148 protein-coding genes, 2 pseudogenes and 1 CRISPR repeat array are annotated in these 179,218 nt (G+C 41.5%); of the genes and pseudogenes, 78 read left to right on the forward strand and 72 right to left on the reverse strand.

From position 1 onward, the window contains the following. The first annotated feature begins 340 nt into the window (after window positions 1–340). From RMZ41_RS15680 to psb27, 4 genes are all read left to right on the forward strand, one after another. A complete protein-coding gene (locus RMZ41_RS15680) occupies window positions 341–1,960 on the forward strand; it encodes a glycosyltransferase family 39 protein (RefSeq protein ID WP_322644947.1) in 1,620 nt (539 codons plus the stop codon). A gap of 95 nt (window positions 1,961–2,055) precedes the next feature. Then, complete coding sequence (gene cofH, locus RMZ41_RS15685; RefSeq protein WP_322644948.1) at window positions 2,056–3,198, forward strand: 7,8-didemethyl-8-hydroxy-5-deazariboflavin synthase subunit CofH; 1,143 nt, start codon at window positions 2,056–2,058, stop codon at window positions 3,196–3,198. Window positions 3,199–3,352: 154 nt separating this feature from the next. Further along, window positions 3,353–4,051 (forward strand): phosphatase PAP2 family protein, encoded by a 699-nt coding sequence (locus RMZ41_RS15690; RefSeq protein WP_322644949.1) that lies wholly within the window; start codon window positions 3,353–3,355, stop codon window positions 4,049–4,051. Window positions 4,052–4,231: 180 nt separating this feature from the next. Then, on the forward strand, window positions 4,232–4,636 hold the full coding sequence (gene psb27 / locus RMZ41_RS15695) for a photosystem II protein Psb27 (RefSeq protein ID WP_322644950.1): 405 nt from the start codon (window positions 4,232–4,234) through the stop codon (window positions 4,634–4,636). A gap of 138 nt (window positions 4,637–4,774) precedes the next feature. On the opposite strand, the gene polA is transcribed toward psb27, so the two are convergent. Continuing rightward, on the reverse strand, window positions 4,775–7,708 hold the full coding sequence (polA, locus tag RMZ41_RS15700; protein ID WP_322644951.1) for a DNA polymerase I: 2,934 nt from the start codon (window positions 7,706–7,708) through the stop codon (window positions 4,775–4,777). A 550-nt stretch (window positions 7,709–8,258) separates the two neighbouring features. On the opposite strand from polA, the gene RMZ41_RS15705 reads away from it, so the two are divergent. Beyond that, window positions 8,259–8,963 (forward strand): PEP-CTERM sorting domain-containing protein, encoded by a 705-nt coding sequence (locus tag RMZ41_RS15705; protein ID WP_322644952.1) that lies wholly within the window; start codon window positions 8,259–8,261, stop codon window positions 8,961–8,963. Window positions 8,964–9,236: 273 nt separating this feature from the next. Further along, window positions 9,237–10,088 (forward strand): Cof-type HAD-IIB family hydrolase, encoded by an 852-nt coding sequence (locus RMZ41_RS15710; RefSeq protein ID WP_322644953.1) that lies wholly within the window; start codon window positions 9,237–9,239, stop codon window positions 10,086–10,088. A 180-nt stretch (window positions 10,089–10,268) separates the two neighbouring features. Here RMZ41_RS15710 and RMZ41_RS15715 read toward each other — a convergent pair whose 3' ends face one another. Further along, on the reverse strand, window positions 10,269–10,979 hold the full coding sequence (locus RMZ41_RS15715) for a DALR anticodon-binding domain-containing protein (RefSeq protein WP_322644954.1): 711 nt from the start codon (window positions 10,977–10,979) through the stop codon (window positions 10,269–10,271). A 520-nt stretch (window positions 10,980–11,499) separates the two neighbouring features. On the opposite strand from RMZ41_RS15715, the gene RMZ41_RS15720 reads away from it, so the two are divergent. Continuing rightward, a complete protein-coding gene (locus tag RMZ41_RS15720; protein ID WP_012412419.1) occupies window positions 11,500–12,219 on the forward strand; it encodes a Crp/Fnr family transcriptional regulator in 720 nt (239 codons plus the stop codon). 65 nt (window positions 12,220–12,284) lie between these two features. On the opposite strand, the gene RMZ41_RS15725 is transcribed toward RMZ41_RS15720, so the two are convergent. The 8 genes from RMZ41_RS15725 to RMZ41_RS15760 all read right to left on the reverse strand — a co-directional run bounded on the left by RMZ41_RS15725 (window position 12,285) and on the right by RMZ41_RS15760 (window position 22,982). After that, window positions 12,285–13,331 carry a PstS family phosphate ABC transporter substrate-binding protein gene (locus RMZ41_RS15725; protein ID WP_322734512.1) on the reverse strand — a complete coding sequence of 349 codons (1,047 nt, stop codon included), beginning with the start codon at window positions 13,329–13,331 and terminating at the stop codon, window positions 12,285–12,287. A gap of 191 nt (window positions 13,332–13,522) precedes the next feature. After that, window positions 13,523–14,539 (reverse strand): hypothetical protein, encoded by a 1,017-nt coding sequence (locus tag RMZ41_RS15730; RefSeq protein WP_322644955.1) that lies wholly within the window; start codon window positions 14,537–14,539, stop codon window positions 13,523–13,525. A gap of 89 nt (window positions 14,540–14,628) precedes the next feature. Further along, entirely contained in the window at window positions 14,629–16,701 is a 2,073-nt protein-coding gene (locus RMZ41_RS15735; RefSeq protein ID WP_322644956.1) for a phospholipase C, read from the reverse strand. A 181-nt stretch (window positions 16,702–16,882) separates the two neighbouring features. After that, complete coding sequence (locus tag RMZ41_RS15740) at window positions 16,883–17,500, reverse strand: PEP-CTERM sorting domain-containing protein (protein ID WP_322644957.1); 618 nt, start codon at window positions 17,498–17,500, stop codon at window positions 16,883–16,885. 273 nt (window positions 17,501–17,773) lie between these two features. Then, entirely contained in the window at window positions 17,774–19,171 is a 1,398-nt protein-coding gene (locus RMZ41_RS15745; protein WP_322644958.1) for an ABC transporter substrate-binding protein, read from the reverse strand. 82 nt (window positions 19,172–19,253) lie between these two features. After that, window positions 19,254–20,297 (reverse strand): PstS family phosphate ABC transporter substrate-binding protein, encoded by a 1,044-nt coding sequence (locus tag RMZ41_RS15750; protein WP_322644959.1) that lies wholly within the window; start codon window positions 20,295–20,297, stop codon window positions 19,254–19,256. A 27-nt stretch (window positions 20,298–20,324) separates the two neighbouring features. Then, on the reverse strand, window positions 20,325–21,722 hold the full coding sequence (locus RMZ41_RS15755) for a serine/threonine-protein kinase (RefSeq protein ID WP_322644960.1): 1,398 nt from the start codon (window positions 21,720–21,722) through the stop codon (window positions 20,325–20,327). A 246-nt stretch (window positions 21,723–21,968) separates the two neighbouring features. Continuing rightward, window positions 21,969–22,982 (reverse strand): LysR family transcriptional regulator, encoded by a 1,014-nt coding sequence (locus RMZ41_RS15760; protein ID WP_322644961.1) that lies wholly within the window; start codon window positions 22,980–22,982, stop codon window positions 21,969–21,971. A 212-nt stretch (window positions 22,983–23,194) separates the two neighbouring features. Here RMZ41_RS15760 and RMZ41_RS15765 point away from each other — a divergent pair, with 212 nt between their 5' ends. The 3 genes from RMZ41_RS15765 (at window position 23,195) to RMZ41_RS15775 (ending at window position 27,079) form a co-directional block, all read left to right on the forward strand. Next, window positions 23,195–23,917: an NnrU family protein gene (locus tag RMZ41_RS15765; RefSeq protein ID WP_322644962.1), complete on the forward strand. Its 723-nt coding sequence runs from the start codon at window positions 23,195–23,197 to the stop codon at window positions 23,915–23,917. Window positions 23,918–24,338: 421 nt separating this feature from the next. After that, window positions 24,339–24,725, forward strand: coding sequence for a thioredoxin family protein (locus RMZ41_RS15770; protein WP_322644963.1), 387 nt, complete (start codon window positions 24,339–24,341; stop codon window positions 24,723–24,725). A 251-nt stretch (window positions 24,726–24,976) separates the two neighbouring features. Beyond that, the gene (locus tag RMZ41_RS15775) at window positions 24,977–27,079 is read left to right on the forward strand and encodes an NAD(P)H-quinone oxidoreductase subunit 5 (RefSeq protein ID WP_322644964.1); all 2,103 of its coding nucleotides are present in this window, start codon (window positions 24,977–24,979) and stop codon (window positions 27,077–27,079) included. Between the two features lie 40 nt (window positions 27,080–27,119). Here RMZ41_RS15775 and RMZ41_RS15780 read toward each other — a convergent pair whose 3' ends face one another. From RMZ41_RS15780 to RMZ41_RS15795, 4 genes are all read right to left on the reverse strand, one after another. Beyond that, window positions 27,120–28,469: a hypothetical protein gene (locus RMZ41_RS15780; RefSeq protein WP_322644965.1), complete on the reverse strand. Its 1,350-nt coding sequence runs from the start codon at window positions 28,467–28,469 to the stop codon at window positions 27,120–27,122. Continuing rightward, on the reverse strand, window positions 28,470–29,744 hold the full coding sequence (locus tag RMZ41_RS15785) for a DEAD/DEAH box helicase (protein WP_322644966.1): 1,275 nt from the start codon (window positions 29,742–29,744) through the stop codon (window positions 28,470–28,472). A 72-nt stretch (window positions 29,745–29,816) separates the two neighbouring features. Continuing rightward, a complete protein-coding gene (locus RMZ41_RS15790; protein ID WP_322644967.1) occupies window positions 29,817–30,143 on the reverse strand; it encodes a type II toxin-antitoxin system RelE/ParE family toxin in 327 nt (108 codons plus the stop codon). 4 nt (window positions 30,144–30,147) lie between these two features. Further along, window positions 30,148–30,405 carry a hypothetical protein gene (locus tag RMZ41_RS15795; protein WP_322734513.1) on the reverse strand — a complete coding sequence of 86 codons (258 nt, stop codon included), beginning with the start codon at window positions 30,403–30,405 and terminating at the stop codon, window positions 30,148–30,150. A 364-nt stretch (window positions 30,406–30,769) separates the two neighbouring features. On the opposite strand from RMZ41_RS15795, the gene RMZ41_RS15800 reads away from it, so the two are divergent. Then, on the forward strand, window positions 30,770–32,347 hold the full coding sequence (locus RMZ41_RS15800; protein ID WP_322644969.1) for an NAD(P)H-quinone oxidoreductase subunit 4: 1,578 nt from the start codon (window positions 30,770–30,772) through the stop codon (window positions 32,345–32,347). Window positions 32,348–32,528: 181 nt separating this feature from the next. On the opposite strand, the gene RMZ41_RS15805 is transcribed toward RMZ41_RS15800, so the two are convergent. Together RMZ41_RS15805 and RMZ41_RS15810 are read right to left on the reverse strand one after the other, a co-directional pair. Beyond that, on the reverse strand, window positions 32,529–33,515 hold the full coding sequence (locus RMZ41_RS15805; protein WP_322644970.1) for a DUF4351 domain-containing protein: 987 nt from the start codon (window positions 33,513–33,515) through the stop codon (window positions 32,529–32,531). Between the two features lie 3 nt (window positions 33,516–33,518). Further along, on the reverse strand, window positions 33,519–36,119 hold the full coding sequence (locus RMZ41_RS15810; protein ID WP_322644971.1) for an ATP-binding protein: 2,601 nt from the start codon (window positions 36,117–36,119) through the stop codon (window positions 33,519–33,521). 394 nt (window positions 36,120–36,513) lie between these two features. On the opposite strand from RMZ41_RS15810, the gene RMZ41_RS15815 reads away from it, so the two are divergent. After that, complete coding sequence (locus tag RMZ41_RS15815; protein ID WP_322644972.1) at window positions 36,514–37,236, forward strand: Uma2 family endonuclease; 723 nt, start codon at window positions 36,514–36,516, stop codon at window positions 37,234–37,236. Window positions 37,237–37,385: 149 nt separating this feature from the next. After that, complete coding sequence (locus RMZ41_RS15820; RefSeq protein ID WP_322644973.1) at window positions 37,386–38,108, forward strand: hypothetical protein; 723 nt, start codon at window positions 37,386–37,388, stop codon at window positions 38,106–38,108. An 84-nt stretch (window positions 38,109–38,192) separates the two neighbouring features. On the opposite strand, the gene RMZ41_RS15825 is transcribed toward RMZ41_RS15820, so the two are convergent. Continuing rightward, a complete protein-coding gene (locus tag RMZ41_RS15825) occupies window positions 38,193–38,348 on the reverse strand; it encodes a type II toxin-antitoxin system HicB family antitoxin (protein ID WP_322644974.1) in 156 nt (51 codons plus the stop codon). A 161-nt stretch (window positions 38,349–38,509) separates the two neighbouring features. On the opposite strand from RMZ41_RS15825, the gene RMZ41_RS15830 reads away from it, so the two are divergent. Beyond that, window positions 38,510–38,872: a CopG family ribbon-helix-helix protein gene (locus tag RMZ41_RS15830; protein WP_322644975.1), complete on the forward strand. Its 363-nt coding sequence runs from the start codon at window positions 38,510–38,512 to the stop codon at window positions 38,870–38,872. Further along, on the forward strand, window positions 38,862–39,140 hold the full coding sequence (locus RMZ41_RS15835) for a type II toxin-antitoxin system RelE/ParE family toxin (RefSeq protein WP_322644976.1): 279 nt from the start codon (window positions 38,862–38,864) through the stop codon (window positions 39,138–39,140). Before RMZ41_RS15830 ends, RMZ41_RS15835 begins: the two co-directional genes overlap by 11 nt. A gap of 139 nt (window positions 39,141–39,279) precedes the next feature. Here the strand turns inward: RMZ41_RS15835 and RMZ41_RS15840 are convergent, their stop codons facing one another. Together RMZ41_RS15840 and RMZ41_RS15845 are read right to left on the reverse strand one after the other, a co-directional pair. Beyond that, window positions 39,280–39,555, reverse strand: a complete 276-nt coding sequence (locus RMZ41_RS15840; protein WP_322644977.1) for a LapA family protein — start codon at window positions 39,553–39,555, stop codon at window positions 39,280–39,282. A gap of 137 nt (window positions 39,556–39,692) precedes the next feature. Then, entirely contained in the window at window positions 39,693–41,108 is a 1,416-nt protein-coding gene (locus RMZ41_RS15845; RefSeq protein ID WP_322644978.1) for a phosphoglucomutase/phosphomannomutase family protein, read from the reverse strand. A gap of 145 nt (window positions 41,109–41,253) precedes the next feature. Between RMZ41_RS15845 and RMZ41_RS15850 the strand changes: the two genes are divergently transcribed. Continuing rightward, complete coding sequence (locus RMZ41_RS15850; protein ID WP_322644979.1) at window positions 41,254–42,108, forward strand: PD-(D/E)XK nuclease family protein; 855 nt, start codon at window positions 41,254–41,256, stop codon at window positions 42,106–42,108. An 85-nt stretch (window positions 42,109–42,193) separates the two neighbouring features. Here RMZ41_RS15850 and RMZ41_RS15855 read toward each other — a convergent pair whose 3' ends face one another. After that, window positions 42,194–43,861, reverse strand: a complete 1,668-nt coding sequence (locus tag RMZ41_RS15855; RefSeq protein WP_322644980.1) for a transglutaminase family protein — start codon at window positions 43,859–43,861, stop codon at window positions 42,194–42,196. Window positions 43,862–44,585: 724 nt separating this feature from the next. Here RMZ41_RS15855 and RMZ41_RS15860 point away from each other — a divergent pair. Then, complete coding sequence (locus tag RMZ41_RS15860) at window positions 44,586–47,444, forward strand: cation-translocating P-type ATPase (protein ID WP_322642368.1); 2,859 nt, start codon at window positions 44,586–44,588, stop codon at window positions 47,442–47,444. Window positions 47,445–47,622: 178 nt separating this feature from the next. Then, entirely contained in the window at window positions 47,623–48,747 is a 1,125-nt protein-coding gene (gene recF / locus RMZ41_RS15865; protein WP_322642397.1) for a DNA replication/repair protein RecF, read from the forward strand. A 68-nt stretch (window positions 48,748–48,815) separates the two neighbouring features. Here the strand turns inward: recF and RMZ41_RS15870 are convergent, their stop codons facing one another. Next, window positions 48,816–49,274, reverse strand: coding sequence for an MgtC/SapB family protein (locus RMZ41_RS15870; RefSeq protein WP_322642369.1), 459 nt, complete (start codon window positions 49,272–49,274; stop codon window positions 48,816–48,818). Between the two features lie 900 nt (window positions 49,275–50,174). Here RMZ41_RS15870 and RMZ41_RS15875 point away from each other — a divergent pair. Next, window positions 50,175–52,541: a putative PEP-binding protein gene (locus RMZ41_RS15875; RefSeq protein WP_322642370.1), complete on the forward strand. Its 2,367-nt coding sequence runs from the start codon at window positions 50,175–50,177 to the stop codon at window positions 52,539–52,541. Window positions 52,542–52,597: 56 nt separating this feature from the next. On the opposite strand, the gene RMZ41_RS15880 is transcribed toward RMZ41_RS15875, so the two are convergent. The 6 genes from RMZ41_RS15880 to RMZ41_RS15905 all read right to left on the reverse strand — a co-directional run bounded on the left by RMZ41_RS15880 (window position 52,598) and on the right by RMZ41_RS15905 (window position 60,252). Continuing rightward, complete coding sequence (locus RMZ41_RS15880) at window positions 52,598–53,416, reverse strand: hypothetical protein (RefSeq protein ID WP_409875409.1); 819 nt, start codon at window positions 53,414–53,416, stop codon at window positions 52,598–52,600. 55 nt (window positions 53,417–53,471) lie between these two features. Further along, the gene (locus RMZ41_RS15885) at window positions 53,472–54,644 is read right to left on the reverse strand and encodes a hypothetical protein (RefSeq protein WP_322642372.1); all 1,173 of its coding nucleotides are present in this window, start codon (window positions 54,642–54,644) and stop codon (window positions 53,472–53,474) included. Between the two features lie 229 nt (window positions 54,645–54,873). Continuing rightward, entirely contained in the window at window positions 54,874–55,530 is a 657-nt protein-coding gene (locus RMZ41_RS15890; protein ID WP_322642373.1) for a DUF1361 domain-containing protein, read from the reverse strand. 732 nt (window positions 55,531–56,262) lie between these two features. Beyond that, window positions 56,263–57,423, reverse strand: a complete 1,161-nt coding sequence (locus RMZ41_RS15895) for a hypothetical protein (protein ID WP_322642374.1) — start codon at window positions 57,421–57,423, stop codon at window positions 56,263–56,265. Window positions 57,424–57,562: 139 nt separating this feature from the next. Further along, window positions 57,563–59,446 carry an iron uptake porin gene (locus tag RMZ41_RS15900; protein ID WP_322642375.1) on the reverse strand — a complete coding sequence of 628 codons (1,884 nt, stop codon included), beginning with the start codon at window positions 59,444–59,446 and terminating at the stop codon, window positions 57,563–57,565. A gap of 329 nt (window positions 59,447–59,775) precedes the next feature. Next, window positions 59,776–60,252: a hypothetical protein gene (locus tag RMZ41_RS15905; protein WP_322642398.1), complete on the reverse strand. Its 477-nt coding sequence runs from the start codon at window positions 60,250–60,252 to the stop codon at window positions 59,776–59,778. A 795-nt stretch (window positions 60,253–61,047) separates the two neighbouring features. Here RMZ41_RS15905 and RMZ41_RS15910 point away from each other — a divergent pair. From RMZ41_RS15910 to RMZ41_RS15930, 5 genes are all read left to right on the forward strand, one after another. Next, window positions 61,048–62,292, forward strand: coding sequence for a glycosyltransferase (locus tag RMZ41_RS15910; protein WP_322642376.1), 1,245 nt, complete (start codon window positions 61,048–61,050; stop codon window positions 62,290–62,292). Window positions 62,293–62,556: 264 nt separating this feature from the next. Next, window positions 62,557–64,224, forward strand: coding sequence for a phospholipid carrier-dependent glycosyltransferase (locus RMZ41_RS15915; RefSeq protein ID WP_322642399.1), 1,668 nt, complete (start codon window positions 62,557–62,559; stop codon window positions 64,222–64,224). 517 nt (window positions 64,225–64,741) lie between these two features. Beyond that, window positions 64,742–65,419, forward strand: coding sequence for a response regulator transcription factor (locus tag RMZ41_RS15920; protein WP_322642377.1), 678 nt, complete (start codon window positions 64,742–64,744; stop codon window positions 65,417–65,419). A 52-nt stretch (window positions 65,420–65,471) separates the two neighbouring features. After that, a complete protein-coding gene (locus tag RMZ41_RS15925) occupies window positions 65,472–65,714 on the forward strand; it encodes a hypothetical protein (RefSeq protein ID WP_322642378.1) in 243 nt (80 codons plus the stop codon). A gap of 21 nt (window positions 65,715–65,735) precedes the next feature. Further along, window positions 65,736–66,716: a sensor histidine kinase gene (locus tag RMZ41_RS15930; RefSeq protein ID WP_322642379.1), complete on the forward strand. Its 981-nt coding sequence runs from the start codon at window positions 65,736–65,738 to the stop codon at window positions 66,714–66,716. A 1-nt stretch (window position 66,717) separates the two neighbouring features. On the opposite strand, the gene RMZ41_RS15935 is transcribed toward RMZ41_RS15930, so the two are convergent. Further along, on the reverse strand, window positions 66,718–67,002 hold the full coding sequence (locus RMZ41_RS15935) for a peptidase (RefSeq protein ID WP_322642380.1): 285 nt from the start codon (window positions 67,000–67,002) through the stop codon (window positions 66,718–66,720). Between the two features lie 387 nt (window positions 67,003–67,389). On the opposite strand from RMZ41_RS15935, the gene RMZ41_RS15940 reads away from it, so the two are divergent. The 3 genes from RMZ41_RS15940 to RMZ41_RS15950 all read left to right on the forward strand — a co-directional run bounded on the left by RMZ41_RS15940 (window position 67,390) and on the right by RMZ41_RS15950 (window position 72,678). Then, the gene (locus RMZ41_RS15940; RefSeq protein WP_322642381.1) at window positions 67,390–67,848 is read left to right on the forward strand and encodes a DUF4363 domain-containing protein; all 459 of its coding nucleotides are present in this window, start codon (window positions 67,390–67,392) and stop codon (window positions 67,846–67,848) included. 327 nt (window positions 67,849–68,175) lie between these two features. Beyond that, complete coding sequence (locus RMZ41_RS15945; protein WP_322642382.1) at window positions 68,176–69,876, forward strand: iron uptake porin; 1,701 nt, start codon at window positions 68,176–68,178, stop codon at window positions 69,874–69,876. 273 nt (window positions 69,877–70,149) lie between these two features. Continuing rightward, on the forward strand, window positions 70,150–72,678 hold the full coding sequence (locus tag RMZ41_RS15950; protein ID WP_322642383.1) for a mannose-1-phosphate guanyltransferase: 2,529 nt from the start codon (window positions 70,150–70,152) through the stop codon (window positions 72,676–72,678). A 93-nt stretch (window positions 72,679–72,771) separates the two neighbouring features. Here RMZ41_RS15950 and RMZ41_RS15955 read toward each other — a convergent pair whose 3' ends face one another. Next, window positions 72,772–73,074, reverse strand: coding sequence for a hypothetical protein (locus RMZ41_RS15955; protein WP_322642384.1), 303 nt, complete (start codon window positions 73,072–73,074; stop codon window positions 72,772–72,774). A gap of 490 nt (window positions 73,075–73,564) precedes the next feature. Here RMZ41_RS15955 and fldA point away from each other — a divergent pair, with 490 nt between their 5' ends. The 3 genes from fldA (at window position 73,565) to RMZ41_RS15970 (ending at window position 75,136) form a co-directional block, all read left to right on the forward strand. Beyond that, the gene (gene fldA / locus RMZ41_RS15960) at window positions 73,565–74,077 is read left to right on the forward strand and encodes a flavodoxin FldA (RefSeq protein WP_322642385.1); all 513 of its coding nucleotides are present in this window, start codon (window positions 73,565–73,567) and stop codon (window positions 74,075–74,077) included. Between the two features lie 64 nt (window positions 74,078–74,141). Beyond that, the gene (locus RMZ41_RS15965; RefSeq protein WP_322642386.1) at window positions 74,142–74,894 is read left to right on the forward strand and encodes an alpha/beta hydrolase; all 753 of its coding nucleotides are present in this window, start codon (window positions 74,142–74,144) and stop codon (window positions 74,892–74,894) included. Between the two features lie 17 nt (window positions 74,895–74,911). Continuing rightward, window positions 74,912–75,136, forward strand: a complete 225-nt coding sequence (locus RMZ41_RS15970; RefSeq protein ID WP_322642387.1) for a hypothetical protein — start codon at window positions 74,912–74,914, stop codon at window positions 75,134–75,136. Window positions 75,137–75,197: 61 nt separating this feature from the next. Here RMZ41_RS15970 and RMZ41_RS15975 read toward each other — a convergent pair whose 3' ends face one another. From RMZ41_RS15975 to RMZ41_RS15985, 3 genes are all read right to left on the reverse strand, one after another. Beyond that, the gene (locus RMZ41_RS15975; RefSeq protein WP_322642388.1) at window positions 75,198–75,476 is read right to left on the reverse strand and encodes a DUF2442 domain-containing protein; all 279 of its coding nucleotides are present in this window, start codon (window positions 75,474–75,476) and stop codon (window positions 75,198–75,200) included. A gap of 6 nt (window positions 75,477–75,482) precedes the next feature. Continuing rightward, on the reverse strand, window positions 75,483–75,743 hold the full coding sequence (locus RMZ41_RS15980) for a DUF4160 domain-containing protein (RefSeq protein ID WP_322642389.1): 261 nt from the start codon (window positions 75,741–75,743) through the stop codon (window positions 75,483–75,485). Between the two features lie 142 nt (window positions 75,744–75,885). Next, a complete protein-coding gene (locus RMZ41_RS15985; protein WP_322642390.1) occupies window positions 75,886–77,199 on the reverse strand; it encodes an ABC transporter ATP-binding protein in 1,314 nt (437 codons plus the stop codon). 233 nt (window positions 77,200–77,432) lie between these two features. Between RMZ41_RS15985 and RMZ41_RS15990 the strand changes: the two genes are divergently transcribed. The 5 genes from RMZ41_RS15990 to RMZ41_RS16010 all read left to right on the forward strand — a co-directional run bounded on the left by RMZ41_RS15990 (window position 77,433) and on the right by RMZ41_RS16010 (window position 82,781). Continuing rightward, on the forward strand, window positions 77,433–78,689 hold the full coding sequence (locus RMZ41_RS15990; RefSeq protein WP_322642391.1) for an FAD-dependent oxidoreductase: 1,257 nt from the start codon (window positions 77,433–77,435) through the stop codon (window positions 78,687–78,689). A 275-nt stretch (window positions 78,690–78,964) separates the two neighbouring features. Further along, window positions 78,965–79,642 carry a single-stranded DNA-binding protein gene (locus RMZ41_RS15995; RefSeq protein WP_322642392.1) on the forward strand — a complete coding sequence of 226 codons (678 nt, stop codon included), beginning with the start codon at window positions 78,965–78,967 and terminating at the stop codon, window positions 79,640–79,642. Between the two features lie 265 nt (window positions 79,643–79,907). Further along, window positions 79,908–80,183 (forward strand): hypothetical protein, encoded by a 276-nt coding sequence (locus tag RMZ41_RS16000; RefSeq protein WP_322642393.1) that lies wholly within the window; start codon window positions 79,908–79,910, stop codon window positions 80,181–80,183. 70 nt (window positions 80,184–80,253) lie between these two features. Beyond that, window positions 80,254–80,646, forward strand: a complete 393-nt coding sequence (locus tag RMZ41_RS16005) for an HNH endonuclease (protein WP_409875417.1) — start codon at window positions 80,254–80,256, stop codon at window positions 80,644–80,646. A gap of 248 nt (window positions 80,647–80,894) precedes the next feature. Then, window positions 80,895–82,781, forward strand: a complete 1,887-nt coding sequence (locus RMZ41_RS16010) for an ABC transporter ATP-binding protein (protein ID WP_322642395.1) — start codon at window positions 80,895–80,897, stop codon at window positions 82,779–82,781. Here the strand turns inward: RMZ41_RS16010 and RMZ41_RS16015 are convergent. Beyond that, window positions 82,776–82,925, reverse strand: a complete 150-nt coding sequence (locus RMZ41_RS16015) for a hypothetical protein (RefSeq protein WP_322642396.1) — start codon at window positions 82,923–82,925, stop codon at window positions 82,776–82,778. The genes RMZ41_RS16010 and RMZ41_RS16015 overlap by 6 nt on opposite strands. A gap of 366 nt (window positions 82,926–83,291) precedes the next feature. Here RMZ41_RS16015 and metH point away from each other — a divergent pair, with 366 nt between their 5' ends. From metH to ftsY, 16 genes and pseudogenes are all read left to right on the forward strand, one after another. Further along, entirely contained in the window at window positions 83,292–86,819 is a 3,528-nt protein-coding gene (metH, locus tag RMZ41_RS16020; RefSeq protein WP_322640848.1) for a methionine synthase, read from the forward strand. Window positions 86,820–87,169: 350 nt separating this feature from the next. After that, window positions 87,170–87,538 (forward strand): annotated as a pseudogene (locus RMZ41_RS16025) (endonuclease domain-containing protein). Between the two features lie 677 nt (window positions 87,539–88,215). After that, window positions 88,216–92,961, forward strand: coding sequence for a hormogonium polysaccharide biosynthesis protein HpsA (gene hpsA, locus RMZ41_RS16030; RefSeq protein WP_322640849.1), 4,746 nt, complete (start codon window positions 88,216–88,218; stop codon window positions 92,959–92,961). Window positions 92,962–92,988: 27 nt separating this feature from the next. Beyond that, the gene (hpsB, locus tag RMZ41_RS16035; protein WP_322640850.1) at window positions 92,989–93,744 is read left to right on the forward strand and encodes a hormogonium polysaccharide secretion pseudopilin HpsB; all 756 of its coding nucleotides are present in this window, start codon (window positions 92,989–92,991) and stop codon (window positions 93,742–93,744) included. 46 nt (window positions 93,745–93,790) lie between these two features. Beyond that, the gene (gene hpsC / locus RMZ41_RS16040) at window positions 93,791–94,831 is read left to right on the forward strand and encodes a hormogonium polysaccharide secretion pseudopilin HpsC (RefSeq protein WP_322640920.1); all 1,041 of its coding nucleotides are present in this window, start codon (window positions 93,791–93,793) and stop codon (window positions 94,829–94,831) included. A 25-nt stretch (window positions 94,832–94,856) separates the two neighbouring features. Further along, complete coding sequence (locus RMZ41_RS16045) at window positions 94,857–95,573, forward strand: type II secretion system protein (protein WP_322640851.1); 717 nt, start codon at window positions 94,857–94,859, stop codon at window positions 95,571–95,573. A gap of 187 nt (window positions 95,574–95,760) precedes the next feature. Next, complete coding sequence (gene hpsE, locus RMZ41_RS16050) at window positions 95,761–96,720, forward strand: hormogonium polysaccharide biosynthesis glycosyltransferase HpsE (RefSeq protein WP_322640852.1); 960 nt, start codon at window positions 95,761–95,763, stop codon at window positions 96,718–96,720. Continuing rightward, window positions 96,693–97,721, forward strand: coding sequence for a hormogonium polysaccharide biosynthesis glycosyltransferase HpsE (gene hpsE, locus RMZ41_RS16055; protein WP_322640853.1), 1,029 nt, complete (start codon window positions 96,693–96,695; stop codon window positions 97,719–97,721). Before hpsE (RMZ41_RS16050) ends, hpsE (RMZ41_RS16055) begins: the two co-directional genes overlap by 28 nt. A 19-nt stretch (window positions 97,722–97,740) precedes the next feature. Continuing rightward, window positions 97,741–98,733, forward strand: coding sequence for a glycosyltransferase (locus tag RMZ41_RS16060; protein WP_322640854.1), 993 nt, complete (start codon window positions 97,741–97,743; stop codon window positions 98,731–98,733). A gap of 27 nt (window positions 98,734–98,760) precedes the next feature. After that, window positions 98,761–99,408 carry a type II secretion system protein gene (locus RMZ41_RS16065; RefSeq protein ID WP_322640855.1) on the forward strand — a complete coding sequence of 216 codons (648 nt, stop codon included), beginning with the start codon at window positions 98,761–98,763 and terminating at the stop codon, window positions 99,406–99,408. Window positions 99,409–99,440: 32 nt separating this feature from the next. Continuing rightward, window positions 99,441–100,091 carry a TIGR04282 family arsenosugar biosynthesis glycosyltransferase gene (locus tag RMZ41_RS16070; RefSeq protein ID WP_322640856.1) on the forward strand — a complete coding sequence of 217 codons (651 nt, stop codon included), beginning with the start codon at window positions 99,441–99,443 and terminating at the stop codon, window positions 100,089–100,091. Between the two features lie 360 nt (window positions 100,092–100,451). Continuing rightward, on the forward strand, window positions 100,452–101,294 hold the full coding sequence (locus tag RMZ41_RS16075; RefSeq protein WP_322640857.1) for an HpsJ family protein: 843 nt from the start codon (window positions 100,452–100,454) through the stop codon (window positions 101,292–101,294). 105 nt (window positions 101,295–101,399) lie between these two features. Then, window positions 101,400–102,308, forward strand: a complete 909-nt coding sequence (locus RMZ41_RS16080) for a glycosyltransferase family 2 protein (RefSeq protein WP_322640858.1) — start codon at window positions 101,400–101,402, stop codon at window positions 102,306–102,308. A gap of 516 nt (window positions 102,309–102,824) precedes the next feature. Continuing rightward, a complete protein-coding gene (locus RMZ41_RS16085) occupies window positions 102,825–103,589 on the forward strand; it encodes a DUF502 domain-containing protein (protein WP_322640921.1) in 765 nt (254 codons plus the stop codon). 121 nt (window positions 103,590–103,710) lie between these two features. Further along, on the forward strand, window positions 103,711–104,352 hold the full coding sequence (nusB, locus tag RMZ41_RS16090) for a transcription antitermination factor NusB (RefSeq protein WP_322640859.1): 642 nt from the start codon (window positions 103,711–103,713) through the stop codon (window positions 104,350–104,352). Between the two features lie 256 nt (window positions 104,353–104,608). Further along, the gene (ftsY, locus tag RMZ41_RS16095) at window positions 104,609–106,243 is read left to right on the forward strand and encodes a signal recognition particle-docking protein FtsY (RefSeq protein ID WP_322640860.1); all 1,635 of its coding nucleotides are present in this window, start codon (window positions 104,609–104,611) and stop codon (window positions 106,241–106,243) included. A gap of 251 nt (window positions 106,244–106,494) precedes the next feature. On the opposite strand, the gene RMZ41_RS16100 is transcribed toward ftsY, so the two are convergent. Further along, complete coding sequence (locus RMZ41_RS16100; RefSeq protein WP_322640861.1) at window positions 106,495–106,620, reverse strand: hypothetical protein; 126 nt, start codon at window positions 106,618–106,620, stop codon at window positions 106,495–106,497. Window positions 106,621–107,505: 885 nt separating this feature from the next. On the opposite strand from RMZ41_RS16100, the gene RMZ41_RS16105 reads away from it, so the two are divergent. Further along, entirely contained in the window at window positions 107,506–108,897 is a 1,392-nt protein-coding gene (locus tag RMZ41_RS16105; protein WP_322640862.1) for a PP2C family protein-serine/threonine phosphatase, read from the forward strand. Between the two features lie 571 nt (window positions 108,898–109,468). Here RMZ41_RS16105 and RMZ41_RS16110 read toward each other — a convergent pair. After that, window positions 109,469–110,752, reverse strand: coding sequence for an ankyrin repeat domain-containing protein (locus RMZ41_RS16110; RefSeq protein WP_322640863.1), 1,284 nt, complete (start codon window positions 110,750–110,752; stop codon window positions 109,469–109,471). A gap of 287 nt (window positions 110,753–111,039) precedes the next feature. Between RMZ41_RS16110 and RMZ41_RS16115 the strand changes: the two genes are divergently transcribed. Then, complete coding sequence (locus RMZ41_RS16115; RefSeq protein ID WP_322640864.1) at window positions 111,040–111,510, forward strand: DUF4079 domain-containing protein; 471 nt, start codon at window positions 111,040–111,042, stop codon at window positions 111,508–111,510. 50 nt (window positions 111,511–111,560) lie between these two features. Here the strand turns inward: RMZ41_RS16115 and RMZ41_RS16120 are convergent, their stop codons facing one another. Further along, the gene (locus RMZ41_RS16120) at window positions 111,561–112,232 is read right to left on the reverse strand and encodes a DUF1997 domain-containing protein (protein ID WP_322640865.1); all 672 of its coding nucleotides are present in this window, start codon (window positions 112,230–112,232) and stop codon (window positions 111,561–111,563) included. Window positions 112,233–112,410: 178 nt separating this feature from the next. Between RMZ41_RS16120 and RMZ41_RS16125 the strand changes: the two genes are divergently transcribed. Beyond that, window positions 112,411–113,067, forward strand: a complete 657-nt coding sequence (locus RMZ41_RS16125) for an NAD(P)H-binding protein (RefSeq protein WP_322640866.1) — start codon at window positions 112,411–112,413, stop codon at window positions 113,065–113,067. A gap of 231 nt (window positions 113,068–113,298) precedes the next feature. On the opposite strand, the pseudogene RMZ41_RS16130 reads toward RMZ41_RS16125, so the two are convergent. Next, window positions 113,299–113,763 (reverse strand): annotated as a pseudogene (locus RMZ41_RS16130) (DUF29 domain-containing protein). 240 nt (window positions 113,764–114,003) lie between these two features. Beyond that, entirely contained in the window at window positions 114,004–114,648 is a 645-nt protein-coding gene (locus RMZ41_RS16135) for a hypothetical protein (RefSeq protein ID WP_322640867.1), read from the reverse strand. Window positions 114,649–114,989: 341 nt separating this feature from the next. On the opposite strand from RMZ41_RS16135, the gene RMZ41_RS16140 reads away from it, so the two are divergent. Beyond that, window positions 114,990–115,637, forward strand: a complete 648-nt coding sequence (locus tag RMZ41_RS16140) for a glycoside hydrolase family protein (RefSeq protein ID WP_322640868.1) — start codon at window positions 114,990–114,992, stop codon at window positions 115,635–115,637. Window positions 115,638–115,651: 14 nt separating this feature from the next. On the opposite strand, the gene menH is transcribed toward RMZ41_RS16140, so the two are convergent. The 6 genes from menH to metG all read right to left on the reverse strand — a co-directional run bounded on the left by menH (window position 115,652) and on the right by metG (window position 121,456). Further along, a complete protein-coding gene (gene menH, locus RMZ41_RS16145; RefSeq protein ID WP_322640869.1) occupies window positions 115,652–116,470 on the reverse strand; it encodes a 2-succinyl-6-hydroxy-2,4-cyclohexadiene-1-carboxylate synthase in 819 nt (272 codons plus the stop codon). 158 nt (window positions 116,471–116,628) lie between these two features. Next, window positions 116,629–116,931: a hypothetical protein gene (locus RMZ41_RS16150; RefSeq protein WP_322640870.1), complete on the reverse strand. Its 303-nt coding sequence runs from the start codon at window positions 116,929–116,931 to the stop codon at window positions 116,629–116,631. 360 nt (window positions 116,932–117,291) lie between these two features. Next, window positions 117,292–117,693, reverse strand: coding sequence for a metal-sensitive transcriptional regulator (locus RMZ41_RS16155; RefSeq protein WP_322640871.1), 402 nt, complete (start codon window positions 117,691–117,693; stop codon window positions 117,292–117,294). 154 nt (window positions 117,694–117,847) lie between these two features. Then, entirely contained in the window at window positions 117,848–119,056 is a 1,209-nt protein-coding gene (gene lptC, locus RMZ41_RS16160) for an LPS export ABC transporter periplasmic protein LptC (RefSeq protein WP_322640872.1), read from the reverse strand. Beyond that, a complete protein-coding gene (locus RMZ41_RS16165) occupies window positions 119,056–119,685 on the reverse strand; it encodes an NYN domain-containing protein (protein WP_041565095.1) in 630 nt (209 codons plus the stop codon). Before RMZ41_RS16165 ends, lptC begins: the two co-directional genes overlap by 1 nt. A 166-nt stretch (window positions 119,686–119,851) precedes the next feature. Further along, complete coding sequence (gene metG / locus RMZ41_RS16170; protein WP_322640873.1) at window positions 119,852–121,456, reverse strand: methionine--tRNA ligase; 1,605 nt, start codon at window positions 121,454–121,456, stop codon at window positions 119,852–119,854. Between the two features lie 367 nt (window positions 121,457–121,823). On the opposite strand from metG, the gene RMZ41_RS16175 reads away from it, so the two are divergent. Together RMZ41_RS16175 and RMZ41_RS16180 are read left to right on the forward strand one after the other, a co-directional pair. Continuing rightward, window positions 121,824–122,549 (forward strand): 1-acyl-sn-glycerol-3-phosphate acyltransferase, encoded by a 726-nt coding sequence (locus RMZ41_RS16175; RefSeq protein ID WP_322640874.1) that lies wholly within the window; start codon window positions 121,824–121,826, stop codon window positions 122,547–122,549. An 84-nt stretch (window positions 122,550–122,633) separates the two neighbouring features. Continuing rightward, window positions 122,634–123,461, forward strand: a complete 828-nt coding sequence (locus tag RMZ41_RS16180) for an alpha/beta hydrolase (RefSeq protein WP_322640875.1) — start codon at window positions 122,634–122,636, stop codon at window positions 123,459–123,461. Window positions 123,462–123,583: 122 nt separating this feature from the next. On the opposite strand, the gene RMZ41_RS16185 is transcribed toward RMZ41_RS16180, so the two are convergent. Next, window positions 123,584–124,387 carry a M15 family metallopeptidase gene (locus tag RMZ41_RS16185; protein WP_322640876.1) on the reverse strand — a complete coding sequence of 268 codons (804 nt, stop codon included), beginning with the start codon at window positions 124,385–124,387 and terminating at the stop codon, window positions 123,584–123,586. 102 nt (window positions 124,388–124,489) lie between these two features. Here RMZ41_RS16185 and RMZ41_RS16190 point away from each other — a divergent pair, with 102 nt between their 5' ends. Beyond that, the gene (locus tag RMZ41_RS16190; protein ID WP_322640877.1) at window positions 124,490–125,407 is read left to right on the forward strand and encodes an AEC family transporter; all 918 of its coding nucleotides are present in this window, start codon (window positions 124,490–124,492) and stop codon (window positions 125,405–125,407) included. A 71-nt stretch (window positions 125,408–125,478) separates the two neighbouring features. On the opposite strand, the gene RMZ41_RS16195 is transcribed toward RMZ41_RS16190, so the two are convergent. From RMZ41_RS16195 to RMZ41_RS16210, 4 genes are all read right to left on the reverse strand, one after another. Then, window positions 125,479–125,874 (reverse strand): type II toxin-antitoxin system VapC family toxin, encoded by a 396-nt coding sequence (locus tag RMZ41_RS16195; RefSeq protein ID WP_322640878.1) that lies wholly within the window; start codon window positions 125,872–125,874, stop codon window positions 125,479–125,481. Further along, a complete protein-coding gene (locus tag RMZ41_RS16200) occupies window positions 125,871–126,095 on the reverse strand; it encodes a hypothetical protein (protein WP_322640879.1) in 225 nt (74 codons plus the stop codon). The genes RMZ41_RS16195 and RMZ41_RS16200 overlap by 4 nt, the downstream gene beginning before the upstream one ends. A gap of 151 nt (window positions 126,096–126,246) precedes the next feature. Beyond that, window positions 126,247–126,903 carry a tRNA (adenosine(37)-N6)-threonylcarbamoyltransferase complex dimerization subunit type 1 TsaB gene (gene tsaB / locus RMZ41_RS16205; protein WP_322640880.1) on the reverse strand — a complete coding sequence of 219 codons (657 nt, stop codon included), beginning with the start codon at window positions 126,901–126,903 and terminating at the stop codon, window positions 126,247–126,249. A gap of 65 nt (window positions 126,904–126,968) precedes the next feature. Beyond that, a CRISPR array of direct repeats spans window positions 126,969–127,511; the repeat unit is 36 nt; unit sequence GTTTCCATCCCCGTGAGGGGTAAGTGATTTAAAAAC. 305 nt (window positions 127,512–127,816) lie between these two features. Beyond that, window positions 127,817–128,065: a Ycf34 family protein gene (locus RMZ41_RS16210; RefSeq protein ID WP_118167283.1), complete on the reverse strand. Its 249-nt coding sequence runs from the start codon at window positions 128,063–128,065 to the stop codon at window positions 127,817–127,819. A gap of 86 nt (window positions 128,066–128,151) precedes the next feature. On the opposite strand from RMZ41_RS16210, the gene RMZ41_RS16215 reads away from it, so the two are divergent. Both RMZ41_RS16215 and RMZ41_RS16220 read left to right on the forward strand, forming a co-directional pair. Beyond that, on the forward strand, window positions 128,152–129,480 hold the full coding sequence (locus RMZ41_RS16215; protein ID WP_322640881.1) for a CCA tRNA nucleotidyltransferase: 1,329 nt from the start codon (window positions 128,152–128,154) through the stop codon (window positions 129,478–129,480). Between the two features lie 288 nt (window positions 129,481–129,768). Then, window positions 129,769–130,170: a PleD family two-component system response regulator gene (locus RMZ41_RS16220; protein ID WP_322640882.1), complete on the forward strand. Its 402-nt coding sequence runs from the start codon at window positions 129,769–129,771 to the stop codon at window positions 130,168–130,170. Here the strand turns inward: RMZ41_RS16220 and RMZ41_RS16225 are convergent. Then, complete coding sequence (locus RMZ41_RS16225; protein ID WP_322640883.1) at window positions 130,133–130,465, reverse strand: Na-translocating system protein MpsC family protein; 333 nt, start codon at window positions 130,463–130,465, stop codon at window positions 130,133–130,135. The genes RMZ41_RS16220 and RMZ41_RS16225 overlap by 38 nt on opposite strands. A gap of 811 nt (window positions 130,466–131,276) precedes the next feature. Between RMZ41_RS16225 and RMZ41_RS16230 the strand changes: the two genes are divergently transcribed. Continuing rightward, the gene (locus tag RMZ41_RS16230) at window positions 131,277–131,759 is read left to right on the forward strand and encodes a tetratricopeptide repeat protein (RefSeq protein ID WP_094329740.1); all 483 of its coding nucleotides are present in this window, start codon (window positions 131,277–131,279) and stop codon (window positions 131,757–131,759) included. A gap of 143 nt (window positions 131,760–131,902) precedes the next feature. Here the strand turns inward: RMZ41_RS16230 and RMZ41_RS16235 are convergent, their stop codons facing one another. The 6 genes from RMZ41_RS16235 to RMZ41_RS16260 form a co-directional block, all read right to left on the reverse strand. Further along, window positions 131,903–132,088, reverse strand: a complete 186-nt coding sequence (locus tag RMZ41_RS16235; RefSeq protein ID WP_322640884.1) for a hypothetical protein — start codon at window positions 132,086–132,088, stop codon at window positions 131,903–131,905. Between the two features lie 353 nt (window positions 132,089–132,441). Next, on the reverse strand, window positions 132,442–133,644 hold the full coding sequence (locus RMZ41_RS16240; RefSeq protein ID WP_322640885.1) for an FtsW/RodA/SpoVE family cell cycle protein: 1,203 nt from the start codon (window positions 133,642–133,644) through the stop codon (window positions 132,442–132,444). Between the two features lie 337 nt (window positions 133,645–133,981). After that, the gene (locus RMZ41_RS16245) at window positions 133,982–135,430 is read right to left on the reverse strand and encodes a sensor histidine kinase (protein WP_322640886.1); all 1,449 of its coding nucleotides are present in this window, start codon (window positions 135,428–135,430) and stop codon (window positions 133,982–133,984) included. A 10-nt stretch (window positions 135,431–135,440) separates the two neighbouring features. Further along, a complete protein-coding gene (locus RMZ41_RS16250) occupies window positions 135,441–135,992 on the reverse strand; it encodes a heme NO-binding domain-containing protein (RefSeq protein WP_322640887.1) in 552 nt (183 codons plus the stop codon). Window positions 135,993–136,474: 482 nt separating this feature from the next. Next, complete coding sequence (locus RMZ41_RS16255; protein WP_322640888.1) at window positions 136,475–137,209, reverse strand: iron-containing redox enzyme family protein; 735 nt, start codon at window positions 137,207–137,209, stop codon at window positions 136,475–136,477. Continuing rightward, the gene (locus tag RMZ41_RS16260) at window positions 137,206–137,976 is read right to left on the reverse strand and encodes a class I SAM-dependent methyltransferase (protein ID WP_322640889.1); all 771 of its coding nucleotides are present in this window, start codon (window positions 137,974–137,976) and stop codon (window positions 137,206–137,208) included. The genes RMZ41_RS16255 and RMZ41_RS16260 overlap by 4 nt, the downstream gene beginning before the upstream one ends. A 504-nt stretch (window positions 137,977–138,480) precedes the next feature. Between RMZ41_RS16260 and RMZ41_RS16265 the strand changes: the two genes are divergently transcribed. Beyond that, entirely contained in the window at window positions 138,481–139,470 is a 990-nt protein-coding gene (locus RMZ41_RS16265) for a hypothetical protein (protein ID WP_322640890.1), read from the forward strand. A 319-nt stretch (window positions 139,471–139,789) separates the two neighbouring features. Here RMZ41_RS16265 and RMZ41_RS16270 read toward each other — a convergent pair whose 3' ends face one another. The 4 genes from RMZ41_RS16270 to RMZ41_RS16285 all read right to left on the reverse strand — a co-directional run bounded on the left by RMZ41_RS16270 (window position 139,790) and on the right by RMZ41_RS16285 (window position 144,889). Beyond that, window positions 139,790–139,996 carry a phycobilisome linker polypeptide gene (locus RMZ41_RS16270; RefSeq protein ID WP_012411143.1) on the reverse strand — a complete coding sequence of 69 codons (207 nt, stop codon included), beginning with the start codon at window positions 139,994–139,996 and terminating at the stop codon, window positions 139,790–139,792. Window positions 139,997–140,219: 223 nt separating this feature from the next. Further along, entirely contained in the window at window positions 140,220–140,708 is a 489-nt protein-coding gene (gene apcB / locus RMZ41_RS16275; protein WP_322640891.1) for an allophycocyanin subunit beta, read from the reverse strand. 65 nt (window positions 140,709–140,773) lie between these two features. Beyond that, the gene (gene apcA, locus RMZ41_RS16280; RefSeq protein WP_322640892.1) at window positions 140,774–141,262 is read right to left on the reverse strand and encodes an allophycocyanin subunit alpha; all 489 of its coding nucleotides are present in this window, start codon (window positions 141,260–141,262) and stop codon (window positions 140,774–140,776) included. A 357-nt stretch (window positions 141,263–141,619) separates the two neighbouring features. Beyond that, a complete protein-coding gene (locus RMZ41_RS16285) occupies window positions 141,620–144,889 on the reverse strand; it encodes a phycobilisome rod-core linker polypeptide (RefSeq protein ID WP_322640893.1) in 3,270 nt (1,089 codons plus the stop codon). Window positions 144,890–145,430: 541 nt separating this feature from the next. Here RMZ41_RS16285 and RMZ41_RS16290 point away from each other — a divergent pair. The 4 genes from RMZ41_RS16290 to RMZ41_RS16305 all read left to right on the forward strand — a co-directional run bounded on the left by RMZ41_RS16290 (window position 145,431) and on the right by RMZ41_RS16305 (window position 149,360). Beyond that, complete coding sequence (locus RMZ41_RS16290; RefSeq protein WP_322640894.1) at window positions 145,431–145,961, forward strand: hypothetical protein; 531 nt, start codon at window positions 145,431–145,433, stop codon at window positions 145,959–145,961. Window positions 145,962–146,406: 445 nt separating this feature from the next. Then, window positions 146,407–147,036: a DUF4126 domain-containing protein gene (locus RMZ41_RS16295; RefSeq protein ID WP_322640895.1), complete on the forward strand. Its 630-nt coding sequence runs from the start codon at window positions 146,407–146,409 to the stop codon at window positions 147,034–147,036. 360 nt (window positions 147,037–147,396) lie between these two features. Next, a complete protein-coding gene (locus RMZ41_RS16300; protein ID WP_322640896.1) occupies window positions 147,397–147,984 on the forward strand; it encodes a leucine-rich repeat domain-containing protein in 588 nt (195 codons plus the stop codon). Window positions 147,985–148,481: 497 nt separating this feature from the next. Next, window positions 148,482–149,360 (forward strand): peptidoglycan recognition family protein, encoded by an 879-nt coding sequence (locus tag RMZ41_RS16305; protein ID WP_322640897.1) that lies wholly within the window; start codon window positions 148,482–148,484, stop codon window positions 149,358–149,360. 61 nt (window positions 149,361–149,421) lie between these two features. Here the strand turns inward: RMZ41_RS16305 and ribBA are convergent, their stop codons facing one another. After that, on the reverse strand, window positions 149,422–151,095 hold the full coding sequence (gene ribBA / locus RMZ41_RS16310) for a bifunctional 3,4-dihydroxy-2-butanone-4-phosphate synthase/GTP cyclohydrolase II (RefSeq protein WP_322640898.1): 1,674 nt from the start codon (window positions 151,093–151,095) through the stop codon (window positions 149,422–149,424). Between the two features lie 457 nt (window positions 151,096–151,552). Here ribBA and argC point away from each other — a divergent pair, with 457 nt between their 5' ends. Continuing rightward, entirely contained in the window at window positions 151,553–152,611 is a 1,059-nt protein-coding gene (argC, locus tag RMZ41_RS16315; protein ID WP_322640899.1) for an N-acetyl-gamma-glutamyl-phosphate reductase, read from the forward strand. Window positions 152,612–152,744: 133 nt separating this feature from the next. On the opposite strand, the gene eno is transcribed toward argC, so the two are convergent. Then, window positions 152,745–154,034 (reverse strand): phosphopyruvate hydratase, encoded by a 1,290-nt coding sequence (eno, locus tag RMZ41_RS16320; RefSeq protein ID WP_322640900.1) that lies wholly within the window; start codon window positions 154,032–154,034, stop codon window positions 152,745–152,747. A gap of 257 nt (window positions 154,035–154,291) precedes the next feature. On the opposite strand from eno, the gene gloA reads away from it, so the two are divergent. Beyond that, window positions 154,292–154,726, forward strand: a complete 435-nt coding sequence (gene gloA, locus RMZ41_RS16325) for a lactoylglutathione lyase (RefSeq protein ID WP_322640901.1) — start codon at window positions 154,292–154,294, stop codon at window positions 154,724–154,726. A 585-nt stretch (window positions 154,727–155,311) separates the two neighbouring features. After that, the gene (gene clpB / locus RMZ41_RS16330) at window positions 155,312–157,954 is read left to right on the forward strand and encodes an ATP-dependent chaperone ClpB (RefSeq protein ID WP_322640902.1); all 2,643 of its coding nucleotides are present in this window, start codon (window positions 155,312–155,314) and stop codon (window positions 157,952–157,954) included. 77 nt (window positions 157,955–158,031) lie between these two features. On the opposite strand, the gene RMZ41_RS16335 is transcribed toward clpB, so the two are convergent. The 4 genes from RMZ41_RS16335 to RMZ41_RS16350 form a co-directional block, all read right to left on the reverse strand. After that, window positions 158,032–158,361, reverse strand: coding sequence for a type II toxin-antitoxin system PemK/MazF family toxin (locus RMZ41_RS16335; RefSeq protein ID WP_322640903.1), 330 nt, complete (start codon window positions 158,359–158,361; stop codon window positions 158,032–158,034). Further along, window positions 158,339–158,560 carry a hypothetical protein gene (locus tag RMZ41_RS16340; protein ID WP_322640904.1) on the reverse strand — a complete coding sequence of 74 codons (222 nt, stop codon included), beginning with the start codon at window positions 158,558–158,560 and terminating at the stop codon, window positions 158,339–158,341. Before RMZ41_RS16340 ends, RMZ41_RS16335 begins: the two co-directional genes overlap by 23 nt. Before the next feature lie 129 nt (window positions 158,561–158,689). Then, window positions 158,690–160,159 carry a tetratricopeptide repeat protein gene (locus RMZ41_RS16345; protein WP_322640905.1) on the reverse strand — a complete coding sequence of 490 codons (1,470 nt, stop codon included), beginning with the start codon at window positions 160,157–160,159 and terminating at the stop codon, window positions 158,690–158,692. Next, window positions 160,156–161,481, reverse strand: a complete 1,326-nt coding sequence (locus tag RMZ41_RS16350; protein ID WP_322640906.1) for an AAA family ATPase — start codon at window positions 161,479–161,481, stop codon at window positions 160,156–160,158. The genes RMZ41_RS16345 and RMZ41_RS16350 overlap by 4 nt, the downstream gene beginning before the upstream one ends. 214 nt (window positions 161,482–161,695) lie before the next feature. Here RMZ41_RS16350 and RMZ41_RS16355 point away from each other — a divergent pair, with 214 nt between their 5' ends. The 3 genes from RMZ41_RS16355 to rpmB all read left to right on the forward strand — a co-directional run bounded on the left by RMZ41_RS16355 (window position 161,696) and on the right by rpmB (window position 164,967). Next, window positions 161,696–162,334 carry a class I SAM-dependent methyltransferase gene (locus RMZ41_RS16355; protein ID WP_322640907.1) on the forward strand — a complete coding sequence of 213 codons (639 nt, stop codon included), beginning with the start codon at window positions 161,696–161,698 and terminating at the stop codon, window positions 162,332–162,334. A 236-nt stretch (window positions 162,335–162,570) separates the two neighbouring features. Next, window positions 162,571–164,559 (forward strand): molecular chaperone HtpG, encoded by a 1,989-nt coding sequence (gene htpG / locus RMZ41_RS16360; RefSeq protein ID WP_322640908.1) that lies wholly within the window; start codon window positions 162,571–162,573, stop codon window positions 164,557–164,559. Window positions 164,560–164,730: 171 nt separating this feature from the next. Further along, window positions 164,731–164,967, forward strand: a complete 237-nt coding sequence (rpmB, locus tag RMZ41_RS16365; protein ID WP_322640909.1) for a 50S ribosomal protein L28 — start codon at window positions 164,731–164,733, stop codon at window positions 164,965–164,967. Window positions 164,968–165,119: 152 nt separating this feature from the next. Here rpmB and RMZ41_RS16370 read toward each other — a convergent pair whose 3' ends face one another. Continuing rightward, window positions 165,120–165,767: a Uma2 family endonuclease gene (locus RMZ41_RS16370; RefSeq protein ID WP_322640922.1), complete on the reverse strand. Its 648-nt coding sequence runs from the start codon at window positions 165,765–165,767 to the stop codon at window positions 165,120–165,122. Window positions 165,768–165,927: 160 nt separating this feature from the next. Here RMZ41_RS16370 and RMZ41_RS16375 point away from each other — a divergent pair, with 160 nt between their 5' ends. After that, the gene (locus tag RMZ41_RS16375; protein WP_322640910.1) at window positions 165,928–166,086 is read left to right on the forward strand and encodes a hypothetical protein; all 159 of its coding nucleotides are present in this window, start codon (window positions 165,928–165,930) and stop codon (window positions 166,084–166,086) included. 90 nt (window positions 166,087–166,176) lie between these two features. Here the strand turns inward: RMZ41_RS16375 and RMZ41_RS16380 are convergent, their stop codons facing one another. Beyond that, window positions 166,177–167,694, reverse strand: coding sequence for a M16 family metallopeptidase (locus tag RMZ41_RS16380; protein ID WP_409875437.1), 1,518 nt, complete (start codon window positions 167,692–167,694; stop codon window positions 166,177–166,179). Window positions 167,695–167,740: 46 nt separating this feature from the next. After that, window positions 167,741–169,339, reverse strand: a complete 1,599-nt coding sequence (locus RMZ41_RS16385) for a pitrilysin family protein (protein ID WP_322640911.1) — start codon at window positions 169,337–169,339, stop codon at window positions 167,741–167,743. A 149-nt stretch (window positions 169,340–169,488) separates the two neighbouring features. Between RMZ41_RS16385 and RMZ41_RS16390 the strand changes: the two genes are divergently transcribed. Further along, complete coding sequence (locus RMZ41_RS16390) at window positions 169,489–170,103, forward strand: TetR/AcrR family transcriptional regulator (protein ID WP_322640912.1); 615 nt, start codon at window positions 169,489–169,491, stop codon at window positions 170,101–170,103. Between the two features lie 85 nt (window positions 170,104–170,188). Here the strand turns inward: RMZ41_RS16390 and RMZ41_RS16395 are convergent, their stop codons facing one another. From RMZ41_RS16395 to RMZ41_RS16405, 3 genes are all read right to left on the reverse strand, one after another. Next, a complete protein-coding gene (locus RMZ41_RS16395) occupies window positions 170,189–170,635 on the reverse strand; it encodes a DUF4332 domain-containing protein (protein WP_322640913.1) in 447 nt (148 codons plus the stop codon). Window positions 170,636–170,798: 163 nt separating this feature from the next. After that, window positions 170,799–171,056, reverse strand: coding sequence for a hypothetical protein (locus RMZ41_RS16400; RefSeq protein WP_409875440.1), 258 nt, complete (start codon window positions 171,054–171,056; stop codon window positions 170,799–170,801). A 57-nt stretch (window positions 171,057–171,113) separates the two neighbouring features. After that, entirely contained in the window at window positions 171,114–171,914 is an 801-nt protein-coding gene (locus tag RMZ41_RS16405; protein ID WP_322640915.1) for a PhzF family phenazine biosynthesis protein, read from the reverse strand. 198 nt (window positions 171,915–172,112) lie between these two features. Between RMZ41_RS16405 and RMZ41_RS16410 the strand changes: the two genes are divergently transcribed. The 4 genes from RMZ41_RS16410 (at window position 172,113) to RMZ41_RS16425 (ending at window position 179,131) form a co-directional block, all read left to right on the forward strand. Beyond that, window positions 172,113–172,358 carry a hypothetical protein gene (locus tag RMZ41_RS16410; RefSeq protein WP_322640916.1) on the forward strand — a complete coding sequence of 82 codons (246 nt, stop codon included), beginning with the start codon at window positions 172,113–172,115 and terminating at the stop codon, window positions 172,356–172,358. A 34-nt stretch (window positions 172,359–172,392) separates the two neighbouring features. Next, a complete protein-coding gene (locus tag RMZ41_RS16415; protein WP_322640917.1) occupies window positions 172,393–173,775 on the forward strand; it encodes an aminopeptidase P family protein in 1,383 nt (460 codons plus the stop codon). Between the two features lie 136 nt (window positions 173,776–173,911). Then, window positions 173,912–174,427, forward strand: coding sequence for a hypothetical protein (locus RMZ41_RS16420; RefSeq protein WP_322640918.1), 516 nt, complete (start codon window positions 173,912–173,914; stop codon window positions 174,425–174,427). A 210-nt stretch (window positions 174,428–174,637) separates the two neighbouring features. Continuing rightward, window positions 174,638–179,131: a bifunctional diguanylate cyclase/phosphodiesterase gene (locus RMZ41_RS16425; protein ID WP_322640919.1), complete on the forward strand. Its 4,494-nt coding sequence runs from the start codon at window positions 174,638–174,640 to the stop codon at window positions 179,129–179,131. Window positions 179,132–179,218 lie beyond the last annotated feature (87 nt).

Consider the following 179,218-nt stretch of genomic DNA (forward strand, 5'->3'; position numbering starts at 1 on the left):
GATGAGGTAATATCTATCTCATCTTATAACTTTATTTTAGAAGCTCTTTTCTATGCAGCTTCATATTAAATTGGTATTAGATGTAGAATCTAGGATTACTATTTGATTGTTGAACGCAATTAGGTATTGTAGAGTGTGTTAGAACGGAGTTCGTAACGCACTATGATCGCGGATTTGATGCGTTACGCTGTCCTAACACATCCTACGTATATTTTAAAAAATAAAACCGGATTCCTATAGCATATTGATTGACACAAGCAAGTAAGTGTCACTAATCCGTCAAAGTTTAAATAGCGTAATTAAAATCTATGTGTTGTCGGTATAATATAATTCGATCTTTATGATAAACAAAGAATTAGTACTTGCAAAACATTTACCTCCTACAAAATATTTTCCTCCAAGTTGGTTACGATTTTTAATCATTACTTTGTTAATATCAGGGATATTTTTTCGCTTCGCCTACCTGGATCGAAAAGTCTACTGGCACGATGAAGCTTATACTTCATTACGAATTTCTGGTTACACTAAAACAGAATTTGTTCAACAAGTTTTTAATGGGCGCGTGTTTGCTGTTGAAAATATACAAAAATATCAACAGCCTAATTCTGAAAAAGGTTTAATCGATACAGTAAACTCTTTGGCGATGGAGGATGCCCAACATCCTCCGCTTTATTACGTGATACTGAGATTATGGATGCAATTTTTTGGCAATTCAGTAGCCACTACAAGAAGCTTGTCAGCCATAATTAGCTTGCTAGCCTTTCCTTGCATTTATTGGTTGTGCTTAGAATTGTTTCAGTCATCCATAACAGCATGGATAAGCGTAGCTCTTCTCACAATTTCGCCCTTCCATGTGCTGTACGCCCAAGAAGCAAGGGAGTTTGGTTTGTGGATGGTTACTATTTTGCTAGAGAGTGCTGTACTACTGCGAGCAATAAGGCTTGGTAGCAAGAAGCTTTGGGGCATTTATGCAGTAACAGTTGCAGTAGGATTGTACACCTTTTTGTTTTCTGGCTTACTAGCGATCGCCTACGGTATTTATATATTTGCCATTGAACGCTTTCGATTTACCAAACCCGTTAAAGCTTATTTAATCGCAACTAGTACCGGATTTTTAGCTTTCGTTCCTTGGATTTTAACTGTTATTAATAGCTTGTCTGTAATTGATAGCACAACAGCTAGCGCTCAAACCAAACAATCTTTGTCAGCTTTAGTTTCTGGTTGGATTAGTAACATTAGCTATTTATTTGGTGATTTTTGGCGCTACGAACCATTTTTTCCAGATTTAAATTTGCCAATTTTGCGCTGGGGTCGATTTTTAATTCCCTTAATATTAATCTTAGTAATATATTCATTCTTCTTTCTTTATCGTCAAGCCGAAAGACGAGTTTGGTTATTTGTTTTTATCTTAAGTGGAGTAACAGCTTTAGCTCTCATCTTGCCTGATTTGATTATTGGAGGTAAGCTTAGTCTCCGAGCTAGATATGTCATTCCGTGTTATATAGGTATCCAGCTAGCTGTTGCTTACTTGCTGGCGACTCAAATTATTTCTTCTAAGTTAATCGTCCGCAATTTTTGGCAATTAGTAATGGTAGTAGTAATTTCCAGTGGAATTATATCCTGTGCCGTCAGTTCTCAAGCCGAGACATGGTGGAATAAAGGCAGCCATAACAATCCTGAAATAGCTCGCATTATAAATAAAGCTAATAACCCACTATTAATTAGTAGTAATTATTCCCTAAATATTGGCGATATAATGTCTCTAATTCATCTGCTAGATCCCAAAGTGCAAATGCAATTGGTAACTGAACCAAGCATACCAAACATTCCTAATAGGTTCAGTAATCTATTTTTGTATAATCCTTCTCAAAGATTTCGCTCTGACCTTGAGAAAAAATACAAACTAGTCGATGTTTTTCAGTATGGTAGACTGTGGCGGCTAGAAGCAAAAAGCAAATAAACTTTGGATTCTCCATAACTTGGTATATTTATTAAGTAGAATTTAATTATTTTCCAGATTATAAAATTAAAATTTACTGAGAAATAAAGAAAGTAATGCTGACAAAAATTGCTGTTGAAACAATTCTTGAGCGTGCCTTAATGGGGTATGACTTATCTCCCCAAGAGGGAGTAGTGTTGTTAAAACAAACTGAACCAGAGGCGATCGCAGCAATCCGTGCTACATCTGACACACTCCGCCACACTCAAGCAGGCGATAGGGTTACATATATAATTAATCGCAATATTAACTTTACTAATATTTGTGAGCAGCACTGTAGTTTTTGTGCATTCCGTCGAGATGAAGGTGATGTTGGTGCATACTGGTTAGATTCGGCGCAAATTTTAGAAAAAGCAACAGATGCAGTGCAACGGGGAGCGACAGAAATCTGTATGCAAGGTGGGTTAAATCCACAAGCGCTGATAAATGGTAAATCTTTGCCCTATTACCTCAAGGTAGTGGAAACCATCAAACAGGAATTTCCGCAGATTCATCTCCACGCTTTTTCTCCCCAGGAAGTGGAATTTATCGCTAGACTTGATGGACTCGAGTATGCTGATGTGATTATTGCTTTACGCGATGCTGGTGTTGGTTCAATGCCCGGAACAGCAGCAGAAGTATTAGACGATGAAGTAAGGCGGATATTGTGTCCAGAGAAAATTAATACAGCCACTTGGATAGAAATTGTCAGCACCGCTCATAAATTAGGCTTACATACCACCAGCACCATGTTATCTGGGCATATTGAAACCCACGAACAGCAAATTGGACACTTAGAAAAATTGCGATCGCTCCAAAAAACTGCTATCAATCGGGGATATCCTGCAAAGATCACAGAGTTTATTTTATTACCCTTCGTTGGTCAAGAAGCGCCTAAACCCTTACGTCGCCGTGTCGGACGCGATCAACCAGTTTTAAGCGATGCGTTGCTGCTAGGGGCTGTGGCGCGGATTTACTTGGGTAATTGGATTCCCAACCATCAGCAGAGTTGGGTAAAACTGGGGCTTGCAGGTGCAACCGAAGCCTTAGTTTGGGGTTGCAACGATATCGGTGGCACATTGATGGAGGAGCATATTACCACAATGGCAGGTGCTTTAGGTGGTACGTGTATGGAAGTGGAAAGTTTGAAAAATGCGATCGCTTCTTTAGGACGACCTTACCAACAACGCAACACTCTTTATCAAAAAGTTAGGAGTTAGGAGTAGCCCTTTCAAGGTGGATAAAAAATTCCTCTTCTATCTCTTTACTCTGTGTTCTCTGCGCCTCTGTGGTTCAATAAATTACTTTTTAATCGCAGAAGCACAGAGAAAAATCGGAGCGGCGGCTTCTGGTAATAGGTACTGAAATTAAAGTATGCTCCGAAAAATTTCTAATTTCTGGTTGCTTCATATACACCCTCGTTTGGCTCCCTTAATTACCACAATTGGTATTGTTGGACTTGCTAGTTGTCTGCTGATACTTTTTGTTTTAGCAGAAATAGCTGAAGAGGTTTTAGAGCGAGATGCTTTTAGATTTGATACGACTTTTCTGTTATGGCTACATCAGTTTGCCAATCCCAGTTTAGATAATGTAATGCTGTTTATTACAAATCTTGGTAATCCTACTACAGTCGTTCTAGTTGCAGGCATTACTTTCTTGTTACTTTGGTGGCGACGTTACCAAGAGGAAGCGAAAGTTTTTGTACTTGCTTGCTTAGGAGCGTTAATTTTAAATACAGGACTAAAGTTATTTTTTTCTAAACCTCGCCCTGAACTGTGGCATCGCTTGATTTCCGAAAAATCTTTTAGTTTTCCTAGCGGTCATGCACTAGGTTCTATGGTACTTTATGGTTTTATTGCTCACGAATTGGCAACTCACTATCCTCGTTTTGCCAAATTTATTTACAGTTTGACAGTTATATTAATTGCTGCCATTGGTATTAGCCGCTTATATTTAGGAGTCCATTGGCCTACAGACATAATTGCAGGTTATGGAGTCGGCTTTTTGTGGCTGATAATATGTATTACGATGTTGAAGTTGCAAAGATTGAAGCAGAGAAACTTAGTTGATTAAATCCTCTCAATCTCTAATCCCATAACTCTAAGTATAACATTTCATTAATTCGTAGCGAATTCTCTGCGTGCCTCTGCGCTTACCTCCGCGCTCCTCTGCGTTTAAAATTTAACCCTCAATTGATCCCCACGTTACCAATCCAAGATAGGATGGACGTTGATTTACGTATTCTTTTAATTAATGCATATGAAGCGCTATTGGTCGCGTTTGCTTGCGCTGGTTTTGGTTGTAGCTATCGGCTTAATGGGCTGTTCTGGCAGTCCAGATAGTTTGACTGGGGATTATCGCCAAGACACCTTAGCTGTGGTCAATATTATGAGACAAGCTCTGGATCTATCACCAGATTCAGCAGACAAAACAGCAGTTCAAGCAGAAGCGCGTCAGAAAATTAATGACTTTTCGGCTCGCTATCAGCGAGTTAACTCTGTTTCTGGACTTGGCTCCTTTACAACCATGCGGACAGCCCTTAATTCCCTGGCTGGACATTACAGTTCTTACCCAAATCGTCCCGTACCCGAAAAACTCAAAAATCGTTTAGAGAAGGAATTACAGCAGGTTGAAGCAGCGCTGAAGCGTGGCGGTTAACTCTTGCCCGGGCGACTGAAATTCGTGGCTATACGAGACTTTACCCACCTCCGTGGGTTTCAAGCTTCTGAGTCCGCATGGTGCGCGTTGGCGTTCGCGGAGCGTGACTTTATTAGTGTAGCCACGATTTCTAATCGCTCACTTTGTATCCATCCAATTGTCACCAACACGTGCCTCCACCAGCAACGGCACGCTCAACTCAACTGCATTCTCCATCACCGACTTAATTTGCAATTGTAATTCTTCCCACTCATCAGGCGGAATTTCAAACACTAATTCATCGTGAACTTGCAACAACAAACGCGCCTGATAGTTCTTCAAAACCTCATGCAGCCTTACCATTGCAATTTTGATAATATCAGCATTGGAACCTTGAATTGGTGCATTAGCAGCCGAGCGTAGTAAACCCGCATCAAAAGGGCCTAAATTCTTCAATTTACTCAGATCGATATCTTCTGGGTTACTGCCTTTTAATTTACGTAAACTGTTATTAGTAAAGTCAAAATAACGACGACGACCGAGAATAGTTTCTACATAACCAAGAGCGATCGCTTCTTTTTTGACTTGCTCCAAATATGCAAAAACTTTCGGATATCGTTCATTAAACCGCTTAATGAACTCGTTGGCAATGTTTTTATCTATCCCAGTTGAACGCGAAAATCTAAGAGAACCCATTCCATAAATCACGCCAAAATTGATAGTTTTTGCTATCCCTCGCTCTTCTGAGGTTATATTTTCTTTTTCAAAAACTAACCGCGCGGTAACAGTGTGAACATCTTCATTTTGCTGATATGCTTGCACTAATATCGGCTCTTGGCTCAAATGAGCCAATATTCGTAATTCAATTTGTGAGTAATCAGCAGCCACCATTAACCAACCAGATTCTGGCAAAAACGCCTTCCGAATTTGACGACTAAAAGCTGTACGAATGGGGATATTTTGTAAATTCGGATTAGAAGAAGATAACCTACCAGTTGATGTTGCTGCTTGATTAAAATCAGTATGTACCCTCTGAGTATCTGGACGTACCAACGCAGGTAAGGCATCAACATAAGTAGACTTTAATTTAGATAGAGTCCGATACTCAATGATCGCCTCAACAAAACCACTTTTATCATCTTCTTGGAGCTTTTCTAATGTTGCTGCATCTGTCGAGAAGCCGGTTTGAATTTTCCGAGAATGTTTGGTACTTAACCCCAACTTTTCAAACAAAATTTGGCTCAATTGTTTAGGGGAGCCTAAGTTAAAATTTTCCCCAGCTATTTCAGTTGCTTCCTCTTTTAATCTGGCTAACTCAGTTTCTAAATGCTGCGAAAGTTCTTTTAAATAAGCTGAATTAATGCGAACACCCGTGTATTCCATTTCGGCTAAAACTGCTTCTAGTGGCTGTTCCACTTCTACTAATAGCTTAGACAAAGTTGGAATTCGATCCAGTTCTTCACGCAATTTCGGTACTAACCCAAAAGTAGAATAAGCATCCATACCGCAGTAATCTGCAACGGCGGGAATATCTATATCAGCGATGGTTTTGCCTTTAGGAACTAAATCTAAATAACTTTTAGCTATCAATCCCAAATATCGCTGCCCTAAATCCATCAAATTATGACTAGAATCTGGATTTAGAATGTAACTTGCCAGCATCGGATCAAACACAACTCCCGCCAAATTAATCCCTTGACACTTTAGAACTAAGCGGTCAAATTTGGCATTCTGTAAAGCTTTCGGATAATCAGCACTTTCGAGAATTGGACGTAATGCTTCTAACACCAAATCTTTATTCAAATTCTCTCCAGTTTTATGGCCCACAGGAATATAAGCAACTTCATCTGGTTCCGTTCCCCAACAGCAACCAATCCCTACTAACTCAGCATCTCTTGGTTCTAAAGCGGTAGTTTCAGTATCCCAAGCAACGGGAATATTTGGGTTAGTGAATGTTTGCAAAAGTTTTACTAACTCAGTTAGTTTGGCTGGGGTATTGATAATGCGTGGCGTAATGGGTGAACTAGATTGCTGGGAAGCTGTTGCTGTATCACTAGCACTGAAGAACCATAAATCATTATCTTCATTATCCCTCACTTCTAAGTTAGGATTAACCACGTCTATTTTGGCTTCTTGCTTCTCTTCAACTTGACCGCCAAAACGTTGCTGTAGTTCGTTTATTTTGCCTAAAAAAGACTTGAATTCTAACTTTTCTAAAATGGGAGATAAGACGCTTGTATCAAATCCTTTTAATTTGCAATCTTCTAAATTAAGTTCTATAGGAACATCTAAAACTATCGTTGCCAAATAACGAGACTTATCGGCATCTTCTTTACCACTGGCTAGTTTTTTCTGAGTTGCGCCTTTAATTTCATCTAATGCAGCATAAATATTATCAAGGGAACCATAAGTATTTAGCAGCTGTACTGCTGTCTTTTCTCCAATTCCTTTAACTCCAGGAATATTATCTGACTTATCACCACAAAGAGCTTTGAAATCGACAATTTGTGAAGGTAAAACACCCATCTTCTCTTTGACTTGTTCTACTTCAAATTCCGTAATGCTATTTGTAGAGCGTTTTAGGGCATCTGGACTAAAATTCAGAACAGTGATTTGTTTATCAGAATCGATCAGTTGAAATAAATCGCGATCGCCAGTCAGGATCTTCACCCTATACCCAGCAGCAGTTACTCGCTGTGCTAGAGTTCCCAACACATCATCCGCCTCGTAACCAGGGGCAGTAAAAATCGGTAAATTGAAACCATTTAGCAACTCATGCAGGTTTGCTAAGTCGGGAATGAAGTCTTCTGGCGTTTCCTTGCGATCGGCTTTATAAGTCTCGTCAGCTTCATGACGAAAAGTGGCCTCACCCAAATCAAAAGCGATCGCCATTGCTTGAGGCTGTTGTGTTGCCATTACCTCTAGCAGGCACTTCACAAAACCAAAACATATACTCGTAGGAATGCCTTCTTTAGTACGCAGTCCTCCATCTCGCCCTTTGGCGAAAGCAAAGTATGAACGATAAGCCAGGGAGTGCCCATCTACGAGGATGAACGTGGGGCGTGTTGCAGTTACAGAAGTGATTTCAGACATAGCCCTATTTTAGCCAGAAGCTTTGTCACATAGTTAGCAATTTCAGATCCTAGTTTCAGCTTTGGTTTAGCGACAAAAGCGTAGTCTCTGCGTAGAAATTGCTCCTGCATATAATTTTAGACGAAGTGATGTCTACGCATTTGCAACTTTAATACGGAAGCCCAGTATAACCAAACTTTTGGCAGCAATAGCGCCCTAATTAAGTACCTGAGTATCAACATAGTAACCATATAATAACCAGATGCACGATTTATCACTAGAAGTTGGGGATTTATCTCCTGAGCGTTTTATATTTAATTAGATTGACCTAGCTTACTTCTCAAGAATCAACAAACACGAACTTAATATTTCGACATAATCTATCACTCTCAAAACCTCTTTGCATTAACAAAACTTTATATATACCAATCAAAAAGTATATTTTCCGAAGGAACTTGAACATAAAAACTTTACATAAAGTTACGTGTAATTATCAATCCGACAAGCAAAGTTTCAGAGTTAGAAATAACTTAGTAATTCTGTAACGATTTTTTTTAAAGCATCTTCCATCATGACAACAAAACTATTGAACACTCTGGCTGCTGCTACAACTTTGGCAGGAATTGTTGCAACATCAGGCGCAGCTAATGCAGCTTCTCTTTCCTACAGTGCTTCCAGTAATTACGAGTTTACAGATATCATTGATTCACCTTTGACTGTCCAAAAATTTAACTCATCTTTGGGTACACTTAAGGGTGTAACGATAAGTTTTACTGGCGACATACTTGGAAATGCAGGTTTTGAAAACAGGAGTCCAACCCCGACTACCGTGACAGTAAATCTTGCTAGTGAACTCAGTTTAAAACTAAATAATCAGTCTCTATTTGCGATCAACCCACAAGATATATCGACTTATCAAGCTGCTAAATATGACGGTATCACTGATTATAGTGGCACCTCTGGAAAGACTATTTCTAACTTAACTGCCACACAATCTGCTACTCAGTCTTTCACCAATACCCAATTTTTGCAGTCTTTCACTGGTAATGGCGACATAAGCTTTTTGTTCTCAGCTTTAGCCAACTCAGTAGTTACGGGTTCTGGCAACATGAGATCCTATATTGATACTTATGCCAAAGCAGGTATCAAAGTAACTTATGACTACGATGAGGCGAAAGCAGTACCTGAGCCTTCTGCCACACTAGGAATTGGTTTAATTGCTGGGCTTTGTTTGTTGTCACAACGCAAAAAAAGCTGGATCAAGATGTTTAATTAATAGACTTTCTTGAATAGGTAGATTTCTTCTATCCTATCTATCAAGCAGACTCTCTAATTTAAATTAAAAAACCCGATTTATTCGAGAATCGGGTTTTTTATTGTGATTATGAGGCTGAATTTTTAATAAGATTTAAAAAATCCTATTCTTGGCGATCGCCATAAACAATTATTGATATGAAGTGGTTGATTATAAAACCCAATTTTTTATATGACTCCCTACTGGTCGCCAGAGCCTGTTAACCTCTTACTGGAACCTAAAATTTAGGAAATTATGCCGAAAGCATCTACCGATCGTCAGGCTGCTGCAAAAGATATTAAACTACTAGTCTTAGATATAGATGGCACGATCGCAGGACATTCTAACACTATCAGCGAACCTGTAAAGCAAGCAATCTTTACAGCGCAAGCACGAGGAATTCCAGTAGCGATCGCCACTGGTAGAATGTATCGTTCAGCCTTGCGCTTCCACCAAGATATCGGCTCTACCCTACCATTAATGGCCTATCAGGGAGCCTGGATTCAAGATCCGATCACTCAAAAAATTCATCGCCATTGGGCTGTTTCCAGAGAAATCGCTCACCAGCTACTCGACTATTTTGAAAAACCTGAGTTGCGATCGCTCCTATCTGTCCACTTTTACATTAACGATCAACTATACGTCCGTGAATTAACCAGAGAAACCCAAATTTATGCAGAACGTTCTGGTATTATCCCGATTCCTGTGGGTGATTTGCGCCAAACCTTAACAAATGAACCGACAAAAATTCTCGCTTTGTCTGATGACATAGATGTAATCGACAAACTATTGGGGAATTTGCGCCGCCAATACACGCCTGCTGAACTTTATCTCACAACATCTGTTGCTACCTTCTTTGAAGCAACTAACGCCTCTGTGAATAAAGGAACCGCTGTACGTTACCTAGCCGAAGAATTGTTGGGATTACAGATAGCCAACGTTATGGCGATTGGCGATAACTTCAACGATCTAGAAATGCTGGAGTCTGTTGGACTTGGTGTAGCTATGGGAAACGCACCAGCCGGAGTGCAAGCGATCGCGCGGTGGGTAGCTCCTAGTGTAGAAGAAGACGGAGCAGCAGTAGCAATTGAAAAGTTTTTGCTGTAATCAGGGTACTTTCTCAAGCCTAAACCCCATAAATCAGAAAGGACACCGACGACTGGCCGTGTTTCGTCTCGGTGCCCTAGCTGGTTCGCTCCTCACACACCTGCTAATGTAGCTGAGGTGATGCATTGAGTCAATAGCTATTATAAAAGTTTTTATTTTTACCTAAGCAACATTACCGATTTATAACTCTAAGGGCGCAAAAACACCCAATTTTTCCTCTAGTAAGTATCTTAATAGTGACTGAGTAGCCATAAGTAATCCGAGTCGGGCTTGGGCTAACTCTGGGAATGTAATTTTCACCTCACCCCAAATCCGGCAATTACACCAGAAGTTTTCAAAAGCTTGGCTCAAATTTAGCGCTACTTTTTCCCATTTCACGGAACCGCTAGTCTTAGGACACTCTATTTTGTCTACCGTTTGTATTAGCTCGGAAATTAGATGAAGCTCATCTGGATGATTTAGTCGCAATGTTTCATCACAGTTGAGCCAAGGTAGAGGATTAGGAGAGATAACATCCCAAAAACCTTGACTAGCATTTGTAACAGCTTGTTTAAGTTTAATCAATCCCTCTCGGTGAGCTAGCAACACTAGCGAACAACAACGTGCATGGGCGTGCTGAACAGCAAATAATGAATTGGGCAGAAGAGGCACAGGGGCAGGGGGCGGGGGGCAAGGGGGAGAACTAAAATTACCTCTTTCCCCTCTGCCCCCTGCTCCCTGCTCCCTGCTCCCTGCTCCCCCTAATTCTCCGACTGCAAGACTTTGTAACCAAGTCGCTAAGGTCAAGTCAGTCAATTCAAAATGTATCCAGCCAGGAGGAACAATTTGGATGGTAAAAACGTCACCACAAGTCCTTAATAAATCAGATGCGATCGCACTGGCAAGTTCCATAGTTTTCCAATTCTGAGATTTTGACAGTCGCAGAGCCACACTTGAGATATATAAAACCCTATTCTGATCTCTATCTTTGTATAGACGAAAATTTTTATCTATTATGCATATATTTTCTAGACTATAAGTATCAATACTTAGTGTTTTTATTAAATAGCTATACACTAGCTGTTTAATTGACGTATATTTCTTAACTAGTAATTTATAATGCACGTAATTTTATTTAACTAATAATGTAATATATATATGTTGATTTTCTGTCATCTATCTTGGGATATAAATTTAATTTAGATGAAGAAAAATGAGAAGAGGATAAAATTTAATGAATAATCGATGAATAGTAAGTAAACTTTACTACCATCATTGTACAGTAGGAAGTATAACAAAAGAGTAGAGAGTAATTTGCTTTCTATTCTTTGGATTGGCTGGCGCTGTTAGGCGTTAAGCCTCGCCAACACAAAGACACTCCTTGCACCTTTTGATCACGTCTTTGTCTTCAGCCGAACGCTCTTTGTTACCTATGCAATCTCCATCCTCCTTTTCTGAGGCATCACGGCCTTTTTTAACTTGGCAACGAATTCTTGACTGGGCTCAAGAACACTATCGATGCCGTACCTTTAGCAAAGATGAGCGCATTCCAGCCCGGCCTGGATTGCTATATTTGGTGCAAAGGGGTGCGATCCGCATGGTAGGAACCGCCCAAGTTAGTGCAACAGCTAGTCAGTTAACGTCTCGACGAATCAACAGAACCCCTGAAGAAGCGTTCTTGGGTTTTGTAGGCGCGGGACAGCCATTTGAGATTGTTGCTCAGTCGCCATTTACACTCCAGGCTTACGCCCATGTTGACCAAACTGCGGTGCTGTGGATGTACTGGCATGACCTAGACAACTGGCCTCACTTCCGTCGTGAAGTTATGGATGCCTTTAGGTATCAGCACCAGCGTAAGCTGCTGTGGCTGAGTGCCTTGGGACAACGCCGCACAATTGATCGACTCTTAGGATTTCTCACTTTGTTAATTGAGGAATATGGAGAGCCAGCAATGAGCGACACCGATCCTGATGTGATTCGCGGTTATTGTCTGCCCTTCCCCCTCACCCATGCCCAAATTGGTAGCGCGATTGGTTCAACCCGCGTCACCGTCACCCGCTTGATGGGTAAGCTGCGTCAACGCGGCTTAATTCTCACCCAAGGGGATAATTTAATTTGCTTGCCAGCAGAATCGATTAATAGGGCTGGTTAAAGCAGAGTTCAGAGCGGCGATTTCCGCCACTCTGTCTAAACGCGATTTCAATGCGATCGCTCCTTTCAGCGGATTTTGACAAACCCAGCTTGGCTAATCAGTTCCTGTCCCTGCTCAGTCAGCAGTAAGTTGGCGTAAGCGACACCTGCTTGCTGCTCAGTCTGACCATTCTGTTTGACCACCACAAACAGATTGCGGGTAATTGGGTATTTTCCTGATTGGAAAGCCTCAATGTTCAACTTGTTCCGTTTACCAGGACATTCAGACGGGAGGACAAATGTTTCCTGGTAAGGAGCAATATATTGCCCCTGCGTTCGGCCTAACGCCAAGGGTTTGATTGAGCATTGAGGAACTACCTCTGGGGCAGAAGCGTAGTAAATACCACTAGAACTACCAGTCAATTTTTGCAAGGCTTGGGTGGTTGTGGAGATAAATTCCACATTGGGGCTAAAAGCTTGACCACCCAAAATGTCTTGGACAAAAAGTTCTACAGTACCGCCATCAGTAATGCGGCGAGAATAGGGCTTAATCGGGATATTGGGGCCACCCACCTGGCTCCAATTATTGATTTTGCCTGTATAAATTGACTTTAATTGGTCTATCGTTATTCCTGGGATGTTGAGGTTAGGGTTGACTGCAACCGCTAAACCATCAATAGCCACAGGAATTTGTTTCAAAGTGAATCCACGCTGCTGGGCACGGCTTAATTCCTGATCTAGAATTGGTCGGGAAGACTGAGCAAAGGCTAGTTGACCATCTATCAGTGACTGGATGCCTGTACCAGAACCAGGAGATGCATTACTGGGTTCTACATAGCGCAACCGAAATTCTGGTCGCGCAGCTTGAATTGCTGGATCAACTCCCAGCCGAATCGGTGCCCAAGATGTACTGCCTCCGTAATTGAATAATCCTGTAGGAACATCCTTTATTGAAGTGAAAGTATTGCCACTGGGTTGTTGTGATACAGCTTGAGGCGTTTTGGTACTACCAGAATTAATTGTATTTAGCTCAATACCAGACTTTCTACTAAACCACCAAAAACCGCCAGCTATTAGTCCGGCCGTGATTAGGATGGATAAAACAAGAATAGTTGTTTCATTTTTTTGAGACATAAGAAATTACCCGTGCGTCCATTCAATATAAGTGCTTAACTTGATAGGTACTTGCTACTTGAGATTGTATTAGGAGAACGGGATTTTCTTAGCAAATTCTGACAAATCCTAACTTCTGACTACTTTTGAAGGCAAGCTATTGGTTGAAAACAACTAAAAACCTTATTTGACACTTTTATACTTAATTCAAATTATTCAAGAAACGGACTTAAAAGAAGTCCTCCACGGAAATGGTTTGTATTAAATCCACGGTCGAGCTTGAGCCGGGAGCCTTTCCCTAGATGGCGATCAAATATGTCGCCATAATTACCTACAGATGCAAGAACGTGGCGCTGCCACTCCTTCTCCAGACCCAGTTCTGATGCCAAGATTGGCATCACTCCAGCACCGCCTGAATACCAGGGGGTTTCCGGTCTTTCTGCGTCGATCAATGTATGCACTGTCCAGGCGACGATCGCTGACCACTGAGCGTCTTCAGTTCCAGTAGCGGCGATCACCGGAAAAGCTGTGAGTGGCTCCGGGAGGATGCGGCTTGATAATCGGTTTACCCCAGAGTCGAGGCGGATCTGGGCAAGGGTCGTAATCTCACTGGCGATCGCGTGGCAATTTTGCACGTTGTATGTATCGATCATCTCTCCATCCTCAGAGAACGGTCGGCGGAACCAGTTTTTCTGGAGCGCACCGAAGTAAGCTGTGAGGCTTCGCTCGACTGAACTACCAATCATAAAGCAGATGCTTTTTCCAGTCAGGTCGCTGACGTGGTGTGCAGCTGAGTTTGACGCTACCATCACCGCATTGGATTCTACAAAGACAGTAGGGCCAGGTACCAGCTTACCAGCCAATTTTTGCTCGTTAATCTCCGAGCCTGTGAGAAAGTATACATCGTCCTGCTGGTTACGCACGGCATCGAAGTCCTTTGTTGTCTCATACTTATGATATTCGATGCGGTCAGAAGATCCTAGCACGGCGGTAGCGATCGCACGACAGACATCGACGTTAAGACCATTCCAGCTACCTGGCTCGGCTTCAGTTGCCAGACCTGTCCGTTCGACGCTACCACAGCGAACCACATTATGTTCCTTTACACGTTTGATGACGGAAACTGCTTCAGCAGAGGAAATCGAGTAGCAGACACCAAATAGAGTCAGGAAGACCAACACAAAACGCATGAATTGGGAATTGGGAATTGGGCATTGAGAATTGGGCATTGGTATCAATAACTAAATCAGTGGGGGTGGTTACTGAGTTTACCAAAGTGCTATCCCTCTCATTGGTATGGGAAGGATAGCTAATTTTTTTAAGGGTTAGCTGCTGGATACGTGCTTGGTAGTGCATTGAAGCCTTTGGGGATTTTGTTGACTATCCCCTGGCGCTTGTCCTCTGGCGTGATTCCGATCGCGCGGCAGCCTTCACCGCCGTAGTGCGGTAATGTATTCACAACACTGTCTGGAATCTTTGCAAAGGAAGCTGGTAATGGTGGCGAGACACCGAGCAGGCGCTTTGGATCAAAGCCTGACAGCAAGCTGTCGGTAATCGGCGAATTGATGTCCCGTGGGCCGAGGTACTTCTGCTTGAATCCTGGCGGCCCAAACTTGTTAAACTCAGGGGAATTGCCAGCAGTGAGTGCCTGCGCCTCATCGGGTAGACTGGCAAGCGCAGGTAAACCAAAGATCGTGTTGATCGTCTCGATTACCGAGTTGTGATCCCCCTCGGCGTGTGAGACGGCGTGCGTCCGAGCATAGGGTGAGATCAGGATCAGTGGTACACGGACACCACGGGAGAGCGGCAACCCATCAGGGCCATAAGACAAGATCCTTGGTGGTACGTGGTCGTAGAAGCCATCTGACTCGTCGTAAGTAATGATGATGGCACTCTGCTGCCAGATTTTCGGATTTGAGGCGATCGCATTAATCGCCCTGGCTGCCATTCCCTCACTAAGCTGGCGATCAGTGTAACCCGGATGATCGTCATCACCTGATTTTGCTGCATTAATGGCAGCAATCTCATCCGCAGGTGTGTTGGGGTTCGTAATCGGTGGCTTCAGACCTTGCTGGTTAGTGTAGCCGCCACGAATGTAGAACACGCCACTTTTAGGCAGAGTATTATTGGCTATGTCGCTAAAGAAGTCATTCAATCCACGCAGATTTTTGCTTACCTGCGGTGTGTTAGCAATATAACCGAAATACTGTGCGCCGTTGTGATGGGTGACATAGGCATTGTGCGAAGCGATCCCGTTGGTATCGGTCGGTTCGAGATTGTAGCCTTCTTGATACCAGCGCCAATTGACCGGTTCAGTCTGGAGTTTTTGGATATAGGGGATATCTTGCTGGATATCAGCTAGATCAAACAAAGGATTCCTGTTACCAGCCAAGATTGACCGAATATCATGACCCTGGAAGGTGAGCGGCAGACTGGCGAAGGTTAAGTTTGAGGAAATATTGTTATCAGCGTAGCTCTCTTTCGGGCCAGCAGGTTGCTTGTTATCCGTTGTTGGATCAAACTGGGAGCCATAGAATGGCTGTGGATCGTTAACTACCGGTACCCCCTGCGTTGTCCCAGTGTGACTGCCCACGGTGTATGATTGACCGCTCGAACCATGCTTAACCCACTGCGTCTCACCTGACTGCCCTGCAAGCATTGCTACTGCATTCGGGGTTGAAGGCGTGTCTTCAGTTGCAAAGATGTTGTCGAAGACGGTGAAGCGACTAGCCCACTTCCAGAAGAATGGAATGGTGTCGCAGTCGATGTGCGACATTACCAGACGTGCAAACTGCTTACCCTCAGCAATGTTGGCTGCTCCACCCTTCGATGCGAAGCGCGTGTACTCGTCGGAGGCGAACCGATCCATTTGTGGCTTACCATCGACAACGTGGAGCTTGGTTGCGAGTCCGGTGTGGGAGTGGTCAACACTATCAACTACGCTGGCGTTCTGCTCAGATCCAATCAGGAATGGCTGAACTGTGACGCTTGCACCGTTGACATCCGTGTAGGTCTGGGTGAAACCAGGCGTTTTTTCTGAGCTACGAGGCTTTTGCCCATCTGAGTAGAGTCCGTTAACACCAGGTAATGTACCATACTCGTTGTCGAAGGAGTGGTTCTCGTTAAAAATTACGAAGACGTACTTGATCCTCTGTTGAAGCAGCCTTGTGAGCAACTGGGGCGGCAGCTTGGGTTCTTTATCTGGGTCGTTTAAGTATTGCGCCACATCTGGCGATGCATCTGGCTGAGTTGTGATGGTTGAGTGTGCTGGTAATGCTTCTTGTGGAGAGGACTCCTCTGCGATCGCAGAACCAATAAATACGGGCGGTATAATTGAAGATGGAAGTAGCAAGAGTGTTAGAGCAAAATAGAACTTCGTAAATCGTCTCAAAGCACATCTCCTTAGTAATTTCTATCCAGCTAATATTGCTTTGCAGAATCAGAATCTTTAATTCATATACTGCAAGCTTTTCATTGATTTAAAATAGGTATTTTGGTTACGCTATGCTTTATTGATTACGAAATTTAGAAAAAATTAACACTTTTGAGAAAAAGCAAAACTATGTCGTAATTTAAGCTTTTTGCTTTCTTTTTAGCCAAAAACCGATAGTAGCAACAACTACTGTTCCAGCTAAAGTTTGAGGTTCAGGAACAGGTTCACTTTTCGCAAAAGTCACGGCAGTAAAACCCGAACTTTGGACACTTCCAAAGTCGCTGTTGTCTAAAAATTGTCCATCATTGGTAATACCACTACCTGTAAAATTGCTGTCAAAGTCTAATTCTAGACTGTATAAATTCTTGTTTTGATTCGTCAATAAACCTGCGTCTGAAAAAGCAAGTATGTTCTCTTGAATGTAAGCTGCATTGCCAGCCAAACTGTTAGATAATGTTCGCAAAACAGTATTGTTATTGACTAAGTTTATATTCCAACTTGTCAAATCTACAAAAGAACTGGAAGCAGGTAATTGATCCACATCTACTGTGTAAGTCCCATTAAAAGAACCATTTGCTAAATCAACAGGTAGTCCTATTGAACCATCAAAAGCAGTAGAAGCAAAATTTCCGGAAATATTAAATGTTTTCAGATTGACAGCCTGGGCAGGATTGCCAATAGCTGTAAGCATAGCTAAACCAAGCGCTGCGGTGGCAGTTGCTTGCGATAACCTTTTTAAAGATGTTGCACTCAGCATAAGTTTGGTCTTAATATTTTTGCCCACAGTTTAAAGGAAATGCGCTTTTTGCACACCGAATGCTAAAAATTTCCACTTCTGTATTTTGTTACCGGAAAATTAATGAGAAGTTAAGAAAAAGCAAAATTTATTAAATAGTCATAGTAGTATTACCCAGATTTCTGATAATTGATAAAAAATTACTGATACAATCTGGATAAAGGATTTTTGCTTAAAATTAATGCAGTCTTGTAGAGATGGATTGCTGCCTAGTTTCTAATGCTCAATTCTTCTTCAACGCACCGGTTCAAAGTCATAACCAGTACGAGAACGAGAACCAGGAACGATTTTCACAAGTTGGACTGGCGCATTGCGATCGCCTGATGCTAAAAACCGAATTGTACCAGAAGCTCCGGTGGCAGAAAAGTCAGAGGATGCGAGGGTTTGTTGGACTCCCGATCTTGTGGGATTGCGTTCTAATGCGGCAATTAAAGCCACAGTAGCATCATAGCTGAGGGCACTTCGCCAACTCACATCGCCACCCCATAGCTGCCGAGATTTCTGGGGGAAATTTGACTTAGGATTGCTATCAATATGCCAGGGAACTGCAACTACCATCCCCACAGCTTGCTCTCTACCAATTTCTAAAGTTTTAGCTGTGTACACATCATCTCCTGCCAGCAGAGTTAACTTTTTCTGGTTAATCTGAATTACTTGCAGCGCTTTATCCAGAGTTTCAGTGTTAGCAGCTAACATCAACACTTCTGCACCTTGCTTAGTTGCTTGTTCTACACTTTTGGCTGCGCTAAAATTCGCCTGGGATAAGTCAAATTCGCTGGATACTTGTCCACCTTCTAAAGAAACAGATGAAACAAACTCAGACTTTAAAGACTGGCTATAGTTGCTCTGAGAATGAAAGAAAACCACTGCATTTTTTTTCTGCAAAATTCTTACCATGTAGTTGGCTAAACTTCTCGCAGCCATAAAATCACTGGGAACTGTGCGAAAAACGTAGTGGCTAAAGTTAGAAATTTTGACAGATGTGCTAGTAGGAGAAATTGCTACAAGTTTTCCTGAAGTATAAATAGTACCTGCGGCTAAAGTAGAATCGCTAGTAATCGGCCCAACTACACCTAAGACTTCTGAATTACTAACTAGGCTAGAAGCTATTTGCTTCGCTATTTCTCGATTGTCGTCGTCGTTGGCTATCCCTACCCTCAACGGCACTCCCTTAATTCCCCCAGAGGTATTAATTTCATTTTGAGCTTGAGCAATGCCACGTAAAATTTCTAAAGAAGTATTGGGGTCAGTGCCTATTGGTACAGAAGCCACAATGGTGTAACTCTTAGAAGACTTGATGCGAGCGTTATTAAGAAAGATCAGTGCTTCTGGATCGTTACGGTTGAGTTTTAAGGAATCTGTGAAATTAGCGATCGCCCGATCGTAACTTTTAGCAGTGATCGCCTGTACTCCTTCTTTTTTTGCAGCAGAAACCGCACCTGGAGTTAAACTTTTGTCTCCAAAACTAATCCGATCTTGCAAGGATGGATTGTTGCCTGCTTCCGAACCTGGAATGACGGTATTACCAATTTTGACCCCACTATTGGTAAACAACCACGCACCACCACCAACTATTCCAACTGTTAGCAACAAAGCTAAGGCTAAAACTGCGGTTTCATTTTTTTGTGACATGAACAAATTTAAATAATATAAAAATGTTTATTATCGAAACAGAATTCAGAAGTCAGAAGTCAGAAGTCAGTAGCATTTTTGCTCATTTAATTCTGACAAATCCAGCTTTTTCAATCAGGTCTTGGCTCTGAGGTGTCAGCAACCAATTTGCATAAGCTTCGCCAGCTTGCTGATCTGTTTGACCATTCTGTTTAACAATTACAAATAAATTGCGGGTAATTGCATAGACTCCACTACGAAACGCCTGACTATTCAATTGATTACGTTTATTAGGACATTGAGATGGAGGTACAAATGGTTCTTGGTAAGGAGGTACTAATTGACTACTTGTGCGTCCTAGTGGTAGGGATTTAATAATACACTGAGGTACTATCTCTGGGGCAGAAGCATAGTAAATTCCCCCAGGATTTGCAGCTACTTTTCGTACTGCTTCAGTGGTTGTCCCAAGATAACTAACGTTGACACCAAAATTTTCTTTATTTAGAACATTTTCGAGAAAGAATTCTACTGTACCCCCAGCTTCTTTGCTACGAGAGTAAACTTTAATTGGTAAATTTGACCCACCTACTTGTTGCCAATTAGTAATTTTGCCCGTGTAAATGTCTTTGAGTTGGGCGATAGTCAAACCAGGGATGTTGAGATCGTGGTTAACTGCGATCGCAATTCCATCAATTCCCACTGGAATTTCTTTTAAACTAAATCCTTTTTGTTGAGCTTCGGCATTTTCTTCAGCCTTAACTGAACGAGAAGATTGAGAAAAAGCTAGTTGATTGTCAATCAACATCCGAATACCAGTTCCAGATCCTGCTTGACCTGATGGAGGTTGAGTGTAACGTAAAATAAACCGAGGACACTGGCTTTGCAGTGATGAGTCCACGTTTTTGCGGATGGGTGCCCAGGTTGTGCTACCACCATAATTAAATGTCCCCTCTGGCAGGTTGGACACACTACATTTACTGAGAAATTGGTTTACGGGGTTATCTGTGTTGCCAGTTTCTGAGGATTTAGCAGCAGTTCCATTTAGTTGTGCCCACCGTTCCATAAAAAACCATAAGCCACTAAAGATTAAACCAATGGTGATGATAACCGCTAAGAAAAGGCTAAGTGTTTCGTTTTTCTGAGACATTATGTGGCTGTTAGCACCAGGAGTTTTTTAAAGGATGAGAGATAATAATTTATAAATAAGTCGAAATATGGCTGTTAGTGAAATTGCTACTAAAGCTGCTGCAACTGATAAAATAATCACTGCTTGAATGCCAAGCCCTCCTTGTAAAAAGGGAATAAAAAAAATAATCGCAAAAGTAATTGTTGGAATAATTAATAAATCGAACTTTTCAATCCATCGCCTGGTTTGGGCAAATACCAGTATCGCCAAAATTACAGATGCAACGCTTAAAGTAGCTATTGGTGATTGTACTAGACTGAAGAGGGCGATCGCTATTAATGCCCCTTCAAATCCACTAAATGCCGCCCCACCCAATAATTCCACTGTAGAGAACGCTGGCTGAGTTGGTGGAGGCTGGGAAACGACAGGATTAGAACTTTTAGGTGATTGTGGCGGAAGTGTTACAGAAGGCGAATTAAGTTGTGTAGCAGCTAGAGGCTGTGAGTAAAGTGCATCTAGAACTTCTTGTGCCGACTGAAAACGCTGATTAGCAGCAGGTAGCAGCATCTTATCTAAAATGTCAGCAAGGCGAGGATTAACATTTACTTGCTCTCGCCATTTCCACTGGTTGCTATAGGCATCAAATAGTTGAATTGCTTCTTGATTAGTCAACAAGGTAATAACGGTTACAGCTAAAGCGTATAAATCTGTAGACGGGAATACTTGCCCCCCTGCCATCTGCTCAGGTGGTGCAAATCCCATAGAATAAATTCCTGTGGAAGAAGCAGCCCCTAGTGCAACATTTGTCACTTGTTTAACTGCACCAAAATCTAATAGAAAAAGTTTCCCATCACGACGGCGCATAATGTTAGAGGGTTTAATATCTCTGTGGATAATACCCCGTTCGTGGACAAACTTTAGCACCTTCAAGATTTCTTGCAACACCTCTAACACTTGGTGTTCAGAAAATTTGCCCTGTTGAACTAATTCTTCTTCTAAATTTTGCCCATCAATATATTCTTGTACTAAATAAAAAAATTGATCTTCTTGTCCTGATTGCGAACTATTAATTATTACTGGGAAGAAGGCAAACAAGTCAGGGATTTGTTCGTGATCGTTACCAAGTTGTGCTAAAACATCTGCCTCTCTCTCAAACATTATTTGTGCTTGATGCAGTTGAGTTAGGGTTAAATTACCCACTGGTTGAAACTGCTTAACTACGCATTGACGCATTCCCGGAATTCGGCGATCGCGTGCCAAAAACGCGGCTCCAAACCCGCCCCTTCCCAGCAACTTCGTAGGCACATATCGACCATCTAGCAGCAGTGGCATACCACAAGTAGTACAGTACTTTTGCTGCGTTGTTTTCAGGGTCGTAATATCATCTAAATCAGCAAAATAGTTTTGTGGGCGTGGGCAACGGGGACGAGTACAGTAAACTTCCATTTTCGTGATTAGTCATTAGTCATTTACAAAAAAACAAAGGACTAATAACCTGACCAATTTTAGATTTTAGATTTTAGATTTTGGATTTAAGAAACAATTTTTCATCCAAAATCTAAAAAGTTGGCTTTATACCCTTGGATGAATTCGTGGAGATGAATCAAATAATTTCACGATCTCAAGCCCCACTTTTGCTATGGGATCAATCCAAAATCTTAAATTTAAAATCCAAAATTGAGTAACTAGATTTTAGTCTTCGCCAGAAGAGGCGGGTATTGCTATATCCAATGTAGTTACTACAATGTTTTTTTGTGCTAATTTTAACACATCTTGACTCCATCCGGGGTTAGCAAACTGGGGCAAAATTTCTTGACTAAAGGCTTCTGCGGCCTTGGATCTATAGCGATTGGGATTAAAAATCAACCACAGAGTCCGTTTAACAACGACCCCTTCAATAGGGGTACGGTGCAGAACACCCATTTGTAATTCTTTAGCGATCGCACTTGTTGAAACAAAAGCAGCCCCTAAACCAGATTGCACGGCATTCTTAATTGCTTCAATGGAATTTAACTCCATTTCAACTCTAAAACGTCTGGTATCAATTTCACAGCGTCCTAGCACTTGATCGATGACTTTACGGATAGTCGATTGGGAATCTAGGGCAATGAATTGTAATTTATATAGGTCTTCTTTTTGGATTGTTTCAAGTTTGGCAAATGGGTGAAAGACAGGTAAAATCAGCGCTAGTTCATCTTCAGCGTAAGAAAGAACTTCCAAAGATTCTGACAGTTCGCCAGGAATTTCACCGCCGATAATCGCCAGATCGACTTGTCCGTTAGCGACACTCCAAGCAGTTCGCCTAGTTGAGTGGACGTGTAATTGCACTGCTACATCTGGATATTTTTGTCGGAACATCCCAATCATTTTGGGCAAAAGATAAGTACCAGTCGTTTGAGAAGCACCGACAATTAAAGTACCGCCTTGGAGATTTTGTAAATCCTCAATAGCACGGCAGGTTTCCTGACACAGACTGAGGATTTTTTCACCGTAATTCAGGAGTAAATGCCCTGCTTCCGTTAATTGGGCACGTCGTCCTCCACGGTCAAATAAAGGGACATCTAGCTGCCGCTCGAGATTTTGAACTTGTAAGCTAACGGCAGGTTGGGAGACATAAAGACTATCGGCGGCGCGCTTGAAGCTTCCTTCTTGAGCGATCGCTTTTAAAATCCGTAACTGATCTAAAGTGAAAGGAAGGTCAGACATAAGGCTCAACCCACAAACATTGAAAGGAGCAAATGCACACAACAAATAAGGTTTGGCAGCAATCAGCCGCGCATGATTTGTTGCATATTAAACTTGAAGGCTTGACTCGAAAAAGACAGTAGCACAACATCTTGACTAAAGTCTCCTTTGGAATACTTTGTGGTATTGGTTGTACTGAATTCAATTTTCTTTAAATTACTTCACCCGTTTATATGCTGCCGATTTCTTGGTTTACACCCAGTCATTTTGTCATACTGGGGTTACAAATAGTATTTGCGATCGCTCACAGTGGAGGCGCTGCTTTGCGTCCAAGGGCCGAAAAGTATATTGGCCCAAGGCTTTATCGCATTTTTTTTGCATTAGTCAGCCTCCCGTTGGCTGTGATCTTAATTATTTACTTTTTTGGGCACCGCTATGATGGTTTGCAACTTTGGCAGGTACAAGGAGTGCCAGGAGTGCGAGAGTTTGTTTGGCTGCTGTCAGCGATCTCGTTTTTGTTTTTATATCCTGCTACCTTCAATCTACTAGAAATCGCTGCCATTCAAAAGCCCCAAGTTCATCTCTACGAAACTGGAATTATTCGGATTACCCGTCATCCCCAAATGGTGGGACAAATAATTTGGTGTGTTGCCCATACTCTCTGGCTGGGAACTACTTTTACCCTTGTGACTTCCATTGGATTGGTGTTGCATCATTTGTTTGGGGTTTGGCACGGTGATCGCCGTTTGAGCGATCGCTATGGAGAAGCCTTTGAAATTGCCAAACAACGGACTTCAATTATTCCCTTTAAAGCAATTATTGACGGCCGTCAATCTATCTTATGGGAGGAATTTCTTCGTCCTTCTTATTTGGGAGTTGCCATTTTTATTGCTTTGCTTTGGTGGTCGCATCCTCTGTTGATGGAAGCAACTGGTAGAATAAAATGGGAAATTTAAGCGATCCCCAGTGTCAGCAGAAAATCTTAAATAGATGAAATAGATGAAATTTCAGCTTATCAATTGCCCCAAATCAATGTAGGATAAATTCAAACATCTATCAGTGGGGGTGCGTTTAGTCAGCTTAAGATTTAATATTGGTAGTTGAAGGCCCGTTGTCTTTTCTGGGGAGTTAATGGCAGATTTAGTCAAATTCCCAGGCGGCCACAGCAATCAGGAGTCTAGTATCCGAAAAAGCCACCGTGAGAGTCGCGCTGGCTTTTTATGTCAGAGACACATAACACGCTGAATTTTTGCCCAATTATTCTGTGTCCTGAGATTTAGTTCCTGAAAGCATCTATCGGCAGTTACTGACTTACCAATCCTTCACTTCAGTACTGATAAGTAGTTTGATAAAAAACCTTATAATCCAAGAGGCGTCATGGTGTTGTCGGTTAGTGAGCGGACATTTACTCAAGAAGTTTTAGAATCTCCTATTCCTGTTTTAGTTAACTTTGAAGCACCTTGGTGTGGCTTGTGTCGGATTATCCATCCACTGTTATTGCAATTTCAAGCCCAATGTGGGGACGAAATTAAATTAGTTGGAGTTAACGCCGATCAAAATTTTAAATTGTCTACTACTTATAAGCTAAAGTCACTGCCAACTTTACTATTGATTGAAAATGGCACTGTTCGCCATCGCTTGGAATGCTTTCGCGGCAGAGAAGATTTACGGCTTGCTTTAGAAGAGATTAAAGCCAGCTACAGCAGTTACCCGAAAATCTACAAGAGTTCAAAAACAGTGGACTTAGAGTATCGGTCTGCTTAATGGGCATTGGGGATTGGGCATTGGGCATAGAAAATAGGGAGCAGAAAGAAGAGAGGTGATTCATTCTCATATTGCCTCCATGCCCCATGCCCAATCCCCAATGCCCCATTCCCAATTCCCAAATATAAAACCATGCTTAACACCCCACCCAACTCAGTCTTGGGTGGGTTATTTTATCCTAAAGGGTGTGTGTCACAATTATTAACAGTTTCGACACGCTAAATCAAGAATTCTAAAAGTAGGCGTCAGTGATGGAAGTAATCTATCAGTATGCCTGGCTGATTCCGGTGTTCCCTCTTCTTGGGGCAATGCTGGTCGGTCTAGGGTTAATCTCGTTGAATCAGGTGACAAACCGCCTCCGGCAGCTGAACGCTGTGGTGATTATCTCCATGATGGCAGCAGCTATGGTGCTGTCATTTGCCTTGCTATGGAGTCAAATCCAAGGACATCCGTCTTATACCCGTACCTTGGAATGGGCAGCAGCAGGTAATTTTCACCTGAGCATGGGCTACACTATTGACCACCTGACAGCCCTAATGCTGGTGATTGTCACAACGGTAGCCTGTTTAGTCATGGTTTATACTGATGGCTACATGGCTCACGATCCCAGTTACGTGAGGTTTTACGCCTATCTCAGTTTGTTTGGCTCATCAATGTTAGGTCTGGTGGTCAGCCCCAATCTAGTACAAGTTTACATATTCTGGGAACTGGTCGGGATGTGTTCTTACTTGCTGGTCGGCTTTTGGTTCGATCGCAAGTCAGCAGCAGATGCCGCTCAAAAAGCGTTTGTAACCAACCGCGTGGGCGACTTTGGTCTATTACTCGGCATTTTGGGGCTGTTCTGGGCAACAGGAAGCTTTGATTTTAATATCATGGGCGATCGCCTCGCCCAACTCGTCGAATCAGGTTCTATCAGCAATTTTCTCGCTGTCCTGTTTGCGATTTTAGTTTTCTTAGGCCCAGTTGCAAAATCAGCCCAATTTCCCCTCCACGTCTGGCTACCAGATGCGATGGAAGGCCCCACCCCCATTTCTGCCTTGATTCACGCAGCAACAATGGTGGCGGCTGGTGTTTTCCTGATTGCCCGGATGTACCCAGTATTTGAAGACGTTCCAGCCGCAATGAATGTCATTGCCTTTACTGGGGCGTTTACGGCGTTTTTGGGGGCAACCATTGCCATTACCCAAAACGACATCAAAAAGGGCTTGGCTTACTCCACCATTTCCCAACTCGGTTACATGGTGATGGCAATGGGAATAGGTTCCTACAGTGCTGGACTATTCCACCTGATGACCCACGCCTATTTCAAGGCGATGCTGTTCTTGGGTTCAGGTTCAGTAATTCACGGTATGGAAGGTGTCGTTGGACACGACCCCGCCTTAGCGCAAGATATGCGCTTGATGGGTGGACTGCGAAAGTATATGCCTGTCACAGCAACTACCTTCTTAATTGGTTGCTTGGCAATTTCTGGTATTCCACCCTTTGCTGGTTTCTGGTCAAAAGATGAAATTTTAGGGAAGGCTTTTGAAGCTAACCCATTTCTCTGGTTTATCGGCTGGCTGACTGCTGGGATTACGGCTTTCTATATGTTTAGAATGTATTTCTCGACATTTGAAGGCAAATTCCGGGGTACTGACGAGAAAATCAAGGAAAAACTTAAGAAAGCTGCGGCGACAATTGTCCTGGAATTAGAGTCAGAAGAACCAGTCCCGAATTTTGGGCCTGGGGCGATGAAGAAAGGAGAATTGGCGGCAACTAGTCAGCATCATGATTCCCATGACTCCCACGGGCATCACAGCGACTCCCCCCACGAATCGCCTTGGACAATGACGCTGCCGTTGGCACTGTTGGCTGTGCCTTCGATTTTGATTGGTTTGGTGGGAACTCCCTACGCCAATTATTTTGAAGAGTTTATCTTTCCTCCTAGTGAAACCCTTTCCGAAGTTATAGAAAAGGCTTCTGAGTTCAATCCGACGGAATTCTACATCATGGCGGGTGCTTCAGTCGGAATTTCTTTGATTGCGATTACCCTGGCTTCGCTGATGTATTTGAGCCGTAAAATTGATCCGGCTGCGATCGCTGCTAAAATCCAACCACTTTATGAGTTATCCCTCAACAAGTGGTACTTTGATGACATTTACCATCGGGTTTTTGTCCTCGGCTTGCGTCGCGTAGCCAGACAAGTTATGGAAGTTGACTTCCGCGTTGTAGATGGTGCTGTTAACCTCACAGGCTTTTTCACCCTTGTCAGTGGTGAAGGTCTGAAGTACCTAGAAAACGGTCGCGCTCAATTCTATGCCTTGATTGTGTTTGGGGCGGTTTTGGGCTTAGTGATTGTCTTTGGTGTTACCTGATTTTAATCGGGGTGGGCGATCGTCCACCCCTACCTTTTAACTATCCAATTATTGGGAGATTAGCTAATTTATGATCCCGTAAATTTTTTGCTAAGGATGCTGGGTCAAGACCATTATCTTGATAAGCTTGCATAGCAAGTTTTCTCCATTCCAAGTTAGCTTCACCAGGAAAACTACGTTTTAGCTCACGTACTACAGTAATTGCTTTTTCAGCCCAAGCTTGAAAATCCTGCTGATTCCAATAACACACATCTTGTGTATGATTTTCTGCACCACTGGTGATACTTTTACAAGGTGTAACCACAACAGGTATGATTTCTGATTCTTTGCGAAGTAACGGAATATTCTTTTTAATCCAGTTAGGATGTGAAGCGGCTTGTCTAACTTTATTTGCTCCTAGTGAATTTCCCTGATTATCAGTTGAATGGTCTTCAAATACAATACAAAAGTCATCATCAGCAATCCACCAGGGATCTGGATCAGCATCTCCGTTTGAATTTCGAGCTTCATAACCCAATAAACGCCCTAATCTTTCATGCCCATTTTCAAAGGCTTTGGAGTCTTCCTGAGTATCTTTCACTCTCTGGAGATTCTCAAGAATTGCTTTTACCTCTGCTTCAAACTTTTTATCGTTGAAATTGCCATATAGTGACAATTGTGATTCTAGTGCTTCAATTACAGAAGTCAGTCTCAATTTATCAGCTTGATTTTCTTGATTTTCTTCTAAATTCAACCTAGAGAGTTGATACAGCCAACTAACTCCTTCAGTAGTAGAAGCAGCACGCTTAAAGAAATTCCGTGCTACTCCTTCCATAGAAGCTACACCACGTTTTGCCGCCATCCAGGCTGCACTTCCAGCAAGGTAGTACCAAAAGGCTCTATATCCTTTAACATCATCTCCACTAAGCGAACTTAATACAGAACTACATTCTTGAACTGCCTGTTCAAAATTGCCACTCCAAAGTGCGTTTTGATATCTAACTTCATGAGCAACAGATGCCTGTAATTTTTCTATACCTGGAAGTTGAGATTGTTCTAATTTATCTCTCAAATCTATAATATCCTTCTCTGCTCCATTCCACTCTTCTTTATGTGTTAGAAAAATTTGCAAATTCTCAATAAATTCTGATGATTTAATATCTTTAGATTGCTCAATTCCATACTCTATCTCAGCTTGAATTTCTGGATGTAAAAACTTTCTTTTATTCTTATCTACTAAAAAACTATTCAATTCTTCTCCAAGCACTACTACTGCGGAATAATCGTTATCTGCTCTTGTACAACGACCAACTGCCTGAACAATTCTAGTTAATACACGATCATTAAAAAGAATATTTGCTGGCATTCGCGTCACAAGAAATCTCTCTTGTAGATTTGTTGCTTTTTGCATTCATTTTACTATTAATAGACGACATTCATCACCTCCCAAATCAATCTCATCATATCGGTTTGCAACTATAGCTACTGCTTTTGATTCAGATATAAAAGTTTGCTTTGACTTCTCGATTTCCCTAGCATTGAATATTTTATAACTAGTTGCTGTAGATATCTGTGTTGCAAGTTTATTTTCAGTAGGATCATCTGGGACAAGGACGAGTGTTCTTGGTGTTTCTTTGATCATATCTATAGCTAGCTTGAGTGCAGCTTCTTCATTAAGTGATCTTTCTGGAAAAAAGAAAAAGCGACGACCAATGCCCTGTTGATCCCATCCATCTGGAACTGGTAAACGAACTATTTTTTCTGTACCTGCAAGCCTTTCTAATTCTCCTCCTTCTCCTAATGTAGCAGACATATATATGCGTTGTTTAGGAGTAGAAAATGGTTGATGAGTACGAGTAGGTGGTAAAATAGGACGAATTAATATAAAGTTATAGCTGCTGTATATATGGCATGAAAATAAGTGATTTTTGATAAAAGACCAAGAATACTTTAAATCCTTTATATCATTGATATGTGTATCTAGTATTGTAGTTATTTCTTCAAGTCTTTCATACATGGACGGAGTAGGTATCTTTTGAACCCATTGGATATCTCCTAAATCAGGAGAAGAGTTAGACATCAACCTAGAGTAGTTTGGATCGAGAACAATCTCACGCATAACCGCAACTAAAACTTTAAAAAGAGTGCTGTGTTTGGGATTATTGCGCTCAATTGAAAGAGACCAATATTTTGCTATATAATTTTCGGCAGCATGGGCATCATCAAGAATTATTATGTCGGCGTTATTAAAGAAAGGATTTGCGTTAAATAAACCACTATAAGTAGTGACAGCAATAGTTTCTGCATTAGTATACTCAGCTTTGATAGTAGGGGAATATTCAGCCTGTCTACCTGTAAAAGCATTTGCTTTTATCCCAAAAATAGTTGATGATTGCTCAACAACCTGATTCACAAGCTGAACAGTAGGGCATAGATAGACTACTTTTTCATTAAAACGGCAACGCCGCCATTCTGCAATCAAAAGCCCGACTCCTGTCTTACCACTACCTGTTGGAAGTTGTAAAGCAACATCTGGTAGATTAAGAGTTTCTGGCTGACAGTATTTTCTAAGTATGTCAGCTTGGTGAGAAATCAAACCTTGGGATTTTTTATTTTTAATATCTCGGAAAAGTGCTTCAGGTGTTTCGGCAGAGGTGTGAGAATGACTAACTTTTTTGAGTGCCATGTCTTTGAGATGCTAAGTATCTGGTGATCACACTGTTGTAACATAAACAAAATGCTCCCAGAATATGATTTTTTATGTCTTTTTAATTGCATCTTCAATCTCTTCTAAGCTCACATCTGCCTGATCCGATTTTGCATAAATGAGTAGAAGTAAGACGCATTCAGGTGAGACAACTTGATAAATCACCCGATATCCACCACTTTTACCTGTCGGGATATCACTGTTTTTTGCTCGAACTTTAAAAACGGTCAAGTCTATTCCAGAGATTTGATCGCCGATAAAATTTCCAGCCTCTAGCTGATCGATAATGGGTTGAATGTCAATTTGAATTTGGCGATAGCGTTTAGTCAGAGTTTTGAGACGGCGTTTGAAGGGAGATGTAAAGCGAACTTCTGCCATAAATCTAGGCTTCGATATCGTCCCAAAGCTCTGAAACTGGGAAAGTTTGTCCTACTGCTGCTTGTCGCACGGACTCTTGCAAATCGGCTAATATTTGTGCTTTTGGCTCTTGTTCATCAATCCAAGCTAAACCACTGTTGTTATCAGAATTTATGGAACTTATAAGCTGTTGCCAAAGTTCTATAGGGACGAGTACATCTGTTGTTTCTCCATCTACGTTAGTGAGATAACGAATTTGACTTTTAATTTGTGCCATTATCATTATGGTTATTTCCTGTTTGATGCATTTTTGCACCAAATCGCTTTTTTCAAGAACCACGCATACAGCATCGTGTATTTTTAGCGATAGGTTAGGCTACGCGTAGACGTAAAGCGGCTTGTCGTAGACATCGCACCCCTAAGCTATAATTTTACCAACTTTTTTAGGGTAAATTTTTGACTTGACTGAGAGTATCACAACACACATCCCGCACCCCCAAATGTCAAAAAAGACTCCCAAGAGGAAAAATAGGGGATTGCCAATTTAATTAAATCAACCTAACGAGGAAGACGAAATCCTCAAAAAGCTGTTACTTAATAACTAGTGACTTTTTGCCAAACATGATTTTGATAGCAGATGAATTGTGATGAATACAGCTAATTTTCCGTGGCTGACGACGATTATTCTGTTGCCGATAGCCGCTTCACTACTGATTCCCATCATCCCGGATAAAGAAGGCAAAACAGTGCGCTGGTACTCCCTCATCGTAGGGCTGATAGATTTTGCACTAATTGTTTATGCTTTTTATACTGGATATGATTTCTCCAATCCAGATTTACAGTTGGTGGAAAGTTACCCCTGGGTACCCCAAATAGATTTGAATTGGTCAGTAGGGGCAGATGGCTTGTCCATGCCCCTAATTATTTTGACTGGATTCATTACCACGCTGGCGATTTTAGCAGCTTGGCCTGTCACCTTCAAGCCCAAGCTATTTTACTTCTTGATTTTGGCGATGTATGGCGGTCAGATTGCCGTGTTCGCTGTCCAGGATATGCTGTTATTTTTCCTGGTGTGGGAACTGGAACTAGTACCGATATACTTTCTGCTGTCGATTTGGGGAGGCAAAAGACGGCAGTATGCAGCGACCAAATTTATTTTATACACCGCAGGCGGTTCGCTGTTTATTTTGCTGTCTGCCCTGACAATGGGATTTTACGGCGATACGGTGACGTTTGACATGCGATCGCTCGGCTTAAAAGATTTCGCCCTGAATTTCCAGCTAGCCCTCTATGCTGGCTTCCTGATTGCCTACGCCGTCAAGTTGCCGATTATTCCCTTGCACACCTGGCTACCTGATGCCCACGGTGAAGCTACAGCACCCGTACACATGCTATTGGCAGGTATTCTTTTGAAAATGGGCGGTTACGCCTTAATTCGGATGAATGCCCAAATGCTCCCCGATGCCCACGCTTATTTTGCACCAGTGTTGGTGGTTTTGGGGGTAGTTAATATCATTTACGCTGCCTTGACATCCTTTGCCCAGCGCAACCTAAAGCGAAAAATTGCCTACTCCTCAATTTCCCACATGGGCTTTGTGATGATTGGTATTGCCTCCTTCACCGATTTGGGATTGAGTGGGGCAGTATTGCAAATGGTTTCGCACGGATTAATTGGGGCGAGTTTGTTCTTCCTGGTTGGCGCAACTTACGATCGCACCCACACCCTGATGTTGGATGAAATGGGCGGTGTTGCGAAGAGAATGCCAAAAATTTTCGCCATGTTCACTACCTGTTCGATGGCTTCTTTGGCATTACCAGGGATGAGCGGTTTCGTGGCAGAATTAATGGTGTTTGTCGGCTTTGCTACTAGCGATGCTTATAGCTCTACCTTCAAAGTCATTGTAGTATTCTTGATGGCAGTGGGAGTAATTTTAACTCCGATTTATCTACTGTCGATGTTGCGAGAAATTTTCTACGGGGAAGAAAACAAGGAATTAGTTTCTCACCAAGCTTTGATAGATGCCGAACCCCGTGAAGTATTTATCATTGCTTGTTTGTTAATTCCAATTATTGGTATCGGTTTCTATCCAAAATTGCTGACTCAAATGTATGACGCGACAACTGTACAATTGACTGCAAGATTGCGTGATTCCGTACCGACATTAGCACAGCAAAAAGACGACACACTAAAGGTTTCTTTGAGTGCGCCAAAGATTGGTAATTAAGTTGCGATCGCTAGTTTAGTTGAAATATTTATTGCTTTGAGGGCGGGTTTTAATACCTGCCCTTTTTGTTACTCACTCGTAACTTTTTATTGGTAATGTAATAAATTATTGAACTGAGTTAAAAAATCCTGTATCGACAAGTGAGTAGATGTATTTTTTACATTTTTAATAAAAATAGATTTTAAGCTGATTGATTTGTTTGCAACCAGTTAAGCAAATCTTCCATAGCAGTAAAATCTAACAAAGCTTCGCCAAGGGTTTCTAATTGATTTAAAGAAAGAGATTGGATGCGATCTTGCAATTCTGGTGATAATTCTCCCACTCGTCTTTGTAGTAACCTTAAAATAAGCTGTCGTTCACCTTCTTGTTTACCTTCTTGTTTACCTTCTTGTTTTCCTCGCTCATAGCCGATGCGCTCACCTGTAGTTATGTATCTCATAGTCCGCTCCTGCTCAAATTGTTTAAACTCTTCCCAAAACTGATTTTCCAATGCCTTTGGTAATATCATAACCCAATCGATAAATCGATATAGATTGCGAATATCCTGCTCTTCTAAGCCCAAATCATATAGTCTGCGAATTAAACTAAATTTCCATATTTTGCGTTGTTCGGGTGATGAGCGCGTCTGCTGCGTTTTCAAATGCGCCATGACGACAGTTGCAAATGGATTATCGCTATTTTCTAACTCGTGAAAGCGATTTTCGTAATCCAAAAGTTTAATACTGCCAAATTCAAAAGTTAAGCGAGTATTGGGATAATTGTAACTGTAATTACTTGGTCGCCATTCGCGGTTTGAATCGCAGAGAATTGCAAGGCTTATTGCTGGACGATCGAAGCGGTCAAATATGCGAAAGTTGTAGGTAAACATCCGCTTGGCAAAGTTATCTTCTTTTTGTGCCTGAATTTCAACATGGATTAATAACCAAAGTTCTTCCCCTTGGGTTTGCCAAACTTTGACTAATTGATCGGCATATCGTTTACCCTGTTCAGCTTCACGAGCTATTTGCTGAAATTCTTTATCTAGAAATTGGTAGGGACGTTCCCAATCAATTAATGCAGAAGTTTCTGGAAAAAAGAAATGCATTGCTTGGGGAAAATAAGCTTCTATAATTTCTTTCCAAGGGCTATCAAAATTAGCGCGTAGGCGTAGCCCGTCGTCATTATTCATTTGTCAAATTTTGGATAGAGTAGCAGTACTTACAGTAGCTAGTTTAGAACTTTGCCAAATCGGAATCTCAACCCAAAATTCTGCTCCCTGTCCTGGTTCGGAAATACACCAAATAGCTCCATTGTGTTTTTCTGTGATAATCTGAGCGCTAATTGCCAATCCTAATCCAGTGCCTTTACCTGCGGGTTTCGTGGTAAAGAAAGGGTCAAATAGTCGTTGCTTAACTACTTCGGTCATGCCAGGGCCATTATCTGCAATTTGTATAGTTATGCGATCTGGGTTGCGTAACTCAGTACGAATTACAATCTGGCTGGGGTTAGCTTCTATATCTTCCAGAGTTCGCTGATTGTTATAACTATCTAGGGCATCAATGGCGTTACTAATGAGATTCATAAACACCTGATTGAGTTGCCCAGCATAGCAATCCACTAAAGGGATATCACCATAAGCTTTTACTATTTCAATTCCGGCATTTCCAGGCATTTGTTTGAGGCGATTTTGTAAAATTAGTAATGTGCTATCAATACCTTCGTGAATGTTGACAGGCTTCATATCCGCTTCGTCAAGTCGAGAAAAATTTCGCAAGGATAGAACTATTTCCCGAATGCGATTAGCTCCCATTTTCATTGAAACTAAAATTTTAGGTAGATCCTCAGCCATAAAGTCAAGGTCGATGGCTTCTATATAAGCTTGTATTTCAGGTGTTGAATTAGGATTTGAATTTTGATAGAGTTCTACCAGTTCTAACAAGCCCAGCGTATATTCACTTATATGGGTTAGATTACCGTAGATAAAGTTAACTGGGTTATTGATTTCGTGAGCTACCCCAGCCACTAGTTGACCTAAACTCGACATTTTTTCAGTTTGAATCAGTTGAGCTTGAGTCTGTTTTAAATTATGCAAAGCTTTGTTGAGTTGTTCTGCCTGAGCAGTAGCAGCAGCAGTGGCAGCACGGCTTTGATTATACAATTGGGCTTGGTCAATGGCGATCGCTAATTGGTCAGCCACATCTCGAATTAGTTCTACCTCTTCATCGCTCCAAGAACGCAGCGCTCTACTATGTTCGCAGACAATCACACCCAAGCAACCCGACTGAGTTTGAACCGAAACTATTAGTAGAGACTTAAAACCCAATGTCACCAGTAAATTCCGATTCTTGAAATCAAGCCAGGGATCTGTCGCAATATCATCAAAGCAAAGCAGATTCCCTTGGAGAACAGCCTCACTCAGCGCTTCCACATTCTGAATAGGAGAACAGCCCAAGGGTTCTGGCAAGTCGGGAGCGCAGGCTTGCTGACTCAGTTCAAAGCTAGTAGATTCATCTTCTTGATGACACCAAAGGAACTGGCATCGATCGATCTGGAGTAGTTCTCGAACTTCACCCACGACTGTACTCAAAATCGTATTCAGATCCAGTGAGTTGCGAATTTGACTAGATAGACGAGTTTTAAGAATTTTTTCCCGCTCAACTAGCTCTCGCAACTGGGCTTCAGACTGCCTTAACTCTAACTGGGCCATCTGACGATTGACACTAGCTTTCGCTAGTAGCCAAGAACCAATGCCAATTAATGCTACTAAACCAGCATATAGAAGTAGCAATTGACTCAAAAATCGGTTTGATTTGGTCGTCAACATTTCTGGTGACACCCATGAGACAATTTTCCAATGATAGGATTTGGTATTAATTTGATTTTGGCTCGGTGCAAAAGCCTGTCCCGCTCCCGTACTAGATTTTTGCCCTTCAAAAAGCGGGTAGACTGTAGCAAAAGTGAACATTCCCTCAGCAGTTAGGAATTGTCCCGATTCTTTTTGAGAAATCTGCTGCCATTCTTGGGGAAAAGCTTTGCCAAAAGTGCGGTTTTTGCGATCGCTAAACATAAATCCCCATTCATTCTCAGGCTTCGCCCCTTTTAACCAGTAACCATCAGCATTCAGCAGCATTCCCTGACTAGGGACATTAGCGAAAGCTTGATTGAAATTGTCGAGCAGTTTAGCGCCAAAATAATTTAACACTACAATGCCTCGTTTCTGTCCACGGCTGTCAAAAACGGGAGTACCAAAGCGGATCATTGGTTTGAGGGGTTGTTCAACCTGACCTCGTTCAATATTCAGGTCAAGGGGAGAGACAAAGACTTCTCCTTGGTTCAGTCGCAAAGTGTCATTAAACCAGTAACGCTTTGCTTGCACTTGCAGTTTTTCTTCGGGGACAATCTCTGGTTCACCCTTTTTGAAGTTGACTCTGACAACTTCTTTACCCGATTCATCTAAAAAGCGAATTTGGTCGTAAAGTTTTTTATATCGAGAAAATAATAAGAATTCTCTAGAAAGTGCCTGTTGTTCTCCATCCACTCCTTCTAAAATTCTTTGTAACTCATTTTGTTTAGCGATAACCATCAAATCTGAGACGACCGAATGGAAGTCTCCGCTAATTACTTTTGTTTGTAAATCTACCTTGCTGAGTTCATTTGTTTTCAATACAACTTTTTCAGTTTGTACCTGTTGGTAGTAGATAGCTCCGACAACACTCCCAACTAAGGCTGATAATGGCAAAAAAACAGTTAAGAAGTTTTTGATTAAAATTCGTGAATGGATCTGTGGTGACATATCTGATACTTAAGTACGATTCAAAAATCGGGCTAAAAATCAGCTAAGTTCCAGCTACGCCATTTTTTCGGAGTCAAGGTTGAGAAAAAGCTTTTTCTCCTGGTAGGTATAGGTAATCAGCCCAGCTACCAAATTCACCATGAAATTGAATACTCTGCGACTTCTGGAATGTTCTAGTTGAACAATATTCCACCCTTTTTTGCTATTGTGGGTTAGACACTCTCGTAGACAGTACCGAAAAATTACTTAATTAAAAAAATACACTTGTAATTGCTTTTCACTATTGAGAATGATGAAAAGCTATCGCTAAAAATGGTTCTTTATTCTGGCGCTGCGATCGCACATCAATAGATTACCTACCATCTACCTAGAATCAGATTTGGCAAAACCGCTCATGTTAAACTACAATCCACTCCATTGTTTGCCATCTTCCGAAGAGCTGCCCGACTCAAATGATACCCCTGTGGATAATGAACTCCAAAATTTAATTCCTGGCTTGTTGAAAACTACACTTGCTTTGGCTTGGTGCGATCGCTGGGATTGGTTTTTTGGTGTTGATATGGGTATCTATTATCACCCAGACAAACCAGCCATTGTCCCTGATGGGTTTCTCAGCTTAGGAGTTAAACGTGTCATTGATGAGGATTTACGCCTAAGTTATGTGCTGTGGGAAGAAAAGAAACTGCCAATTTTAGCACTAGAAGTTGTTTCTCAAATATATCGAGAAGAATATAGCATCAAGAAAGAATTTTATGCCAAAGATTTAGGAATTTTGTACTACGTTGTGTATAGTCCCCTGCGGCGGAAAAAGTCGCCTTTGGAAGTGTATCACTTAGTTGATGGGGAATATATCTTAATATCAGGAAATCCCGTTTGGCTACCAGAAATTGGTTTAGGAATTGGGCGAGAACGAGGAATTTATCAAGGTATAGTGCGGGAATGGCTGTACTGGTATGACGAGGAAGGGCAAAGATTGCTAACACCAGAAGAACGCATTAGGGAAGCGGAAGAACACACAGCTTTTGAAGAACAGCGACGGGTGGAAGCAGAACAAAAAGTGAAAATGTTAATTGAAAGGTTGAATGCGCTAGGTGTCGATCCAGAAACCTTGTTATAGATTCACCAGATTTCGGAATTTTTGATGCCTTAGTGTTAATTAGCTTGTTGACTAGGGAATGATATCTATAAAGCAACTTATAACTTGATGGTACAAATCGTAATGGCTGGTTGCTCAATAAATATATTTACCAAAACCTGCATCGAAATATGGAAGTTAAATTAGGATTTGGAGCAGTCCCAAAACCTCAATATGTTTTTGTGAGCAAAGAATCGGATCACTGCTGGTATATGCTTGCTGAAGATGAAAAACGCATCCCAATTTATGAGAGAGCTTTGACTGGGATAATTACAGAGATAGAAGTTAATAAAAAGGTTGAAACTAAATTCGGGCCAGTTGAAAAGAACGATTTATATATTTTGGCAGACAAACCTTATATTATCCGTTCAGGTAGCGACTCCTTCTTTTCCAAAAGTTTATTGTTATCTTTAGATGTCCTTACTTATAAAGAATTGTGTAATCCACTAACGATAGCCGTTAGCCCTGGAGACAGTAATGTAGTTTTTTGCAAAATTTACGATCCAATAACTTATCGTTCTGTAGGTGTTAGTTGGGATGGACATAAGGAATTAGATTGGCAAGCTTTAGGACAAAGACTAAGTTTAAAAATTAATAATATTCATAATTTTAATCAAGAGACAAATCAATCTCAATCAGAAGCAATTGATAATATAAAAACGCCTGAACCGCGTGATATTTTTATAGCTAAAACTGACACATATTTAGCTCAATTAAATTGGACTCCAGAGCAGGGAAGGGAGTATTTACAGCAGAAATATGGCAAGCGATCGCGTCTACAACTCACTGATACAGAAATTCTGGATTTCATTGATTATCTGAAGCTAAAATTAACCCAAAACTGCCCAACTTAACTGCTGTTGTGTGAACTTTAGATAATTGCGATCGCTCTTAGTCCAAATCTTCTTCGGTAAGTCCAGCATCTTTCATAATGCTTTTCAAACGCTAGCAACTTTCAACCAACCTTGAATTGCATCTTGCAGCATTTCTAACAAATGTTCATAGCTGTCTCCCCAAGTGTGGCATCCGGGTAGGGCAGGTACAGAAGCACACCACACACCGTCTTCTTGCCAGATAACTGCTTTAATTTTCATTACCAATCATCTCTACAAGATTGCGACTAATATTCTAGCGTCAAGCCGAGTGCGTAGGAGTAGCCCCTCGTAGACATCGCTTGTCCATTGCATGAGGTGTTAGCCACAGGTGCAATCGCTTTGCTAAAAGTTTCCAAAAAGCCTGTATTGTCAGGCTTTTTTTGTGTAGTGCAAGGCTTACAGGCTACAAACGCTTTGAGAAAATAGCGATCGCCACTATAACCATCTTGCCTTGCAATATATTACAATACAACATATTGCAATACAACTTTCATAAGATAATGGGCAAAGAAAATATTACGTTTCGGATAGATAGCGATCAGAAGGCTGCACTTGATGCGATCGCAGCTGGAATAAACCGCGATCGTAGCTACGTACTTAATGAGGCAGTAGCCACTTATCTAGAGATGTATCAGTGGCAAATCGAGGAAATTCAAAAGGGGATTGCTGAAGCGGATGCTGGAGATTTTGCTAGTGATGAAGAAGTAAAAGCGACTTTTGCAAAGCTTACCAATGCAGATTAAGTGGCTGCGTCGTGCGCTTCGTAATTTGGAACAAGCCCATAGCTACATCCTCAAAGAGAATCCACAAGCAGCGCAGGAAGTGATATTGAGGATTCAACTTGCTGCCAGTCAACTTGAGAATTATCCTTTTATGGGGCGAACTGGACGTATAGAAGGTACAAGGGAGCTAGTAATTCCTAGCACGCCATATATTGTTATTTATCGAGTCAAAGAAGAGTCAGTAGAAATTCTTCGAGTTTTTCACACCTCAAAGCGCTATCCAGATTAGCACTATTACCCACACAGTCACAATTACACTTATCAAATATCGCTTGCTTCCGGTAGCCAGTCTTCATCCAACACTAACTTTACCTCGTTTTCCTGGTTTGATCGTAATAATGTTTTGTTACTGCATAGCTATTCAATCCTCAAAAGTCTTCATCCTCAACAAAAAATTCTGCATCCTCTTCCAATCGAGAATTACGCTGCCCAATACCAGCAAGTCCCCAGAGAGGTTGCAGCAGTGCCATACCAATTAACCCTACACCGGCACTAAAAGCCAGTACTAAACCCATTGGTATTTGAATCGATTGAAATGTTAAGAATTTTAACGATACGGGTGTGGCATTTTGGACTGAAATAATAGCGATCGCAATTACCCAAACCGATACAACTAGAGATGTCAAAAAAGGAGCGATTTTCATATTTTGATTGAAGAGAGACGCGATTAATCGCGTCTGTACAGGAGTGAGAACTTAGAAGTTATTAATTTAGAACTCATAACTGTTAATAGTAGTTAAAAGTTAATAATTGTTAATTTACAACTCTTAACTCACAATTCTTATGCCTCTAATTTAGCAATCACACTCTCTAACTCGTGCGCGATTTTGGTGAGTTTTTCGGGAGTGTTGGTTTCTAGGTAGACGCGCACCAATGGTTCTGTCCCAGAAGGACGCAGTAAAATCCAGCTACCTTCTTCTAGATACAGCTTAATACCATCTTTACGCCCTACTTCCTTGACTTTAATTCCTGCTACCTCTGTAGGTGGATTTTTAGTAAAGGAGTCCATGACGGCGGTTTTGTGCGCCTCCGTGAGGTGTAAGTCTAAACGATTGTTGTAAAGTGGGCCATCAGCTTCAGCGATCGCTTCTGCCACCATCTGACTTAGCGGTTTGCCTTCATAAGCGATCGCTTCTGCCACCAGCATATCGGCTAAAATCCCGTCTTTTTCGGGGATATGCCCGATAATACTCAAACCACCCGATTCTTCTCCACCAATTAATACGGCAGTTTCGCGCATTTTTTCACCAATGTATTTAAAACCAACTGCTGTCTCATAAATTGGCAATCCATTTTTAGCAGCGAAGTTATCCAGTAGGTGGGTTGTTGCCACAGTGCGGACGATAGCGCCGATTTTACCTTTGTTTTTGAGCAAATGACGTGCCAGAACTAGCAGCACAGTATTCGGAGTAAGGACATTTCCTTGTTCATCAACGATACCAAAGCGATCGCTATCTCCATCCGTCGCTAAACCCAAATCAGCGCGATCGCGGACTACTGCTTCCACTAACTCAACTAATTGTTCTCCTTTGGGTTCTGGCATTCCACCCCCAAATAAAACATCCCTCCAATTGTGGAAACTTTCTAACTGAACGCCACTCTGCTGCAAAACTTCATCTAAATAGCCGCGAGAGGTAGAATACAAAGCATCGTACTTTACCTTTAAATTAGCGCTTTTAATTCGTTCTACATCAAGTAGAGTGTAGATAAATTGCAAGTAATCTGGTTTCGGATCGAAAATTGAAATTGAACCTGATGGTTTGCTCCCAGGCAAATCATCCGATGCGCTTTTTATATTTGCCACAATAGTATCAGTAATCTCTGGAGTGGCAGGCCCGGCATAATCGGGTATATATTTAATTCCACAGTAGGGTGCAGGATTATGACTAGCAGTAAACATTAACGCGCCAGAGGAATTTAAGTGACGGGCGTTGTAGGCAATTACTGGTGTAGGGCAATCCCCATTAGTAATTTTTACAATCCAACCCAAGTCAGCCAGTACTTGGGCTGCTGCTTGGGCGAACTGTTCAGCTAAAAAGCGAGTATCGTAGGCAATAAGTACTGGTCTATTTTTTGTATAGGCTGTTTCTAAATAAATGGCGATCGCTCTTGTTACTTTCCGCACATTGGGAAAAGTAAAATCATCGGCAATAATCCCTCGCCATCCATCAGTGCCAAATTTAATCTTGCTGGACATTTTTGCCACTTGCTTCCGTACATTATCAGTACTATAAAAGCTTCCCGTAAAGTATGTTTAGCAGCAAGTATCCTCCGAAATTATTTTCTAGGGAAGCCTTAGTTTAAACTTCTCCCACCGTATTTTCTCTCACTGTTTCTGAGCAATGTCAACCCCCGATCGACCTTTTGCCAGTTATCACCTTTGGTCTCTAGTTGCCCCAGCAACTGGGCAAGAACGCTGGCATTGCCAGATGAGACGGGGGTTTATCAAAGCGCGGCAACACGAACCAAAAGTCAAAGCTCTTTTAGGGCAAGCCACCGCACCCCAGAGGATTGGTATACTCGCCCAAAAAGGCATTTATGAGTTTCATCATCACAGCTATCTGTTGAAGCAAGCAGATGGCGTAGAAAGAGTTGCACAGTTACTTAAATTAGCCCACTCAACCGTTCAAGTTCAGCAACGAGTGCTGCAAATTTTGAAGAAATATCACGATGCGCCGTTACTGTTGGATAAAGATATTATCCAATTAACTCCGGGTGATGAAGGCTTTCCTAAACCGATAGTAGTTGAACAAGAAGATTATTGCTTTCGCTTATATGCTGCTATGGACTGCGTTTTCATTGAGTCTGATAGCACTTTACATATTTTAGATTTCAAAACTGGTAAGTCAGCTTTTGACAAACGACAGGCATTAGTTTACTTATTAGCTGCTCGATATCTTTACCCTGGGCGGGAAGCTGTTGCATCATTTTATAATTTAGAAATTTGTAAAAAGTCTGAGTTAATTAGCATCAATAATAGTGAATTAGAATCCTTAAAATTTGAGTTAGCGAATATTGCCCATAAGCATCAATACGATTTGCAAAAATATCACGACGGAAATACTAGCTTTAGTAAAATTTTTCCTCCAAATCCTGGTTCTCATTGTCGCTTTTGCCCATTCAACTCAATCTGTGAATTTGCCGATTTTAAGCAACATCAGTCGTATCCACTGCCAAGTTTAAGAATTAATAGCTAATTGGGGCATGGAAATGAGGGAAATGGGGAGCAGAGGATAAGTAGCAGTAAGTCTTTCCCCAATGCCCAATGCCCAATGCCCAAATTCAAAAGGGTGGTAATTCTTTAAGAATTGTGAACCGAATATGATTTATCGCTAAATCACCGATGGGGATATCTTCTTTCGTTAGCCGCGCACCTTGACTTGTCACGGTTTCAAAGGTGATACCTTTACCAATTTCAATGTGATACCAGCATAAGCCCATAAAAAAGCGCGTCGGATAAGGGCCACCTTCACCGATATCATCAGGATTTGATTCCATTGGCAACCAGCCAATATTCGGAACGTAGAACTCCAGCCAAACGTGATTAAAGTCGGGTTGTAGTGGCACTCCTAGTAAGTCGCTATGGGGAGGACATTTGTACCTACCTACGGTGCGGCAGGGGATGCCATTTAAACGCGAGAGGGCAAGTAAAAGTCCGACATATTCGCCACAGGAACCAACGCCCCGTTCTAAAACGATATCTGGCGTGTCAATGTAAGGTTTAATACCGTATGATAACTGGTCGTAGACGTAGTTGCGGATGTTGTGCATTTTCCGCAGCACATTGGTTTCAGAACCAATGGCTTCTCTAGCAGCACGGCGAACAATGGTAGTATCCATTGCTAAATCGTCGTCATCTACTAAGTAGCGCGTTTGTAATTCTGGAGAAAGTTTAGGTATATCTTCTACATCTCTGGGTGTGATGCGATATTTAATGCCTCGAACTTCTAAAAGTGCTTTCCAGCCAAATATATGCCGTTCTCCTGGAGCAAGAGAATCGAATTTGAAGACTGCTACACGCTGCCCTTCTATCACTTCTTCAATAAAGGGTATACCAATTGGTTCAACGTGTTTGACCTTTTGACGCTCAGTTTCTGATGGTAGGGCGATGCGCCATTCTACATCAGGTAAATAAACCTCATCTAAGGGGGCAATTTCCTCGGCATAAGACATTTCAATCAGATAGCCGTTAGAGAGGGCGTAGCGCTTATCTGGCTGGTAATGATAATACAGGGGATGAATAAAAGTGCGATCGCGGAAGGTTAGCTCATGACTCGGATCGGCATTAGGATTATCCCGAATATAAGCTTCCTCTGAGGCATAAGCAACGTAGATAGTTTCTTCGCCTGTTTCGTCATTTTTATGAATTGCAATGCCTGTAGGACATTCAAAGGGTGTCAGGACACTAAATTGCAGTTCTCCTGTGGCCCTATCCATCGCGTAAACTGATTGTTCAGTGCGATCGCAAATCCATAGCATTTCTTGGGTTACAGCTAAATTCTCTATCCCAACTCCAGGGGCATAAAATCTGGTAATCTCTTTTCGGGTTTCGCGGTCATAAATCAGAATGTAGCCCAGCCTTTGGGAACTGACATAAACTGTTGTTTCCCAAACAGCAACGCCGTCAGCCGGATAAGGCAATGTCACAAAATGTTCTAAACCCAAAGCATTGAGATTGCACAAGTAAACACTATTTTCGCGGCTTACCCAAAGGGTATTTTCCCACACCGCTATACCAGTGACATCGATAAATTCTTTAACTTGATGGGGGTTGATAATTTTGCTGTTGTCAGAGGTGGGATCAATCTCTAGTAGATGCCCTTTAATACTATCAATAGCAAGGAGTCTATCTTTAATGAAAGTAATGCCACACAGGGTAGCAGCAGTAAGCGGTCGAATTGTTTTTTGCCCAAACATCTGGCTAACGGTCGTGGGGAGTGCAAAACTCATATTAAGCATATTTATTTAATGGTTTAGCACGCCTGGGTAATTCCAAATTTAAAATTCAGCTAGAAAAGTTTGCTAGATCGGCAAACCTTAATGGCACTCCAGCTTCCTTGAGTGGCGAAGTACACAAGGGACTGGCTCAACTTTCTGCAAAATTAAAAATGGAGAAATGCAATCGTGCCATGCATCCTAACTATTGAATACGGGATGTAAATGAAAGGAATGGCAGCCTAAAATTAATTGTGGCATGTCCTCTTTAACAAAGCTTCAAAGAAAAGGCAAGGGGCAGGGGGCAGGGGGCAGGGGGCAGGGGGCAAGGGGAAATCACCTCTATTAAAGACTGCTATGGAGCAGAGCATGGCTCTTAATTCTCCACAACAGGGGGGTGGTTCTTGTTTAGGGACTTCCAAGAAATAAATTATCCAATTTCATCGCATCAAAACGATTTTTTGCCCCTGCTCCCTGCCCCCTGCCCCCTGCCCCTTACTCCCTGCTCCCTTGCCTCTTTTTCTAAGCTCTATTACTCATAATTATCGGTAAAATGTGTTCCGATTAACTCTTTCGTGAGAAAGAATACTATGTCAAACTATGAGGAATTTACAAATGTTAAGAATTACGTATACATTCATATAGCTGGGCGATCGCCTTAATGTAACTTTAAAAGATGGAATTCCTGCCATCACTAAATTATGATCGAATTTTGTAACCATTTGCTGTGACCTACACGATGTCTGCTAATTCTCTGCCTGAAGGTGCCGCCGTTTGGCATAGTTTAGAAGTTAATAAAGCGCTAGACCTGCTCGATAGTAATGCAGACAGTGGCTTAACACCCCAAGAAATTGAACAGAGATTACAAAAATACGGCCCCAACGAACTTGAAGAAACTGCTGGGCGTAGTACTTGGGAAATTTTGCTGGATCAGTTCAAGAACATTATGTTGTTGATGCTGATTGGCGTGGCTTTGATTTCTGGATTTTTAGACCTGATGGCTTTGCGCGAGGGTCGCTTAAAGGACGGTGAAGTGCCATTTAAAGATACGATCGCTATTTTAGCAATTGTTATTCTCAATGGCATACTCGGTTACGTCCAAGAAAGCCGTGCCGAAAAAGCCTTGGCAGCTTTAAAAAAACTTACCTCTCCCTTAGTGCGAGTCATCCGCGACGCAAGACTGGTGGAGATAGCAGCCAAGGAACTAGTGCCAGGGGATGTAATGCTGCTGGAAGCTGGGATGCAGATAGCCGCAGATGGACGCTTGATCGAACAGTCAAATTTACAAGTGCGTGAGTCGGCATTGACAGGGGAAGCCGAAGCGGTAAATAAACAGGCATCATTAAAATTGCCCGAGGAAACATCATTAGGCGATCGCCTCAATGTCGTGTATCAAGGAACTGAAGTAGTCCAAGGACGGGCGAAGGTTCTGGTAACTAATACCGGCATGACAACAGAAATAGGCAAAATTGCCACCATGTTGCAGGCGGTGGAAAGTGAACCTACGCCCTTACAGCAACGAATGACTCAACTGGGTAACGTCCTAGTTACGGGTTCTTTGATTTTGGTGGCGATCGTTGTTATTGGTGGTGTCATCAAGGATGGAGGTTTTAAAAACATCCAAGAACTCTTGGAAGTTTCCTTGAGTATGGCGGTTGCTGTGGTGCCAGAAGGTTTACCTGCTGTAATTACCGTGACTCTAGCGCTGGGAACCCAGCGAATGGTGCGCCAAAATGCCTTGATTCGCAAATTGCCCGCAGTGGAAACTTTGGGTTCTGTAACCACCATCTGTTCGGATAAAACCGGCACGCTGACGCAAAATAAAATGGTCGTGCAATCGGTTTATACCAATGACAAGACTTTTCGCGTCACCGGCGAAGGTTACGCTCCTACAGGGGACTTTCAGTTAGATGGTCAAAAAGTTTCCTTAGAAGAATCTCCAGAAATTTCAGCTTTATCAGTCGCCTGTGCTGTTTGTAATGATTCAGTGTTGCAAAAAGAACAAGGGGAATGGGCAATTTTGGGAGATCCTACAGAGGGGGCATTAGTTACTCTGGCAGGAAAAGCTGGAATCGAAAAAGACCAGTGGAACAGTAAGTTACCTCGCGTTGCCGAGTTTCCCTTCTCCTCAGAACGTAAGCGGATGAGCGTGATTTCTCAGGTGGAAGGAGTCGCCACAGGTGAAGCGTCTTCGAGAGACGTTGACCCAGCGATCGCTGGCTTGCTCCAATCTGAACCTTACTTAATGTTTACCAAAGGTTCCCCAGAGTTAATCTTGGCACGTTCCACTCAAATCCATTTGGGCAATGACACAGCCCCCTTAACCGAAGCACAACGCCAAAATGTTTTGACAGAAAATGACTTGATGGCGAGTAAAGGTTTACGGGTGCTAGGTTTTGCCTACAAACCCCTGGCAGAAATTCCACCAGACGGTTCAGATGAGGCATCTGAGCAAGGTTTGGTATGGCTGGGATTGGTGGGAATGCTGGATGCGCCACGCCCAGAAGTAAGGGCAGCCGTACAAGAATGCCGAGAAGCCGGAATTCGCCCAGTGATGATTACTGGCGACCACCAATTAACTGCACGAGCGATCGCTACTGATTTGGGAATTGCAGAGGAAGGCGCACGTGTCCTCACAGGTCAAGAATTGCAACGGATGAGCGACCAGGAATTAGAGGAAAACGTTGACTTGGTAAGCATCTATGCTAGGGTTTCGCCAGAACACAAACTGCGAATTGTCCAAGCATTGCAACGTCGGGGACGATTTGTAGCGATGACGGGTGATGGTGTCAACGATGCCCCAGCCCTCAAACAAGCCGATATCGGGATTGCGATGGGCATTACTGGCACTGATGTTAGTAAAGAAGCCAGCGATATGGTCTTACTTGATGACAACTTCGCCACCATTGTCAGCGCCACCAAGGAAGGTAGAGTTGTTTACACCAATATTCGCCGCTTTATTAAATACATCCTGGGCAGTAACATTGGTGAAGTTTTGACAATTGCCGCCGCACCCTTAATTGGTTTGGGAGGCGTTCCCCTTACTCCTTTACAAATTTTGTGGATGAATTTGGTGACAGACGGTTTACCAGCTTTGGCATTAGCTGTGGAACCTCCAGAACCGGATGTAATGCAACGTCCGCCTTTTAGCCCCCGCGAAAGTATTTTCGCTAGGGGATTAGGTTCTTACATGATTCGCATTGGGATCATTTTTGCCATTATCAGTATTGCCTTGATGTGGTGGGCTTATCAACATACCCATGCAGCTGGGTATCAAGGCAATCCCGAAGCTTGGAAAACGATGGTATTTACTACCTTGTGTATTGCCCAAATGGGACATGCGATCGCCATTCGCTCTAATAACCGACTGGCCATCGAAATGAATCCCTTTTCTAATATATTTGTACTAGCGGCTGTTGTCGTCACCACGATTTTGCAATTGATGCTAGTTTATGTCCCACCCCTGCGAGATTTCTTCGGTACTCACTATCTCAACATGCAAGAATTGGGAGTTTGTATTGGCTTCAGTGCCTTAATGTTTGTCTGGATTGAAGCGGAGAAAATATTTTTGCGGATTATGGGCAAGAAGGCTGTCTAAATGGGGAATGGGGAATGGGGCAGGGGGAATGGGGAATGGGGCAGGGGGCAGGGAGCAGGGGGAAAGAGGTAAGGTAATGTTATTCTCCCCAATTCCCAATTCCCAATTCCCAATTCCCAATCCCCAATTCCCAATTTCCCAATCCCCAATCCCCAATTCCCAATTCCCAATCCTCGCAATGTATTTGAAAACTCTAAACCTCCGACAATTTCGCAATTACCAAGACCAGAAGGTTGAGTTTGATGCTGCTAAAACAATTTTGGTGGGTAATAACGCTCAGGGAAAATCGAATTTGTTGGAGGCGGTAGAGTTACTGGCGACATTGCGATCGCACCGAATGACCCGCGATCGCGATTTAGTTCAAGAAGGGGAAGCCATAGCTCAAATTAATGCCACCCTTGAGCGACAAACAGGCGTTAGTGACCTAACTTTAACTTTGCGCCGCAATGGTCGCCGCAGTGTTGCAATCAATGGTGAATCTATTCGCCGTCAAATGGATTTTCTTGGTGTTATCAATGCAGTCCAGTTTTCTAGCTTGGATTTAGACTTAGTACGTGGCGGCCCGGAAGGTCGTCGCAACTGGTTGGATACACTTTTAATTCAACTCGAACCAGTTTATGCTCACATTTTGCAGCAGTATAACCATGTGTTACGCCAGCGAAATGCCTTTTTAAAAAAAACTCAAGATTCAGAACTTAGCACTCAAGACTCTGAACTGGGTATTTGGGATGCACAGTTAGCTACCACGGGAACCAGGGTAATTAGACGACGCGATCGCGCTATACAAAGATTAGCTCCTATTGCTAGTGCTTGGCACGCCAGTATTAGCGGCAGTACAGAAATTCTGCAAATCAATTACGTGCCTAATATTCCTTTAGAAGATAATCATCCAGAAGAAGTGCAGCAAGCTTTTTTAGCAAAAATTCAGCAACGAACCGTTGCCGAACTGCACCAAGGTACTACTCTTGTCGGGCCCCATCGAGACGAAATAGAATTAACTATTAATCAGACACCCGCTCGTCAATACGGTTCTCAAGGTCAACAACGAACGCTGGTTCTAGCCTTAAAATTAGCCGAATTACAATTAATTGAAGAAGTCGTAAAAGAACCACCATTGCTATTGCTTGATGATGTTCTTGCCGAACTTGATTTATCCCGTCAAAATCAATTGCTGGATGCTATTCAAGACCGCTTTCAAACTTTAATTACCACCACTCACTTGGGTTCTTTTGATTCTCAATGGCTGAAGTCCTCCCAAATTCTTTTTGTGAAAGCAGGAGAAATAATCCCAAATTTATCCTAATTTAGGGATTAGGTACTGTACAAAATAATCATTTTGTGTATGAACCTAAAAACATCGTTTACGATTGATTATTGATGTTTTTCTAGCCTTTTAAAAACGTTGAGAATTAAAAAAGTTAGCAAAGTAGCAATCAATCCTAACTGCCACAAACCACAGCCAGCAGCAATTCCTAATGCAGCTGACACCCAAATAGCCGCGGCTGAGGTAAGTCCGTGAATTTCAAATCGCTGTAATTCTTGAGAAGATTGGCGCACAATTTCTCCAGCACCGAGAAATCCTATACCGGCCGCAATCCCTTGAATGACTCGGCTTAGTGCATCAGGACTATTTTGCACTCCTCCTGTTTGAATAATTATTAAGGTAAATATAGCTGAACCTAAACTCACCAGCATGTGAGTTCTTAAACCAGCTGGTTTGCGGCTAATTTGGCGTTCTAAACCGATAATTGCTCCAATAGCCAATGCAATACATAGTCTGAGGCTGATATTTAGCCAATCATTCGTTGCAAGGTAGTAAGTGTTTGACAATGCTTAGTCTCGTATAGAGTATTCAATAGGAATCATATTTGATTTCTGAAAAATCTAAGTATTTGTAGTGGAGTGTTAGGCGTAAGCTGTAACGCACCATTCTTAAGGCTTTTGTGCCGTACTCTCCGTGCTAACGCAACGCCAGCGACGCTCCTGCGTCGCTACCACTACGAAGTAGCTCAAGTCGGGAAACCCGCCCACGCTACTGGCTCCCCTACGTATCTTTTCAAAAATCAAATAGTAGTCTTATATATACTAGGTTAACTGGTAATATTTGTATTAATAGAGTTTAATTCAATGGGGTAGTGCAATAGCTAGCTCTCATATTTGGATTATATTAATTCATGAGTGCTTTTTAACCTACTAAACCTACTAATTAATATAGTTTATTATTAGGATTATTTTTCAATAATATTTTTTTGGAAAATAAATTGAGCTTTCCATTGTGAAGTTATGGCAATGCTCATAATTTGGTTAAACTCCATGACTTTTAAATTTATTAAATATAGCACAAGCCTTGGTGGTTAGGACATCAACAGATGATGAAACTTAGACACAAAAAGACTTTTCACCCAGTCCCCAGTCCCTTGCTATACTTTTTAGACTGTTTAAAATCACTGATGCTATAAAGTTTTACCTGAAATTGCTAGATTTAATCTATACACTCAATAATGAAATATGAAATGAAGGCAAAAATTTGATTTTCAAAGGAGTCTAATTACCAGTAATTCATCGTGTAAATAGCAATTAGCTACTAACAAGATCGAGAAATTCAACGTAAATGCTATAACTATTCCTATTCAGAAGTGCTGATTCAGGATTCAGTGGATTAACGACAGATAACGTACCAGGAGGGCATACCTATGGGTATAAATAGACAACTGACAACTAACAAATTGAGTGGATAAACTCTACTGGCTAGACCAAATTAAATTACAAGACCGCACCAAAGTAGGTGACAAAGCGTTTCACTTGAGCAAAATTATCCAGCGTGGTTATCCGGTAGTGCCTGGTTTTGTTGTGTCAGGGGAAATTTTACGACAATTTCTCGAAAATCTCAATAGTTCAGAGTCCTTAGTAGCTGACTTACCCCATTCTTCATTACACCTGGATGTCACTAATTGGCGGCAACTTCAGCAGGTAGCTAGTCGCTTACGTCAAGAAATTCTAACTGCGACAGTGCCACAGGAATGGGTGAATACAATTTTCCAAGCAGCTAAAGAGTGGCAAACTGGCTGTTTGATTCTTCGACCTACCTTAGCAGTATCAACTGCTACCCCAGGCATGAAGAATATGTCGGGTTTGCTAGAGTCGGTGTTTTGCCAGTGCGAACCGGAAGCGATCGCTTTTGCCCTAAAACGCACCTGGAGCCAGATATTTCGAGCTAGAAGTCTCCTATATTGGCAACGGATAGGAGTTAATCTGCAACAAATAAATTTAGCAGTTTTGGTGCAACCTGTTGAGAATGCGATCGCCAGTGGTTTGCTCACAGCCAACTCTTCTGGGTGGGAAATTGAGGCTACTTGGGGATTAGGAATTGCGATCGCTCTTGGCGAAGTCCAGCCAGATGTCTACTACATTCAACAGGAAACTGGGGTTGTGCTTGAGCAACAATTGGGTAATAAAATGCTGGCTTATAGCGTGGATGATGCAGCACCTGAAACTTTTGAGCAACCCGTACCTAACTCAGCGCTAACGCCAGATCGTACTTGTCTGAATACCTACGTACTTCAGGAAGCCCAGCAAAAACAGTACGCTTTACAAGAAGAATATTTACAACAAATAATTGCTCTGGGAACTCAACTTGTCAGCGAACTAGGTAAAACTTTTACCATTAAATGGACTATTGCCGGGCAAACCACATCTAACAAACTCTACATCACACAAGTTAGTTCTTCCCAATCTGTAATTCCCCACGGACACTTCATTAGGGGGCTAGGAGCGGCTAGGGGACGTGTTGTAGCAACTGCCCTGGTAATTACTAATTCGCAACAAAAACCCGAACAACTACCCAAGGGAGTGATTTTAGTAGTACCAACAATTACTCCTGATTGGCTACCATTACTACACCAAGTTGCTGGTATTATCACAGAACAAGGCGGATTAACCAGCCATGCTGCCATTCTTGCCAGAGAGTTAAGGATCGCAGCCGTAGTAAACGCAACATCTGCCACAACTTTAATTCAAACAGGCGAACGAGTGCTGCTTGATGGCGACAAAGGAGAAATTTATCGAATCAAAGGAGACTCAAAGGAGGAGATGGAACAAGGCAGAGATCAGGAAGGTGGGAAACTGGGAGGAGAAAATTTTCTTTCCCAAAATTACTCCAAAGCGCTCTATTCTGCTGTTACTACTCGTCTACCCATGATTGCTACTCAACTGCTGGTTAACTTGAGTCAGTCCAGTTTAATAGAAGAAGTGCAAAACTTCCCTGTGGATGGAGTGGGATTGTTGCGCTCAGAATTGATGATATTAAATATATTGGATGGAGAACATCCTAATAACTGGATTTTAGGCGGTCGTCAGGCAGAATTATTAGAGCGATGGTCTGAGGAGATTATGCAGTTTGCTCGTGGTTTTGCACCCAGACCAGTTTTTTATCGTTCTTTAGATTGGCGATCGCAAGATTTACCATCGTTGAGTGATAATTTAGAATCTTCGCCGCAATCGATGTTGGGTGAACGCGGTACTTTTAGCTATTTACGAAATCCCGCAGTATTTGAGTTAGAACTACAAGCTTTAGCGAATGCACAGCAAGCTGGCTACAGCAACGTCAACCTACTATTGCCCTTTGTGCGGACTGTAGAAGAATTTGTTTTTTGTCGTCGCAAAGTTGAGCAAGCTCTTTTAACCGAAGTGTCAGAGTTTCAACTGTGGATCATGGCAGAAGTGCCAAGCGTGCTGTTTTTACTGCCGGAATATGTGAAAGCAGGTGTAGCCGGAATTTCTATTGGTACAAACGATTTAACCCAATTATTGCTCGGAGTGGATCGAGAGCAAGGACAGCTAGCAAAAGTATTTAACGAACGTCATCCCGCAGTTATGAGTGCGATCGCTCAACTAATCCAAATGGCTAAAAATGCTGATATACCTTGTTCAATCTGCGGTCAAGCACCAGCCCTCTACCCAGAAATCATCGATCAATTAGTGGAATGGGGCATAACTTCCATTTCTGTTGAACCGGAAGCAGTTGAGCGAACATATCAGGCGATCGCTCGTGCTGAACAACGCTTAATTTTAGCAGCAGCACGACGAAAACTTAATTAGACATTAAATCGCGTTTGTACAAAAGGTGCGAGTAGAGACGCGATTAATCGCGTCTGTTATTTAATGTAGCCAGTTTCGCGCAAAAACTTACGTAAATCGGCGAAGTATTTGGTGCGGTCGTTTTTTTTGTAAGCTTGCTGCACTCGCCCCCATCCATCTTGTCCTTGACCTAGAAGATATTTATCTGCTAAATACGCGGCTAGAAAGCCTTTGCCATCATCGCCTTGTTGCCGTGCCTCTGTATAACCTTGCCATAGCTCTGAAGCATGATTGAAGATTAATTTTGGATAGCTACGAGTCACATCAATCATTTTACCTTGGCGATAATGCCAAATTTGTAGGGGGTAGGCAGAAGCAGCATAAGCTGTAAAAGCATAGGCAAAGCGATCGTCTTGGCTATCAAACTCTGGCAGTCCATCTTTGTCTAAATCTTTGAGTTGATAACCACCATTGCCCCATTCATGGCTAATTTTAATATACTTTTGGGATTTGCTGTCGTAATGGTAAATCAATGAATAAGTACAACAGTGCGCTCCACCTGTAAAGAAATCGGCAATTATTTCTGGTTCCTTGTTCCCGTCCAAGTCTTGCACTGGTAAGTTATTTTCTTGCCCAGATACATTTCCTACAGGTCTGTCATATTCACTTTCTCGTGGCAGCTTTTGATCCAAAACAGTTTTACCCGCTCGGATAATTTTCAGCCGCACATTTTTATACTGAAATTCCTCTGGTTTGTCATAAGATATTTCTGCCCGCACATTGCCAGATTGCCCAATTATTGTTTCTGCTGTTGCATTCGGGGTAAATACAGCCGTTGCACTCAAAAGAGCTAAACCGATTAAAGATTGACTGATAAAGGAGCGAATCGTAATCATTGTTGGTGTTGTATATAGCACATTCACCTTTATACAACACCGTCAAAATGTTTGTTCAATATCGGTAAATTGCTACGACGGGTGTGCTATACGGAACCTGTTCTGGAGGAACAGCATAAACCGTGCCACCATTTAATAAGGTATGAGCAGCAACAAAATCTAACAAATCTTCATCACCAGTTTCTTTTTCTGGGTGTAAATAAACTGTTTCCGAGGTTGGATCGAATAAACCCCACTGTTGTTGACCAACTGCAACTAATAATGAATCTACTCGTTGGTAATAAGCTGCTGAGACAATTTCTTGGAGTTTGTTAGATGCTTTACCACTATCACCACTAAACAATTCATGAAATTGCTCCAAAAACTCTTCTTGAGACTTCTGGAAATCAGCCTCGACAATTGGCCAAGCTTGATTATGTAACTCTTGAGCGCTGAGAATTTCTGGATTGCCAGTTATAGCTTCATCCATCAAATGCTGATAAGTATTTGCTTGTCTGTACACAGGCAAGAGATATTCTACCCCAGCCAGCACCAAAGGCGCTTTTTGCAATTTCAGTTTCTCGTGTAATGCGCGATCGACAATCTGAAAGAATTGTAAAATGTCTTCTTGCCGTCTATCCCTGTCAGGGCTTCCTTGTCCGTGGAATGTACCTGGTTGCGAAAAAGGATTGGAGGTTCCCCCTTTGGATGTTGCAATGCGAAACTGACCTTCTTTAGCAGTATCGTCTCTTTGCAGAGCTTCATCTAGACTTTTAGGGAGATTTTCTACTTCCACTTCTTTGACGCTGTAGCGTGTTCCTTCCAAGAATCTGACATCTTGTTGGCTCAAAGCCAGGATATAGAAGCGACCATTGCCATTTAAAATTGGTAGCAGTGGCTTGATGTGAAATCGATCTGTAACCACGACCAACTCTTGAAAATCAATTGGCAGAGGATAATAGCGAAAAATATTTTCAGAAATAAAAATCGCTAATCCTGTTTCTCCCATTTGCTCCCAAAATTCTTGGGTATCGATTTCATGAGATTTTTGCAATAATGCGATCGCATCTTTCTCCTCCAAACCCGCATCAATTAAACGAGTCTCCGCTTCCTTGACCAAATTTTTAAAGCGAATTGGATTTTGTCGCACTTCTGGCCCGGCTGGTTGCGTTGGCATATAAATTGAAACACAATTTCCTTTTGGCTGTTCTATTAATGTTTTTATTTCTTCTCTAGAGATTAATTCCATAAGATATCCCTCCTATCAAGGCAAACAAAAACATCAGATCAGACCATCGATAGTCAACGATCTGATCGGAAGTTATTTTCAGATGATGGCGGTTAAAATCTAACCGTTTGCTTCTGAATTTATTTCACCTTAAGGATGCTTTAGTTGCATCTTTCTTTTGATAGGCAATATTAATTAAGGTAATTACTAATTAAAACCCCAAATTTAAAATCTGAAGTTGCCACGAACATCAAATGTTTGGCGTGTTAGAGTTAGTGCTTTCTGACTTAATCCCGATTCTAGTACCTGGTTGGCTAAGACCTAAAGTTACTCGTTTCATAATCCAGTACAAACCGGCAAGTACCACAAAGGTGATAGCAATAATTACTAGGGGCTGTTTTCCCAGGATTTCTTCTACTCCTTTAGTAATTAAGGCATCTGGTTGAGTAATAAAATCCCAACTATTGAAACGTAGAAATCGCCCCCAATAAACACCAACAGCGCAGAGAAAATGGGTAATTAACTCAACGCGCCAAATCCATTGGCTCTTGCCGATGCGATGTAAGTAGTAACCCCAATTAATTAACGAGATTACATAAGCTTCAAATCCACCAAGAATTACGAGCAAATACAGAGGAATGAGTACTAAAGTAATCATCCACACCGATTGAATTGTGCGAATATCATCTATCAAGTGAATTACATCGGTCAACAAATATGGTGCATTTGGTAAGAAAGCATAGAAAACTAAAAATCCTAGCCACCAAAGCCAAGTGCCACCACGCCTAAAGCGAAATAGCCATACACTCAAAGCTAAAGGTATAAAAGCCAGAAATAAATTCCAAGTCATCCAACTCATATTAATTCGCAATACTTGTATAACTCTGGCTATCAATTCTTCTTTCATAGGTGCTAACTCAGAAGACGTTTGATCGATCTAGATTTACTTTGTAGTGTTAGTGTGACTGATAAATTTTTTGTATTCCCCCAGAATTTATTTCCTCCAATTTTAGACAAAAGTTTTTGTCTCATTTAAAAATAAATGCTTACTTAATATATGTCTGAAATTTAGAGTTTTTATATATTTTATCCAAGGGAATGAGATTTATCAATCAATCGGCTTCAGCCACTAGTACCGCAAGGCGGAATTAAAAATTAAAAATTAACAATGAATACAACGTAAGGGTTTCATAGATTTGAGATAGATGGTTTACTTCTGCCGTGCTGTACTAGTATAGCTACAAAATCATTAGGGTAAAATCTCCCACTGATAAAAAGTATCAGCGACAACAAAGCCATTGAATAGTTTTCTGTGGAATTCCCGAACTGGAATGTTGCTCTTGTCATGGTTATTATATAGATTTCATTTTGCCTTACTAGAGTTCCAGAAGCACTATAAAGCTTTTGCTAAGAAGTCTAAATTGATAATCTAGGACTAGCCCTTTCAAGGTGGGTAAAAATTTTTTCTCTGTGTTCTCTGCGCCTCTGTAGTTTAATAAATTACTTTTTAAACCGCACGCACAGACGATTAGGATAAACCAATTTGCCCTAAAAGCGTTGCGATCGCAAAACCTGTCCCTCTCGAATTTGGAGAAAGACAGGTTTGAATTTTAGTTCAAGGTAGTCGAACCCACGTTAACTAACGTACTAGCACTCGACTACGGGGGCCGATCGCTTGTTTGGGTGAAGCGGGTATTGTGCAACTATTGGTAGAATCCTGTAAGCAAGCGGCTTTAACAAGGGTTGCAGGGTTAACCACTATTTGATTCACCTCTAAAGAATTACCGCTACTAAATTCCATTTTAGGTGTAGTAGAAGGTGATGGAGAATTATTGCTTGTAGGTGTAGGGGAAGCGATCGCACTTCCACTATCAACTACAGGTGTAGCAGTAAATTCATTTCCACTATTAACTACAGGTGTAACAGTGAATTCACTTCCACTATTAACTATTGGTGTAACAGTGAATTCACTTCCACCATTAACTATGGTTGGGAGAGTGGGTGTACTACCACCGCTAACTACTGGTGCTGGAGTGGGTGTACTACCACCACCAACTGGTGTGGGAGTAGGCGTACTACCACCACCAACTGGTGTAGGAGTTATGAGGGTTGCATTTGCAGGTACTTTGATTGTTATTCTCGCCAGGGGAGAGTTAGTCATTTCCAAAGATGTCACCTTTGGCGAACCTGGGAAATCGGACTTGAAATCAAAGACTGTGGGAGTTGCACCACCATTGCGATCGCTATATCGGACTCCATATCCACTCACTTCAAAAGTGCCCTGATATTGATTCCCAGTCTTTGGATCGGTGACAGTACCAGTATATAAGGCTTTTGTCAGATTAAATTCATCCTGAACGACTCCTTGAAATGTAGTTCCTGCCAATTTTCCCTGGTATTTATAGGGTGTTAACTCACCGCCAGAGAGAATTGGTGAATTCAAAACGCCATTAAAAGAGACAATGGGAATGCCTTTAAAGTCAACAAAGTAATGCAAACTTCCATCATTGCGTGTTTGTACTTTTGCATACTCTGACTTGTACACCGGAACGTAATTAGGATTGTTTTTAGTTCCTAAGTTCCGCGAGTAAGTTCCGGTGTCATCTGTATCAACACGAGTAATGCTTTTATTGAAATTGGGATTAATGCTGGGAAGTTGGATAGTGCCCGATAATGTACCAGTGCTTTGAATTGTGATTTGAGCAGAAGCACTTGTTCCACCTAAACCGATGATGATTGCGGCTAAACTGCTGCTGTTAACAACTGCACAACTCAATTTAGTTAATGAATCTAATTTCATGAGAAAGTTTGCTCCTTTAATCACATATAAAAAAATACGCACAAATTTTTCTTGCTCCCATTGGGCAATACAAGCATTTATATACTGACTTAACTAGTATGAAAATAGCGTACTTTATTACATTTACATCAGTATAAATTTAAAACCGGAAAGTTGCTCTTAATGCTCCAACGATTAAAGTATCGTTAGCTGCATTGTGATCGGGATTGAAAATAACGAATAAGCCCGGAGTCAAGGCGATATTGTCGCTCAACTGGGCGCGGTAAAAGAGTTCTACGTGAATTGATGTGTCACTACGTCCGCCTGCTGTTCCCCCATCAGAAAACTTGGGAAAATTGAAGCCATCGGGTAAAGTACTCGAAGTAATTTTGGGCGGTTGTCCAACGAGAACGCCCCCTAAATTTCCAGGACGCAGCAAGTTGGGGAAGGCTGCAAACACCATCCAGTTTGTAGTTTCTACGCTTCCAGGAAGGTTGAATGGTTTGGAAGAAGTAAAACCACCCCAACCGCCCAATTGCAAGTTAGGGTTGATTCGCCAAGCAACAGTAGCACCAATGGCTTGAGTATCAAAAGCGGTTGCATCTGCAAAAGGCGAAATTAATTGAGAATCGCCGATACCACTTCCCAGTAATCCATCTGGGGAGTGGGAATAAAGATAATGTACGCCGACATCGATGTTATTGGTGGGTGCTAAACTTAACTGAGCGCCAGCAGTAAATCTACCGCCAAATAGTCCGCCCTGGTTGATGTTGCCAGGATAACTGGCTATTTCTGCACTATAAACGCCTTGCAAACTGATGCGATCGCTAATTTGCCAATCAAAGCCTATACCGCCAGTGCCGTTGCCAATACTTAAAATCGGGTTACGCTGGCCAAATAGAGAAATTGCTCCGTCACTAGAACCTTCTAGAGGGCTAATACCGCGAAAGGTATTGATAGGGTTGACTCCCGCCGTACCGACGACAATTCCCAAGTTATCGGCGGCTAGAAATCGATAAGATAAGTCACTAATAACTAGATTGTTGTCTGTATTTGACTCGAATCCCAACCGTCCCATATTGTTAGATAGCAACGATGCATTAGAACCCAAATTACCCGCAGATAGCCCTGTTAAAAGCAAATCTCGCCCTGTAAATGAAGTTGCTAAAGTTAGTTGGGCGCTACTTGTGAAACTTAGATTGGTTTTTCCCCGGCGTTCAGGAACTCCATCTCTAGGAAACAAATCTACATCTGGGCTATTGGTTCCCTGAACACTAAAAACAGCTTGACCAAATAATCTGGTAGTTGTGGAGAACCGATTGGCTTGTAATTCAGTAGTCCGGTTTTCTACAGCCTCAACACGCTGCTGTAATTGCTGTAACTCTGCTTTGAATTCGCCTTGCAACCTTTGCAGCAGGATTAAATCTTCATTATTAACAGTATTAATTTTATGATTAGCGTAGGCGTAGCCCGCCGCAGGCATCGCTTCGTTAATCTTTTCCAAACAGGCATTTAAACCAGCCGCAAACTCATAACGGCTGATAGTGCGGTTTCCTGAATAAGTTCCATCAGTATATCCCGCAATGCAGCCATAGCGTTCTACTAAGGATTGCAAAGCATCAAAAGCCCAGTCGGAGGGTTGCACATCTTTAAGTTGTGACACCGAAGTGACTTGAGACATTGGGTTGTCTGAGTCTGGAGATACAGAGAATTCTTCTGTGTTTTCCTGGTTCTGTGCAACTTCAATTACAGCTTGAGTATCTTTTAATTTAGGTAAGTTAGAAGAATTTCTAAATTGAATTTTTTCTCTACTTTTTTTAAGTATATTTTCGTACTTATACTTTATTGCTGATGAAGTAGTTATATCTGGTTGTACAAATTCCGGCGGTGTAATTTCAGCAGGTGAGATAACTTGAGATAAATTTTCTTGTGTTGACTGCTGCACCAGATTATCTGACGTAATTACAGACTGTTCTGGTAAATTAAGCGCAGAGATTGGCGCTGTTGCTAGCACACCCGCCATCAGTAGACTCATATCACTCATGGTATTTCATTTGACTTGCACCAATACTTCTTTTGACAGAAAAAGTTGGTGTATATCAGGAAAGTTTTTGAAAAAATAGTGATATAAGCTACTAGTATTTAAGGGGCGATCGCTAAGGGAATTTCAGTAAAAAATATCCTATGGTAGAGTAGCACTGCTGTGCTACCCTATAAGGGACTTTCAAACAAAAAAGATACTCTATCCCTATGGGACGCTACGCATAGCTTGCTTCCCCAAAGGGTACGCTTTAAAGGCAGGGGCAGGGGGTAGGAGGGAAGTTACAGTAAGTCCCCTCTGCCCAATTCCCAATTCCCAATTCCCAAGATAGATTATTCTAGCTGGCTACAATACTTATTCATTTGCTGGACTAGGGTATCCGACTGCTTACCAAGCGTTGTAGCTGTTGTCAGTGCTGAGTCAATTTCAGTTCTAGCCTTTTGGATTTTTTCTCTACCAGATGCTGAGGCTTCTGCTGTCTTGGTTGCACCAAGTGCCTTACCTGCTTTAGCGATCGATTGACTGAGATTTTGAAAAATTTTCACAAAACCGTTTTGAAATTCTTTCAGCTTGGGATCTGTTAAATTCAGTTCCTTAATCGATTTAGTCACAAATTCTAAATCTTTAGACAGTTGTATACTCGTGATCACTTGCGTTCCTTTATTCTTATCAATCAGAGAATTTCCCGCATTCACAACTCGAATCAATCGCTGACACTGGGAGACTTTGTTTTCAGTGCAACTGCTAACGAACAAAGCAATGCTCAGACTAACAGGAATAACAACAGTATATTTATGTAAAACAGACATTAACATTCCAATAGTAATAAAACCCACACTATAGTACCCAATATTACGAGTAAACAAAGTTAGTGATTTCACTTACTATTGCTATATCTTCCACTAGGTTACAATCACTACTTTAGTTCCATTAAGTAAGTGGGTCAAATTAAGTATAAAACCTCCCCATGCCTCCGGCTTCCTTCTCCTTAATGAAAAGTGCCTTGGCTTAGAGTTCAGTTAGCGGAAGTGGGGCGTTTAGCACGTGCTGAATTAAAAGACCGCCCACACTATAGGCGGGTATCAACTAACTCCATACAAAAAGATTCTGCGCCACTTGCGAGCGGGGTTTTTACCATAGTGCGAAAGTACTGAGTAATCTTCTTGCTACTGATTACTCAGTACTGAGTCTTGTAAAGAGAGGGATTGAGGGTGAGATTTGATCTTATATTTAATTACGCCTACCTACTTAATAAATTTAGATTGGCACATTAGTCTTACTAATACTAAAACGTCTTCATATAGTTTTAATAAACTGTATATTTGCTGACTTTGGGGATTTAATGGTACAGTATCTATTGTAAGTATAAAATCTTATGTAAGGAAACAAGCAGTACTATAAAAACAATTGGTTAAATGTAAAGTTTAAATGAAGTTGATAAAAAAATTTTGAATTTAGGTGCCGGAATTACTAAACTTTTCAGAACAGCTAATCACAAAACTATTCATCGAATTTTGACTAACAAGCTTCAATCAATAAGTCCAGCAAGTGTTTGGCTTTATTTACCTGGAGCTTTATACATCCTCGTTCTGTAATATTAAATTATGAAGATTAACTCATCCAACTCGCTGTTAACAGTACCAACTGGGCCACTAAAGATTTCAGAGTTACCTCCTAACCATCCGGGTACAAGTGCTGAATCTATTCATCTTTCTCTAGTAATTCCTACTTATAAAGAGCGTGACAATATCCAAAATGTGGTCAGTATATTGACTCAGTTACTAGATGAATCGATTCCAGGAAAGTATGAATTAATTGTGGTAGACGATGATAGTCCAGACAGAACTTGGGAAATAGCACAATCCTTAACGGATGAATACCCTCAGTTGCGAGTGATGCGACGGCAGCAGGAACGAGGGCTGTCTTCGGCGGTGATTCGCGGATGGCAAGCAGCTACGGGGAGTGTGTTGGGGGTGATTGATGGCGATTTACAGCATCCACCAGAGGTACTGACACAACTGTTGCGTAGTGTTGACCAAGGAGCAGATTTAGCGGTAGCCAGCCGTCACGTTGAAGGAGGCGGTGTTAGTAGCTGGAGTATTGCTAGACGTATCTTGTCTCGTGGCGCTCAGTTGTTAGGCTTGGTGATATTACCAGGAGTACTGGGCAGAGTTACCGACCCCATGAGTGGCTATTTTATGGTGCGCCGAAGTGCGATCGCCAATGCAACACTCAATCCAGTCGGATATAAAATTCTCTTAGAAGTAATCGGGCGCGGACAAGTAGACCAAGTTGCCGAAGTTGGGTATGTGTTCTGCGAACGCAAAGAAGGTGAGAGTAAGGTTACATGGAAGCAATATATAGATTACATCCATCATCTAGTGCGGTTGCGGCTTTCCACAGGGCGAGTAGGAAGATTTAGTAGAAAAGTCAATTTCCCCGTTGGTCGATTCCTTCGCTTTGGGTTGGTTGGGCTAAGTGGGGTATTTGTAGATATGGCAATTCTTTATTTACTCAGCGATCCCACTACCTTAGCTTGGCCACTGACACGCAGCAAAATTATTGCTGGTGAAATTGCCATTTTAAATAATTTCTTTTGGAATGATGCTTGGACATTTGCTGATGTCAGTGCCAGACAGCAAGAATGGCGGCAACGTCTGAAGCGGTTTTTGAAATTCAACGCCATCTGTCTTGCTGGATTGGTATTGAATGTGCTGATATTAAATTTAGTATTCAATTTCTTGATTCCTAACCGCTACATCGCCAACTTTATTGCGATCGCAGTTGCTACAATCTGGAATTTCTGGATTAATTTGAAACTCAGCTGGCGCATTACCGACGTGAAATAATCACAATGATGGATTTGAGATTTTGACTTTTGTTTTTAGACTCTAGAACGAACTTAAATCTAAAACGTCAAATCTACAAATTCATAAGTGTGAGGCCAGGTAATGAGAGTTCTTTCCCAAGGTGCATTTTATTTTTACAGAAAAATTATTGCTTATGCTACTCATTTCCTACAAATGGTAGGTTCAAACTCTGCCTTACAACGCAAGCATTGGCATAATTTGCATCACCTCCCACCTTCCTGGCTTCACCCTTTTCTAAACTTGATGTGGTTAATTATCGGCATCAGCTTGCGCCTAACCAACTTGACCGCAAAGCCTCCTTGGACTGATGAATTTTCCACCTTGGTATTTAGCTTGGGGAATACTTTTTCATCAGTACCCCTAGATCAAGCGATCGCACCTGATATCCTATTACAACCACTACAACCAAACCCAGCAGCTAGTATTGGTAATGTGGTTCATAACTTAGTTACCCAAGATACTCATCCACCACTGTATTTTGTACTAGCTCACCTGTGGATGAAATTATTTCCCAGCGACGGCGGATTAATATCACTTTTTGGGGCGCGAGCGCTACCCGCGCTCATCGGCGCTGCTTCCATCCCATGCATTTACGTATTAGGTAGAATAGCATTTCGTTCGCAATTAGTCGGACACTTGGCTGCTGCGATGATGGCAGTATCACCCTACGGTATCTTTTTATCACAAGAAGCACGCCATTATAGTTTGGCAGCCTTATGGGTAATTGCCTCTTTTACCTGCTTAGTAATTGCGACACGTCATCTTCAAAATCGCACACCTTTACCCATTTCGATAGTACTTTTCTGGGTAGGAATTAATGCTTTAGGTGTTGCAACTCATTACTTCTTCACCCTTACACTCTGCACAGAAGCTGTAGTTTTGATTTTTCTTGCTTGGCTGCAATTGCAGACTAGCAAAAAATTTTCCCTTTTATTCTCTCCTAACTGGTGGCGCATCTATGCAGTTGCTACAGGTACAATTGTTGCGAGTTTAATTTGGCTACCAATCTTTTTAGAGAATAGAAATCGTAGTAATTTGACCGAGTGGATTCGAGGTTCGCGCGTCGGGCTAGATTGGTTAAGCCCCATTTTCCAAGCTTTAGGAACACTGATTGCAATGATTTCGCTCCTGCCAGTTGAATCTTCAAAGTTATTGCTAGTGATTCCTTCTGGAATAGTAATGCTGACTTTCTTTATTTGGGCAGTACCAATTTTGCTGCGTAGCATTAAGATTCAGCTACAGCACCCAGAAAACCGGATTATGATTCAGGTGTTTATTGGAGTTGTAATTAGTGCGATCGCTTTATTCTTTATCTTTACGTACTTTTTGGGTATTGACTTGACTAGAGGTGCTAGATATAACTTTGTTTACTTTCCTGCGATCGTTATTTTACTAGGAGCAAGTCTCGCAGTTTGTTGGCATCCCCCCAAAGCAATAAAAAGCATAGGTAGATGGGGAATAAACGGTAAAAAAGCCGTGATGTTAATTTGGCTAATGGGATTTTTCAGTGCAGTTACAGTAATCTGCAATCTCGGCTATCAAAAATATTATCGCCCTGAACAGTTTGTGCGGCTAATTCAACAAACATCCCCAGTACCAGTACTAATTGCCACCACCCACAAAACTTATGTACACACTGGGGAAATGATGGGAGTCGCCAGGGAGATTAAACTTGCCAATTCACTCCAAAAACCTCTATTTCTCCTAGCCCATCAGGACAAAGACCCGAATACTTCCACCATTGCTTTGGAAAATACTTTAAAGACGTTACCACGACCTTTTGACTTGTGGTTGGTAAACTTTCACGCACCTGTAGCAGAAGCCGTCAAAACATGCATTATGTCTGATACTGAATCTTTGCCAAGGGTGAATGGCTACGAATATAAACTTTATCATTGTCAGCAGAGTTAATAAGCTAGAGAGCGTTGAGCCTGAACAATTCAAATTCAAAGTCTCTCTCCTAAAAGGCTACTGTGTACACACAAGTCGGAAAAATTTCATCCACCAAAGATTCGCGGTGCGTTACGCTGGCATGACAAAGCTAAATTGTTGCAATTATTGCGATGCCTACGGGTAGCTACGCCTACGCATTTGTCATTTTGGCGAACTCATCTTAAAATTTTCTCAATATTTTGTGGGGTGGGCAATCTTGCCCGCCCTGATTATGTAACTTGAATGTTGATTAGCTTATATCATGTCCGCTTGATTACTTATTAAACCCGAAGAACCCCACCCCCAACCCCTCCCCGCTTTTCGGGAGGGGTTGGGGGTGGGGTGCAATGACTGTGGGAATCAAACTATTTATCCGGACATGATATTACAGGCAGAAAGTAGTATTGAGAATGCACGTTAAGAAAGTACGCAACACTATCCCTCTTTTATTAGTTTTGAAAAACAATAATCTTGGTGTTAACAGAACAAAAGTGTTATGAAAATTCTTTTAGTTGAAGATGAATATCGGATTGCAAAAGCACTTGCAGAAGTACTAATTGACCAAAATTATCTTGTTGATATTGCTAGCGACGGTCAAGTAGGATGGGAGTTTGCTAAAGCCTTTCCTTATGACTTAATAGTGTTAGATTTGATGTTACCAAAGTTGGATGGTATAACATTGTGTAGACAACTACGGCAAGAGGGCTACTCTATACCTATTCTGTTGCTGACAGCAAAAGACACTAGCACAGACAAAGTAATCGGGTTAGATGCAGGAGCGGATGATTATGTTGTTAAACCCTTTGATTTACAAGAGCTAATGGCTCGTATTCGCGCTTTACTAAGGCGGGGAATTACTATTTTACCCACTGTGTTTGAGTGGGAAAAGTTACGTTTAGATCCAAGTAATTATGAAGTTACATATAATGGACAACCAGTACATCTGACTCCCAAAGAATATCAAATTTTGGAATTGTTTTTACGTCATAGCCATCAAGTGTTTAATCGCAACGATATTTTGAAACATCTTTGGTCTTTTGAAGAACCGCCAGGAGAAGAAACAATTAAGGTTCATATTCGCAGTTTAAGACAAAAATTGAAAGTTGCTGGAGCTAATGTTGATTTTATTGAGACAATATACGGTTTAGGTTATCGACTAAAACAAACTTTTTAAATTGATGCTTCAGGCTTTAGGAAGGCGGCTTTTATTTTCATATCTAGGTGTAATGGTAACAATTTGGGGGACTGCTACCACAATTGTCTATCATTTTTTATCTTATAATCTTTATCAAAAGTTAGATAGTGAAATTATCACTTTAGCAAATGCAGCTTCTCACAACTTAATAGCAGCACCAGTAGACAAAAAAGCAATTAATACTAAAATACCTCGAATTTTAGACAATGATGATGATGGAGATTTAGATATTCCTTGGCAAGATTTACGTGAAAATCATCAAGGAGTAGAATGATTTGATGCTAATGGTCGGCTATTGGCTAAAGCAGGAACCACTATTTCTCGAATATCTTTTACTGCTAATTTTGACATCAGCCAACACCATAAAATTCGCAGTATTACTATTCCTGTTTATCTGCATAGTTTAACTGGAAGGAAAAAAAAGCTTCAAGGGTATGTGCGGGTAAGTGAATCTACAGAAGAATTAGAAGAAGAACTCAATAGAGTTTTATGGGGATTTGAGTTAGGAGGACTGATAGTAATAGTTCTTAGCGGCTTAGGTGGTTGGTGGCTAACAAGACAATCTTTACAGCCAATTGAGCAAAGTATCCAACAATTAAAACAGTTTACTGCCGATGCTTCCCACGAGTTACGTAGTCCTTTAACAATTATTAAAACTTCAGTTGAAGTGATTATGAATTATCCAGAGAGAATTCATCCAGCTAATTTAAATAAATTGGAAGCAATATCATCTGCAAGTAATCAAATGACTCGATTAGTAGAAGATTTACTTTTATTAGCTCGAACCGATGCTGTAATGAGTCATAAAATGATTACATGGATCACTATTCCCTTAGACGAATTATTAGAGGATTTGGTAGAGTTTTTGGAACCGCAAGCAGTATCTAAGAAAATTACTCTGAAGTCAGAAATATCAACTGAAGTTTTCATTAAAGGTGAAGCTATTCAACTAAAACGATTATTTTCTAATCTGTTGCAAAATGCTTTGTATTATACACCTGAAGGAGGGACTATCATAGTTTCTCTGGTTAAACTTGAGCGGTTTGTAGCCATAAATATTCAAGATACTGGTATTGGTGTTGCTCCAGAACACATTCCGTTAATTTTTAATCGCTTTTGGAGGGCAGATCAAGCTCGAAATCAGCGAGAGGGAGGCTTAGGTTTAGGATTAGCTATTGCATTAGCGATCGCTAAAACTCATGGAGGAGATATTAGCGTCACTAGTGAAATCGGTGTTGGTAGCTGCTTTCAGGTACGTTTGCCATTAGCTTCTTAGTTTAATTATTAGGGTTTTGCCGAGTTTTTTTACCAAATAAACCAGACATATTTAATCCTGTCACCAACAATCCCAAAATTCCTAATCCATTCAAAATTGGGTAGATTCCTTGCAGATGAAAGATTTCGCCTGTATGGATACTTAAGAGGAAGCTAGCTGGAACTCCTATACCAATAGACCACTCGCGGACAAAGGTTGTTAATATCCCAGTCAGCACGGTTAACATCAGTGGCACAGATAGGATGATGCCAAGGATACGATGATACTTACGAAATGAACGTTTCATGGTATTTTTCCGGTAGTAGAAACTTTTTCCCAATACAATGTAGGCTTAATATCACCTGAAATGCAAATGAGATGAGAAAAATCGAGTCTTGTCAGACAAGACCCGAAGTCAGCAATTGGTGTGAGGAGTCTTGATAGACTCTGTTCTTAAGGTAAATCATGACAAGTAAAAAACTCGGAAAGAGAAAATATTGGTTCTTTCCGAGTTTTTTACCTTGATAGCTTTACTATTTAAATGACAAAAATATTACCTAATATTTTTGTTCATAGTCAGCGTAATATATAGAACACTAGTACAGGCCGAGACCCAAAATTAAAGCATGGGTGACTTTTGATTTGCGTTTTGCGGTACTAGTCTACACAAACGAGTTTTGATGAGGAGTTGAGAATGAATCGTTTGAATCCAGTACTGATAGTTGGTGCAATCAGCCTAATGACTTTGGTTGGATGCAATAAGGGTGAAGAACCTACTGCACAGACGCCACCTGCTGGGAGTTCTATCGCTGATACAACAGCCACTCCCTCTGCGACAACCTCCCCTGGTGCAGTAGCCACTCCCACTAAAACAACTGAATTTCAAGGTCTACAGGGTGTTGTAACCAATACTAAGACCGCAGTTGAGGCAGGAAATTTTACCAAAGCTAAAGGGGAATTTGATAAATTTGAAGATTTCTGGTCAAAGGTTGAGGATCGAGTTAAAGCTAAATCTCCGACTACCTACAAAGAAATTGAAGATAAAGCCGATGAGATTAAGGCAGGACTGAAAGCCTCTGCACCAAATAAACCGAAATTGTCAACAGCTTTAGGGGTTCTTAACAAGGATGTCACTAGTGTTGCCAAGCCTTAAGCGCCAAATACATAGACTGAGTATTTGTTGGCTAGTTTGCTGGTAGTACGTCAAGTTGAAATTGATGGATAAGCAAGTTTGTAGTAAGGACTTTAGTCCTGATTATTTTAAGCACTAAAGTGCTTACTACAAACTTTCAAAATTAACTTAGACATTGTACTAGTCCTAATTCAATACTTTTCGGATAAACCCAACAATCTCTTTTTTGGTCTGGGGGAAAGGTTAAAGGGTAAGGGGTAAAGGTAAATTCAAACCTTTTCCCTTTCCCCTTTCCCCCTTAACCGAAAAGTATTGAGTCCTGATTAATTTTTTGTGTGAGAAATAAAAATGTTAGAAACAAAAGTTATCTGGAGTTTTCTTCAGCAGGCTCCATTTGTTGTGCTTGTTGCCTTAGTTGTTGGTTATGGTGGGCTGGCAATAGCATCTCCTGCAAATAATAGTACATCAAAACTTGAAAATAACCAAACAGAGCAATCTCTAGAGTCTCCGGCAACTGCTGATGCTGTCGCGCAAGTTACCTCTGTATCTCAATTATCAGATGTGCAGCCAACTGATTGGGCATTTCAAGCACTGCAATCATTAGTAGAACGCTACGGCTGTATTGCTGGATATCCTAATAGTACATATCGCGGTAATCGAGCGATGACGCGATATGAATTTGCAGCAGGTTTGAATGCTTGTCTACAACGCATCAATGAATTGATTGCTACCTCAACTAATGATTTGGTTAAGAAACAAGATTTAGCCACATTACAAAAATTGCAAGAGGAATTTACCGCCGAACTAGCAACCCTGCGCGGTCGAGTTGATGCGGTGGAAACACGCAGTGCCGAACTGGAACAGCATCAGTTTTCTACCACTACCAAACTTAATGGTGAAGCGATTTTTGCAGTAGCAGGGGTTGTGTCAGGAGATAATGCTAAAGGAGGAAAAATCAATCGCAATGCTATTTTAGGCGATCGCGTCCGCCTCAACTTTGATTCTAGCTTTACAGGCAAAGATTTACTCAGAACCCGACTGCAAGCCACAAATCTGAATGCCTTCTCTGCAAATTCTACATTTACGCCAGAAGGTGACTTACGGTTTGCTGGTGGTACTTTTGATAATGGCAACAACAATGCTGTTGGGATAGATGCGCTGTTGTATCAGTTCCCTCTCACTCAAAAAACAAATGTCATTGTTGAAGCAAATGCAGGTGCAGCAGATGATTTTACTAATACAGTAAACCCTTACTTAGATGGAGATGGTGGTAGCGGCGCTCTTTCTCATTTTGGAACTCGCAACCCTATTTACTATCTAGTTAATGGTGCTGGTTTAGGAATTCAGCATCAGTTTAGCAAGAATTTAGAATTAAGTTTGGGATATTTAGCTAACGATCCTGCTAATTCTCAAAATGGAAGTGGTTTATTTAACGGTGCTTATGGAGCCATAGCCCAGTTAACGGTCAAACCGACTGATAAATTCACCCTTGGTTTGACTTACGTTAATTCTTACAACAATGATTTTACTGCGAATGGTAGTACAGGTAGTAACCGTGCTAACCTGCAATCGGCTTTACTGAATAATCCCAATTTACCAGATGATTTAGCTGCATTTTCTGGTGCTGATTTGCCAGTATCTAGTAATGCTTATGGTGCAGAAGCATCATTACAACTGAGCGATAAATTTATTTTGGGTGGCTGGGCTGGCTACACTAATACTCGGATCTTGGCAAGCAATGGCAGTGCAATTAATCGGGGAAGTCTTGATATCTGGAACTGGGCGGTTACTTTAGGATTCCCCGACCTTGGTAAAAAAGGGAACCTAGCTGGTATTGTGGTTGGTATGGAACCTTATGTGACAAGTTCTAGTGTTGCCCAAATTGGCAAAGACAAGAACAATTCCTATCATCTAGAAGCGTTTTACCAGTATAAGGTGAGCGACAATATTAGCATTACTCCCGGAGTTATTTGGTTGACTTCGCCGGATAACAACAGCAATAACAATGATGCTGTCATTGGTGCATTGAGAACTACTTTTACTTTCTAAAGGTCATAGAGGATTTACGATTAAAAAACATCCCATTGTAGGGGCGGACAGATGTGCCGTCCCTACTCTGTATCATGAGTCTGTTTCGATCAGATGCCCAATACCCCATACTTCGGCTACGCTCAGTACAAGTGACCAATCCCTAATGCCCCAAGCCAGATGCATCTTATGGAAGTTCCTCAAATATCGATATCCATAGGAGACTAGAGATAGAAGAAAATTTATCTGATAGGTTTTCAAACAGCGAGGGCTGTAATTAATTAAGGAGTATTTATGCGTGCAGTACTGATGGCAGGGGGTTCGGGAACGCGGCTTCGCCCTTTAACTTGCGATGTACCCAAACCGATGGTACCCATCCTCAATCGACCAATTGCCGAACATATTATCAATCTCCTCAAAAGACATCGAATTACAGAAGTTATTGCGACGTTGCATTATTTACCTGATGTCTTGCGAGACTATTTTCAAGATGGCAGCGATTTTGGGGTTCAGATGACTTATGCTGTCGAAGAAGATCAGCCTTTGGGTACAGCAGGCTGTGTGAAAAATATTGCTGAACTTCTTGATGAAACTTTTTTAGTCATTAGTGGCGATAGCATAACAGATTTTGACCTCACGGCGGCGATCGCATTTCATAAACAAAATAAGTCAAAAGCTACTTTGATTTTGACTAGAGTTCCCAACCCGATTGAATTTGGAGTGGTGATTACCGATGAGGAAAGGCGAATTAGACGATTTTTAGAAAAACCCTCTAGTAGTGAAATTTTTTCCGATACCGTCAATACTGGTACTTACATTCTCGAACCAGAAATTTTAGAATATCTGCCAGCAAATATTGAATGCGACTTTTCCAAAGACCTATTCCCCTTACTGTTAGCGAAAGATGAGCCAATGTATGGTTACATTGCTCAAGGTTATTGGTGCGATGTTGGTCACTTAGATGCTTATCGGGAAGCTCAGTATGATGCCTTAGATCGAAAGGTAAATCTCAATTATGCTTATAAAGAAGTTTCTCATGAGTTATGGGTAGGTCAAAATACTTACATTGATCAAACGGCTATGATTGAAACCCCAGCAGTGATTGGTGACAATTGCCGCATCGGGGCCAGAGTCCAGATTGAAGCCGGAACTGTAATTGGCGATAATGTAACTATTGGTGCTGATGCCAATCTCAAACGTCCCATAGTCTGGAATGGGGCATTTATTGGCGACGAAGCGGCTCTTTCTGCCTGCGTAATTTCCCGTGGCGCTCGTGTAGATCGTCGCGCTCAAGTATTAGAAGCGGCTGTTGTGGGTTCGCTTTCTACGGTGGGAGAAGAAGCTCAAATTAGTCCAGGCGTGCGCGTTTGGCCCAGTAAAAAGATTGAGTCAGGGGCAGTTTTAAACATTAACTTGATTTGGGGAAACACCGCTCAACGAAATTTATTTGGACAACGCGGTGTCCAAGGATTAGCGAATATCGACATCACCCCAGAATTCGCTGTGAAATTGGGATCTGCTTACGGTTCTACCTTAAAACCTGGTTCTAAGGTAACGGTTTCTCGTGACCAGCGTAATATCTCTCGGATGGTGACGCGATCGCTCATTGCTGGTTTAATGTCAGTGGGTATTGATATTCAAAACCTCGATGCTACAGCTATCCCCATTGCCCGCACGGTTATACCCACAATGTCGGTAGTTGGTGGTATCCATGTGCGGGTACACCCCGATCGTCCTGATTACATTCTGATTGAATTCATGGATGTTAAGGGTATTAATATCACCAAAGCTTTAGAAAAGAAAATCGAAGGCGCTTACTTTAAGGAGGATATGCGGCGAGCGCTAATTCATGAAATTGGTGATGTATCTTATCCTAGCCAAGTAATGGATCGCTACTGCACTGCTTTTGAGAAACTTTTGCATGTTCATACACTCCGCAACAGTCGGGCAAAAGTGGTGATTGACTATGTTTATGCAGTATCAGGGGCAGTTTTACCCCAAATGTTAGATAAATTTGGTGCTGATGCAGTGGTATTGAATGCCAGTGTCAATAAAACGGCGATGTCAATCACCGATCGCGAAGGACTGCTGACTCAGTTAGGTCATGTAGTGGAAGCATTGAAAGCTAACTTTGGTGTGCAAGTATCAGCTAATGGAGAACAGCTAATTTTAGTTGATGAATCAGGCTACCCAATTCGTGGGGAAACTTTAACAGCACTGATGGTAGACATGATTTTGACGGCTAACCCCAGAGGAACGGTAGTAGTTCCAGTTCATGCCTCTAGTGCGATTGAACAAGTTGCCCGTCGTCATGATGGTAGGGTGATTCGCACCAAAGCCAACCCTACAGCTTTAATGGAAGCTTGTCAAAAAAATCCGAATGTGGTTCTGGGAGGTAGTGGAGAAACTGGTTTTATTTTCCCGCAACTGCATCCGGGATTTGATTCCATGTTCTGCATTGCGAAGATCATTGAGATGTTGACTATACAGGAACGATCGCTCGCTGCTGCGCGATCGGAATTGCCCCGTGTAATTCACAAAACTTATACAGTCCGTTGTCCGTGGACAGCCAAGGGTGCTTTGATGCGTTATTTAGTAGAAACTCACCCAGCCCAAAATCTAGAACTCATTGATGGAGTGAAAATTTGCCAACCTTATGATGACAGTTGGCTATTAGTTTTACCGGATGCTAGCGAACCACTGGTGCATTTGTATGCAAATAGCAACGATCGCGAATGGGTAGATGAGACTGTAAGAAATTACCGCACCCGTGTTCAAACTTTTGTAGAAAGACAACAAGAATATCAACCCACCGAAGTGTAATTCGTAATTCGTAATTCGTAATTCGTAATTGAATTCTTTAATTACGAACTACGAATTAGCAATTACGAATTATGTTGAGGGGGTTCAAAATTATCATTGAGAACATTCTGGCAAACTTCTCTCAGCGTAATTGCAATCAAAATAAATTAAAGCGTCTCTACTAGAGGTGAATGATCTAGTTGTGGAGTATGCGTCACTGTCTGCACTTGCTTCAGATGACCAAACTTTCAAATAGTAATGACCACTATCATCAGTAGACCATAATTCGTAACGGTAATTACCTCCTGAACCCTGGCTAGTTAAATAGTCAGCTAATGCTTGATTTGATGCAGACAACAAGCTAAATACACTTAAAACAGGTATTACAACTAGTTTTAGTATTTGAGTTAACTTCATAAATGCACACAAAATCTACTCTCTCTAGCTTTCTTCTAAGATGTATCTTTTGTAACCTGCAAATACTTGGAATATTGTATGAGGATATCGTAAGGCACTTACAAAAACTTCTCTTCTAGCCCAATACGCTTGGGTTAAGGGCTATTGGTCAAAAATTTTGGTTTTCGAGAAGCGATAAATCGCCGTCTCTACAAGTGTTTTGGTCTTATCTGAACTGTATTGTCTTCTAGCCCACTTATTCTTGGGTTTGAATGAATCGCCCCCTGCCTTTGCGGTTTTTTCTTGAAATCCTTTACAAAATTTTACTTAAGCTAAATAGTAAATATTCTCAATTAATCTGGTAGTATATTTTCAAGCTTATTGATATAGATATTCATTAAGCTATGAATATCTATATCAATAAGACGAATAGGATATTGGCGATACCTTCTCTACGAGAGGCTACGCCAACGGTGAGGTTCGCTAACGCAAGTATATATCAGGTGAAAATATGTCAAAAAAAATCGGTCTGTTTTACGGTACTCAAACTGGCAACACTGAATCTGATGCGGAAAAAATTCGGGATGAGTTTGGTGGTGATGTTGTAACATTGCATCCTATTTACGAAGCAGATACCAGCACTTTTGATGATTATGAATTGCTAATTATTGGCTCTCCTACTTGGGATATAGGTCAACTTCAGAGCGATTGGGAAAGCTTTTATTCCGATTTGGATGAAATAGATTTTAGTGGTAAGTTAGTTGCCTATTTTGGTGATGGAGATCAATATGGCTATGCCGATAATTTTCAGGATGCAATGGGAATTCTAGAAGAAAAAATTTCCCAGCGCGGCGGTAAAACAGTTGGCTACTGGCCAACTGAGGGTTATGACTTTGAGAATTCTAGAGCTTTGAAAAATGGCAAGTTTGTTGGATTAGCACTTGATGAAGGTAGCCAATCCGATCTCACAGACGAGCGAATTAAAACTTGGGTTGCTCAGTTGAAGACAGAATTTGGTTTGTAGAGATTAGAGGCGCACATCTGTGCGTCCCTATTAAAATTAGTAATTTAGAAGTTATGGGTTATTTATGTCTGATTCATTTGATGTTCTGTGGTTAAATGCTAGTCCTATTTTGAAGCGTTTTGATAAACCATTACTTGATTATTTATCTGGGTATATGAGAATCGCCCAGTGGGAATACCAGCAAACCAAAGATGAAGCCAGTTCCATAGATCAAGCTGTGGAGTTGCTGTATGATTTTTTAAAATGGCGCGATCGCCCGGTGCATTTAGCAGGACATGGGATGAGTGGTGCGATCGCCTTAAGCTTTGCGCGGCGATTTCCGCAAAAAGTGCGATCGCTTACCCTGCTGGGTGTAGCTGCTCAACCAGCAAACAATTGGCAAGCTCACTATTACTTTCAACGACAACTTTTTAATATCAGCCGTGAGCTAGTTTTAGCAACTACCGTTCGCAGTCTATTTGGAAATCAACCACCTCATACCACTAAAAAGTTAGTAGCCGCCTTAGATAAAGATTTAGAACAATCTCCCTCGTCACACTCTTTATTTAAGTTGGTTTATTTACCCAAGGGTGGAGTTTCTATGCCAATGATGGTATGTGGTAGCAAGACTGATCCGGTAGTCAACTCAACTGTATTGCATGACTGGTTGAATTGGTTGAAGCCAGAAGATAAGCTCTGGAAATGCCCAGAAGGATATCATTTTTTTCACTACTTTTATCCTCAACAGGTTGGTGAAGAGATTTTGAGTTTTTGGCAACACCACCATCCGCATCTAGTAGAAGCATCTGCACTATCTTTTAGCAGTTCTACAAATTAGTAAGATACAGGAGTGCGATGTCTAACGAGTTCCCTCCCCAATACATACAGGAAGAGCTAGGGTGGGGTAAAACTGACGCGAAAAACCAGGTGAGTAAGCTATTTCAGACTTGTGCTATTTCAGACTTGTGTATACACGAAGTCGTGTTGAAGTACTTGAAAGTTTGTCGCACTGCGATCGCACAGGTACGTAGACATCGCTTTTACAAATCTCCACAAACAAAGCAAACGCTTGACTTTTAAAATAGTCGCTACAACATCAGGCGATCGCACTTGACAATCAAGACAATCGCTACAATTATCCTTAAGTGAACCGTAGTGACTTATACTTAGGAATAGGCTGATTGCTAATCACTGCATAGAGAACATCTGGATCGAGGTCGGCTCCTGATCGCCATTGGATTGTGCCTAATTCGTGGTTTAATTCAACTTGATCAAAGTATTTTTGATCTTGTAAAGGTGCAAAAACACCTGTAAATTTAATCAGCTTACTAACATCAATTATTCCTTCCACTTCATCTTCAAAACGGATATATAGTTGATAATTTTCCCTTGGTTCTACTGCAATAATGTCTTTTAACATATTTTACTACTCCAATGGTAAGACGCTATTGAGGATTTGATTGTCTCTAGCTAGTTCCCAGTTTTTCATCAATTCATTTTGATGTAAGGTCGCCCATTCTAATATAAGTTTAAAAGCTCTGGAGCTAAGTTTACCTTCTAAAATTTCTAAGGTTTCAATGCTAATAATAGCTTTTTGTTGGTTGTATCTTACGTGAAAATGTGGAGGCGGATGATCGTTGTAATACATAGTGACAATCATCCCGAAAAAACGGCTAATTTCTGGCATACTTTATTCTCTCTTGATGATATATGGGAAGCCAGTGTGCGTCTACGTTCAAGGGATTCATGGTAAGTCAGGCGATGTCTACGACGGGCTACGCATACGCCACTTTGCTACTTTTGAAAATATCAACTACGCAATTGGTTTCTTAAAGAAATATCGCTAACTCAGTTTCTGGATCAAAAAAGTGAATTTTCTCAGGAGTTAGAGATAACCAAAGTTGCTCACCAGGTTGTACAAATCGGTCTGGTGGTATTCGTACTTGTAGGGAATTGCCTGTAGCGGCAGGTTTAGATCCTGGTTCGGCAATCTTAACAGCGAGAAAGGAATCGTTGCCGAGATTTTCTACCAAATCTACTTGTACTGGTAGATTTTTGGTTGCAGGCATACTCAAGTTTAAGTGTTCTGGACGAATCCCTAAAATTAAAGTTTTCCCATCATATTTTTGTAAGGCTTTTGCCCAAACCTCTGGAAGAGTGAAACGAAACTGGGAATAAGTAATCAACTGCGGGGCATGAAATTCTACAGGAATAAAATTCATCGGTGGTGAACCAATGAACTCTGCGACAAAAAGGTTGGCAGGGCGGTTGTAAAGTTCTAAGGGAGAAGCGACTTGCTGAATTTTACCCTCAGACATAATTGCAATGCGATCGCCCATTGTCATTGCTTCTGTTTGATCGTGAGTAACGTAAATTGTCGTCGTCCCCAGTTGGCGCTGTAATTTGACAATTTGGGCGCGGGTTTCCGCCCGGAGTTTGGCATCTAAGTTAGAAAGCGGCTCATCCATTAAGAATACTTGGGGGTCGCGTGCGATCGCTCTTCCCAATGCAACCCGTTGTCTTTGTCCCCCAGATAGCTCTCTGGGTAAGCGATTTAGTAATGTTTCCATTTGTAACAGTTGGGCAACACTACGCACCTGCTCATTCACCGCCCGTTCTTTGTCAGAAATGTAGCGCAGTCCTTTAGGTAACTTTCTTGTCGCCCCCACAAAAAGATTTTCCGCCCACGCCCGAAGATAAGGAGTATTTTCGCCTCTGCTCCCCTGCTCCTCTGCTCCCCTGCTTCCCCTACGGCGTAAACCAAAAGCGATATTGTCATACACCGTCATGTGGGGATAGAGGGCGTAATTTTGAAACACCATTGCGATGTCGCGTTCTTTGGGTGGTAGGTCATTGATCAAGCGATCGCCTACCCAGATATTACCGCCAGTCATTGTTTCCAAGCCAGCAATTAACCGCAGTAGGGTGCTTTTACCACAACCAGAAGGGCCCACCAGCACCATAAACTCGCCATCTGCGATCGTTAAGTTAATCCGCCGCAAGACGTTAACACTTCCCGCACGTTCTTGCGCTGCATCAGTTTTCTCCCCAGAGGTGAGAGGAGATTGGGTTTGTGAGGTAACACCTTCCCCTTTACGCGGGGAAAAACTTTTATAAACGTTTTCTAAAACAACTTGGGACACAATTAATTATTTGGGAATTGGGAATTGGGCATGGGGCATTGGGCATTGGATTTGGACAAAGGACTAATGACCCATGACCAATGACAGTTTAGCGCCCATCATAATACACGTTTTATCTAAATACGAAAAGTAAAAAAAACAGCTTGCAGCATAAAAAGCAAACTACCCTAAATTTTAGGGCTGTCAATAAATAATTACGAATTACGAATTACGAATTATTAAAAGGTGTTGTTATGACTACCGATGTACCTAAAAATCTTTCCCCAGATCCAAGCGTTAATCCTGTCCATGACATTGTAGACGTACAAACTACAGATTGCTGTATTGTGGGTGGAGGGCCAGCCGGAGCGGTTTTGGCGCTGTTGCTAGCGCGTCAAGGCATTTCGGTGATGCTGCTGGAAACACACAAAGACTTCGATCGTGACTTTCGCGGCGATACAATTCATCCATCGGTGATGGAAATTATGGAAGAATTGGGACTTAGCGATCGCCTGCTAGAACTCCCCCATGCCAAAATGCGCCAAATTAGGTTTAAAACTCCTGAAGATACTGTCACTTTGGCAGATTTTAGCCATCTGAAAACCCGCTACCCCTACATTACAATGCTTCCCCAGGTGAAATTTCTGGAGTTCATCACCCAAGAAGCCCAAAAATATCCAAATTTCCATCTGGTAATGGGTGCGAATGTACAAGAATTAATTGCCGAAAATGGCGAAATTCAAGGTGTTCGTTATCGGGGAGGCGGTGGTTGGCACGAAGTCCGGGCAATACTGACAGTGGGTGCAGACGGTCGCCACTCACGTTTGCGCCACCTGGGTGAGTTTGAGTCCATCGAAACCTCGCCGCCAATGGATATTCTTTGGTTTCGCCTACCACGTCAGCCAGAAGACCCAGAAGGGGGAATGGGGCGCTTTGGTCAAGGTAAAATCATCGCTATGCTTGACCGTGGTGATGAGTGGCAAGTTGCCGATGTCATCCCCAAGGGAGGCTATCAACAACTGCGGGCTGCGGGTTTGGAGGAATTAAAAAAATCTGTTGTGGAAGTAGTACCAGAATTTCAGCAACGCATCGAAAATTTACATGATTGGTCGCAAGTAGCTTTTCTCTCAGTCGAGTCTAGCCGCGTCAAACGCTGGTATCGTCCAGGTTTATTACTTATCGGCGATGCGGCTCATATCATGTCCCCTGTGGGTGGAGTTGGGATTAACTACGCGATTCAAGATGCTGTAGTTGCAGCAAATGTACTCAGCAAACCGCTCAAAAACCGACAAGTACAACTTAGCGATCTAGCAAAAGTACAACGTCAACGCGAGTTGCCCACACGCATCATTCAGGCGTTTCAAACTTTTATCCAAAAACGGGTATTTGCCCCGGTTCTCATATCAAATAGCAACTTTGTACCACCTGCGTTTTTGCGTTTCCCTATCTTGCGCGACCTTCCAGCCAGGTTGATTGCCTTGGGTGTTTTTCCAGTTCACGTCAAGACTTAATTTTTGCCAAGAATTTTTTCTATTTTAGGAATTGATGGTACAATTATACTACTCAATGCAGAATTGAATGCTCAATTTAGTCAAGCGAGGGTGGCGGGCGGCATACTTAATGTTTGTTGTTCAAAGCGATCGCTTGGCTTTTATGCTAGAAAGGACTAAAAACTCAGTCATTATTAAAAAATGCAAACAATTAAACATATCTAGATATTAATTGGCACTACATAGAAAAACCCCTCTTTTTGAATCAATACTTTTTGCAGTCAGGAGTAATTTTAATGAACAGCTGCGTTTTGATGGCGGAAATTATTAACGAACCGCAACTCCGCTATACAGCCGATAATTTGGGAGTTACGGAAATGTTGGTGCAGTTTCCCAATTCCATAAAACCAGAAGATCCGCCAGCTACCCTAAAAGTTGTCGGCTGGGGAAATTTAGCGACAGAAATCCAGCAAAATTACCACCAAGGCGATCGCGTCATCCTGGTAGGACGTTTAAGCATGAATACTGTTGAGCGTCAAGAAGGTTTTAAAGAAAAACGCGCTGAATTGACGGTGCAACAAATTCAACCTGTTGGAGGTAGTTTTAATACCGATCCATTACCTTCCGCAACTGCAACTCCATCATTTACTGAAACTACTCCACGACAACCATCAGCATCTCGCCCTCCACAAAAAGAAGTTAACACTTACGAGTCACCACGTCCAGCACCCACTCCGGCTGCAAATCCTGTTGGTGTTGCTTCCCAAGCGCCAAGTTACGAACCCGTACCCCAACCTACAAATTATGAGCGAACTACTTATCCAGCAGTGAAAGAGCAAGAACCAGATCCAGATGATATTCCCTTCGTGCGCTCCGTTGATTCCAGAACTGCCTCATTTGGCTTGCTTGATTTCTACGAAATCGAAAGCCAATGCCCGGAGGTAGGAATCAGTCATAACTTCAAGTTTATCTAGCTTGAGTTTGACTAACTTGTTTGCTGTATAATCACGGTGACGGGATTACTGAGTTCATCTGAAGTTGTTAGTTGAGCGTGTATTCAATTTGCTAACTAACATCACAATTAGATAATTTCTACAAATAGCCATCCTTTAGGGTGTGCTATTTTTTTGTCTACATTAACCCTTTGTTATGTTGTCGTCAGACATCGCTTACCTACTTTCTATCTTTCCATATAAGCTACAATCAAAATTACTTATCGATTAATTTCCCAGTGCTGCTATGACCATTTTTCCGCCACCAAAACTCAATAGTCTCCCAACAACACTACCCATTGAGGGCGCGGTTCGGATTGATTTGGAGGAAGGTATTCCAGTTTTTCGAGCATCTGCTACTGTTCAAAGTCGCATTGAAGAATTATTGGTGAAACAGCAAAAAACTCCACTTAGTGCAGAAGAAGAAAAAGAACTTGATTGCTACGAAGAAATTGATGACTATATAAGCTTTGTAAATCGCACAATTCGTAATTTGGCTCTTGCTCCAAATCAGCAAGCATAATAAATAACAAAATAATTTGTGTCTTCTCGTAGCAAGATTTCTGAATCTATACAAAAGCAGGTACATCAACGTGCCAAGTACCTGTGTGAATACTGTCATGCATCTGACTGAACAATGGCAATATGTGCAGTTCACCGTAGATCATATTATGCCGTTGTCATTGGGTGGAACAGATAATTTGGAAAACCTGGCGTTGGCTTGCTTTCACTGCAATCGCAGGAAAACAAATCGGCTGACAGCAACTGACCTTCAATCTGGAGAAGAAGTTTTACTGTTTAATCCGCGACAGCACATTTGGAGCGATCATTTTATCTGGTCTGTGGATGGATTGTTAATTGTTGGTTTGACACCTATTGGACGAGCAACTGTCACTGTCTTAAACTTAAATCGGGAACGGGTTATCAATATTCGTGCAGCTGATAAAGAAATTGGTCGCCATCCACCAATGGACGATCCAATTTAAAGAAAAATTGATACAAACTAGTGATAGTCAAATGTCTACGACGGGCTACACCTATGCAAGATTGTTGCGAGCATACCATAAGCCGATCGCAATTTGCAGGAATCACAGGCAGTTCTATATTGCAGATATATATTGTGGAAGTATGTGAACAACTGCCAAAAAGTGTAAAAATCAAATTTACTCACATATATATCAAAACTATTGTTAAAATCCAAATAATTTTAAGTTAAGATTCTTACCTAACTCCTATGAGAGAAACTGTCCTAGAGGTTCGCAATTTACAAGTTGAATTTCCCGGTGATGGCAATATTGTCAAAGCTTTGGATGGTATTTCCTTTGGGCTGCATCGAGGTGAAACTCTAGGAATAGTAGGAGAATCGGGGAGTGGTAAATCGGTGACAGCCCTAGCTGTGATGGGTTTGTTGCAAACTCCCGGTATAGTTTCTGGCGGTGAAATCTGGTTTCGTCCACAGGAGAATGGCAATGCAATCGATTTGGTAAAATTGCCTCCTGAGCAAATGCAGTTACATCGGGGTGGCGACATCGCCATGATTTTTCAAGAACCGATGAGTTCGCTTAATCCGGTTTATAACATTGGGTTTCAGCTAACAGAAGCGATTATGCGGCATCAAAATGTGTCAGCAGCCCAATCACGACAAATTGCGATCGCAGGTCTACAAGAGGTAAAGCTTCTACCTAGCGATGAGGAAATACAACAGCAGTATATCCAAACTTGGCATCAAACCAACGCCAATTCACCAAAACCAGAACCATCAAAGTTGGCACAGTTGGTTAAAGAACACAAAGAAGCCATGCTGGAACGCTACCCTCATGAACTTTCTGGGGGACAGTTGCAACGGGTAATGATTGCAATGGCAATTTCTTGTAATCCATTAATTTTAATTGCCGATGAACCAACCACAGCCTTGGATGTGACGGTGCAAGCGACAATTTTGGACTTGTTGCGAGAATTGCAGCAAAGCCGTGATATGGCAATGATTTTTATCACCCACGATTTGGGGCTAATTTCGGAAATTGCCGATCAAGTAGCGGTGATGTATAAAGGCAAAGTTGTCGAATCTGCTACTTCTGGGCAAATTTTCAGCACACCCCAGCATCCATATACTAAAGGTTTAATAGCTTGTCGCCCCACACTTAACCGCCGTCCTCAAAAATTACTCACCGTTTCTGACTACATGAGTGCAGAGGAGACAGCAACGGGACAAGTAATAATTCAGGCGAAGGAACCTGCACAGCCCATAGATGTCACCACCGAAGAGATTGCGACAAGATTGGCAAATTTCAATGAAAAAGAACCTCTGCTGCAAATCCGTAATTTGAAAGTTGGTTTTCCAGTGCGCGGGGTGTTTGGTGGGACAAAACGCTACAACATGGCGGTGAATGACGTTTCCTTTGATGTCAAACCAGGGGAAACAGTAGGTTTGGTAGGAGAATCTGGTTGCGGTAAAACCACCCTTGGCAGAACTTTGCTGCGATTAATTGAGCCGATGAGTGGTCAGATTATCTTTGAGAAACAAGATATTACTAGCCTCAAAGGAGAACCGTTGCAAAAACTGCGGCGGGAAATGCAAATAGTCTTCCAAAATCCTTTTAGTTCTCTCGACCCACGGATGAAGATTGGGGATGCGGTGGTGGAACCGTTGTTAATTCACTCCGTTGGGAAGACAAAACAACAACGACGACAACGAGTAACCGAACTCTTAGAACGGGTGGGGTTGAGTGCAGATGCAATTAACCGCTATCCTCATCAGTTTTCTGGCGGTCAACGCCAACGGATTTGCATAGCCCGTTCTCTGGCGTTAAATCCTAAGTTTATCATCTGCGATGAATCAGTTTCAGCGCTGGATGTTTCAGTACAGGCGCAGGTATTAAATCTTCTCAAAGAGTTACAGTCAGATTTTCAGCTGACTTATATCTTTATTTCTCACGATTTAAGTGTAGTGAAATTTATGAGCGATCGCATTTTAGTCATGAATCGCGGTCAAATTGTGGAAGAAGGCACAGCTGAAAGCATTTACCAAGAACCCAAAGAGGAATACACCCAAAAATTAATTGCTGCGATTCCTACCGGTAGCGCTGAACGGGTGCGAAGTCGTCATCTGAAGGCTTTATAAGCACGTCTCTTGCGGGGCAAAACCCACCTCTGTGTGAGGCGTTGTACTGTTGAAAATGCGATCGCCCCATCCGATACTAAAGAATGCGATCCCTTCAATCAAAAAGCAGATGATATTATCCCAGTTGACTGTATGATACAGCACTTCCTACTGCTATGAGGTACAGATACTTGGAATGCTATTAGTCAAGCTAGTAATTAAAAGTTTGTAGTAAGCACTTTAGTGCTTAAAAAATAAGGACTGAAGTCCTTACTACGAACTTTCTTACCCATCAATTTAAACTTGACAGACTATTAACACAGACAAACTCAAAATTTTCCTTCTTTCTATAAAACAACCTCTATACGAACTAGCTCACTATACAGTGATATTATAGACACGTAAGTAATTTCAGTACGGCATCAAAATTTTTTCATTACATACTGCCGAAACTCCCAAAATTTTGGAAAATAATAAAGTAAGTCGAGTATCACAAGACTCACTTGATACCCTCATTTATTCTAGGAAAATATGACTCATTCTTTCCTTGAACGCTTGCGTAGTCCAGATAGCCCAGTCCTCGTCTTCGACGGGGCGATGGGAACAAACTTACAAACTCAAAACCTGACTGCTGAAGACTTCGGCGGCCCACAGTATGAAGGTTGTAACGAATACTTAGTCCACACGAAACCAGAAGCTGTCGCTAAGGTTCACCGTGACTTTCTCGCTGCTGGTGCAGATGTGATTGAAACCGATACCTTTGGTAGTACGTCCCTGGTGCTGGCAGAATATGACTTAGCAGACCAAGCTTATTACCTCAGCAAGACAGCCGCAGAATTAGCGAAGCGTGTGGCTGCGGAATTTTCCACGCCAGAAAAACCCCGGTTTGTGGCAGGTTCCATCGGCCCCACAACCAAACTCCCCACCTTGGGACATATTGACTTTGACACCATGAAAGCGACTTTTGCCGAACAAGCAGAGGCGCTGTGGGATGGTGGTGTCGATTTATTTTTGGTGGAAACCTGCCAAGATGTGCTGCAAATTAAAGCGGCGCTGAATGCCATTGAAGAAGTGTTTGCCAAAAAAGGCGATCGCAGACCGTTGATGGTGTCTGTGACAATGGAAAGCATGGGCACAATGTTGGTTGGTTCCGAAATCAGCGCTGTGCTGACAATTTTGGAACCTTACCCAATAGATATTCTCGGTTTAAACTGTGCCACAGGCCCAGACTTGATGAAACCACATATCAAGTATCTGTCAGAACATTCACCTTTCATCGTTTCCTGTATTCCTAACGCGGGTTTACCTGAGAACGTCGGCGGTCAAGCGCACTACCGACTGACACCGTTGGAATTACGGATGTCGCTGATGCATTTTGTTGAAGATTTGGGTGTCCAAGTGATCGGGGGTTGCTGTGGGACGCGTCCAGAACACATTCAACAATTGGCAGAAGTCGCTAAAGGTCTGAAGCCAAAAGTTAGACAACCTAGCTTAGAACCCGCAGCAGCATCAATTTACACCACTCAGCCTTACGATCAAGATAATTCCTTCTTGATTGTTGGCGAACGTCTCAACGCCAGTGGTTCCAAAAAGTGCCGCGATTTGCTAAATGCCGAAGATTGGGATGGACTCGTTTCAATGGCGAGGGCGCAAGTCAAAGAAGGCGCACACATCCTTGATGTCAACGTCGATTATGTGGGACGTGACGGCGTGCGGGATATGCACGAATTAGTTTCGCGCATTGTTAATAATGTGACATTGCCGTTAATGCTTGACTCCACCGAATGGGAAAAGATGGAGGCGGGTTTAAAGGTTGCCGGTGGTAAGTGTTTGCTGAATTCCACCAACTACGAAGATGGAGAACCGCGCTTTTTGAAGGTGCTGGATTTAGCGAAAAAATACGGTGCAGGTGTAGTCATTGGTACTATCGATGAAGATGGGATGGCGCGGACAGCAGACAAAAAGTTTGCGATCGCCCAACGCGCATACCGCCAAGCTGTAGAATACGGTATACCATCCACAGAAATATTCTTTGATACCCTAGCGTTACCTATTTCCACTGGGATTGAAGAAGACCGAGAAAACGGTAAAGCGACTATTGAAGCGATTCGGCGGATTCGTGAAGAATTGCCTGGATGTCATGTAATTTTGGGTGTTTCCAATATTTCCTTTGGTTTAACTCCAGCAGCGCGGATGGTGCTGAACTCGGTGTTTTTGCACGAAGCGACAACGGCGGGAATGGATGCAGCCATTGTCAGTGCTAACAAAATTTTACCGTTATCGAAGATTGACACCCGTCATCAAGAAATCTGTCGCCAGTTGATTTATGATCAGCGGAAATTTGAGGGTGATGTTTGCGTTTACGATCCCTTGGGAGAGCTTACCACAGCCTTTGCCGGGGTGACAACTAAGCGCGATCGCTCCTTAGATGAAAGTCTTCCTATCCCAGAACGTCTCAAACGCCACATCATCGACGGCGAACGCATTGGCTTAGAAGAACATCTGAAAAAAGCCTTAGAAGAATATCCCCCCTTAGAAATTATCAACACCTTCCTGCTAGATGGCATGAAAGTTGTTGGGGAATTATTCGGTTCTGGACAAATGCAATTACCTTTCGTTTTGCAATCTGCGGAAACCATGAAAGCGGCGGTAGCGTTTCTAGAACCGTTTATGGAAAAATCAGAATCAGGCAACAACGCCAAAGGAACCTTTATCATTGCCACAGTCAAAGGCGATGTCCACGACATTGGTAAAAACTTGGTGGATATCATTTTGTCCAACAACGGCTACAAGGTGATTAACCTGGGAATTAAACAACCAGTAGAAAACATCATCAACGCTTACGAACAGCACAAACCTGATTGTATTGCCATGAGTGGTTTGCTGGTAAAATCCACCGCCTTCATGAAAGAAAACTTGGAGGTATTCAACGAAAAGGGAATTAGTGTCCCCGTAATTTTAGGTGGTGCAGCGCTGACTCCCAAATTTGTGTATGAAGATTGCCAAAATACCTACAAAGGTAAAGTCGTTTATGGCAAAGATGCCTTTTCTGACTTGCACTTCATGGATAAATTAATGCCAGCAAAAGCTGCTGGAAACTGGGAAGATTTGCAAGGATTTTTGAATCAAGTCGAAACTGTTGAAGTTTCAACGAATGGTCACAAAGAACCAAAAGTTACAACTGCTGAAGAAACATCTGCTGAACCAAAAGAAGTGGATACGCGGCGTTCCGAAGCAGTAGCGATAGATATTGAACGCCCGACACCGCCTTTCTGGGGAACGAAGTTATTGCAGCCTAGTGATATTCCCATAGAGGAAATATTTTGGCACTTGGATTTACAAGCTTTAGTTGCCGGACAGTGGCAATTCCGCAAACCAAAGGAACAATCTAAGGAAGAATATCAGGCTTTCTTAGCGGAGAAAGTCTACCCAATTTTAGAAACTTGGAAACAGCGAATTATTGAAGAGAATCTGTTGCATCCCCAAGTGATTTACGGGTATTTCCCTTGTCAAGCCGAGGGGAATTCTCTACATATATATGACTCAGAGAACCAATCACAACAGATTGCAACTTTCGAGTTTCCCAGACAGAAGTCTTTAAGGCGGCTATGCATAGCAGATTTCTTTGCACCAAAGGAATCGGGAATTATTGATGTATTCCCCATGCAAGCGGTGACTGTAGGGGAAATTGCCACAGAGTTTGCCCAAAAGCTGTTTGCTGCCAATCAATACACCGATTATCTGTATTTCCACGGTATGGCAGTGCAAGTAGCGGAAGCTGTAGCTGAGTGGACACACGCCAGAATCCGCCGAGAGTTAGGTTTTACTGCTGAGGAACCCGACAATATTCGGGATATATTAGCACAACGCTATCGTGGCTCACGGTATAGCTTTGGGTATCCAGCTTGTCCAAATATTCAAGACCAATACAAGCAACTGGAGTTATTGCAGACTGACAGGATTAACTTATATATGGATGAAAGTGAACAACTTTATCCAGAACAATCTACCACTGCAATTATTACTTACCACCCAGTAGCCAAATACTTTAGCGCTTAGTTTATTTCTCCTCTCCTTAATCAGCTACGATGTACACACAAGTTATCCAATTCCCAAAAGTCCTCAAAACCTCACCCTGTCTTATCTCTAACCCCTCTCCTTAGTAAGGAGAGGGACAGGTTTTGCATCGCAAAACCAGGATGAGGTATCTCAGGGACTATGAGACTTAACCGTAAATGGCCTCACAAAAGACTTGTGTGTATACCGTAGCCCTAATCAGAAAAATGGTATCCAAAGAGCGGTTATTATATTGTGGGCAATGCAAGGTTGAATAAACATTTACAGTTATCACTTGACCTCACCCTAACCCTCTCCTTATAAAGGAGAGGGGAATGGAATTAGAAATAGAAATGACTAAACTTTATAACAAAAATAGTGAGATAGAAAAAAGGCGACAATTACGCCAAAATATAACAAAAGCCGAGAAGCTTATTTGGGATAAAATAAGAGATAGGCAGCTTGAAAACTGCCAATTTCACAGACAATAGAGTGTAGATAAGTTTGTTATAGATTTTTATATTTCTGAATTCAAGATAGCTAGAGAAATTGATGGCGAAAGCCATTTCCAAGAAGGTTCTGCTGAATAGGATAAAGCAAGACAAGAATTTATTGAATCAGCAGGAATTAAGTTTCTTAGATTTACGAATAATCATGTATATGCTAATTTGCCTGGCGTACTTGAAAGTATTGCTCAAAATATACGAAATTTAAAAGCATAGTAGTTGAACCCGATCCCCGGCCCCTCTCCTTAATCAAGCTACCATATACACACAAGTTATCCAATTCCCAAAAATCCTTAAAACCTCACCCTATACTATCTTCAATCCCTCTCCTTAGTAAGGAGAGGGACAGGTTTTGCATCGCAAAACCAGGGTGAGGTATCTCAGAGGCTATGCGATAAATCTTAAATTGCGTCACCAAAGACTTGTGTATACACCGTAGATTAAGGAAAAGCGAGTATTTGCATTAGCAAACATGGCGATAGGTTTTGACAGCATTGATCAAAGTGAAAACCACTATATCTGATTATTTTGTACCCAACTGATATCTTTTATTTAACAGTTGGGTATTATAAGCTTGCTCCCTTAATAACATCTTCATAAATTTGCCTTTAGATAAAATATATTTCCGCAAATTCACCGTGAAGTTATGTTCTTAATGCTCGCTTGACTTAAATTAAATAATTCTAAAAAAATCAGTATTTACCGGATAAGATGAACAACTCATAAATGATATAACTTTACTAAATTGTATTCTGTTGTAGCTACTTTATTTAAAACTTAGTCAAACACAATGCAGTAATTAAATAAATATAGCCTCAGCTTATGCTTATAAAAATAAATACTTTATAGGCATATTAGAAAATGTCTAAAAACCATTTTACAGGTAAGCAGCTATGTCTCAAAAACGTCAGCTAGGCAAGTCAATTCAAAAAACCTTCAGGCAAATTGGCAAAAAGTTTTTATCTGCAATTAACAAGCAAATTATTTGGCTACTACGAACTTTTTTTGGCAATCGAAGAAGACACAACTCGGCGAATGCTGGCTTTATTTTACCAACAGTGGCAATGGTAACTTTAGTCGTTGTGTTGTTAACAACTGCAATTTTGTTTCGCTCTTTTGAACGTTCAAAAAATGCTAATAATGTTCGAGTAAATGAGGCTGTACTTAACGCTGCTACCCCAGGTATCGATCGTGCTAGAGCTAAATTAAATAAGCTATTTCAAGACGGACGACTACCACGAGCTACACCTACAGATGATGCTTTGTACTCTACTTTAACAAGCAATGTAAAAGAATATACATTCGGTGATGAAACTCAACTGAAGCTAACTCAAGGTTCAAACGAACTCAAAACAGCATGGATGTACCCCGTTGATACCGACAATAACGGCAAATTTGATAGCTACACCCTTTATGGCATTTACTTTAAAAATCCTCCTATTACTAATGGTGCATACACCCGTGCCAGAAATTCACTAGAGGCAAGAACTCTACCTATGACTGCTGGTACCATAAATGGAGATTGTGGAGATACTTTAGGTACGAGTGCCACTTTGGTAGGTAATACTGGCTGGTTTAAATTGGGCAATAAATTGAAAAAAGCCTTTTTTGTTTACACAGCAACTGTTCCGATTACCAGTCAACAAACAGGAAGTTATGAGCAGAAAAAAGGCAATAAAGGATTTTCTGCTATTGAGTATCAGCAAGAACGTATTCAACTACCACTAGTAAATAACGCTGTTGTTTATGAAGATGATATAGAAATTACTCCAGGCCCCACATTAAGATTGAATGGACGCATTTTTACTAACAGTAACCTCCTGACTGGAGGAGGAAGTGTCACAGTATATCAAGTTAGTAGTAAAGCATCCTGTTTTTACGAAGCTGACAATGCCAAAATTGTGGCTGGTGGAAATTTAGGGGCTGGTAGATTCGTTGCTACAGATGATGCCAGCAGTGCCACTAAAGTACATTTATACCAAGGCAACACCACAGATCCGACTGAAGTCTCATTTGCAAAATCAGTAACCGCAGTACCAAAAGATATAGCCTATAACAGTCTAGCTTATGTGCAGCGTATTAATCGCTTAGTTAATGCTCAAATGAGCAACCTTGCAACAACTGATCCACAAGAAGTAAAAGACGGAATTACTGCTGAAAAGACTCAGCAAGGTTTAGCAAGTTATACTACCGACGAAGATGCACGAATTCGCAGGCAACAGTTAGAGACTTACTTTAAAAAGCGCACTCGCCGCATACCTTATTCTGAAGTGGCTTTTGGTGGTGATGCTTTAGGTACTTATGCTACAACTACTCCATTACAAGGCAGTGGTGATGAGCTACGTGCAATAGATGCTTGGATCTATCCCACAGACCCCACAGATGGTAAAACTGCTACCAATTATGCGAAATTGACACTAAATGCAAATGGTAGTACTAAGCTTATACCTGGTGCAACTGAACCTACTAAACTAGCCAAAGAGTTGCAAGGAAAAGAGCAATATTTAGGTGATAGGGCTTTAGTTGGTAACAATCTACCTGAAATTTGGTGGGATACCACTAACAGCAAGTTTGTTGGCCCAAATCCCCAAGACACCCAAAATATCCAAAATATTATCTGGGATTCAGGAGATGGAACTCGCACCCGCAGTACTGGTGTAGAGACTCTAGCTAATTTGGGTTCTATAGATCGCAATCAAGACTGGGAACAAGCAGCTGCTCAAGTACCCACTAGCGCTCAAGATCCTGTAGGTGGCTTGCGAGTTGTCACAGGTGCTGGCATTTATCTGCCTCGTGGTTACACTACTACGGGACTTCCTTCAATTATTAGCGTTATAGATGCTTCTGGCAATGTAGTTAAGAATGCTCTTAACATTGCAATTACTATGGTAATTGACTTGAACTTTCTCATTGCTAAAGCTGCCACTGTCAAGATTTGGTCTGATATGATGCCAGTCGCTTCTAGCAATGCAACACTAGCAAGTATCACAAGTCAACCTGATAGTTCAAGTTTCCCTGTGCCCCAGATAGCAACAGACTTAGATAAAATATACAAGCCTTATTTACGGATGCGGGCTACGGCAGTTTATCACTACAAGGGTGCTAGCTACAGTGCGAGTAATCCCACACCAATAGCTTGCGTTAGTAGCTACTACGATCCTACTGACAAAGATAAATCTAGGAACAAAACGGGTCTAGCTGATGTATCTCCCCCCTCTCAATTTCCTAGCAGTGACAGGTCTGGTACTATTACAGGAAATTCCAACAACGGTATCGTCTATGGCCCACCAACTAAATCTGTTTCTGATTATCAGAATGTACTGAATTATCAAGCAGACTTAATATATGAAAATGGACGTTCAATAGACGATCTACTACTCAAAACAGCTTTAGCAAAAACAGCAGCAAATCGTACTCTTTCTGAGCAGTCAACTATTGATGCTGCAATTTGTGCCTTACAAATTCTAGACGGTACTATTACACGTAGTACTACTCTTATTCCTGATGGTGCAATTATGGAAGCTACCTTGCTAGATGCAAGGCAGATTAAGGCAATTCAAACAGATAATTCAGCAACCACAGGTATTTTAGAAACTTTCACCAATGCTGATAATGGTGCAAGCCCAGGGACAAATTACGATCTTCCTACAAAAGACAGACAACCTTTAGAAGTTCGCGTCACTGTGTTAGATATTGATCGGCTACGACAACAACAGATTGGTACAGGAACAGCTTCAGCACCGCAAGAATACCTAATACCCAATAGCGGTATTGTTTACGCAACTCGTGATGATGCCCTGCCAGATTTAAGTGCGCCGAAACCGACAACTGGCACAGATGTACAAAAACAAGAAAATCAGAAAGCAGAAAGTGTTGTGGACTATAAGGTTGACCCAACTCGCCGTCCTAATGGCATTATGCTAATCAACGGCTCTAAACTCTGGCGCACACAGACCTATAGAGATGCAGAAAAAGGCTTAATTTTAGCTAGCAATTTGCCAATGTACGTTAGAGGCGACTTTAATCTTCATAAAAACTCTACTGGCAAACAAGAAGAGTTCACAAACCTATTAGATGATGATTGGGGTGACTTCTACAGTCGTTCCACAACAGAACGCAATGTAAATTTTGCGTGCCGTTCAGGTGATCCAAGGCTACCGAACTGTGCAACAGGCGACGAATGGCGACCTGCTGCTCTGTTGGCAGATTCTATTAGCTTACTTTCTAATAACTTTAGAGAGGGTTTCCGCAATGAAGGAAACTATGACTCTAATGATAACTTGGGGAACCGCGCAACAGGATTCAATTCTTATGTAACCGATTGGTATTCGCAGTTTAATGCTACTAAAAAATGGTTTTATGATATTGGCGATCCTGGCGTTACAGCTACTACAAGTGCCAAGTATTACTTACCCAAAGATTTTGTAGGCTCTGACTTTGATCCTTCAGATCAGTCAGATATCACAAAAGCAAAAACTTATCAGGGTAGTTCTTACCTCAACAACTTTGTCACACCTGTTCAGCTAGTAACAAGAACTAGGGAGTTTGCAACAGAAGTTTGCATAGCAGCCGATCCTGCTAATTGTAGTGACAATACAAACTGGGCAATAGCAACTGGAGGTAATTGTGGTGGATTAACTTCAAGCAAGACTGCTGGGAATTCTAATGGCATTCTCGGTCAACCATTAAATTCAATCAAAACGGGTACAGTTGCGTCACCACCTGAGTGTACTGGAACTACAAATCTACCAGCAAGGATTGCTTTTCAACGTAATGCTGATGGTACTTTAGTGTTGGTCAACGGCAAACCTGTTGTTTATGGGTTTATCAAAGAGAGTGGTACTGCCAAGTTACGGTTGTTTCCTTACGACACTTGGAGTACTTATAAACCAGGTTATCCAGAAGACAATAGCGGTAGTAGTTCTAATCCCTTTCCGATTCCCTGGTTTAAAACACAAGATGCTGCAACTGGAGCAGAATCATTTAACCCTGATAATCCACCATTATTAAGCAGTCAGTCTGGACAAGGAACGCTAGTTCAAAAACCAGTTTTGCAAATTGATTTGCCTTTTGGTATGACTAGTGGCAGCACAGATACCGCCAGTATTAACGTAGGAAGACACAATTTTTGGTTGCAAATAGCTACAGAAACTACGTTCAATTTAATTGCTGCAACTGGAGATACCCCGGCTCGTCCTACAGAAGATAATGGTGGTCTACATAATTTTGTGCGCTTCTTAGAAAACTGGAACCCACAGTCAAGTTCTAGTAATGCTACTAAAGCTAGGATTAGCGGTGCTTTCATGCAGATTAAAAGGAGTGCTTATGCAGATGCACCATTAATGGCAGTATTATCCGAACAATATAAAATTGCCAACAACACTGGTACTATTCCCTTTTATCTGGCTCCTACACGGCAATGGGGTTACGATGTAGCACTTCTATCTCAATCGCCTGATTTATTTGCCCAAAAATTGGTAACAATACCAAATGATTTACCAGATGAGTTCTTCCGGGAAGTTGGTAGAGATGACACCTGGGTGAAAACTTTGTTGTGTGCTAAAAAACCTGATGCTAGCGATCCTACTAGTTTTACTACTGCTGCAATTGATGCAGATCAAAGTGGTACTTGCCCCTAAGAAAATTTCAGAAGTTGGTGATTAGCAATGATTAAGCGCAAACAACAAATCCCCTCTTCCGGGGAGTCTGGTTTTACGATTATTGAGTCGCTAGTAGCAATAGTGATAGTTGCTATTTTACTAACAGCGATCGCACCTGTAATAGTTATCTCAACAGCTACACGCGTTCAATCTCGACGAGTGGAACTGGCAACCCAAGTGGCAAAAACATTCATTGATGGCATTAGAACTGGAGCTATTACAGCCCCAAGTACAGCCGCCCTTACACTTGCTGCTCCTACATCAGCTGCACCCAGACGTATTTCAGATATAGCAGGTACACCAGCTATACCAGCTACAGGAAGTACACCAGCTGTAGCTGCTGTAGCTGCTATAACAGGCAGACCACAAGACTATTTAATTACCAGTACAAATATGCCTGCTCCTACATCATCAACTAAAGCTACTTTATATTGCTTTAATAACGGTAGCATTGTTAATCCAGACTGTAGTAGCAATACTGGTAATTCATTTTATATTCAAGCTGGTCGGATTGTCCAAACTACTGGGGTAAACGATGGCTACCGTATGGGAATTCGGATCTATCGGGGAGATGTTGACTTTAGCAAAACGTTAAAAGCCAGCACAGATACCACTAAGAATACACAAAAAAGTTTCACTGGTGGATTGGGCGATCGGCAAGCACCATTAATTGAAATGACAACCGATATTGGCAACAGTACCACTACATTTCAGGCTTTATGTCAACGACTGGGTACCGCAACAAATCAAACTTGCCAATAAAAACTGATCGCTGTGCATCTATTAGCAAAGAGAATACCGCACTATGATGAGGACACTAAAATTTCTGCTCAGTAAACAGCTAAAGCGCTCCAAGAGCATTCAGCAAGTTGATGGTTTTACCTTAATTGAATTGTTGGTAGGCTTGATCCTGTCCTTCTTGATCATCACGCCATTGCTAGGCTTCATGATCAATATTTTGGACACCGACCGAAAAGAACAAGCTAAGGCAAATTCTGAGCAAGAAACTCAAGCAGCACTAGATTACATTGCGCGTGATTTGCAGCAGGCCATCTATATTTATGATGCGACTGGAATTGGTTGCCTAACTGGTACTGCTGATACTACTACTTGCCCAAATGCAAGTACAACTGGGAATCAACTACCTAGCCCAACTGCAACAGATAGAGTTCCTGTTCTTGTTTTTTGGAAACGAGAATTAGTTAATCAAGCAATTACAATTACAGGTACTCAAAAAGATGATACTTTTGTTTACTCATTAGTTGCCTACTATTTAATTAAAGACACTAGTACAACTTGGTCTAAAGCCGCTCGTATCGCTCGATGGCAAATTAGAGATGGTGTAGCAGACCCCAGCAGTACACAAACTTGTGGTAAGTATGTAACCGGTCAGTGTCCCAGTCCAGGTTTTGCTTTATTTAAGCTTGATGGAATAGGGACAATAACACAAAAAATGAATACTTGGAGAAAAGCTACAGCAGATTACACTGCCGATGCCACAGTCCTTGTTGACTTTATCGATCAAACCAAACCTGAAGATGTATCAACAGATATGGCATCCAAAATAGCAACAACGTGCCCCGCTAATTCTACTACACCTCTTGTCACATGGTCAAAAGTACCACCAAGTACAGCAACTTTTAGTACTCTTGATACGTATAAAATGACTAGTTTTTATGCCTGTGTCGATCTAGTTAACACAACAGCACAAGTCTTTATACGAGGCAATGCACTTGCTCGCATCGAAACCGATTCAAATAAAATCAAAAATGATAGTGATAGCAAAAAAAATTATTTTCCGACTGCAAGCATACGAGTACAAGGACGCGGATACTTGTATACCAAGTAAATGCTGAAGTTCAAAGGATTACTTAATGGTAGCCATTATGGAAAAGTTAAGTTTGAAGTTATTTAACCCAAACAGTAGAAATGAAACCAGTAAACAGCAATGTCTAATTCACAGGCTGCGCTATGCTTCTGGATACACACAACCAGATTGTGGCTTTAGCTTAATAGAAGTGGTTGTAGTGGTGCTAATGATCGGAATTTTATCAGCGATCGCAGCTCCTAATTGGGTTGCCTTTACAAATCGACAGAAGCTGAATAAGGCTAACGATGCCGTTTTAGCTGCACTGCAAGAAGCACAGCGCCAAGCTAAAAACAAAAAACTTAGTTACAGTGTCAGTTTCCAAAAAAATAGCACAACCCAAAATGTAGAAGTTGCTGTTTATCGTACCGATATTGGGATCAACACATGGAAACTTTTAGGGGCAGATGTAGGAACCAATTCTGATAAATTTTTACTGGGCGGAAATCTTAGTGGCGAAAACATTGCCAATACTACTAATAATTCTCCTGTATCTTATCCTTTAAGTGCATCAGCAAAAATTACCTTTGACTATATGGGAGCTTTGACTCTGCCAAACAACTTTGGAACAGTGTCAGCAGGTACAGAGCCACCTGGATTAAAAATAGTGGTAGCTATACCAAACCCTTCAAATCCTACATCGGCTAGTAGCGTAAAGCGATGCGTCATTGTGAAAACTATTTTAGGCTCAATGCTTACAGCAAAAGACAATAATTGTAATTAAGTACTTTATGTAGCAATATTTGTTCAACAACAGGCAATAATACTATACATAAAACTGCACGTTGATAGCAAAATTGAGACATCATGTGCAATTTTTATTTTTGATCGATTTATTTAAGAGTCGCAGATAAATTAGCCATTGGCTGAACATATAAAAAGTGTCCTAATCAAAATATACCTTTTGTCAAATGACTGAAACCCTTGATTTTACTGTAGCTATCCCAACTTACAACGGTGAAAGTCGTTTACCTGAACTACTAGAGCGACTACAAAATCAACTTCACACAGAAAATTTATCTTGGGAAATTATAGTTATAGACAATAACAGCACTGACAACACAGCTAAAGTTGTTCAAACCTATCAAGAAAGTTGGCAGTGTCCTTACCCTTTAAAATACTGCTTTGAAGCAAAACAAGGTGCAGCTTATGCCCGAAAAAAGGCAGTTACAGAAGCTAAAGGTAAATTAATAGGTTTTCTAGATGATGACAACTACCCGGTATCAAACTGGGTAGCCGCAGCTTATACTTTTGGTGAAAAGTATCCCAAGGCGGGAGCTTATGGCAGTCAAATTCATCCTGACTGGGAAGTAGAACCACCAGAAAACTTTCAGCGAATTGCCCCATTCTTAGCAATTACAGAGCGAGGTAATTTACCTTTATTATATGAAGCATCTAAAAAACTACTACCTCCCTGTGCGGGACTTGTTGTGCGTAAACAAGTATGGTTAGAAAGTGTACCAGACAAGTCTATTTTGACTGGCAGAATTAAAGGCAATATGCTTACCAGTGAAGACTTAGAAATGTTGTCTTACATCCAAAAATCAGGATGGGAGATTTGGTATAACCCAGAAATGGAAATTTCTCACAAAATTCCTAAATTCCGTTTACAAAAAGATTATTTAATTCCGTTTTTTCGAGGCATTGGATTTAGCCGTTATGTAACTAGAATGGTAAATATAAAACAGCTTTATAGACCGCTAGCACTTTTGTTTTATATGATAAATGACCTGCGTAAAATTATTTTACACTTACTTAAATATCGAACTAAGCTAAAACAGGATTTGGTAGTTGCTTGCGAAATGGAACTTTTTTTAAGTAGTTTCATTAGCCCTTTTTATCTTTGGAAAAATGGATACTTAAAAAAATAATTTATAACCCATTAAGTATTATGCCTGAATTAGTAGTGGAAAATTTAGATGTAAGCGTAGCTATTCCTGCATATAATGGAGCAACTCGCTTACCGAAAATCTTAGATAAACTCTTAAGCCAAACAGGAGTAGAACAACTTCGCTGGGAAATTATTGTTGTAGATAACAACAGTTCTGATAACACACCTGAAATCATTCAGAACTACCAAAAAATATATGATGGAAATTGCCGTTTAAGATATTTTTTAGAACCTGAACAAGGAGCCGCTTTTGCTCGACTCCGAGCAGTGCGTGAAGCAAGAGGTGAGCTAATAGCGTTTTTAGATGATGATAACTTACCTGCTGCTGATTGGTTAGCACAAGCATATACTTTTGGATTAGAGCATCCTCAAGCAGGGGCCTGGGGGGGACAGATTCATGGAGATTTTGAAGTAAAGCCGCCAGAAAATTTTGAAAAAATTCAAGCTTTTTTAGCTATTAGAGAACATGGATCAAATCCACATTTATTTGATGCAGAAAACTTAAGACTTCCTCCTGGGGCAGCGCTTGTTGTTAGGAAACAAGTATGGTGTGAAAATGTACCACAACGACCTAATTTAAGTGGGAAATTGCCTGGGATTTTGGTGCAGGGTGATGACTATGAACCACTGCTTTATATACATTATGCAGGCTGGCAAATTTGGTATAACCCTACCATGCATACTTATCATCAAATACCATATTGGCGATTAGAAAGAGATTACCTACTAACTCTGGCGCGTGGCTGTGGCTTGTGTATTTTCCAGCTACGCTTGATAAATACTAAAAATTGGGAAAAACCAATAGTTTTTGTGAAAACTATATTAGGGAATTTACGTCGAGTATTACAACACTTTATTCAGTATAGGGGGGAATTGAAAACTAATTTAATTGCTCTTTTTGAGATAGAATTTTACTTAGCTAGTATGATGAGTCCTATTTACTACTTAAAATGTAATTTAGGCAGAGGATTAAAAAACTAAATTAGTTAGTCTGTTAATAATGATTGAATCTAGCTCCAATTCGCCAAAAATATCTGTAATTATACCTGCTTATAATAGCGAAAAAACTATTGGCTATACAATTCAATCTGTTCTAAATCAAACTTTTAGTAATTTAGAATTAATTATAATTAATGATGGTTCCCAAGACTCAACTTTAAAAGTTATTACACAAATCCTAGACTCCCGAATAAAAGTATTTTCTTTTCCCAATGCTGGCGGAAACGTTAGCCGTAACCGAGGTCTACACCGTGCAGTTGGAGAATTTGTTAGTTTCTTAGATGCAGACGATTTGTGGACTCGTGATAAACTTCAATCTCAATTAAAGGCTCTGCAAGAAAACGTTACGGCAAAAGTAGCTTATAGTTGGACTGATTATATTGATACAAACGGTGAATTTCTACTTTCAGGCAAGCGTGTTAATGTTGAGGGAAATGTTTATGACAATTTGTTATTAAATAATTTTTTAGAGAATGGTTCCAATCCCTTGATTTGTAGGGAAGCTTTAATTAGATTAGGTGGCTTTGACGAGTCTCTAAGTGCGGCTCAAGATTGGGATATGTGGCTACGATTAGCCTCTAAGTTTAATTTTATCTGTGTGCCATCTGTACAAATATTGTATCGTATCAGTAGTAATTCAGTTTCTTCCAATCTTGTCAGACAGGAAAAATCCTGCTTGAAAGTGCTTAAAAGAGCCTATCAAGAAAAACCTTCTACTATTAAGAATAGTTGGAATATAAGCCTAGCAAATTTATACAAATACCTTGTCTGTAAAGCCTTGCAGAAGCCCTGGAATCGACAAAAAGCTTTAGCATCTACTAGATTTTTATGGAATTATTTTATTAACGATCCTTCAAGATTTAAAAATATAAATTTCACCTCCAAACTGTTATTGAAAATCGTCATAATTATTATAGTACCAGCCTTACTCTACAGTGTTACTAAGCAATGCGAAGTAAAAAGCCAAGAAAATAAAATATTGCTCAACAGTTAAATAGCTGAAAAAAGACCAAAATAAAAAATGAATACGCAGGTCTATTTATCGTTTATAGTTAATACAAAAAATGTTTTTAATAAGTACTCCAGTGGTGGTTTTACTCTACTAGAAACTTTAGTAGTTATTTTATTAATTAGTATATTAGCCGCGCTAGGAATACCTAACTGGCTAGCTTTTGTGGAGACTCGCCGCCTCAACACTGCACAAAACCAAGTTTACTTTGCTATGCGCCAAGCCCAAAGCCAAGCCACTAAGGAAAAATTGACTTGGCAAGCTAGCTTTCGCGTACAAAACGATATAATTCAATGGTCAGTTCATCAAGCAGAAGCAGAACAATTCATTCCTAATGTTGTTAAAAACAATGACAGCTTATGGCACAACCTTGAGTCAAACACTCGCATTGATGAACAAGAAAACAATAAAGGAAAAAAGGAAACAACTTTACGAAAACATCCTTCACAGCAAATATGGCGAGTTTTATTTAATTACCAGGGTTGTCCTATCTCTGAAATTGGAAATCAGTGTACAATCGCTGGATTAGGGCAGATAACCTTTTACAGCTTGAATGCTGGGAAAGCTAGACGTTGTGTGTATGTTTCTACGCTTTTGGGGGCTATGCGAACGGGCAAAGAAAATGCTAGAGCCAACGAAAGCGACAAGTATTGCTATTAAGATATTTTTAGTTAATTCAAGCAAGGTATTTTGTGCTGAACTTACCAGCAAGCTCAAAACAGCACCTGATTATTTTTAGTCGCTATCCAGAACCAGGTAAGACAAAAACCCGATTGATACCTGCTTTAGGAAATATTGGTGCTGCCAATCTTCAACGTGAGATGACTGAACATACAATATTTCAGGTTCGAGAATTGCAAAAAGCCATTGCCATATCTGTGGAAGTGCGATTTACAGGTGGCGATTTGCAACTGATGCAAGACTGGCTGGGGTTGGATTTGGTTTATCAGTCTCAAGGTGAAGGGGATCTAGGTTCGCGGATGGCGCGATCGCTTTTCGATGCTTTTGAATCTGGTGCAGAAAAAGTAATTATCATCGGTACAGATTGTCCTGGAGTGAATGCCCAGATTTTAGCGACAGCCTTTAAAAAATTACACACTTTTGACCTTGTACTTGGGCCTGCGATCGATGGTGGATATTACTTAATTGGTTTGCGCCAACCTATCCCGGAGTTATTCATTAACATTGAGTGGGGAACTGCTCAAGTATTCGATAAAACCGTGGACATTGCTCAGAAACTTCATGTATCATACGTAAACTTGTCGCCTTTAGCTGATATTGACCGACCAGAGGATCTGCCGATTTGGGAACAAGCCTTCGTGCGGGAGATAAAAGAGATATAGCAATTTTTATATGGATGCAAAACCTACTAGGAGCATACATCTGTGCGCCCCTAACAAAATCTCTATGTTGGGACTGATTAAGAACTGTAAACAAGAGAACTGTAAACAAGTGAAATCAGGTACTTAACGAGTCTTTTTATAAGTCATAGATTATACTTGTAACTTAAAATACTAGGATTTTCCTGAAGACACTGTACATAACAAATGTTACTGTGTGCTAGTTGAAAACCAAGAGGCAAATAACCTTTATCAATATTGAATCTGCTTTGTATTTCTACACAACTGTCACGGTCATGGGCACAATATTTAAGTAACTTGAAATATGAAAATCACTCGTATTCATCGCCAGTTTGAAAAACTATGGTTAACCGTTTTACTTCCGTGAGTACCGCCCTCACAGTTAAGGTTGTAGGAATAATCTGCCTGTTATCCTTTTTTGTGGACTTTTTGATTCTATTGTTACCCTTTCAACCGACCGATCGGGTATGGCAAATCAACTTAGCAACAGCGCTGGTCGATCGAGGGATTGTTCCTCTGGTCGGACTGGGGCTGCTGTTTGCTGCCTATTGGATTGAAAACGCTGATGCAGGAAGCGATCGCCCCCAAGGGATCGATTTAAGATTTCCGGCCGTTATTCTTTCAAGCCTTTTAGGGTTGATGTTCTTGCTGATTTTTCCCCTGCACCTCAATAACGTCAATCAAGCTAAGACTCAAACACTCAATCGAATCAGCCAAGAAGCCGATCAGGCCGAAGCTCAACTGAACAATCGGTTTACGCAATTGCAAGCACAACTGAATACCGATCAGGGAAAAGCTCAACTAGATCAACTGCGAACCCAAACTAAAGCTCAGTTTAGTGAAATCCTAAAAGACGATCAAAAATATAAGCAAGCACTGGAAAGTTCTCAAATTCCTGCAAATATCAAAGAGTTACTGAAGAAGGCTAAAACAGATCCGCAAGCGCTTGACAAAGCTATCGAACAACAAACAGATATTCAAACGCTGCGAACTCAACAACTGAGCCAAGTTCGCCAGCGCAGAGACGATGCACAGCAACAAGCTAAAGATACTGCTTGGAAGTCTGGACTGCGGATTGGGATTAGCAGTTTGCTGTTATCTATTGGTTACATTATCATCGGCTGGACAGGCTTAAAAGGTATGGGCGCTGCACAAGGTGGTAAACCTAGAGCTACTACACGCTAATCCACTATTGGTATGGCAGTAAGACGTATCCAAAAATTGTGAACGGTTTATACTGCCATACGCCTAATAGCTAATAAGAATAAAAATCGCTATAAAACTTGGGTAATGTTCTCAATTTACATACTGACATATAACGAAGAACTAGATATTGCTGCTTGTATCGAATCAGCGATGCCATCGGATGACATTATTGTTGTGGATTCATGTAGTAGCGATCGCACTGTAGAAATTGCCAGTAGCTATCCTATCCGCGTTGTTCAACACGCTTTTGAAAGCCACGGCCGCCAACGCACTTGGATGTTAGAATCTATCCCTCCGAAGCACGAATGGGTTTATATTCTCGAAGCTGATGAGCGGATGACACCAGAACTATTTGCGGAATGCGAAAAGGTCAGTCAGAATCCCGATTACATCGGTTACTATGTGGCTGAACGTGTCATGTTCATGAATCGTTGGATTCGCTACAGCACACAGTATCCCCGTTACCAAATGCGCCTCTTCCGCCACGGTAAAGTGTGGTTTACAGACTACGGCCATACTGAGCGGGAAGTTTGTGAAGGTGCAACTAGCTTTTTAAAGGAAACATACCCTCACTATACTTGTAGCAAAGGTTTGAGCCGTTGGATTGAAAAGCATAACCGTTATTCTACAGATGAAGCTCAAGAAACGCTGTATCAACTAGAACAGGGAAAGGTCAACTGGCAAGATTTATTCTTTGGCAAATCGGAAGTTGAAAAACGGCGTGCTTTGAAAGATTTGTCTTTGCGTCTACCTGCTAGACCGTTGCTACGCTTTCTATATATGTATTTTATGTTAGGCGGATGTTTAGATGGACACGCTGGACTTGCTTGGTGTACATTGCAGGCATTCTACGAATACTTGATTTTGCTCAAAGTCTGGGAACTGAAGTATTTACCAAAACCTAATTTAGACGTAACAGCAATTTTGGCACAAGAAACTCCACAACAGTTACAGGATGCGAATTCTGAAACTACACAGGTTGATGTGGCGTAAAGGGAATTGGAGATTAGAAGGATTTTCAGTCAAATTAACAAGTAGCGATCGCAAAATCAGAATTTCTTAGAAGTAGGGTAGCACAGCTAGCTGTGCTACCCTACCGCGTTTTATATTTAAATCAGTCACTATAATAAATTAATATTTTTAACAGACCATTTTCATAAAAGGCGCTCCGCTCAAAAGTGAGTGACTGACTATATAAAATAACTCCTCAGTTTGCCTGGTGGTACTTTCACAATCACGAGCAGGTTTTGATTGAGCGCGATAGATTAGTAATAGCTAATGACTTGCAACAATCATTTACAAGTCTTACAAGAAAAAGTAATATCTTTTGAGAATAATCAGCCGTCATCAGATTGGTTGATGTCTATGTGTATGCTTGTAGGAATATAGCTGGTTTCCAGCAAAAAGTATGTGTTTTGCTGTAGCAGCCAAGCTGCTAGCGTTTTGGATAGTTACTTGCAGCACAAGTTGTTTCAAGTAAAGCCTTTGCTATTTGACGAATTTGCTGGTATGGATACCAATAACAAAAGTTCCTCTAGCTTAAAACAGGAGAATCGGGGCTTGGTAGTCGATCGCCTAAAACAGGACTTAAAAAACGACCTGATTGCTGGTTTGTTGGTAGTAATTCCCCTAGCAACCACTATCTGGCTGACAATTACCATTGCTAATTGGGTAATTAACTTTCTCACCCAAATTCCCAAACAACTGAATCCCTTTGATGGGTTAAACCCAATTTTAGTAAATTTACTGAATTTACTAGTAGGATTAGCTGTGCCACTACTGTCTATCTTATTGATGGGCTTGATGGCTCGTAATATTGCTGGACGCTGGTTGTTAGATTTTGGCGAGCGATTATTACAGGCAATTCCTTTAGCAGGACAGGTATACAAAACTCTCAAACAGCTTTTAGAAACAATACTAAAAGATTCTAATGGCAAATTTCGTCGGGTAATTTTGGTAGAGTATCCCCGCAGAGGAATTTGGGCGATCGCTTTTGTCACTGGTGCAATCAGTAGTGATATCCAAGCCCAGATGTCTCGCCCCGTCTTAAGTGTTTTTATCCCCACCACCCCGAATCCAACTACCGGATGGTACGCAGTGGTTCCTGAAGACGAGGTGGTAAACCTTTCCATCTCCATTGAAGACGCTTTTAAAATAGTTGTATCAGGTGGCATTGTCGCCCCCAATCCTACTTTGGTTTTCTCCCAAGAATCCACACTAGAAGCAAAACACGACGAAATCAGTCAACAGGTTCTTCCCGTTAAAGAAACTTAAAATCAATCTGGCAAAGTCACAAGCAAATACGCAATGTTGTTGTTTGACTGTGCCAAAATTGATAAACTTGTAAGTTTGCGCCACCAGTTAATCAGTTCTCGCACAATCACCCCTCAGTTTTATGCAACCTCGTAAACCCCAGCAAATTGCTCGTGAATTGGCGCTTTTAAGCCTTAGCCAATTGCCAGTCAACCCAAAAAAATTAGAGACATTACCAGACGATCAATTAGTATCCAAGTTGGTACTAGGAGCAGTCCGCACCCTAACTTCAGAAGTGCAAGATACCCTCGATAATGCCGCAGGGGAATTGCAACGCAGTAACGATCGCCTTTTAAGTAGCCAAACTCGCGCCTCCGACCTTAATTCTGCCAGAGCAATGCTGCAAGAAGCGATCGCTTGCACCCAAACAGCAATCAACCAATTAGGTACAGCAGTTGATTTCCCCGAATTGATTCAGCTAGCTAATCAGGATAAGGGAGTCCGTAATTACGCCAAAGAGCTTGTGATTACCGTCAACGAAAATCGGCACATTATAGATGAACTCATTTCTACTGCCTTAGTAGATTGGCAAGTAACTCGCCTCGCCCAAATTGACCGTGATATCCTGCAAATCGCTGTGGCAGAAATGAAGTTTTTAGGGGTTCCAGACAGCATTGCCATCAACGAAGCTGTGGAGCTAGCCAAACGCTACAGTGGAGACGACGGTCATCGCTTTATCAACGGTGTTTTGCGTCGAGTCATTGAGCAGAAAAAAACAGCATAATACCGTACCTAAATTCGTAATTTCTATATTGCTAGGGAGCTAAATCTATAGCCGCTTCTGCGGCTTACCCCAAGTGGAACTTCCTCTAATGGGACGATGCTGCTCGAACTGAGTAGAACTTGCTGTTGTACTGATTATCCTCAAACTGGCAGTGAAAGGTGAGGATAACCGGGAAGTTTTCACCCCAAGAAAAAGTGCAAAGTTAAATTAAACTCATAACTTATAACTTATAACTCATATAACTAATACTGCTGCAATGGTTTTTAATTGGTTCCGCCGTCAATATAACGATTCCTCTGAGACTCCCTCTGATAAAAAACAGGAACAAATTCCTGTACAAGAACCCCAACCAGAGCCAGCCGAAACCTCAGCTGCTGAAACTGCACCAGACACAACGGCAGACTTGTTGGCGTTTGCTAAAGCTGCTTACAAAAATATTCAGCAAAAACAACAGACTGAGGTTGTAGAAACCCCACCTGATTCAGAAAATGCCTTAGTAGAAGCTGAAACCGTAGAAACGGCAATTGCGGAAATCACAGAATCAGAAGCAACTGAGGAACCTGTTAGTACAACCCTAGAACCAGCACAGCCAGAAATTATCCAAGCTGCTACTGAGGAAGAAAGTACAGAAGATTCCCCGGTAGTTGCAATTGTTGAAGCAGATGTCGAAAGCCCAGAAATAATACCAAGTGAAGCTGAAGAAACACCTACGTTAGAAGCAACACAGCCAACAGCACCAGCTTTATCCTTTTTAGAACGAGCGGCGGCAGAACGGCAAGCAAAACTGGATCAACTAATAGCCACCGCCATTGAAATCCCAGAACCGGAGGTAGTACAGCCAGTAGCTACAACCTCAGAGATAGGAGAGGAAATTCCCGGACTGGTATTTGATGATGGGTTTGTCTGGTCGGCGAAGGTTTTAGCCGCTCAAGGTAGAAATCCAGAAGACGTTTCTATTGAAGAAATTACCTGGCTGAAAAAGCTCCGCCAAGGGTTAGACAAAACTCGCCGCAGTATTCTTAATCAACTGAAGGCAATCGTTGGTCAAGGGCCGCTTAACCAAGCTGCTGTAACAGAAATTGAGGCATTACTCCTGCAAGCTGATGTGGGTGTAGAGGCGACAGACTTTATTATCAATGCTCTACAGACAAAACTTCGAGAAGAAGTTACTGCACCGGAAGAAGCGATCGCTTATCTGAAAAAAATTCTCCGGGATATGCTGGATGCACCAAGCATTGCATCCAAGAAAGCTAGTTTTACCCCAGACAAAGAAACCTTGAATATTTGGTTAATCACAGGGGTGAATGGTGCCGGTAAAACCACCACCATCGGTAAAATTGCCCACCTGGGGCAAAAATCTGGTTATAAATGCTTGATTGGGGCAGCAGACACCTTCCGCGCCGCAGCCGTGGAACAGGTGAAAGTTTGGGGTAGTAGAAGTGGTGTAGAAGTAATTGCTAATCCTGGGAAAAATACAGATCCGGCAGCAGTTGTGTTTGATGCGATCGCAGCTGCCCAATCGCGGCAAACAGAATTACTTCTGGTAGACACTGCTGGGCGACTGCAAAACAAGAAGAATTTAATGGACGAACTCGGTAAAATCCGGCGCATTATCGATAAAAAAGCCCCAAACGCCAAAGTAGAATCACTATTGGTTCTAGATGCCACTCTAGGGCAAAATGGACTGCGACAAGCCGAAGTTTTCTCTCAAGCTGCTCAACTAAGTGGCGTTGTCTTAACCAAACTAGATGGCACTGCTAAAGGCGGTGTTGCTCTTGCCGTTGTGCAACAGTTAGGTTTACCAATTCGTTTTATTGGTGCTGGCGAAGGAATTGAAGACCTGCGCCCTTTTTCGAGCTATGAGTTTGTCGAAGCTCTCTTGAGTGGCTAATTGAACGATTGGGAGTCAAAAATTTTTCTTGACAAACTCATAAATTTAGGGATAACCGATCTGGTATTATCACTTGAGCTAACTAGAAACAGTCCAAGTTATAAAATCATAAGTTTGTCATAATACATGGGTGACTTTTGCTAGAATTTCAAGCTAATGCCCTTTTTTCAGACCTTGAGAGTTTTATGTGTAGCAGCACGGACATTTTGTTGCTACACACAAAAACCAATAAACTTGCATTTTGTAGCAATTTAAAGGGCAGTCCAGATGCTTACCCCCACAAATACAACTATTGGGGGATGGACAGTTATCCGATTGGCGATCGGTTCGTTGGGTAGCCAGCGCAGGCAATTCAAGCACTGCGGGATGGTTTGCATCCGTAGTTCGACTTAAATATTGGCTATGGCAACTTGAAACGACAGCATTAGCGAGTTGTGAAAGTTGCACGTAACTTATTTAAGAGTGGAGTACAAGCATCTTTTGTTTGCCTAATACTTACTAAAAGGACGGGTTTCGACCATTAGAACTTCGGAAAATCGTCTACGTAAACTCAAAAAGCAAATTTGTGTAAGTAAGCTGGTTCAACACTCCTTGGTGTATTTTCAGATCCTACTTGCGGAAGAATATATAAATATTTTTGTAGTAAATCGAGAGGTTGGAATTTTGATGATTAAACGACAACACTGTGTTTGAGTTTTGACTTAAAGTTATTGGAAGATATTTTTTCTAGATTTAGTGCCCATCATTGGCAATGATCGTAGCAACTATGGTATACAAATTAAATATTTAAAGACTTATTTACATATTTTCAGCTTTGAGAATGAATGTAAGTCTGTTTTTACCAAACCAAGCTCGATTTAACCGCTGATAGAGGTTTTCACTCAAAAGACTTCTACTTTCCTAGTTGCCTATACCCAAATAGTCACTGTGAAAGCGTTATAAATTATTCTTTTGATAAAGTATTTTTATGACTTTAGAGATATGCTTTGGTAATTAATTTATGAAAAAGGGAAAAACTTTCTGAACTTCACTAAAAACTAGTAATTTTTACAGGTTAGATTTTAACTAAAAATACATAATTTGAAATGACTAATATTCCATCATAAATACAAGAAGCAAATAAAATACTGATAAAAGTTGCCTGTTACGTCTTTATACTCTTGCTAAACTGGCAAGTCTTGTCTAAATATGGTTTAGCAATGCGAAAGCCAAAAAGCTAATAAGTAATCTAAAATCTGCCAATATAAAGTGCAATAGTACCTGTGCCTGTGTCTCAACTGCCCTCTCAACCCACTGATAACAATAGTAGTGCCGCGACGGATGTCACACCAGTCGTAGCACTCAAAGAACTCGTGGCAAGGTTGCACCGGGAACAGAACAAAATTCAAGATTTGCTCAGTTCTTTAGGATTTGCCCTGAGAAGTTTCAATAATTTAAATCAGTTTTTGGAACTGATCCCGCTAATGGCAACAAGAGTGACAGATGCAGACGGCAGCGCCCTGTTTCTCTACAAACCTAATGGTCAAGTCAGGTTAGAACAGTTACATTGGCAAGATAGCGGACAGCGCAAGAATATCCGCAAAGCGCTAGAAATAGCCAGCAGTCAAATCACGCTTTTGCCGAATACTGCCCCTATAGCGAATGCGACGGGGATGTTGGATGACCAGATGCATCGCTATTTGGGGCCAGATGTGCAAATCTTTGGTACGGCGATTCTGGTGAAGCATACAGAAAGGGGATGGCTCTATGTATTGAGCCGCGATCCAGAATATAGTTGGACAGAAACTAGACAAAAGTTAGTTAGGTTAGTGGCAGACCAAACAGCAGTAGCGATCGAAAACGATGAACTAGCTGTAGAACTAAGAAAAAAAGAACGCTTAGATCAAGAACTAGAAATTGGCGCAGAAATTCAACGGCGGCTTCTGCCACGTCAATGTCCTACAATCCCTGGTGCAGTCCTAGCAGCACGTTGTAAACCTGCCAATCGCGTTGGCGGAGACTACTACGATTTTATTGCTACCAATCAGAATAAGATTCGACCCAAAACTAAAAGCGATACAGAAACTAGTCGCTGGGGTTTGGTGATTGGAGATGTTATGGGCAAAGGTGTCCCTGCTGGGCTGATTATGACGATGATGCGGGGAATGCTACGGGGAGAAGTACTACATGGTAATTCTCCAGCAAGAATTCTGCAAAACTTAAATAGAGTTATGTATGCGGATTTGGAAAATTCCCACCGCTTTGTAACGCTATTTTACTCAGAATATAATCCCCATAGTCGAATTTTGTCTTATAGCAATGCGGCACATAATCCCCCCTTGTGGTGGCACGCAGCCACGAAAACTGTCAGCCGTTTAGATACTCTAGGAATGTTAATCGGCTTGGATGCTAACAGCCAATATGAAGATGCTCAGGTACAGTTAGAGCCTGGGGATACAATTATTTACTATACAGATGGCTTGACCGATGCGGCGGCGGCTGGTGGCGATCGCTTTGATGAAGAGAATTTCGTCACTGGTTTCAATACGGCTTGCAAGTACTGCAATGGCCCAGAGGAAATTGTGGATTATTTATTTGATCAAGTTCAACAGTTCATTGGTGATGATAAGCAAAACACTGATGATATGACACTGGTTGTTCTACAAATTTTATAGTCATTAACCATTTTTGCTTGGTTGAGTCATCAATAAATGCTCAAGCATTAGAAACTGGGGATTCACCAGACTAAATTTAATTTTTAATTTATTTTTTCTTTAAATTTCCGTTGCGATCGCCCGAATAGTCAGACATCAACCTTTTTTCAGGGCTTCTTTGTATTTAGCCTTTAGCATAATACATAGAAAATGATCCTTAGAATACATTTCCGTTCAAGTAAAAACTATATATTTTGCACATCTAGCACAGTAGGAAACGTCAAGGGGGAGACCAGGTAAAAGGTAAAATGTACAAGGAAAAAAGTCAAAAGTAAATTTACTTCTTCATTTTTGCTTTCTTTCTATCCTTGTCACGCAAGCATTTAGCCTGTTACCTCTTGGCGTTTTAATTCTTCTTTTCTCCGGCGTAGCAAGTTCACAACAGCTATGACGGAGTTTTGTTTTCTTTGTTTACCAGGTCTAAATTTGACCATTTTAAAGTTCCTTGGTATTTTACCCGGTAACTTTCATTTAATAATTTGTCAAGATATTTCTGAAAATATTTTAGTTGAAAAATTCAGAATTAAAATGGCTATTCTTGCGCCCCAGCTTTTTGTAAACTCCGCACTATATTCTTGTAACCGTTAAATTCTGCAATCATCAAAGCAGTATAACCACCCCGGTTTTTCAAATTTACATCCGCCCCAGCTTGGAGTAATAACTGCACAATTTCGCCATAGCCACCTGATGCAGCCCACATCAATGATGTTGCCCTTGCTGAGTCTTGAAAATTCACATCTGCCCCTTTTGCCAGCAGTAAATGTATAATCTCTGTGTGCTTGCGTTCGGTTGCTTTGATCAAAGCAGTTTTGCCATCGTCCCCTGAAGTGTTGGCATCAACACCATAGTCTAGCAACACTTTCACTGTTTGAGTGTGTCCTTGTGATGCAGCCAATGTCAAAGGTATTTCACCAAGATTTTTGCCATTAATATCTGCCCCAGAACGTAGCAGTGCCTCGACAATTTTGCTATGTCCCTGCAAGGCTGCTACAAGCAGTGGCGTATCACCCAAGCGGTTCTTAATTTGGACATCTGCACCCCTGTTAAGTAATACTTGCACGACATCAATATAGCCTTCCACAACGGCAAGATGTAGGGCAGTTTCACCATCTTGGTCTTGGAGATTAATTTCAGCGCCTCGATCTAGTAAAGCTGTTGCGATCGCACTGTGTCCATTTGCTGCTGCTGCCGATAATGCAGTTCCACCATCAGCATTTTTCAGATTCACATCAGCCCCTGCTGCTAGCAGTGCTTCCACAACCTCCAAATGCCCCAAGTCTGCTGCTAAGGTTAAAAGTGTCTCACCCTCTTGATCTGGGATATTGACATCAACACCAGTTTGGAGAATCGTTTGTAAAACTTCTATGTTTCCTTGTTTAATGGCGATTTTTAACGCAGTATCATCATCTTTATCTGTGATACTCACCTTCGCCCCAGCAGCCAATAAAATTCGTACTACATCGATATGACCTTTGAGGACTACGGCCATTAAAGCTGTGCTGCCATCTTCATTAGTGGAATTAACATCAGCACCTTTAGATAGTAAAAGCTGCAAAATGTCAAGTTGTTTAGCACTAGCTGCCAACATCAAAGCCGTCAATCCATAGAGTTTTCTCTTCAAGTTGATATTTGCCCCAGCATCCAAGAGCGATCGCACAATTTCGGTGTAGCCTAAATTGGCAGCAAACATTAACGCCGTTGTGCCTTGGCGATCGCACGCATCTACCCTCGCACCATCAGCCAGTAGCGCACACAGCCCCTTGATATCGCCACTTTTAGCGGCTTTTAGCAGCAAAGTATCGTTGTTTTCAGTCATGTAATGAGATGCCCCACAGGGGGTTTTGTTCGTCTACCTTTAAAATTTAGTCTGAGATTGTTTATCCACTTTGGCAAGAGGGTTATGCAATTAAAAATTAAAAATTAAAAATTAAAAATTTAGAAATGCAGTCTTGGCAAGCATTTTATCTATTGACTGGATGCAAATTTCAGCTAAGGGAGCCTTCACTCCTCATCTTTTAATCTCTTTTAATTTGTGCAACTTTAAGCACAGAGAATAGAGTTATGCTAATTTTTATGAAGATTTAATAATTAGGCGAGAACACTATGAGTCTGGAACTTTCTGCGTCTGTGAAATATTGGCTGAATTTCTTCCATCCGGTGCTGATGTGGGCGCTATTAGTAGTTTCAATTTATGCTGCCTACTTGGGGCTGCAACTACAGCGTACCAGAAATGCTCAGGGGGAAGAAAAGAAAGAACTGATTAAAGGTAGATATAGCGTCAGACACTACCAAATCGGGTCTATACTCTTAGCTTTGATGGTAGCAGGTATGATCGGAGGGATGGGTGTCACTTACATCAATAATGGCAAATTATTTGTCGGGCCCCACCTACTAGCAGGACTGGGCATGACGGGTCTAATTGCATTTTCTGCTGCTTTGTCACCTTATATGCAGAAAGGGGCAAATTGGGCGCGGGCAACTCATATTTTGCTAAATTTCACGCTTTTGGGACTTTTTGCTTGGCAGGCTGTTACTGGCGTGCAAATTGTCCAAAGAATTCTTACTAAAGCTTAGTCATTTGTCCTTTGTCATTTGTATATGAGCAATGACAAAGGATTGTTGACTCAGCGCTTTTGTTTAGAATTAGCAGGAAGGGGTATTTCCAAAGTTTTCTGAAAATCTTGCTGAACTTTGCGAGTTAAGCGGCGGGAGACTTGACGGACGATTTGGTTAAGTAAGCGATCGCCTGTAGATTGAATTATAGATTTGGGTAATCGCTGAATAAACCGGGGAAAGTGTAAATCAACTACTAAATCCAATTCCCATTCAACTCTTGTAACCTCGCCGCTAGTGCAAGCATCGTTTTCTATTAGCTGTAGAGATGCGCGATAGTCTACGTCATAACCAGGTGCTTGGTAATCAGGAATAGGTATTGTACGGATGCGGTAAATACCCTCCTCTGGAGGCAACAATTCCAAACCAATTTTTGGTTCTACTTCATAACCAAAAGCACCAAAACGACCAATTACTAAAGCGTAGCCATTTTCCCCAAGTAATTGCACCTTCATAGGTTCAGCGCAACGAGCAAACCATGAGGCGTGAGCATTAAGATACTCAGCAACCTTTTCTGCTGGGGCAGGCATTTCCATAAAATCTTGATAACGACCATAAAATTTTGTGATCGTCGCTACATTTGCGTCTGTTAATGTTTCCTTGGCTTCTTCTTGAGAAGATGCTACAGGTAAAACTGCTTCTGTTATTTCCCAGGATTTATATTCGCCGTTTGTTGAAAGCATAAATGCATTACTGTATATTTTGGCGTTCGTCTATATTAATAATTCCCCACGTACTTGGGTCATTTCACACTAATATTTAATTTTGACCAAAACCTCATTAATCTGCCATCACCTCCATAGAATTACTAAAATAAAGAACTGAACAAGCACACAATAGTTTCCCAGGATAGCATTTCTTATGAAAGCATTTGTAGCAGGGGCAACGGGTGAAACAGGTCGCCGGATTGTGCAAGAGTTGATAGCGCGGAATATTCCCGTCCGGGCTTTGGTGCGGGATATTGACAAAGCTAGAGGTATTCTGTCTCCTGAAGCCGAATTGGTTGTAGGCGATGTGTTACAACCAGAAAGTTTAAATGTTGCGTTGGGAGATAGCACAGTTTTGTTGGTTGCAACTGGTGCAAAACCTAGTTTTGACCCCACTGGCCCTTATAAAGTCGATTTTGAAGGGACTAAAAATTTAGTAGAAGCTGCCAAAGCAAAGGGGATTGAGCATCTTGTTTTTGTTTCTTCTTTATGTACATCGCAGTTCTTTCATCCACTGAATTTGTTTTGGCTGATTCTGGTGTGGAAAAAGCAAGCTGAAGAGTATATCCAGAAAAGTGGTCTTACTTATACGATTGTGCGACCTGGTGGGTTAAAGAACGAAGATAACCTTGACGCGATCGTGATGCAGAGTGCTGATACACTCTTTGACGGTAGCATCCCCAGGCAAAAAGTCGCCCAAGTTGCTGTTGAGGCGCTGTTTGAAGCAGATGCACGAAATAAAATTGTCGAAATTGTTGCTAAACCTGAAGCAGCCTCAAAAAGCTTTCATGAGCTATTTCAACAGTGCTGATATGCCATTTGATTTTATTCAATGTCTACGACGGGCTACGCCTACGCACTTTGTCGAGTAGCTTGGTTCATCTAAATTGACCGCTTTCGACTTTACTCTCTGAAGCGATCGCTTCATTTTACATTCAAAAGGGTAAAGCGCAATGCGCTTTACCTCTACACTGATTCATGATATACAAGCGATCGCTCTTTTATTACCTTCATCTTCACAAAAAGCTATACAAAATCACTTTTATTCTGGGAAGTACTCACTATTGAAAATATCTTCGGGAGTAAAAGGGCATTGTTCTGGGAAAATCTCAGGTGTTAAACCTGTTTTTTGAATTGCTTGTCTTCTGGCTTTAATATAAACTGCTTAAGTGCAGTTTATAGAATAGTTATAAAGTGTTTTGGAACGAAAAGAAAATTCTAGCTCATCACGGAAATTAGTTATTTCTATTTGCCAGCCTCGTTGACAATCTTCTTTTTGCGTTTCCCAATAACGATAAAGTAAAAGATGAATTAATAATTCTTTTAAGTAACTTTCTACTTTTCGTCTTTGTTCAATTCCCAAAGCTTCAATTTCTTCTGATAAATGTTGCCAATCAATATTTTCAATATCTTTATTTTCTAATTGTTTAAGTGTTGTTTCTACCCATAAATAATAATCTTCTTCATAAAGGGTAGGTTCAACAGATTTTAATATTTCTGTTGTCATAGCTAATCGCTGGGAAAATTAACTATCTAATTATAACATAGGTAGGCATAGCTCTTTCTCCTTCATCAACAAAAAGCGATCGCCTTAAGTTTTAGCCCGATCGTCAATAAAAACTAATATGATTTTGAGGATGATAATTTTATTGGATGAGTTTTTTGCCAGAAGTGAAAAAATCGTTATGTAATCGTCAAAGTTCTAAATAAAAGAATAAATATCTTGGTTATTTCAGGATACTTATAACTAAGAGTTATATTTTCGATATATCTCTTTTTCAAGTTCAAGTTTGTCTTGATCTATCCGTATTATCATATCTTCTTCACCGTATTCATCTGGAATAATTTGATATAAACCCAACTCACAACATTCTGCAATTACAGATATCATATTTATGAGACTTTTATAAACTCTTAATGGATTATCAAGAAAAATATAATCGACAAGATAAATTGGAGATGGTTCGAGATCGCCAACTACATATAAAATTTTTTTATTCTGGAATGAGGCAATAGGAAACCATTTTTGTTCCCATCCTTTATAACTATCATACGGCTTATTTATCATAATCGATTGTTCAAGTTGCCATAAATCATGATAATTTGAAATTGAGTCTTGTAAAGTACAGAATGAAGTAGGCGAATTACTAAATAATTGATCTGGAAATAAGAATTCAACTATTGGATAATAATTATTAAAACTAAAGGCAGCTATTCCATTTCGCCATTGATAAAGTTCATAAATTTCTTCAGATAATTTGAATGGCATAACTTTGACAATCTCATCAACTTGTTGACGAGTTAAGCCCTGATTGTAGCAATCAACAAATTGGAGACTCGTTGATTGTAACCAACCCCAAATATAATCGAGTTTATCTGTAAGTTCAGACATATAACCCACCTAATTTAATCGTTATAGAATTGTTGATTGATTTACTAAACAACATTTGATATATCTGTTTTTACAGTTCAACTTTTTCTTCATCTATCCGTATTATAATTGCATCTTCTGCCCCATACTTATAGTGGATGAGTTGATATAGTTATGATTTACAGCACTCAAGAATAACGGATACCATGTAACTAACAATCAGGTGTGAACTTTACTGGAATGAGTTCGTCGATGATTTTTGTTAGCAAAGAGAGCGAATTTGAAGGAGTCGGACTCTGAAAGGCTTTGAATTTAAAGGTGTTGAAAAACTTATTGGGCCAATAGCTGCGCTTCTTGGCTTTGTGTATTTGTTGCAATGGTATATTGGAGACTTGCGATCGCCTTCCGATCCAATCTTTGCAGATAAACAGCCGCCTTTGGTGATGAAACAGGGCGACCCCTATATCCGCGCTTTAATGCGAACCATCTCGGCAAGTGAAGCCAGTGGGAACCGTCCTTATTCGCTGTTGTATGGTGGACAGCAAGTTAACGACCTTAGCCGACATCCTGAGATATGCGTCACGATTATCACAGGGCCAAATACAGGTAATTGTTCTACGGCTGCTGGGAGATATCAAATTATCAACATTACTTGGTATCGTTTAGCCCCCCGTTATCACCCAAAGCCGATGCAGATGATGTTTTGGACTGCTTATAGTTTTGAAGCAGAATATCAAGATATAGTTGTTTACCGTTGGTTAACTGATTCTAAAGTTTGGGGAACCGATCTTTCTCAACTGTTGCGTCAGGGAAAGTTAAATGATGTTTTGCGGCGACTTTCCCCCACCTGGACAAGTTTAGGATATGGGATAGAAACTAATTCTGTTAGTAGCTCTTTGCCTAAAGTTTATCAGAAAATGTTGCAAGAGGAATTAACCGCAGCTAATCAACAAATAGCCCCGAAATTGACACCATCACCAACTCCTTCTAGCAAGGTGATAAAGAAGTGAGTTTAGCTTAATTTTTAACTTACTGTGGACAGAAAATATTTGATATTTTCTACAAATGCCAAAGTATTTTCAAAGTGAATATTATGTCCAGCATTTTTAATTATTTTTATATGTGTAAATTCACATAAATTAGCCATTTCTGTATTAATAGATATAAACTTTTCATCATATTCACCAGCTAGTAATAGTATATGAATTTTATTCTCTTGTAGTTTTTCCCATAAAGAAGGTTGGCATCCAGTTCCCATGAAGCGCAATGATTTATCTAATTCCTGCGGATTGTTCTGCAACCGACTTTCTATCATGCGATCGTATTTTGGATGATTTTTTATATAACCAAAAATTGGTTGATTGTACCAATTTGATAAAAAAGCAGCAAAATCAGTTTGAATAATGCTTCTGCTTAATTTTCTAGCTATTTGAGCATCACGTCTAACTCGTTCTAATCGTTCTGCTTCTCTTGCTAAACCTGGAGAAGCTGATTCTAATACAACTTTAATAAAGCGTTCAGGGAAATATAAAGTTAAGTATAAAGCTAATCTTCCGCCCATCGAATAACCAATTAAGTGGCATTTATCTATTTTTAATTCGTCTAGTAAATTGATTATTGCTTTAGCGGTAGGTTCTATTTTATAGTATTCTTCACCTCCTAAAACTTCAGTCTTACCATGTCCTGGTAAATCAAGAATCAGATAAGAAAAATCTTCAGCTAGCAATTTTATGGCTTCATCAAATTCATTAATGTTTCCCATGAAGCCATGTAAAAAAATAATTAGAGGTTTGTTAATATTTAAATTAAAAAAATAGTTAAATTTGTATTTTTTTAAAGTCATTTTTGGAAGATATGTGTAAATTACAAGCTGGTCTAACTTTTCACTTTATACCACGATCAGATGTTGAAAAATATGGCACAAGCCCAACTGCTCTTTTGGTTTAGACACACTCAAACAACTTTTTATAATCAAATAGCCCGGCTATGACAATTATTATTTTAAGGTTCTACATGGGTAAAATTTGGAATTCTTTTTGAAACTTCTTCTATGGATATATCAAAAGAATTAGCTTCAAGTACAGCCGGAATAAGCACTCTTGAAAGATGTATTCCATGTAAACAAAATGGACACCATATTGCCATGTAGCCTATTCTAGTTTGCAAATCTCCTACAAATTGAAAATCTACTTCTTGTTGATGACAGTTTGGGCAGTTTAATACAGGCACATTTGGTAAAGAGTGATTAATTTCAGTAGCAATAGAAAGCCATTGAGAGAAAAATTTATTTTTTATCTTACTCATAACATTTACCTGACAGAATTTTTACTCTGATAGTAATCCCACCATAAATTATCAGAGGATGTTTGGAAAGTCAAAAAAAGCTTAAGTAACGGTATTCTGTCAGTAGATAAAAATGCGACAGTATTACTTGAGGCATTTCTAAATCATATCCAACAGACTTAACCGATGAACAATGGAAATTGCTATCGGTGCTGTTACCTCCAGCAAATCTAGGGTGTCGTCCCCGTTGCGTTTAATACTTTCCAAACATCCTCTGAGACATTTGCATTAATTTTGGCATGAAGAAGACTTTGCCTCGTTCAATATACTAAATCTCGCATCTCTACAAAATGTCTTTTCATCCGAGTTAATTTTTTATTTTTAAGGTAAAAATCGATCTAAAGCAGCTTTTAACTGTTTAATTTCAACGTCAATATTACCCTCTTGTGCGGCTCTAGCAATACATTCAGTTAAATGCTCATCCAAAACAATTCGCGCTACCTTATCCAATGCGCCCCGTACTGCGGCAATTTGCAGTAGAACATCAGGACAAGGGCTATTTTGCTGCACCATTGTCTTGATACCACGAACATGTCCTTCTATCCGCGATAATCGATTGGCAATTCGCCGTAATGACTCTTCGCTATGAATGTGAGGATGAGCAGGCTCTCCAGTCCCATGAGTGTGATCTTTATGCTCGTGATTTGCATCGTGATGCTGAGAATGTTCTACTTGCTGGGATGTTGGCAAGTATTCCTTACCTAATCTGTTTGATCCATTCATGGGTTATCAAAGGACTTGTAATACTAAGATCCTAGCCTAGTGCGTTGCAGGGAGTGGGGAATGGGTAAGAGGATTTGGGGACAAAAAAAAGACTTATTTATCACTGAAGTCACCTTGTCCCCTTGTCCCCCTACTCCCTACCCCCTTAACTTTACTACTGACGATTGGCTCTTTCTTGGGGAATAATTTCTGTTACTACCCTACCGCTAGAACTGCCACCTTTGACAACAATATTTTCTGTTTGCAGATTACCAACGGCTGTTTCACCTGTAAAATTTAACGGTGGGTCAACTTGCCGATAAACCACATTTCCCTGAGCTTCAACTAACTTATTGTCTAAATACCAAGTTAATGTATTAGATTGCAAAGACTGGCGACGCTGACCAATGGCGTTGACGTTACCTGTTAAATAAACCGTTTTTTGTGGAATTTTCATTTCACCTTTATTAGCAGTTACGGTAAGATTATCGACACGCTGGAACATCCGCACAGAGGAATTTGTAATAACAGTTTCTGCATTCATGTTCCAAGTCATAGAGTTACTAGCTATTTGCACTGGTGGGTCTAGTAAATCTAATTGAGCATTCTGTTTAATAGTGGCAATTTTTGTTTTTAAGTTGACTTCGGCAGAATTTCCCTTACCGCGATCGCTAATCTTACCATTTTTATAGCGGTCAATTTGTAGGGGGCGATCGCCAATCAGTTTTTCTTCTTTAATATTCCAGATTAAATGTTCGGTTCTTACTTGTAATTGGGGATCGGTGGAATTTGCTACTACTCGTCCAGAAAATTCCATACGCTGTTCGCGGGTTTTAACTCGCGCTTCTTGCGCTACAGCTTGTAGTTGTTTGTGAGTACCGTTAATCTGGTTGCGAACAATCAACAAATCTTCTTTGGGCCGCCATTCTAATTCATTACCTTGCAATACAACACCACTTTTAGGGTCTGTGGCAAATATCTTACCTTTAAGAAACAACTGCTTCCCATCTTGTTCAATATCTGCGATATCTGCCTTGATTTGGTAAACTACTTTACCATCTTGATATAGTTCACCATAAGGACTTTCTGCTTGACCAATTTGTTTTTCTTTAGTATATTTTGCGGTTTTAGCTCTAACTTTCCAAATTGGTCGTCCTACTTCATCTGCCTGTTCTAGAGTGACATCAAAGAAAGTTAAATCGCTATCTTGTTTAGATGAAACGGTAGGATTTTCTTGAGAAGCTGGAGGGGATTTTCCCCCACAACTGACTAAACTAAATATCAATAAAAAAATCAAAGGGAAAAAAAGAAAGGAGGGAGTGAGGGAGTATTTTTGAATTTTTATCTCCCCCTGTCTCCCCCTTTTATGAAATTGATAAGCCATTATTCTTGGATTTCTAGGTGTCCATCACTAGTTCTTGGGTCTTCCAAAAAGCCGATACCGGATAACGGCCGATATGGATAGCTTTGGCGAGGGGTTTTTTGAATGTCTTCTTTGATGGCTTCTAAATCAATGTAGCGATCGCTTACATTAATTAAGCTGTCGCTGGTCATCGAACGCAAACTTACCACTTCTACCCGCACGCCGCGATAGCTGACTGAATTGACCGCATAAGCTAAATCTCCATCACCGCTAACTAAAACTGCGGTATCATAAGAATCGACTAGCGCCATCATGTCTACCGCTATTTCTACATCTAGGTTAGCTTTTTTAGAGCCATCTGGTAGTTGGACTAAATCCTTAGCAATGACTCGATAGCCATTGCGACGCATCCACAATAGAAAACCCTGTTGCTTCTCGTTTGTCCGGTCTACACCAGTGTAGAAAAAAGATCGCAGGAGTCTAGAACCTCCGGTTAAGCGACACAATAGCTTCGTGTAATCAATTTCAATCCCTAGTTGCAATGCAGCGTAAAATAAATTTGAGCCATCAATAAATATGGCGACCCTGCCCCGATTCTCCAAAACTTGTTCTGGCGTAAATATTGAATCGGTTTCAAAATTATTCAACATCATTGTGATACCTCGATTTTTATCCCTGTTATTTTTGATACAAATTACGAACTTTTAGATGCTAGTCACAGCGGCTTATGATAATGTCCGGGGCTAATATGAAATTAAGCTCCGATAAATTTTTTGAGAGAATAAGAGATTGAACAAAATCAGAGTTTGAAAAGGGTTAATCGTTTTTCGGGGGTTCTATTCGCTTAAAAACTGGTTGGAATGTACCCAACTGTTGTTTACTAGATAGTATCCCCCAGGTTGCATGGGTGGCAAAAGGAGCGGTAACTGAACTTTGTATTCGATCGTTGAAGTCTATTCCAAAACCCAGTTGCTGATAAATATCGCTACTGATGTTTGGAATAATTGGGGAAAGCAGATAAGCTGTCAGTCTAACTGATTCTAAAACTGCGTAGAGAACTTTTTCCACAGACTCTTGCTGTCCCTGTTTATATAATGTCCAAGGAGCTTGTTCATCAATAAACTTATTACTGGCTTGCGCCAGTGAAAGGATAGCAGCGCAGGCTTGACTGAAAGCTAGCTCTTTATATGCTTGTTTCACCTGTTCCCCTAGACGTAAACCAATTGTTTTCAAAGGATTTTCGTCAGGAATTCCTTCATTACCGATTGATGGAACATTATTGTCAGCGCAGTATTTCTTCACCATGCTCAAGGTGCGATTGAGCAAATTGCCTAAATCATTTGCTAAATCTGCATTCAGAACATTAATGAACCTTACTTCATTAAAATCTCCATCTTTGCCAAATTCGATTTCCTTAAGGAAGTAATAACGAACGGCATCACTACCATAGCGCTGAACTAACGCCACAGGATCGAGGGTGTTACCCAGACTTTTACCCATCTTTTGACCATCTTTAGTCAAAAAGCCATGCCCAAATACTCTTTCTGGCAAAGGTAAGCCAGCCGACAACAACATTGCTGGCCAATAAACTGCATGGAAGCGCAAAATATCTTTCCCAATTAGGTGCAGGTTGATTGGCCACCATGTTTCTAAAGCATTTTCTAAAGTTGATTCTGCATCTGGTTCGAGTAATGCCGTGACATAACCTAGCAGCGCATCAAACCAGACATAAAGGGTGTGTTTAGGATCGACTGGTACAGGAAAACCCCAATCCAGATTTACCCGTGAAATCGAAAAGTCTTGCAGTCCTTGATTTACAAAGCTGAGGACTTCATTTCGCCGACTTTCTGGTTGAATAAAATCGGGTTTAGATTGATAAAATTCTGTCAGCTTAGTTTGATATTTAGATAAGCGGAAAAAGTAGTTTTGCTCGTCTCGCCACTCGACTTCTTTGTTAGTATGAATCGCGCAACGGTGTCCTTCTAGCAAATCCCGTTCTTCTTTGAATTCTTCGCAGGATACGCAATACCAACCTTTTTGTTGTCCTTGATAGATATCACCAGATTCCCAGACTCGCTCAAAGAATTCTTTGACGATCGCTTCATGACGAGGTGCAGTTGTCCGACTAAAGCGATCGTATTGAATGTCTAGTAACTGCCACAAACTAACGAAACTAGGGACAATTTCATCGCAAAACTCTTGTGGCGCTTTGCCTAAACTTTCTGCCGATCGCTGAATTTTTTGCCCGTGTTCATCTGTACCTGTGATTAGTAATACCTGATGCCCTAGTAATCTATGAAATCGCGCCACTACATCTGCTGCGATCGTCGTATAAGCACTGCCTATGTGGGGGACATCGTTTACATAATATAGTGGTGTTGTCAGTGCAAATGTCAATTCTTTTTTATTCACTAGATTCATACAAAATAAAAATTAACTTATTAAACTTACTTTTTTAGGCAAAACCACGCAATTATACAATAATATTTCTATTTTTTCCATTAACACCTTAATAGTAGCAAACTTATCAGGTCAAAAATTGTTTTGTAATATGCATCTATTAAACTCATTTTTCCTTACAAAAGAGAAATTAACTAATCATAAATTTTTTGAATACTTTCTATTAGAAAATATTGTGATTGAGAATACATAATGCAGAATGCAGAAAAATTAGCTGGTTTTATGGATTAGATATTTCTATCTTAAGACGGTCATGGCAGCAGTAAAGAAATGTAAAAATTAAGTTAAGATAAACCCCCATATTTACTGGAAAATATATTGATTAGGTATGAGTCGAAATAGCCCCCTAGAGATTTCTCGCGCTTTGGTGGCGGCACTCTCAACCCAAATGTTTCGCTATTATGAGGATCGTATTCCCCAAGATGCTAGCGTTTTGGTAGTCAGCAATCACCGCAGCTTCATGGATGCACCCATTTTAATGGCAGCATTATCGAGTCCGATTCGCTTTGCTTGCCACCATTACATGGGACAAGTGCCAGTAATGCGGGAGATTGTCACCGGTCAACTGGGGTGTTTTCCTTTGGAGAAAACCCAAAACCGCCAACAAAACTTTTTTTCGCAGTCGCAGTTGCTATTGCAGTCGAAGCAGATGGTGGGGGTCTTTCCAGAAGGGACTGAACCAATGGTGAAATTTACCCAACCAAACCAGGTAGGTGAGTTTCAACGGGGATTTGCCCATTTAGCATTGCGAGCCGATGTGCAAGATTTAGCTATTTTGCCGATCGCGATCGCATCCTTAGAAGAGGTTAACACCAATGGTTTTCCCTTAAGGCTTTTGAGTGTATTTGACCCTTCAGAACCTTTATTTAATCAAGCTGGTTGGCATCCTTTGGTAATTTATCGTCGGGTTGCGGTGTTAATCGGTCGCCCTTATTGGATTACACCCCAACATCAAAAAAAATATCACGGGAAACAAGCCAGAACTGTTGTGGCTGAACTGACAGAACATTGTCATGGTGAAATTAGCAATTTACTGCGTCAAGGTTGCTATTAAAGCCATTCAATTCTGTCGAAACAATCAGCAGCCCAAAAGTTTCATACCATTGACTAATGACCAATGACCAATGACCAATGACCAATGACTATCTCTGAAGTTGAGTTAAATCCTTGTTTTCTTACTCCTAAACGAGTACAGCCAGAGTATCCGCTATTGGTATATTTGCCAGGAATGGATGGAACAGGTCAATTATTGCGATCGCAAACTGCTGGATTAGAAACTGGCTTTGATGTTCGTTCTTTAGCGTTACCCCGAAAAGACCTGAACACGTGGGATGTCCTAACTAAGAGTGTATTGGACTTGATCCACGCCGAATTAGAAAAAAGCTCTCAGAGGTCAGTTTACCTATGTGGTGAGTCCTTTGGTGGTTGCTTGGCAATGAAAGTAGCCATCCAAGCGCCGCATTTATTTAAGCGAATTATCTTAATTAACCCAGCTTCGTCTTTTCATCTTCGGACTTGGTTGAGTTGGGCATCTCAACTAACTTACTTAGTGCCATCAGGATTATACGATATTGGCGCACTGGGGTTGTTGCCATTTCTGGCATCTTTGCCCCGCATTTCTCGGAGCGATCGCCATGAACTCCTGAAAACTATGCGTTCTGTACCAGCAGAAACCGTTCTTTGGCGGTTGTCTTTACTGCGAGAATTTGAAATTGATCAAGAAAAGTTAAGTCGCTTAACTCAACCAGTTTTGTTGATTGCCGGCGGTAGCGATCGCCTTTTGCCTTCTGTAACCGAAGTGAAGCGGATAGGGAATATCTTACCAAATAACAAGATTGTGGTGCTGCCAGAGTGCGGACACGCTTGCTTGCTAGAGCAAGATATTAATCTCTATGAAATTCTTAAAGATAACGACTTTTTAGAAAATAATGCCGATATCAGTACAGGGCTAGAGGTGAGAGGATAAGGTGAGAGGCGATGCCTACGGCGGGCTGCGCCTACGCATTCCCAGAAGTGCAAATCGCCCATAGTACTCCTGTCTCCTAACTCAATGACTAATGACCAATGACAAATGACTAATGACCAATTTTATGGCGCTATCTTAGCGGGTTTCAAATTTCTGGCTTTGTAGAACATTTCCAAGCTGTCGCGATCGCCAACAAAACGCCAGTGCCAAGGCTCATAACTCACACCTTGAATATTATCTTTAGGAAATGACATTTCAAAGCTGAAACGCGCTGCATTTGCTTTTAGCCATTGATAAGCCTTGGTATTGTCAAAGTTGGTTTGGAGATTAGTTGCTGGTACTCTTCCGTCTCCAATATCCACAGCATAACCTGTGTGATGTTCGCTATGACCAGGAGGAGCGCTGAGGGCGGCTCGTTCTGCTGGCGTTTGATTTCGCTGGGCACTGACACCAAAAAATAACTGCTCTTGGTCTTTAACTGAGCGAAAGCCAGAAATTGGTACTAAAGTTACACCTGCACTCCGCGCTGCGGCTACCATCTCCTCAAACCTTTGGGCAGCAGCTTTTCGCATTCTAATGCCCCTATTTGTGGAGATGGTTACTAATTCTGACTGAGGCGCTTCTGGGTAGGGAAAATGCCCTAATACAGTTTCGCTAGAATTACTAGATGGTGCTGGAGTTGGAAGAGTAGAAGTAGCTGGTAAAGGCTGAGAATCAGCGGTTTTTTTGGGTGCGGTAACGAAAAACAAAAAACCGCTAATTGAAGCCAGCAGGATAAATCCTGCCACTCCGCCAATCATCAAAATTTGAGGTTGCAACCACATTTTCGGTGCTGCAACAGGGGTATCGCGTACAGCCACTGGAATATCATCACCAAGGTCATTCGATGAGTTTTGCGGTTTTCCAGAAAACCCAGCCTTATTCAAGGGTAAACTCCTGTTTTTGTGGAATAGCCATAACAGATTTTGCACTGGACAAAAGTAAACGTAACAGGTAGCATTTTACATCTGTGGTTCTTAGGCGCAATTTTGACAAACCTTTTAGAACTATACGTCAAGCTGGGAGGATTAGTCCTGGTAGGATTTATTCTGGGACGCAAACTACCTATGACAGTTCCTACACGTTTAGGACAGTTCCTTTTTTGGGTGGGAGTACCCATAAGTATAGTATCGTTTTTGCGTCAATCTAGCTTGTCAGGGCAGATTTGGATTGCGCCTGCGATCGCTTACCTAGCCATTTTACTAGGAGCATTTTTAGCTTGGTTAGCCATTAAAGGACAAGCCTATTTTAAAAATACTGTCCCCCAACCACAAACTCAGGCTAGCTTGATATTAGCAGCAATGTTGGGTAATACGGGTTATCTTGGCTTTCCCGTTGCTTTAGCAATGGTAGGCAAAGAATACTTTGCTTGGGCGTTATTTTACGATTTACTAGGTACATTCCCAGGAACTTATGGTTTGGGTGTTTTACTAGCAGTCCGTTTTGGTGGTGATGTCCAAAATCATTGGCAGATTGCCAAGTCTGTCTTAATTAATCCTGCCCTGTGGGGTTTTGGATTTGGCTTACTGTTTCGACAAGTGACAATTCCCGCGATCGCGGAATTCTGGCTAGAGAAATTTGCTTGGAGTGGTGTAGCTTTATCTCTAGTATTAATTGGAATGAGACTAGCCCTGCTCAAATCTTGGCGTAGCCTACCACAAGTAGGGATGAGCTTGGGAATCAAAATGCTACTAGTTCCCTTGATATTGGGCAGCATATTACCATTGTTTGGATTAACTGAACCTATGGTAAAAATAATTGTGCTACAAATAGCCATGCCTCCAGCTTTCGGCACACTGGTAATTGCTGAGACATTCAATCTCGATCGCGATTTGGCAGTTACCGCCTTAGCTGCTGGGACTATATTATTGTTGGTTACTCTTCCAGTTTGGCTGTGGCTGTTTTAGAACAATGCCATCATTGGCAAAATATTTAATACACCTACATTTATTTCTTTAGGTGCTTCTGTTCATCGTCTTTACTTGAGGTCGGGAATTACCTGAATCAGTCCAGTCTGGAAGGCTTTGTCGTAGGTGATGATAGGCAAACTTTCGATTTCCGCCTGAGCCATGATCATACGATCAAAGGGATCTCGGTGGGCAATCGGTAGGCTTCCGGCTCTGAGTGCATGGACTGTGGCGATCGCAAGTTCGATAAATTTAGCCTGATGCAATATTTGTGAATATTGCTCAACGAGTTGTTTGGCTTCGGGTAGTTTACCGATACGGTATTTGGTAGCAATTTCCCAGGCGGAAGCACTGCTAACAATGATGCGATGATCTGGGTTGCGAATGATGTCTCGGCAGTCAGAATTGAGTTTTGGATCGTCAAAGAGCCACCACAGAAGGATATGGGTGTCGATGAGGTAACTCATTCCCATTGCTGGAGTTCCTCTTCTGGCAGTGGTTCAAAGAAAGCATCGCTGAGTTGTCCTTTCAATAAACCAGGGTTGCGCGGTTCGACTTCCCTCACCGCAAGGGGTTGTGTACGTTCTTGACTTAAACCTAGTCGAAAGTAGTGAATTAGATCATAAAGTTCTGCTAGTTTATCTTCGGGGATGTCTTGCAGTTCTTGGACAATCTTCTGGATCAGCATAAGTCAAATTCTTCGGTGGTTGTTAATGAATAAGTTCGGCGCGGGTTTCAGCTTTGTTCATTATGGCTCGTCTTTGGAATCTGGCAATCGGCGGCGCACTTTTTGCAGTTTAGTTAAGTCAATTAATCATTAAATAAATAGTTTAGAAGCATTATGCATCCTGTACTGGATGCTGCCCATAATATGGCAAAGCCTCAGACCAATTAGGAAATTTGCCTTCTTGCCAATCGATATTAGCTAGTTCCAAAATGCTAGTCACCGTCATTGCTAACCCAGATTGAGCTTGAACCAACTGATAATTAGTGTTCCAATTCGCTAAAGTTTCCTGCCATGCTTCGGGTGTGAATACGCTATCTGGCAAGCACACTTTTAGTTTAGAAGTCTCTGGTTCAAACTGATAAATAGCAGCAAAAATTTGACCTCGTTGCGCTGGCATTTCTACAGCAATAGTTTTTGGATTTTGACTTTTACTTACTTCTGCCCAAGCTACCGCAGCCAAAGTTGAAATCGCAAATATGGGGATATCTAATTGTTGCCCTAAAGTCCGAGCAGTGACAACACCAATCCTAGTTCCTGTAAAACCGCCGGGCCCTTTTGCAACTGCGATAAATGACAAATCTGCCCAAGTTTGTGGTTTGATAAAGTCAATTAAATATTGATGGATTAGGCTAGATAAATCACGCCCCAAATTCCAAACTTGAGAGCGATTATCACCAGCAAAATTACTAATTGCTAGTCCTAATTCGGGAGTGGTGGTGTGCAATGATAAAGCGTATTTTCTTGTGAGGTGTTTTACTTCTTTGGTCAAAGTTAATTAAAATATTGATTTTTTAGAGTTGGCTGGATTTATCTATTCAACCATATCATACTGAAGTTTCCATCCCCGTGAGGGGTAAGTGATTTAAAAACTACTTGGCTTCATTACGATGCTTTTCCATCAGGAAAGTTTCCATCCCCGTGAGGGGTAAGTGATTTAAAAACTACCTGTAGATGCTTTTACTACATACAAATATTCAGTTTCCATCCCCGTGAGGGGTAAGTGATTTAAAAACTTCGATCAAAGTGATCAGGATCTTAATGATGAAAAGTTTCCATCCCCGTGAGGGGTAAGTGATTTAAAAACTTTTTATCTTCTGTTCTTGGAATTATTGAAGATACAGGAAGTTTCCATCCCCGTGAGGGGTAAGTGATTTAAAAACAAGTTAGTAATGGCGGAAGTATTGATCAATCTTTTACTTGTTTCCATCCCCGTGAGGGGTAAGTGATTTAAAAACTCTAAAGGTCTTAGATTTGCTGCTGGTGTTGCATTGTTTCCATCCCCGTGAGGGGTAAGTGATTTAAAAACCAATCGCTTCTTTAACTTCAGAACTAGCAGCACAAGTTTCCATCCCCGTGAGGGGTAAGTGATTTAAAAACCCTGCCTTCTATAACCTTTACTGTGACTGGTTTTGAAAGGTCATTTCCGGAGGTGTCTAATTTATTTATCAATAAGCCTGAATTATTGAGAAAAAAGTAACACTAGACCCCCTCAAACCTTTACACAGCAGCCTTCCGAAATAGTCAACGAAAGAATGAGGGTTTTAGCGATCGCCATACACCCTCGCAAAACTTACGTGTGCAAAATCAAAATAAATACTTTTGCTTTCACTAGGAAACTTGGGATTGAATTGTCAAGGTTCTGTTATTAATGGGTGCAAAACTAACATACTACTGTTTAATTTTCAAGTCGGCACTAACTCACCAGGACGCAATTTCGACCACTTACCCGTTTCCCGTTTAAAACTGAGACAACCAACAACATCCCATTCCATCTCAATCACATCATCTTTAGTCCGAATGTTGACATTGATAGAAGGTTCATTCGGATCAAAATTTGGTGTTTCAGTCAAGTGAGGCTGTTGGTGCTGCCCTTCTACGGCATGATAGGTAACACAGCTGTCTACATAGTGGCAGTTCACACAAATACACATAATAGAACCAACTCCAGGGGCCTTTATTGTTAATCTAGCTTAAGCCCAACCGTTATTCATGAGTTGCTGGGTTGATTTTTATTACAATGCATAAATCAATTCCCTCTACCCTAGCTCCCGAAAATTGGCCTTTTAGTTTGGAATTCTTGCCACAACCCGCTTACATGGTAGGTGGCGCTGTACGGGATGCGCTCCTTGGCAGAACTCGTGAATATCTGGATCTAGATTTTGTTATACCATCTAAGGCGGTAAAAGTAGCAAGAGCGATCGCTCGTCATTATAAAGCTGGTTTTGTCTTACTCGATGCAGAACGACAAATTGCTCGTGTGGTTTTTCCCCATGCTACGGCTGACTTTGCCCAACAGGAAGGAGATAGTGTAGAGGTTGATTTGCACAGACGAGATTTTACTGTAAATGCGATCGCTTATAATCCCCATACACAAGAAATTATCGATCCTCTACAAGGTTATGTAGACTTACAACAGGGCATTTTGCGAATGATATCACCCGCAAACTTAGAAGATGACCCTTTGCGGTTAATGCGAGGTTATCGCCAAGCTGCCCAACTAGGCTTTACTATTGAGCCAGCTACCCGAACCGCAATTTGTTCTTTAGCATCACATCTGAGCAAAGTTGCAGGCGAACGAGTTCGGGTAGAAATTGGCTATCTACTGGCAAATTCTCAGGGTACTCCTTGGATTACAAGTGCTTGGGAAGATGGGTTACTTGCCCCTTTCTTCAAAAATGCTACTCGTGAAAGCTTGAACAAGCTAGCAGCAGTTGACAATGCAGCCGCCTTACTCACTCAAAACTGGCAACAATTAGGGGAAAAACTGCAAGAATATGTCCGCGATAGTATCAAAACTACTTGGTTAGGTATTGCCAAGCTTGCTTGTCTCGTCAATCCCAATCCAGAATTAGCAGAAATAGAGTTACAGCAACTAACTTATAGCCGTGCCGAAATCCGGGGTGTAACCACTGCTCTGAAATTGTTACCGCAGTTTCAAGTAGTCAATATGTCCTTGCGAGAACAATACTTTTTATTCCGTGACGCAGATATTGTATTTCCCACTGCGGCACTGCTAGCGGTGGCATTTGATAATTTAGTAGAGGCGATGTCTGATGACAAGCCACTACATATAGCAGTCGCTACAAGTTTGGAAACCAAAGCAAGGGGCTACCCTCTCTGGATACCTTTGATCGAGCGCTACCTGAACCCTGATGATCTGGTCGCTCATCCCCCTCAACTAGTGAGCGGGAAGGAGTTGATTATAGCATTAGATATTCCAGCTTCACCAATCATCGGTCAACTTTTGACAGAAATAGCCGTAGCACAAGCTGAGGGTAAAGTTTCAACACCAACAGAAGCGATCGCTTATGCACGTCAGTTACAAGAGAAGGCAGAAGGTAATTAAAGATATCGGCTTTGAGATGCGCTATGCAAAGATACAAATCATTTAGTCAATACTTGTAAGTACATACATCATTTATGCTAATATTTGCTTGATACTAAGATGTTGTATTCTTTGCGAAAATTCAGCGCCCATGCATTATATACCAGCTTATTCATTTTATGTCCTTATTAGTCGTCTGAATACACCCTCGTACAATTACTTAAGCATTTACCAGAAAAAAAGACATCTTGGTTTTCCTGATGGGCGGAGTCTTTATGCCTAGCCTTTGTTGGACAGGAATAAATGCTAATGAATGGACAGCCTTTAATTTTGGTTGTAGAACAGAGTCTACATGATTTAGAGCTACTTAATTCTCATTTAGGAATATTAAATTTCTCATGCATTTGTACTAAACAAGGAGTGAGGGCTGTGATATTAGCGCAAACTCATCAACCAGATGTAATTCTTCTAGATACAATGCTATCGAATTGGAGTGCGAACCGAGTCATTGATGATCTCAAACACGATGCAAAAACTGCCACTATTCCAATCATTGCGGTAACACCTCTAACAGTAGCTCAAGATGATGAATCCACTATGCTCACAGGATTTGATGATTGGATTCGTAAACCCTATGATTTTAATCAATTAGAAGTAGTAATCAGTCGCCACATCAGTCAGCTAAATTCTTTAAATTTCTCTTGGAAATAGATTCGGAATGAGGAATATCAGGTAATTGGTTGAAAACCACAATAATTCCAGTCCGTTCTGTTGCTAAATTGTTATTAATCATGAGTTTGAGGACAGGCTGGCCAATGATTTCCTCAATCAAAATTACCAATTTTGGTTTAATTATTTTCTCTAAATACAATCTTACTTGTTCAGCTAAACTAGCACAATCTCCCTTCATTAGAGTGTGTTCAGCTTGAGTAACAGAATTCTCTGTAGAAATTACAATTTCAATATCAAAAAAATGACAAATAATTTGGCATGATTTATCGAACATAATTCAGGAGTCAGGAGTCAGAATCCAGAATGAATTCTGTACGAGTAGCGGATGAATAAACGGGTTTAAAATCCACACTGATTTATTCTGACTCCTGTTAGCGGTAGCGGGGCGTTTAGCCCATTCTGACTTCTGAATTCTTCTTCATAGGAATCCGGTTTGATTTGGAGAAAATATCCGTAGGATGTGTTAGCGACAGCGTAACGCATCAAATGCGTGATAGTAGTGCGTTACAAACTCCGACTCTACAATACCTAATTTCGTTCAACAATCAAATAGTAATCCTATAGATACATATAAGGATGTACGTAACAAAAACACTTGATACCTTCCGATGAAGCGAATAAGCAGACAAAGGCAGATATCTCAGCGAAACACGCCCGAAGTGTTGCATTTATCATCAACACCCAGAGCTTTGTTAAAATTAAGTGACAATTGGCGGCAAAAATACCTCCCAATCCGATGTTCTCAAAATACCCTCCAGTTTGTTTAAATAAAGCGCGATGAAACTGTACTTTTGTAATGCTATGGCGCTGGTTAAATCCAAATCGGCATAGTCATGATTATTTAGGGATGTTTTTTACCAGCTATTAGTCACTAGGGATCTCTCAAGCACCTCTAGTCAATTTTTATTTTTATATCTTTAAATCTCGAGTGTGGTATTAGTCGTATTGCTGAATAGAATCAACAACACAGAAAATTCATAAATAGCAATTAATCACCGTAAATTTAAAGATGACTTTAAAAATGATTGAATCGATATATTTTGTGAGAAAGTTAATACAAAGGTATATTCACTGATCTCAAATTCATGGATTCTTTATCTATCAATTCCTTACTTGAAGAATTAAAAAACCCGGATGCTACAGTCCGCGACAAGGCAACCAGAAAAATCTGGCGGATCTGGTTTCAGCAAAAGGGAATCTATGGGCTGGAAATAATTGATCGTAGTCAAAAGTTACTGGATGCAGGTGAAATTGCTGAAGCAGAAACAGCACTTACAGCATTAATAAAAGAACAGCCAGATTTCGCCGAAGCCTGGAATCGTCGGGCTTTTCTCTATTACAGTATTGGTGATTATCAGAAATCTCTGGCAGATTGTCAGATGGTTGTGCAGATCAATCCGATACATTTTGGGGCGCTTCACGGTATGGGCTTGTGTTACGCCGCACTAGGAGAGTATGGTGAAGCTATCCGAGCTTTTCAACGCGCTTTAGAAATTCAGCCCTATTCGTTAGTGAATCAAAAGTTGATTCTAGAATGTACATTTAGATTCAGCTATAACGGCAGATAGGAGAAACATCATACTGTTTTATGAATCCGCTATCGCCCTCATCACCAATAATTCATTGCCTTATTCACCGTAGTTTGATTAAATACGGTTCTATCAGTATTGGTATTAGCATTTTTGCTAATTCTACTAACAGCAACCAAGCGTCAACTAGCAATTCTTGGTTGGATAAAGTTACCTTTGCCATAAGCTGAATAGCACAAGCAAAACACGGCGAATTTCATCAGGCGATGTCTACGACGGGCTGCACCTACGCCACTGATATTTACAAAGACCCCAGTTGAGATGTCACCATTAAAATAGGTGCTATCCAGGTTCCCAGTGGTATTCAATTGTTGATGGGGGATGCGGTAGATTTTTAATATAGGTTATAGCATTGGTGTCATGAACGCCATAATACAAGCTATTCCCAAAATCACAACTGTAGCAATTTTACGTAAAGATCCCCAGTGTCTCATTGCCCATCCCAACAAAGCAACTAAAACTCTTATTGATCTCAAGGGACAGTCTATTTGATATCTCTAGTTCTGCTAACATTACCTGTTGACCTATTTTGAAAGCGAAGTCCGATTTTAGTGATGGGGTGCAAATGCAACGATTGTAGGAATCGTATACTAATTACCCGGACTCGATATTGTTATGTCTTTCATAATCTATTTAATTCCAGTAAAAAGCTTTTGTTAGCTCAATTCCTGGTTTTATTAAAACCTCTACGTGTGGGCCCATTTTCAAGGAGGGGTTTTCGCAACAGTACTACCTCAGCCTCACTGCTCTCGCGTGCTACCCGAATCAGCAACCCAGCAGCTATTAAGCTAGCAATCATAGAATTACCACCATAACTAAACATGGGCAAAGGTAAGCCAGTAGTTGGTAGAGAACCTGTAGCCACACCAATATGGAGCAATGATTGTCCTACCATTACAATAGTCACGCCGATCGCCACCAATCGATGCACTATATTTTTAGCTTTCAGTGCCACAATTAATCCGAGAGTAGCAAATGTAGCTAAAAGTGCCAACAACACTATACTGCCAACAAAGCCAAACTCCTCGGCAAACACGGCAAAAATAAAATCGGTATCCTGAATGGGTAAATAAAACAGTTTTTGTTGAGAAAGCCCAAATCCGGCTCCCCAAGTTCTGCCAGAACCCACGGCTAGTAAACTTTGTACCAACTGATAACCATCTCCTGTGGCATCTGCCCACGGATTGAGGAATGACATCACCCGCTTACGTTGATACTCTTTTATGCTAATACTGAGTACTGCTAACATCACTCCGCCAATTGCTGTACTTCCGAGGTACTTGTAAGGTAAGCCAGCCGCTAGAGCAATTAGCCAAATAGTCATACCGCAAAGTGCTGTTGTACTTAAGTTAGGCTGGGCAAGAATCCCTAAAAGTACCAGACCGAAAATACCCAACCAAGCCAAGCGAACCCGCCAACTAATTCTTTCCCACTGACCAAAAAGCCGCGCACTTTGCAGCACCAAAAAGGGTTTAATTAATTCTGAGGGTTGAATCGGAATTGGCCCGATCGCAATCCAACGCGCTGCGTCAAAAGCTTTTTTTCCCAATCCTGGGATGAGTGTGACGAAAATTAATCCTAAAAACAGCAACAAAAACCAATGGGATACTCCCAAAATTTTCTGCAAAGGTAAATTAACAATAATATTGAATCCGATTAAGGAAACTAAAACCCAAAGCAGTTGACGCTTAAAATAGTACAATCCATCATTCTGACGGGCATCAGCGACAGGATAGGATGCTGAAAATAGCATTATCAAGCCGACAAATAGCCAAATCAACGTTAACCAGCGCAACAATCGCGCTTCTAGTGCCCAGTTGGAGACTGAACTATCAAAAATTGGAATCAGATGGCGTAGATTCACGATCGTACAGGTAAAAGTTAGGAATTAGGAGTTAGAAATAAAACTCATAAATCATAACTTATAACTTATAAGTAGGCTTTACAACCATAAATTTTAGAGTTGTTAACTTTAATACACCGCCCGAACAAGATTTCTGACAAATTGCGTTGACTATGCCACCGTACTTCTATAGTAAGAAAGCTATGCGTAGCATCTCATACAGAAAGCATTATTACATAGAGAAGAGAATCGCTATTTTATACAATACAGACAGTAGTTTAAAGAATAACTCAGAGAGTTAAAACAAGAAAGTAGTGAGTCCCTCTCCTCACTGCAAGCATTTCCAAATGCTAATAATTTATAAAACAGAACTCAACGATTTGACGCAATTAACTGCTTGTGTGTCCATAGATAGGGGAATTTCAATCCAGAACTCAGTTCCTTGCCCAGGTTCTGATACACATCTCAGTGTTCCGCCATGTTTTTCCACTACAATCTGATAGCTAATTGATAAACCTAATCCTGTGCCCTTACCTACGGGCTTCGTTGTGAAAAATGGATCAAACAGTCGTTCTTTAACTGCTTCTGTCATTCCTGAACCATTATCAGCAATTCGGATAACACACTTCGTTCCGATAACTTCTGTAGTAATTGTAATTTTATTAGGACTATCGTGAATTTCTGCGATCGCACGTTTGTCGTTATAACTGTCTAGTGCATCAATGGCATTACTGATAATATTCATAAATACTTGATTGAGTTGCCCAGCGTAGCAATCTACCAAAGGCAAATTTCCATAATTTTTAACTACTTTGATCCCAGGATGATCCACACTATTCTTAAACCGATTTTGTAAAATCAGCAAAGTACTATCTAGCCCGTGGTGAATATCAACCTTTTTCATTCCTGCTTCATCAAGACGAGAGAAGTTCCGCAGGGATAAGACAATTTCAGAGATTCTTTCGGCTCCTACTTGCATCGAATCTAGGATTTGAGGTAAATCATCTAGTAAAAAATCTAACTCAATTTCCTCAATGTATTCTTTAATTTCTGGCACAGGATTGGCATAAAATTGCTGGTAAAGGTGTACAAGCTTCAGCAAACACTGTGTATAATCTTTTGTGTATTTTACATTACCGTAAATAAAGTTAACAGGGTTATTAATTTCATGAGCGACTCCTGCAACCAACTGTCCCAGGCTGGACATTTTCTCAGCCTGAACTAATTGGGCTTGAGTCTGCTGTAGCTCGCGGAGAGATTTTTCCAATCTTTTAGCCTGAGCCTCAGCAATTTCCGCCAGGTTCTCCTTGATTTGCAAGGCACTCCGCAGTTGTGCCCTTTGCTGTTTCAGTTCGCTTGTTAATTTCTTAGCATCAGCCAAAGCAGTGTTCTGAGCTTGCAGTAAAAATAGGAAATCAACAATTGGGTCGTGAATCGCAAAGTCTTTGAGTTTGATACCCAAAGGAGCCAGGCTAGTTATATCTGTAATCCAAGGAGAACCTAAAAAAAATATTACTTCCTCCTCTGGTTGATAGATCATCTGACCTTTGAGTTGCATTCCATTCTGAAGAAACTCTACAATAAATAAGGCACGAGACTGTTTACTAATAGCATCAAAATCGACCATAATTTTTGGACGATTGATCTGAAAGTGCTGCTCAATCAATTTACCAATTAATGGCTCAGGACAAATCCGCCCCAAAACATCACCAGTTTGTACAATTTCACGATTACGACTAAATGCAAAGTGGAAGGGAAAAGCTTTCGCCAATGACTCTGGTGAAAACGTAAGGTGAGGAGGAGCCATGCTGCTACACTCAATTTGGTTTATAAATCACTAAAAATTCATCATGTTCACCACCTTCATCCCGATTCTGGGTTTGGGTAATATGAACTTCTGTATCAAACCTTGTTCCCAAACCTTTGATTAGACCAATAACCATTGGAGTCAACCCCTCTCTATCAGAGCGATAGTGTAAGCTCAGAGAATTTTCCTCCATATCAGTACACTCAAATGATGGTGGCTGGAGTTTAGGAAAGCTAACCCCCACACGAGCATGAAGATTGTCGAGGTTTTCTAAAAACTCAGGCAATGTATCACCACTCATATCCATCATTTCGCCATAGCCTTCTTGGGCTGTGTACTGAACCCAGAATTCTCCAAAGGCTTGCATAATTTGTTTTGGAGATAAACTTAGAACGACACTAGCAGCTTTTACCAGCTTGTGGGTGATGTCATCGGGATAGCCTTCCATACTGAGGAAAACATCTACGTCCACCTCTGCTTTGTGCTTAATTTGTTTCCAAGTCTCTTCGCCAAAGCGATTGCACACCATGTCTTGAATTGCCTTGTTCACTAATCCGTACATGGAAGCCTCCTCATTGCTGCACCTAATTTTGTTTTGTAAATTTGCCCAAGACTTGACAATTAATTTCTTAAAAAGGTTATTTAAATAACAAAGTTTTCTGTAGCTAAACTTTGAAAATGTTTTCTTACAGATTTAAAATCCTCAAAAATAAGTAAAACTGTTTGTATTCTAATGCTACAAATCCTCGTTATTACAACCGTATTTTCACTTATTACTTTTGTCTACTCAGTGCAGAGTGCTGAGTAAATTTAAGAAGTACTCAGTACTTCCGCACTACGGTAAAAGCCCCGCCCGCAAGTAGCGCGGAATCTTCTTATAGAGAGAAGGTTGATATCCGCGCATGGGGATCTTTCAAGTCTTAGCCGAGGCACTTGGAACTCAGCACTCTTCATCCAGCTAGTTTTGAGAGTTAGTAGTAAGCACTAAAGTGCTTACTACTAACTTGTTTACCCATCAATTTAAACTTGACAGACCACTACACACTACAGCAATGAATCAAAATGCACCCATGAATCAGGATACAAGTTGTATTTAGAGATTTGGCGCTGAATTCCGTTAAAAAATTGAACACGGGCATCCATAGCTTCTGCAATAGCCAGTTTTATCTTGATATCCTCTTCATTCATGGTAATTTGAGGTTCAATCACTGCTGCTAGTTTTGCTGCATGACTATCATCTACATCAATATGGACTTCAAAAAAGATTAGGGCTTCCTTAGGTAAGGGAGCAGCACCAATAATTCCTTTGTATAGTTGCGTGTACAGTGAGCCAACAATCCCTTCGGAAGCGTAACAGACAGCACCCAGTGCAGCTAAGTAGCCATATTTATGTGGCATCTGCAAGTAGGTTTCAATAAGGGCACGAGTTTCAGGTGTAGTGGGTAGTGCAGCCAGAGTTTCGTCATCCATACCAAGTGCACGGGTAAATTGACGAAATAATTCTGGGTGAGACTGAGTTATATCTCCCTGTCCCATTTCATCAAATAGGTTTTCTAAGATGACTAACTGACTGCTTTCATCTTCGCAACAAGATAAGATGCTAGCCAAGATGCGATTAAATTCTTTGGAGAATTTGTACATCTGAACGGCTAGTATCTGTATATCTGGTAAAAATAAATTTCCAGATCGACAACGCATGAGGAACTCATGGTTCCATAAAGGATGATTAACGGTTATTTCACGGAAGGAATTTCTTACTAAAGAAGATGTATTTGTCATCGTGATATTTGTAGGGCTAGATGGAGTGGTTGGTCAAGTAAGGGGCTAAAAAAAGATTCATCTACTGCAATATGTTCTGGAGTTACACGCAATTCTTGTAAAATTGGCATGGTATTAAAGCCAGCAATTCTAAGGGCGTTAAAGTAATCCTCAAGAGTTTTGTGAATCAATTGGACATTTAGCCAGGAGCCGTCTCGTTTCCAAATACGACCAGGAAACTGCTGATCTCGCTTGCTGAAGTAGCCTGCACCCTCAACTTGAAAATAAAACGGATATGCTGGCTCCCGCATATATGGAAAAGATGGATGAGGAACACTGAACACAAATCGACCGCCTGGGCGAAGAATGCGTGCAACTTCTGCCATGCATTCTTGGGTCTGAGAAATTGTTAAATAGTTAAATAGAAATACTGCAACAACTAAGTCAATTTCACCATCATCAAACTGCTTAAGATTGGTAGCACATCCTACTTGATAGCTAATACCTAAAGCATCTTCTACTTCTTGCAACTTTGCAGCTTCAATCATGCCTTGAGAAAGGTCTATTCCATATACTTGTGCAGCACCACGTCGGCGTAACTCTCGGCTGCAATAACCTTCTCCGCAACCTATATCAAGTACTCGCAACCCAGCAACAGGCTCACAAAGTTTTAGTACAAAAGGTCGTGCTGTAAAGTCTGAGAGAGAACTAGGTTCTACTCTAATCCAGTCTGATGCTGTGCGATTATATAAGTTTTGAGTTGAATTTGTATGATTCAAATTTGACATTTTTAACTATTTCTTTATATTAGATTTAGGTTGGCTTTCATTAATCTGTATTTGTAAAAATTAAATACTTACTGTCTATGTTGTAACATTTACTTGATTTAATGATAACGTTGATTTTACCGATTTTTATTTTCTTGTTATTTTTATGCTAAAAAGCATAGACTTCAAGGTAATAAGTAATCTAAACAATCTTAACTTTTTAATTTCTTCAAATATAATCGGCTGAATTTAGCTAGACTTCATGATTTTTTAAAGATGCTTAGTTAGTTAATATCTACTCAAACATAACTAATTTGTGTTGGAAATTTAACTTTATCTATACTTTAAAAATCAGTTGAAAGTAGCTCTTTAAATCAAGATAGATAAAAGAAAGTAAACAGTATATTTTACGAAGTATAAGACGAATAATCTTGTTAAGTTGTAATAGTCAAATTCGTTTTTAAAACGAAATGGCTTTGGATGTATAAGTGATTTAAATAGTTTTAGATAAAGTTGAAAGAAATCATGTTAGCAGAATCAGTAGCGGAAGAACGCATACAATATGAGCGCGCGATCGCATTTTCTGAGCTTGGCGATCGCCTCTTTGATGAGCTTGCTGATAAAATTGCTACAAGGCGACAGTACCGACTACTGTTTGAACACACGTTAAAGCCTGAGTTATTCCAGCAAATCCGTATTGCTGCTGCGGGTTATATTTCAGCATGTCTGAATAGTCCCATCATTCTTTCAGAAGCTGAAATGCTTGAAAGACTACTGAAATCAAGAAATACATTGCCGAACTACACTGGTACTGGTCTTTTGATGCCCAAGCGAGAACACACTCTCGCATTTAACCTTTTTCAAAAAAGCGTAGCTGAGGCTTTCTACCAACTAGGAGCAAATGACCTGATTGATGCAGTGGATTTACCAGTAAATCTCCGTATGGTTTATGGCAAGACTGACGCAAAAAAATTGAGTTTGCCTTTTGCTAGCTCAAAATGCCATAGCGATGTCTGGGCAGGTGTTGCTGCTGATGCGACTGTAGTGGTTCTGCCACTATTTGGCGATATCGATAATATAACCATCGAAGCAGGTGAAATGCCCCGCGAAATGGAACTACAGGCGATGCGGGTGATGTCAGACTTTGCTGAAGGTCGGGATGTCCCAATGGTTATATCTTATACAGAAGCACAACTACAACACGGCACAATGTATTTTAATGATGCCCGTGGATTGCACCAAACAGTAAGAAGGAAAACTGAAGGTCTAAGAATTTCAGTAGATTTCCGGTTTCGGAGAAAATTCAATGAAGCTTACCGGGCAATGGTAGCGCCTAGTATTGGTGGTGTTGAAGAAGATATGAGCGTGCCTTATAAAGACTGGTTGAAGGTTGGTAAGGAAACACTAATTGTATTTGATGAAACTTCTGAACAAGCAAGGAAAAAACAGAATTCTGGCGCTCCAGTTCCGCTATATACTCGCGGGTATCGCCTTGTAGAGATGTTCAACTCTTAACTCTCAGAAATACAAGTAACAAAAAAGAAAGAGGTCTAATACCAGACCTCTTTTTTAATTTTTATCAGCCATATAGGAATCTGGTTTGATCTGGAGAAAATATACGTAGGATGTGAGCCGCAGAGTACGGCATCAAACCCGTGATAATAGTGCGTTACGAACTCCGTTCTAACACACTCTACAATACCTAATTTCGCTCAAAAATCAAATAGTAATCCTATAGTTCTAAATTCATATTTTTTGTAGTGTTAATTCTAAACAAAAAAGAGGTCTTTTTCGACCTCTTACCAATTCCCTAAAATAATATTCTATTTACAGATTACGACAAGCCAGTATTAGCGCCTTGCTTACCAGTTGCCAGTTCTACTTTGATAATTTTGCCGCCTGCTTTTTGAATGCGTTGCTGTTCGCGGAACCAGTTCTCATAAGGAACTAGCTTAGTAAAGTAAGTATTTTGCAGTTCGCGTTGGGTACGAATTCTGGTTTGGCTTGGAACTAGAGCAGTAATTTTAAACAAACGGGACATATTTTGGAAATCTCCTGTAAACTTTGTGAAAACTTTTTTTATCTCAAAATCTTGAGTGCAAATCTTTTAATCATTCCAAGGCTGGAAATCAAACATCAATACTAGACCACCAACACTCATCACTGATAATTTACCAAGATAAGCAATATAACGTTCTAGCACTCACAGTTGATTTCCAGACCTTAATAAAGCCGCACCTAAATTCTTAAGCGCAAACTAGCTCTTAGCTTAAGCCAGAAGAGATATAGTCTAAGTAAACACCCATTTCCTTACCAGCATCAGAACCAACCAAGCTAGCGGTTACTTCCTTGATGGATTGGATAGCTTGCACGGTAGCACCAACGGGAACTCCTAAAGAGTTGTAGGTTTCCTTCAAGCCATTTAATACGCGCTCATCCAAAATGGAAGGATCGCCAGCTAACATAGCGTAGGTGGCATAGCGGAGGTAGTAGTCCAAATCGCGGATGCAAGCAGCATAGCGGCGAGTTGTGTACATGTTGCCGCCGGGACGGGTGATGTCAGAGTATAGCAAAGATTTTGCTACAGCTTCTTTGACGATCGCAGCAGCGTTAGCGCTGATGGTGCTAGCAGCACGTACTCGCAGTTCACCAGTGGCAAAGTAGCCTTTTAGCTTTTCTAAAGCAGAAGAATCAAGGTATTTACCTTGAACGTCTGCGGAGTTAATGACAGCGGTAATTGCGTCTTGAGCCATGTTGTTAATTCCTTATTTCCAACCGTATTGCAATACTTCTGTTTCAGTAGGTAAACAGCTTTAACCTATCCTAGAAGAGCGCCAACTAGGTAGTCGAAGTAGCTACCAGCTTCACCAGCATCATCACCAGACAGCAATGTAGCAGCTACATTCTTCAGTCCACGGATACCTTCAGCAACACCATCGATAGGAGTTCCCAAGGACTTGTACAGTTCACGGGCACCGATAACACCAATTTCTTCGATGGGGGTAACATCACCAGCAACGATACCGTAGGTAACGAGGCGGAGGTAGTAATCTAGGTCACGCAGACAAGTAGCAGTCAATTCTTGACCGTAAGCGTTCCCACCAGGAGATACAACATCAGGACGCTTTTGGAACAGTTGATCGCCAGCTTGCTTAACAAGGCGTTCGCGATTTTCTGACAAAATTTGAGCAATCCGCACGCGGCGCTCACCACTTGCAACGAAGGATTTGATCCGATCTAACTCACCGGGGCTGAGGTAGCGGGCTTCTGCATCAGCATTCACGATAGCTTTCGTGACAATACTCATTAATGGATTCCTCCAATACGAATGAAACCAGGATTTGATTAAACTGGTGCGACTTTAAATTTGGTTTACTGAGTTTGCTTTCTCGTTCTTTTAGACACAACAGTTTAATAACTGCTACGGCTGATAAATTACGAGTTTGCTTGAGTCAACATAAGTACACAAGCTTTTAAACTCAGTTACCTTCCGCAAAACATTTTCCGGCATTCTGTTGAGCATTTATGACTGCTCTTAACACTTTGTAATATTAACTTTCAGAATTCCCTGTTTTAGCCGTAATCTGAGAGCGATATTACGAAAGGTTACGAAGGGGACTGGGGACTGGGAGTAGGAAGCAGGGGACAGTAAATAATCTATTCCCTATTCCCTATTCCCTACTGAGAAACGGTTGTAAGGCACAACATCTTCACCAAAGTAGCGGCTATATTCTGGGCTTTCGACTATTGCTTTTACAGTAGCCGACAAACCACTATCAGTTAGCAGCTGGTTGTACTGGCGAATTTCTTCCTGAACTGCGGGTGTACGCCCCAACAGGTGACGGAAGAGGAACTCAATGACCTTGGCATGAGGATAAGGTGATAAGAAGCGCTGACGATAGATTTCGGAACTAGCTAGTTCACGCACAAACTCCCGCACGGAAATTTCACCATTCTGGAGTTTGCTGTCTAGATCGGTGCGGCGGAAATTATCAGGCACTTCACCACTAAATACATCCAATACCTGGCAATAAATGGCATTGATTGCCTTTTGTATTTCGGCTTGGTTTGCACTTTCTGTTAGACGGTAAATGCGTGCATGTTTACGCACAGTTAGTTCCACAGGTTGTCCGCTACCATCGTTGTAGGAACGACCCAGTTCAGCAAAAGCGGGCTTGCTTTGGGATGCGATATCTGCGATCGCCTGCGTCAAAAGCGGTGTATTGCTAGAACCTGGACGAATTTGCACTGGCTTAAAGCTAGGCACAACTACGTCATCGTTTTGCTTGGTAAGCTGATTGTAAAGCTTCTCGGTATTCGGGAAGTTTGCCGCAGGTAGGGTCGGGAAGCGACGGTAAGGAACCGTATCTTCACCAAATACCTGGTTGTATTCCACACTATCTACCAAAGCACCAATAAAGGCACGAATCCCTTGAGTAGCCAGAATCTGGTTATACTTGCGGATTTCTGCTTGGTCTAATGGCGCACGTCCCAAGAAGTGCTTGGTTCCCAATTCAATCACCTTGGTATTGGGGTAAGGTGTGTAGAATTCCTTCAGATAGAGGTTTGAGTAACCCAAACCTTCAATAAATTCCTTCACACTGATTTCGCCGTTCCCCAACTTGCTTTCCCACGCCGTAAACTCATTTTTGGCGATGTAGGGTGCAATATCCCGCTCAAAAATCTGACGATAGGCAGCGCTGATCAAAGTTTTTACTGCAACTTTGTCGTTATTGTTGGCTACCAGTTTGAAGATTTTGGTTTGTTCGCGTTGCTTGCTAACACCTTGGTTAATACGGAACTGAATATCTGGTTCCGATCGGTTTTCTGTGACTGTACCCAATGTCACAAAGCTCGGCGTTACTTCCTTCTGGACTTTTGCCGCAATATCTTCACGAATGCTACCAACGCGCAATTGTCGCCCTGATACACCACCAGGAGTCAGATACCGTTCGTAAGGAATTGTATCTTCACCAAATGCTTCGCTGTATTCTACGCTGTTAATGATGGCATCAACTACCGCGTAAAAGCCTTGTTTGGAAGCAATATCAAAGTACTTGTTGATTTCTTGACGGCCATAGGTCGGACGACCCAACAAGCGGCGGTGAATATACTCGATCGCTTTACAAACATAGAGCGATGACCAGTACAGATTGCGGAATACATCCGACTTAGCCAAAGCACGGATAAATTCCCGTATAGAGATGTCGCCGTTTTCCAGCTTAATTTCCAATACCTTCGGGCGCTGACCTTCGTAAAGATCGCGACCAAAAACTTGCAGGTAAGCAGCTTTAATTACTGCTTGTGTCGAGCTTTCAGAGAATCTGATGCTAGAACTTTTGGGAGCCTTTTTACCTCTAGTACCAGGCAGTTGATCTAATTTGAACACCTTGGGCCCGAGAGTCCCAGGAGTTTCACCTCGTGCTTTGGGGTTACTATTTTGATTATTAATCCCTGCACCTTGGTGAATTAGGATACGCTTGGTATCTTTGCCAAAAGGAGCCGGATTGGTGCTGGGGTTGCGAGTCTCTTTCGGGAAAATGGCACCAAACTGAATTTCCAATGGGTCATTACCAGAACCGTAAGGATGTTGGTCTGGTAGCGGCTGTTCGTAAGCAGCAAATGTGGTAATAAACTGAGGTATTTTGCGGAAAGGCGCACTGTAGTTAAACAGGTCTTGCTGCGGCCCCCAGTTACGACATTCTTGTGCTTCTTGACCCAGACCCCGGAGATAGGGTACTGTTTCTTCACCAAAATAGTCACCGTATTCAGCAGAATCTACTAAAGCATCTACTAAGGCTGGTAGACCACCGTTAGAAATAATTGAGAAGTATTTTTGTACTTCTTCGCGGCTACTTGGCCCCCGTCCCAAAATGTGGCGGAAAGCTAGTTCGATGACTCGGCTGTTAATAAAAGGCTGGTAAAACTGTTTTTGGTAAAGGGGAGATTTAGCTAGACGACGAACAAACTCCTTCATAGAGATGTCGCCATTTTTTACCTTGGATTCTAGATCGGATATGGACAAGCTATAAGCACGGGTAATATCGCGCTCAAAGATTTGCCGATAGGCCGCTTTGACTACCTCATTTTTTTCGCTACTTGATAACCCAGTCTTCATCACAAACTTGGGACGGCGTTCTGCTGCATTAAAGTAAATTTGCGGCAGTTCTAACCCTTGTTGGTCGCTAGAGGGGCGTTGACGGAGTTTGTTTGAAGGTGTGGCTGCTTTAAATTCCGTTAATAAAACATCCATGTACTGAGACACAATTTCGGTAGCCTCAGCATCTTTGCGGAAAAAGGAAAGTGCCCCAGCTTTGATTTCTTGCAAAGCTACCAACGTTGCTTCACCAGAACAGGCATTTTCAATGATTTCCCGCAAACCCCGTGTATTCACCGCTATGATGTTGGGGTCGCCAGCAACGATCGCATAAGTAGCGTAGCGCAAGAACCAGGATAAATCCCGCAGGCTCTTGGCCATGTTGCTTGGGCCATATCGAGCAATGTTAATTGGTCTGAAACCTGGAGGTGTCGGGCCACTGGGGGATGAGTTAAATATTGAGCGTAAATTTTCTAGGAACCCGCCACGACTTTCAACGTAGGTTACAGTTCCCAGTTGCATCCCTTGCTGAACATTAGCAGTAGCACTAACAGGTACTATTTCTACTTCTCTGGGCTTTTCTAAAAAAGCCATTGGCGAACCACCGACAAAAATCCGGTTGGCGGCGCGAGATACAATAATCTCGGCATTATCCGTCAGCGTTTGAGAAATTTCTAAACGCTTTGCACCAGATGCAAAATAGCTTGCCAGTTCATTTAGTTCACCACTTCCCAAAAAGCGGTCTTGCTGCTCGGCTTGGGTAATTGTCGCTACAGCTAGGGTTTGATATAGTTGCGGACGCGCAACTGAGCTTCCACCACTTGCCTTAACACTCATCGGATTTGTAAAACTCCCATCATAATCATTTATGTGTTAAGTCTGGATCGCTTTGAGGCTTGACACATCGGTGTGTCTGTGCTTTATAAGCTTGAGAGTACTGCCTGCAAAACTGCCAGTAAATTAACCCGGTTAGCTTTTAGATTAGAACGTTTTGCGTTCTCAAGGCTGGTTTATTAAGAAGTGTGTAGAACCTGTAGCTTAGATGCATCCAGTTCTAAGAGTACATACTCTTGTTTGGCTGAGATCAAATCTAAGTTTTGTAACTCAGAAATAAGCTAGGCATGGTCTACTGATGCCGAAAACCTCTATTTTAATGTTTGTATCAGTATCCATTTTACGATTATTGCAACTGTTACAAATTTTTAGTTGAAACCAAATTTTCTTCAGTAGCGATCGCTGGACAGTAGTCGTTAGCGAATGTTAAGTTGTTTTTGCTACTAAAATCTGAATAATCAAAAATAACGCCGCTTTAGAAATAATTCTCAATCTCTGGTGGTTTTAGCTTTATCTATTCAGTATTATCTAACGGGAAAATACTATGTACAAAAGTTCTAAATTTAACTATTTATTCAATGCTAGCTTGTCTGCGATCGCAGTTATTTTAGCCGTCACTCCTGCAAATGCGCTTCCAGAGCAAAATATCAACACCGTTGTTAAGTGGGCAAGAACCAGACCTCTACTACCAACTTTGAGATACAACAGCGAAGCCCACGGCTATGATGGTACAAAAGGAAATTTATACTTTTATGCTGATGTCACTTCTCAAAATGGGACAGTGACCAAAGAAGGAATAACTGTAAGTGGTGACTCAAGCATCAAATTCACCACAAAAAATGCCAAAGCGGTGAAACTGTTACAAAATATTTATAACTCTAATATTTCTAATGACTTCCAGAAATCTAGGTATGTTACGAAAGTTGGACGTGACCAGTATTATCGCGGACAAAAGTTTGCTTATATCACTGCGGCGGTGCAGGGTGGGACATCATTTCAGATCGTTCCCTTGAATAAGTTGCAAGAATTTATAGATAATGCCAAATATTGTCAAACTAATCAGTGCGATCTTTAATTAATTGTGTAGCCTGGAATTTACCAGAAATACTTTACATAACATATTTAGTGAAAGTAGTCCTAAAAATCCCAAAATAATCAACATAACATCATCTCCTCAAACTAATGAACCTCACTGATTTTTTGATACATACATGATTGTAAATAAGGGACTTCCAAATAAAAAAATATCCCATCGCTTTTAGGGCAGGGGGCAGGGGGAAAAAATCGTTTTGATGCGGTGAAATTGGATAATTTATTTCTTGGAAGTCCCTAACGGAATTTATCTAATAGTGTATATCCCCATTGTTTGGGTATTGATTGAGGTGAGGTTTCACTGATTCTACACATAGTTAGATGAAATATTTTCGCCAAGTTTCTTATCTTAGGATCACAGCTTAGAGTTGTTACTTATTTCAACTCAGAGATGGGAAAAACACTAAGAGTATAACTTGAGTCCTACTATGGATTTAAATTCTTTGTTCAATCTCAATACATTTATTGAATTATTACTGGGGATTAGTTTGAGTGCGGCGGCTGGATTCAGGGTATTTGTACCACTGCTAGCATTGAGTGTGGCTTCAGTTTTTGGACATTTAGATTTGCCAACTAATTTTGATTGGGTGGAAACACCTCAAGCTGTAATTGTTTTTGCAGTCGCTTGTTCGCTAGAAATTATCGGTTATTACATTCCTTGGTTAGATCATCTGCTGGATATTGTAGCCACTCCTGCGGCATTTATCGCCGGGACAATCGTCACAGCATCTGTTGCACCAGAGATGAATCCACTGGTGCAATGGACGTTAGCTTTAGTTGCTGGTGGTGGAACCGCAGGATTAACTCAGGGATTAACGAATATATTGCGGATAAGTTCTACGGGGGTTTCAGGTGGATTAACCAATCCAGTTGTGTCAACCATTGAGTTGGTAATAGCGATCGCGCTGTCTGTGCTGGCGCTAGCTTTCCCAGTGTTAGCAGGAGTGATTGTGATTGGTTTTCTAATTGTAGCTATTCAAAGAATCTGGAGTTTCTTCTTCAATAAAGTATCTTCTCAAACTACTGAAACCGTCTCTCCATCTAGAGAATTGGGATAAATAGTTATTTATGGATTTGTTTTAGAACTGCGATGCCGAATAGCCCGTCGTAGACATCGCTTTATAATAGCGATCGCAGTCTTCGGGTATGTTAGCGCGAAAGCGTAACGCACCTTTGATACTCGTGAATGAGCCTTTGAACTCCGTCGATGAACCTCAGAGCTTGAGTCTTTGATACTCGTGAATGAGTGAATGTTATTGCGAGGTTAGCGATGTCTACGACGGGCGTAGCTGCGGCACTCAGCTAATTTGACCATTACAGCCGTTTTTATGCACATGAACACACTAATCCAGTCTCTGATATTTAGTTGCGATATACTACCTGAGTGAATATCGCTACAGAGTTGATGAGGTTTGCAGGTGACAAACGAAGAACTGTTGCAAGTTATTGAAAAAGCTGCCAAGGAAAAGGCAACACAGCTAAACCTCCGTAACAATCAACTCAGCAGTCTGCCGTCAGAAATCAGCCAACTCTCCAACCTGACAACGCTATCCCTCTCTAACAATCAATTTAGCAGCCTGCCGTCAGAAATCAGTCAACTCTCCAACTTGACAACGCTATACCTTTATAACAATCAACTCAGCAGCCTGCCGCCAGAATTCTGCCAACTCTCCAACTTGACAACGCTATCCTTCAATAACAATCAACTCAGCAGCCTGCCGCCAGAAATCAGCCAACTCTCCAGCCTGACAACGCTATCCTTCAATAACAATCAACTCAGCAGCCTGCCACGAGAAATCAGCCGACTCTCCAGCTTGACAACGCTATCCCTCTCTAACAATCAACTCAGCAGCCTACCGCCAGAAATCAGCCAACTCTCTAGCTTGAGAACACTATACCTTGATGGCAATCCATTAACCTCGCCACCACCTGAAATTGTCGAGCAGGGAATACAAGCGATTTTCAGTTATCTACGAGAAAGGTTAGAGAGTAGACAACAGCAGTAGGTTTCTAAGCTCCAAGTCGTCGGTGAAGAGTTACGCGACAAGTACCACCAGATTATCGAACACTGTAAAATCAGCTTTGGCGTTGGAGAACTTCGCTAGGCGATCGCAGAATCAGCCGTAAAGTTACCTATGGCTATGCGAACACCACGCATCAGAGTATAAATGCGAACTATTTCAGATTGCGACCTTAAATTGTAGAGACGTAAAAATTCGCTGTGTTCTAAATGTTCGACTTCTTAAACAAGTCGAGGAGCTAACTTTACGGTAGCAATGGTTTTAATAGCATTTAAATAGCTTTTCTAGACAAAGGAAGCATTTAAAACAATTACTTAGGATTCCAATATATAGTAGTAACGTATATTTGACTAGAATTAAGGTGTTATAGTAATTTTCGTTTGGATACCATCTGCGGTAGAGGTTTACAAAAGTGTGCCTCTACGAAGGATATGTAAGTTTAGCTATAAATTAATATTTACCGTTTTACGGGCATTAGAAAAATGAGGTTTCAAGACTGGGCGACTAGGGTGCTACTAATCTCGCTGATGTTCATGGCTCTAACTGTAGCGCTGCTAATTGGACGAGCGACAAAATTACATAATAATCCGACAACATCCCGTATATCCAATCCACAGGTTACAGCTTTCAGTAAATATCCCCAGGCGCAATTTCAATCAGCGAAAGAGCCAGAGAAGAAATTTCAAAATGTTATCAAGTCCCCAGTCAAAATTAACCAGCCTGTAGCAAGATACATAACCACTCAAGCTTTTGCACAGTACAGACCTAATTATCAAGTTGCTTCAGTTGACCCAAGTAACTATGGAGAACGATACACCCAAGATGTTAACGGTATTCCTCTCAACAACCAACCGATTATCGTCCTCCATGAAACTGGTTATTCTGCTTCCAGCGCCATTAATTTCTTTCAAGTAGCCCATACTGATGAAGGTGTGCAAGCAAGTTACCACGCCTTAGTCAAGTTAGACGGCACAGTAGTTTATCTAGTACCTCCAGACAAGCGGGCTTTTGGTGCAGCTAACTCAGTATTTGATGGTTCTGAGGGAGTCGAAACTGTGCAGACTAATCCAAATTTGCCCGCGTCTGTGAATAATTTTGCTTATCACGTTTCTTTAGAAACACCACCAGATAGCTATGACGCAAGCAGCCAACAAAACCATAGCGGCTATACGGAGGCTCAATATCATTCTCTAGCTTGGTTAATTGCTCAAAGTCAAGTCCCAGACCATCGCATCACTACCCACCATCTCGTAGACCGTTCTGGTAAAAAAGTTGACCCAATAAATTTTGATGGTAAGAAATTTCTGAGCTTACTTAATACTTTTCGCCAGGTAAGACCTATTTATAGAGTGAGTAAATAATTTATTCGTAAGGTGCGTTCCGCTACGCGATAACACACCCTACAAAATTTATTGAATCAAGCTATTTGCTAAAGCTATAAATTTGCTGTTTTTCTAGGCGATCGCTAATCGATGAAGGCAATGTACCATGCGGAAATGTCTGACGATCTAGTTGCACTTGTAAATTGCTCAAGGGATCGCAACCAGAGGAAATTAGAAATTCTAGTTTTTGGATGTATGGCAAGGTTGCGAGGTTGTCTAGAATTTGGAAGATAGCGTGTATATAAGGATGACCACTTTGTTGATACCAGTCAGAGCTAGCAACTTTTGGTTGATCGAAACCTAAGTGTACTGTTAAAGATGGCTCGTCAAATATAGCGATCGCTAATGGACGCGCTTCTTCCTGCAACAATAGATCGTTACTTTTCGCTAAATGTCGCAGTTTCTCTAAGCGTTCATAACGTTCAGTTACAGCTTCCGGGTCATCTTGCCAGTGGATTGCTACTGTCACCAGATAAGTCTGTAACAGCATGTGACCAAGCTTTTTCGCCTTTGTCGCCAGGTAATAAGAATTGTAGTCGTTTGCCTCAATTAACAATGGCACGCGATCAACTACTTCCAACCCATAGCCTTTAACGCCAGCAATTTTACGGGGATTATTGGTAATCAAACGAATCTTTTTGATACCCAAATCCATAAGCATTTGTGCGCCCATCCCGTAGTCTCGCAAGTCAGCCGGAAATCCCAACCGCTCATTTGCTTCTACTGTATCTAGCCCCATATCCTGCAATGAGTAGGCTTTCAGTTTGTTAATCAAGCCGATTCCCCGCCCTTCTTGACGCAGGTATACAACTACACCTTGACCAGCAGCCTCAATCATTTTCAGTGCCGCGTTTAACTGCATCCGACAGTCGCAACGCAAGGAACCCAAAGCATCACCAGTTAAACATTCTGAGTGCATCCGCACCATTACTGGCTCATCTTTGAAGTTCGCAGGATCGCCCTTGACAATTGCAACGTGTTCTGTATTGTCTAGGGTATGGCGGTAGGCGTAAATTTCAAACTGCCCGAATTGGCTAGGGAGTTTGGTAACTACCTCACGATACACGAGGCGATCGTGCTGTAGACGATAGCTGATTAGATCCGCAATACTAATTATTTTTAAATTATGACGTTTGGCATATTCAAATAACTGCTGCAACCGGGCCATTGAACCATCGGGGTTTTGAATTTCACAAATTACCCCGGCTGGATATAGCCCTGCTAGTCGAGATAAGTCTACAGCTGCTTCCGTATGCCCTGCGCGTTTGAGTACGCCTCCAGCTTTCGCCCGAATCGGGAAAATATGACCGGGACGACGTAAATCGGTAGGTTTTGTAGCTGGATTGAGAGTAACTTGGATAGTGCGGGCGCGGTCTTCTGCTGAGATGCCGGTGCTGACACCCAATTCTGGGCCAGCATCAATGCTAACAGTGAAGGCGGTTTGGTTAGTATCTGTGATGTTGCTTACCATCAAAGGTAAGTCTAGCTCGTCTAAGCGATCGCCTGTCATTGCCAAACAAATCAGTCCTCTTGCTTCCACCGCCATGAAATTAATCATGTCAGGTGTGGCAAATTGGGCAGCGCAAATTAAGTCGCCTTCATTTTCTCTATTTTCATCATCTACCACTACAATTACACGACCAGCTTTTAGGTCTGCTAAAGCGGCATCAATCGAATCAAATTTAAAAGCTTGGGTAGTATTAGGCTTTGACACAGAAAGATTCCAGCTACCAACGTAAATTTTTTTTACAATTTCTTCTTTTAGATTGTAGCTCCTTTATAAGGCAGAGAAGTAGACTAGCAATGATTTGATAACGTGGTAAAAATTTCTGCCCCTAAATATCAGGGTTTGATAATAAATTACAGCGACAGTCAAAGGAGACAAGTAGAATATAGTGCTTCTGGGTTGAGTTTAATTAAGACCTAACCCCCAGCCTCTTCCCTTGTAGGTAAGGGGAGTAGGATTTGAAGTCTGTCTCCTGTTAAAAAAGAGGTCAGAGTATATTTCATGAAAATGAGATGCGCTATATTTTATAATTTCTCCGCGTCCTCTTCCTTCTCATCCAAAAAGAGAGAGGGGTAATAGAAGTTTTGTACGCTGTGAGTCTAGTCGCTGATATTGTTGATAGCTGAGAACGAATTAACTATTCATGGGATAAGGATTTCAGATCATGGGCAAATTAAGACGCGTACCCGTTGGGATTGTTGGCGCGTCGGGCTATGGCGGAGTACAGTTAGTACGGCTACTGATGGATCATCCAGAAGTCGAACTGGTTTATTTAGGTGGTGAGAGTAGTATCGGGAAATCCTTCGGGGATTTGTACCCGCATCTGGCTCATGCAACTAACCTGCTAATAGAAGCGGTAGAACCAGAAATAATTGCTCATCGCTGCGAAGTAGTTTTCCTGTCTTTACCAAATGGTCTGGCTTGCCAAATCGCACCCAAACTATTAGAAAAAGGATGTAAAGTACTAGATTTGAGTGCAGATTATCGGTTTCGTGATTTGACAACTTATACAAATTGGTATGGAATTGAGAGAAGCGATCGCACCATTGCAGCGACAGCAGTTTATGGATTACCAGAACTTTACCGCGATCGCATTGCCGAAGCTCAACTCATTGGCTGTCCTGGTTCTTATCCCACTGCAAGTCTCCTTGCACTTTCGCCACTCTTAAAGCAAGGCTTAATCTTACCAGAAACAGCTATTATCGATGCCAAAGCTGGCACATCTACCAGTGGGCGGGAACTTCAAACCAATTTATTATTAGCTGAAGCAGATAATTCCATTACAGCTTTCAATATCGGCCGTCACCGTCATACCCCAGAAATTGAGCAAATTTGCAGTGACTTAACTGGTCACGAACTCATGATTCAATTTACACCGCATCTTGTCCCAATGGTACGCGGGATTTTGGCAACAGTATATGCAACAATGAGCGACCCCGGTCTAGTGCGAGATGATTTAACCACAATTTTCTCAGCCTTCTACCGCAACTCTCCTTGGGTAAAAGTCTGCGATAGCGGCATTTACCCCCAAACTAAATGGGCTAAAGGCAGCAATCTTTGTTATATCGGTGTAGAAGTTGACCCGCGCACAGGTCGCGTAATTGTCATGTCGGCAATTGACAATCTAATTAAAGGGCAGGCGGGTCAAGCGATTCAGTGTATGAACTTAATGATGGGCTGGGATGAAATTTTGGGGTTGCCCAAGTTGGGATTTTATCCGTAATTGGGAATTGGAAATGGGGAATTGGGAATTGGGAATTGGGCATTGGGCATTGGGCAATAACCAATAGTTTTTCTTCCCCTGCTCCCCTGCCCCCTGCCCCCTGCTCCCTTGCCTCTTCCCCAATCCCCAGTCTCTACTTCGGCCCTAACCCTACAGCACCAGCATAAACGGCGCGATCGCCTAGTTCATCTTCAATTCGCAGTAAGCGATTGTATTTTGCTACTCGTTCGCTACGACAGAGGGAACCTGTTTTGATTTGACCGGCACGGGTTGCTACAGCTAAATCAGCGATCGTTGTATCCTCAGTTTCACCAGAACGATGGCTAATTACTGAACGGATGCTGTTGCGAGTTGCCAAATCAATCGTTTCCAAGGTTTCGGTAAGAGAACCAATTTGATTGAGTTTAATCAAAATTGCATTAGCGGCTTTTTCCTGGATACCTCTTTGCAAGCGCGTGGCGTTAGTCACAAATAAGTCATCGCCTACCAATTGCACCCGCGAACCTAACTTTTGGGTGATCAATTGCCAACTTTGCCAATCTTCCTCATGCAAACCATCTTCAATTGACACAATTGGATATTGGTCAACTAGTTGTCCTAAATAATCAATAAACTCAGCCGGGGCGTGAGGTTTACCATCGTAAACATACTGACCATTCTTGTAAAATTCGCTAGCTGCAACATCCAAAGCTAAAGCTACTTCTTCACCTGGCTTATAACCAGCTTTCTTAATGGCAGCAACTAGCAATTCCAAAGCCACCTGGTTAGATTCTAGGTTAGGGGCAAAGCCGCCTTCATCGCCCACACCAGTGAGCAAACCCTTCTCATCTAATACTTGGCTGAGGGTAGCAAATACCTCCGCACCCCAGCGCAATGCTTCCCGAAAGGAAGTTGCGCCAATTGGGACAATCATAAACTCTTGAAAATCCACGTTATTTGAGGCGTGTGCGCCACCGTTAATCACGTTCATCAACGGTACTGGGAGCAAATTCGCTAAAGGGCCACCCAAATAGCGATATAGAGGAATATCTAGAGATTCAGCGCCAGCTTTAGCTGCTGCTAGGGAAACCCCCAAAATCGCATTCGCCCCCAAACTGGATTTGTTAGGAGAACCATCTATGGCGATCATTGTCCGGTCTAGGAGTTCTTGGTTGAGGGCATCCAAGCCTAGTAATTTTGGTGCAAGTGCTTCCTTGACGTTTTGTACTGCCTTGAGTACGCCTTTGCCCCCATAACGGCTTTTATCGCCATCACGCAGTTCGTGAGCCTCAAAAGAGCCAGTAGAAGCACCACTGGGAACCTGCGCTAGTCCGACAACACCGTTGGCTAAATGCACTTCGGCTTCAATTGTCGGTCTACCGCGTGAATCAAGAATTTCACGGGCTGCGATCGCTTCAATTGCAGTATCTAGAAATTTACTCATCTGTACTTTATCCTTTATTCGAGTCTGTTACGCATACAGTCCAGTTGCCTAACCCAATCGCTAGCATAGGCGTTTAAGAGAGTTTATTGGCTGAGATTAAAGAAGATTTCCATTGTATGGATAAGGATCAAGCCAAAAATGGTTAAGGGAACGTCTATCCTGTCTTTTTCTTTGATCGCATTTCTACCTTCAGACTTTGAGCTAGGTAAAATATTGGCAGAGAATAACACTAAATCAGTTACAGAGAAAAGGTCAATATGCGATTACTACATACAATGCTACGGGTGGGCAACCTTGAAGAATCTTTAAAGTTTTACTGTGAACTTCTAGGTATGAAATTACTACGCCGAAAAGATTATCCAGGGGGGGAATTTACTTTAGCTTTTGTGGGCTATGGTGACGAAAGCGACAATGCGGTAATTGAATTAACCTACAACTGGGGGGTGGAAAAGTACGAATTGGGTAATGCTTACGGTCACATTGCCCTTGGGGTTGATGATATTTACGCTACCTGTGAGGAAATCCGCAATCAAGGCGGTAAAGTCGTGCGCGAACCCGGGCCAATGAAACATGGTTCGACAGTAATTGCTTTTGTGGAAGATCCAGATGGGTATAAAATTGAACTGATTCAACTTGGATCTCAAAGTTCAGCAGCCAAACAAGAATCACAAGAGCAACTTGTGAGTCAGTAATTCTTATAATTAAGAATATGTAACGCTTCTCAGTTGAAGGTAATAAAGCTGTAGAAAAATACCCACTGATGTCTTGAAAAGTTGAACCAAATGCGGGTAGATTGATTTTCCCCCAGACAGGTGTCTCGTGCGTCTGCTTAACAGAGTGCGAGACTTTTCCCTTTTTGCATACCCTTTTTAAGCGGGTTAGGCGATCTCCTTTGCGTAAATGCCATTAGTATCAGCAACACTAAGAGCGTAAGCGTAGCCCGTCATAGACATCACCCTACTAACACAATCTAGCAAAGTCCGTTCAGAACAGTATTTTAGTTTTAAATTAGAAAATAGGTAATAGATTAAACTATCACAAAATTACCAATCCTAAATTGCCACTGGAGATACACGCGGATATACGCTAAGAATGTTTGGATAATTAGGGACTGGGGACTGGGGACTGGGGACTAGGGACTAGGGACTGGGGACTAGGGAACAAAGAGAATAATCCATACTCAATCCCCAATCTCCAATCTCCAATCCCCAATCCCCAATCCCCAATCCCCAGTACCCAATCCCTAAACTAAAAATCAAAAGTCTAAAATTTTAAAGATGCAACCTACAGATCCAAATAAATTTACTGATAAAGCCTGGGAAGCAATTGTTAAATCTCAGGATATTGTTCGCGCTTATCAACAACAGCAACTAGATGTTGAACATTTAATTATTGCCCTGTTAGAAGAACCTACTAGTCTAGCAATACGTATCCTAGCTCGATCTGAGGTTGATCCAATCCGCTTCCAACAACAGCTAGAAGCCTTTACCCAACGTCAACCCAAAGTTGGTAAAAGCGATCAGCTTTACCTTAGCCGCAGTTTAGATGTTTTACTAGACCGAGCCGAGGAAGCTAGAGTCAGGATGAAAGATTCCTACATTTCCGTGGAACACATACTTTTAGCCTTTGCTGAAGACGATCGCATTGGACGAAAAATCCTCAAAGGCTTTAGTGCGGATGCAGCTAAATTAGAAGCTACTATTAAAGCCGTTCGCGGTAGCCAAAAGGTAACAGATCAAACGCCAGAATCCCGTTATGAAGCTTTACAAAAATTTGGCAGAGATTTGACAGAACAGGCAAAAGCTGGAAAACTTGACCCGGTAATTGGACGGGATGAGGAAATTCGGCGGGTAATTCAAGTATTGTCTCGTCGTAGTAAAAATAACCCCGTATTGATTGGTGAACCTGGGGTAGGTAAAACTGCGATCGCAGAAGCTTTAGCACAGCGAATGGTAAACGGTGATGTTCCCGAATCTCTGAAAAACCGCCAACTCATCTCTTTAGACATCGGTAGTTTAATCGCTGGGGCAAAATTGCGAGGAGAATTTGAAGAACGTCTGAAAGCTGTCCTCAAAGAAGTGATGGACTCTAACGGCCAAATTGTCCTGTTTATCGACGAACTACATACCGTAGTCGGTACAGGTTCGAGCCAACAAGGGGCAATGGATGCCGGAAATTTACTCAAACCAATGCTGGCGCGGGGAGAACTGCGTTGTATTGGCGCTACTACCCTTGACGAATTCCGCAAACACATTGAGAAAGACGCTGCTTTAGAACGCCGCTTTCAGCAAGTATTTGTCGATCAGCCAAGTGTGGAAAATACTATTTCCATTCTGCGGGGATTGAAAGAACGCTATGAAGTGCATCACAATGTCAAAATTTCTGATTCGGCTTTGGTAGCAGCAGCAACTCTATCAGCGCGTTATATTAGCGATCGCTTTTTACCAGATAAAGCCATCGATTTAGTAGATGAAGCAGCTGCACAGTTAAAAATGGAGATTACCTCCAAACCAGCCGAATTGGAAACCATCGATCGCCGCCTCATGCAGTTAGAAATGGAAAAGCTGTCATTAGCTGGCGAAGAAAAAGGTATTCCTCAAACGAGAGAACGTTTGCAGCGAATTGAGCAAGAAATCGCCAATTTGACCGAAAAGCAGCAAATATTTAACGAGCAATGGCAAGGTGAAAAGCAGATATTAGAGGCGATAAGCGCTTTAAAGAAAGAAGAAGATGCGCTGCGAGTGCAAATTGAACAAGCGGAACGTGCTTATGACTTAAATAAAGCCGCCCAACTCAAATATGGCAAATTGGAAGGAGTGCAGCACGAACGCGAAGCCAAAGAAGCCAGCCTTTTAGAAATTCAAAACCAAGGTTCGACGTTGCTGCGAGAACAAGTTACCGAAGCCGATATTGCGGAAATCGTCGCCAAGTGGACAGGAATTCCCGTTAATCGCTTGTTGGAATCGGAACGCCAAAAATTGCTGCAACTAGAAAGTCATTTGCATCAACGAGTGATTGGGCAAGAAGAGGCTGTAGAAGCGGTAGCAGCAGCCATTCGCCGCGCCCGTGCGGGGATGAAAGATCCCTCGCGTCCCATTGGCTCATTTTTGTTCATGGGCCCCACAGGAGTGGGTAAAACCGAACTCGCCCGTGCTTTAGCTCAGTTTCTCTTTGATTCTGATGATGCCTTGGTGCGCTTAGATATGTCTGAGTATATGGAAAAACACTCAGTTTCTCGGTTAGTGGGTGCGCCTCCAGGATACGTAGGCTATGAAGAAGGCGGACAACTTTCCGAGGCGATTCGCCGCCGTCCCTACTCAGTAGTGCTGCTGGATGAAGTCGAAAAGGCACACCCCGATGTGTTCAATATTTTGTTACAGGTGTTAGATGATGGGAGAATTACTGACTCTCAAGGAAGAACGGTAGATTTTCGCAACAGTGTTATTGTCATGACCAGTAACATAGGCAGCGAACATATTTTGGATGTATCGGGTAATGATTCCCAGTATGAAACGATGCGGAAGCGGGTAATGGAAGGTTTGCGATCGCATTTCCGCCCGGAATTTCTCAACCGCGTTGATGATATTATTCTCTTCCATACCCTAAATCGCACGGAAATGCGGCAGATCATCCGTATTCAACTCAAGCGAGTAGAAAATCTCCTGCGTGAGCAAAAAATCTTCTTTGAGATATCCCAAGCAGCTTGCGATCACCTTGTCGAATCAGGCTATGACCCAGTTTATGGTGCGCGTCCACTCAAACGCGCAATTCAGCGAGAAGTAGAAAATCCCCTCGCCACCAAGTTATTGGAGAATACTTTTATCTCTGGAGACACGATTCTCATTGACAAAAATGAAAATGGTTTGTCTTTTAGTAAAAAAGTGCTGGTGAAGGTGTCAGTACCACAGATTGCTACGTAGTTGGAGAAGGCGATCGCAACATGAGTCATGAGTTGATATTTAGTAATTTATGTGCGATCGCTTTTAATTTAAGCTGCTTAAAACTGAGGCTTAATATACAAATCCCATAATTCTTTTAAGTGCTTGGCATCTGATTCAGAAACTTGCCCGATCTTAGCTAGCAACAAAGATTGTTCTAGACAATCTAATCGAGATAGACGCACAGTTGAAGCAACGCGCAAACCACTTGTAGCCCAATCATTCAAAGGTACATCAGTTTGTGTGCGGGGTTTAGCAGATGTGACTACTGCGGCTACTACATCATTCCCATCTAACCACAACACAAGTATTGGACGTTTTTTAGAACCTCCACCGCTAGTAAATGGAATATCTGCTACCCAAAATTCACCGGCTTGGATAGTCGTCATAAAGTCCTTCATCTTGTGGTGCGTAACCGTTTAAAAAAGCGTCATGGCTGCGGGTACTTTTGGTTTCTTCTGCTTTTTGTTGGATGGTAATTACCCAGTGCCCTGTAGTTATATTTTCCAGTATTGATTCTGGGAGATTCAATTTTTCCCCTGGTTTTAGTTCAATTTCATAAGTCAGAGTAGTCAATTTATTTTGCATAACTGCTAGTTACAATTTTTATAATGTTAGTGTAATTCAATTTAGGGGCGATCGCTTTTAGTTTCAGCTAGTTTTTCAGTGGAAGTGAGAAACCGATCGCTGTATTAATCATTAAATTCAGTTTAGCCGTTATACCTGTAATTTAATTAAAACTTGAAAGCGTTTATCTTGCCGAATACTATCAAAATCTGAGTCAGCTTTTGCCCATTTAATACATTGCTTGTGATTCAAATTAATTGCTTTTTGCAGTTTTTCTAATGCCTGCTCAATATTACCTTTAAGAGCATAACTGCAAGCTTTGTTGTACCAAGCTTGGTGAGAATCTGGTTTGATTCTCAGTACTTGTTCATAGGATGCGATTGCCTCTTCATAACGTCCCAAATCATCTAGTACAATCCCCCGATTGTTCCAAGCTTCATGTTTATTTGGGTTAATTTTCACTACTCGATCGTAAGATACAATTGCTTCTTCTTTGCATCCTAAATTGTATAGAGCAATTCCCCGGTTGTACCAAGCTTCGTGTTTATCTGGTTGAATTTTTAGAGCTTGATCATAGGATGTGATCGCTTCTTTATTGCATCCTAAATTCCGTAGAGCAATTCCCCTATTATACCAAGCCCAATCGTAATTTGGTTGTAATTCGAGTGTTTGATCGTAGGAAGTTATAGCTTCTTTGTAGCGTCCTAAATTGCTTAGAGCAATGCCTCGCTTATTCCAAGTTTTGTAGTCATTTGGTTGAATTTGTATTGCTTGGTCGTAGGATATAATTGCTTCTTCATTGCGTCCTAAATTCTTTAGTGCATTGCCTCTGTTATACCAAGCTTCGTGTTTATCTACTTGAATTTTTAGAGCTTGGTCGTAGGATACAATAGCTGCTTCATATTCTTTCACCGTGATTAACAAGCTTCCCAGTTCAAGTAGTAAGTTAGCCTTACAGTTCTCTGTCTGATATCTTTCCGCTAGTAAATCTTTAATTTCCAGTATTTTCTCAATTTTTTGTTCTGGGCTAAGTTTCAAATATTCCTCATAATCTCCTTGCAACAGCAGGCGATTTGATTCTTGTTCTACTACTTCTGGCGTTGTCGGTAATTCAAACACACCAGAACGCCAATCAAAAAAATCTGGGGCGCGATGAATAAAATAGTTTATCGAAAACGAACTCAAAATAAAAACAAAGCTAATTGGAAAATCATCTCTAAAGCGTTCTCGCTGTTGGTTTAAGTGATTTAAAATATGCGGAACACTGGTTAAATTGCTAAATCTTCCTTCGGTAATTTCGCCAAAGCTTCTTTTTTCATACTTGTATAAAGAATATTCCAGACCTTTAATCAATAAAATATCAACTTGCTTATCTTTAATAAACTCAACTACTCGCTCATATAAATTATCTATTGCCTCAACCAACCGCAAAACTTCAATCTTCTTCTGAGGAATCTCCTGTGGAAGTTTGATAATCAAATTGTCTGCTTCCACAGGTGTACATTGGACAAAAAATAAACCAAATCCTGACTTACGCCTCAGTGCGCGAAGCAAGTCTTGATAAGCTTCTTCTGGTTCTGGGGGTAAATCATCATCCCAATCACTTAAATTTGGGTTCATGAAAGTTTCGCTACGGCTTCTTTAAATTCTGGAATTCCTTGAATCAATGGATGAATATCATACCAACGCTGCATTTCTCCATCATCATCCAAATAACGGTATTCTAAAAGACAGCGATTATACATCAAACTCCGATACAAGTCATCATTAATAATGCGCTTAGAACAAGACACTTCCGCTAACAGACACCATTGATGATTTTCCACAGCGCGGCGATAAGTATCTCTGGCTTGAGTAATTGCTCGTCGCACCGCTTTTTCTGAAACAGGTAAATCTTCAGAACGTCCAATGGCATCTTGAGTTAACAATAGCAAATTCCTCACATGACCTCCACTCATTAAACAAAGTCTGTCTAAGGTTTGGGGACTGTCGAAAATTTCTGTTTCTAGTGATAGTTCTGGTGCAATTTGCCGCACTCGCTTCTTAATTACTTCCTTAACTTTTTCGAGTCCTGGCTGATAAACGTCTCCCTCGAAAGTTTTTACCATAATCATCGGCAAAATTTGGGGGTCGCCGTAGATATCTCTGAGGTCTGTTGCCCTGGTAGAATAGACCATTGAAATGGGGACAGTGTAAATCAAATGGCAATCTAAAGCTTGGAGTTGTTCGCTACGGTCTAAAAAGACTTCTTCATAGTTGGTGCGTTCTCCGTCTTTAACTAACACCATCCGGTCTAAGTTATCGACAATTACCGCCAGTTTATTGTAGCCATTAGGTAAGTGCTGTTTTGCATCCACCAGAAACTCATTTAACACCTGAATTAATGTGACAGTGTAAGGATCAATTTTTTGGCGAATCTTCTGGCGTAATTCAGGAACAGCCCTTAAATTTGCTGTCAACTTGGCAAATTGAGTAAGCTGTGCTTCTACTCCCAGACTCTCAAACTCTATAGGAGTCTGCGCTAAATCTTTCAAATCTTCCCAACGGTTATTTAACCAGTCAAGTATCGGACGAGGACTAGCAATTCCTTTTAAATCTTTGAGCAAACGGCGGGTACAGGCGAGGAGTATATCTGTATATTGGGCATCTTCAGAATCGATATCTTCTTCATCAGCTGCAAAATACACAACATAAAATTCCCGATTTTCTAAATATTTCTTTAACCTAAGTAATTCTGTAGACTTCCCCGCACCCCGATGGCCAGAATACAATTGACAAGTATTTGTATCTGCTAATCGCATCCGATTTCCCAACTCTTGCTCAATATCCGCATCTCCCCGCACATCTTGACAATCTACATATTTTGGATCGCCTGCGGGTAAGGGTTCAAAGGGGTTAAAGGCATTATAGAGTTTTGCGAGTAAGTCAGTACTATTAACCATAGGTAAAAAATATTGCAATGTTGCTCATAATAATGGAGATTATAGAGAATTGAGGTGCTGGGTAAAGGAAGAAATTAGGGAAATGCAAAATATAACACCAGTATTCTTTCCGTCATCGGGTCTAAGTGCTGTTATTTTCACTAGTTTTGCGGGAATCCTGTAGTTGTATACCCACCAAATTTAGTCAGTCCATCAGGTTAGGTAGGCATTATTTATGCAACTCATCACCTCCTTAGATATTAGAAATTCGGAATATTTATCAAAAAATCGACTCATCAGTTATCACCACCAGTTGCGTCTAATTTTTTCGCTGGGTACTCAGGTAAAAAATGTTCTGGAAATTGGGATTTTTAATTCTCTGTTAACAGATATCCTCAAGAACAATGGATACAACGTCACTACTGCTGATGTCGATCCCAACCTGAAGCCAGAAATAATTTTGGATTTGACCACAGATTTTACATTACCGAAAGATAAATTTGATGCGATCGTCCTGTTTCAAGTGCTAGAACATTTTCCTTACGAACAGTCAGAAGAAGCACTGAAAAAACTCGCAGAAGCAACAAAGAAATTTTTGGTGATTTCGATTCCTTATTGCACTCAATACTTGTCATTTCAGATCAAAACCTCTTTCTCAGGTAGACCAAGGCATTTATTATTCAATGTGCCAAAATTCTGGAGTACAACGCCAGTATGTGACGAGCATTACTGGGAAATGGGTTTGAAAGGATATCCCAAAGAGCGGATTTTAAACTCTGTTGCTAACGCTGGGTTAACTGTGAAGCAAGAATTTATCGATCCTACTTATCCGTATCACTATTTTTTGGTCTTGGAAAAAACTAACAATACTTAAACGATAGTCTCAATTAGGCTAATTAACCTGCGGTGAAAATCGGGAGTAGGGAAATCCGAATCAGAAATGGGGGCAAACAATCCTCAAAAAAGGTGCGATCGCCTAACTTATGCTTTTAAAATCCTAATTGGTATCATGCTCTCCTGTGTTCTCCGGGTTTATCCTGGAAAGCAGAGGGCTAGGCTGTATAAGCCACTATTATCATTTCAGATACTAACATCGAAGAATTACCAATTATGCTAGAACAAGGCACTATCAGTATTCATACTGAGAATATTTTCCCGATCATTAAGAAGTCGCTTTACTCAGATCACCAAATCTTCTTGCGGGAACTAGTATCCAACGCTGTAGACGCTATTCAAAAGCTGAAAATGGTATCCCGCGCCGGAGATTATGCTGGCGAGATCGGCGAACCAGAAATTGAAATTGCCATTGACAAAGATAAAAAAACCCTATCTATCTCCGATAACGGTATCGGGATGACCGCAGATGAAGTTAAGAAATATATCAATCAGGTTGCCTTTTCTAGCGCTGAAGAATTTATTCATAAATATGAAGGCAAATCAGATCAACCCATAATTGGCCACTTTGGTCTTGGTTTCTACTCTTCTTTCATGGTGGCGCAAAAGGTAGAAATTGATACCCTTTCCTATCAAGAAGGGGCACAGGCGGTTCACTGGACTTGCGATGGTTCCCCAGCTTTCACCCTAGAAGAATCGTCCCGAACAACTCGCGGCACAACTATCACTCTCAGCCTGCAAGGAGAAGAGGAAGAATTTCTAGAGTCAGCACGGATTAAGAATCTTGTCAAGACTTATTGCGATTTCTTGCCAGTACCAATAAAACTAGACGGTGAGGTATTAAATAAGCAAAAAGCACCGTGGCGAGAGTCTCCAAGTAATCTGAGCAAAGAAGATTATTTAGAGTTTTACCGCTACCTGTATCCTTTTCAGGAAGAACCTTTGTTGTGGGTGCATCTAAATACAGACTATCCCTTTATCATCAACGGGATTTTGTATTTCCCCAAAATGAGGCCGGATGTAGATGTTACTAAAGGGCAGATCAAGCTATTCTGCAATCAAGTTTTTGTTAGCGACAACTGCGAAGAAATTATCCCGCAATTTTTGATGCCGATGCGCGGTGTCATTGATAGCACTGATATTCCGCTCAACGTATCGCGCAGTGCTTTGCAAGGCGATCGCACCGTGAAGCGAATTGGTGACTATATTGCCAAAAAAGTAGGCGATCGCCTCAAAGAACTTTTCCGCGACAACCGCGAACAATACATCAGTGCTTGGAAAGACCTCGGAACCTTTGTAAAATTCGGCGTTCTCAACGACGATAAATTCAAAAAACAAATCGAAGATATCATCGTTTTCCGTACCACCGCCAAGCTAACAGAAAAAGTTGCGGCTGAAACTCCAGTGGTTGAAGTACAGTCTTCAGACGGGGATGCTTGGCAAGATGTGACTCCTTCACCCAGTGCTGAGAACTCAACACCCACCGCTCCTTATACCACACTGAAAGAGTATTTAGAACGAAACAAAGAACGCCACGAAAACCGGGTTTTCTACAGCACCGATGAAACAACCCAAGCTACATACATAGAATTACACAAAAATCAAGGCTTGGAAGTCCTGTTTATGGACTCCTTCATCGACACCCACTTTATCAACTTCCTAGAGCGGGAATATCAAGATGTCAAGTTTACGCGGGTAGACTCAGATTTAGATAATACTCTGCTGGAACAGGATAAAGATAAGGAAATTGTCGATCCGAAGACGAATAAAACTCGGAGTGAGACGATTAAAGAGTTATTTGAGAAATCTCTCAATAAACCTAAACTCAACATCCGTACCGAAGCTTTGAAATCAGACGATCCTCAAGGTACACCACCTGCAATGGTGCTTTTACCAGAGATTCTCCGCCGCCTGCGAGAAATGAACGCCATGATGCAGCAGGGGACAGCAGAGTTTCCCGAAGATCATATTTTGCTGGTGAATACTGCTCATCCGCTAATTCAAAATCTGGCAAATCTGAACCAAAGTAGCATTATCCAAGGTGACGGTCAATCATCTACAGATCAGTTAGTGAACTTGATTTGCCAACACGTCTACGATTTAGCGCTGATGTCTCAGAAAGGATTTGACGCTGAGGGAATGAAATCTTTCGTGGAGCGATCGAATGAGGTACTTACTAAGCTGACGGAACAAGCTAGTAAATAGTGGGAATGGGGAATTGGGAATTGGGCATTGGGCATTAATTCTGACTCTCTCACTCCCCCTGCTCCCCTGCCCCCTGTCCCCTGCCTCTTCCCCATCTCCTCTCTCCACTTCTGTTGTCTTAGACATAGAATGGAAAGGTTGTATTAAAATAAAAATCTGGAGATATTTGCTATGTCTCGTCGCTGTGAACTAACTGGTAAGAAGGCAAATAACGCCTTTGCTGTTTCCCACTCCCACCGCCGTACTAAACGCCTTCAGCACGCAAATCTGCAAAGCAAGCGTGTTTGGTGGCCAGGCGGAAATCGCTGGGTAAAATTAAAGCTGTCTACCAAAGCAATTAAAACCCTAGAAGTTAGAGGGTTAGAAGCAATGGCAAAAGAAGCTGGTATTAACCTCAATCATTACTAAGTGACCTGGTATTTGATAACCTGAGACTATGTACGGGAGACAGGATAAGCGGCTTTGGCCGCTGTTCATCCTGGTTCCCTACCAAAATAAGACTAGAATTAGGCGGCTCACTACCCAAAATTAATTACGAATTACGAATTACGAATTACGAATTATTCTTGTTGTATTTGCTTTTGTACCCAAAGACGAAAAGCTTTGAGCGTTGAATTTCTGCCTGCTGTTGTACTTTGCTTGAGATATTGGGGAATCGCCTCAACTAGGTTAAATCTAGGAAAATTTAGGCTTTGCTGAGACTCTATATAATGCCCACCTTGCAGAACATTAATTTGGAGCTTTCCTTTATTAAAACGCCAAAGCTCAGGTACTTTTAAAGCTTCATAAATATTAGGATGAGTGCGAGAAGTAATATCAATTTCTAAAGCTAAATCTGGAGGAGGATCTACTTCTAAATTTAGTCGCTTCTTCCCGCGAATCTTAGATTCATTTTTTATATAGAAACACTGATCTGGTTCTATACCTTGAGCCATTGCTTGGTTTTTGAAAGTGGTAGAGCCAAGACATCTAAACTCAATATCTAATTCTTCCAGAAGGGCTTTGACTAAATCACTAATAATTTCTTTATCGTCTTCATGTTCTGGCAGTGGTGCCATAATCTCCAATATTCCCCTGTCATAAGCAATTCGTGCTGCGCGATGTTCCCCTAAATCTTCTAGAATTGTTTCCAATTCTTGCCAGGTTACATCTCGTAGTAACACTCTTTGTCCTGGTGGAACATGGATGCGCTTTAATTCCAACAACATCATCTTCACTCCCAGTAGCTTATACCTGAATTTAGCTTACTCTAGTTGACTAATGCACTGTCAATAAGGTTCGGTTAAAAGGGGAAAGGGAAAAGGGGAAAGGTTTTGAATACATCCTTTACCCTTTACCCGCAAACCCATTCCCCAGACCACAAGGAAAATGAAAAATGCTTATCCGAACCGTATTGAATACACTGTGACAATTTTTGCTGCGACATCACTACAGTTTAAAGAAAAAACCTCTGGAATTCCAGAGGTTTTGGTTCCTGATTTAGTTTCTACTTGTTACTACAATTTGTCTTCAGTCATTTCCCGATAAAGAAGCAAATTATTTTATTTGACTAGAGACGCGATAAATCAGACGCGATAAATCGCGTCTCTACTTAGGGCTTACGATCGCAAATCGTGATTAATTCTTCGCCTGTGGTTGTGAACCAGGAATCGTTACATCTATTGGTGTCACCTTTGCTGCTAGCTGCGTCAATGGTGGTTGAATGGCGGCTTGATTCCCGACTACGAGAGTCACGATTTTTTCTGGCTTGAGGTATTCTCGTGCTACCCGTTGCACATCAGCAGCTGTAGTGGCGGCGACGGCTTTTTGATAGCGAAAGAGAAAATCAGCCGGATAGCCGTAATATTCGTATCGCATCAACCGTGATAAGGTTTGGCTGGGATCTTGAAAGTTGAATACAAAAGAGTTGAGTGTAGATTCTTTCGCAAAAGCCAGTTCTTTTGCTGTCACTCTTTGAGTTTGGGTACGCTTGATTTCAGCTTGTAAGGCTTTGACAAACTGCACGGTAGCATCCGATCGCGTTTGTCCGCCAGCAATAAACATGCCAGGATAATCGTAGCGAGGACTCCACTCACCATAAACAGAGTACGCTATGCCTTGGCGCGATCGCACTTCATTAAATAAGCGTCCACCAAATCCATTTAACACCCCATTCAATACATCCAACGCGGCATAATCGGGACTGTCAAACCGTCCGCCTAAATGGCCGATAAGTACGCTACTTTGGGTTAATTGTGGTTGATTGACAAAAAAGACCCCACCTGTATTAGCTGCCGAAACGTCTGGTAACTTGGGTTTAGCAATCCCTGGGTTGCGGTTCCAGTCGCCAAACTTAGCTTGAACAAGCGATCGCATTTTCTTAGAGTCAAAATCTCCCACAATTCCCAAAATTATATTATTGGGGTGAAAATATTGCTGATAAAAGTTGAGCAAATCCTCACGCTCAATCCGATCTACCGTTGCATATTCTATCGTGCGAGCATAAGGACTATCTTTTCCATAGATCAATTTCTTAAATTCTCGACTAGCAATCCCATCTGGATTGTCATTGCGACGGGCAATGCCACCTTTCGCTTGCGTCTTAGCCAAGTCTAGCTTTTCTTGAGCAAATGCTGGCGATCGCAGTACCTCGGCAAATAGCCCAAACACTGTTTCTAAATCTTCACTCAATGCATCAAAGCTAGCACTACCAGAACCTTCACCAATACTAGCTTCAACAGATGCCGCCCGTTGTTCCAACATCTCATTGAGTTCATCAGCCGAATGTTGCTTAGTTCCCCCAGTTCGCATTACCGCGCCTGTAAAACCAGCTAACCCGACTTTCTCCATTGGTTCCAAGCGATTTCCTGTCCGCACAAACGCCGTCCCATTCACCAACGGTAATTCGTGATCCTCCATCAAATAGACAACCAAGCCATTTTGGAGAACAAACCGCTCATATTTCGGTATCTTAATCTCAGGTAACGGTGGCAACTGCAACTCACTATAATGCTTTGCCTGAGTCGTCGCCGCCAGAGAAAAATTACAAGTTAAAAGTAAACACGCAAAAACAGCAACCAAAGCATAAATCAACCCCTTCCCATTTTTGATTTTCAACACCATCCGTCTTTTACCCTTCACCTTGTACCTCTGCATATCTTTTCTTCCTTTGCGCCCTTGGCGACTTGGCGGTTCCTTTCTCTTATCCTTCCTTCGACAACAACTTACCAATCGTGCGATTCTCCGGCGTAAACGTCTCCTTCGCTACTCGCACAATATCTGCCGTCGTCACCGCCGAAATATCATCCAACTGCTTAAATAAATTCCGCCAAGAGCCAGTTTTCACCTCATATTCCAACAATTGTTGAGCCATCCCCATATTTGAATCGAGGGTACGCAACAAACCCGCCCGTGCTTGGGTTTTCACCCGTTCCAAATCAACCGCCGCTACAGGCTCAGTTTTTAATTTGTCAATTTCTTGGCGCAAAGCCACCGCTACTTCATCAACTGTATGACCAGGAGCCGTAAGAGCATAGAAAAAGATCAGATTTGGGTACTTATCTCCAGGAAATCCACTGTAACCTTGAGCATTTAACGCCAAACGCTGTTTTTCTACCAAAGACTTATATAACCGCGATGTGCGCCCATCACTTAATAAACTGCCAATGATTTCATAGACTGCATTATCTGGATCAGTAATTGCCGGACGATGATAACCTTCTAAATACCAAGGTTGGGAAGGTAGTTGTACAGTAACTTCCTGTGTTTGTTTTTGTGGCGGTTCCACCGGGATTTGTTCAACAGCTTTGGTTTTTGCTTTATAGCGGCCAAAATAAGCTTGCGCTAGTTTTTTCACCTCAGTCGGGTTAACATCTCCGACAATTGCGATCGCTAAATTACTTGGTACATAGTGAGTATCAAAGAAATTCTGGACATCATCTGGTGTCAGATTGCGGATATCTTGGTCATAACCAATTACCGGACGCTTGTAAGGATGGACTTTATAAGCAGTATCGATAAACTTTTCTACCATTTGTCCAATGGGTGAATTCTCTACCCGCAGCCGTCGTTCTTCTAAAATTACATCTTTCTCTTTATAAAACTCACGACGAATTACCGGATCGAGAAACCGTTCCGACTCTAGCGACATCCAAAGTTCTAGCTTGTTGGCAGGAAAGCTATAAAAATAACGAGTAGCTTCGGTTGAAGTATTGGCATTTAAACCCACACCTCCCGCTTGTTCAACAATTTGTCCCAATTCGTTTTGCTTGACAAGCTTACCTGCTTGTGATTCTACTTGTTTAAATTCAGTTTCTAACCGCGCAACTTCATCTTTTTTGCCATCGGCTTTTGCTGCTTTAATTTGAGTATCTAACTGCTGCAATTTCTCTAGCAGTGGTTTTTCTGCTTTGTAGTCTTGTGTGCCAATGCGCGTTGTACCTTTAAACGCCAAATGTTCCAGAAAGTGAGCTACACCGGTTTTACCATCTGGCTCATCCACACCACCGACATTTGCATAAGTAAGAAAAGAAACTACAGGCGCTTGATGTCGTTCCAAGACAATGAATTTTAGACCATTGTCAAGACGAAACTCCGTTAACTGTTTAATGACTCGATCCAGATAAGGTTGGATCGAACTTTGAACTGGTGGAGTTTGAGTTTTGGCTTCTTGAGGAGGTGCAGTTTGAGTTTGAGCTAGAGCAATTTCTGGTAGTAATCCCCACCAGAAAACTATCAAAGCCAACAAAGTGACAAACAACCGCCGTAATAAATCTAAAATTGACCGACCGATCTGGTTCATAAGCAAAAATTGAGATAAAGTTACACTACCTGAGAAACAGGATACTTAGCAAAAGGACGTTAATGTTGTATTAAGCTTGTTGAGCTTTTTTACTTGACGTTAGACAATAATGCTACAAATCGTGTTCCGCAAATATTACCAAAACTTTTATGCGAGTTTTTAATTCTTCCCCACCCTCAGAAGCTCAGACGCGCACCCGGATTTTACAGGCAGCACAACGGTTGTTTGCTTCTCAAGGATTTGATGGTACTACCACCCGTGATTTAGCGCAGGCGGCAGGTGTAGCTGAAGGTACTTTATTTCGTCATTTTCCCAATAAAAAAGCAATTTTGGTAGAAGTAGCTACGAATGGCTGGGTAGAGATTCTAACAGATTTGCTAACAGAATTAAGTGAAATGGGCAGCTATAAAGCCGTAGCTCAAGTGATGCGTCGGCGGATGTGGAACTTTCAAAAAAATTCCGATTTAATGCGCGTTTGTTTTATGGAAGTGCAATTTCACCCCGATTTACGCGATCGCATTCAATTAGAAGTGATTACCAAAATGACTGATGTCGGCGAAGCATTCTTTCAAACAGCAATGGATAAAGGCATTTATCGCAAAACAGACGCAAAGCTAGTTGCCAAAGTTTTCTTAGGAATGTTTGCGATCGCAGGTTTTTCTAACAACACCATCATGGAACCTGACGCTTCTCCTCAAGAAATGCAGGAAATGGCCGAAGGACTCGCTGATATCTTCCTTAATGGTGTTTTAGCTAAGGATTAGTCATTAGTCATTAGTCATTAGTTATTCTTTCTTCCCCTGCTCCCCTGCTCCCCTGCTCCCCTGCCCCCTGCTCCCTGCCTATTCCCTATTCCCCACTCAGCACTATTTTCGCTTGCTGACTCCATTGTTGTACTAGCTCGATTGCTGGACACAAATCTCGTCGCTGCATTGTTGCTACTTGCAAGCGCATGATTTGTTGGTGCAATCTGTGAGTGGGTGTCTGTGCCAACTGGGTTACAGAACCAATACCTGCGTGAAGCAATAAACCACAATATTGCACGCCTACGCTGGGAATACGCGCTAAGTCAGCTAAAGCCATCCATTTATTTACATACTGAAGATGAATCTGCAATTTATTTGCTAACGCCAGTCGTGCCTCTAAAGTCTTGCCTTGTTTGACTAGCGCCACTGTGGTATCGATCCCACAATTTTGCAGTTGTGATTGTTCTTCGTGGCTTAATCCAGGTAATTGCTCGATTGGCCAGTCACGAGATGCGAGCAGATTTCGATTATTTGTATTTTTAGTAGACATTTTAAAACTAAATATAGGCTATGTTCACTCAGGTATACAGCAATCCTAAATCATTGGTGAACAACGATATACCTAACTTATCTAAAAACTTGGGTATCTAAACCTTTCAATTTTGGCGTTTTTTACTGCTACCCTGCAAAAACGTTTCACATCTAAATGCAACCTACTGCAATGCCATTGTATCGTCTGACAATGCGATTGTTTGGCTTAACAATGCTATTGTATCGCCTGACAATGCGATTGTTTTGACTAACAATGCCATTGTATCGACTAATATTAGGATTGTTTTGACTAACAATGCCATTGTATCGACTAACATTAGGATTGTTTTGATTAACAATGCCATTGTATCGACTAACATTAGGATTGTTTTGACTAACAATGCCATTGTATTGACTAACATTAGGATAGGCTTATCCAATTGTCTAAGTTCTCAATGCTGAGTTTTTACCGGATGCGATTGATTTGTAATCTAGGTTTATGCGGTAATTAACTCACCTTGCATAACAGTTACCGCTTGTCCCGCGAGTAAGACGCGATCGCCTCCGTTATAGCGGATTTTTACGACTCCACCACGCTGGGATGCTTGATAAGCCAATAACTCATCTTTGTGTAAGCGATCGCGCCAAAAAGGAGCAAGGCAACAATGAGCCGCTCCAGTCACAGGATCTTCATCAATCCCTAAACCCGGCGCAAAAAAGCGAGAGACGAAATCATATTCAGAATCAGAATCGGTAAGGCTGGTGACAATAATCTCAGAAGTAGGCAATGTTTTCAGTATTTGGAAATTTGGCTGTATTTGCCGTACCAAATCTTCAGATTCTAATTCCACTAAATAGCCAAGAGAATTTAAGAAAATAGATTTGTAAGGTACACCCAAAGCTTGTTTGAGTTCTCGTGGGGCGACTGTTTCTTGTGAGTGATTCACAGGGAAATCTAACTCAATCCATTCACCTTGTAACTTAGCAATCAGCACTCCGCTTTTGGTGTAAAAACGCGCAACTTCATCAGGTGATAAATGCCCTTCTGACCAAAGTACATGAGCGCTAGCTAAAGTTGCATGACCACAAAGCGGTACTTCCACCGTGGGCGTAAACCAACGCAGATTAAAGCCATCATCCTGTCTAACTAGAAAAGCCGTCTCAGATAAATTCATCTCCTGTGCTACATTCTGCATCCAGCGTTCGTTTTGGCGAGTGGGCAAAACACAGACAGCAGCAGGATTGCCTGCAAAAGGTCTATTGGTAAAAGCATCAACCTGAGTAATGGTTTGTCCCATTAGAGTCACCTTGAAAATTAGACGGCAATATAATTATCAGTAAAACTGGTGTAGGTTGGGTTGAGAAACGAAACCCAACATTATCAAAGCTTTGTTGGGTAACACTAAAGTTCAACCCAACCTACGATTCTTCTTAACCCAAGCATATTGCCATATACAGTACCTGATAAATTAAGAATACAATCTCCAAAAACTAGGATGATGAGAAAAATCTTCAGAAGCATCTTTGCCACTGTCAACTTAGCGCTAATTTCTGGAGGATTAGTTAGTTGTGTTATTGAGGTACCACAACCATCTGCTCCAACTGAGCAACAAAAACCAGTTATCCAAACTACTCAACAGCCTAATGAGGTAAAGCAGAAGGATAAAGATGATGATGACAAACATAGCGATCGCAAAGATAATAAACACGATGACAAAGACGAGAAAGACGATAACGATTAAATAAAGGCAAAACCATAACCTGAAGTTTCTATTTATGCTGATTCCACAAACTTCTGCTTCCCTCGTCGATAATTTACGCCTGCGACGGCAACGACTAGCTAACCTTATTGATTTTCCCGTAATTCTCTGGTCGGGTAGCAACAGTCCGCGCAACTTTCCGGCAAATCCCTTTCCGTTTCGTGCTAACAGTCATTTCCTCTATTTTGCCGGACTGCCATTATCAAATGCGGCAATTCGTTTAGAAGCAGGCAGGCTAGAACTATTCATCGACGATCCATCACCCAGCAGCGCCCTTTGGCATGGAGAAACGCCAACGCGCGAGGAAATAGCGCAGAACATTGGGGCAGATGTGGCAAGGCCAATGGCAGAATTAGAATCTTGGGTAGAAGATGCCGTCACACTTGCCGTCCAAGATGCAGCGACATGGACGCAACAATCGCAGCTATTAAATAGATGGGTTTTACCTCAAAGTCCTCCCCAAGGAATTGATTTAGACTTAGCCAAAGCGATCGCTTCTATCCGCCTCACCCACGATGAAGCTGCATTAACCGAGTTGCGAAAAGCTGCTGCTGTCACCGTTGAAGCACACAAAGCTGGGATGGCAGCAACACCTCAAGCCAAGCTAGAAGCAGAAGTTCGCGCAGCGATGGAAGGGGTAATTATTGCCCATAACATGACTACTTCCTACAACAGTATTGTCACCGTTCATGGCGAAGTTTTGCATAACGAGCAGTATCACCACCCTCTACAACCAGGTGACTTACTGCTTGCCGATGTTGGCGCTGAAACTGAGATGGGTTGGGCAGGTGATGTAACTCGCACGTGGCCAGTTTCCGGTAAGTTTTCATCTACCCAGAGAGATATTTATAATGTTGTGCTAGCGGCTCATGATGCTTGCATTGCCAAAATACAGCCTGGTGTAGAGTATGAAGATATTCATCTACTAGCTGCCACAGTTATAGCTGAAGGTTTAGTAGAGTTAGGTATTTTCCAAGGAAATCCGCAAGATTTAGTAGAGATGGATGCCCACGCGCTGTTTTTCCCTCATGGTATTGGTCATCTACTGGGTTTAGATGTCCATGATATGGAAGATTTGGGAGATATAGCTGGGTATGAAGAGGGACGTTCTAGGAGCGATCGCTTTGGCTTAGGCTACCTACGTTTAAATCGTCCCCTGCGCCCAGGAATGTTAGTCACAATTGAACCTGGTTTTTATCAAGTACCAGCAATTTTAAATGATGCGAATGTTCGCTCAATATATCAAAATGTGGTGAACTGGCAGCGTTTATCTGAATTCGCCGATGTCCGCGGAATCCGCATTGAAGATGATGTTTTAGTGACATCAGAAGGTAGCGAAGTTTTAACAGCTGCATTACCCAATGATGCTGATACTATAGAAAATTTAGTAGGTCGTTAATCTGTCCATCAGAACACATAAGATGTTATATCAATTGGAAAAAAGAATGCGAAAAATAGACCATTTGTAGAGACGCGATTCATCGCGTCTTGATCCAAGGATGTGTTGCAATCATTAATTGAATTGGTATTACCTCATGATCAAAAACCCCATAGTAGGATTACTACTCAACGGAGTTATTGTCAGCTTCGGACTATTGCCATTGTTAGCTCAAGCACAGCAGCCTGTGCGGGTTTCTGATGCCCAAGTTGCGGCGATGGTAGAAGCATTGCGACAAGCTGCACCGCAGACAAAAAATCCTAACGATGGATATTACAGCGAATGGCAAGTTAAACCAGAAACCCTCAAAGGCTGGTCAAGAACTTGTCTCAAACGAGAACTGACACCGACGCAGTTTGAAAACAGCCCTGCGATCGCTCGTCAAGTCGTCTCTTGCATTACCCGCCGTGAGTTAACCAATCAGTTCCGCGCCACCAACAATAATGAAATTGCATCTGTGCGTGGCGTAGCTTGTTGGTGGATGACTGGTAGTTATAAAGGTTGTGACAAAGGTTTCACTGCTGACTATGTGAAAAAAATTGTGTACTTTTACCAACAACAGCGTTTAAAACCAGTAGCAACTCAATCAGAAAAAATAACTACTGAATCTTGAAGCAGACATGATAGAACTCCGATATCTGGGCAATCTAGTCTTAACGAATCGCGGAGCGCCTTGTAACAAAAAAAGCACTCAGACACGAAAAGGTCATAAATAACATTATATATTTCTGTTTGTGCTATACGTATAATTACAGGAAATTACAAATACATCGGTTAAAAATATAAGTAGAATTAACAACTAAATACTTGAGACACTTGATTGATGCTGGAATTTCCTAAAAGCCTTCTTGCTTATAAACAGTTTATTCCCCACGGTCATTGCTATCTTTGGAAACCAGCATTAGTGGGATTGCATATTGTATCCGATAGTTTGATGGCGCTTGCTTATTATTCCATTCCCATCACACTACCTTATTTTGTCCGCAAGCGCCAAGATTTTCCTTTCAAGTGGGTGTTTGTCCTATTTGCAATATTTATTGTTACTTGTGGTACTACTCACGTCATGGACATTTTGACGCTCTGGTATCAAACTTATTGGTTGAGCGGTTTAATCAAAGCTATTACAGCCATAGTTTCACTGTACACAGCTTGTGAACTTATACCTTTGATGCTAAAAGCACTTGCTTTACCCAGTTCTGCACAACTGGAGGCAGGTAATCGAGAACTGGAGCGGGAAATTAGCGAACGCAAACAGGCAGAACTCGCATTACAAGAGCGTGAAGCTATGTTGCGGAGAATTGGCGATAATCTGCCCAATGGGGCAATTTATAAGGTAATCCGCGAATTTGATGGCAGCGATCGCTTTTCTTATATAAGCGCGGGGATTGAAAGACTGATGGAAGTCAGGGCAGAAGATGCACTCAAAGATTCAAGTTTGCTCTATCGCCAGTTTATCTCAGAAGATGTACCACTTTTCCAAGCAGCAGTCGATGAATCTTGGCAGAATCTCTCGGTGTTTGATATACAAGTGCGAATCCAAACGCCTAGCGGTCTGCTTAAATGGCTCCATTTTCGTTCTACGCCACGCCGATTCGAGGATGGAAGGGTGGTTTGGGATGGGTTGGTGGTGGATGTCACCGACCTCAAACGTGGTGAAGAAACACTACGCAAGAGTGAAGCCTTATTAGAAGAATCTCAGCAAGTTGCTCGTCTCGGTAATTGGGAATTTGATATTGCCACGGGCAAAATTACCTGGTCAAAGCAGCTTTTCGCCCTCTTCAATCGAGATCCCGCACTTCTTGGGCCGAACTACCAAGAAAATCTGCAATTGTACTGCCCAGAAGATGCCGGAAAATTAGCCCGAGCCGTTGAACGGGCAATGTCAACTGGTGAATCCTACAAACTCATCTTGCGTGCGTCTCAAACTGACGGGTCTATTATTTATATTGAGGGGATTGGACATGCAGAATTTAACGCGGATGGAAAAGTAATTCGCCTCTATGGGACTGCCCAAGATGTTACAGAACGGCAAGCCGCACTCAACGAACGCAAACAAGCCGAGGCAGAACTCCGACGCAGTGAAACGCTCCTAACTACTGCTCAAAAGATTGCCCATCTAGGCAGTTGGGAATGGTACTTAGAGTCTCAAAAACAAATTTGGTCAGCCGAAACCTTCCGCATTTTTGGTTTAAATCCTGCTGAATCAGCACCGACACAGGCTACATTTCTCCAGATGGTTCACCCAGAAGACCGACCAGTGTTGCAGAGGCATCTATTAAAAGCGATCGCCAATAAAACCCCTTTCAATCTTGAATCTCGCATTATCCGACCTGATGGCTCATTGCGCTACCTGGAGTTAAGAGTAGAGGTAGCTTATGATACCGAGGGTAAGACTGTTAGACTGTATGGAGCTATTCTAGATATTACAGAACGCAAAGAAAGCGAGTTAGAAATCACCAAAAGCCGTGACTTGCTAGAAGCTGTCTTTAACGAATCTGCTGATGCGCTCTTTTTGATAGATACAGAAACGTTACTGACCATTGACTGTAATAATCGCGCAGTAGAACTATTTGCAGCCTCAAGTAAAGCTGAACTCATTGGTATTGAAGGTCAAGCTCTACAAAAAGAGCAGTTTACTTCTGATGAACTAACTACCATCGTCAGACAAATTAGCCAGCAAAGGTTGTGGAGTCGGGAAATTGAATACTTCACTAAGCAGGGCAATTGCTTTTGGGGAAACATGGCAATCAAACAAATTAGGGTTGCTGACCGAGTGATGAATTTGGTACGAGTTACGGATATTACTCCCAAGAAGCGGATCGAAGAAGAACGCCAACGAGCAGAAATAGCCTTAGCCAAAAGTGAAGAACAACTCAGGCTGACAATGGAATTTAACTATATCGGTAGTTGGGATTGGAATTTGTTTCAGAAGACAGTTATCTGGAACGACAACCACTATCGCTTGTTAGGATTAGAACCAGAAACGTCATCAGCTACATATCAGTTATGGCGCGATGCTGTTCATCCAGAGGATATTGACCGAGTTGAACAGACTATATTCAATGCCCTGACTCAGCATACTAATTATGAAGCTGAATATCGGGTGATTCATCCCGATGGCAAGATACGCTGGCTGGTTGGAAAAGGACGCAGTATTTACAACGAAGCAGGTAAACCTGTACGGATGTTAGGTGTGGTGATTGATATCAGCGATCGCAAGCAAGCAGAAATTGCTTTGAAAGAAAGCGAGATTCGCTACCGTGCCATTGTCGAAGATCAGACTGAACTCATCACCCGATATTTACCAGACGGCACACTCACCTTTGTCAACCAAGCTTATGCACTTTATTTTGGGCGATCGCTAGAGGAATTGATCGGCAGCCGCTATCAACCGGCTATCTTTGAGGAAGATCGGGAGCGAGTTGCTCAATTAGTCGCTTCAATTAGTATTGATAATCCTGTAGTCATCAGTGAGAATCGCGTGGTTGTGGCAAATGAGGTGCGTTGGACTCAGTGGCATAACCGAATGCTGTTTGACGAGCAAGGATGCTTTATCGAATTTCAATCAGTGGGACGCGATATCACAGCCCTCAAGGAAATAGAAGAAACACTTTTTCAAGAAAAAGAATTAGCTCAGGTGACGTTGCAATCCATTGGAGATGCAGTTATAACCACAGATGCCTTTAGCAGGATTCAATACCTCAATCCCATTGCAGAATCTCTGATTGGATGCACTGAAGCATGGGCACAAGGGTTGCCGTTAGGAGAAGTCTTTAGAATTGTGCATGAAATTACACGCGAGCCAGTTCCGAACCCAATTGACCTAGCATTACAGGAAAATCGAATTGTGGGTTTAGCAAACCATACCGTCTTAATTGCTCGAAATGGTCAAGAGATTGCCATTGAAGATTCAGCCGCGCCCATTCGCAATCGTGAGGGAGAAGTTATTGGCGGGGTTATGGTGTTTCATGACGTGACTCAGAACCGCAAGCTTGCGCGTCAGCTATCCTGGCAGGCAAGCCACGATCCCTTAACCGGATTGGTGAATCGCCAGGAATTTGAGCGGCGCGTTGAACAATCATTACAGCTTGCCAAGTTAGACTACCAGGTTCATGCGTTGTGCTATTTGGATCTCGATCACTTCAAAATTGTCAATGATACCTGTGGTCATCTGGCTGGAGACGAATTACTGTGTCAAATTACTGCCCTATTGCAGGAAAAGATTCGGAAAACTGACACACTGGCACGCTTAGGGGGCGATGAATTTGGCGTATTACTCAATCAGTGTATGCCAGAGCAAGCTTTACGAGTCGCCAATGATCTGCTTTCGTGTGTTCAAGAGTTCCGCTTTGTTTGGGAAAAGCAGGTATTCTCAATTGGAGTAAGTATCGGCTTGGTTGGTATTGACGCGCATAGCGAGAGCCTTGCAGAAATTATCAGTACGGCTGATGCAGCTTGTTATGCCGCAAAAAATCGGGGGCGCAATCGCGTGTATGTTGCTCAGACTGACGACCAAGAGCGACTGCAACAGCGCGGCGAGATGCAGTGGGCCAGTCGCATTTCTCAAGCTTTAGAAAGTGATTGGTTTTGTCTCTATGCTCAAAAGATTGCTGCGTTAGCGAAGCTCACCGTTGGCAAAGCCTCTCGTAGAGAAGGTATCGCCCCGGCAGATCAAAACGAAGACCATTATGAAGTCTTGCTGCGGCTTCGGGATGAGCAGGGAAATTTAGTGCAGCCGATGGCGTTTATTCCAGCAGCAGAACGCTACAACTTGATGCACCTGATCGATCGCTGGGTAATTCGGACTCTGTTCAGCAATTGGACAAGAGTCGTTGGCGATGAACAAAGCATCTATGCCATTAACCTTTCTGGCTCTAGCATCAATGACGATCAGTTCATTGACTTCCTGTATGAGCAGTTTACCTTATACCCCATCTCACCTCAACGCATCTGTTTTGAGATTACCGAAAGTGTGGCGATCGCTAACCTGCTCAAAGCCAAGCAGTTTATTCAGTCACTTCAACGGATGGGTTGTCGCTTCGCGCTGGACGATTTTGGGGTGGGGATGTCGTCGTTTGCTTACCTCAAGTCTCTGCCTGTGGATTACCTCAAAATTGACGGGAGCTTTATTCGTAACATTGTCGATAATCCTCTGGATAATGCGATCGTCACAGCTATCACGCAGATTGGTAGTGTCATGGGTATTCAGACGATCGCAGAGTTTGTGGAAAATGACGCGATTTTAGAGCGGATTACGGCACTAGGAATTGATTACGCACAGGGATATGGCATTGCAGTACCTCGCCCATTGGGGTAGATATAGCCTCATACCAATTCTGTATGAAGATGCGCCAAACTACGTCAAACTTATAGATGGGTGCATTTAGTAATTTTGTTATGAGTC

It is taken from the genome of Nostoc sp. DedVER02 (genome assembly GCF_034530675.2).
Classification (GTDB): domain Bacteria; phylum Cyanobacteriota; class Cyanobacteriia; order Cyanobacteriales; family Nostocaceae; genus Nostoc.

Coding starts and splice junctions, on each gene's coding strand:
- RMZ41_RS15895 (WP_322642374.1), bottom strand. CDS start 57,423: ATGAAATTAGATTCATTAACTAAATTGAGTTGTGCAGTTGTTAACAGC.
- RMZ41_RS16245 (WP_322640886.1), bottom strand. CDS start 135,430: ATGGCTCCTCCTCACCTTACGTTTTCACCAGAGTCATTGGCGAAAGCT.
- RMZ41_RS16295 (WP_322640895.1), top strand. CDS start 146,407: ATGGATTTAAATTCTTTGTTCAATCTCAATACATTTATTGAATTATTA.
- lptC (WP_322640872.1), bottom strand. CDS start 119,056: ATGGCTTATCAATTTCATAAAAGGGGGAGACAGGGGGAGATAAAAATT.
- RMZ41_RS15775 (WP_322644964.1), top strand. CDS start 24,977: ATGGAAGTAATCTATCAGTATGCCTGGCTGATTCCGGTGTTCCCTCTT.
- RMZ41_RS15740 (WP_322644957.1), bottom strand. CDS start 17,500: ATGCTGAGTGCAACATCTTTAAAAAGGTTATCGCAAGCAACTGCCACC.
- polA (WP_322644951.1), bottom strand. CDS start 7,708: ATGTCTGAAATCACTTCTGTAACTGCAACACGCCCCACGTTCATCCTC.
- nusB (WP_322640859.1), top strand. CDS start 103,711: ATGCAACCTCGTAAACCCCAGCAAATTGCTCGTGAATTGGCGCTTTTA.
- RMZ41_RS16385 (WP_322640911.1), bottom strand. CDS start 169,339: ATGAACCAGATCGGTCGGTCAATTTTAGATTTATTACGGCGGTTGTTT.
- RMZ41_RS15910 (WP_322642376.1), top strand. CDS start 61,048: ATGAAGATTAACTCATCCAACTCGCTGTTAACAGTACCAACTGGGCCA.
- RMZ41_RS16250 (WP_322640887.1), bottom strand. CDS start 135,992: ATGTACGGATTAGTGAACAAGGCAATTCAAGACATGGTGTGCAATCGC.
- RMZ41_RS16340 (WP_322640904.1), bottom strand. CDS start 158,560: ATGCAAAATAAATTGACTACTCTGACTTATGAAATTGAACTAAAACCA.
- RMZ41_RS15770 (WP_322644963.1), top strand. CDS start 24,339: ATGGTGTTGTCGGTTAGTGAGCGGACATTTACTCAAGAAGTTTTAGAA.
- RMZ41_RS16415 (WP_322640917.1), top strand. CDS start 172,393: ATGCTGATTCCACAAACTTCTGCTTCCCTCGTCGATAATTTACGCCTG.
- RMZ41_RS15715 (WP_322644954.1), bottom strand. CDS start 10,979: ATGGAACTTGCCAGTGCGATCGCATCTGATTTATTAAGGACTTGTGGT.
- RMZ41_RS16010 (WP_322642395.1), top strand. CDS start 80,895: ATGAGAGAAACTGTCCTAGAGGTTCGCAATTTACAAGTTGAATTTCCC.
- RMZ41_RS16335 (WP_322640903.1), bottom strand. CDS start 158,361: ATGACGACTATCCAAGCCGGTGAATTTTGGGTAGCAGATATTCCATTT.
- metG (WP_322640873.1), bottom strand. CDS start 121,456: ATGAATCTAGTGAATAAAAAAGAATTGACATTTGCACTGACAACACCA.
- RMZ41_RS16260 (WP_322640889.1), bottom strand. CDS start 137,976: ATGTCAAATTTGAATCATACAAATTCAACTCAAAACTTATATAATCGC.
- RMZ41_RS16155 (WP_322640871.1), bottom strand. CDS start 117,693: ATGAATGGATCAAACAGATTAGGTAAGGAATACTTGCCAACATCCCAG.
- argC (WP_322640899.1), top strand. CDS start 151,553: ATGGGCAAATTAAGACGCGTACCCGTTGGGATTGTTGGCGCGTCGGGC.
- RMZ41_RS16410 (WP_322640916.1), top strand. CDS start 172,113: ATGATGAGAAAAATCTTCAGAAGCATCTTTGCCACTGTCAACTTAGCG.
- RMZ41_RS15850 (WP_322644979.1), top strand. CDS start 41,254: ATGTCAACCCCCGATCGACCTTTTGCCAGTTATCACCTTTGGTCTCTA.
- RMZ41_RS15780 (WP_322644965.1), bottom strand. CDS start 28,469: ATGCAAAAAGCAACAAATCTACAAGAGAGATTTCTTGTGACGCGAATG.
- RMZ41_RS15890 (WP_322642373.1), bottom strand. CDS start 55,530: ATGAAAGAAGAATTGATAGCCAGAGTTATACAAGTATTGCGAATTAAT.
- RMZ41_RS15925 (WP_322642378.1), top strand. CDS start 65,472: ATGGTAACAATTTGGGGGACTGCTACCACAATTGTCTATCATTTTTTA.
- metH (WP_322640848.1), top strand. CDS start 83,292: ATGACTCATTCTTTCCTTGAACGCTTGCGTAGTCCAGATAGCCCAGTC.
- RMZ41_RS16355 (WP_322640907.1), top strand. CDS start 161,696: ATGCAACTCATCACCTCCTTAGATATTAGAAATTCGGAATATTTATCA.
- RMZ41_RS16210 (WP_118167283.1), bottom strand. CDS start 128,065: ATGTGTATTTGTGTGAACTGCCACTATGTAGACAGCTGTGTTACCTAT.
- hpsB (WP_322640850.1), top strand. CDS start 92,989: ATGATTAAGCGCAAACAACAAATCCCCTCTTCCGGGGAGTCTGGTTTT.
- RMZ41_RS15800 (WP_322644969.1), top strand. CDS start 30,770: ATGAATACAGCTAATTTTCCGTGGCTGACGACGATTATTCTGTTGCCG.
- RMZ41_RS15975 (WP_322642388.1), bottom strand. CDS start 75,476: ATGTTAAAAGACATTATTGCAGTAGAACCAAGGGAAAATTATCAACTA.
- RMZ41_RS15790 (WP_322644967.1), bottom strand. CDS start 30,143: ATGGCAGAAGTTCGCTTTACATCTCCCTTCAAACGCCGTCTCAAAACT.
- RMZ41_RS15940 (WP_322642381.1), top strand. CDS start 67,390: ATGAATCGTTTGAATCCAGTACTGATAGTTGGTGCAATCAGCCTAATG.
- RMZ41_RS16395 (WP_322640913.1), bottom strand. CDS start 170,635: ATGTCTACTAAAAATACAAATAATCGAAATCTGCTCGCATCTCGTGAC.
- RMZ41_RS15935 (WP_322642380.1), bottom strand. CDS start 67,002: ATGAAACGTTCATTTCGTAAGTATCATCGTATCCTTGGCATCATCCTA.
- RMZ41_RS16345 (WP_322640905.1), bottom strand. CDS start 160,159: ATGAACCCAAATTTAAGTGATTGGGATGATGATTTACCCCCAGAACCA.
- RMZ41_RS16135 (WP_322640867.1), bottom strand. CDS start 114,648: ATGTCTGAACTTACAGATAAACTCGATTATATTTGGGGTTGGTTACAA.
- RMZ41_RS15810 (WP_322644971.1), bottom strand. CDS start 36,119: ATGTCACCACAGATCCATTCACGAATTTTAATCAAAAACTTCTTAACT.
- RMZ41_RS15755 (WP_322644960.1), bottom strand. CDS start 21,722: ATGGAAGTTTACTGTACTCGTCCCCGTTGCCCACGCCCACAAAACTAT.
- RMZ41_RS15900 (WP_322642375.1), bottom strand. CDS start 59,446: ATGAGTGATATGAGTCTACTGATGGCGGGTGTGCTAGCAACAGCGCCA.
- RMZ41_RS15825 (WP_322644974.1), bottom strand. CDS start 38,348: ATGAAAATTAAAGCAGTTATCTGGCAAGAAGACGGTGTGTGGTGTGCT.
- RMZ41_RS16180 (WP_322640875.1), top strand. CDS start 122,634: ATGACTATCTCTGAAGTTGAGTTAAATCCTTGTTTTCTTACTCCTAAA.
- RMZ41_RS15995 (WP_322642392.1), top strand. CDS start 78,965: ATGAACAGCTGCGTTTTGATGGCGGAAATTATTAACGAACCGCAACTC.
- RMZ41_RS15855 (WP_322644980.1), bottom strand. CDS start 43,861: ATGAGTTTTGCACTCCCCACGACCGTTAGCCAGATGTTTGGGCAAAAA.
- RMZ41_RS16150 (WP_322640870.1), bottom strand. CDS start 116,931: ATGAGTAAGATAAAAAATAAATTTTTCTCTCAATGGCTTTCTATTGCT.
- RMZ41_RS15880 (WP_409875409.1), bottom strand. CDS start 53,416: ATGATTACGATTCGCTCCTTTATCAGTCAATCTTTAATCGGTTTAGCT.
- RMZ41_RS15970 (WP_322642387.1), top strand. CDS start 74,912: ATGTCTAACGAGTTCCCTCCCCAATACATACAGGAAGAGCTAGGGTGG.
- RMZ41_RS16045 (WP_322640851.1), top strand. CDS start 94,857: ATGGTAGCCATTATGGAAAAGTTAAGTTTGAAGTTATTTAACCCAAAC.
- eno (WP_322640900.1), bottom strand. CDS start 154,034: ATGAGTAAATTTCTAGATACTGCAATTGAAGCGATCGCAGCCCGTGAA.
- cofH (WP_322644948.1), top strand. CDS start 2,056: ATGCTGACAAAAATTGCTGTTGAAACAATTCTTGAGCGTGCCTTAATG.
- RMZ41_RS16060 (WP_322640854.1), top strand. CDS start 97,741: ATGATTGAATCTAGCTCCAATTCGCCAAAAATATCTGTAATTATACCT.
- RMZ41_RS16195 (WP_322640878.1), bottom strand. CDS start 125,874: ATGAGTTACCTCATCGACACCCATATCCTTCTGTGGTGGCTCTTTGAC.
- RMZ41_RS16290 (WP_322640894.1), top strand. CDS start 145,431: ATGTACAAAAGTTCTAAATTTAACTATTTATTCAATGCTAGCTTGTCT.
- hpsA (WP_322640849.1), top strand. CDS start 88,216: ATGTCTCAAAAACGTCAGCTAGGCAAGTCAATTCAAAAAACCTTCAGG.
- hpsC (WP_322640920.1), top strand. CDS start 93,791: ATGAGGACACTAAAATTTCTGCTCAGTAAACAGCTAAAGCGCTCCAAG.
- fldA (WP_322642385.1), top strand. CDS start 73,565: ATGTCAAAAAAAATCGGTCTGTTTTACGGTACTCAAACTGGCAACACT.
- RMZ41_RS16125 (WP_322640866.1), top strand. CDS start 112,411: ATGAAAGCATTTGTAGCAGGGGCAACGGGTGAAACAGGTCGCCGGATT.
- RMZ41_RS16305 (WP_322640897.1), top strand. CDS start 148,482: ATGAGGTTTCAAGACTGGGCGACTAGGGTGCTACTAATCTCGCTGATG.
- RMZ41_RS16425 (WP_322640919.1), top strand. CDS start 174,638: ATGCTGGAATTTCCTAAAAGCCTTCTTGCTTATAAACAGTTTATTCCC.
- RMZ41_RS16405 (WP_322640915.1), bottom strand. CDS start 171,914: ATGGGACAAACCATTACTCAGGTTGATGCTTTTACCAATAGACCTTTT.
- RMZ41_RS15680 (WP_322644947.1), top strand. CDS start 341: ATGATAAACAAAGAATTAGTACTTGCAAAACATTTACCTCCTACAAAA.
- RMZ41_RS15885 (WP_322642372.1), bottom strand. CDS start 54,644: ATGGAATTAATCTCTAGAGAAGAAATAAAAACATTAATAGAACAGCCA.
- RMZ41_RS15845 (WP_322644978.1), bottom strand. CDS start 41,108: ATGTCCAGCAAGATTAAATTTGGCACTGATGGATGGCGAGGGATTATT.
- RMZ41_RS16350 (WP_322640906.1), bottom strand. CDS start 161,481: ATGGTTAATAGTACTGACTTACTCGCAAAACTCTATAATGCCTTTAAC.
- RMZ41_RS16110 (WP_322640863.1), bottom strand. CDS start 110,752: ATGACTGAAAACAACGATACTTTGCTGCTAAAAGCCGCTAAAAGTGGC.
- RMZ41_RS15765 (WP_322644962.1), top strand. CDS start 23,195: ATGCTGCCGATTTCTTGGTTTACACCCAGTCATTTTGTCATACTGGGG.
- RMZ41_RS15915 (WP_322642399.1), top strand. CDS start 62,557: ATGTGGTTAATTATCGGCATCAGCTTGCGCCTAACCAACTTGACCGCA.
- psb27 (WP_322644950.1), top strand. CDS start 4,232: ATGCATATGAAGCGCTATTGGTCGCGTTTGCTTGCGCTGGTTTTGGTT.
- RMZ41_RS16065 (WP_322640855.1), top strand. CDS start 98,761: ATGAATACGCAGGTCTATTTATCGTTTATAGTTAATACAAAAAATGTT.
- RMZ41_RS16375 (WP_322640910.1), top strand. CDS start 165,928: ATGAAAAATGCTTATCCGAACCGTATTGAATACACTGTGACAATTTTT.
- RMZ41_RS16265 (WP_322640890.1), top strand. CDS start 138,481: ATGTTAGCAGAATCAGTAGCGGAAGAACGCATACAATATGAGCGCGCG.
- RMZ41_RS16085 (WP_322640921.1), top strand. CDS start 102,825: ATGGATACCAATAACAAAAGTTCCTCTAGCTTAAAACAGGAGAATCGG.
- RMZ41_RS15690 (WP_322644949.1), top strand. CDS start 3,353: ATGCTCCGAAAAATTTCTAATTTCTGGTTGCTTCATATACACCCTCGT.
- RMZ41_RS15725 (WP_322734512.1), bottom strand. CDS start 13,331: ATGTCTCAAAAAAATGAAACAACTATTCTTGTTTTATCCATCCTAATC.
- apcB (WP_322640891.1), bottom strand. CDS start 140,708: ATGGCTCAAGACGCAATTACCGCTGTCATTAACTCCGCAGACGTTCAA.
- apcA (WP_322640892.1), bottom strand. CDS start 141,262: ATGAGTATTGTCACGAAAGCTATCGTGAATGCTGATGCAGAAGCCCGC.
- RMZ41_RS15795 (WP_322734513.1), bottom strand. CDS start 30,405: ATGATAATGGCACAAATTAAAAGTCAAATTCGTTATCTCACTAACGTA.
- RMZ41_RS16115 (WP_322640864.1), top strand. CDS start 111,040: ATGAGTCTGGAACTTTCTGCGTCTGTGAAATATTGGCTGAATTTCTTC.
- ftsY (WP_322640860.1), top strand. CDS start 104,609: ATGGTTTTTAATTGGTTCCGCCGTCAATATAACGATTCCTCTGAGACT.
- RMZ41_RS15745 (WP_322644958.1), bottom strand. CDS start 19,171: ATGTCACAAAAAAATGAAACCGCAGTTTTAGCCTTAGCTTTGTTGCTA.
- RMZ41_RS15955 (WP_322642384.1), bottom strand. CDS start 73,074: ATGAAGTTAACTCAAATACTAAAACTAGTTGTAATACCTGTTTTAAGT.
- RMZ41_RS15840 (WP_322644977.1), bottom strand. CDS start 39,555: ATGAAAATCGCTCCTTTTTTGACATCTCTAGTTGTATCGGTTTGGGTA.
- RMZ41_RS16100 (WP_322640861.1), bottom strand. CDS start 106,620: ATGCAAACCATCCCGCAGTGCTTGAATTGCCTGCGCTGGCTACCCAAC.
- RMZ41_RS15750 (WP_322644959.1), bottom strand. CDS start 20,297: ATGTCTCAGAAAAACGAAACACTTAGCCTTTTCTTAGCGGTTATCATC.
- RMZ41_RS15950 (WP_322642383.1), top strand. CDS start 70,150: ATGCGTGCAGTACTGATGGCAGGGGGTTCGGGAACGCGGCTTCGCCCT.
- hpsE (WP_322640852.1), top strand. CDS start 95,761: ATGACTGAAACCCTTGATTTTACTGTAGCTATCCCAACTTACAACGGT.
- RMZ41_RS16270 (WP_012411143.1), bottom strand. CDS start 139,996: ATGTCCCGTTTGTTTAAAATTACTGCTCTAGTTCCAAGCCAAACCAGA.
- RMZ41_RS15860 (WP_322642368.1), top strand. CDS start 44,586: ATGTCTGCTAATTCTCTGCCTGAAGGTGCCGCCGTTTGGCATAGTTTA.
- RMZ41_RS15705 (WP_322644952.1), top strand. CDS start 8,259: ATGACAACAAAACTATTGAACACTCTGGCTGCTGCTACAACTTTGGCA.
- RMZ41_RS16420 (WP_322640918.1), top strand. CDS start 173,912: ATGATCAAAAACCCCATAGTAGGATTACTACTCAACGGAGTTATTGTC.
- RMZ41_RS16200 (WP_322640879.1), bottom strand. CDS start 126,095: ATGCTGATCCAGAAGATTGTCCAAGAACTGCAAGACATCCCCGAAGAT.
- RMZ41_RS16230 (WP_094329740.1), top strand. CDS start 131,277: ATGGATTCTTTATCTATCAATTCCTTACTTGAAGAATTAAAAAACCCG.
- RMZ41_RS15815 (WP_322644972.1), top strand. CDS start 36,514: ATGTTAAACTACAATCCACTCCATTGTTTGCCATCTTCCGAAGAGCTG.
- RMZ41_RS15805 (WP_322644970.1), bottom strand. CDS start 33,515: ATGAATAATGACGACGGGCTACGCCTACGCGCTAATTTTGATAGCCCT.
- RMZ41_RS16370 (WP_322640922.1), bottom strand. CDS start 165,767: ATGTTGTTGGAATTAAAGCGCATCCATGTTCCACCAGGACAAAGAGTG.
- RMZ41_RS15905 (WP_322642398.1), bottom strand. CDS start 60,252: ATGTCTGTTTTACATAAATATACTGTTGTTATTCCTGTTAGTCTGAGC.
- htpG (WP_322640908.1), top strand. CDS start 162,571: ATGCTAGAACAAGGCACTATCAGTATTCATACTGAGAATATTTTCCCG.
- RMZ41_RS15990 (WP_322642391.1), top strand. CDS start 77,433: ATGACTACCGATGTACCTAAAAATCTTTCCCCAGATCCAAGCGTTAAT.
- rpmB (WP_322640909.1), top strand. CDS start 164,731: ATGTCTCGTCGCTGTGAACTAACTGGTAAGAAGGCAAATAACGCCTTT.
- RMZ41_RS16380 (WP_409875437.1), bottom strand. CDS start 167,694: ATGCAGAGGTACAAGGTGAAGGGTAAAAGACGGATGGTGTTGAAAATC.
- RMZ41_RS15835 (WP_322644976.1), top strand. CDS start 38,862: ATGCAGATTAAGTGGCTGCGTCGTGCGCTTCGTAATTTGGAACAAGCC.
- gloA (WP_322640901.1), top strand. CDS start 154,292: ATGCGATTACTACATACAATGCTACGGGTGGGCAACCTTGAAGAATCT.
- RMZ41_RS15730 (WP_322644955.1), bottom strand. CDS start 14,539: ATGCCCAATTCTCAATGCCCAATTCCCAATTCCCAATTCATGCGTTTT.
- RMZ41_RS15965 (WP_322642386.1), top strand. CDS start 74,142: ATGTCTGATTCATTTGATGTTCTGTGGTTAAATGCTAGTCCTATTTTG.
- RMZ41_RS16175 (WP_322640874.1), top strand. CDS start 121,824: ATGAGTCGAAATAGCCCCCTAGAGATTTCTCGCGCTTTGGTGGCGGCA.
- menH (WP_322640869.1), bottom strand. CDS start 116,470: ATGACTTTAAAAAAATACAAATTTAACTATTTTTTTAATTTAAATATT.
- RMZ41_RS16165 (WP_041565095.1), bottom strand. CDS start 119,685: ATGTTGAATAATTTTGAAACCGATTCAATATTTACGCCAGAACAAGTT.
- RMZ41_RS16225 (WP_322640883.1), bottom strand. CDS start 130,465: ATGTTCGATAAATCATGCCAAATTATTTGTCATTTTTTTGATATTGAA.
- RMZ41_RS15720 (WP_012412419.1), top strand. CDS start 11,500: ATGCAATCTCCATCCTCCTTTTCTGAGGCATCACGGCCTTTTTTAACT.
- RMZ41_RS16255 (WP_322640888.1), bottom strand. CDS start 137,209: ATGACAAATACATCTTCTTTAGTAAGAAATTCCTTCCGTGAAATAACC.
- RMZ41_RS16220 (WP_322640882.1), top strand. CDS start 129,769: ATGAATGGACAGCCTTTAATTTTGGTTGTAGAACAGAGTCTACATGAT.
- RMZ41_RS16285 (WP_322640893.1), bottom strand. CDS start 144,889: ATGAGTGTTAAGGCAAGTGGTGGAAGCTCAGTTGCGCGTCCGCAACTA.
- RMZ41_RS16080 (WP_322640858.1), top strand. CDS start 101,400: ATGTTCTCAATTTACATACTGACATATAACGAAGAACTAGATATTGCT.
- RMZ41_RS16120 (WP_322640865.1), bottom strand. CDS start 112,232: ATGCTTTCAACAAACGGCGAATATAAATCCTGGGAAATAACAGAAGCA.
- RMZ41_RS16215 (WP_322640881.1), top strand. CDS start 128,152: ATGCATAAATCAATTCCCTCTACCCTAGCTCCCGAAAATTGGCCTTTT.
- RMZ41_RS15760 (WP_322644961.1), bottom strand. CDS start 22,982: ATGTCTGACCTTCCTTTCACTTTAGATCAGTTACGGATTTTAAAAGCG.
- RMZ41_RS16390 (WP_322640912.1), top strand. CDS start 169,489: ATGCGAGTTTTTAATTCTTCCCCACCCTCAGAAGCTCAGACGCGCACC.
- RMZ41_RS16075 (WP_322640857.1), top strand. CDS start 100,452: ATGGTTAACCGTTTTACTTCCGTGAGTACCGCCCTCACAGTTAAGGTT.
- RMZ41_RS15785 (WP_322644966.1), bottom strand. CDS start 29,744: ATGGCACTCAAAAAAGTTAGTCATTCTCACACCTCTGCCGAAACACCT.
- recF (WP_322642397.1), top strand. CDS start 47,623: ATGTATTTGAAAACTCTAAACCTCCGACAATTTCGCAATTACCAAGAC.
- RMZ41_RS15945 (WP_322642382.1), top strand. CDS start 68,176: ATGTTAGAAACAAAAGTTATCTGGAGTTTTCTTCAGCAGGCTCCATTT.
- RMZ41_RS16000 (WP_322642393.1), top strand. CDS start 79,908: ATGACCATTTTTCCGCCACCAAAACTCAATAGTCTCCCAACAACACTA.
- RMZ41_RS15920 (WP_322642377.1), top strand. CDS start 64,742: ATGAAAATTCTTTTAGTTGAAGATGAATATCGGATTGCAAAAGCACTT.
- RMZ41_RS15820 (WP_322644973.1), top strand. CDS start 37,386: ATGGAAGTTAAATTAGGATTTGGAGCAGTCCCAAAACCTCAATATGTT.
- clpB (WP_322640902.1), top strand. CDS start 155,312: ATGCAACCTACAGATCCAAATAAATTTACTGATAAAGCCTGGGAAGCA.
- RMZ41_RS15710 (WP_322644953.1), top strand. CDS start 9,237: ATGCCGAAAGCATCTACCGATCGTCAGGCTGCTGCAAAAGATATTAAA.
- RMZ41_RS15980 (WP_322642389.1), bottom strand. CDS start 75,743: ATGCCAGAAATTAGCCGTTTTTTCGGGATGATTGTCACTATGTATTAC.